175 protein-coding genes, 1 tRNA gene and 1 pseudogene (1 of these 177 only partly in view) are annotated in these 196,461 nt (G+C 73.2%); 63 read left to right on the top strand and 114 right to left on the bottom strand.

The genetic code is table 11. The features are described from left to right. Window positions 1–23, bottom strand: partial view of a DUF4245 family protein gene (locus FZC61_RS11215; protein ID WP_170286074.1) — the 5' portion only. Its footprint begins 583 nt before the window's first position; the window shows 23 of its 606 coding nt (coding positions 1–23); the start codon lies at window positions 21–23; its stop codon lies off the left edge, out of view. 83 nt (window positions 24–106) lie between these two features. On the opposite strand from FZC61_RS11215, the gene FZC61_RS11220 reads away from it, so the two are divergent. After that, window positions 107–1,348, top strand: coding sequence for an SLC13 family permease (locus FZC61_RS11220; RefSeq protein WP_211357207.1), 1,242 nt, complete (start codon window positions 107–109; stop codon window positions 1,346–1,348). Window positions 1,349–1,383: 35 nt separating this feature from the next. Further along, window positions 1,384–2,418 carry a class II fructose-bisphosphatase gene (glpX, locus tag FZC61_RS11225; RefSeq protein WP_148614253.1) on the top strand — a complete coding sequence of 345 codons (1,035 nt, stop codon included), beginning with the start codon at window positions 1,384–1,386 and terminating at the stop codon, window positions 2,416–2,418. Between the two features lie 119 nt (window positions 2,419–2,537). Here the strand turns inward: glpX and FZC61_RS11230 are convergent, their stop codons facing one another. After that, on the bottom strand, window positions 2,538–3,365 hold the full coding sequence (locus FZC61_RS11230; RefSeq protein ID WP_148614254.1) for an esterase/lipase family protein: 828 nt from the start codon (window positions 3,363–3,365) through the stop codon (window positions 2,538–2,540). A gap of 138 nt (window positions 3,366–3,503) precedes the next feature. Here FZC61_RS11230 and FZC61_RS11235 point away from each other — a divergent pair, with 138 nt between their 5' ends. Beyond that, window positions 3,504–4,421: an alpha/beta fold hydrolase gene (locus FZC61_RS11235; protein ID WP_148614255.1), complete on the top strand. Its 918-nt coding sequence runs from the start codon at window positions 3,504–3,506 to the stop codon at window positions 4,419–4,421. 59 nt (window positions 4,422–4,480) lie between these two features. Here FZC61_RS11235 and FZC61_RS11240 read toward each other — a convergent pair whose 3' ends face one another. Beyond that, window positions 4,481–5,563: an ABC transporter ATP-binding protein gene (locus FZC61_RS11240; RefSeq protein WP_148614256.1), complete on the bottom strand. Its 1,083-nt coding sequence runs from the start codon at window positions 5,561–5,563 to the stop codon at window positions 4,481–4,483. Between the two features lie 82 nt (window positions 5,564–5,645). Continuing rightward, window positions 5,646–7,775 carry an alpha-galactosidase gene (locus FZC61_RS11245; protein ID WP_211357208.1) on the bottom strand — a complete coding sequence of 710 codons (2,130 nt, stop codon included), beginning with the start codon at window positions 7,773–7,775 and terminating at the stop codon, window positions 5,646–5,648. Window positions 7,776–7,975: 200 nt separating this feature from the next. On the opposite strand from FZC61_RS11245, the gene FZC61_RS11250 reads away from it, so the two are divergent. The 4 genes from FZC61_RS11250 to FZC61_RS11265 are packed head-to-tail and all read left to right on the top strand — an operon-like array spanning window position 7,976 to window position 12,309. Continuing rightward, entirely contained in the window at window positions 7,976–9,247 is a 1,272-nt protein-coding gene (locus FZC61_RS11250) for an extracellular solute-binding protein (RefSeq protein ID WP_170286075.1), read from the top strand. Beyond that, window positions 9,244–10,209 (top strand): carbohydrate ABC transporter permease, encoded by a 966-nt coding sequence (locus tag FZC61_RS11255; protein WP_148614259.1) that lies wholly within the window; start codon window positions 9,244–9,246, stop codon window positions 10,207–10,209. Before FZC61_RS11250 ends, FZC61_RS11255 begins: the two co-directional genes overlap by 4 nt. Beyond that, window positions 10,209–11,078: a carbohydrate ABC transporter permease gene (locus tag FZC61_RS11260; protein ID WP_148614260.1), complete on the top strand. Its 870-nt coding sequence runs from the start codon at window positions 10,209–10,211 to the stop codon at window positions 11,076–11,078. The genes FZC61_RS11255 and FZC61_RS11260 overlap by 1 nt, the downstream gene beginning before the upstream one ends. A gap of 7 nt (window positions 11,079–11,085) precedes the next feature. Next, window positions 11,086–12,309: an ABC transporter ATP-binding protein gene (locus FZC61_RS11265; RefSeq protein WP_148614261.1), complete on the top strand. Its 1,224-nt coding sequence runs from the start codon at window positions 11,086–11,088 to the stop codon at window positions 12,307–12,309. Window positions 12,310–12,377: 68 nt separating this feature from the next. Here the strand turns inward: FZC61_RS11265 and FZC61_RS11270 are convergent, their stop codons facing one another. After that, a complete protein-coding gene (locus tag FZC61_RS11270) occupies window positions 12,378–13,121 on the bottom strand; it encodes a thioredoxin-like domain-containing protein (RefSeq protein WP_148614262.1) in 744 nt (247 codons plus the stop codon). 95 nt (window positions 13,122–13,216) lie between these two features. Here FZC61_RS11270 and FZC61_RS11275 point away from each other — a divergent pair, with 95 nt between their 5' ends. Beyond that, a complete protein-coding gene (locus FZC61_RS11275) occupies window positions 13,217–14,917 on the top strand; it encodes a fumarate hydratase (protein ID WP_148614263.1) in 1,701 nt (566 codons plus the stop codon). A gap of 30 nt (window positions 14,918–14,947) precedes the next feature. Here the strand turns inward: FZC61_RS11275 and FZC61_RS23075 are convergent, their stop codons facing one another. Further along, window positions 14,948–15,118, bottom strand: a complete 171-nt coding sequence (locus FZC61_RS23075) for a hypothetical protein (RefSeq protein WP_170286076.1) — start codon at window positions 15,116–15,118, stop codon at window positions 14,948–14,950. 83 nt (window positions 15,119–15,201) lie between these two features. Here FZC61_RS23075 and FZC61_RS11280 point away from each other — a divergent pair, with 83 nt between their 5' ends. Both FZC61_RS11280 and FZC61_RS11285 read left to right on the top strand, forming a co-directional pair. After that, window positions 15,202–15,882: a spermine/spermidine synthase domain-containing protein gene (locus FZC61_RS11280; protein ID WP_148614264.1), complete on the top strand. Its 681-nt coding sequence runs from the start codon at window positions 15,202–15,204 to the stop codon at window positions 15,880–15,882. A 217-nt stretch (window positions 15,883–16,099) separates the two neighbouring features. Beyond that, window positions 16,100–17,344, top strand: a complete 1,245-nt coding sequence (locus tag FZC61_RS11285) for an HNH endonuclease signature motif containing protein (RefSeq protein ID WP_148614265.1) — start codon at window positions 16,100–16,102, stop codon at window positions 17,342–17,344. Window positions 17,345–17,737: 393 nt separating this feature from the next. On the opposite strand, the gene FZC61_RS11290 is transcribed toward FZC61_RS11285, so the two are convergent. Beyond that, a complete protein-coding gene (locus tag FZC61_RS11290; RefSeq protein WP_148614266.1) occupies window positions 17,738–18,037 on the bottom strand; it encodes a putative quinol monooxygenase in 300 nt (99 codons plus the stop codon). A 218-nt stretch (window positions 18,038–18,255) separates the two neighbouring features. Next, window positions 18,256–18,831, bottom strand: a complete 576-nt coding sequence (locus FZC61_RS11295) for an NAD-glutamate dehydrogenase (protein WP_148614267.1) — start codon at window positions 18,829–18,831, stop codon at window positions 18,256–18,258. 151 nt (window positions 18,832–18,982) lie between these two features. Here FZC61_RS11295 and FZC61_RS11300 point away from each other — a divergent pair, with 151 nt between their 5' ends. The 3 genes from FZC61_RS11300 to FZC61_RS11310 all read left to right on the top strand — a co-directional run bounded on the left by FZC61_RS11300 (window position 18,983) and on the right by FZC61_RS11310 (window position 21,556). Next, window positions 18,983–19,399 carry a hypothetical protein gene (locus FZC61_RS11300; RefSeq protein ID WP_148614268.1) on the top strand — a complete coding sequence of 139 codons (417 nt, stop codon included), beginning with the start codon at window positions 18,983–18,985 and terminating at the stop codon, window positions 19,397–19,399. Between the two features lie 103 nt (window positions 19,400–19,502). Beyond that, window positions 19,503–20,855, top strand: a complete 1,353-nt coding sequence (locus tag FZC61_RS11305) for a class II fumarate hydratase (protein ID WP_148614425.1) — start codon at window positions 19,503–19,505, stop codon at window positions 20,853–20,855. A gap of 2 nt (window positions 20,856–20,857) precedes the next feature. Beyond that, entirely contained in the window at window positions 20,858–21,556 is a 699-nt protein-coding gene (locus FZC61_RS11310) for a class I SAM-dependent methyltransferase (protein ID WP_148614426.1), read from the top strand. A gap of 1 nt (window position 21,557) precedes the next feature. On the opposite strand, the gene FZC61_RS11315 is transcribed toward FZC61_RS11310, so the two are convergent. Further along, window positions 21,558–22,103 (bottom strand): CGNR zinc finger domain-containing protein, encoded by a 546-nt coding sequence (locus FZC61_RS11315; protein WP_246142655.1) that lies wholly within the window; start codon window positions 22,101–22,103, stop codon window positions 21,558–21,560. Window positions 22,104–22,222: 119 nt separating this feature from the next. Here FZC61_RS11315 and FZC61_RS11320 point away from each other — a divergent pair, with 119 nt between their 5' ends. Next, window positions 22,223–22,810, top strand: coding sequence for a class I SAM-dependent methyltransferase (locus tag FZC61_RS11320; RefSeq protein WP_148614270.1), 588 nt, complete (start codon window positions 22,223–22,225; stop codon window positions 22,808–22,810). An 18-nt stretch (window positions 22,811–22,828) separates the two neighbouring features. Here FZC61_RS11320 and FZC61_RS11325 read toward each other — a convergent pair whose 3' ends face one another. The 3 genes from FZC61_RS11325 to FZC61_RS11335 all read right to left on the bottom strand — a co-directional run bounded on the left by FZC61_RS11325 (window position 22,829) and on the right by FZC61_RS11335 (window position 26,173). Continuing rightward, on the bottom strand, window positions 22,829–23,533 hold the full coding sequence (locus tag FZC61_RS11325) for an aggregation-promoting factor C-terminal-like domain-containing protein (protein ID WP_246142635.1): 705 nt from the start codon (window positions 23,531–23,533) through the stop codon (window positions 22,829–22,831). 208 nt (window positions 23,534–23,741) lie between these two features. Next, window positions 23,742–25,055, bottom strand: a complete 1,314-nt coding sequence (gene phoH2, locus FZC61_RS11330) for an RNA 5'-3' helicase PhoH2 (protein ID WP_148614272.1) — start codon at window positions 25,053–25,055, stop codon at window positions 23,742–23,744. Window positions 25,056–25,390: 335 nt separating this feature from the next. Next, the gene (locus tag FZC61_RS11335; RefSeq protein ID WP_148614273.1) at window positions 25,391–26,173 is read right to left on the bottom strand and encodes an isoprenyl transferase; all 783 of its coding nucleotides are present in this window, start codon (window positions 26,171–26,173) and stop codon (window positions 25,391–25,393) included. 87 nt (window positions 26,174–26,260) lie between these two features. On the opposite strand from FZC61_RS11335, the gene FZC61_RS11340 reads away from it, so the two are divergent. The 3 genes from FZC61_RS11340 (at window position 26,261) to FZC61_RS11350 (ending at window position 28,395) form a co-directional block, all read left to right on the top strand. Then, complete coding sequence (locus FZC61_RS11340; protein WP_148614274.1) at window positions 26,261–27,160, top strand: AIM24 family protein; 900 nt, start codon at window positions 26,261–26,263, stop codon at window positions 27,158–27,160. A gap of 71 nt (window positions 27,161–27,231) precedes the next feature. Then, window positions 27,232–27,975, top strand: a complete 744-nt coding sequence (gene trhA / locus FZC61_RS11345; protein WP_148614275.1) for a PAQR family membrane homeostasis protein TrhA — start codon at window positions 27,232–27,234, stop codon at window positions 27,973–27,975. 45 nt (window positions 27,976–28,020) lie between these two features. Continuing rightward, window positions 28,021–28,395, top strand: a complete 375-nt coding sequence (locus tag FZC61_RS11350; protein ID WP_148614276.1) for a thioredoxin family protein — start codon at window positions 28,021–28,023, stop codon at window positions 28,393–28,395. Between the two features lie 23 nt (window positions 28,396–28,418). Here the strand turns inward: FZC61_RS11350 and FZC61_RS11355 are convergent, their stop codons facing one another. From FZC61_RS11355 to mca, 7 genes are all read right to left on the bottom strand, one after another. Then, window positions 28,419–29,261 carry a hypothetical protein gene (locus FZC61_RS11355; RefSeq protein ID WP_148614277.1) on the bottom strand — a complete coding sequence of 281 codons (843 nt, stop codon included), beginning with the start codon at window positions 29,259–29,261 and terminating at the stop codon, window positions 28,419–28,421. Window positions 29,262–29,380: 119 nt separating this feature from the next. Next, window positions 29,381–30,925 carry an aldehyde dehydrogenase family protein gene (locus FZC61_RS11360; protein WP_148614278.1) on the bottom strand — a complete coding sequence of 515 codons (1,545 nt, stop codon included), beginning with the start codon at window positions 30,923–30,925 and terminating at the stop codon, window positions 29,381–29,383. Next, window positions 30,922–32,514, bottom strand: a complete 1,593-nt coding sequence (locus FZC61_RS11365; protein ID WP_148614279.1) for a GMC family oxidoreductase — start codon at window positions 32,512–32,514, stop codon at window positions 30,922–30,924. The genes FZC61_RS11360 and FZC61_RS11365 overlap by 4 nt, the downstream gene beginning before the upstream one ends. Window positions 32,515–32,573: 59 nt before the next feature. Beyond that, the gene (locus FZC61_RS11370; RefSeq protein ID WP_246142636.1) at window positions 32,574–33,824 is read right to left on the bottom strand and encodes an RNA polymerase sigma factor; all 1,251 of its coding nucleotides are present in this window, start codon (window positions 33,822–33,824) and stop codon (window positions 32,574–32,576) included. Then, the gene (locus FZC61_RS11375; RefSeq protein ID WP_148614280.1) at window positions 33,821–34,165 is read right to left on the bottom strand and encodes a YciI family protein; all 345 of its coding nucleotides are present in this window, start codon (window positions 34,163–34,165) and stop codon (window positions 33,821–33,823) included. The genes FZC61_RS11370 and FZC61_RS11375 overlap by 4 nt, the downstream gene beginning before the upstream one ends. A 204-nt stretch (window positions 34,166–34,369) precedes the next feature. Beyond that, entirely contained in the window at window positions 34,370–34,675 is a 306-nt protein-coding gene (locus FZC61_RS11380) for a hypothetical protein (RefSeq protein WP_148614281.1), read from the bottom strand. Between the two features lie 24 nt (window positions 34,676–34,699). Then, on the bottom strand, window positions 34,700–35,605 hold the full coding sequence (mca, locus tag FZC61_RS11385; protein WP_148614282.1) for a mycothiol conjugate amidase Mca: 906 nt from the start codon (window positions 35,603–35,605) through the stop codon (window positions 34,700–34,702). 57 nt (window positions 35,606–35,662) lie between these two features. On the opposite strand from mca, the gene FZC61_RS11390 reads away from it, so the two are divergent. Beyond that, window positions 35,663–36,079 carry a DUF4307 domain-containing protein gene (locus tag FZC61_RS11390; RefSeq protein WP_148614283.1) on the top strand — a complete coding sequence of 139 codons (417 nt, stop codon included), beginning with the start codon at window positions 35,663–35,665 and terminating at the stop codon, window positions 36,077–36,079. A 142-nt stretch (window positions 36,080–36,221) separates the two neighbouring features. Then, window positions 36,222–36,728 carry a transcription elongation factor GreA gene (gene greA, locus FZC61_RS11395; RefSeq protein ID WP_148614284.1) on the top strand — a complete coding sequence of 169 codons (507 nt, stop codon included), beginning with the start codon at window positions 36,222–36,224 and terminating at the stop codon, window positions 36,726–36,728. Window positions 36,729–36,756: 28 nt separating this feature from the next. Here the strand turns inward: greA and FZC61_RS11400 are convergent, their stop codons facing one another. From FZC61_RS11400 to FZC61_RS11445, 10 genes are all read right to left on the bottom strand, one after another. Next, window positions 36,757–38,835: a hypothetical protein gene (locus FZC61_RS11400; RefSeq protein WP_148614285.1), complete on the bottom strand. Its 2,079-nt coding sequence runs from the start codon at window positions 38,833–38,835 to the stop codon at window positions 36,757–36,759. Window positions 38,836–38,842: 7 nt separating this feature from the next. Further along, window positions 38,843–39,988, bottom strand: coding sequence for a VWA domain-containing protein (locus FZC61_RS11405; protein ID WP_148614286.1), 1,146 nt, complete (start codon window positions 39,986–39,988; stop codon window positions 38,843–38,845). After that, window positions 39,985–42,525 carry a DUF5682 family protein gene (locus FZC61_RS11410; protein WP_148614287.1) on the bottom strand — a complete coding sequence of 847 codons (2,541 nt, stop codon included), beginning with the start codon at window positions 42,523–42,525 and terminating at the stop codon, window positions 39,985–39,987. Before FZC61_RS11410 ends, FZC61_RS11405 begins: the two co-directional genes overlap by 4 nt. Next, window positions 42,525–43,634: an ATP-binding protein gene (locus FZC61_RS11415; protein WP_148614288.1), complete on the bottom strand. Its 1,110-nt coding sequence runs from the start codon at window positions 43,632–43,634 to the stop codon at window positions 42,525–42,527. Before FZC61_RS11415 ends, FZC61_RS11410 begins: the two co-directional genes overlap by 1 nt. Beyond that, window positions 43,631–47,269, bottom strand: coding sequence for a DUF4132 domain-containing protein (locus FZC61_RS11420; RefSeq protein ID WP_148614289.1), 3,639 nt, complete (start codon window positions 47,267–47,269; stop codon window positions 43,631–43,633). The genes FZC61_RS11415 and FZC61_RS11420 overlap by 4 nt, the downstream gene beginning before the upstream one ends. 93 nt (window positions 47,270–47,362) lie before the next feature. Continuing rightward, window positions 47,363–49,816, bottom strand: coding sequence for a DUF4132 domain-containing protein (locus FZC61_RS11425; protein ID WP_148614290.1), 2,454 nt, complete (start codon window positions 49,814–49,816; stop codon window positions 47,363–47,365). Beyond that, on the bottom strand, window positions 49,813–51,027 hold the full coding sequence (gene ilvA, locus FZC61_RS11430; RefSeq protein ID WP_148614291.1) for a threonine ammonia-lyase: 1,215 nt from the start codon (window positions 51,025–51,027) through the stop codon (window positions 49,813–49,815). Before ilvA ends, FZC61_RS11425 begins: the two co-directional genes overlap by 4 nt. Next, window positions 51,014–52,435 carry an AI-2E family transporter gene (locus FZC61_RS11435; protein ID WP_246142637.1) on the bottom strand — a complete coding sequence of 474 codons (1,422 nt, stop codon included), beginning with the start codon at window positions 52,433–52,435 and terminating at the stop codon, window positions 51,014–51,016. The genes ilvA and FZC61_RS11435 overlap by 14 nt, the downstream gene beginning before the upstream one ends. After that, a complete protein-coding gene (locus tag FZC61_RS11440) occupies window positions 52,432–53,790 on the bottom strand; it encodes a glutamate mutase L (protein ID WP_246142638.1) in 1,359 nt (452 codons plus the stop codon). The genes FZC61_RS11435 and FZC61_RS11440 overlap by 4 nt, the downstream gene beginning before the upstream one ends. Beyond that, window positions 53,777–54,925: a cystathionine gamma-synthase gene (locus tag FZC61_RS11445; RefSeq protein WP_148614430.1), complete on the bottom strand. Its 1,149-nt coding sequence runs from the start codon at window positions 54,923–54,925 to the stop codon at window positions 53,777–53,779. The genes FZC61_RS11440 and FZC61_RS11445 overlap by 14 nt, the downstream gene beginning before the upstream one ends. 172 nt (window positions 54,926–55,097) lie before the next feature. Between FZC61_RS11445 and msrA the strand changes: the two genes are divergently transcribed. The 4 genes from msrA (at window position 55,098) to FZC61_RS11465 (ending at window position 59,039) form a co-directional block, all read left to right on the top strand. Next, window positions 55,098–55,724 (top strand): peptide-methionine (S)-S-oxide reductase MsrA, encoded by a 627-nt coding sequence (gene msrA / locus FZC61_RS11450; RefSeq protein ID WP_246142657.1) that lies wholly within the window; start codon window positions 55,098–55,100, stop codon window positions 55,722–55,724. A gap of 80 nt (window positions 55,725–55,804) precedes the next feature. Beyond that, on the top strand, window positions 55,805–57,175 hold the full coding sequence (locus FZC61_RS11455; RefSeq protein ID WP_148614292.1) for a wax ester/triacylglycerol synthase domain-containing protein: 1,371 nt from the start codon (window positions 55,805–55,807) through the stop codon (window positions 57,173–57,175). 107 nt (window positions 57,176–57,282) lie between these two features. Continuing rightward, window positions 57,283–57,645 (top strand): YciI family protein, encoded by a 363-nt coding sequence (locus tag FZC61_RS11460; RefSeq protein ID WP_148614293.1) that lies wholly within the window; start codon window positions 57,283–57,285, stop codon window positions 57,643–57,645. Window positions 57,646–57,680: 35 nt separating this feature from the next. Then, window positions 57,681–59,039 carry an ABC1 kinase family protein gene (locus FZC61_RS11465; RefSeq protein WP_148614294.1) on the top strand — a complete coding sequence of 453 codons (1,359 nt, stop codon included), beginning with the start codon at window positions 57,681–57,683 and terminating at the stop codon, window positions 59,037–59,039. A gap of 13 nt (window positions 59,040–59,052) precedes the next feature. On the opposite strand, the gene FZC61_RS11470 is transcribed toward FZC61_RS11465, so the two are convergent. From FZC61_RS11470 to FZC61_RS11505, 8 genes are read right to left on the bottom strand one after another with little or no spacing between them, the layout of a single operon-like run. Then, window positions 59,053–59,550, bottom strand: coding sequence for a GNAT family N-acetyltransferase (locus FZC61_RS11470; RefSeq protein ID WP_246142639.1), 498 nt, complete (start codon window positions 59,548–59,550; stop codon window positions 59,053–59,055). After that, entirely contained in the window at window positions 59,547–60,095 is a 549-nt protein-coding gene (locus FZC61_RS11475) for a DinB family protein (RefSeq protein ID WP_148614295.1), read from the bottom strand. The genes FZC61_RS11470 and FZC61_RS11475 overlap by 4 nt, the downstream gene beginning before the upstream one ends. Window positions 60,096–60,144: 49 nt before the next feature. Next, window positions 60,145–60,768 carry a DUF6518 family protein gene (locus FZC61_RS11480; protein ID WP_148614296.1) on the bottom strand — a complete coding sequence of 208 codons (624 nt, stop codon included), beginning with the start codon at window positions 60,766–60,768 and terminating at the stop codon, window positions 60,145–60,147. 52 nt (window positions 60,769–60,820) lie between these two features. Then, window positions 60,821–61,561 (bottom strand): VOC family protein, encoded by a 741-nt coding sequence (locus tag FZC61_RS11485; protein ID WP_148614297.1) that lies wholly within the window; start codon window positions 61,559–61,561, stop codon window positions 60,821–60,823. After that, complete coding sequence (locus tag FZC61_RS11490; protein ID WP_148614298.1) at window positions 61,558–61,881, bottom strand: pyridoxamine 5'-phosphate oxidase family protein; 324 nt, start codon at window positions 61,879–61,881, stop codon at window positions 61,558–61,560. The genes FZC61_RS11485 and FZC61_RS11490 overlap by 4 nt, the downstream gene beginning before the upstream one ends. Window positions 61,882–61,906: 25 nt before the next feature. After that, a complete protein-coding gene (locus FZC61_RS11495) occupies window positions 61,907–62,686 on the bottom strand; it encodes a TSUP family transporter (RefSeq protein ID WP_148614299.1) in 780 nt (259 codons plus the stop codon). Window positions 62,687–62,718: 32 nt separating this feature from the next. Next, window positions 62,719–63,153, bottom strand: coding sequence for an ester cyclase (locus FZC61_RS11500; protein ID WP_148614300.1), 435 nt, complete (start codon window positions 63,151–63,153; stop codon window positions 62,719–62,721). Next, window positions 63,150–63,842, bottom strand: coding sequence for a hemerythrin domain-containing protein (locus tag FZC61_RS11505; RefSeq protein ID WP_170286077.1), 693 nt, complete (start codon window positions 63,840–63,842; stop codon window positions 63,150–63,152). The genes FZC61_RS11500 and FZC61_RS11505 overlap by 4 nt, the downstream gene beginning before the upstream one ends. Window positions 63,843–63,930: 88 nt before the next feature. Between FZC61_RS11505 and FZC61_RS11510 the strand changes: the two genes are divergently transcribed. From FZC61_RS11510 to FZC61_RS11525, 4 genes are all read left to right on the top strand, one after another. Continuing rightward, window positions 63,931–64,554 (top strand): TetR/AcrR family transcriptional regulator, encoded by a 624-nt coding sequence (locus FZC61_RS11510; protein ID WP_170286078.1) that lies wholly within the window; start codon window positions 63,931–63,933, stop codon window positions 64,552–64,554. 9 nt (window positions 64,555–64,563) lie between these two features. Continuing rightward, complete coding sequence (locus FZC61_RS11515) at window positions 64,564–65,457, top strand: cobalamin-binding protein (RefSeq protein WP_148614303.1); 894 nt, start codon at window positions 64,564–64,566, stop codon at window positions 65,455–65,457. A 153-nt stretch (window positions 65,458–65,610) separates the two neighbouring features. Further along, entirely contained in the window at window positions 65,611–66,393 is a 783-nt protein-coding gene (locus tag FZC61_RS11520; protein WP_148614304.1) for a GAF domain-containing protein, read from the top strand. A gap of 90 nt (window positions 66,394–66,483) precedes the next feature. After that, the gene (locus FZC61_RS11525) at window positions 66,484–67,179 is read left to right on the top strand and encodes a GAF and ANTAR domain-containing protein (RefSeq protein ID WP_148614305.1); all 696 of its coding nucleotides are present in this window, start codon (window positions 66,484–66,486) and stop codon (window positions 67,177–67,179) included. A gap of 40 nt (window positions 67,180–67,219) precedes the next feature. Here FZC61_RS11525 and FZC61_RS11530 read toward each other — a convergent pair whose 3' ends face one another. The 4 genes from FZC61_RS11530 to FZC61_RS11545 all read right to left on the bottom strand — a co-directional run bounded on the left by FZC61_RS11530 (window position 67,220) and on the right by FZC61_RS11545 (window position 73,609). Then, window positions 67,220–67,948 carry a response regulator transcription factor gene (locus FZC61_RS11530; protein ID WP_148614306.1) on the bottom strand — a complete coding sequence of 243 codons (729 nt, stop codon included), beginning with the start codon at window positions 67,946–67,948 and terminating at the stop codon, window positions 67,220–67,222. Between the two features lie 79 nt (window positions 67,949–68,027). Beyond that, complete coding sequence (locus FZC61_RS11535) at window positions 68,028–69,776, bottom strand: sensor histidine kinase (RefSeq protein WP_170286079.1); 1,749 nt, start codon at window positions 69,774–69,776, stop codon at window positions 68,028–68,030. Between the two features lie 255 nt (window positions 69,777–70,031). Further along, on the bottom strand, window positions 70,032–72,080 hold the full coding sequence (locus FZC61_RS11540; RefSeq protein WP_148614308.1) for a vWA domain-containing protein: 2,049 nt from the start codon (window positions 72,078–72,080) through the stop codon (window positions 70,032–70,034). A gap of 140 nt (window positions 72,081–72,220) precedes the next feature. Next, entirely contained in the window at window positions 72,221–73,609 is a 1,389-nt protein-coding gene (locus FZC61_RS11545) for a magnesium chelatase ATPase subunit I (RefSeq protein WP_148614309.1), read from the bottom strand. A 121-nt stretch (window positions 73,610–73,730) separates the two neighbouring features. Between FZC61_RS11545 and FZC61_RS11550 the strand changes: the two genes are divergently transcribed. From FZC61_RS11550 to FZC61_RS11565, 4 genes are read left to right on the top strand one after another with little or no spacing between them, the layout of a single operon-like run. Further along, the gene (locus FZC61_RS11550; protein ID WP_211357210.1) at window positions 73,731–75,161 is read left to right on the top strand and encodes a WS/DGAT/MGAT family O-acyltransferase; all 1,431 of its coding nucleotides are present in this window, start codon (window positions 73,731–73,733) and stop codon (window positions 75,159–75,161) included. 34 nt (window positions 75,162–75,195) lie between these two features. After that, entirely contained in the window at window positions 75,196–76,029 is an 834-nt protein-coding gene (locus FZC61_RS11555; protein WP_148614311.1) for an adenylate/guanylate cyclase domain-containing protein, read from the top strand. Next, the gene (locus FZC61_RS11560; RefSeq protein ID WP_281289812.1) at window positions 76,026–76,409 is read left to right on the top strand and encodes a YchJ family protein; all 384 of its coding nucleotides are present in this window, start codon (window positions 76,026–76,028) and stop codon (window positions 76,407–76,409) included. Before FZC61_RS11555 ends, FZC61_RS11560 begins: the two co-directional genes overlap by 4 nt. Then, on the top strand, window positions 76,406–76,951 hold the full coding sequence (locus tag FZC61_RS11565; protein ID WP_211357211.1) for a GNAT family N-acetyltransferase: 546 nt from the start codon (window positions 76,406–76,408) through the stop codon (window positions 76,949–76,951). Before FZC61_RS11560 ends, FZC61_RS11565 begins: the two co-directional genes overlap by 4 nt. On the opposite strand, the gene FZC61_RS11570 is transcribed toward FZC61_RS11565, so the two are convergent. The 4 genes from FZC61_RS11570 to FZC61_RS11585 all read right to left on the bottom strand — a co-directional run bounded on the left by FZC61_RS11570 (window position 76,921) and on the right by FZC61_RS11585 (window position 81,665). After that, the gene (locus FZC61_RS11570) at window positions 76,921–77,712 is read right to left on the bottom strand and encodes an aminoglycoside phosphotransferase/kinase family protein (protein WP_148614312.1); all 792 of its coding nucleotides are present in this window, start codon (window positions 77,710–77,712) and stop codon (window positions 76,921–76,923) included. The genes FZC61_RS11565 and FZC61_RS11570 overlap by 31 nt on opposite strands. 634 nt (window positions 77,713–78,346) lie before the next feature. Beyond that, on the bottom strand, window positions 78,347–79,543 hold the full coding sequence (locus FZC61_RS11575) for a lipid-transfer protein (RefSeq protein WP_148614313.1): 1,197 nt from the start codon (window positions 79,541–79,543) through the stop codon (window positions 78,347–78,349). After that, entirely contained in the window at window positions 79,540–80,013 is a 474-nt protein-coding gene (locus FZC61_RS11580; protein WP_148614314.1) for a Zn-ribbon domain-containing OB-fold protein, read from the bottom strand. The genes FZC61_RS11575 and FZC61_RS11580 overlap by 4 nt, the downstream gene beginning before the upstream one ends. Before the next feature lie 266 nt (window positions 80,014–80,279). After that, window positions 80,280–81,665: a cystathionine beta-synthase gene (locus tag FZC61_RS11585; protein ID WP_148614315.1), complete on the bottom strand. Its 1,386-nt coding sequence runs from the start codon at window positions 81,663–81,665 to the stop codon at window positions 80,280–80,282. 45 nt (window positions 81,666–81,710) lie between these two features. On the opposite strand from FZC61_RS11585, the gene FZC61_RS11590 reads away from it, so the two are divergent. Beyond that, window positions 81,711–82,724: an SGNH/GDSL hydrolase family protein gene (locus tag FZC61_RS11590; protein WP_148614316.1), complete on the top strand. Its 1,014-nt coding sequence runs from the start codon at window positions 81,711–81,713 to the stop codon at window positions 82,722–82,724. Window positions 82,725–82,933: 209 nt separating this feature from the next. Here FZC61_RS11590 and FZC61_RS11595 read toward each other — a convergent pair whose 3' ends face one another. The 6 genes from FZC61_RS11595 to FZC61_RS11620 form a co-directional block, all read right to left on the bottom strand. After that, complete coding sequence (locus FZC61_RS11595) at window positions 82,934–83,830, bottom strand: Bax inhibitor-1/YccA family protein (RefSeq protein ID WP_246142640.1); 897 nt, start codon at window positions 83,828–83,830, stop codon at window positions 82,934–82,936. A 95-nt stretch (window positions 83,831–83,925) separates the two neighbouring features. After that, the gene (locus tag FZC61_RS11600) at window positions 83,926–84,600 is read right to left on the bottom strand and encodes a class I SAM-dependent methyltransferase (protein WP_211357212.1); all 675 of its coding nucleotides are present in this window, start codon (window positions 84,598–84,600) and stop codon (window positions 83,926–83,928) included. Between the two features lie 55 nt (window positions 84,601–84,655). After that, window positions 84,656–84,732, bottom strand: a tRNA-Leu gene (locus tag FZC61_RS11605). 24 nt (window positions 84,733–84,756) lie between these two features. Further along, window positions 84,757–85,308 carry a peptide deformylase gene (locus FZC61_RS11610; RefSeq protein ID WP_148614317.1) on the bottom strand — a complete coding sequence of 184 codons (552 nt, stop codon included), beginning with the start codon at window positions 85,306–85,308 and terminating at the stop codon, window positions 84,757–84,759. Continuing rightward, a complete protein-coding gene (locus tag FZC61_RS11615) occupies window positions 85,305–85,859 on the bottom strand; it encodes a glycine cleavage system transcriptional repressor (RefSeq protein WP_211357213.1) in 555 nt (184 codons plus the stop codon). Before FZC61_RS11615 ends, FZC61_RS11610 begins: the two co-directional genes overlap by 4 nt. Continuing rightward, window positions 85,856–86,563: a uracil-DNA glycosylase gene (locus tag FZC61_RS11620; protein ID WP_148614318.1), complete on the bottom strand. Its 708-nt coding sequence runs from the start codon at window positions 86,561–86,563 to the stop codon at window positions 85,856–85,858. Before FZC61_RS11620 ends, FZC61_RS11615 begins: the two co-directional genes overlap by 4 nt. An 83-nt stretch (window positions 86,564–86,646) precedes the next feature. Here FZC61_RS11620 and FZC61_RS11625 point away from each other — a divergent pair, with 83 nt between their 5' ends. Next, the gene (locus FZC61_RS11625; protein ID WP_148614319.1) at window positions 86,647–86,928 is read left to right on the top strand and encodes a hypothetical protein; all 282 of its coding nucleotides are present in this window, start codon (window positions 86,647–86,649) and stop codon (window positions 86,926–86,928) included. On the opposite strand, the gene FZC61_RS11630 is transcribed toward FZC61_RS11625, so the two are convergent. From FZC61_RS11630 to mfd, 7 genes are read right to left on the bottom strand one after another with little or no spacing between them, the layout of a single operon-like run. Continuing rightward, on the bottom strand, window positions 86,869–87,780 hold the full coding sequence (locus tag FZC61_RS11630; RefSeq protein ID WP_148614320.1) for a Ppx/GppA phosphatase family protein: 912 nt from the start codon (window positions 87,778–87,780) through the stop codon (window positions 86,869–86,871). The two genes, FZC61_RS11625 and FZC61_RS11630, sit on opposite strands and share 60 nt — an antisense overlap. Beyond that, window positions 87,773–88,273, bottom strand: a complete 501-nt coding sequence (locus tag FZC61_RS11635; protein WP_148614321.1) for a DUF501 domain-containing protein — start codon at window positions 88,271–88,273, stop codon at window positions 87,773–87,775. Before FZC61_RS11635 ends, FZC61_RS11630 begins: the two co-directional genes overlap by 8 nt. Before the next feature lie 4 nt (window positions 88,274–88,277). Further along, window positions 88,278–88,886 carry an FtsB family cell division protein gene (locus tag FZC61_RS11640; protein WP_148614322.1) on the bottom strand — a complete coding sequence of 203 codons (609 nt, stop codon included), beginning with the start codon at window positions 88,884–88,886 and terminating at the stop codon, window positions 88,278–88,280. A gap of 31 nt (window positions 88,887–88,917) precedes the next feature. Next, window positions 88,918–90,195, bottom strand: a complete 1,278-nt coding sequence (gene eno, locus FZC61_RS11645) for a phosphopyruvate hydratase (RefSeq protein WP_148614323.1) — start codon at window positions 90,193–90,195, stop codon at window positions 88,918–88,920. 51 nt (window positions 90,196–90,246) lie between these two features. Next, window positions 90,247–90,852 carry a nucleoside triphosphate pyrophosphohydrolase gene (locus tag FZC61_RS11650; protein ID WP_425465818.1) on the bottom strand — a complete coding sequence of 202 codons (606 nt, stop codon included), beginning with the start codon at window positions 90,850–90,852 and terminating at the stop codon, window positions 90,247–90,249. A 21-nt stretch (window positions 90,853–90,873) separates the two neighbouring features. Further along, window positions 90,874–91,593, bottom strand: a complete 720-nt coding sequence (locus FZC61_RS11655) for a hypothetical protein (RefSeq protein WP_148614324.1) — start codon at window positions 91,591–91,593, stop codon at window positions 90,874–90,876. Window positions 91,594–91,604: 11 nt separating this feature from the next. Next, window positions 91,605–95,162, bottom strand: coding sequence for a transcription-repair coupling factor (gene mfd / locus FZC61_RS11660; RefSeq protein ID WP_148614325.1), 3,558 nt, complete (start codon window positions 95,160–95,162; stop codon window positions 91,605–91,607). 516 nt (window positions 95,163–95,678) lie between these two features. On the opposite strand from mfd, the gene FZC61_RS11665 reads away from it, so the two are divergent. Then, entirely contained in the window at window positions 95,679–95,975 is a 297-nt protein-coding gene (locus tag FZC61_RS11665) for a hypothetical protein (RefSeq protein WP_148614326.1), read from the top strand. 53 nt (window positions 95,976–96,028) lie between these two features. Here the strand turns inward: FZC61_RS11665 and FZC61_RS11670 are convergent, their stop codons facing one another. After that, window positions 96,029–97,306: an HNH endonuclease signature motif containing protein gene (locus tag FZC61_RS11670; RefSeq protein WP_148614327.1), complete on the bottom strand. Its 1,278-nt coding sequence runs from the start codon at window positions 97,304–97,306 to the stop codon at window positions 96,029–96,031. A gap of 191 nt (window positions 97,307–97,497) precedes the next feature. On the opposite strand from FZC61_RS11670, the gene FZC61_RS11675 reads away from it, so the two are divergent. After that, complete coding sequence (locus FZC61_RS11675) at window positions 97,498–98,307, top strand: phosphotransferase family protein (RefSeq protein ID WP_148614328.1); 810 nt, start codon at window positions 97,498–97,500, stop codon at window positions 98,305–98,307. Window positions 98,308–98,310: 3 nt separating this feature from the next. Here FZC61_RS11675 and FZC61_RS11680 read toward each other — a convergent pair whose 3' ends face one another. The 12 genes from FZC61_RS11680 to FZC61_RS11735 form a co-directional block, all read right to left on the bottom strand. Continuing rightward, window positions 98,311–99,126, bottom strand: a complete 816-nt coding sequence (locus FZC61_RS11680; protein ID WP_148614329.1) for a phosphate ABC transporter ATP-binding protein — start codon at window positions 99,124–99,126, stop codon at window positions 98,311–98,313. A gap of 66 nt (window positions 99,127–99,192) precedes the next feature. Then, a complete protein-coding gene (locus FZC61_RS11685; RefSeq protein ID WP_170286081.1) occupies window positions 99,193–100,764 on the bottom strand; it encodes an Ig-like domain repeat protein in 1,572 nt (523 codons plus the stop codon). Between the two features lie 90 nt (window positions 100,765–100,854). Beyond that, window positions 100,855–101,799 carry a sortase domain-containing protein gene (locus tag FZC61_RS11690; RefSeq protein WP_148614331.1) on the bottom strand — a complete coding sequence of 315 codons (945 nt, stop codon included), beginning with the start codon at window positions 101,797–101,799 and terminating at the stop codon, window positions 100,855–100,857. Between the two features lie 2 nt (window positions 101,800–101,801). Further along, window positions 101,802–104,426: a hypothetical protein gene (locus tag FZC61_RS11695; protein WP_148614332.1), complete on the bottom strand. Its 2,625-nt coding sequence runs from the start codon at window positions 104,424–104,426 to the stop codon at window positions 101,802–101,804. Then, window positions 104,423–106,087: a phosphate ABC transporter substrate-binding protein PstS gene (locus FZC61_RS11700; RefSeq protein WP_148614333.1), complete on the bottom strand. Its 1,665-nt coding sequence runs from the start codon at window positions 106,085–106,087 to the stop codon at window positions 104,423–104,425. The genes FZC61_RS11695 and FZC61_RS11700 overlap by 4 nt, the downstream gene beginning before the upstream one ends. After that, window positions 106,084–107,241 (bottom strand): phosphate ABC transporter permease PstA, encoded by a 1,158-nt coding sequence (gene pstA / locus FZC61_RS11705; RefSeq protein ID WP_148614334.1) that lies wholly within the window; start codon window positions 107,239–107,241, stop codon window positions 106,084–106,086. Before pstA ends, FZC61_RS11700 begins: the two co-directional genes overlap by 4 nt. Next, entirely contained in the window at window positions 107,241–108,263 is a 1,023-nt protein-coding gene (pstC, locus tag FZC61_RS11710; protein ID WP_148614335.1) for a phosphate ABC transporter permease subunit PstC, read from the bottom strand. The genes pstA and pstC overlap by 1 nt, the downstream gene beginning before the upstream one ends. Window positions 108,264–108,483: 220 nt before the next feature. Then, a complete protein-coding gene (locus tag FZC61_RS11715; RefSeq protein WP_246142641.1) occupies window positions 108,484–109,305 on the bottom strand; it encodes an ECF transporter S component in 822 nt (273 codons plus the stop codon). Next, a complete protein-coding gene (locus FZC61_RS11720; RefSeq protein ID WP_148614336.1) occupies window positions 109,302–110,870 on the bottom strand; it encodes an ABC transporter ATP-binding protein in 1,569 nt (522 codons plus the stop codon). The genes FZC61_RS11715 and FZC61_RS11720 overlap by 4 nt, the downstream gene beginning before the upstream one ends. Then, the gene (locus tag FZC61_RS11725) at window positions 110,867–111,946 is read right to left on the bottom strand and encodes an energy-coupling factor transporter transmembrane component T (RefSeq protein WP_148614337.1); all 1,080 of its coding nucleotides are present in this window, start codon (window positions 111,944–111,946) and stop codon (window positions 110,867–110,869) included. The genes FZC61_RS11720 and FZC61_RS11725 overlap by 4 nt, the downstream gene beginning before the upstream one ends. Then, entirely contained in the window at window positions 111,943–112,845 is a 903-nt protein-coding gene (locus FZC61_RS11730) for a hypothetical protein (RefSeq protein ID WP_148614338.1), read from the bottom strand. The genes FZC61_RS11725 and FZC61_RS11730 overlap by 4 nt, the downstream gene beginning before the upstream one ends. After that, on the bottom strand, window positions 112,826–113,890 hold the full coding sequence (locus FZC61_RS11735; protein WP_148614339.1) for a hypothetical protein: 1,065 nt from the start codon (window positions 113,888–113,890) through the stop codon (window positions 112,826–112,828). Before FZC61_RS11735 ends, FZC61_RS11730 begins: the two co-directional genes overlap by 20 nt. A 274-nt stretch (window positions 113,891–114,164) precedes the next feature. On the opposite strand from FZC61_RS11735, the gene FZC61_RS11740 reads away from it, so the two are divergent. Further along, on the top strand, window positions 114,165–115,520 hold the full coding sequence (locus tag FZC61_RS11740; protein ID WP_148614340.1) for an AMP-binding protein: 1,356 nt from the start codon (window positions 114,165–114,167) through the stop codon (window positions 115,518–115,520). 135 nt (window positions 115,521–115,655) lie between these two features. Here the strand turns inward: FZC61_RS11740 and gatB are convergent, their stop codons facing one another. The 3 genes from gatB to gatC are packed head-to-tail and all read right to left on the bottom strand — an operon-like array spanning window position 115,656 to window position 118,986. Beyond that, window positions 115,656–117,167, bottom strand: coding sequence for an Asp-tRNA(Asn)/Glu-tRNA(Gln) amidotransferase subunit GatB (gene gatB / locus FZC61_RS11745; RefSeq protein ID WP_148614341.1), 1,512 nt, complete (start codon window positions 117,165–117,167; stop codon window positions 115,656–115,658). After that, window positions 117,167–118,687 (bottom strand): Asp-tRNA(Asn)/Glu-tRNA(Gln) amidotransferase subunit GatA, encoded by a 1,521-nt coding sequence (gene gatA / locus FZC61_RS11750; protein WP_148614342.1) that lies wholly within the window; start codon window positions 118,685–118,687, stop codon window positions 117,167–117,169. Before gatA ends, gatB begins: the two co-directional genes overlap by 1 nt. Beyond that, window positions 118,687–118,986: an Asp-tRNA(Asn)/Glu-tRNA(Gln) amidotransferase subunit GatC gene (gene gatC / locus FZC61_RS11755; protein WP_148614343.1), complete on the bottom strand. Its 300-nt coding sequence runs from the start codon at window positions 118,984–118,986 to the stop codon at window positions 118,687–118,689. The genes gatA and gatC overlap by 1 nt, the downstream gene beginning before the upstream one ends. A 54-nt stretch (window positions 118,987–119,040) precedes the next feature. On the opposite strand from gatC, the gene FZC61_RS11760 reads away from it, so the two are divergent. Beyond that, entirely contained in the window at window positions 119,041–119,661 is a 621-nt protein-coding gene (locus FZC61_RS11760; protein ID WP_148614344.1) for a sulfite oxidase-like oxidoreductase, read from the top strand. Continuing rightward, on the top strand, window positions 119,658–120,368 hold the full coding sequence (locus FZC61_RS11765; protein ID WP_246142642.1) for an FAD-binding oxidoreductase: 711 nt from the start codon (window positions 119,658–119,660) through the stop codon (window positions 120,366–120,368). The genes FZC61_RS11760 and FZC61_RS11765 overlap by 4 nt, the downstream gene beginning before the upstream one ends. 132 nt (window positions 120,369–120,500) lie before the next feature. Here FZC61_RS11765 and FZC61_RS11770 read toward each other — a convergent pair whose 3' ends face one another. Beyond that, window positions 120,501–121,358, bottom strand: a complete 858-nt coding sequence (locus FZC61_RS11770; RefSeq protein ID WP_148614345.1) for a GNAT family N-acetyltransferase — start codon at window positions 121,356–121,358, stop codon at window positions 120,501–120,503. 73 nt (window positions 121,359–121,431) lie between these two features. On the opposite strand from FZC61_RS11770, the gene wrbA reads away from it, so the two are divergent. Continuing rightward, window positions 121,432–122,025 (top strand): NAD(P)H:quinone oxidoreductase, encoded by a 594-nt coding sequence (gene wrbA / locus FZC61_RS11775; RefSeq protein ID WP_148614346.1) that lies wholly within the window; start codon window positions 121,432–121,434, stop codon window positions 122,023–122,025. Here the strand turns inward: wrbA and FZC61_RS11780 are convergent. Then, a complete protein-coding gene (locus FZC61_RS11780) occupies window positions 121,997–122,674 on the bottom strand; it encodes a TetR/AcrR family transcriptional regulator (protein ID WP_148614347.1) in 678 nt (225 codons plus the stop codon). The genes wrbA and FZC61_RS11780 overlap by 29 nt on opposite strands. A 71-nt stretch (window positions 122,675–122,745) precedes the next feature. Between FZC61_RS11780 and FZC61_RS11785 the strand changes: the two genes are divergently transcribed. Further along, window positions 122,746–123,906: an acyl-CoA dehydrogenase family protein gene (locus FZC61_RS11785; protein ID WP_148614348.1), complete on the top strand. Its 1,161-nt coding sequence runs from the start codon at window positions 122,746–122,748 to the stop codon at window positions 123,904–123,906. Between the two features lie 89 nt (window positions 123,907–123,995). Here the strand turns inward: FZC61_RS11785 and FZC61_RS11790 are convergent, their stop codons facing one another. Continuing rightward, on the bottom strand, window positions 123,996–124,508 hold the full coding sequence (locus FZC61_RS11790; protein WP_246142643.1) for a MarR family winged helix-turn-helix transcriptional regulator: 513 nt from the start codon (window positions 124,506–124,508) through the stop codon (window positions 123,996–123,998). Between the two features lie 85 nt (window positions 124,509–124,593). On the opposite strand from FZC61_RS11790, the gene FZC61_RS11795 reads away from it, so the two are divergent. Continuing rightward, entirely contained in the window at window positions 124,594–125,112 is a 519-nt protein-coding gene (locus FZC61_RS11795; RefSeq protein WP_148614350.1) for a SigE family RNA polymerase sigma factor, read from the top strand. Continuing rightward, window positions 125,105–126,205, top strand: a complete 1,101-nt coding sequence (locus tag FZC61_RS11800; RefSeq protein WP_148614351.1) for a hypothetical protein — start codon at window positions 125,105–125,107, stop codon at window positions 126,203–126,205. Before FZC61_RS11795 ends, FZC61_RS11800 begins: the two co-directional genes overlap by 8 nt. A 9-nt stretch (window positions 126,206–126,214) precedes the next feature. Here FZC61_RS11800 and FZC61_RS11805 read toward each other — a convergent pair whose 3' ends face one another. Continuing rightward, a complete protein-coding gene (locus FZC61_RS11805; protein ID WP_148614352.1) occupies window positions 126,215–126,634 on the bottom strand; it encodes a hypothetical protein in 420 nt (139 codons plus the stop codon). Between the two features lie 50 nt (window positions 126,635–126,684). Beyond that, window positions 126,685–128,895: an NAD-dependent DNA ligase LigA gene (ligA, locus tag FZC61_RS11810; protein WP_148614353.1), complete on the bottom strand. Its 2,211-nt coding sequence runs from the start codon at window positions 128,893–128,895 to the stop codon at window positions 126,685–126,687. A gap of 31 nt (window positions 128,896–128,926) precedes the next feature. Here ligA and FZC61_RS11815 point away from each other — a divergent pair, with 31 nt between their 5' ends. From FZC61_RS11815 to FZC61_RS11825, 3 genes are all read left to right on the top strand, one after another. Beyond that, entirely contained in the window at window positions 128,927–129,562 is a 636-nt protein-coding gene (locus FZC61_RS11815; protein ID WP_148614354.1) for an alpha/beta hydrolase, read from the top strand. 110 nt (window positions 129,563–129,672) lie between these two features. After that, window positions 129,673–130,314, top strand: coding sequence for a TetR/AcrR family transcriptional regulator (locus tag FZC61_RS11820; protein ID WP_148614355.1), 642 nt, complete (start codon window positions 129,673–129,675; stop codon window positions 130,312–130,314). Continuing rightward, complete coding sequence (locus FZC61_RS11825; protein ID WP_148614356.1) at window positions 130,311–131,963, top strand: MFS transporter; 1,653 nt, start codon at window positions 130,311–130,313, stop codon at window positions 131,961–131,963. Before FZC61_RS11820 ends, FZC61_RS11825 begins: the two co-directional genes overlap by 4 nt. A gap of 87 nt (window positions 131,964–132,050) precedes the next feature. Here the strand turns inward: FZC61_RS11825 and FZC61_RS11830 are convergent, their stop codons facing one another. From FZC61_RS11830 to FZC61_RS11845, 4 genes are all read right to left on the bottom strand, one after another. Next, window positions 132,051–133,046, bottom strand: a complete 996-nt coding sequence (locus tag FZC61_RS11830; RefSeq protein ID WP_148614357.1) for a uroporphyrinogen decarboxylase/cobalamine-independent methonine synthase family protein — start codon at window positions 133,044–133,046, stop codon at window positions 132,051–132,053. Then, window positions 133,046–134,140, bottom strand: a complete 1,095-nt coding sequence (gene mnmA, locus FZC61_RS11835) for a tRNA 2-thiouridine(34) synthase MnmA (RefSeq protein WP_148614358.1) — start codon at window positions 134,138–134,140, stop codon at window positions 133,046–133,048. Before mnmA ends, FZC61_RS11830 begins: the two co-directional genes overlap by 1 nt. Next, window positions 134,137–135,318 (bottom strand): cysteine desulfurase family protein, encoded by a 1,182-nt coding sequence (locus FZC61_RS11840; protein WP_211357214.1) that lies wholly within the window; start codon window positions 135,316–135,318, stop codon window positions 134,137–134,139. Before FZC61_RS11840 ends, mnmA begins: the two co-directional genes overlap by 4 nt. 111 nt (window positions 135,319–135,429) lie before the next feature. Next, complete coding sequence (locus FZC61_RS11845; RefSeq protein ID WP_148614359.1) at window positions 135,430–136,059, bottom strand: nucleotidyltransferase domain-containing protein; 630 nt, start codon at window positions 136,057–136,059, stop codon at window positions 135,430–135,432. Between the two features lie 153 nt (window positions 136,060–136,212). Between FZC61_RS11845 and FZC61_RS11850 the strand changes: the two genes are divergently transcribed. Together FZC61_RS11850 and FZC61_RS11855 are read left to right on the top strand one after the other, a co-directional pair. Next, a complete protein-coding gene (locus FZC61_RS11850; RefSeq protein WP_246142645.1) occupies window positions 136,213–136,782 on the top strand; it encodes a sigma-70 family RNA polymerase sigma factor in 570 nt (189 codons plus the stop codon). Further along, window positions 136,779–137,480 (top strand): zf-HC2 domain-containing protein, encoded by a 702-nt coding sequence (locus FZC61_RS11855; RefSeq protein ID WP_148614360.1) that lies wholly within the window; start codon window positions 136,779–136,781, stop codon window positions 137,478–137,480. The genes FZC61_RS11850 and FZC61_RS11855 overlap by 4 nt, the downstream gene beginning before the upstream one ends. A gap of 156 nt (window positions 137,481–137,636) precedes the next feature. On the opposite strand, the gene FZC61_RS11860 is transcribed toward FZC61_RS11855, so the two are convergent. From FZC61_RS11860 to FZC61_RS11895, 8 genes and pseudogenes are all read right to left on the bottom strand, one after another. Further along, window positions 137,637–138,239, bottom strand: a complete 603-nt coding sequence (locus FZC61_RS11860) for a GNAT family N-acetyltransferase (RefSeq protein WP_148614361.1) — start codon at window positions 138,237–138,239, stop codon at window positions 137,637–137,639. A 39-nt stretch (window positions 138,240–138,278) separates the two neighbouring features. Further along, window positions 138,279–139,403 carry a glutamate 5-kinase gene (proB, locus tag FZC61_RS11865; protein ID WP_148614362.1) on the bottom strand — a complete coding sequence of 375 codons (1,125 nt, stop codon included), beginning with the start codon at window positions 139,401–139,403 and terminating at the stop codon, window positions 138,279–138,281. Continuing rightward, complete coding sequence (obgE, locus tag FZC61_RS11870; RefSeq protein ID WP_148614363.1) at window positions 139,390–140,931, bottom strand: GTPase ObgE; 1,542 nt, start codon at window positions 140,929–140,931, stop codon at window positions 139,390–139,392. Before obgE ends, proB begins: the two co-directional genes overlap by 14 nt. 102 nt (window positions 140,932–141,033) lie before the next feature. After that, the gene (rpmA, locus tag FZC61_RS11875) at window positions 141,034–141,288 is read right to left on the bottom strand and encodes a 50S ribosomal protein L27 (protein WP_148614364.1); all 255 of its coding nucleotides are present in this window, start codon (window positions 141,286–141,288) and stop codon (window positions 141,034–141,036) included. Between the two features lie 55 nt (window positions 141,289–141,343). After that, window positions 141,344–141,646 carry a 50S ribosomal protein L21 gene (gene rplU / locus FZC61_RS11880; protein ID WP_148614365.1) on the bottom strand — a complete coding sequence of 101 codons (303 nt, stop codon included), beginning with the start codon at window positions 141,644–141,646 and terminating at the stop codon, window positions 141,344–141,346. Between the two features lie 834 nt (window positions 141,647–142,480). After that, window positions 142,481–144,754, bottom strand: a pseudogene (locus FZC61_RS11885) (Rne/Rng family ribonuclease); the annotation flags it as partial. Between the two features lie 590 nt (window positions 144,755–145,344). After that, on the bottom strand, window positions 145,345–146,076 hold the full coding sequence (locus tag FZC61_RS11890) for a TIGR03936 family radical SAM-associated protein (RefSeq protein WP_211357215.1): 732 nt from the start codon (window positions 146,074–146,076) through the stop codon (window positions 145,345–145,347). Between the two features lie 56 nt (window positions 146,077–146,132). Next, window positions 146,133–147,314 (bottom strand): winged helix DNA-binding domain-containing protein, encoded by a 1,182-nt coding sequence (locus tag FZC61_RS11895; protein WP_148614367.1) that lies wholly within the window; start codon window positions 147,312–147,314, stop codon window positions 146,133–146,135. A gap of 97 nt (window positions 147,315–147,411) precedes the next feature. On the opposite strand from FZC61_RS11895, the gene FZC61_RS11900 reads away from it, so the two are divergent. After that, window positions 147,412–148,146, top strand: coding sequence for a DUF4190 domain-containing protein (locus FZC61_RS11900; protein WP_148614368.1), 735 nt, complete (start codon window positions 147,412–147,414; stop codon window positions 148,144–148,146). 2 nt (window positions 148,147–148,148) lie between these two features. After that, window positions 148,149–148,649: a hypothetical protein gene (locus tag FZC61_RS11905; RefSeq protein WP_148614369.1), complete on the top strand. Its 501-nt coding sequence runs from the start codon at window positions 148,149–148,151 to the stop codon at window positions 148,647–148,649. A gap of 4 nt (window positions 148,650–148,653) precedes the next feature. On the opposite strand, the gene FZC61_RS11910 is transcribed toward FZC61_RS11905, so the two are convergent. Both FZC61_RS11910 and FZC61_RS11915 read right to left on the bottom strand, forming a co-directional pair. Continuing rightward, window positions 148,654–150,618: a TIGR03960 family B12-binding radical SAM protein gene (locus tag FZC61_RS11910; protein WP_148614370.1), complete on the bottom strand. Its 1,965-nt coding sequence runs from the start codon at window positions 150,616–150,618 to the stop codon at window positions 148,654–148,656. 391 nt (window positions 150,619–151,009) lie between these two features. Continuing rightward, the gene (locus FZC61_RS11915; protein ID WP_148614371.1) at window positions 151,010–152,683 is read right to left on the bottom strand and encodes an MDR family MFS transporter; all 1,674 of its coding nucleotides are present in this window, start codon (window positions 152,681–152,683) and stop codon (window positions 151,010–151,012) included. 58 nt (window positions 152,684–152,741) lie between these two features. Between FZC61_RS11915 and FZC61_RS11920 the strand changes: the two genes are divergently transcribed. Further along, window positions 152,742–153,887, top strand: a complete 1,146-nt coding sequence (locus FZC61_RS11920; RefSeq protein ID WP_148614372.1) for a calcium:cation antiporter — start codon at window positions 152,742–152,744, stop codon at window positions 153,885–153,887. 344 nt (window positions 153,888–154,231) lie between these two features. On the opposite strand, the gene rodA is transcribed toward FZC61_RS11920, so the two are convergent. The 8 genes from rodA to FZC61_RS11960 form a co-directional block, all read right to left on the bottom strand. After that, window positions 154,232–155,413, bottom strand: a complete 1,182-nt coding sequence (gene rodA / locus FZC61_RS11925; RefSeq protein WP_148614373.1) for a rod shape-determining protein RodA — start codon at window positions 155,411–155,413, stop codon at window positions 154,232–154,234. Next, entirely contained in the window at window positions 155,410–157,560 is a 2,151-nt protein-coding gene (gene mrdA, locus FZC61_RS11930) for a penicillin-binding protein 2 (RefSeq protein ID WP_148614374.1), read from the bottom strand. The genes rodA and mrdA overlap by 4 nt, the downstream gene beginning before the upstream one ends. A gap of 51 nt (window positions 157,561–157,611) precedes the next feature. Further along, window positions 157,612–158,148, bottom strand: coding sequence for a rod shape-determining protein MreD (gene mreD, locus FZC61_RS11935; RefSeq protein ID WP_148614375.1), 537 nt, complete (start codon window positions 158,146–158,148; stop codon window positions 157,612–157,614). After that, window positions 158,145–159,095, bottom strand: coding sequence for a rod shape-determining protein MreC (gene mreC / locus FZC61_RS11940; RefSeq protein WP_246142646.1), 951 nt, complete (start codon window positions 159,093–159,095; stop codon window positions 158,145–158,147). Before mreC ends, mreD begins: the two co-directional genes overlap by 4 nt. Beyond that, window positions 159,092–160,126, bottom strand: coding sequence for a rod shape-determining protein (locus tag FZC61_RS11945; RefSeq protein ID WP_148614376.1), 1,035 nt, complete (start codon window positions 160,124–160,126; stop codon window positions 159,092–159,094). The genes mreC and FZC61_RS11945 overlap by 4 nt, the downstream gene beginning before the upstream one ends. Window positions 160,127–160,574: 448 nt before the next feature. Continuing rightward, window positions 160,575–160,985, bottom strand: a complete 411-nt coding sequence (ndk, locus tag FZC61_RS11950; protein ID WP_148614377.1) for a nucleoside-diphosphate kinase — start codon at window positions 160,983–160,985, stop codon at window positions 160,575–160,577. Window positions 160,986–160,995: 10 nt separating this feature from the next. After that, a complete protein-coding gene (locus FZC61_RS11955; protein ID WP_148614378.1) occupies window positions 160,996–161,190 on the bottom strand; it encodes a hypothetical protein in 195 nt (64 codons plus the stop codon). Window positions 161,191–161,218: 28 nt separating this feature from the next. Further along, window positions 161,219–161,890 (bottom strand): pyridoxamine 5'-phosphate oxidase family protein, encoded by a 672-nt coding sequence (locus tag FZC61_RS11960; RefSeq protein ID WP_211357216.1) that lies wholly within the window; start codon window positions 161,888–161,890, stop codon window positions 161,219–161,221. Between the two features lie 71 nt (window positions 161,891–161,961). On the opposite strand from FZC61_RS11960, the gene pdxR reads away from it, so the two are divergent. Then, a complete protein-coding gene (gene pdxR / locus FZC61_RS11965; protein WP_148614379.1) occupies window positions 161,962–163,332 on the top strand; it encodes a MocR-like pyridoxine biosynthesis transcription factor PdxR in 1,371 nt (456 codons plus the stop codon). A gap of 27 nt (window positions 163,333–163,359) precedes the next feature. Here pdxR and FZC61_RS11970 read toward each other — a convergent pair whose 3' ends face one another. Both FZC61_RS11970 and FZC61_RS11975 read right to left on the bottom strand, forming a co-directional pair. After that, on the bottom strand, window positions 163,360–163,758 hold the full coding sequence (locus FZC61_RS11970) for a DUF4233 domain-containing protein (RefSeq protein ID WP_246142647.1): 399 nt from the start codon (window positions 163,756–163,758) through the stop codon (window positions 163,360–163,362). Further along, a complete protein-coding gene (locus FZC61_RS11975; RefSeq protein WP_148614380.1) occupies window positions 163,755–165,152 on the bottom strand; it encodes a bifunctional folylpolyglutamate synthase/dihydrofolate synthase in 1,398 nt (465 codons plus the stop codon). Before FZC61_RS11975 ends, FZC61_RS11970 begins: the two co-directional genes overlap by 4 nt. 84 nt (window positions 165,153–165,236) lie before the next feature. Between FZC61_RS11975 and FZC61_RS11980 the strand changes: the two genes are divergently transcribed. Further along, on the top strand, window positions 165,237–166,337 hold the full coding sequence (locus tag FZC61_RS11980; RefSeq protein ID WP_148614381.1) for an NAD(P)-dependent alcohol dehydrogenase: 1,101 nt from the start codon (window positions 165,237–165,239) through the stop codon (window positions 166,335–166,337). 7 nt (window positions 166,338–166,344) lie between these two features. Here the strand turns inward: FZC61_RS11980 and FZC61_RS11985 are convergent, their stop codons facing one another. From FZC61_RS11985 to FZC61_RS12005, 5 genes are read right to left on the bottom strand one after another with little or no spacing between them, the layout of a single operon-like run. Beyond that, a complete protein-coding gene (locus tag FZC61_RS11985) occupies window positions 166,345–168,099 on the bottom strand; it encodes an alpha/beta hydrolase family protein (protein WP_148614382.1) in 1,755 nt (584 codons plus the stop codon). Beyond that, window positions 168,093–169,004 carry a class-II aminoacyl-tRNA synthetase family protein gene (locus tag FZC61_RS11990; RefSeq protein WP_148614383.1) on the bottom strand — a complete coding sequence of 304 codons (912 nt, stop codon included), beginning with the start codon at window positions 169,002–169,004 and terminating at the stop codon, window positions 168,093–168,095. Before FZC61_RS11990 ends, FZC61_RS11985 begins: the two co-directional genes overlap by 7 nt. Then, window positions 169,001–170,221 (bottom strand): acyl-CoA dehydrogenase family protein, encoded by a 1,221-nt coding sequence (locus FZC61_RS11995; RefSeq protein ID WP_148614384.1) that lies wholly within the window; start codon window positions 170,219–170,221, stop codon window positions 169,001–169,003. Before FZC61_RS11995 ends, FZC61_RS11990 begins: the two co-directional genes overlap by 4 nt. Then, window positions 170,218–170,481 (bottom strand): acyl carrier protein, encoded by a 264-nt coding sequence (locus FZC61_RS12000; RefSeq protein ID WP_148614385.1) that lies wholly within the window; start codon window positions 170,479–170,481, stop codon window positions 170,218–170,220. The genes FZC61_RS11995 and FZC61_RS12000 overlap by 4 nt, the downstream gene beginning before the upstream one ends. After that, window positions 170,478–170,954, bottom strand: coding sequence for a holo-ACP synthase (locus FZC61_RS12005; protein WP_170286082.1), 477 nt, complete (start codon window positions 170,952–170,954; stop codon window positions 170,478–170,480). The genes FZC61_RS12000 and FZC61_RS12005 overlap by 4 nt, the downstream gene beginning before the upstream one ends. Window positions 170,955–171,085: 131 nt before the next feature. Between FZC61_RS12005 and valS the strand changes: the two genes are divergently transcribed. Beyond that, window positions 171,086–173,689 (top strand): valine--tRNA ligase, encoded by a 2,604-nt coding sequence (valS, locus tag FZC61_RS12010; RefSeq protein ID WP_211357230.1) that lies wholly within the window; start codon window positions 171,086–171,088, stop codon window positions 173,687–173,689. Window positions 173,690–173,747: 58 nt separating this feature from the next. Here valS and FZC61_RS12015 read toward each other — a convergent pair whose 3' ends face one another. The 4 genes from FZC61_RS12015 to FZC61_RS12030 form a co-directional block, all read right to left on the bottom strand. After that, window positions 173,748–174,707: a hypothetical protein gene (locus FZC61_RS12015; RefSeq protein WP_148614387.1), complete on the bottom strand. Its 960-nt coding sequence runs from the start codon at window positions 174,705–174,707 to the stop codon at window positions 173,748–173,750. Between the two features lie 350 nt (window positions 174,708–175,057). Further along, window positions 175,058–176,341 carry an ATP-dependent Clp protease ATP-binding subunit ClpX gene (gene clpX / locus FZC61_RS12020; RefSeq protein ID WP_148614388.1) on the bottom strand — a complete coding sequence of 428 codons (1,284 nt, stop codon included), beginning with the start codon at window positions 176,339–176,341 and terminating at the stop codon, window positions 175,058–175,060. 148 nt (window positions 176,342–176,489) lie between these two features. After that, window positions 176,490–177,095: an ATP-dependent Clp protease proteolytic subunit gene (locus FZC61_RS12025; RefSeq protein WP_148614389.1), complete on the bottom strand. Its 606-nt coding sequence runs from the start codon at window positions 177,093–177,095 to the stop codon at window positions 176,490–176,492. Window positions 177,096–177,105: 10 nt separating this feature from the next. Further along, complete coding sequence (locus FZC61_RS12030; RefSeq protein WP_148614448.1) at window positions 177,106–177,711, bottom strand: ATP-dependent Clp protease proteolytic subunit; 606 nt, start codon at window positions 177,709–177,711, stop codon at window positions 177,106–177,108. 197 nt (window positions 177,712–177,908) lie between these two features. Here FZC61_RS12030 and FZC61_RS12035 point away from each other — a divergent pair, with 197 nt between their 5' ends. Further along, complete coding sequence (locus FZC61_RS12035; protein ID WP_148614390.1) at window positions 177,909–180,677, top strand: penicillin acylase family protein; 2,769 nt, start codon at window positions 177,909–177,911, stop codon at window positions 180,675–180,677. A gap of 18 nt (window positions 180,678–180,695) precedes the next feature. On the opposite strand, the gene FZC61_RS12040 is transcribed toward FZC61_RS12035, so the two are convergent. Next, window positions 180,696–181,187: an SRPBCC family protein gene (locus FZC61_RS12040; RefSeq protein ID WP_170286083.1), complete on the bottom strand. Its 492-nt coding sequence runs from the start codon at window positions 181,185–181,187 to the stop codon at window positions 180,696–180,698. A 7-nt stretch (window positions 181,188–181,194) separates the two neighbouring features. Beyond that, window positions 181,195–182,406, bottom strand: a complete 1,212-nt coding sequence (locus FZC61_RS12045) for an esterase/lipase family protein (protein ID WP_148614392.1) — start codon at window positions 182,404–182,406, stop codon at window positions 181,195–181,197. 161 nt (window positions 182,407–182,567) lie between these two features. Between FZC61_RS12045 and FZC61_RS12050 the strand changes: the two genes are divergently transcribed. The 9 genes from FZC61_RS12050 to FZC61_RS23080 all read left to right on the top strand — a co-directional run bounded on the left by FZC61_RS12050 (window position 182,568) and on the right by FZC61_RS23080 (window position 196,350). Continuing rightward, window positions 182,568–183,419 carry a hypothetical protein gene (locus FZC61_RS12050; protein WP_148614393.1) on the top strand — a complete coding sequence of 284 codons (852 nt, stop codon included), beginning with the start codon at window positions 182,568–182,570 and terminating at the stop codon, window positions 183,417–183,419. 66 nt (window positions 183,420–183,485) lie between these two features. After that, window positions 183,486–183,755, top strand: coding sequence for a hypothetical protein (locus tag FZC61_RS12055; RefSeq protein WP_148614394.1), 270 nt, complete (start codon window positions 183,486–183,488; stop codon window positions 183,753–183,755). A 256-nt stretch (window positions 183,756–184,011) separates the two neighbouring features. Next, entirely contained in the window at window positions 184,012–185,706 is a 1,695-nt protein-coding gene (locus FZC61_RS12060) for a peptidoglycan-binding domain-containing protein (protein ID WP_148614395.1), read from the top strand. Between the two features lie 46 nt (window positions 185,707–185,752). Next, on the top strand, window positions 185,753–186,016 hold the full coding sequence (locus FZC61_RS12065) for a hypothetical protein (RefSeq protein WP_148614396.1): 264 nt from the start codon (window positions 185,753–185,755) through the stop codon (window positions 186,014–186,016). Window positions 186,017–186,115: 99 nt separating this feature from the next. Continuing rightward, window positions 186,116–190,450 carry a type VII secretion EssC family protein gene (locus tag FZC61_RS12070; RefSeq protein WP_148614397.1) on the top strand — a complete coding sequence of 1,445 codons (4,335 nt, stop codon included), beginning with the start codon at window positions 186,116–186,118 and terminating at the stop codon, window positions 190,448–190,450. Continuing rightward, window positions 190,450–193,008, top strand: a complete 2,559-nt coding sequence (locus tag FZC61_RS12075) for an NHL repeat-containing protein (RefSeq protein WP_148614398.1) — start codon at window positions 190,450–190,452, stop codon at window positions 193,006–193,008. Before FZC61_RS12070 ends, FZC61_RS12075 begins: the two co-directional genes overlap by 1 nt. A gap of 16 nt (window positions 193,009–193,024) precedes the next feature. Beyond that, window positions 193,025–194,014, top strand: a complete 990-nt coding sequence (locus FZC61_RS12080) for an AAA family ATPase (protein WP_148614399.1) — start codon at window positions 193,025–193,027, stop codon at window positions 194,012–194,014. Between the two features lie 33 nt (window positions 194,015–194,047). Next, window positions 194,048–195,208: a DUF58 domain-containing protein gene (locus tag FZC61_RS23940; protein WP_281289818.1), complete on the top strand. Its 1,161-nt coding sequence runs from the start codon at window positions 194,048–194,050 to the stop codon at window positions 195,206–195,208. Continuing rightward, window positions 195,205–196,350 (top strand): TgpA N-terminal domain-containing protein, encoded by a 1,146-nt coding sequence (locus FZC61_RS23080; RefSeq protein WP_170286084.1) that lies wholly within the window; start codon window positions 195,205–195,207, stop codon window positions 196,348–196,350. The genes FZC61_RS23940 and FZC61_RS23080 overlap by 4 nt, the downstream gene beginning before the upstream one ends. Window positions 196,351–196,461: the final 111 nt, after the last annotated feature.

Genomic DNA, 196,461 nt, shown 5'->3' on the forward strand with positions numbered 1-196,461 from the left:
TAGCGTCCGCCCTGCTCGCTCACGGTGCCACCACGTCGTTGCTCACGACGGCCATCCTCCCAGGCCCGACTGCGACCGGCCTCCCCTGGTCGGTAGGTTCCACCGGGTGCCCTTGGTCGACCTCCTCGCCGTGGCGGCCCTGGTCTCGTTGCTGGTGGTGGCCTACCGGCACCCACGGCGCCGCGTGGAGGCGACGGTGTCGGTCGCGGCGACCGGCGTCGTCCTCGCCACCGGGCTGGTCAGCCTCGCGCACGCCCGCGAGAACGTGACCGAGCTGGCCCCCGTGGTCGGCTTCCTGGTCGCGATCCTGGTGGTGTCGCAGGTCTGCGACCGGGCCGGGCTGTTCGCGGCGGCCGGGGCCCTGCTGCGCGGTGGCGGAGCGGTGCGGCTGCTGACCGTGGCGTTCCTGCTCGCGGCGGCGGTGACCGCCGTGCTCAGCCTCGACGCCACCGTCGTGCTGCTGACGCCCGTCGTGGTCGCGGCGGCCGTCGCGTCCGGCGTACCGGGACGGCCCGCGGCCTACGCGTGCCTGCGGATGGCCAACTCCGCCTCGCTGCTGCTGCCGGTCTCCAACCTCACCAACCTGCTGGCGCTGCCGTCGCTGAGCCTGACCTTCGCCGGGTTCGCCGCGACCATGGCGCCGGTGCTGGTGGTCGTGCTCGTCGTCGAGTACGTCGGCCTGCGCCTGCTCTTCCGCGCCGACCTCACGGTGCCGGCGCGCCCCGAGCCGGTCCCGGCGACCCCGTTGCCGCTGGTGCCGACAGGCGTGGTGGTCGTGATGCTCGCCGGCTTCGCCGTGACCTCGCCCCTGGGTGTCGACCCGTTCTGGGTCGCGGCCGCGGCGGCCCTGGTGCTGGTCGTGTGGGGCCGGCTGCAGGGGATCATGGGGCTGGGCGAGGCCGTGGCGGCGGCCCACCCGGAGTTCGCCCTGCTGGTGCTGGCCCTCGGCGTCGTCGTCGCCGCGATCGCCGACGGGTTCCTCGGCGAGGCCGTCGCCGACCTGGTCCCCACCACGACGTCGTACGCCGCCCTGCTCGCGATCGCCGTGCTGGCGACGGTGCTCGCCAACGCACTGACCAACCTGTCGGCGACGCTGCTGCTCGTGCCCCTGGTCGCGCCGCTGGGCGACGTCGCGGTGCTCACGGCCCTGATCGGGCTCAACGTCGGCTCGGGGCTCACGCTGTCGGGGTCGCTGGCCAACCTGCTGTGGCGCCGTACGCTGCGCGGCGCCGGCGGGCAGGGCACCGACGCCCGCACCACCTCGCTGGCCGAGTTCCACCGCGTCTCGGTGCTCCTGACCCCGGTCAGCCTGGTCGCCGCCGTCACCGCGCTCCACCTCGTGGCGTGAGGCGCGACGCCGACCGGGGCCGATACGATCCGGCCATGAGCCCGACCGCCGTACCGCCGCAGTTCGAAGTCGCCCCCAGCTCGCCCGACCGCAACCTCGCCCTCGAGCTGGTCCGCGTCACCGAGGCCGCCGCGATGGCGGCCGGCCGCTGGGTCGGCCGCGGCGACAAGAACGGCGCCGACGGCGTCGCCGTCAACGCCATGCGCATCATGATCTCGTCCATCGGCATGCGCGGCACCGTGGTCATCGGCGAGGGCGAGAAGGACAACGCGCCGATGCTCTACAACGGCGAGGAGGTCGGCGACGGCACCGGCCCCGAGTGCGACGTCGCCGTCGACCCGATCGACGGCACCACCCTGACCGCCAAGGGCATGACCAACGCGGTGTCGGTGCTCGCGGTCGCCCCGCGCGGCTCGATGTACGACCCGTCCGCGGTGTTCTACATGGAGAAGCTCGTCACCGGCCCCGAGGCCGCCGACGTCGTCGACCTGCGCTACCCCGTCGCCGAGAACATCCACCAGGTCGCCAAGGCCAAGGGCTCCAAGCCCTCCGACGTCACCGTCGTGCTGCTCGACCGCCCCCGCCACCAGGGCCTGGTCGAGGAGATCCGCGCGACCGGCGCGATGATCAAGTTCATCACCGACGGCGACGTGGCCGGCGCCATCATGGCCGCCCGCCCCGAGACCGGCATCGACCTGCTCCTCGGCACCGGCGGCACCCCCGAGGGCATCATCGCCGCCTGCGCGATGAAGTGCACCGGCGGCATCATCCAGGGCCGCCTGGTCCCCCAGGACGACGCCGAGCACGAGCGGGCCGCCGCCGCCGGGCTCGAGATCGGCCCCGACGCCGTGCTGTCGACCGACGACCTGGTCACCGGCGACGACTGCTTCTTCGTCGCGACCGGCATCACCGACGGCGAGCTCATGAAGGGCGTGCGCTACCGCGCCGGCGGCGCCACCACCGACTCCCTCGTCATGCGCTCGCGCTCGGGCACCATCCGCCGGATCACCTCCGAGCACCGCCTCGAGAAGCTCCGCCCCTTCGCCGCCATCGACTTCGGCGGGTCCTGACCCGGCACGGGCTTGCGCCGGCCCGGGCCTTCGGCGTCTCGAGACCGTCGCGCCGTGCGTGACCTCGCGCGGCACCCGCGCGGCGCCCGCGTGGCTCGCCGCGGTGGACCGGAGTCCGGTCAGGCCGACCTGAGGGCGAGCTGGGCGGTGTCGATCTGGCGACGCAGGGCGGCCGAGACGTGGTCGATGACGCGGGGGTCGAGGGCCATGCCGACGTGGGAGGCGGTGACCTCGACCGGAACGGCCAGCGGGTCGACGCAGGCGCGCCAGTCGACGATGCCGTCGCGCTTGGAGTAGATCGCGGTGAAGCCCACCGACGGTGGCACCGGGGCGCGGCTCTCGTCGAAGCTCTGGCGCGCGCAGGCGCCGGCGACGCACTCCTCGGCCATCAGCCCGGGCACGCCGGCCCGGCTCAGGCCGACCAGCGCGTCGACGCCCCACGACAGCGCGATGTGGTGGGCGCCGGGGGCGAGCATGGGGCTGCCGAGGGTGACGATGCCCGACACCAGGTCGGGGCGGCGTACGGCGATCCCGCGGGCGATCATGCCGCCGAGGCTGTGGCCCACGATCTGCACGCGGGTGCCGCGGCGCAGCGAGATCGCCTCGAGGCGCGCCTCGAGCTGGGCGGCGGCGTTGAGGGTGCAGCCGACGTTGGCGTGGATGTGGGAGCGGTAGGTGCGGAACCCGCGGGCGCGCAGGGTGCGGGCCATCAGCGCGAGGGTGCCGTCGCCGGCCATGAAGCCCGGTACCAGGATGACCGGCTCGACGGCCCTCTCGACCGAGCGGCCGGTGTAGGAGCGTGACCGGCGGGTGCGGCGGTCCTCGCGGGCGCGGACCAGGTAGCGGCCCGCCTCGGCGACCACGCTGCCCTCGCGCAGGACGGCGGCGACGTGCGGCCGGTCGAAGCCTGTGGGGAGCAGGAACGACCCCAGGGGACTGTCATCCATGCTCATGACGGTAGGGCTCGGCGTACCCGGTCCGCAGCACAACGACCCCGATGTCCGGGACTTTCTGCCCTGGTGCGCCGGCGCCCAGCGCCAGCACCACCGCCACCGCGCACCCTGCGCCGTGCCAGACTTGACCCCATGCCGACCCGACTCCAGCCGGTGACGGCCTCCGAGGAGCTGTTCGCACCGGTCTCCGCCGACATCGAGCTGTGCTACCAGACCTTCGGCGACGCCGCCGACGAGCCGCTGCTGCTGGTGATGGGCCTCGGCGGCCCGATGACGTGGTGGGACGTCGAGCTGTGCGAGATGCTCGCCCGCCAGGGCTTCTACGTCGTGCGCTTCGACAACCGCGACGCCGGTCGCTCCAGCCGGGCCCGGGGCCGGGTGACCCGCACGATGCTCGTGCGCGCGTTCGCCGGCCTACCGGTGCGGGCGCCGTACTCGCTCGACGACATGGCCCGCGACGCCTTCGGCCTGCTCGACCACCTCGGTCTCGAGTCGGCCCACGTCGCCGGGGTGTCGATGGGCGGCATGATCGTGCAGGCGATGGCCCTGCTGCAGCCCGGTCGGGTCCGGTCGCTGGCGAGCATCATGTCGACGACGGGTCGTCGCACGGTCGGCTGGCAGCACCCCGTGCTGTTGCGCAACCTGCTGGCCGGCAGCCCGGGCCGCGAGGGCTACATCCGCTCCAGCGTCGCGACCTGGCGCCTGATCGGCTCCCCCGCCTGGCCGATGCCGCGCGAGCAGGCCGAGCAGCGCGCCGGCGAGACCTACGACCGGGGGGTGTCCCTCGCGGGCGTGACCCGGCAGATGGCGGCCATCGTCACCGCGACCGACCGGACCCCGCGGCTGCGCGCCGTGCAGGTGCCGGCGCTCGTGGTGCACGGCCTGGCCGACAAGATGGTCCACGTCTCCGGCGGCCGGGCCACCGCGGCCGCCGTACCGGGCGCCGACCTGCTCCTGGTCGACGGCATGGGCCACGACCTGCCCCGCCCGCTGTTCGAGACCTTCACCCAGGCCATCACGGCCAACGCGCGGCGCGCGCGACCACGCTGACCCTCCTCGCCCGTGGTCGAGGGTCAGCGTGGCGCTCAGGCGCTCAGGCGCTCAGGCTCTCAGGCGCTTAGGCGCTGGCCGGTCTGGGTGTCGAACACGTGGACCGCGGTCGGGTCGGTGGTGACGTGGATGGTGTCGCCCTTGCGCACCGAGTCGCGCCCCGACACACGCACGATGATGTTGGCCGGGGTGCCCTCGACGCCCGAGGTGCCGTAGACGAAGCCGTCGGCACCGAGCTCCTCCACGACCGTGACCCGCACGGGCAGGCCGCCCTGCTCGGCCGAGACCAGGCGCCAGGCCTCGGGACGCACGCCCACGGTGATGTGGCCGCTCATCGTGGCGGCCGCCGCCGGGTCGACCGGCACCAGGTAGTCGCCGATCCTGGCGCTGCCGTCGACGGCGGTGGCCTCGAGCAGGTTCATCTGGGGCGAGCCGATGAAGCCGGCGACGAACAGGTTGACCGGTCGGTCGTAGAGACCGAGCGGGCTGTCGACCTGCTGCAGGACGCCTTCCTTCATCACCGCGACCCGGTCGCCCATGGTCATGGCCTCGACCTGGTCGTGGGTGACGTAAACCGTGGTCACGCCGAGGTCGGACTGCAGCTTGGCGATGTCGGTGCGGGTCTGCACCCGCATCTTGGCGTCGAGGTTGGACAGCGGCTCGTCCATGCAGAAGACCTGCGGGCTGCGCACGATCGCGCGACCCATCGCGACCCGCTGCCGCTGACCGCCCGACAGGGCCTTGGGCTTGCGCTCGAGGTAGTCCTCGAGCCCGAGGATCCTGGCCGCCTCCGCGACCCGGCGCTTCTGCTCCTCGGCCGGCACCTTGGCCATCTTGAGCGAGAACGCCATGTTCTCGGCGACCGACATGTGCGGGTAGAGCGCGTAGTTCTGGAAGACCATCGCGATGTCGCGGTCCTTGGGCGGCAGCGAGGTGATGTCGCGGTCGCCGATGAGGATCTTGCCGGAGTTGACCTCCTCGAGCCCGGCGAGCATCCGCAGGGTGGTGGACTTGCCGCATCCGGAGGGTCCGACCAGGACCATGAACTCGCCGTCGTTGATCTCCAGGTCTATGCCGGGCACGGCGGGCACGTCGGCCCCCGGGTACCAGCGCTGCGCCTTCTCGAACGTCACTGTTGCCATGTGGCTGTGCTCCCTTCACCGGCAGGTACGTGCCGGACGATCCGTAGTGAAGTGACGCCGCTCACACTAGGGCAGGCGGCCCTCAGGCGCGCACGTGCAGCACCCGGGCCGTCTCGGGCAGCAGCACCGGCATCCGTACGCCGAGCGCGCCGAGCGCCGCGCCGCTGGCGGTGTGGCCTGCGGCGTCACCGAGCCAGCTGGTACCGATGAAGCCGGTCGCCTGTTCCCCCGGCGGCGTCGCGTCGCGCACGACGTAGCGGCGCGCGGGATCCAGGCCGGGCAGGGTGATCGGGGCCGGGCCCTCGGTGAGCGTGGAGTCGACCATCGCGACGACGTACCAGGCCTCGCTGCGGTCGGGGGCGACGACGCCGGTGGTGACGACGGCCGGGTCGGGGTGGTCGCCGCGCACCAGGCGCCCGGAGGCCAGGAGCGGGCGCAGCTGCTGGTGCAGGCGCACCCACCCGGCGAGCTCGTCGCGCTGCGCGGGCTCGAGGGTGCGCACGTCCCACTCGATCCCGAGGTGGCCGAGCAGCGCGGTGGCGGCGCGGAACGCCACGGTGTGGCGGCGTCCGGTGGTGTGGGCGACCGGCCCGCCGACGTGGGCACCGAGCCGCTCGAGCGGCACCAGCAGCGAGGTCCAGCGCTGGATGCGCTGGCGCTCGACGGCGTCGATGGTGTCGCTGGTCCACACCCGGTCGGTGCGGGCCAGAACCCCGAGGTCGATGCGCCCGCCGCCGCTCGCGCAGCTCTCGATCTCGACGTCGGGGTGGGCGAGGTGCAGCTCGTCGAGCAGTGCGTAGAACGCCGCCGTCTGCTCGTGGACCGCCGCGCCGACGTCGACGAGGTCGCGGTTGTGGTCCCACTTGAGGAACGCGATCGGGTACTCGTCGAGCAGCGCCACCAGCGCGTCGCGGACGTGGGCGTAGGCCCCGGGGTGGCGCAGGTCGAGCACCTGCTGGTGGCGCCACTCGTCGGGCAGCGCGGAGGGCCGCCCGCGCAGCACCCAGCCGGGGTGCTCGCGCACCAGGTCGCTGTCGACGTTGACCATCTCGGGCTCGACCCAAAGGCCGAAGTCGAGCCCGGCGCGGTGCACGTGCTCGATCAGCGGGTGCAGGCCCTGGGGCCACACGTCGCGGTCGACGGTCCAGTCGCCGAGCCCGGCGCGGTCGTCGCGGCGACCACGGAACCAGCCGTCGTCGAGCACGAACCGCTCGGCCCCCACGGCCGCGGCGGCGTCGGCGAGCGCCGTCAGACCGGCGAGGTCGTGGTCGAAGTACGTCGCCTCCCAGGTGTTGACGAGCACGGGCCGCGGCCTGGTCAGCGGCCGGGTGCGCCGCACCCACCCGTGCAGCCGGGTGCTGACGCCGTCGAGGCCGTCGGCGGCGTAGGAGCCGACCAGCGCCGGGCTCGCGTAGGACGCGCCCGGCGCGAGGACGACCTCGCCCTCGGCGAGCAGCTCGCCCCCGCCCAGCAGGCACTCACCCGCGACGGTGCGCTCGGCATAGGCCGCGTGGTCGCCGCTCCAGGCGACGTGGGTCGCCCAGACCTCGCCATGACCGAACCCGAATCCCGGGGTGCCGGCGGCGAGCAGCAGCGTCGCGTCGTGGCCGGTGCGGCCGTGGCGGGCCTCGCGCAGGTGGCTGCCCACCCGCCACGGGCCGCGTTGCGGCGCCCGCTCGCGAGTCCAGCGTCCGGTGAGGTCGAGCAGCTCGGTGGCACGCGCCGCCACCGGCAGCGCGTTGCGGACCTGGCCGAGCACGAGCTCCCCCGCGCCGGTGTTGGTGACGGTCGTGCGCATCTCGACCAGTCCCTCGACGGTGAGCCGCAGGTCGACCCCGACCTCCCACCCGGCCTCGTCGTCGCGCGAGACCAGCCGCACCCCGTCGCCGGCGTCGTCGTCGTACGACGTCCAGGTCCACGAGCGCAGCCGCGGCGCGACCGACCCGGGGACGCGATGGCCACTCAGCCCGGGGGTGCCGGTGAATCCCGAGACGGTCTCGCCGACCACGCCTCGCAGGCGCGGCCGGTCGAGCGCGGAGAAGGGGACGCCGGGGGTGTGCAGGGCCAGCAGCGACGCGACGTCCTCGTCCGGCGGCAGGGCCGCGCCCCAGTGCAGCACGACCGGGAGGCCGGACGCGGAGTCGTCGTCGGCACCGGCCGCGGGCAGGGACGCGAGCACCAGGGAGACGCCCGCACGAGTCAGGTGGATCACCGCCCGCACGCTATCGGCAGCGCTCGCCAGGCCACCCGCAGGTGTCTGGACAACCGCACTGGACCGGTCCAGGGTAAGTGACCAGCGACACACGACTCTTGGGAGGGTGCGCCATGCGAACGACACGACCACATCGGGCACATCGGGCGGGGCGGGGGGCCACCGAGCGCCGCAGGTTCCTCGCCGCGTCCGCGACACTGGTGCTGGGCGCCACGCTCCTGTCGGCGTGCAGCGGGACCGCCGACGACGAGCTCGTCTGGTACGTCAACCCCGACAACGGGGGCCAGGCCGCCATCGCCCAGCGGTGCAGCGAGGGCAAGCCCTACACCATCAAGACCCAGCAGCTGCCCCAGGACGCCGGGCAGCAGCGCATCCAGCTGGCCCGTCGCATCGCCGCGGGCGACACCGGCATCGACCTGATGAGCATCGACCCGCCCTACACCGCGGAGTTCGCCAACGCCGGCTACCTCGCACCGATCCCCGAGGAGCTGCAGGCCAAGCTCACCGAGCAGTCGTTCGACGGCGCGATCAAGGCGGCCACGTGGAACGACCAAGTCGTCGTGGCGCCACTGTGGTCCAACACCCAGGTGCTCTGGTACCGCAAGTCGGTCGTCGAGGGCACCCCGGTCGGCGACAAGCTCGCCGCCGGTGAGCCCGTCACCTGGGACGAGGTCATCGACCTGGCCGCGTCCAAGGGCAAGGACGTCGCCGTGCAGGCCAACAAGTACGAGGGCTACGTCGTGTGGATCAACGCGCTGGTCTCGGGCGCGGGCGGCGACCTGGTCAGCGACGTCGACCAGGGCATCGACGCCACCATCGACCTCGACTCCGACGCCGGACGTGCGGCCGCGGGGGTCATCGCCAAGCTGGCCAAGCAGGCGGCCCCGGCCGACCTGTCGATCGCCCAGGAGGGGCAGGCCACCACCACCTTCGGCAGCGACAAGGGCTCGTTCCTGGTCAACTGGACCTACACCTGGGGCAACTACGACGCCGCCCAGCCCGACGTCAAGAAGGACATGGGCTACGCGGCCTACCCCCAGACCGTGGCCGGTGAGGACCCCCGTCCTCCCTACGGCGGCATCGGCCTGGGCGTGAGCAGCAAGTCGGAGAAGAAGGACTGGGCCATGGAGGCCATGGAGTGCCTGGTGTCCCCCGAGAACCAGGCCGTCGACGCCGCCTACACCGGCAACATGCCAGCCAGCGAGGCCGGCTACGAGTCGGTCAAGGCCGGCGGTCCCGAGGGTCTGCCCCAGGCCCAGCGTGACGCCCTGCTCGCCTACCCCGACGACCTGATCGAGCTGTGGAAGACCAGCCTCGACCAGTCCGCCCCGCGCACGGTGACGCCGTACTGGAGCGACATCTCCGGCGCGATCCAGAGCACCTGGCACCCGGCGTCCTCGGTCACCGAGGACACCCCGGCGGAGTCGGCCGACTTCATCGGGCGCGTGCTGCGCGGAGAGGACCTGCTGTGAGCGCCACGCTCGAGACCCCGAAGACGCCCACGCCGTCGGCCGGTCACCAGAAGCCCCGGCGCGACACCTCCGACCGTGCCGTCGCCGAGAACCGCCTCGGCCTCAAGCTGGTCGCCCCGGCCGTGGTCATCATGGTGATCGTCACCGCCTACCCGATGCTGCGGGCGCTCTACCTGTCGCTGTTCCGCTACCGGCTCACCGCGCCCGACGACAAGGAGTTCATCGGGCTCAGCAACTACCTGACCGTCCTCGGCGACCCGCTGTTCTGGCGCGACACGCTCAACACGGTGCTGATCATGGTGATCACCGTCAGCGTCGAGCTGGTCATCGGCTTCGCCTTCGCGATGGTCATGCACCGGGTGATCTTCGCCCCCGGGGCGATCCGCACCGCGATCCTGATCCCCTACGGCATCATCACCGTCGTCTCGGCGTTCTCCTGGCAGTTCACCTTCAGCACCACCAACGGCTGGGTCAACTCGTGGTTCAACTGGGTGCCGGGCATCGACCCCGACCTCAACTGGTTCGGCGGCCACTGGACGGCGATGTTCGCGATCATGGTCTCCGAGATCTGGAAGACCACGCCGTTCATGTCGCTGCTGCTCCTCGCCGGTCTCAGCCAGGTCTCCGAGGACATGATCGAGGCGGCCAAGGTCGACGGTGCCACCTGGACCCAGCGGCTCACCAAGGTGATCCTGCCCAACATGCGCGCCGCGATCATGGTGGCGGTGCTGTTCCGCGCGCTCGACGCCTTCCGGATCTTCGACAACATCTTCGTGATGACCCGCGGTGCGCAGAACACCGAGTCGTCGTCGTTCCTGACCTACCGGCAGGTGATCGAGCAGCTGCAGCTCGGCGTCGGCTCGGCGCTGTCGGTGCTGCTGTTCCTCACCGTGCTGCTGCTGGCCTACCTGATCACCAAGCTGTTCCGCGTCGACCTGGCGCAGGCGAGGGGTGAGGGCTGATGGCCACGACTGACACCAAGACCAAGGTCGGCACCGGCGTCGGGTTCGTCGCCATCCTCGTGTGGTGCCTGCTGCCCATCGCCTGGATCGTGTCGCTGTCGTTCAAGACCGTCGACGAGACCAACGCGGGCTCGGCGCAGTTCCTGCCCAAGGACGCCTCGCTCGACAACTACAAGGCGTTGCTGGGCCTGACCGACGACCCGGTCTCCGACGCCGCCGCCTCCGACTTCGGGCAGGCGCTGCTCAACTCGCTCGTGGTCTCCCTGGTGGCGACCGTGCTGTCGGTGCTGTTCGCGACGCTGGCGGCGTACGCCATCGCGCGGCTGGAGTTCCGGGGCAAGCGGCTGGTGCTCTCGCTGGCCCTGGCCATCGCGATGTTCCCGGTGGTCTCGCTGGTGGGCCCGTTGTTCGACATGTGGCGCACCTTCGGGCTGTTCAACACCTGGCCCGGCCTGATCATCCCCTACATGACCTTCACGCTGCCGCTGGCGATCTGGACCCTGTCGGCGTTCTTCCGCGAGATCCCGTGGGAGATGGAGCAGGCCGCCCAGGTCGACGGGGCGACGTCGTGGCAGGCCTTCCGCAAGGTGATCGTGCCGCTGGCCGCACCGGGGGTCTTCACCGCCGCGATCCTGACGTTCTTCTTCGCCTGGAACGAGTTCGTGCTCGCCATCTCGCTCACCTCGACGCAGAAGGCGCGCACCGTGCCGGCGCAGATGTCGTACTTCGTCGGGCCCGACCCGTTCAACCCGCCCTACGGGCAGCTCGCCACCGCATCGGTGATCGTCACGGTCCCGATCATCGTCATCGTCCTGTTGTTCCAGCGCAAGATCGTCGCCGGCCTCACCTCCGGCGCAGTGAAGGGGTGATCGGCTCATGGCCGGTATCGACATGAGGAACATCGTCAAGAAGTACGGCGACGGCTTCCCCGCCGTCAACGACGTCAGCATCGACGTGCAGGACGGGGAGTTCATGATCCTGGTCGGCCCCTCGGGCTGCGGGAAGTCGACGCTGCTGCGGATGATCGTGGGCCTGGAGGACATCACCTCGGGCGACATGATGATCGGCGACAAGCGCGTCAACGACCTCGCCCCGCGCGACCGCAACCTCGCGATGGTGTTCCAGAACTACGCGCTCTACCCCCACCTGTCGGTCTACGAGAACATCGCGTTCCCGTTGCGGCTGGCCAAGGCGCCCGACGCCGAGGTCGACGAGAAGGTACGGGCGGCGTCGAAGACGCTCGAGCTCGACGAGCACCTCGACCGCAAGCCCGGCAACCTGTCGGGTGGGCAGCGCCAGCGCGTCGCGATGGGGCGGGCGATCGTGCGCGACGCCGACGCGTTCCTCTTCGACGAGCCGCTGTCCAACCTCGACGCCAAGCTGCGCGGCCAGATGCGCAGCGAGATCGCCCGGCTGCAGAAGCGCTTGGGCATCACCACGGTCTACGTCACCCACGACCAGACCGAGGCAATGACGCTCGGCGACCGCGTGGCGGTCCTCAAGCGCGGGATCCTCCAGCAGCTCGCCACCCCCCGCGAGCTCTACGAGAACCCCGGCAACCTCTTCGTCGCCGGGTTCATCGGCTCCCCGCCGATGAACTTCCTGCCCGCCACCGTCGAGGGCACCTCCGTCACGCTGCCCTTCGGGGCCGTGGAGATCCCGGCCGACAAGGCCGAGAAGGTCCAGGGGCGGGGCCTGCTGATCGCCGGCATCCGGCCCGAGCACTTCGAGGACGCCTCCGTCGTCGACGACAAGTCGGCCGGCTCGACGTTCCGCACCCACGTCGACGTCGTGGAGTGGCTGGGCAACGAGGCCTACGCCTACATCCCCTTCGAGGCCCCGCCCGAGGTGCAGACCCAGCTGCAGGAGCTCGAGCGCGACCTCGACGGCGAGTCGCTGCGCACCCAGCTCGTCGTCTCCCTCGACGGCACCAGCACCATCAGCGAGGGCGACGAGGCCGAGATCTGGGTCAACACCGCCAAGATGCACCTGTTCGACCCCGCCACCGGTGAGAACCTCACCGTCGACCGCGACCGGGCCGGTCGCATCGTGGGCGACGCCATGGCCGAGGCCGCCGAGCAGCCGGTCGCGGCCGGCTGAGTCCTTCGCTCCCGCGTGCCTCGACGTCCGCCCGCCCCGTCAGGGGTCGGCGGACGTCGTGGGTCGGATCAGGCGGGCACGCCCGACGCCGTCCCGCCGGCGCAGGACGCGAACGGCTCCGGCGCGGTGACGCCGTCGTCGTAGCGCTCGACAAAGAGCGCGAGGCGCGGGTCGTCGGCGCCGGTGAGGGCCAGCTGGGTGCCCCACACGGTGACCACGACCGGCGCCGGCAGGCCGACGTACGGCGACATGATGCCGTTCTGCGGGAGCGCGGCCTCCAGCGTGGCGACGTCGTCGTCGCCCAGGGCGGGGTCGTAGGTGATCCACACGGCACCGTGCTCGAGGTCGTGCACCGCGTTCTCGTCCTGGACCGGGCTGCCGTAGGCGCCGCACTCGAGCCACTGGGCGAAGTGCGGCCCCCCGGCCGGCGGGGTCACGTCGTAGTCGACGGGATCGGTGACGTGCGTCGTCGGCAGGTCCTCGTAGACCCGCACCTGCGACAGGTCCGCGGCGGCGGTCGGCGTCTCGGCCGGCGAGCTGTCCTCGTCGTCCCCGAGCAGCACCACCGGGACCACGATCGCCGCGGCCACGACGACCACCGCCGCGCCCAGGGCGAGCGCGAGCCTGGCACGCGACCGGGCGCGGGGCGGCGGGGGCGGCGGCAGGAATCCCGGGGCCCAACCGCTCGGCGGTCCGGGCGGGGGCGGGTACGCCGGGGGCGGATAGGCCGGCGGGTAGGCCGGCGGGGGTCCGGTCGGGGGTCCGGTCGGGGGCTTGTCACCGGAGGGTGGCGGTGGTGGTGCAGCGGTCACGGAGGCAACGGTGCCATGCCCCGCACGCGGACGGCCTTCTCGACCTGCCGACCACGGCCGTGCGGGGCCGTGGCTAACGCCTACGATGGACGCTCGTGAGCACTGCTGCCTCGACCGGCCCCGAGTTCCGTTACTCCGACCTGCTGCCGACCGGCAAGGACGACACTCCCTACCGCCTGATCACCACCGAGGGCGTCTCGACCGTCGAGGTCGACGGGCAGACGTTCCTCAAGGTGGCGCCCGAGGCGCTGCAGCGGTTGACCGCCGAGGCGATGCACGACATCAGCCACTACCTGCGCCCGGCCCACCTGGCCCAGCTGCGCAAGATCATCGACGACCCCGAGGCGTCGGGCAACGACCGGTTCGTGGCCCTCGACCTGCTCAAGAACGTCAACATCTCCGCCGGCGGCGTGCTGCCGATGTGCCAGGACACCGGCACCGCGATCGTGATGGGCAAGAAGTCCGAGGGCGTGCTCACCGGCGCCGACGACGCCGAGGCGATCTCGCGGGGCGTCTTCGACGCCTACACGAAGCTCAACCTGCGCTACTCCCAGCTGGCGCCGCTGACGACGTACGAGGAGAAGAACACCGGCACCAACCTGCCGGCCCAGATCGAGCTCTACTCGACGCCCACGAAGGACGGGAAGCCGGAGTACAAGTTCCTCTTCATGGCCAAGGGCGGTGGGTCGGCCAACAAGTCGTTCCTGTTCCAGGAGACCAAGGCGATCCTCAACCCGACGCGGATGCTGAGCTTCCTCGACGAGAAGATCCGCTCGCTCGGCACGGCTGCGTGCCCGCCGTACCACCTGGCGATCGTCATCGGCGGCACGTCGGCGGAGTACGCGCTCAAGACCGCCAAGTACGCCTCGGCGCACTACCTCGACGACCTGCCCACCGAGGGGTCGATGGACGCGCACGGGTTCCGCGACCTCGAGCTCGAGGAGGAGGTCTTCAAGCTCACGCAGTCGTTCGGCATCGGCGCGCAGTTCGGCGGCAAGTACTTCTGCCACGACGTGCGCGTGGTGCGACTCCCCCGCCACGGCGCGTCGTGCCCCGTCGCGATCGCGGTGTCGTGCTCGGCCGACCGCCAGGCGCTGGGCAAGATCACCGCCGAGGGCGTCTTCCTCGAGCAGCTCGAGACCGACCCGGCCCACTACATGCCCGACGCCGGCGTCGCCGACGACATCGCCGGCGGTGAGGTCGTGCAGATCGACCTCAACCAGCCGATGGCCGACATCCTCGCCGAGCTGTCCAAGCACCCCGTCAAGACGCGGCTCTCTCTCACCGGTCCCCTGGTCGTCGCGCGCGACATCGCACACGCCAAGATCCAGGAGCGCCTCGACGCCGGCGAGGAGATGCCCGCCTACCTCAAGGATCACCCCGTCTACTACGCCGGCCCCGCCAAGACCCCGGCCGGGATGGCCTCGGGCTCCTTCGGTCCCACCACGGCCGGACGCATGGACTCCTACGTCGAGTCGTTCCAGGCCGCGGGCGGCTCGATGGTGATGCTCGCCAAGGGCAACCGGTCCAAGGTCGTCACCCAGGCCTGCCACACCCACGGCGGCTTCTACCTCGGCTCGATCGGCGGGCCCGCCGCACGGCTGGCCCAGGATTGCATCAGGAGTCAGGAGGTGCTGGAGTACCCCGAGCTCGGCATGGAGGCGGTCTGGAAGATCGAGGTCGAGGACTTCCCCGCCTTCATCGTCGTCGACGACAAGGGCAACGACTTCTTCACCGACCCCTCCGGCACGGTGACCGTGCCGATCACCGGGATCCGGGTGCGCTCCGCCGAGTAGCGCGGCTCGACGGCCGCGCCACCCGGACGGTCAGTGCGTGTCCTGGTCCTTGTGGGGGTTGGCGTTGGGGCCGGCCTCGCCGATGTCGGGGGCGTCGGGGTTGCCCGCGACGCCCTGGCTGTCGCTGATCGGGGTGTCGGCGTCGGCGGGGTCCATGCCGCTGACCTCGGAGACCTGGCCCTCGTCGTCGTTGTTCGTCATGCGCTCCACCGTGCCAGACGCCCCCATGCAGCCGGTCCACCCCCTGGTGCCGTCGCCTCCGGGCGGGTGGAACGCTGATCGCCATGGAGTACGTCGAGATCGCACGGGCCGAGACCGAGCGCGGTGAGCTGGTGCTGCGCGAGCGCCGGCCCGGACCCGACGACACGACCGCCGGCGGGCTGGAGCTGCGCGCCAACGGCGTCTTCGTGATGGACACCGTCGAGGTCGCCTCGGAGCGGGCCCTCGCGACCGCCGCCCTGGCCCAGGTGGCCTCGCCACGAGCCGTGGTGGTCGGCGGCCTCGGGCTGGGATTCACGATGCGCGAGGTGCTCGCCGACCCCCGCGTGGAGGTCTGCGCGGTGGTCGAGATCGAGCAGGCGCTGGTGGACTGGATGCGCGACGGCACCGTCGCGCACGGCCCCTCGCTGCTGGCCGACGACCGGGTCCGGCTGGTCGTCGCCGACGTCGCGGTCGCCGTCGCGGAGGCCCGCCCGGCGTCGTACGACCTGGTGCTGCTCGACGTCGACAACGGTCCGGGCTACCTGGTGCACGACGCCAACGCCGCGCTCTACGCCCGACCGTTCCTCGAGGCCGTGCACGCGACCCTGCGCCCTGGCGGCGCACTGGCGGTGTGGTCGGCCGCAGAGGCACCCGATCTCGCCGACGCGATGGGTCCGGTGTTCACGACTACACGGGCGGTGCCGCTCGACGTACGGCTGCAGGAGCGGGACGAGCAGTACTGGCTCTACGTCGGCTCGGTCTAGCCCCACCGCGGTCGAGGCGCCCCCACGGTGGTCGAGGTGCGACGAGCGCTAGCGAGGAGCCTCGAGACCCCCGCAACGTCCGCTGCCCACCCACCCGACTGTGGAAACAACCACGAGTCGTCCACAGGTCGCAACGACGGTCGGGTTGTCCACAACCCCCGTGGTTGAGCGGGAAACTCGACCCCGGACTGTCGGTTGCCGGTGCTGGAATGGACCCATGGCCGAGCACACCGACACCACCACGACACCTCGATCGGGTCACCCGATCGAGGCGCTGCTGTGCTCGGTGCTCGACGACCTGAAGGGTCTCGCTGACGTCCCGACCTGGTCGATGGATGCCGAGACCACCACCCGGGTGGTCGCGCTGGCGGCTCGGGTCGCGGCCGGGGTCGCGGAGGTCGAGGCGCGTGCGATCGGCCAGGCCGGAGTCCTCGGCCTTCCGGCTGAGGGTCAGTATCGTGACACCGCACGGTGGGTCCAACGCACCACCGGGGTCACCCGGCGCACCGCACGGGGCAAGGTCCGGCTCGCCGAGGCGCTGGGTGACTTGGAGCCGACGCGTGCGGCGACCGCACGCGGTGAGATCCACGCCGAGCAGGCCCAGGCGATCGCCGACCAAGTCGCGTTGCTCGATGCCGAACTCGTGTCCGCGCACGACCAGGCCCGCGCGGAGGCGTTCCTGCTCAACGAAGCGACCGGCGGTTGTGACGCCGACGCCCTGGTCGGTCTGGGGCAGGCGATCTGGGAACGCCTGGACCCCACCGGGTTCGAGAAGCGGGAGGCCAAGGCCCTCGAAGCCCAGGAGGCCCGGGCCCGGGCGAAGACGAAGCTGTCGATGGCCAACGCCGGTGACGGGCTGACCCACGGCCGGTTCACCATCCCCACCGCCATCGCCGACGCGTTCCGCAAACAGCTCCACGCACTGGCCGCCCCCAAACACGTACGCGCAGCACAGGGCGCCGGGGCTTATGACTGGAAGACCCCGTCGGCCGAGCGGATGGGCCACGCGTTCATCGAATGGATCGGCGGCTACGACCCCACCCAGCTCCCGAAGATCGGGGGCCTGTCGGCCACCGTCGTCGTCATCGGCGACTACGAGATCCTCCAAGGCAAGATCAAGGCCGCGACCCTGGAGACCGGCACCAGGATCAGCCACACCGAGTACCTCCGCATGGCCTGCGACGCCGGGATCATCCCGGCGTGGATGAACGCCAACGGTGAGGTCCTCGCCCTGGGCCGCACCTGCCGCTTCCACACCCCCGCCCAACGCCTCGCCGCGATCATCGAGCAACGCCACTGCCAACACCACTCAGGCTGCACCGTCCCCGGCTACCTGTGCCACGCCCACCACCAAATCCCCTGGGCCCAAGGCGGCGGCACCGACCTGCGCACCACCCAGCTGCTGTGCCCCTACCACCACGCACGCGCCCACGACCCCAGCACCGACCCCATGCGCACCTGACGGTTCTGAATGAGTCGGGGTGATCCGCCCGACTTTGCCGAGAGTCGGGCGCGGTGGTCGAGGTTGGACGAGCGCCAGCGAGGAGCGTCGAGGCCCTTGGAGGGACGCGGCCAACCCGGGAGGTCTCGAGGCCGTGCCCCGGTGAGTGGCTAGTGGTTTCGGCATTCACTAACCGATTAGTGAATGCCGAAGGGACCGTGCCCTGACGTGGACCTGCACGACCGTGGGGAACCCCTAAACGTTGTTCGAGCACGCAAGCCGCACACGCCGCCAGGCGGGCGGGGCCCGACCATGCCGCCAGGAGGGCTCCGCCGGTCACGCCGCGCCTGACGCCCCGCTCGCCTAAGTTGCGTCGGTCGGTCAGTCCTTTGGTCTTGCGACCGGGCCGCTGGGCTACCCCGGGAGCTTCTCGGCGAGGATGTCGATCTTCTCGATCTGGGGCTCAGAGAAAAGGACGCCAGTGTTAGGTCCTAGCGCTTGACCGACACCGCCCGCCAGGTGGGCATCGCGCGCCTCGTCATCGGGGAAGACGTCGTACACGCCGAAGGTTGAGGGTCCGAACTGGATCGCGAACCAGGCGGTGGTTCCTGGCTCGTCCATCACGATCGCGCGTGCTCCCGTGAGGAACTCGGCGAGCTCTGCTTCCTTGCCCGGCAGGGCCTCAAGTCGAACGAGGAGGGCTTTAGTCACCATGGACGGACTCCTTCTGCGTGGGATGCAGTCGGGGAGAACGACCGCCCGTCGACGCTACTCCTCGGCGGTGCCGAGGCATAGGACCCCGCATCGCACGCCAGACCACTGGCCGTCCAACCATCCTGCCGCCCTGAAGGCAACGCCCGACCATGCCGCACAGCGTTGTTCACCCGACTGACGCCAACAGTCACGGTGTCGACGACCGAGGCCAGGACGCGTCAGCGCCGCCGCGCCCGGTCGACCGGAGCCGAGGCCGGGATGGGGTCGGCGGGCTTCATCTCGCCGACCTGCTCGTGGGCGCGCTCGCGCACGGCGATCTTGATCTGCTCAAGGTTGTTGCGCAGCAGGTCGGAGACCAGCTCGTCCATCCGGGGGTCGCTGAGCATGTCGATGAGCACCCGCAGGACGGTCTCGGAGGCCTCCGAGACGATCGCGTCGTAGCCGGGCAGCTTGCTGACCAGCCGGGCGTTGGGGTCGGCGCGGACCTTCTCGGCGACCAAGGCCTTGAGCTCGTCGTGGTTCTCGAGCAGGGCGTCGGAGATGTTCTTGGTGTAGTGGCCGGTCTGGATCACCGCGGCCACCTCGTCGAGCACGACGATGGTCAGCGGTCGCTTGATCAGGCCGAGCAGCCTGAACGACAGCTGGCTCGCGCGGTCGACCACCCACGGACGTCGCATCCCGAGCCGGACCAGCAGGGCGCCGAGCAGGGTGGCGAGCACGGAGCCACCGAGGAGGACGCCCACGACGAGCAGCAGCACCTGAAGGGTGCTGAGGTCCTCCAGCCACTGCGACATGCGAGCAGGATAGGCAGGGGCTGACATCCGGCGAGGCCTGACCCGGGCACAGGTGTGCGAGGACGACGAGCGCTCGGGTGTGCTGCACGTCATGGACCCGGAGTGACCGGGGTCATCGCGGTTTAATGTGACACCTCGTCACACTCAACTCATGAAGCGACTCCTGCCCGCCGTGCTGACCGTGCTCGCCCTCGTCGCTGCTCTCCTGGCGTTCAGCAGCCCGGCCCCTGCCGTGGCCGACACCGGCTCGTCGTGGGGCTCCGCGACCGCCGAGCGCCAGACGCTGCGGGAGGGCTGCCGCAGCTACCCGTTCCACTACCGGATCGACGTGCCCGGCGACACGTGGATGGCCGAGATCACCCTGGCCAACCCCGCCGGGACCAACATCGCCACGCTGACCTACGAGTCCGGTCGCCAGCCCGCGGCGGGAACCGGCCGCTTCCGCTTCTGCGACGTGAGCACCCGGCCCGGGCGGCACACGATCCGCCTCAAGATCACCTCCTACGACTTCCGCGACCAATCCGTACGCCGTAGCGCGCCGACGACCTTCCGGCTGGTCCACCGCTAGCGCCTCGGGCCGCACCCGCGCCGCACCGGGCGCGGCGGCGGCGACCGGTCCTGGTTACGGTGGATCGGTGGACACCGCGAAGACTCGGACCGAGCACGACTCGATGGGTGAGGTCGAGGTGCCGCAGGAGGCGCTCTGGCGGGCCCAGACCCAGCGCGCGATCGAGAACTTCCCGATCAGCGGCACCCCGATCGAGCCGGCCCTGGTGCACGCCCTGGGCCACGTCAAGGCGGCGGCCGCGGTGGTCAACGGCGAGCTCGGCGTGCTCCCACCCGCGCTGAGCGAGGCCGTCGCCACGGCAGCGCGCGCGGTCGCAGCCGGCGAGCACGACGCGGAGTTCCCGGTCGACGTGTTCCAGACCGGCTCGGGCACCAGCAGCAACATGAACGCCAACGAGGTCATCGCCTCCCTCGCCGCGCGGGCCGGCACCGACGTCCACCCCAACGATCACGTCAACGCCAGCCAGTCAAGCAACGACACCTTCCCCACCGCCATCCACGTCGCCGTCACCCTCGCGGTCGTCGACGACCTGCTGCCGGCGCTCGCCACGCTGCAGGCCTCGCTGACGGCCAAGGCCGAGGAGTTCGCCGGCCTGGTCAAGTCGGGCCGCACGCACCTGATGGACGCGACGCCCGTCATGCTCGGCCAGGAGCTGGGCGGCTACGCCGCGACCCTGCGGTACGCCGCCGAGCGGCTCGTCGCGGTCCTGCCGCGGGTGCGCGAGCTGCCCCTGGGCGGCACGGCCGTCGGCACCGGCATCAACACCCCGCCCGGCTTCGCGGCGCGCGTGATCGAGGTGCTGTCGCAGGCCACCAACCAGGAGTTCACCGAGGCCCGCGACCACTTCGAGGCCCAGGGCACCCGTGACTCGCTCGTCGAGCTGAGCGGGGTGCTGCGCACCATCGCCGTCGGCCTGGTCAAGATCTGCAACGACCTGCGCTGGATGTCGTCGGGGCCGACGACCGGGCTCGCCGAGATCCACCTGCCCGACCTGCAGCCGGGGTCGAGCATCATGCCCGGCAAGGTCAACCCCGTGCTGCCGGAGGCCACGCTCATGGTGTGCTTCCAGGTCGTCGGCAACGACGCCGCGGTCACCATGGCCGGCGCGAGCGGCAGCTTCGAGCTCAACGTCGCGATGCCGGTGATCGCCCGCAACGTGCTCGAGTCGGTGCGCCTGCTGGCGACCTCGACCACCCTGCTGGCCCACCGCTGCGTCGACGGCATCACCGCCGACCCCGAGCGGATGCGTCGCTACGCCGAGTCGTCCCCGTCGGTCGTCACGCCCCTCAACAAGCACCTCGGCTACGAGGCCGCCGCCACGATCGCCAAGCAGGCCCTGGCGCAGGGACGCACCATCCGCGAGACCGTCCTCGCCCTGGGCTACGTCGAGCGCGGCGAGCTGAGCGAGGCCGAGCTCGACGCCGCCCTCGACGTCGAGGCGATGACGCACCCGTGAGCATGACCGACCGCGACCACGTCGCACGCCAGTACCGTGACGACCAGCACCTCGCCACCCGTATCTCCGTGTGGCACCCCACGGCCGACGGCCGCGACCCCGCCACCGAGGCGCTCGCCGCCGTCGTGGCCGGCGCCCCGCACCACGTGCTCGAGATCGGTTGCGGGACGGGCGCCTTCGCGGCCCGCCTCGCCGATGCCCTGCCCGACGCCGCAGTGGTCCCGGTCGACCAGTCCGCGCACCTGGTCGCGATGACCGCGACCCGGGGGCTCGAGGCCCGCGTCGCCGACGCCCAGGACCTGCCGTTCGCCGACGACGCCTTCGACGCGGTCGCGGCGCTGTGGATGCTCTACCACGTGCCCGACCTGCACCGGGCGCTCGCCGAGGCCCGGCGCGTGCTGCGCCCCGGCGGCACCTTCGTCGCGGTCACCAACGGCGACGAGCACGTCGCCGACCTGCGCCGCGACGCGGGCGGCGGCCCGGTCCTGACCCACTTCTCCAGCGAGAACGGCGAGGTCGCACTGCGCGCCCACTTCGACGACGTACGCCGCGACGACCTGGTCACCCGTGCTGCCTTCCCCGACCGCGACGCGGCGCTGACCTACCTCGACTCCAGCCAGGAGGACGTGGCCTGGTCGCTCCCCCGCGACGGCTGGCCGCGGGAGTACGCCGGGCACGTGACCGTGTTCGTGGCCCGGTGAGTCAGCGGCGCGCCCGGTAGGCCGCCGCCTTCACCCGGTTCTGGCAGGAGGTGGAGCAGAACCGGCGCGTGCTGTTCTTGGAGGTGTCGACGTAGACGCGGTCGCACCGCTCGGCAGCGCACACCCCGAGACGGCCCGCGAGGTCGCTGCCCATGGCCAGGGCCAGCCCGGTCGCGCACCCGGCCGCCCAGCCCACGGCGAGCGAGTCGTCGCGGCCGTGGAAGTGCACGTGCCAGCCCCCGCCGGGCAGCGCGTCGAGCTGCGGTCGCGCCCCGGTGGCCCGCAGCATCGCGTTGACGGTGGCGGCGGCCCGAGCGAGGTCGTCGTCCTGCCCCGCGTCGCAGGCCTGGAAGCACGTCCGCATCGCGGCGGCGTGCCCGGCCAGGGCGACGGCGTCCGCGTCCGAGACCTCGGGGGTGCGCCGACCGTCGCCGCCGAGGGCGGCCGCCGTCGCACGCACGCGCTCGCGACCGGCCGGGGCGTCGTAGGGGCGACCGCGGCGGTGACCGGGCGTGAGCTCGTTGACCAGACGGGCGGCCACCTCCACCAACGTCAACAGGTGACTGTCGAACGACATTTGACCAGTCACCACGGCGCACCATAGGTTGGGGTCACGTCACTGACGATACTCCGTTCGCCAGTGACGACCGACTCTCGGGAGGACCCGTGGACGACCACCGCGACTACTGGGACGGCCAGGCTGCGACGTTCGACGACGAGCCCGACCACGGCCTCGGCGACCCCGCCACCCGTGAGGCGTGGCGCCAGCTGCTGGCCGCGCACCTGCCGGCGCCGCCCAGCGACGTCGTCGACCTCGGGTGCGGCACCGGCACGCTCTCGGTGCTGCTCGCCGAGGCCGGCCACCGCGTCCGCGGCACCGACCTGTCCCCCGCGATGGTCGAGCGGGCGCGGGCCAAGGCGACCGCCGCGGGGCTCGACGTCACCGTCGTGGTCGGCGACGCCGCCGTGCCGCCGTACGACGAGACGTCGGCCGACGTGGTGCTCTGCCGCCACGTGCTGTGGGCGCTGCCGGACCCGGCGGCCGCGCTGGCACGCTGGGTCGGGCTGCTGCGCCCGGGGGGCCGGCTGGTGCTGGTCGAGGGCCGGTGGCACACCGGAGCCGGCATCGGCGCCGACGAGTGCCGGGCGCTCCTGGAGCCGCACGCCACCGACGTCCGGGTCGTGCCGCTCACCGACGACGTCTACTGGGGCGGCCCGATCGACGACGAGCGCTACCTGCTGCTGGCGCTCTGAGGGACCCTCAGGCCGCGCTCAGTACCAACCGTAGGACTGCGAGTGCCCCCAGGCGCCGCAGGGGCTGCCGTAGCGGTCCTGGATGTAGCCCAGGCCCCAGCGGATCTGGGTGACCGGGTTGGTCGCCCAGTCCGGGCCGGCCGAGGCCATCTTGGAGCCCGGGAGGGCCTGCGGGATGCCGTAGGCCGACGACGACGGGTTGTCGGCATAGACGTTCCAGCCGGACTCGCGGGTGTAGAGGGAGTCCAGGCAGCCGAACTGGTCGGACGAGAAGCCGAACTCGGCCAGCAGCGCCATCGCGACCTGGCGCGGGTCGGCCTCGGCGAGGTTCTTCGAGCCGGTCTCGACCTCGCCGGCGGGCTCGGCGGACAGGGCCGCCTCCTTGACCGGGTCGGTGCGGTCGCGACGGTCGGCCGAGCGCGAGAGCGTGGGCGCCCGGCGTACGACGGGCGCGGAGGCGAGCTGGGCCGCCGACGGGTGGCCCAGCAGGTCGTCGATCGGGGTGGAGCCGCCCTGCGACCCCGGGTCGGTCGCGTTGACGGCCGGGGCCGTGCCGGCCGACGATCCGGCGGCCACGCCCCCGGCGACGGTGACGCCAGTGGCGGCGACGGCCAACGAGCCGAGGAGGGCCGTGGTGCCGACGACCTTGCGGGGCGCGGACTCGAGGATCTCGGGGACCACAGGTCGCTTGGGGGCGCCACGGTGCTTGGGGTTGTGCTTCACGTGCTTCGACAAAATGAGTACCCAGAGGATGGACGACAGTCGGTCGGTAGCGATCGGCTGGCCCCCTCGGGACCGCGGAAGATCCCCTCCACCATGCCCGCAAGGCCCAAGGCGTGCAAACCGAACGGCCAAAGACCCTGGACAAAACTGGCTGGAAATGATGACGGGTGCGCCTCGTGAGTCACACGAGGCGCACCCGGCACACAGATCACACCGTGACGTTCTCCAGCATCTCGGTGACCAGGGCCGCGATCGGCGAGCGCTCGGAGCGCGTCAAGGTCACGTGGGCGAACAGCGGGTGGCCCTTGAGCTTCTCGATGACCGCGACCACGCCGTCGTGGCGCCCGACGCGCAGGTTGTCGCGCTGGGCGACGTCGTGGGTCAGCACGACCTTGGAGTTGGCGCCGATGCGTGAGAGCACCGTGAGCAGCACGTTGCGCTCGAGTGACTGGGCCTCGTCGACGATGACGTAGGCGTCGTGCAGCGAGCGGCCGCGGATGTGGGTGAGCGGGAGCACCTCGAGCATGCCGCGGTCGAGGATCTCGTCGACGACGTCCTTGGAGGTGATCGAGCCGAGCGTGTCGAAGACCGCCTGGCCCCACGGCGACATCTTCTCGGTCTCCGAGCCGGGCAGGTAGCCGAGCTCCTGGCCGCCGACGGCGAACAACGGGCGGAACACCACGACCTTCTGGTGCTGGCGGCGCTCCATGACCGCCTCGAGACCTGCGCACAGGGCGAGGGCCGACTTGCCGGTGCCGGCGCGCCCGCCCAGCGAGACGATGCCGACCTCGGGGTCGAGCAGCATCTCCAGGGCGACGCGCTGCTCGGCGCTGCGGCCGTGGATGCCGAAGGCCTCGCGGTCGCCGCGCACGAGGTGGACGTGCTTGTCGGGGCCGACCCGCGCGAGCGCCGTACCGCGGTCGGAGACCAGGACCAGGCCCTGGTGGCAGGGGTAGTCGCGGGCGCTCTCGAGGTCGACGGTGCCGTCGTCGTAGAGCTCGTCGAGCACGCCGGCCTCGACGTCGAGCTCGGCCATGCCGGAGTAGCCGGTGTCGGAGTCGCTGATCGCCTCGGCGCGGTACTCCTGGGCGTCGAGACCCACGACGGAGGCCTTGATGCGCATCGGGAGGTCCTTGGACACCACCGTGACCAGGTGCCCCTCGTCGGCGAGGTTGCGCGCGACGGCCAGGATGCGGGTGTCGTTGTCACCCAGCCGGAACCCCGACGGGAGCGCACCGGGGTCGGTGTGGTTGAGCTCGACGCGCAGGGTGCCGCCGTGGTCACCGATCGGGACCGGCTCGTCGAGCCGCCCGTGCGTGACCCGCAGGTCGTCGAGCATCCGCAGGGCCGAGCGGGCGAAGAAGCCGAGCTCGGGGTGGTGCCGCTTGCCCTCGAGCTCGGTGATCACCACGACGGGGAGCACGACCTCGTGCTCCTCGAAGCGACGCATGGCGCCGGGATCAGCGAGCAGCACGCTGGTGTCGAGCACGTAGGTGCGGGCGCGTTCTGCGGAAGTGGCCACGGGGGTTCCCCTTCAGTGACCGCGCGCGCACTCCTCGCCCGGTCGTCTAGTCAGCGCAGGTGGACCGGGAGGATGCCCGAACGCCGGAGTGCCGGCGCCCTCCCACCGCGCCGGCAGCGACGCTGCCGGTGACGGTGCAAAGGTCGTGATCGCTCACGCTCGGGCCTCCTGGTTGCGGCGAGCTTCCCCACTCGCCACTGCCTGCGACGGTACGTCGGCGCACAGGGTGTTTCCCGGCGACACGCCCGAACGCGGGATGACGGGCAGGTGACGGTCGTGTTGCGGATCGGACACCAGTCCGACACCAGGCAGGGCGCCGGGATCGACGCCGGCCCTCAGACCCCGTAGCGCCGCTCGCGCAGCGCGTAGGCGCGGATGGCGCGCAGGAAGTCGACGCGGCGGAAGTCGGGCCAGTAGGCCTCGCAGAAGTAGAACTCCGACTTGGCGCTCTGCCACAGCAGGAACCCGCCGAGCCGCTGCTCGCCGGAGGTGCGGATCACCAGGTCGGGATCGGGCTGGCCCTTGGTGTAGAGGTGGTCGGCGATGTGCTCGACGTCGATGATGTCGGCGAGCTCCTCCAGGGTGGTGCCCTTCGCCGCGTGCTCGTGGAGCAGCGAGCGGACGGCGTCGGCGATCTCGCGGCGCCCGCCGTAGGGCACGGCGACGTTGACGAGCATGCCGTCGACGTCGGCGGTCGCCTCGGCCGCGGCCTTGAGCCGGCGCGCGATGTCGTCGGGCAGCAGGTCGAGGGCGCCGACCGGGTGCAGCCGCCAGCGGCGCTGGTCGGCCAGGGAGTCGACGGCCTCGGCGATGATCTCGAGCAGCGGCTCGAGCTCGGCGGCGGGACGGTTGAGGTTGTCGGTGCTCAGCAGCCACAAGGTGACGACCTGGATGCCGACCTCGTCGCACCAGCCCAGCAGCGGCTCGATGTTGGCGGCGCCGGCCTGGTGGCCGTGGGCGGTGTCGCGACCCACCGCACGGGCCCAGCGACGGTTGCCGTCGAGCATCACCCCGACGTGCTTCGGGAGGCTGTCGGACAGCGGCTCGATGCCGCGCAGCACGCGCGCCTCGTAGGCCGGGTAGAGCACCCGACGCAGTCCTCGCTTCCAGTCCGCCACCTGGCGATGGTAGGACACCCCGAGAGCCCTGCGTGCGAAGCGACGCCGACGTCGCCACGCTCCCGACCCGAGGAAGCGACCTGACCGATGACTGCTGACTGGCACCCCGACCCGACCGGACGCCACGAGATGCGCTACTGGGACGGCACCCAGTGGACCGAGCACGTCGTCGACCGGGGCGTGCAGTCGACGTCCCCGATGGACGCCGGCCCGGCCCAGCCCCAGCACGTCGCCCAGGCCCACCCCCAGGCCCAGCCCCAACCACAGGCCCAGCCCCAGGCCCAGTACGGGCAGGGGTTCACCGGCGACGCGTTCGCCGGGATCTCCGGCGACCTCATCGACGGTCGGTACGCCGAGGTCTCCGGGAGCGGCCCCCAGCTGCAGAACAACAAGCTGCTGCGGGTGCGGGTCACCGAGCCGTTCCTGGCCCGCCAGGGCGCGATGGTCGCCTACCAGGGCAACGTCACCTTCGCCTACCAGGGCGCCGGCAGCGCGGGGCGCGTCATCAAGAAGGCGCTGACCGGCGAGGGTCTGCCGCTGATGCGCGTCGAGGGCCAGGGCGACGTGTTCCTCGCCGACACCGCCAAGCACGTGCACCTGCTCCACCTCGACAACACCGGCATCTCGGCCAACGGCAAGTTCGTGCTGGCCTTCTCGTCGTCGCTGCAGTGGAACATCGAGCGGGTCAAGGGCGCGAGCATGCTGGCCGGCGGCCTGTTCAACACCACGCTGCGCGGCACCGGCTGGCTCGCGATCGTCACCGACGGCGAACCGGTGGTCCTCAACGCCGCCGAGGCGCCGACGTACGCCGACACCGACGCGATCGTCGCGTGGTCGGCCCACCTCGACACCTCGCTGAAGTCGACGATGAGCGCCGGCGCCCTGATCGGCCGCGGGTCGGGCGAGGCCGTGCAGGTCGCGTTCCAGGGCCAGGGCTTCGTGATCGTGCAGCCGTCCGAGGGCCTGCACCTGCCGGGCCAGGCGTGACCGCCGTGGCGTGACCGCGCTCATCCCGACGAAGGACGCGGTCGCCACCTGTCCCCCGATACGCTCGGCCCATGAAGCCGGCCCTCCACAACGCCAACGAGGTGGTTCGCGCCGGCCTGGAGACGATCGGCGACCGGGCCGAGCAGACCCTGGCCGCGGTCAAGCCGCGGCTGCGGGGGTGGCTGCACCTCGGCACCGCGCCGCTCGCCCTGGCCGGTGGGATCGTCCTGATCTGCCTGTCCCCCACCGTCAACACCCGCATCGGCTCGGCGGTCTTCGCCGCCAGCGCCCTGCTGCTGTTCGGGGTCTCGGCGATCTACCACACCGGCACGTGGTCGCCGAAGGTCTGGGCGTTCCTCCGCCGCTTCGACCACGCCAACATCTTCGTGCTCATCGCGGGCTCCTACACACCGCTCACCCTGATCCTGCTCGACGGCACCCAGCGGGTCGTGCTGCTGACGACGGTGTGGAGCTGTGCCCTGCTCGGGGTGCTGTTCCGGGTGTTCTGGACCGACGCGCCGCGCTGGCTCTACACCCCGCTCTACATGGGGCTGGGCTGGGCCGCGGTGTTCTTCATCCCGGGCTTCATCAACGGGGCGCAGACGGTGCTCGGCACCGGCGCGGCTATCGCCGTCCTGGTCCTGATCGCCGTCGGCGGGGCGCTCTACACCATCGGCGGCATCGTCTACGGCTTCAAGCGCCCCAACCCGTGGCCGCAGTACTTCGGCTTCCACGAGGTCTTCCACACCTTCACGATCCTGGCGTTCACCGCCCACTACGTCGGGATCTCGATCGCGACCTACTCGCTGCGCTGAGGCCGTGCGGCCGGGTCGCTGGACCCGACCGCTTACCGTGGACCCATGGCCACCATCGAGCTGACCGACGACAACTTCGCCACCCACGTCGAGGACGACGACATCCTGTTCGTCGACTTCTGGGCCTCGTGGTGCGGCCCGTGCCAGCAGTTCGCCCCGACCTACGAGGCTGCCTCGCAGGCCCACCCCGACATCACCTTCGGCTCGATCAACACCGAGGAGCAGCGCGAGATCTCGGCCGCCGCCGGCATCCGCTCCATCCCGACGCTGATGGTCTTCCGCGAGGGCGTGCTGGTCTTCCAGCAGCCCGGCGCGCTGCCGCCGGCGGCGCTCGACCAGGTCATCGCCGGCGTGCGCGGCCTCGACATGGCCCAGGTCCACGCCCAGGTCGCAGCGGCCCAGCAGGCCGAGCAGGGCTGACCGGCCCCCGGGCCCCCGGCGGCTCAGTCGAGACCGCACGCCTCGCGCGCGAAGTCGAGGGCGTGCCGGGCACCCGTGGGGCTCATCCGCAGCAGGACCTCGCCGGCCTCGCCGTCGAGGTGGTAGCGCACCCGGAACGCCGTGGCCCCGCCGCCCTCGATGAAGGCGTGCACGTCGCACCGCGCCGGCTCGAGGGGCAGCGGGATGCGGGTGACGTCGTCGTCGGAGGCGATGCGGACGGCGGGGTCCCAGCGGGGCGGCTCGGAGGTCGACTGGAGCAGGTGGGAGCCCGCGACGCTGTCGATCACGAGCGTGCGACCGGGGCGACCCGACGAGACGACGACCAGCGTCGGCCGACCGACCGGAGGCGCGGCCGTCAGGTCGACCGACACCCCGTCGCTCCAGCGCAGCGTGGCCACCTGGGCGAGGGCGATCTCCTCGCGGCGGTTCTCGACGTAGCGCGCGACCACGTCGGCCTCGTCCTCGACCGGCACCCGCCGGGTGCCGTCGGCGGTGACGACCTCGACGACGCCCCTCGTCGTGTCCTGGCGCGGGTCGGCCAGGGCGCGCCCGCAGTCGGGGCGCGCCGGCAGCAGCAACGAGTAGCCGCGCTCGGAGCGGGCGGGGTCGAGCCGCAGCCGGTCGCCGACCAGCACCCGCGGGAACCGGTCGTCGAGGTAGCGGATCGCCGTCGGCACGAGGTCGCGCACGGTGTCGTTGCGCACCCACACCTGCATCCGGCCCAGCGAGGCGTCGATCGACGACTGCCGCAGGTCGGCGCGGACCCGACCGGTCGGCGGCGGCAGGGGCGTGGGGTCGAGGGTGATGGTGCGGATCTCGCGCGGCCCGGTCGACCCGGCCCCCACGGCGTCACCGGGGCCGGGATGGCGTCGTCGTCCTCGTGGGCGCAGCCGCCGAGGGCGACCAGCAGCGCCAGGAGCAGCAGGGCCCGGACGGCGGGACGACGACGCATCACCGCCCGACTCTACGAACGACGGCCTTTCTTCACCGGCTTGCCGGCCTTGGGCAGCGTCGTGCCCCGGCCGTGGAGCATCGTCATCATCTGCACCAGCTGCTGCTCGTGCTTGGCGGTGCGCTTGAACGACGTCAGCGGCATGACCGGCTTGAAGCGCTGGCGGGCGATGGCCTTGGCGTAGGTGAACTCCTTGAGCCCGTCGGGCCCGTGGATGCGCCCGAAGCCCGAGTCGCCGACACCACCGAAGGGCAGCGAGGGGATCGCGGCGAACGTGATGACCCCGTTGATCGCGGTCATGCCGGAGCGGATCTTGTCGGCGATCTCCATGCCGCGGGCCTGGGAGAAGACCGTCGAGCCCAGGCCGTACGCCGTGGCGTTGGTCCGGCGGATCGCCTCCTCGACGGTGCCGACGCGGGCGATCGTGACGGTCGGCCCGAAGGTCTCCTCGCACACGGCCAGGGAGTCCTCGGGCACGTCGACCAGGATCGTGGGCTGCACGAACCGGTCGCCGACGGCCCCCGACCCACCGACCAGCGCACGGCCGCCGCGGGCCAAAGCGTCGTCGATGTGGGAGCGGATGACGTCCATCTGCTGGGGCATGGTGATCGGGCCCAGGGGGCTGTCGGGCGACTCGTCGGCGCGCAGCGTCTCGGCCTGCTTGACGACGGCGGCGACGAAGGCGTCGTAGACCTTCTCGTGCACGTAGACGCGCTCGACCCCGGTGCAGGTCTGGCCGGCGTTGGCGCAGGCGCCCCACAGCACGGCGTCGGCGGCGGCCTCGACGTCGGCGTCGTGGTCGACGATGACGGCGTCCTTGCCACCGGCCTCGATGACGACCGGGGTGAGGTGCTCGGCGCAGGCGGCCATCACGCGCTTGCCCGTGGCCGTCGAGCCGGTGAAGGCGACCTTGTCGACCCCGGCGTGGCACAAGGCGGCGCCGGTCTCACCGAGGCCGGTGACGACGGTGAAGACCGGGCGGCCGACGGCCTCGCGGAAGGTACGGGCCAGCCACTCGCCCACGCCGGGGGTGTACTCGGAGGGCTTGAAGACCACGGCGTTGCCGGCGGCCAGGGCGTAGGCGATCGAGCCCATCGGCGTGAAGACCGGGTAGTTCCAGGGCCCGATGACGCCGACGACGCCGAGGGGCTTGTACTCGACGCTCGCGGCCTGGTTGGCCATGAGCAGGCCCGAGGGGACCTTGCGGCGCTTGAGCACCTTGCCGGCGTTCTTGGCCGCCCAGTCGAGGTGGTCGATGGCCAGCGACGCCTCGAGCAGCGCGTCGCCGTGGGGCTTGCCGGTCTCCTGGTGCATGAGCTCGGCGAGCTGCGACAGGCGGCGGGTGATCACGCCCTTCCACTTCTGCAGCAGCTCGGCGCGCTCGTCGTGCGACAGGGCCGACCACCAGGCCGCCTCCTGCTGGGCGCGCAGCACCGCGGCCGAGACGTCCTCGGCGGAGTGGACGGGGTGGGTGCCGACGACGTCGCCGTTCATCGGGCTGAGCGAGTCGAAGGTCTGCTGGTCGTGGCGGGTCTGCTCGGTCTGGTCGGTGGTCATCGGGCGCTCCTGATGAGGTCGGCCGCCTTCTCGGCGACCATGATGGTCGGGGCGTTGGTGTTGCCGCGCGGGACGGCCGGCATGACGGAGGCGTCGACGACGCGCAGCCCGTCGAGACCGCGCACGCGCAGGTCGGCGTCGACCACGGCGTCCTCGCCCGAGCCCATCGCGCAGGTCGAGGTCGGGTGGTAGGTCGTCTGGGTGTGGCGGCGGATGTGCTCGATCAGGTCGTCGTCGGACGGCGTCGTGTCGAGCTCGAAGGGCCGGTCGATCATCGCGGAGATCGGCCCCTGCTGGGTGATCTCCATGATCCGCCGGCAGCCGGCGAGCATGGCGTCGAGGTCGGCCTGGTCGTCGAAGTAGGCGGCGTCGATGGCGGGGTGCCAGGTCGGGTCGGCCGAGCGCAGCCGCACCGAGCCGCGGCTGCCGGTGCCGACCAGGGTCGACAGCACCGTGACCATGCGGCTCGAGGGCTCGACCATGCCGTCGCCGTAGAGGCCGGTCGGCAGCACGTGGGCCTGCAGGTCGGGCGCGGGGAGGCCGTCGCGCGAGGACCAGAACCCGCCGGTCTCGGCGACGTTGGAGGTCAGCGGCCCCTTCTTGCGGGTCTTCCACTTCACGAAGTTGCCGAGGGTGTTGAGGTCGGCGAGGTCGGTGGTGTCCTTGGTGTGCCACACCATCGGCGTGAAGGGGTGGTCCTGCATGCCGGAGCCGACACCGGCCAGCTCGACCTTGGCGGTGATGCCGTGCTCGGCCAGGTGGGCGCGGGGCCCGACACCGCTGAGCATCAGCAGCTGCGGGCTGTTGATCGCACCACCGCTGAGCAGCACCTCGCGCCGCGCGTGGACGGTGTGCTCCTGGCCGCTCTGGCGGAAGGTCAGGCCGGTGGCGCGGGCCTGGGCGCCGGTGCCGTCGATCTCGATGCGCGAGGCCAGGGCCCCGGTCGCGACGGTGAGGTTGGGCCGACCCATCGCGGGCTTGAGGTAGGCGTCGTACGTCGACCAGCGACGCCCGCCGTTGCAGGTCACCTGGTAGGGACCGACCCCCTCCTGCTCGGCGCCGTTGAAGTCGTCGTTGCGCTTGAGCCCGCTCGCGACGGCGCTCTCGACCCAGGCACTCGTGAGCTCGTGGTCGTAGCGGCGGTCCTCGACGACCAGCGGCCCGTCGGTGCCGTGGTAGCGACCGCCGAGGCGGGTGTTGCCCTCGGCCTTCTTGAAGTAGGGCAGCACGTCCTCGTAGCCCCAGCCGGTCGCGCCGTACTGGTCGCGCCAGGCGTCGTAGTCGACCGCATTGCCGCGGATGTAGATCATCGCGTTGATCGCCGAGCAGCCGCCCAGCGCCTTCATCCGCGGCCAGCTCGTACGACGCCCGTGCAGCTGCTTCTGCTCGGTCGTCTTGTAGTTCCAGTCCCACTTGGTCTGGACCAGGCCCACGAAGCCGGCGGGGATCATCACCTCGTCGATCTCGGGGGCTCCCCCGGCCTCGACGAGCAGCACGGTGGTGGCGGGGTCCTCGGTCAGCCGGGCGGCGAGCACGGCGCCCGCACTTCCGGCGCCGACGACGACGTAGTCGTAAGTGTCCTGGGTCACGTCAGCGAACTTACTCCGCGGTAAGGCAGGCGTCAGGGTGACGTCTCAAATTGACGGGATCACGGCTGCAGCAGCTGTTTCTGCGCCTGGTTGAGCGGCAGGGCGGCCGCCGCCCGGTCGGCCTGCGCTGCCTCGTCGTGACGGTCGAGCCGTCGCAGCAGGACGGCCCGCGAGGCGTGCCACCACGGGTAGCGCTCGAGCCCCCCGATCGCGTCCATGAGCGCGAGACCGGCGCCCGGGCCGTCGCGGTGCGCGACCGCGGCGGCCCGGTTGAGCCGCACGACCGGGCCGTCGTCGAGGCTCAGCAGCACGTCGTACCAGGACACCACGGCACCCCAGTCGGTCTCGTCGTACGACGGGGCGAGGGCGTGGCAGGCCGCGATCGCCGCCTGCACGACGTAGGTGCGCGGCCGCTCGGGCGAGCGACGCAACGCCTCGCCCACCAGTGCGACGCCCTCGCGGACACAGGCTGCGTCCCAGCGGCTGCGGTCCTGCTCGGCGAGCAGCAGCGGGCGCCCGTCGGGTGCGGACCGCGCCGCGCGGCGGGAGTCCTGGAGCAGCAGCAGCGCCAGCAGTCCCAGTGCGTCGGGGTCGTCGGGCTGGAGCCGGACGAGCAGCCGGGCCAGCCGCAGCGCCTCCTCGACCAGCGCGGGCCGCACGAGCGCGTCACCGCTGCCGGCGGCGTACCCCTCGTTGAAGACCAGGTAGACCGTCGCCAGCACCGCGGCCCAACGCTCGGGCAGCTCGTGGTCGGCGGGCACCCGGTAGGGGATGTGGGCGTCGCGGATCTTCTGCCGCGCTCGCGTCAGCCGCTTGGCCATCGATGCCTCGGTGGTCAGCAGCGCCCGGGCGACCTCGGCGGTGTCGAGCCCGCACAGGGTGCGCAGCGCGAGCGCGACCTGGGTGGTGGGCGCCAGGCTGGGGTGGCAGCAGGTGAACACCAGGCGCAGCAGGTCGTCGTCGAGGCGGGAGTCGTCCCAGGGGTCGCCAGCGCCGGGGGTGTCGTCGGGGGTGTCGTCGTGGGGTTCCACCGCCGCCTCCTCCTTGGGCCGTCGGGCCGCCTCCCGGCGGACCAGGTCGACCGCCCGACGGCGGGCGACCAGGCGCAGCCAGGCCACCGGGTTGTCGGGGACGCCGTCGCGCGGCCACGTCTCGAGCGCGCGCAGGACGGCGTCCTGGACGGCGTCCTCGGCCAGGCCGAGGTCGCCGGTGTGGCGGGCCAGGGTGGCGAGCACGTCGCGCCCCGAGTCACGGACCAGCCGGACCAGGGCGCGACGCGCCTGCGCCTCCTGGGACGAGGGGGCGGTCACCCCATCGGGATGACGGGACGGACCTCGACCGCGCCGTTCCAGGCGGCCGGGATGGCCGCGGCCCGGGCGATCGCCTCGTCGAGGTCGGCGCACTCGAGCAGGAAGAACCCGGTCAGCGCCTCCTTGGTCTCGGCGTACGGGCCGTCGGAGGTGACGACGTCACCCCCCTTCTCGCTCACGCGGACCGTCGTGGCCGTGGCGGTCGGGTAGAGCGCGGCGCCGCCGCGCATGACGGCGGCGGCCGAGGCGCTGAACTCGCCGTACTCCGCCATGACGTCGGCGTGCTCGGGGAGGGTCCAGTCGATGTCGGAGGTGTAGATGACGGCGGCGTACAGAGGCATGTCGTGCTCCTGGGGATCCGAAGGTGTCGGAACGGCGTGATCGCCGAACTCACCCTAGAGACGAACGGTCCGGCCCCGGAAGGACATCGCAGCCACACCTATTTTCCCTGACACCCTCGCCGACCCGTCGCGTCTACGCGACGGGTCGGCGGAGATGTCGATCGACCCGTCGCGTCTACGCGACGGGTCGGCGGGAGACGGGGGTCAGCGGTCGCGGTCGGCGGCGTCGGCGGCGTCCGCGGCCGCGGACTGCTCACGCAACTGGCGCGCCGCGGCCAGGCCGCGGGCCGGGCGGTCGCGACGCTTGGGGTCGCTGGGGTCGTAGAGACCGGCCTGGGCGGCCTTCTCGACGTTCTTGAGGCGCTTGGTCAGGCTGAAGCCGAGGACCACGACGGCCAGGGCGAGCAGGCCGAAGATGGCGAACGCGGTCCAGCCCGCGACGGGGTACTTGTCCTTGTCGGAGATCTCGCCGGCAGCGGTCAGCAGGAGCGGCAACGCGGTCATGCTCATGGGTTCAGTGTCGCACCCGTGCCGTCACCCGGAAGATGACAGGTCGATGCCGGCGAACAGGTCGGTCTCGGGCAGGGGCGACTCGACGTGGCTGGTGACCAGCTCGTAGTCCTCGGTCGGCCACACCGAGACCTGGACCTCGCGCGGGATGGAGAACCAGAAGCCGTCGGGGTCGATCTGCGTGGCGTGGGCCAGCAGCGCCTGGTCGCGCACGCCGAAGTAGGCGCCGCACTCGACCTTGGTGGTGACGCGCTTGTCCCACTCGGGGTCGTGGACCCACTCCGCGAGGCGCTCCTCGTAGGGCGACTCGAGGCCGTGGTCGAGCATCGCCTGGTGCAGCGCGGTGATCTTGGGGTAGCTCCAGCCGTGGTGGTAGTAGAGCTTGAGGACCTGCCAGGGCTCGCCGGCGTCGGGAAACCGGTCGGGGTCGGCGGCGGCCTCGAACGCCGCCACGCTGACCTCGTGGCAGCGGATGTGGTCGGGGTGGGGGTAGCCGCCGCGCTCGTCGTAGGTCGTCATCACGTGGGGGCGGAAGGACCGGATGAAGCGCACCAGCCGCTCGGTCGCCTCCTCGAGCGGGACCAGCGCGAAGCACCCCTCGGGCAGCGGCGGCTTGGGGTCGCCCTCGGGCCAGCCGGAGTCGACGAAGCCGAGCCAGTCCTGACGGACGCCGAGGATGTCGCGGGCCCGCTCCATCTCCTGGCGGCGGATCTCGGTGATGTTGGCCAGCACGTCGGGCCGGTCCATCTTGGGGTTGAGGATCGAGCCACGCTCGCCGCCGGTGCAGGTGACGACGTGGACGTCGACGCCCTCGGCGACGTACTTGGCCGTCGACGCGGCCCCCTTGCTCGACTCGTCGTCGGGGTGGGCGTGGACGTGCATGAGCCGGTGGCCCGCGCGGGGCGCGGCGGCCTGGGGGTCGTGCGGCATGGCCTCATCCTAGGAGCGCCCCGCCCCCCGCCTGGGACTCGGCTCTAGGATCGGGGGGTGACCACGACCGACCCGAGCACCGACCTGGCCGCCCGCTACGGCGCGCCCGCGCCGTGGCGCCGCCGCGCGGTGGTGGTCTCGGCGCTGGTCGTGGTGCTCGCGTTCGCCGGGTGGCTCGGCTGGGCCACGCTCGCGCAGGCCACCCCCGACGTGGCCTCCGGCGACCTGACCTTCGACATCGTCGACGACAGCACCGCGATCGCCCGGTTCACCGTCGACCTGAGCGACGACAGCGTGCGGGCCACCTGCACCGTGCGCGCGTACGCCGAGGACCACACCCTCGTCGGCTCCGCCTCCTTCGCCCCCGACCCCGGCCCCGGCGGGGTCGTGCAGCAGGAGGTCCGCACCGAGCGTCGGGCCACCACCGTCGAGCTCGTCGGGTGCACCGCCCCGGGCCAGAACCGCCCCCGCTGACCGTCCGCCCCGCGGCACCGGCCGGCTTCACCCGTCGGCGCGAGCGCGGTTGTTGGTAGGCTCGCCGTTTCCGGTCGCCCCGCTCCGAGGGCCGCCGCGCGTGACGTCCCGCACCACCATCGAGCAGCACACAGGAGTACCCATGTCCCAGTCGACCGAGCAGAGCGGCACCATCTGGCTGACCGCCGGCGCCCACGAGAAGCTCAAGGCCGAGCTCGAGCACCTCAAGGGCCCCGTGCGCGACGAGATCGTGACCCGCATCAGCGAGGCCCGCGACGAGGGCGACCTCAAGGAGAACGGCGGCTACCACGCCGCCCGCGAGGAGCAGGGCAAGAACGAGGGCAACATCCGCCAGCTCGAGGCCGTGCTGCTCAACGCCGTGTCCGACCAGCCCGCCGACGACGGGGTCGTCTCGGTCGGCAAGGTCGTGACCTACAAGTTCGAGGGCGACAGCGACGACGAGGCCGAGACCTTCCTGCTCGGCGCTCGCGAGAACGAGGACTACGTCGACGTCGACGTCTACTCCCCCCAGGCCCCCCTCGGCGAGGCGCTCCTGGGCGCCAAGAAGGGCGACACCGTCGCCTTCGAGGCGCCGACGGGCAAGACCCTGCAGGTCGTCGTGCTCGACGCCAGGCCCTACACCGACTGAGTCGCCGCCGACTCGCCTCGCCCCGGGCTCAGCGGAAGGTGCGCTCGACCTGCTGCAGCAGGTAGTGGGAGCGCAGCAGCAACGCGGCCGCCTCGACCGAGGCGTCGGGCTCGCCGAACACCGTCCACCCCACGTCGCGCAGGGCCCGGTGGGCGGCGCCGACGCGCTCGTGGACCGACCCGGGCGGCGCACCCGCACAGCCCCGCTGCGCCTGCTGCTCGACCAGGCTGCGCAGCGCGACCAGCGTGGTCGGCAGCCCCGGCGGGGGGCCCGCGGTCTCGTCGGGCCCGTCGTCGACCGGTCGGTCGGGCACCGCCGTGTCGAGCAGCCGGCCGACCAGCGACGAGCGTGCCTCGCCGTCGAAGTGCAGGGCGTCGACCGGGTTGACCTCGCGGTCGGGCCGCACGACGCTCAGCGGGTCGCCGACCCAGGACCCGCGCACGCGGCGTACGCGAGCAACGACCAGCGACCCGGCCGGCACCGACCCGATCGCCTCGACGCGCGCGATCGCGTGCGCGTGCAGTCGCGACCACGGCAGCTCGAGCGTGACCTGGTCACCGGTGTGGTCGAGCAGCGGCCAGAGCAGCGTCTGGCGGGCCGGGTCGAAGGCGGCGGCACCGAGGACGGCGGGACGCAGCACCGCCCAGGCCGCGGACCGGTCGGCCGTGGCCAGCAGGCTGCGGGTGCCCCGGCTGCCCTCGAGGTCGGACCACCGGGCGACGACCGGCAGCACGCCGAGGAGGCCGTCGCTGTCGGTCGGCGTCACCAGGGCCGAGGTCGACTCGGTGCCGGAGATGCGGCCGTCGGCGCTGACCTGGGCGCCGGTGAGCACGAGCCTGCGTCCGGAGGTGGTGGCCGGGGTGGCCAGGCCCTTCCACGGCGCGGGCTGGGTCCAGCGTGACCGCGGGTCGAAGCCGGGCACGTCCTCGGGGCGCGCGTCGCCCCAGGTGTAGACCCGCTGGCGCTCGGGGCTCCAGAACACGCACGTCAGCCCGTGGTAGCCCGACGGCGTGCGCCAAGGCTGGCCGCCGAGGCCGACGAGGTCGAGCGAGCGGACCGCGTCGTAGGAGGTGCGGGCACGACCGACGAGGTGGGCCGGGGCCTCCCCGCGCGCCGCGGCCGCGTCGAGCGCGCAGACCAGGCCGTACGCGAGGGCGACCTCGTCGAGGAGCAGGTGGTCGTCGGCGGAGGCGTCGCGGCCGAGCGCGAGGTCGACCTGGTCGGCCAGCCGGCGCAGGAGCAGGGCGAGCCGGGGGTAGTCGGCGCCCTGGGCCCACGTCGCGGCGGTGGTGAGCCGGTCGAGCGAGGCGTCGGACAGGTGGGAGACCCCGACGCGGACGAGGTCCTCGAGCAGGGCCCGCACCGACGCCCGCAACCGGGCCCGGGAGTCGTCACGGGACAGGCCGCGCTCGGTCGGGGCGCTGCTGCGCGGCGGGGCGGGCGCCTCGAGCACCAGGCCGTGCGCGCGCTGCCAGGCCAGCACCGCGGCGACCTTCCAACGCGCGGGCTGCGACACCGCCTGGTCGAGCACGAGCCCGTCGAGGCCGCCGCCGGCGTAGCGGGCCACGACCTCGGGTCGGCCGAAGGTGATGCGGAGGTAGGCACCCCGGCTGACCCGGGGCGGCTCGTCGCCGGCGACCAGGTCGGCGACGTGCTGGTGGGCCCACCGCATCGCGGGCCGTCCTGCGAAGGCGGTGAGTGCGGCGGCGTCGAGCGCCATCAGCTCGTCGTGCAGGGCCTGACCCGGGTCGGGCCCGGTGTCGGCGGGGTCGGCGGGGTTGGCGTCCAGCGCGGGGTCTGCGCCCGGCGCGAGGTCGACGTGCTGCGTGGCGAGCCAGAGCCCGGCCGCCAGGACGTGCTGGCAGGTCACGGGGCTCGGGCAGTCGCAGGTCGCCTCGGCCGGGCCGCTGAGCGGGAACCGCACCGTCCGCTCCCCCACCACCACCTCGACCGAGACGTCGGTGGTGCCGCCCAGCACCGGTGTCACCGCCTCGAGGTCCTTGCGCGCACGCCGCAGCAGACCGCGGTTGGCCAACGCCACCCACGCGTCGTCGTCGTAGCGCGCGAGCAGCGCGGCGATCGCAGCCCTCGCAGTCAGCGTCGTCACGAGGCACTCACCGCGCTGTCACCCGAGCCAACCACTCGGCGAGCTGGCCCGGCGTCAACGCGGCGATCTCCATGCCGGCGTCGGCCAGCGCCCCGGCCATCTGCTTGTCGTAGTGGGGGTGGGCGGTGCCGTCGAGCGCCGCGAGCCCGATCGTGGTCACCCGGCCCTCGACGAGGCGTCGTACGGCGCTGACCAGGGCCGCGGGCGAGCCGCCCTCGCAGAAGTCGGTCACCAGCACGACCACCGCGCGGTGGGGGTGCTCGATGACCTGCTCCGCGTAGCGCACCGCCTGGGCGATGTCGGTGCCACCGCCGAGCTGCACCGTCATGAGGAGCTCGACGGGGTCGCCGGCGAGCTCGGTGAGGTCGACGACGCTGGTGTCGAAGACCACCAGCTTGAGCCGGTAGGACGGCAGGCCGGCGAGGATGCCCGCCATCACCGCCGAGTGGATGACCGACCCGACCATGCTGCCGGACTGGTCGACGACGAGGACGACCTCCCACGGGATGCGGCGGGTGTTGCGCTCGAAGAACTTCGGCGAGGCGACGACGATCTGCTGGCGCTCGACGTCGAAGTGCTTGAGGTTGGCACGGATGGTGCCGCGCGGGTCGAAGGCCGTCGTGACCGGGATCGGCGAGTGGCGGTGCTGGTGGAGGCGACCGGCGAGCGAGCGGCGTACCTCGGTCTCGAGCCTGCGGCGCAGGTCGTCGACGACGCGTCGCACGACGCGGCGCACCTCGCCGAGGACCCGCGGGTCGAGCTGCCCCTTGAGCGACAGCAGCGTCGCGAGCAGCTCCTGGCTCGGCTCGAGCCGGGCCAGGACCTCGGGATCGCTGACCAGCTCGGTCAGGCCGTAGCGGTCCAGGGCGTGCTTCTCGACGATCTCGACGGTCTCGACCGGGAAGAGCTCGCGAACCTCGCCGAGCCAGTCGACGATGGTGGGCGCCGACGGGTCGAGCGAGCCCGGGCCGAGCGGGGGCTGCCCTGCGCCCTGCTGCCCCTGGCCGTCGGGACGCGAGCCGCGACCGGCGTACTCGCGGCCGTAGAGGTAGTCGAGCGCCTGCTCGCGACGGGCGCCCTCGACGCTCGACGGGGGCGGGAGGCGCTGGTCGGAGTAGCGCCCGAGCACGAGGCGCCAGCGGTCGGTGCTCACCCTGCGTCACCCAGCCCGTCACCCAGCCCGTCACCCAGCCCGTGACCCAGCCAGTCGCCCAGCCCGTCGCCGCGCAGCAGGTCGGCCACGTCGGCCGATGCCGTCAGGTGCGCGGTCACCGCCGCCTCGGCGACACCGCGCTGAAGCAGCGGGCCGAGGCCCTGGGCGCCGCCGGCGAGACCGCGGTGCGCGGCCACGAGGGCGGCGACCCGGTCGGTCTCGCGCGGGGTGAGGGCCGAGAACGCGAGCCGCAGCTCGGGCAGGTGGGCCAGGAAGGTGCGTTCGTCCCAGGCGGCCAGCCGGTCGTCGAGGGCCGGCACGACGCCGGCGTCCTGCCAGACGGCCTCGCGCGCGGTGGCGAGCAGGCCGGACAGGAAGCCCACCGACTCCTCGGGCGGCATGCTGCCGGCGAGGTGGCCGGCGACGTCGCGCGCCAGGTCGGCGTCGGCCAGGCGTCCGGCTGACGACAGCAGCCCGGCGGCCGCGCCGCGCACGAAGGCCGCGGCGTGGGCGACCCTGAGCCGCTCGACGACGGACCAGAAGGGCTCGGCGTCGAGGGCGGCGCCGGCCGGGGACGAGAGCAGCTCGCGCAGCCGGGACAACCCGGACGCGGCCTCGGCCGGTGGGCACTCCTCTCCCCGGAGCTCGCGCGCGAGGAAGAGTGACCGGGCGTAGCCGGCCGCGAGGAGGTCGGGCAGCTCGACGAGCCGGGCAGCCTCGAGCGGCTCCCGGCCCTCGGACAGCAGAGCCAGTCCACCGGTGGCACGGACGGCGTCGGGGAAACCCGGCTCGGCGGCCAAGGCGACTCGGACCACGCCGACGACCCGGCGCACCTCGTGGTGCAGCCCCAGCACCGCCGCGTGGGCGAGCAGCGAGGTCGCCTCCGAGCTGCCCGGGACGCGACCCTCGGCGGTGGCCGAGCCCAGCCGCCGCGCGAACGCCGACGCGACCGCCTCGGGCAGGGTCGACCCCAGGTGGGAGGCCTCGACCAGGGCGCCCTCCGACGCCGGGCTCCACAGGCACTCCCAGCGCTCCTGCATCCGGGCCAGGCCGGTGCCACGGACGAAGTCGGGACCGCCCGCGTGGGTCGCGAACGGCACCGTCAGCAGCCGCAGGCCGTGCAGCACCCGGCTCGTACGACGGTGCGCCGGGCTGCGGTAGAGGTCGAGCGCGACGGTGCTCGGCTCGTGCCCGTCGACCGCGAGCCTGAGGTCGCGCAGGCGTTGCAGGGTGTCGCGCACCAAGGGCGGGGTGCCGGCACCGGGCGGGACGCGGCCGATCCGGTCGCCGGTGAGCACCTGCGCCGTGACCCGTCGGACCAGGGCCCCCTCGATGTCGGCGTCACCCTTGACCAGGCAGCTGGTGACCGCGTCGAGCAGGTCGCTGCGCAGGGGGGCCGGGCGCTGGCGCAGCCGGGCGAGCAGCAGGGCCTGCTGGTGGGCGGCGGCCAGGCTCGGGGTGGCGACCGGGGTGCGATGGCGCACCCGCAGGGCGGCGGCGACGTCGAGCAGCACCTCGAGCACCACTGCGGAGTGCGCCTGCGCGGCGGGGTGGCCTGCCTGGCGGCGTTGGTGGATGCGGCGGTGCCAGGCCGGCGCGGTCATGCCCGAGGCGTAGCCGTTGACCCTCTCGAGGCGGGTCTCGTCGTAGCGGATCAGCGCCGCCCCGGTCTCGGCGTGCGGCACGGGCAGCACCGGACGCGGCGGCGGGTCGGCCAGCAGGTCGGGCAGGGCGACCGCGTGGAAGCCGCCGACCACGACGAGGACCGGCCCGGCGCCGGGCGCGCGGGCGGCGACGGCCTCGCGCACGTGGTGGGCCATCTCGGCCTCGCGGGCATGGGTGGCGTCGCGCTCGAGGTCGGCGGCGGAGTGGTCGCGGCGCGCGAGCAGGCAGTAGGCGGTCATCCGGGCGAGGTGGTCGTCGAGGCCGGCCCCCTCAGCAACCCAGCCAGCAGCCCCGTCAGCGGCCCCGTCGCCGGGGTCGTCGGACTCGAAGAGCAGCTCCCACAGGTCCTCCTGGTCGTGGCACCCGAGTCGGGTCGCCAGCAGCCGCAGGGAGTCGCTGAGCCCGAAGACGCGCTCGTCGAGCAGCGAGCGCTCACCGTCGTCAGCGGCGGCGGACGAGGCCAGGGCCTGCTCGGCGAGCTCGAGGTCGCAGAACCGGACCGGCACCCCGGCCGCGACCCCGAGCCGCACCGCGACCAGCTCGGGCGAGTGGTCGCACATCGGGTAGTAGGCCCCCTGCGCCGCGGGCGCCTTGGCCTGCTGGGCCGGCGTACCCGTGGGCCGTAGCCAGGTGTAGACAGCGAGCGGGTAGGCCGCCTCGTCGTGGCACAGCAGTGGCACCAGGGGGTCGAAGCTGCGCGGCCCCTCGACCAGCACCGCCGACGGCGAGAACCGCGCGAAGGCCGCCGCGACCGCCCGGGCGCAGGCCGGGCTGTGGTGGCGCACCGGGACCACGACGACGTCGTCGCCGACCAGGCGCGCGGCCAGGCGGCGGACGTCGTCGCCGGTGGGGAGGAGGTCGTCGGCCGGCATCAGCGGTCGAGCTCACCCCGGGTCGCGAGGACGCCCTTCCAGCGCTTGTCGGAGCGGGCCCGCGGCTTGACCACGACGTCGAAGTAGTGCTGGAGCTTGGTGCCGTCGTCGGGGTTGTCCTTCAAGACGGTGCCGATGAGCTGGCGCGCGACGTGCTCGCCCCCGACGTCGCCGTCACCGAAGTAGTGGGCGTCGAGCGCGGCGGCGTAGCCGACGGCGACCGCCTCGGCCGAGCTCATGATGGCGGTGGGCTTCTCGACGACGACACCGTCGGCCGTGACGCCCTCGCGCAGGTCGTGGAAGGCCGTGACGAGCAGGTCGACGACGTCGGCGCCGAGGCGGGTCTCGACCTCGGCGCGCTCGAGCAGCGCGCCGGTCTGCTCGCCGATCAGCCGCGCCTCGAGGGCACGGTCGCGGATGGGGCGCACGGTCTCGAAGTTGAAGCGCCGCTTGAGCGCGCTCGACATCTCGTGGACCCCGCGGTCGCGCAGGTTGGCGGTGGCGAGCACGTTGAAACCGCGGGCCGCGAACACGACGGCCTCGGGGCCGGTGAGCTCGGGGACGTGGAGCACTTTGTCGGACAGCAGCCCGATCAGCACGTCCTGGATCTCGGGCTGGACCCGGGTCACCTCCTCGAAGCGACAGATCCGGCCCCCGGTCAGCGCGTCGTACATGGGCCCGCGCACCAGGGCCCGCGGCGAGGGCCCCTCGGCGAGCAGCAGCGCATAGTTCCACGAGTAGGTGATCTGGTCCTGGGTGGTGCCCGAGGACCCCTGCACGGTGCACGTCGAGTCGCCCGACACGGCGGCGGCGAACAGCTCGGACAGCATCGACTTGGCGGTGCCGGGCTCACCGACGAGCAGCAGTCCGCGGTTGCTCATCAGGGTCACGACACAGCGGTCGACCAGGGCGTCGTCGCCGTAGAACTTGCGCGTCACGCCCAGGCGCGGGTCGCCGACGACGAAGGCCCGCACCGCCCGCGGGGTCAGCCGCCAGCCTTCGGGGCGCGGGCCGGTGTCGGCCGCCGCGAGCGCGGCGAGCTCGGCGGCGTACGTCGCCTCGGCCGGCGCCTTCAGGGCCGCGGTGTGCTCGGGCGTGGGTCGGGTCATCGGAACTCCGTCTTGGTGGACCAGTCGGGGTCGTAGCCGGTGCCGCCGGCCGCGAGGTGCCGCAGGTCGCCGACCGCCTCGGAGAGCAGCACCGCGGGCACGTCGCCGAGCGTCACGTCGCTCTCGCGCCCCTGCTCGAGCTCGCGGTGGAAGCTCAGCGCGGTCAGGGCGACGGTGCGGTTCTCCTCGGGCAGGTAGTTGCCGGTGAAGCCGATCTGGGCGACCAGGCCCAGGCTCGGGAACCGCTTGCGGTAGGCGTAGAACCAGCCGGCGTCCTCGGTCTGGCCGCGCGTGTAGCCCGCCTTGAGGGCGCGGCCCCGCAGGCTGTAGGCAGAGAGCAGGTGGCCCTCGAGGTCACGCACCTCGCGCTCGTGGCGACGGTGGTCGGGCAGGTCGTAGGTGCCCTTGCCGAGCTGCTGGAAGAGCGGGTCGACCTCGTAGTCGGCGAGGTGCTCGAGCCAGCGGCGCGAGACGTCGGCGGGCAGCAGGCTGTCGTGGGCCAAGCGGACGCGGTGGCCCGCGTCGAGGACCACCTCGCCGTCGTCGAGGTCGGTGAGGGTGCCGTCGTCGAGGGGCCGGAACGACGCTCCGGTGTCGGTGTCGACCCAGACCAGTCGCCGGGTGGCGGGCCCGACGACGGGGTGGTCGACGAGGTAGCGGCGCCAGTCGTCGGCCGGCCAGTCGCGCGCGGTGCACAGGGCCTCGTAGAGCCGCTGGGCCTGCTGCGCGGCGATCGCCTTGACGTCCTTCTTGGCCGCGGTGAACGCCTTCTTGGCGTCCTTGACCAGGTCGGCGTCGTCGCTCTGGCGGGGCGCCGGCAGGCTCTTGAGCTCCTTGGCGTCGGCGTCCTGGAGCACCACCGTCAGGTCGGGTCGCAGCCGGGCGGTGAAGGCGCGGGGGCCGTAGGACAGCTCGAGGACACCGTCGGCGTCGAAGCCGGCCGTCGGGATGGTGCGGTCGGCGAGCTCGTCGAGGGTCCAGCCCTTGCGCTCGGCGAGCGCCTCGGCCTGCCTGGTCGCCTCCTGCTGAAACGACTTGGTGCGGAAGCGGGAGCCGACCGAGAGCACCAGCTGGGTCGCCGAGGGGTCGTCGACCCAGGCCAGCATCGCGATCAGCGCCTTGCCCTGGGCCGCGCGCTGGCCGTACCACTGCTTGAGGTAGCGCTCGACGGGCGCGACCACCTCGCGCCCCGCGGTGGCGGCGACGACCGCGAGCAGGCCCTTGCTGGCGATCGCGGACCCGGCCGGCTGCTGGGCGAGGCCGGGCAGCAGCGTCGCGGCGATCTCGGCCACCGAGCGGCCGTGGTAGGGCGACTGGGGGTCGTGGGCGTACCACTGCTGGTAGGCCGCGGCGAGCTGGCTGGCCTGCTGCTCGGCCTCGGCGACCGGGATCGGGCGGGTGTCCTCGGCCAGCCAGGCCGCGAGCAGGTGGTGACCGAGCCGGGCGCGGTCGGCCGGCTCGACGAGGTCGGCGTAGCGGCGCAGCAGCGCGTCGGGCTCGGGCGAGCGGGCCTTGACCGCGGTGGCGGCCAGCCACTGCACGACCGCGCGCGGCACCGGGTCGCCGGAATCGGCCCACCGCACCTCGGGCACGGCGTCCCAGGACAGCCACGCCAGCGAGGCGGGCAGTCCGCGCGCGAGGAGCTGGTCGGCCCGGGCGGCGGTGGCGTCGACGTCGAGGTAGTCGGCCACGGGTTGGCCCAGGGCCTCGAGAGCGTCGAGCAGGGCGCCGCGGACCACGTCGTTGCGCTCCTTGGTCCAGGCGGCCTGCAGGGCCGGCAGCGCGGCCGGGTCGGCGATGCGGGCCAGCCACTGGGCCGCGACGACCCGGACCTCGCCCCGCCCGTCACCGAGCGCGGCCGCCGCGCGGGTCGCGCGACCAGGGTCGCGGGCCAGCGCGTCCTGGGCGAGCGGCCGGGTGCTGCGGTGGGTGCCGAGGGCGACGGCGTAGAGGTGGTCGACGACACGGGCCGGGAGCACCGGGAAGGTCGCCAGCGCCGCGAAGAACGCCGCCGGGTCGGTCGACCAGTCGTGGGCCCGGGGCTCGCTCTCCTTCAGGACGGCCTCGAGGTTGCGCGCCAGGAACGGCCAGACGTCGTCGGCCGGCCAGTCGCGCCCGAGGCTCTGCCAACGCTGGGCGTAGGCGGCCCACACCGTGCGGTAGCCGTCGACGCCGACTCCGTCGAGCAGCTGCTGGAGGGTGGCGAGGTCGGGGGCCCCCGTCTCGCGGTGGAGCGCCTCGACCGTCTCGACCAGCTCGTAGGTGTGCGAGGCGTCGTCGGTCAGCACGCCGCAGGCCCGCAGCAGCTGGACCGCAGCGGCCGGCTCCATCCGTGACGCGCGCTCTCGAGCGACGTGGCGATAGGCCATGAGGCCGTCGGGGTCCGGCACCGGGCCCTGCACGGGCTCGGGCGAGGTGAGCAGGTCGACCAGGGTCGTCACGAGGGTGCGGTCGGGGACGCGCTGCGGCTGGGTCGTGCGGTGGCCCCTCAGGGCCGGGTTGTGGGCGAGGCGCTGGGCCAGGTGCTGGTTGCTGATCGTGATGCGCTCGACCAGGTCGCGGTGGATCGCCGCGGCCGCGGCCCGCGCGACCTCGCGGGGCACCGCCCAGTCGACCTCGCCGAGCGCGGGCACGACGAGGTCGTCGGGCTGGGGCGCGACCGCGGCCGCACGCCACGCCTCGACGAGGCCCCGGACGCTGCCGGCCCGGTCGGCCGTGGCCGTGTCGACGACCCACTGACGCGTGGCGTCGTCGTCGGCGCGCTCGTGGAGCACGCCCAGCGCCCGGCCCCGCTCGTCGGGCCTGCCGCCGGTGGCGACCGCGCGCAGGGCCGCGTCGGCCACGCCCGGGTCGAGCCGGTCGAGACGGTCGAGCAGGGGGCCGGCAGCACGGCGTACGTCACGGGCGTTGGCGGCGACCCCCAGCGCGACCACGTCGGCCCACCGCGCGAGCGCGTCGTCGTCGAGCGCGGCGAGCAGGCCCAGTGCCTGCGTACGCCGGTCGGCCGCGCCGCCGCTGGCGGCCGGGGCGACCAGGTCGCGGTGCTCGTCGACCAGGGGGGCGAAGCCGGGCATGCGCGCGAGCGCGGCGCGCACGTCGTGGTCTGCGTAGCGCGCGTAGTCGGTGACCTCGAGGGCGGCCACCAGGAGGTCGGGCGGCGTCGCGCCGTCGAGGGCAAGGGCGTGAGCCAGGTCGTCGAGCGACAGGCCCAGCGGGGACGTCGCGGGCGTGGCCCCGTGGGCGTGCCGCAGGACGAGCTCGGGCCAGTCGAGCCCGGCTACCGGCCCCATGGTGAAGCCCCAACGGTGTCCACCCATCGCCCCGGAGCTCGTCTGGAGGACCCGGCCCCAGCGCTGCAGGGCGGCCGGCCCGGCGGCCACGCACCCGGCGACCACCCGGGCGGCGACCTCGTCGCGGCCGGCACGTTGCTGGGGGGAGCCGAGCAGCTGCGGGACCCAGTAAGGGTTGCTCGGGGGGCGGGTGAGGACCGCGGGGTCTTCACCGGTCATGACGAAGCGCGCCAGGTGCTCGACGTGCGCGCGGTCGAGGCCCTCGAGCGCGGCGACCAGGGCCGCGCGCCAGTCGTCGGGGGCGGCGGTCTCCGCGCGCTCCTTGCCCCGGCGCAAGAACGCCATGTCCGTCTCCTCGAGATCACGGTGAGCGGGTCCGACGAGCCGCCGCGGCAGAGCGTAACCGCGCCCGCCGACAGCCCGGGGCCGATCGGCGGGTCAGCCGCCGAACGCCACCAGGTCACGCCGCAGCTCGGCCAGCAGCACCGGTGGCAGCCGGGACACCGCAACCGGTCCGGCGGGGTCGGTGAGCAGCAACGGCCCGAGCTCGACCTCGGCCGCCCACTCCCCGACCCACCCGTCGCCGCGCACCTCGAGCGTCGCACCGATGCCGCCCGGGAGCAGCCGGTGGTAGGCGACGACGCGACCGCCGTCGCCCACGAGCCGGCTGAAGCCGGCCTTCTCGGCGAGCCGGTGCAGGGCTCCGGCGCTGGTGCGGACGCCGACGGCGTCCGAGAGGCCCATGGCCCCAGGGTCCAGCGGCGGCATCGGGTCGGGCAGCTGGGCGAACGCGACCCGCACCTCGTAGTCGGCCAGGTGCGCGCGCCAGGCCTCGGCGACCTCGTCGTCGAGCAGCACGCCGTGGGCGATGGTGATCCGGGCGTCGCCGCCGAGGTCGGTCAGCTCGACCGGCGCGTCGTCGGCGTCGGTCAGCGTGCCGTCGTCGAGCGGGCGGAACGTGACGTCGCCGACCGCCCACACGATGCCGGTGGCGATCCGGCCCAGCACCGGGTGGCCCGCGACGTCGGCGCGCCAGTCGCCGACCGTCCAGGACCGCTGCACCGCCATCGCCTGCCGCAGCCGGGCGGTCTGGGCCCTGCCGGTGGCCGCCACGGTCTTCTTGGCCGCCGCGAGCGTCGCGCGCGCAGCGGCCACCCGCTCGGCGTCGTCGCTCGCCCGGGCCGGCGGCAGCGACGAGCGCACCCTGCCGTCGTCGCCCACGACGACGACCTTTAGGTCGGGCTGCAGCACCGCGGTGAAGGTGCGCGGGCCGTAGTCGAGGGCCATCCGGCCCGTGGCGTCGAAGCCGGCCGTCGGTGCGCCGCGGTCGCCGACCTGGTCGACGCTCCACCCCCGGCGTACGGCGAGCGCCTCGACCTCCGCGGCGGCCGCCTTGCGGACGGTCGCCGAGCCGGAGGAGTCGGCCGCCTCGACCAGCGCCTGGACGGCGACGGGGCTGTCGGTGCGGGCCAGCAGCGCGACCAGCGCCGCGGCCTGGGTCCCCTGCTGCTTGGCCCGGGTCCGGACGAAGGCGGCCGCCAGGGCGGCGGTCCCCTCCCCCGCGCCGACCGCCACGACGGCGAGCAGTCCCCGCGCCGCGGTCGGCGCGCCGGCCGACAGCCACAGGTGCAGCAGCGCCTCGGCCAGCGCGGTGCGTGCGGCGGGCTCGACCGCCCCGAGCATCGTGCGCACCAGCGCGGGCGGGTCGGCTGCCTTGGCCTTGACCGCCAGCTGCAGCCACGAGCGCACCGTCGCCACGGGCACGTCGCCGCCGCTGTCGCCCCAGGTCAGCCGCGGCAGCACGGCCGGGTCGAGCCACGCGAGGGAGGCGGGCAACGGCTTGGCCGCGGCCTTCTCGGCCGCCGCGTCGAGGGCGTCGCGGTCGAGGTAGTCATGGGCGCGCAGCCCGTGGGCGACGAGCGCGTCGAGCATCGCTCCCAGAGCCGCGTCGTCCTGCTCGCGGCGTACGGCGTCCTCGAGCGCGACCACGACGGACGGGTCGTCGAGGATCGGTACGCCGGCCAACCAGGTCGCCGCGGCCGTGCGCACCCCGGCGCCGCGATGGCCGAGCGCGGCGCAGCACCTCTGCGCGCGCTCGGGGTGCGCAGCCAGCAGGGCCCGAGCCTCGTCGCGGTCGGTGACCCGGGCACCGAGGGCGCGCTCGTAGAGCCAGGAGGCCACGTGGGTCGGCAGCCGGTCGAGGGTCGCCAGCAGCGCGAAGAGCCGCGCACGCTGGTAGCCGTACTGCCCGCTGTCCTGCTCGTGCTGGGTCAGCAGCAGGTCGAGGTTGCGACGGACCCAGGGCGCGACGTCGGCCTCGGGCCAGTCGGCCGCGAGGATCCCGTCATCCCACCGACGAAAGCAGCACGCGTGCGCCAGCAACGCGGGCGCCGCCGGACCGGGCACGTCGAGCCCCGACAGCAGGGCCTCCGCCTCGAGCAGGGTGGGACCGTCACCACGCTCGTGCGTCGCGGTGAGCACCACGGCCACGCGGTCGGCCGGCTCGTCGCGCCAGGACTGGCGGGCCTGCTCGTCGCGCAGCAGCCCGTAGGCGCCGAGCAGCTGCAGCGCCGCCGACGGGGGGAGCCGGCCGAGTCGCTCCAGCAGGTCGTGGTCGAGGCTCGAGTCGGCCACGACCGGACCCAGGTCGACCAGTGGTGGCAGCGGTGCGCCATCAGCCAGGCCCGTCCGGACGGCCGCCGCGTGGTCAGCAGGGAGTGCGGGCACCGGCTGCGGACCGGGGCGATACCTCCGGGCGAAGGCGACCGCCTCCTCGACCTTGGCGCACACCGCCTCCAGGGGCGCCCCGAGCCCCTCGACGGCGTACGACGGCTCCGGCAGCTCCGGCAGCCCCGGCAGCGCAGGGACGCCGTCCTCACCCTCGGCGCTCACCCCTGGACCCGGTAGCCCCGCTCGCGCAGTCGCGCCACCACCAGCGCGGCGTGCGGCTCACCGCGGGTCTCGAGCTGCAGCTGCACGTCGACCTCGTCGAGGTCGAGCGACGGCGAGATGCGCTCGTGGACGACCTCGAGCACGTTGGCGCCGGTCTCACCGACCTCACCGAGCAGCAGCGCGAGACCACCGGGCAGGTCGGGGATGGTGACGTGGAGGTTGAGGTAGCGACCGGCGGCCGCCATGCCGTGCTGGATCACCTTGCCGAGCAGCAGCGGGTCGATGTTGCCGCCGGAGAGCACCGCCACGGCGGGGGTCCGGTACGACGTCGAGCGGGCCAGCAGGGCCGCGACGGCCGCGGCGCCGGCGGGCTCCACGACCATCTTGGCCCGCTCGAGCAGGGCGAGCAGGGCCTGCGACATCGCCTCCTCGGAGACGGTGACGATCTCGTCGACGTGCTCGCGCACGGCGGCGAACGTGAGCTCGCCGGGCAGGCCGACGGCGATGCCGTCGGCGATCGTCTTCATCTGCGTCAACGGCACGGGCGCGCCGGTCTCGAGGGAGCCGGGGTAGGCCGCGGCACCCTTGGCCTGCACGCCGATCACGCTCACCCCGGGCCGCAGCGCCTTGACCGCGACGGCGATGCCCGACAGCAGCCCGCCGCCGCCGGTCGGCACCAGGATGGTCTCGACGTCGGGCACCTGCTCGAGGATCTCCAGCCCGACGGTGCCCTGCCCGGCCATGACATCGACGTGGTCGAAGGGGTGGATGAGCACCGCGCCGGTCTCGTCGGCGAAGCGCCGCGCGCCGGCCAGGGCGTCCTCGAGGTAGCGGCCCTCGAACACCACGTCGGCGCCGTAGCCGCGGGTGGCCTTCTCCTTGGGGATCGGCGCTCCCTCGGGCATGAAGACGGTGGCCCGGATGCCGAGGCGCTGGGCGGCCAGGGCGACGCCCTGGGCGTGGTTGCCGGCCGAGGCGGCCACGACCCCGCGGGCCCGCTCCTGCTCGCTGAGCCGGGAGATGCGCACGTACGCGCCGCGGGCCTTGAACGAGCCGGTGCGCTGGAGGTTCTCGCACTTGAGCCAGACCGGTCCACCGACCACCGAGGACAGCCAGCGCGACTCCTCCATCGGGGTCTCGATGACGACGCCCTGCAGGACCCGGCGGGCCTCCTCGACGTCGGCCAGGGCGAGCCGCTCAGTCGTCGACACGGGAGGCGTCCTCGACCGGCTCCGCGGCGTGAGCCTCGCCGTAGTCCTGCATGAGCTCGTCCTCGGCGTCGGCGTCGGGCCCGGTGAAGCTCGCCAGGTGGGTGACGATCGCGTTGACCACCGCCGTGAGCGGCACCGCGATCAGCGCCCCGGTCACGCCGGCCAGCACGATGCCGGTGGCGATCGCGATGATGACGCCGAGCGGGTGGATGGAGACCCAGCGGCCCATGAGGAACGGCTGCAGCACGTGGGACTCGATCTGCTGCACCAGCACGATCACGCCGAGCATGATCAACGCGATGACCGGGCCCTTGGCGACCAGGGCGACCAGCACGGCGACGCCCCCGGCGACGAAGGCACCGACGAGCGGGACGAACGCACCGAGGAAGACGAGCACCCCGATTGGGAAGACGAAGGGCACACCCAGGATCGCTGCCCCGACCATGACCCCGGCCGCGTCGGTGCCGGCGACGATCACCGTGGCGCGCACGAACTGGGTCAGCGAGGTCCAGGCGACGCGTCCGGAGCTGTCGATACGGGCCCGGGCGGCGCGCGGCGACAGCCTTACGAGCCAGGACCAGATGCGGTTGCCGTCGGAGAGGAAGAAGTAGGTGGCGAACAGGACGATGAACAGCCCGGCGAAGACGTGGCTGAGCGTGGCGCCCACCTCGGTCACGCGCCCGGCGAGGTTGCCCTCCTCGACCTGCTTGCGCAGCCCGTCCTGCGCGGTGGCGATGTAGTCGTTGATCTGGGAGTCGCTCGCCTGGAGCGGACCGTCCTTGAGCCACGTCCGGATCTCGCCGAGCCCGTCGGCGGTGGAGCTGGCGAGGTCGTCGGCGCCCGCCGCGATCTGCTGGCCCGCCAGCGTCAGCAGCCCGACGATGGCGGCCAGCGTGACGAGCACGGTGAGCAGCGACGCCGGCCCGCGCGGCAGGCCCACCAGCATCAGGCCGCGCACCACGGGGCTCACCAGGGCCGCGATGAGCAGCGCGATGGCCAGCGGCACCGTGACCTCGCGCAGCGTGTCGAGCGCCAGCACGATGAGGTAGCCGGCCGCCACGATCACCAGGAAGCGCCAGGCCCACGCCGCGGCGAGGTCGACGCTCCAGGGCACCCGGGCCGGGCTGAAGTTGGAGGTACCGGCCGACCCCACCGGGTCGGGGTCGCGCTCGGAGCGGCGCTCGTCGCGCATCTGCGCCCACTGCGCGGTGATCCGGGCGAGCACGCGGTCCTCGCGCTCGCGCTCGCGCGAGTCCTCGGCGTGCTCGGCCGCCGACTTGTGACGGCGCCCGATCCGGCGCCGCTCGTGCTCGTCGGTGCCCCCGTCGGTGACCTCGTCGGTGCTCTCGTGGGCGACGGGCGGCTCGGTGTCGAGCTGGGGCGCCCGGGGCTCGGGTGGGGGGTTCACCCGCTCACCCTAAGCAGCGAGCGCGCCAACCGGCAGGCCACGTCGGGGTGTGCCGCCGCGAGCAGGCCGACCGCGGCGAGCACGTAGTCGGCGTCGACGACGACCCGCGGCCGCTCGGGCAGCTGCCAGCCCCCCTCGACGTCGGCCCCGAGGCTGCCCGAGAGCACCCGCGCGGCCACGCCCGGGCGGCCGTGACGCAGTACGCCGCCGGAGGCCACGACCAGCCCCACCTCGCGCAGGTCGGTGCCGGTGCGCTCGACGACTCGTCCCTCGGGCCCGACCACGACGCGCGAGCGCCCGGCGTGGCGGCGCAGCGCGAGACCCACCGCGAGCGCGGCGATGGCCTCGTCGTCGTCGAGGTCGCCCTCGCTCTGCGGCAGGTACGACGGGAGCGCGGCCCGGGCCCGCGCCGCCGGCCCGAGGTCGGCCCGGTCCCCCGCCTCGACGGTCGTCACGGCCGACCACCGCATCCCGAGGTCGCCCTCGACGGTGCGGGTGACGGCGGTCGGCGCGACCACGTCGCGGGCCAGGCCGGAGTCCTCCGGGTCGAGCTCGACGACCGAGTGCACGTCGGTGGTCGCGCCGCCGACGTCGACGACCACGACGTCCTGGCCGTGCTCGCGGGCGAGCACCTCGACGCCGGTGAGGACCACGTCGGGGGTGGCGCCCCGCACCAGGGACACGAAGGTCGTGCCCCCGTCGCGGGCGCTGAGCTGCTTGCCGCCGATGACGTGGGCCAGGAACACCTCGCGGATCGCGGCCCGCGCGCCCTGGGGCTGCAGCACGCCGATGCGCGGCACGACGTTGTCGGCCACCACGACCGGCAGCCCGGCGAGCACGGCCGCGACCTCGGCCGCGGCGTCGGTGTTGCCCGCGACGACGACCGGCCCGCGCCAGCCCGCGGCGACCAGGCCACGGGCGGCGTCGAGGATGACCTCGGCGTTGCCGCCGTCGGTGCCGCCTGTCAGCAGCACCACGTCGGGCTCGGCCAGGTCGTCGAGGTCGAAGCCCCCGGCCGCGGCGGCCACCACCGAGACGACCTTGCCGCCGCTGGACAGCGCGACCCGGCGTCCGGCCTCGGCGGTGACCAGCTCCTCGTTGCCGACGACGGCGATCCGCAGGCCGCCGCCGGCGCTCGAGCAGGCCAGGACGGGCACGCCCTCGGAGCCCAGCGCCGCGACGCAGGCGTCGACGCCGTCGAGCACGTCGGTGTCGATCGTGGTGCGGTGCTCGGCGTGGCCGGCGACGGTGGCCGAGGTGAGGTCGACGAGGGTGGCCTTGGTGAAGGTGGAGCCGACGTCGACGCAGACGACCTGTGGGTGACCCAGCGGGTGGTCAGGATCAGCCGAGGGCACGATCGAGGTCCGCGAGCAGGTCGTCGACGGTCTCGATGCCGACCGAGAGCCGCACCAGGTCGGCCGGGACCTCCAGGGCGGTGCCGGCCACGCTGGCGTGGGTCATCCGACCGGGGTGCTCGATCAGCGACTCGACCCCGCCCAGCGACTCGCCGAGGGTGAAGACCCGGGCGCGCTCGCACACGGCCAGGGCCTGCTGCTCGCCGCCGGCGACCCGGAAGGCGACCATGCCGCCGTACCGCTTCATCTGGCGGGAGGCGACGGCGTGGCCGGGGTGGTCGGGCAGACCGGGGTAGACGACCTCGACGACGCCGGGGTGGCGGGTCAGGAAGTCGACGACCTTCTCGGCGTTGTCGCAGTGACGGTCCATCCGGACCCCCAGGGTCTTCAGGCCGCGGTGGGTCAGGAAGCAGTCGAACGGACCGGGCACGGCACCGATCGCGTTCTGGTGGAAGGTGAGCTTGTCGGCCAGCTCGAGGTCGCGCACGACGAGCGCGCCGCCGACCACGTCGGAGTGGCCCCCGACGTACTTGGTCGTGGAGTGCACCACGACGTCGGCGCCCAGGGTCAGCGGCTGCTGGAGGTAGGGCGAGGCGAAGGTGTTGTCGACGACCAGCAGGGCGCCGGCCTCGTGGGCGACGGCGGCGAGGGCCTCGATGTCGCCGACGTTGAGCAGCGGGTTGGTCGGCGTCTCCAGCCACACGAGCTTGGTCTGACCCGGGCGGATGGCGGCACGCACGGCGTCGACGTCGGTGACCGGGGCCGGGGTGTGCTCGACGCCCCAGGACTGCTCGACCTTGTCGAAGAGCCGGAAGGTGCCGCCGTAGGCGTCGTCGGGCAGGACGACGTGGTCACCGGGTCGGCACGTCGAGCGCACCAGGGTGTCCTCGGCGGCGAGCCCCGAGGCGAACGCGAAGGCGCGCTCGCCCTCCTCGACGGCCGCGAGGGCACCCTCGAGGGCGGTGCGGGTGGGGTTGGCCGAGCGGCTGTACTCGTAGCCGCCGCGCAGCCCGCCGACGCCGTCCTGCTTGTAGGTCGAGGTCGCGTAGATCGGGGGGATCACCGCGCCCGTGGTGGGGTCGGGCTCGTAGCCGGCGTGGATCGCACGCGTCTCGAACCCGGCCTTCTGGGACATCTCCTGCTCGCTCACCGGTCGAGACTATCCGCGCCCGCCCCCGACGGCGTGAACGCCGTCACCCCCAGGTAAGGCCTTCGCTGGAACGAAGCGCCTACCGTCGGGGTTGTACCGGGTGCCCGCACCCCGAGCCCGCCAGGAGGCGACCGTGTTCTTCAGCCGCAAGTCCGAGATGATCACCCCCGAGGCCGCCCTGCCGGGCCGTGACTCCGACCCGTTCCAGCGCTCCGACAAGCACCGCGTCCTCGGCACCCCCGTCGTCACCGACGAGGTGCCCGAGGGCCACGAGGTCGCGATCTTCGGCCTCGGCTGCTTCTGGGGTGCCGAGGAGATCTACTGGCAGAAGCCGGGCGTGTGGTCGACCTCGGTCGGCTACGCCGGCGGGTTCACCGCCCACCCGTCGTACGAGGAGGTCTGCAGCGGCCGCACCGGCCACACCGAGGCCGTGCGCGTCGTCTTCGACCCCGCGGTGGTCTCCTACGCCGACCTGGTCAAGACGTTCTTCGAGGTCCACGACCCCACGCAGGGCATGCGCCAGGGCAACGACGTCGGAACCCAGTACCGCTCGGCGATCTACGTCACCAGCCCCGAGCAGGAGCAGGTCGCCCGCGACCTGACCAAGATCTACGGCGACGAGCTCGCCCGGCGTGGCCTGGGCGACATCACCACCGAGATCCGGCCCGCCGCCGAGGTGCCCTACTACTACGCCGAGGAGTCGCACCAGCAGTACCTCGCCAAGAACCCGAACGGCTACCGCTGCCACGCCAACACCGGCGTGAGGTTCCCGGCCGACGCCTGACCCCGTCGCCGCCGCGGGACCCTCGCCTCTCCGCGCCCGGCGGGCGCCGCCGTAGCGTGTCGGCGGCAGGAGGTCCCGTGATGGCGAAGTTCATGCTCAACTCCGATGCCTTCGCCTGGCAGATGGAGGCCGACGCCGCGCTGCGCTCGACGGTGGTGAGCGTCGTGATGCTCGACCGGTCGCCCGACCACGACCTGCTGCTCGCCCGGTTCCGGCGCATCTGCGACGAGGTCCCGATGTTCCGAGAGCGGGTCGTGGAGACGCTCCCGCCGGCGCCGCCGCGCTGGGAGCTCGACCCCGACCTCGACCTCGACTGGCACGCGCGGCGGGTCACCGCCCCCGCCCCGGGCACGCTCGACACCGTGCTCGAGATGGCCCGCCGGGCGCAGATGGCCGAGTTCGACCGGGCGCGACCGCTGTGGGAGGTCACCGTGGTCGACGGGCTCACCGACGGCGCCGCAGCCCTGGTCTGCAAGCTGCACCACTCGTTGAGCGACGGCATCGGCGCGGTCCAGCTGTCGCGGATCCTCTTCGACCTGCCCCTCGGACCGGGGGCCACCGGCGGCCGGCCCGAGACCCCTGCCCCGCCGTCGCGGCTCGACCCGTGGACCGACCCGCTGCGCTACGACCTGTCCCTGGTCGGCCGGGCCGCCCACCTCGGTCTCCGCACGGCCCCCGCCGCCCTGCTCCACGCCGTACGCCGGCCCGTGGCGAGCACGCGGGCGACGGCAGGGATGACGGCGTCGGTCTACCGGATGGTGCGCCCGATCAACCACTGCGGGTCGCCGATCATGACCGAGCGCCGGTTGATCCGACGCCTCGGCACTCACCAGGTGCCGCTGGCGGCGCTCAAGGCGGCCGGCCGTCAGGGCGGCGGGACGCTCAACGACGCCTTCCTGGCCGGGGTCGCCGCCGGGCTGCGGCGCTACCACGACCGCCACGGCGTCCCGATCGAGGACCTGCACGTCACCATGCCGCTGAGCACCCGCAGCGAGCACGACCCGATCGGCGGCAACCGGCTGACCCTGATGCGCTTCGACCTGCCGGTCGGCCTCACCGACCCCGCCGACCTGGTCGGCGAGATCCACGAGCGGGTCGCCGCCGTGCGCGCCGAGCCGTCGCTGCCCTACACCCAGGCGATCGCGGCCGGGCTCAACCTGCTGCCGCGGTGGTACCTCGCGAGCGTGCTGCGCCACGTCGACTTCCTCGCCAGCGACGTGCCCGGGCTCCCGGTGCCGGTCCGGCTGGGCGACGCGAGGGTGACCATGCAGTACCCCGTCGGCCCCACCATCGGCGCCGGGGTCAACGTCACCCTCATGACCTACGTCGACACCTGCGCGCTGGGAATCGACGTCGACGTCGGCGCGATCCCCGACGTCGACGAGTTCCACGCCTGCCTGGTCGCCGGGTTCGAGGAGGTCCTCGCCCTGGCACCGACGTCGGCCGCGTGACCGTATCCCGCCCGGCCATTCGTCCGGGCTGTCGTATCCGGGCGGCCCCGTTCGTGGTGGTGTGGGACGACGGGCCACCGAGGTCCGCGCCGACACGAGGAGCCGACTTGGCGGAGTACTTGCTCTACTTCAACCAGCGGTGGGTGGGCGACCACAGCAAGGAGTGGTTCCGCGGGCGCGGGCCGCGCGCGATGGCGGTCACCGAGGAGATGAAGCAGGCCGGCGTCTACGTCTTGGCCGGCGGCCTCGAGGAGAACACCCCGGTCCACCACGCCGACTCCACCTGCGGCACCACCGCGATCGTCGACGGGCCCTACGCGGAGTCCAAGGAGTTCCTCAGCGGCTTCGCCATCGTCGACGTGCCCGACGACGAGACCGCGAAGCAGTGGGCCGCCAAGATCGCGGAGGCCTGCGGCTGGCCGCACGAGGTGCGCCGGTTCGGGTCGCAGCGGCCGGCGACGGCGGGGTGAGCCCCGGCCGACCGGCGCCCTGAGACACTGGGTGCATGGTTGACCTTCCTCGCAAGGCCGCGACGCGCACGGCCCGACTGGCCGCCCTGCCGTTGGGCTACGCGGGCCGCAAGACCGTCGGCCTGGGTCGTCGCATCGGGGGCGCCCCCGCCGACGTCGTGCTGACCGAGATCCAGCAGCGCACCGCCGAGCAGCTCTTCCGCACCCTGGGCGAGCTCAAGGGCGGCGCGATGAAGTTCGGCCAGGCGATGTCGGTCTTCGAGGCCGCCCTGCCCGAGGAGATCGCCGGTCCCTACCGCGACCAGCTCACCAAGCTGCAGGACTCCGCTCCCCCGATGGCGACCCAGACCGTGCGCGAGATCCTCGCGCGCGACCTGGGCCCCGACTGGAAGGACCGCCTGGTCTGGCTCGACGGCGGCCCGACCGCGGCGGCGTCCATCGGCCAGGTCCACCGGGGGCGGTGGCGCGACGAGTCGGGCCGCGAGCGCGACGTGGCGGTCAAGGTCCAGTACCCCGGCGCCGGCGAGGCGCTGCGCTCCGACCTGCGCCAGCTCGCCCGGCTGGCCCGCACCGTGGCCCCGGTCTTCCCGGGCATCGACATCAAGCCGCTGATCGCCGAGATGCAGGAGCGCGCCGTCGAGGAGCTCGACTACGCCCTCGAGGCCGAGGCCCAGCGCGTCTTCGCGGCGGCGTACGCCGGCGACCCCGACATCGTGGTCCCCGAGGTCGTCGCGGTCGGCCCGACGGTGATCGTGACCGAGTGGATGGACTCGGAGTCGTCGCTGGCCGCGATCATCCGCGACGGCACCGTCGAGCAGCGCGACCACTACGGCGAGCTGCTGTCGCGGTTCATCGTGTCCAGCCCGGCGCGCACCGGCATGCTCCACGCGGACCCGCACCCCGGCAACTTCCGCATCATCCCCAGCCCCGATGGGGGTCTGGGCCGCCTCGGCGTGCTCGACTACGGCGCCGTGGCGCGCCTGCCCGAGGGCGGGATGCCCCCGGCCATGGGGACCCTGATCCGGCTCTGCGCGCTCCAGGACGGCGAGCAGCTGCTTGCGGGCCTGCGCCGCGAGGGCTTCGTCAAGGACAAGATCAAGCTCGACACCGAGCCCCTGATGGACTACCTCGCCCCCCTGGTCGAGCCGACCCGGGTCGAGCGGTTCCGCTTCACGCGCGCGTGGATGCGCGAGCAGTTCGAGCGGGTCAACAGTCCGCGCGAGCCCGCCTACACGGTCGCGATCAAGCTCAACCTGCCGCCGTCGTACCTGCTCATCCACCGCACCTTCACCGGGTGCATCGGCGTGATGAGCCAGCTCGAGGCCGAGGCACCGTTCAGGGCGATCCTCGAGGAGTACCTCCCGGGGTTCGCCGAGGAGCCCGAGGCCGGCTGACCGGTCACCACGGTCACGTCAGCGGCAGGTGCATGACGTGCAGGCCCACCCGCCCGTGGGTGCGTGAGTCGAAGGCCTCGGGGACGGTCCCGATGATCGTGAACCCCAGGCTCTGCCACAGGCGCACGGCGGCCGCGTTGGTCTCGACCACGGCGTTGAACTGGATCGCCGCGTAGCCCTGGTCGCGGTGCCAGGCCACCACGTGCTCGCCGAGCCGGCGTCCGACGCCACGACCGCGCGCCGCCGGCGCGACCATGAAGGACGCGGTGCCGACGTGGCTGCCGCGTCCGGGCCGGTTGGGCCCCATCTTGGCGCTGCCCAGCACCTCGCCGTCCTCCTCCAGCACGACGGTCGCCCCGGGCGGGCTCTCGGCCCACCAGCCCAGGGCCTCGTCGCTGGTGAGCCCGAGGGGGAACGCGTAGGTCTCCCCCGCCTCGACGATCTCGTGCCAGAACGCGAAGACCGCCGGCCAGTCGGCCACGGTCATCGGCCGGACCACTGCCTCGCTCACTCGCCGACCTGCCCGTCGACCGCCTCACGGATGAGGTCGGCGTGGCCGTTGTGGCGGGCGTACTCCTCGATCATGTGGAGCAGCACCCACCGCAGGCTGACCCCCTCGCCGGTGCGGGGGTGCCGGCGTACGGCGAGCGTGTCGGCGCCGCCGGCGGCCGCGGCGGCGTCGAGGTGAGCGTCGCAGGTCGCGACGACCGAGTCGTAGAGGGCGTGCAGCTGCTCGGGGGTGTCGTCGGCGGCGGTGCGGAACTCCCACTCGGGGTCGACCTCGCCGTCGACCTCGTCGAAGGGCGCCACGGCGGGCACCCCGGCCAGGTTGACCCCGAACCACCAGTCCTCGACGAGCGCGAGGTGCTTGAGCAGCCCGGCGAGGTGGAGCGTCGACGACGGGAGGGTCTGCGCCATCTGCTGCTGGGTCAGCCCGCTGGTCTTCCAGCGCAGCGTGTCGCGGTGGTAGTCGAGGTAGGCCCGCAGCGTCGTCACCTCGTCGGAGGCGTAGGGCGGGTTGTCGCGGTGGACGGGCTGCGCGGGGGTCGAGGTCACCGTCGCGACGCTAGTGCGCCCCACCGACGGTCGTCGCCCGGTCTTGCCGTCAGAAGCCCGCGAGCGCGAAGCCGGCGACGCACAGCACGCCCAGCGGGACGCAGAGCGCGGCTGCCCGCACGGCCGAGGCCGGGCCGCGCGAGGTCGCCGCCAGCACCGCGAGCGCGACCGCGACGGTCAGCAGCGCGGTGTCGGGCAGGGCGCGGCGCAACCACGCCTCGGCGAGCAGCACCCCCACGACCAGGGCGACGGCACCCGAGGGCGCCCAGCCCGCGGGCCCGGCCGAGACGGGCCCGGTCGAGACGGCCCCGGCGGCCCCGAACCCGGCGCCCGCCACCACCGCCATGGCGTACCAGGAGAGCGTGGTGGGAGTGACGAACGAGGCCAGGGACGCGAGGTCGACGACGGCGGCGGCGAGGTAGTAGGACGCGACGCCCACCACGAGCAGCACCGCACCGGCCGCCGCGGCGAGCCCCGGCGGGACCCGCAGCGAGCGACCGAGCACGAAGGCGGCCAGCGCCCACACCGCCGACGAGTTGGCGAGGTCGGCCAGCGGGTAGGGCAGCAGGCGGATCAGCACGAGGTCGGCGACCCCGAGGGCGACCCCGAGCGCGGCCGCCCGGGAGAGCACGACCGCGGCGTCGTGGCGGGCCGGGGCGAGGGTCTGGGTCATGCCCGCCACGCTAGGCAGCGCCGGCGACCGCTGCCTCCGCCCGAGGTGCCGGTCAGCCGACCGTGGGTACCGGGCTGCGGTCGGTGACGCAGTACGTCGTCCCGGTCGGGTCGGTCAGCACCGTCCACTGCGGGTGCTCGGCCGTGACGGTGGCGCCGAGGCGCTGGTGGCGGGTGACCTCGGCGGCCCGGTCGTCGGCCGACAGGTCGAGGTGGAAGCCGGGCTCGCGGTCGTCGTCGAGCCGTTGCAGCAGGATCCGCAGCGGGCCGGGCCCGTCGAGCCGGCGGAACTCTCCGTCGGGCGGCACGGTCGGCGTCGGGGCGAAGCCGGTGAGCTCCTGCCAGAACGCGCACTCCGCGTCGTACGACGCCGGGCCGACGTCGAGGCAGACCTGGTCGACCGCCGACCGCCCGCCGGGCCAGGCCACCGGGGTCGGCGGGCGGGAGACGTGGTGAGTGACGAAGCAGAAGGTCAGGCCCGCCGGGGAGCGCATCACGACGTAGCCGTGGTCGGCGACCTCGACGGCCCCGAGATCGACGGCGCGCGCCGCCGCGGCCCGCGGGTCGGTGACGTGGAGGTCGAGGTGGAGGCCCGAGTGGCCCTCGACCAGGCGCTGCACCCGCAGCACGGCGTCGCCGTGGCGCGGGACGAGCGTGGCGAACTCGAGGTCCTCGCCGCGGGGCGCGGAGACCCGGCTCCCGGTGACCTCGGCCCAGAACACCACGCCACGCTCGAAGTCGTGGTCGGTGAAGTCGAGGAAGGCGCTGAGCCAGAAGGGCGCGGTGGCGCTCACGGCAAGGCCTGCTTGTGCAGCACCGCGCCGGTCGGGGTGATCACCACGTCGTCACCCTCGACGACGGCGGTGCCGTCGACCAGGAGGCTGAAGTCGGGCGCGGTGCGCGGCGGGTAGAGCAGGGTGACGACCGGGTTGGCGGCCACGTTGGCCAGGCTCCCGCGGCCCGGCGCGGCGGCGCGCAGGACCGCTCCGTCGAGGATCGGCGCCACGCTGACGGCCTTGACCCGACCGTCGGTGCCGGAGGTGGTCAGCAGGAAGCCGGCGTCGAAGTCGGCCAGGGTCTCGCCGAGCCGGTCCACGGCGACAGGGATGCTCATGGGCCCACCGTAGCCACCTGCGCGCTCACCACGCGCCGAGGACGTCGCCGCCGATCCGAACGACGAAGGCACTGACGACGACGATGAAGAAGCCCCGCACGAACCCCGCCCCCCGGGCCACCGCCGTCCGCACCCCGAGGTAGCCGCCGACCACGTTGGCGACGCCCATCACCAGCCCGACCTGCCAGACCACTGCTCCCTGCGGGACGAACACGCACAGGGCCGCGAGGTTGGTGGCCCAGTTGGCCAGCCGGGCCTTGGCGCTGGCCTCGAGGAAGCCGTAGCCCATGAGGCCCACCAGTGCGAAGACCAGGAAGCTGCCGGTGCCCGGCCCGAGCGCACCGTCGTAGAAGCCGATGACCAGGCCGGTGAGCATCGCGACCGAGGTGTGCCGGCCGCCGGTGAAGCGCAGCGCGGTCTCGCCGCCCAGGTCGGGCTTGAGGAGCACGTAGGCGCCGACCACGACCAGCGCCACCAGCACGATCGGGTCGAAGGCACTGCGCGGGATGGTGCTGGCCACCAGGGCACCGGCCACCGACCCGGTGAACGCCAGCAGCATCAGCGGCAGGAACGTCCGCGGGTCGGGCCGCACCCGGCGGTAGTACGTGGCCGAGCTGACGGTGGTGCCGCAGATGGACGCGAGCTTGTTGGTCGCCAGTACCTGGACCGGGCTGGCGCCCGGCAGGCCCAGGAGCAGCGCCGGCAGCTGGACCAGCCCACCGCCGCCGACGACCGCGTCGACGTAGCCGGCCGTGAGGGCCGCGAGCGCCAGGAGAGCCAGGACGCTCAGCGACGGATCCGGCACCGGGTCACCCTAGTGTCGGCCCCAGGTCGGCCTCACCCCTCCCACGGGTCGGGCAGGACACCGAGCTGCACGAGCGTGCCGAGCCAGTCGGTGCCGACCCAGTCCTCGACGATCCGGGCGTCGTCGCCGAAGGTGAGGAACTCCGTCACCCAGGTGCTGATGCGGCGTCCGGTGGCGGGGCGACCGCGCAGACCGCCGGTATCGGTGCCGGTCAGGGTGAGCCGCGCAGCGACCCGGTCGCCGGTCGCGACGAGCTCGTCGACCTCGACGTGCAGGTCGGGCAGGGCGACGTGGTAGCCGCGGATCACGGCGGCCTTGGCCGCCCCGCCCGTCAGTGCGGGCGCGGCCGGCGTACGGAAGTCGGAGCGGAACAGCTGGTCGGCCACGGCGTAGTCACGGCCGTTCCACACCTCGTCGTAGAGCCGCCGCGCCACCGCCTCGACGTCGCGGGTCCCTCGGGTGCTCACGGAGTGGCCGTGCCGTGGATCCGCCGGGCCCGGCGGGCGTAGGCCCGGGGCGCCACGCGCGGGAGGACCAGACGTGGCACCGCCGGCATCCGGCCGACCATGTCGCCCAGGACCTCGGCGTCGCCCTCGTACATCAGCATGCCGACGAGCACCGGCCCCTCCGACCGCGGGATCGCCGCGAGTCCGTCGCGCTCGAGCTCCTGCCACTCGGCCACGGTGAGGTGGGCCGCCGCCAGCGGCAGGACGTGCTCCTCCTCGGCCGCGAGGTGCTCGTCGAGGGCCTCGGACAGCTCGCCGAGCGTGCGGGCGAGGCGCTCGCCGCCCTCCGCCCCTGCACCGTCGACCCAGCCCGCGAGCTGGGCCTCGGCCGCACCGAGGAGCGCGGCGATCGTCTCGTGCTGTGCCTCGACGAGGGCGACCGTCCGACCGACCTCGGCGGGCACGCGGGCGTGCAGGCGCGGCCAGAGCAGCCGGTCCTCGCCGTCGTGGTGGTGGTGCAGCGCGCGGACCAGGCCGCGCAGGTGGGCGGCGACGCGGCGGGTCTGTCGGCGGTCGCCCGGCGCCACCCGCCGCACCGCGGCGGGCGCCAGGCGGAACTCCCGGCGGAAGGCGCGGTGGGCCATGACCATGTCGCGCACGTCGACGCCGGTGCTGGGGTGGGGGCGAAGGACGGGCTGATCGATCTCCATGACGGGACTTCCTCGAGGTCGGGCGAGAGTGGAGCACATTGGTTTGAACGTCACTGTATTAAATCACTTGTACATGTACGATGCAACGGTGAGCACCCCGACCCGCCGCTACAGCTCGTCCCTCCGCGCCCGTCAGGCCGCCCAGACACGCTCCGACGTGCTGCTCGCCGCGATGCGACTCTTCGCCGCGGACGGCTGGGCCAAGACCACGCTGCAGGCGGTCGCCTCGCAGGCCGGGGTCTCCGTCGAGACCGTCTACAAGGGGTGGGGGTCGAAGAAGTCGCTGCTGCGAGCGGCCATGGACGTCGCCATCGTCGGCGACGCGGAGCCGGTCCCCCTGCTGGAGCGGGAGGGCTTCGTCCGGCTGCTCGACGCGCCGCCGGCCGAGCGGTTGCGCGGTGGGGTCGCCCTGCTCGCCGGCCTCTACGCAGGCCCGCTGAGGACGGTGTGGGCCGCGATGAACGAGGCCGCAGCCGGCGACCGCGAGGTGGCGGGCTGGTGCGAGGAGCACGAGGAGCGACGCCGCAGCACGCTGGCCGAGTGGCTCGTCACGGTCTACGGACGGCCGTGCGACGACACGACCCTCGACTCGCTGTGGGTCCAGGGCAGCCTCGAGGTCTTCACCAAGCTCACCGTCGAGCGGCGATGGTCCTCGGAGCAGTGGGCCTCCTGGTACGTCGCCCGGGTCGAGGACGCCCTGGGGGCGCCGTAGGGTGCTGGGGTGCGCGTGGTCTCCCTGCTCCCGTCGACGACCGAGATCCTCTTCGCGATCGGCGCCGGCGACGACGTCGTGGGCGTCACCTTCGAGTGCGACACCCCGGCCGAGGCACGCACCCGCACGATCGTGTCGACGACCTCGATGCCGTCGGGCCTCACGCCCGCCGAGATCGACGCGTTCGTCACCGGGGCCGCGAGGCGCGGCGAGGACCTCTACCGCCTCGACGCCGGCGCGCTCGCCGGGCTCGACGCCGACCTCGTCGTCACGCAGGACCTCTGCGCGGTCTGCGCCATCGACGTCACGGTGGTCGACGACGCGCTGGCCCACCTGGGCTGCACCGCCGAGGTCTTGACCTTCGACCCGCACACCGTCGAGGAGGTGCTGGCCTCGGTGCTCACCCTCGGCGCCGCGGTCGGCCGCGCCGACGAGGCGTCGTCACTGGTCGCGTCGTTGCGCGGCCGCCTCGACGCCGTACGCCGTGGGGTCGGATCGGGCCCGCGACCCCGGGTCGTCGTGCTCGAGTGGACCGACCCGCCGTACGCCCCGGGGCACTGGATCCCCGAGATGGTCGAGATCGCCGGCGGCGAGTGCGTGCTCGGCACGGCCGGCGCGAAGTCGACCCGCGTGCTGTGGGACGCCGTGCACGACGCCCGGCCCGACGTCGTGGTGGTCGCGCCGTGCGGCTACGACCGCGCCGGCGCGCAGGCCCAGGCCGACGCCCTGGTCGCCTCCGGAGCGCTGCCCGACGGCGTGCTCGTGCACGCCGTCGACGCCGACGGCATGTGGGCGCGACCCGGCCCCCGTCTCGTGGACGGGGTCGAGGAGCTCGCCGCCGTTCTCCAGCGAGCGGCCGGCACCCGCACCTCGCAGCCAGCCGTCGACTACCGTCGGCTGTGACGCGCCCTCGGGCGGCGCCACGACATCCACACGGGCTGGGAGGCCGCACCATGCCGGCCCTCACTGGCGCCCTCGTCGGTCGCCGTCCTCGTCCGCTCCCCGCGAGCCGTGGGTCGCGCGCTCCCCGCCAGCCGCGGGGACGGGCGTGACGGGGTGGACCGAGCGAAGGTCGGAGCGACCGAACGTCGGCTGCGCGAGCACGCCCGTGCCGCCTGCGACCCGGGGTCCGAGGCGGTGCGCGACACCGGTGCCGCGATCGACTGCCTGTGCCGGCTCGCGGTCACCGAGCTCGGCCTGCTCGGCGCGGCGGTGACCCTGATGACCCCCACCGCCCCGAGCCCGGGCGCGGCCGTCGCCCCTGCACCGCCGGCGTACTCGCAGGCGGTCGCGGGCGCCTCGGACGAGCGGGCCCACGAGCTGGAGCACCTGCAGTTCAGCCTGGGAGAGGGGCCGAGCGCACATGCGTTCACGACCGGACGGCCCGTGCTGGTGCCCGACCTCGAGGCCGCCTTCGCGCGGTGGCCCGCCTTCGCACCGGCCGGGCTGCGTGCCGGTCTGGGCGCCGTGCACACCTTCCCCCTGCAGCTCGGCGCGGTCCGCTTCGGCACACTGACCCTGTACGACGGCCGGTCGCGGTCGTTGTCGTCCGACGAGGTCACGACCTGCCTGATCCTGGCCGAGATCGGCACCGAGCGGCTGCTCGAGAGCGCCGCCGACGGCACGTCGCACGCACTCGACCCCGGCCTCGACCTCGCGCTGCGGTTTCGCAGCGAGGTCTACCAGGCGCAGGGCAAGGTGGCGGTCCAGCTCGGCGTCAGCCTGGCCCACGCGCTGCTGCTGATGCGGGCCCGCGCCTACGCCAGCGACCAGGACCTCTCCGACCTGGCGATCGCCATCCTCGATGAGACCATCGAGATGGGCCGCCATGTCGACTAGACCCCGTCCGTGCTCACGCAGCCGGACTACCACCCAGACACCACCCGACGCACCCACCCAGCGGGTCTCCCGCGAATCGAGGTCCCACGCATGATCGCCACCGACAAGCTGGCCGACGTCTTCGTCGAGCTCGCGGACTCCCTGGTCGACGACTTCGACCTGGTCGACTTCCTCCAGCGGCTCACCGACCACGCCGCCGACATGAGCGGAGCCTCGTCGGTCGGGCTCCTGCTGGCCGACCACCACGGCCAGCTGCAGTTCATGGCGGCGTCCAACCAGTCCGGCAAGGCCCTCGAGCTCTTCCAGCTGCAGCACTCCGAGGGTCCGTGCCTCGACTGCTACACCACCGGCGAACCGGTGGTCAACGCCGAGCTCGAGCAAGCGGCGTCACGGTGGCCGCACTTCGCGCCACGCGCGATCGAGGCCGGGTTCCGCTCGGTGCACGCGTTCCCCATGCGGCTGCGCGACCAGACGATCGGGGCGCTCAACCTCTTCGGCGACAGCCAGACGCGCTTCGCCGCCGACGAGACGCGACTAGTCCAGGCCCTCGCGGACGTCGCCACCATCGCGATCCTGCAGGAACGCAGCATCTCCCACGCCGAGGTGCTCACCCAGCAGCTCCAGGGTGCCCTCAACAGCCGGATCCTCCTCGAGCAGGCCAAGGGGGCGCTCGCCCAACGTGAGGGAGTCAGTACCGAGGTCGCGTTCTCGATGCTGCGCAAGCAGGCACGCAGCACGCAGCGCCGGCTGGTCGAGGTGGCCGCCGAGGTGCTCGAGGGCCTCTGACGCAGCCCCGTCCCACCGCGCACCGCGGCCTGCGTCCCGGTCAGGAGCGGTACGCGCGGTCGACCCCCTCGGGTCCGTGCGTCCGGGCGGCGGAGGGAAGGCAGTCGCCCAGGCCGTGACCGAAGAACCACACCATCGCCTGAGGTCGGGTCCTGACGTCGATGCGACGGTAGGTGCTGCGGATGTAGGTCTTGACCGTATTGATCGAGACGAAGAGCTCGGTGGCGATCTCCTCGTTGCTCAACCCGGCTGCGATCCGGCACAGCACGGCGAGCTCGCGCGGTGACAGGTCGACCCCGTGCGCTTCCTGCGAGCCCCGAGGACCCGCCGCGACCTCGCGGGTGAGGGAGGCCGGTCGGTGGAACCGCCCCTCCAGGGCGTCGACGACGGTGCTGACCACCCGGTCGGCGGCCCATGCGGACGAGATGAGCCCGTCGGCGCCTCGTGCCAGGGCCTGCCGCGCGAGATCCGGGCGGGCCTCGGGGTACAGGGCGAGGACCCCGACACCCCGCCCGGGGGCCCTCACCAACGAGGTGATGCCGCCCGAGCTTGCTGCCGTCACCACGTCGACGACGACCAGGTCGGCCCGGCCGGCCTCGCGCTGCGTCTCGCAGGTCTCCAGCCCGAGCTCGTGACGAGCCTGCAGGACGGCGGTGAGCCCCGCGGCGACCACGTCGCTCACCCCGACGAGCAGCACGTGGCGGCGGACTCGCGTCAGCAGCCGCAGGTCGCGGTGAGGACCGACGGTTGGTCGGGTCGTGACGGTCATGAAGCCTCCGGCCGGTGCCGAGCAAGGGCATCGTCATGGTCCGGGACGACAAGATCGGGACCGACGCTACCTGCCCGCCTCACCCCCTGGGCTCCGCCCTAGGGGTGACGTGTCGCACCGGCCTCAGGTGGTCGACGGGCGCGTCGGCCGGGAGCACGACCGTGACCTCGGTGCCGGTCCCGGGCTCGCTGCGCAGCGAGATGACGCCTCCGTGCAGCTCGACGAGGGTCCGGGTCACCGCCAGACCGATGCCGAGGCCCTGGATGTCCTGTCGGGCGGCGAGCGGCGAACGGTAGAAGCGGTCGAAGGCGTGCCGGCACTCGGTCGGGCTCATGCCCATCCCGGTGTCGGTCACGGTCAGCACGACCGCCCCGACCACCGCGTCACCAGCGGTCGGCCGCTCGGCCCGCTCGGCCCGCTCGGCCCGCTCGAGGGCGACCGTGACGTCACCACCGGGCCCGCTGTACTTGAGGGCGTTGGTGACCAGGTTGTCGAGCACCTGCTCGTAGGCGGTGGCGTCGACGAGGCACAGGAGGTCCGTCGCGATCCGCGTGTGCAGCCGCGCCTGGTGGCGCTCGGCCAGGACGCGGTGCTTGTCGGTCGCGTCGCGCGTCAGCAGCGAGAGGTCCACGCGCCGCCGGTCCAGCACGACCTGGTTGGTCGGGGCGCCCAGGAGCAGGTGGTCGACGCGGGCCAGCAGCACGGCCGCGTTGCGGTGGACGATCGCGAGCAGGCGGGCCGAGGTCGAGTCGACCGCGGAGTCCGGGAGGGTGTCGTGCAGCACCTCCAAGCACCCGATGATCGAGGTCACCGGGGCGCGCAGCTCGTGCGACACGGTGGTGAGGCGCTGCTCGCGCCCCTGGGTCGACGCGAGGACCGAGGTGACGTCCCAGCCGACGAGCACCACGCCGATGCGCGCACCGTGGTCGTCGGCCATCTCGTGGCACGACGACAGCACCGCCACCTGCTCGTCGTCCGGCCCGATCCATTGCACGAGGCCGGACCAGGTCTCCCCCCGGGCGGCCCGGGCGACCACCTGGTCGTCGACCCCGACCCGGGTGGAGCCGTCAGCGGCGCGCGCCCGCGGTCCGGCAGCGGGGTCGGTGGGGTCGACCGCGCCTCGCGCCACCAGGTCGTCGGCGCGGGCGTTGCACACCGCCGGCCTCCCGTCGAGGACGACCGCGACGGCGGCGTCGAAGCCCGCGAGCACCTCGTGGAGCGTGACGCGGCGCTGGTCGGGGGCAAGCAGGGACACAGACCCCTCCGCCGCCTGCTCGTGCCGGGCGACGGTCCGGGTCACCAGCAGCATCGGGAGCCCGACGCACAGGCACGCCACCGCTGGCAGGGCGAGGTCGATCCACCCGGACGTGCTGACGGGCGGGCCCAGCGTCGCCACCACGGGCACGACGGCCATCGCGAGCGCAGCGGTCACGCCCACCGCGAGCCCGACGACCCCGAGCTCCGTGCTCAGCCACATCGTCGGCAGCACCACCAGCACGAGCGCCAGGAGGTCGACGACGCGGAGCGAGGACGACAGCCCGCGGCTGCCGCCGAGGTGGACCAGCGCCGCGGCTACGAGGTCCAGGAGCGGGACGACGACCCACCACGAGCCGACGAGGCGCTCCCACGGCACGCAGACCGCCACGACGGTCGCCGCAGCGACCACCGCCAGCCCCGCCGCCAGGTCGGCCTGCTGCAGCACGTCGCGTTGGGACGACGTCAGCGGCAGCGGGACCACGCACACGGCCAGCAGCCCCGGCGGCACCTGCCAGGCCCAGGCGACCACCCGGCGCGCTGCGGCGACGGCATTGCGCTCGGCTCCCGGCACTCCGCTGCGTGTGGTCGTACGTAGCATGTCGGCCCCCGGTCCTCGTCGGTCCACCAGGTGCTGGCCCGCGAGCCGCGCGCCGGGCCGAGGTTCGGACCGCGTGACGGTGAGGGGAGCACGGCTGCCGGGGACCGGGGCAGCATCGAGCGATGGCTGACTGCGAGGCTACGCGACCTGCGACGGTCCCGGAGGGTGTTCGGCACTCCTGGGGGCACGTGGCAACCGGGCTTGCTTACGCCCCGACGACCCGGACGGTCAGTCGGCCCAGTAGCCCCGGCCGCCGAAGATGTCGCCGTACGCCGAGCGCATGGCCGACATGGTGCCGCCGAGCATGCCGCCGGGTCGCCCGGCGTCGCGCGAGCCGAGGTAGGAGCCCACGACCGCGGCGCCCAGGTCGTCGAGCTCGGGGCTGACCATCCGGCCGTCGACGCGCTGGGCCATCTGCTCGATGAAGCGGGCCAGGCCGGGGTCGTCGCCGAGGCGGAAGAACGTGGTCTGGGCGCCCATCCGGCGTGAGTTGTCGAGCTCGCGCACCGCGTTGGCGATGGTGACCGGGTGCGGCGGGTAGGAGAAGTAGACCTCGCCGCTGGCCTCGAGGTGGGAGGTGGGCTCGCCGTCGGTCACGATGAGCAGCACCGGCTGGGCGTTGGGGTGCTTGCGGAAGTGGCGGTTGGCCAGCAGCAGCGCGTGGTGGAGGTTGGTGCCCTTGTCCCACCGGGCGTCCAGCGCGGTGAGCTGCTCGATGTCCATCACCTCGGCGTGCCGCCCGAAGCCGATCAGCTGCAGGTGGTCGCCGCGGAAACGGCTCCTGACCAGCGTGTGCAGCGCCAGGGCGGTGCGCTTCATCGGCACCCAGCGGCCGTCCATCGCCATCGAGAACGACGTGTCGACCAGCAGCGCGACGCAGGCCTGGGTGCGGGCCTCGGTCTCCTGCACCTCGACGTCGTCGATGGCCAGCAGCCGGGTGTCGGTCCGGTCTGTCGCACGGCGTCCCACACCGTTGAGGACGGTGCGCGGCAGGTCCCACGGCTCGGTGTCGCCGAACTGCCATTCGCGGGTCGCGCCCGAGCGCTCGCCCGCGGCGCCGGCCTTGTTCATGTCGCGCTGGCCCTGGCGCCCGCTCATCCGCTGGGCGACGTCCTTGAGCAGCGCCTTGCCCAGCTGGCGCATCGCCTTGGGCGTGAGCTTGAGCTGGCCGTCGGAGCCGCGCTTGAGGGTGCCGCTGTCGCGCAGGGCCTTCTCGAGCTCCTGCAGCGTCCGGGCGTCGACGGCGGCCTGGTCGCCGAGCTGGCGGGCGAGCTTGTCGAGGTCGACGTCGTCCATCCGCGAGCCGTTGTAGGACTGGGCGAGCTGCTCGGCGAGGTCGTCGAGGTCGGCGAGGTCCTGCAGGACGCCGGTGCCGTCACCGAGCCCCATTCCCTGGTCCCCGTCGAACCGCTCGGAGCCGCCCCAGTCCTCGCCGGGGCGCAGGGCCTGCAGGTTGGCGTCGAGCTGGCCGAGCTGGTCCATCAGCTCGGGCGACCCGAACGCCTGGGCGCTGAGCTCCATCAGCTCCCGGCGCTGCTCGGGCGTCATCGAGTTCATCATCCGCTGGGCGGCCGCGGCGCGCTGCGCCATCGTGTCGAGCAGCTCGTCGATGGTCTGGGGGTTCTCGGGGAAGAAGTCGCCGTGCTTGGCCATGAAGTCGGCGAAGTCCTCGGGGGTGTCCTCCCCTCGCGCGTGCTTGGCCAGCATCTCGTTGAGGTCGCGGAGCATCTCGTTGATCGCCGCCCGGTCGGCGTCGGTCGCGTTCTCCAGGGCGTCCTTCATGCCCTTGAAGCGCTGGTCGAGCAGCTCGCGCCCCAGCAGGTCCTTGATCTCCTCGTACGCCGCGCGCGCCTCGGGGCTCTGCCAGTCGTAGTCGCTCAGCTCGCTGACCGCGGCGGCGGTCGTCGGTGAGAGGTTCTCCAGCTGCATCTCGCGGAACGCCCGGTCGGCGTCGTCCATCATCGCGTCGCGGGCCAGCTGCTTGCGCTCCTCCAGCACCGCCTTGTCGAGCAGCTCCCTGACCTCGCGCAGCGTGCCGTCGAGGTTGTTCTTCTGCAGCAGCTCGCGGCGCCGCTCGGCCACCTTGCGGGCGAGCTCGTCGAGCCCGGCCTGGTCCTGGCCCCCACGACGCAGGAACTCGCGCATCGCCCGCTCGGGGCTGTAGCCGGCCATGACGTCCTCGCCGATGGCGTCGAGCGCCTCGGCGAGGTCGACGGGCGGGGCTAGCGGGTCGCCCCCGTCGTACTTCTTGAACCGGTTCTCGCGGGTCCTAGCCATGGTGGACTCCCCGTGCAGGTGCCTCAGGATTCACCGGCCGGCCGGTGAATGCCTGACCGGGCCGATGGAATTTCGTCGTCCCGGTCGGGGTTTCACCGGCCGGCCGGTGAAACCAGGGACGGGTGGGACCCACCCACCACTCAGCCATACACCGTCTCCGAGCCGTCGGTGTCCTTGCCGATCTTGCGGGCCAGGTAGAGGCCCTCGAGGGCCAGCTCGATGGCGCCGGCGCGCTGGCCGTCGTTGGTGGCGCCCAGGCGCTCGCAGACCTGGTCGTAGAGCTCGGACTCCCCCAGCACCGGCAGTCCGGTGAGGAAGTCGCGGGCGGTGACCTGCTCGCCGGTCGTCACCATGGCGCCGGCCTCGATCTTGTCGACGAGCAGGGCGAAGTCGAGGCCGCGGAAGTGGGCGCGGACGGTCTCGGCGACGGCCGTGCGCAGCAGGTGGGTGAGGATCTCGTCCTCGCGGCCCTCCTCGCCGGTCTCGAACTCGATCTTGCCGCCGAGCACCTCGACGGCGGTCTCGAGGTCGACGACCCGGGCCACGGCCTCGTCCTCGCCCTGCACGGTCGCGCGGTGGATCGCCGCGGCGGCGATGGTCTCGGCGCCGGCGATCGCGAAGCGCGCTGAGACCCCGGAGCGCTGGTCGACCGCGGAGGAGTCGCGCAGCTGGCGGGTGAAGCGGGCCAGGATCTCGACGAGGTAGTCGGGCACCTCGGCGACCAGGTCGGCCTCCTGGCGGATGACGGCGACCTCGGCGTCGAGCTCGGTCGGGTAGTGCGTGCGGATCTCGGCGCCGAAGCGGTCCTTGAGCGGGGTGATGATGCGACCGCGGTTGGTGTAGTCCTCGGGGTTGGCGCTGGCCACGACCAGGACGTCGAGGGGCAGGCGCAACACGTAGCCGCGGATCTGGATGTCGCGCTCCTCCATCACGTTGAGCATCGCGACCTGGATGCGCTCGGCGAGGTCGGGCAGCTCGTTGATCGCGACGATCCCGCGGTGCGAGCGCGGGATCAGGCCGAAGTGGATGGTCTCGGGGTCGCCGAGCGAGCGGCCCTCGGCGACCTTCATCGGGTCGACGTCGCCGATCAGGTCGGCCACCGAGGTGTCGGGCGTGGCGAGCTTCTCGGCGTAGCGCTCGTCGCGGTGGCGCCACTCGACGGGCAGGTCGTCGCCGAGCTCGGCGGCGCGGCGCTTGGACTCGTGGGTGATCGGCTCGAAGGGGTGCTCGCCGAGGTCGGAGCCGGCGATGACCGGGGTCCACTCGTCGAGCAGGCCGACCATGGTGCGCAGCAGCCGGGTCTTGCCCTGGCCGCGCTCGCCGAGCAGGACGACGTCGTGCCCGGCGATCAGCGCCCGCTCCAGCTGGGGGATGACGGTGTTCTCGAAGCCGTGCAGCCCGGGCCAGGGGTCCTCCCCGGCGGCCAGCCTGGCCAGCAGGTTGTCGCGGATCTCGGTGCGCAGGGTCTTGTGGACGTGGCCCGACTCGCGCAGCTCGGCGACGGTCTGGGCGGTAGGAGCTGAGGTCACCGTTTCACGCTACTCGGCCGTCCAACGCCGGGGGTGGTCACCGTGAGGTCCGCCACACCGCGCGCACTAAGGTGCCTGTCGTGAGGTCGAGCGACGACCCACGTGCATGGGGGTACGACCGATGGCGCGCAAGCTGCTCAAGATCAACGACTCGTCCTGGCTGTTCGCCGAGACCGCGCGCACCCCCATGCAGGTCGGGATGCTGGCGACCTTCCGGGTCCCCGAGGACCGGCCGACCTTCGTCGCCGACCTCGTCCGGCGCTGGCGCACGGTGCACGAGTTCCGCCCGCCCTACAACTACCTGTTCAAGAGCCTCCCGGTGCCCAGCTGGGTCGAGGTGCCCGACGAGGCCGTCGACCTCGACTACCACCTGCGCCACTCGGGCCTGCCCGCGCCGGGCAGCCAGCGCGAGCTCGGCGTCCTGGTCTCGCGCCTGCACTCGGCCAAGATGGACCGCCGCTACCCGCTGTGGGAGGTCCACGTCATCGAGGGCCTGCGCGACGAGGGCGTCGAGCGGTGGGCGCTCTACATGAAGGCCCACCACTCCCAGGTCGACGGCGTCGGCGGGGTCCGGCTGCTGCGCCGGATGTTCTCGGTCGACCCCGACGCCCGCGACATGCTGCCGCCGTGGGCGGTCGGCACCCACGGACCCGACCAGTCCGGCCTGCCGCCGCGCGAGAAGAAGGCGGAGGTCGTGCGCGCCGAGCCCGGTGGCGGGGTCGTCGACCTGCTCGGCGGCGGCGTGCGCAGCGGGGCCTCGATCCTCGGCTCGCTGGGCCGCACGTACGCCGAGACCCTCACCGGCCGCCTCGAGACCGGCCGGGCCGCGCCGTTCCGCGCGCCGCAGTCGATCTTCAACGGCCGCATCCACACCCCGCGCCGCTTCGCCACCCAGCACTACTCGATCGAGCGCCTGCGCACGCTGGCCAAGGCCGCCGACGGCAGCCTCAACGACGTCTTCCTCGCGGTCTGCGGCGGCGCGCTGCGGCGCTACCTGCTCGAGCACGACGCGCTGCCCGGCGAGTCGCTGACCGCCAACGTGCCGGTCTCCGTGCGCGCCCACGAGGGAGCCCGGGTCGGCAACGCCGTCACCTTCCTGTTCTCCCGGCTCGGCACCGACGTCCACGACCCCCGCAAGCGCTTCGAGGCGGTCAAGACCTCGACCCGCCTGGGCAAGCAGCGGCTCCCCGAGGTCGGCCAGACCGCCATGGACGCCTACACCGCGGCGCTGATGGGCCCGTTCCTGACCCAGGCCCTGCTCGGCGTGGGCGGCCGCGGTCGCCCGTCGGCCAACATCGTCATCTCCAACGTGCCGGGCCCCTCCGAGGTGCGCTACCTCGACGGCTCGCCGATGGAGGAGATCTTCCCGGTGAGCCTGCTCTTCAACGGCCAGGCCCTCAACATCACCGCGGTCAGCTACGCCGGCGAGTTCAACATCGGCTACACCGGCTGCCGCGACTCCGTGCCCAGCCTGCAGCGCATCGCGGTCTACTCCGGCGAGGAGCTCCGGCTGCTCGAGGAGGCCTACGGCGTCGCCGACGTGCACGCCTAGCCGCCTGCCCTCGCCGCCTGCGTAGAGTTCGGCCGTGGTCTGGGCGCTGCTGGTCGTGACGGTGGCGCTGGCCGTGGCCGTCGGTGTGCTGGCCGTCACGGCCGCCCGGTTCCGTCGCCAGCGGGCCGAGCTGTCCGCGCGGCAGGCCCGCATCGACCAGCTCGAGGCCGACCTGTCCGCGGCCCTGCGGCCCCGGCCGGCCTCGTCGGCCGCCGAGCGCGCCGTACGCCGGGTGGTGCAGACGGCGACCAAGGTGCGCGAGCAGGGCCTGTCGGGCCTGCTGGCCAGCTCGATCGACGACCTGCAGACCTGGGCGGTCTCCGAGCGCCAGGAGGTCCTCGGCATGGCCGACGTCGACGGCCGGGTGACCCTGATGTTCTCCGACATCGAGGACTCCACGCCGCTCAACGAGCGTCTCGGCGACGACGCCTGGGTGCGGGTGCTGGCCGCGCACGACGCGCTGGTGCGGGGCCGGGTCGAGCGCTACCGCGGGCAGGTGGTCAAGAGCTTCGGCGACGGTTTCATGATCGCCTTCCGCGACCCCGAGGCGGCCTGCCGGGCCGCGGTCGGCATCCAGAAGGACCTGCGCCGCACCCTCGACCCGCGGCTGCGCCTGGTGGCGCCGATCCGGGTGCGGATCGGCATCCACACCGGCGAGGCGATCAGCAAGGACGGCGACTACTTCGGCCGCAACGTCGCGATGGCCGCCCGCGTCAGCGCGCTGGCCACCGGCGGCGAGGTGCTCACCACCGCCGCGGTCGCTGCGTCCCTCGACGACGACGCTGCGGTCGAGCTCGTCGAGATGGGCGAGGTCGAGCTCAAGGGCCTGCCCGGCACCCACACCGTCTACCGCGTGGTGACCCAGTGATCGCGAGCACCGGGACGACCGGGGCGGCGGACTGCCCATGCAGCTCCGCCGCGTCGTACGACGCCTGCTGCGGGCGGCTGCACCGTGGCGCCGCCCAGGCCGCGACGCCCGAGGAACTGATGCGTTCGCGCTACGCGGCGTACGCCGTGCGCGACGGCGACTACGTCTGGCGCACCTGGCACCCCCGCACCCGCCCGCTCAGCGTCACCCCCGACCCCGACGTGCGCTGGACCGGCCTGGTGGTGCACGACGCGGTCGACGACGAGGTGGAGTTCACCGCGTCGTTCGAGCGGCTCGGCGAGCCCGGGCGCCTGCACGAGCGCAGCGTCTTCGCCCAGCGCGCCGGCCGGTGGTTCTACGTCGAGGCCGTCCCCGCGTGAGCGACCCGCTGGACCAGCCCATCGTGCGCGAGCGGCGCCCCGACGACCTGCCCGTGCTCTGCGACCTGCTCGCGGCCCAGCAGGCCGAGTCGTCCTACCCGGTGCGGTGGCCGCTGCCCTTCCCGGTGCACGACTTCCTGGTGCGGCCCGGCGAGCTGAAGGCCTGGGTCGTCGAGGTCGACGGCGAGGTGGCCGGCCACGTGACGGCGGCGTCGGTCGACGAAGCACTGGCCCCGGTGTTCGAGGGGGCGACCGGCGCGCACGGGCACCACATGGTCTCGGTGCTGTTCACCGGTGCGGCGGCGCGCGGCCGCGGCCTCGGCGGGCTGCTGCTCGACACCGCGGTCGCCTGGATCCGCGAGCGCGGCCACGTGCCCGTCCTCGACGTGGTGCCGGTCCACGCACCGGCCCTGGCCCTCTACCGCAGTCGTGGCTGGGTCGAGGTGGGGTCGTGGCGGTTCCCGTGGCTGGCGCCCGAGCTGCCCGACGTGGCGCTGATGGCCCTGCCGCCCTACCCGAGCAGGTCGAGCACGCCCAGGTAGGGCTCGTCGTGGCCGGGCCCGTCGGCCAGCGCCCGGAAGAGGATCGCGCGCAGCATGGCCTGCCGGTCCGCGCCGTGGCGCCAGGGGGCGAGCGCCGTCCGGTCCGCGTCCCACCACAGCACGGAGTCGAGCACGCACACCGCCTCGGCCCACCGCGGCGCCCGCCAGGCGGGCGCGACGTCGATGACCAGCGGCGCGCCGCCGCCGTCGATGAGCACGTTGCCGGCGAGGTCGGCGTGCACCAGCTGCTCGCGGCCCAGGTCGACGTCCTCGAGCAGGGCCACGACGTCACTGGCCGTCCCGTCGAGCGCCCAGAGCAGGTCGGCGGTCGGGCCGAAGACGAGCCGCTCGGCCCGTGCCCAGCGGTCCTCGCGCCGGTCGAGCCCCGGCGGGCGGGACCGGACGACGGCGTCGAGCTGGGCGTGCAGGAGCCGCCCCGCGGCCAGCGTCACCTCGAGGTCTTCGCACGTCGTCGCCCCCGGCTCCCACCGCGTGGCGCCCCACCCGTCGACGACCCAGGACCCGTCGCGCGCGGGCACCGGCAGCGCGACCCGCAGGTCGCGACGCCGACGTCCGGGCGCCTCGTCGAGCCGCACCGACAGCCGCGCGAGCATCGGATAGAGCCACTGCGCCACCTCGCCCTCGCGCCCCGGCGACAGCACCAGGTCCCCGGCTCGGAAGCTCGCGCCCCGCCCACCGGGCAGGGGCTCCGGTGCCTCGGGCACGGCGAAGAGGTCGAGCACCTCCGGCGGCGGGATCACGAGCGCCACGGTAACGATCACGCCGTCGGCCGCGCACGACGCGCCACGACGAGCGATCCGTCACGTGGGCTCGTCACCCAGGCCAGGCGGGCGCACGACTGCGACCAAAGGTCCGAGCCGGGCACGGCCGTCCCGCGTGAGGAGCGACGCAGGACGGACTTCCGGTAGTACTCGTGCGAGCAGCCCCGCGTCCTGCCCTCGACCGACCCCGCCGAGGGTCGGGTGCTCCGACATGCCGACGACCGGGCTCAGACCCGGCCGCTCGTAGAAGGACGTGCACAACGGAACCGTACGAGTCCGACTCGCGCTCGGCGACCTCTACTGGCCGCGCGCGAGGGTCCGTTGGGCATGTTCTTGCACGAGCGGGCACGCGCTCAGGTGCCGCCCCCGGTGCGGTGTGCCGCCGCGGTGCGTCAGCCACCTTCTGCGGCGACAACAGCCCCCGGAAAGGTGGCTGGCTCACCGCCGCGAGGCCGAGCTGTCCCGCCTGACACCCCAGCGGTGGGTGAGCCACCTTCTGCATCAAGGTTGGCATGGAAGAGCGTGGCTCACTCACCGCCCGCACCGGCCGCGAGCGGGATCCGCCCCCCTTGCCGCCCCGAGTGCGGCCCTGACGAGCGCCAGGTCCACCCGCTCAGCGCGCGAGCAGCACCGACGACCCGTGCCCGAAGAGCCCCTGGTTGGCGCTGATGCCGACCCGGGCGCCCTCGACCTGGCGGCCGGTGGCCTGGCCGCGCAGCTGCCAGGTGAGCTCGCAGACCTGGGCCAGCGCCTGCGCGGGCACGGCCTCGCCGAAGCAGGCGAGCCCGCCGGACGGGTTGACCGGGATCCGACCGCCGATGGTGGTGTCGCCGGCGCGCAGCAGGGCCTCGGCCTCGCCGGGCTTGCAGAGCTGGAGGTCCTCGATCCAGTCGAGCTCGAGGGCGGTCGACAGGTCGTAGACCTCGGCGACGTCGACGTCGTCGGGGCCGATGCCGGCCTCCTCGTACGCCGCCACGGCGATCGACTGCTTGAAGGTCAGCTCACCCACGCCGACGGCGGCCGTCGAGTCGGTCGCCAGCATCGGCATGTCCATCACGGTGTTGGGGAAGGTCGGCGTCACCGTCGACACCGCGGCGACCCGCACCGGCTCGCTCAGACCCAGACGGGCGGCGTACGCCTCGCTGACGAGCACCACCGCGGCCGCACCGTCGGAGGTCGCGCAGATGTCGAGCAGGTGCAGCGGGTCGCTGACCACGGGCGAGGCCAGGACGTCGGCGACCGAGACCTCCTTGCGGAAGCGCGCGTGCGGGTTGGCCAGCCCGTGGCGGGCGTTCTTGACCTTGACCGCCGCGAAGTCCTCCTGGGTGGCGCCGTGCAGGTCCATCCGACGGCGCGCGTAGAGCGCGAAGTACATCGGGTTGGTCATGCCGAGCAGCCGGAAGCGCAGCCAGTCGGGGTCGTCCCACCGCTCCCCCGCGTTGGGCTTGAGGAAGCCCTTGGGCGTGGTGTCGGCGCCGACGACCAGCGCGACCTCGCACAGCCCGGCCATGATGCGCGCCCGGGCAGTGTCGATGGCCTGGGCGCCCGTCGCGCAGGCGGCGTACGACGTGGCGACGCGAGATCCGTTCCAGCCGAGGGCCTGGGCGAAGGTCGACCCCGCGACGTAGCCGGCGTAGCCGTTGCGCACGGTCTCGCCGCCGACGACGAGCTCGACGTCGTCCCACGCGACCCCGGCGTCGGCGAGCGCGGCACGGGCCGCATGCACGCCGTACTGGACGAAGCTCCTGCCCCACTTGCCCCACGGGTGCATGCCGACGCCGGCGACGACGACCCCGTTGCTGCTGCTCACTGGTCGGCCTCCTCGCCCATCTCGACGACCGGCTTCCAGCGCCAGATCGTGCGGTCGCCGGTCTCGTCGGTGTGGAGCGTCTCGACCACGAGCTCGGCCTCGGCGCCGACCCGCAGGTCGGCGACGCCGTAGCCCTGCGCGACCTGGCCGAGGACCACGATGCCCTCGGGCAGCTCGACCGCGGCCAGCGCGAACGGCTCGTACGCCGCCCCCTCGGCCTGCGGGGGCACGAACGGCTCGGGCGGCTGGTACTGCGCGTCGGTGTAGGACCACACGGTCCCCCGCCGCGAGAGCGCGGTGGTCTCGACCGTGTCGCCGTCGCAGCGCGGGTTGCGGCAGAAGGCGGCGGCGGGATCGGGGGCGGGCGGGAAGACGACGTCGCCGCAGGTGGTGCACCGCGAGGCGAGGAGCGTGGGCTCGTCGCCGGTGGTGAACCAGCCGTCGACGGCCGGGGTGGTGGTGCTCACCATCGCAGGCTACCGCAGAACTAGAACGTGTTCTCGCTGTCGTCCGGTCGACCCCGTCGACAGCTGGGTCGAGAAATGACAGGAGGACCTGCTCAAGGCGTATCCCCCCAGATGCGCCGAACAGGTCCTACCGATGTCGGACGACGTGCGTCGACGTGGACAACTCTAGGATCCGGTCCTGCTCGGCTGCTCCACGTCGCGGCCACGCCCGCCCTACGTCGCGGCCACGGTTGGGTGACACCGACGACGGTGGCCGGCCCCGAGGGCCGTCACAGCGACAGGAAGGCCAGCAGGTCCTGCCGGGTCAGCACGCCCACCGGCTTGCCGTCCTCCTGGACCAGCACGGCGTCGCCGTTCTCGAGCAGCGCCACGGCGTCCGAGGCGGCCTCGGTGGAGCCGATCGTCGCCAGCGGCGGCGACATGTGGTCCTCGACCGGGTCGGTGAGCTTGGCGTGGCCGGCGAAGAGGGCGTCGAGCAGGCCGCGGTCGGAGACGGAGCCGGCCACCTCGGCGGCGACGATCGGGGGCTCGGCGCGCACCACGGGCATCTGCGAGACGCCGTACTCCTGCAGGATCGCGATGGCCTCGGCCACGGTCTCGCTGGGGTGGGTGTGCACGAGGTCGGGCAGCCGGCCGGACTTGCCGCGCAGGACCTGGCCGACGGTGCGTGCGGCGGCCGGGGCGCCGGTGGCGAAGCCGTAGGTCGACAGCCAGTCGTCGTTGAAGATCTTGGTGAGGTAGCCGCGTCCCGAGTCGGGCAGGATCACCACGATCACGGCGTCCTTGCCCTCGGGGGTGCCGGCCAGCTCGTGGGCCAGCTTCCTCGCGGCGAAGGCCGCCATGCCGCAGGAGCCACCGACCAGCAGGGCCTCCTCGCGGGCCAGGCGGCGGGTGAAGGCGAAGGAGTCGGCGTCGCTGACCTCGATGACCCGGTCGGCGACCGAGCGGTCGTAGGTCTCGGGCCAGAAGTCCTCGCCGACGCCCTCGACGAGGTAGGGGCGGCCGGTGCCGCCGGAGTAGACCGAGCCGGCCGGGTCGGCCCCGATCACCTGGATCGCCGGGTTCTGCTCCTTGAGGTAGCGCCCGACGCCGCTGATCGTGCCGCCGGTGCCCATGCCGGCCACGAAGTGGGTGATCCGGCCCTCGGTCTGGGCCCAGATCTCCGGGCCGGTGGTCTCGTAGTGCGAGCGCGGGTTGTGCGGGTTGGAGTACTGGTCGGGCTTCCACGCGCCCGGCTGGGAGGCCAGGCGGTCGGAGACGTTGTAGTAGGAGTCGGGGTGCTCGGGCGCGACGGCGGTCGGGCAGACGACCACCTCGGCGCCGTAGGCCTTGAGCACGTTGCGCTTGTCCTCGCTGACCTTGTCGGGGCACACGAAGACGCACTGGTAGCCCTTCTGCTGGGCCACCATCGCCAGGCCGACACCGGTGTTGCCCGAGGTCGGCTCGACGATCGTGCCGCCGGGCTGCAGGGCGCCGGAGGCCTCGGCCGCCTCGATCATCCGGGTCGCGATCCGGTCCTTGATGGACCCGCCGGGGTTGAGGTACTCGACCTTGGCCAGGACGAGCGGCTCGTCGCCCGGCAGGTCGAGGGTGCGCGACAGGCGCACCAGAGGGGTGTTGCCGATGAGGTCAAGGACCGAGTTCACGTACTCCACACCCACAAACTAGACCGAGACGCACCAGTTCGTAGGATCGCAGGCATGGGGAAGGTCGCCGCAGCACGCAAGCTGGCCTCTGCCGCGGCCCTCGGCGGGGGCGGGCTCTCGCTGATCGGCGCCGGTCTCTACGGCGTCCTGACCGCCGAGGCCAAGATCGCCCGCAAGGTGATCGGTGACCCGTTGCCCGACCCGGTGCCCGACGCGACCGGCTGGTACGGCCGGGGTCGCCCCGGCCCGGCGGTCAAGATCGCGTTGCTGGGCGACTCCAGTGCCTGCGGCTACGGCGTCGACCGGGTCGAGGACACCCCGGGCGCCCTGCTGGGCTGCGGCGTCGCCGAGCAGGGCGACCGACGGGTATACCTGCGCGCCTTCTGCAAGGTCGGGGCGGTCTCCGCCGACCTCGACGCCCAGATCGACCGCGCCCTGCCGATCGAGCCCGACGTCGCGCTCATCCTCATCGGCGCCAACGACGTCACCCACAAGACCTTGCCGAGCCAGTCGGTGCAGCACCTCTCCGAGGGCGTGCGCCGCCTGCGCGAGGCCGGCGTCGAGGTCGTCGTCGGCACCTGCCCCGACCTCGGCACGGTCAAGCCGATCGCGCCCCCGCTCAAGCAGGTCGCGCGCGCCTGGTCGCGCCGCCTCGCCGCGGCCCAGACCATCGCGGTCATCCAGCAGGGCGGGCGCACGGTCTCGCTCGGCTCGGTGCTCGGCCCCGAGTTCGCCGCGGCCCCGGCGATCCTCTTCGGGCCCGACCAGTTCCACCCGTCGGTCGAGGGCTACCGCGCGCTGTCGCGGATCCTGCTGCCCTCGCTGCTGGCCAGCCTCGGCCTGGGCCCCGACGACGAGGCCCGTCCCGAGACCCGTCGCGGCGAGGGCGTGCTGCCCGTGACCCGCGCGGCGGTCGCGGCGGTCAACGAGCCCGGCACCGAGCTCGACGGCACCGAGGTCGCCGGCAGCCGCCACGGCGTACGCGGGCGCTGGGTCGAGCTGCGTCACCGCCGCCGCCGTCCCCAGACCGAGGGCACCGCCCCCGAGCTCGAAGAGGTCGCCGGCTAGGCCCACCCGTCGCAACTACGCGACGGGTCACCGACGAACGTGGCCGACCCGTCGCAACTACGCGACGGGTCGGCGACGTCTCTCGTCGACCCGTCGCAACTACGCGACGGGTCGGCGGGGGGTGGGACGACGAAGGCCCCGCGGCCGGAGCCACGGGGCCTTGCGTCACGCGCCGACGTCGGGGCGGGGCGGCCCGTCTGTCAGGTGGATCAGTTGTCGCCGAAGATCGCGAGCAGGCGCAGCAGGTTGGTGTAGATCCAGACCAGGCTGACGGTCATCGCGAACGACGCGCGCCACGACTCGCTCTGCGGGAGCCCGTTGCGGATGCCCTGCTCGACGAAGTCGAAGTCCATGATCAGCATGAACACACCGAGCACGAGGCCGACGACGGCGAAGAGCGCGCCCATGCCGCCCATGCCGTACAGGCCCATCTGGGCGCCGAAGAGGCCCAGGACGAGCTCGAGCAGGCTGAGACCGATCATGCCGAAGACGGCCGCGACCACGAAGGTCCGGAACTTCTGGCCGACCTGGATGTTGAAGAACTTGTAGGCGGCCAGGGTGCCGGCGAACGCGGCGAACGTGCCGAGGACGGCGTGGATGACGATCGAGTCACCGAAGTAGGCGTCGAACACCTTGCTGATGCCGCCGAGGGCGACACCCTCGAAGGCGGCGAACGCCAGGACCAGCGGCGGGCTGATGACTCGCTTGAACGAGTTGACCAGCGACAGCACGAAGGCGAGCACGCTGCCGAAGATCGCGACGCCGTAGATGGTCGACACCGAGCTGGTGTCGGTCACGGCGGGCGTCAGGAACCAGGTCGTGAAGGCCGCGACGAACACGACGCCGAGGGTGATCGAGGTCGTCTGCACGACCGTGTCGATCGTCATGGCGCCGCCGCGGGTGGTGCCCGGGCGGGTGTCGTCGTAGCCGAGCGGACCACCGGGCTGGCCGGTCCCCCACTGCGAGGGCTGGCCGTAGCCGGCGTAGGTCTGGGTCTGAGCGGCTCCGCCTGCGCGGTTGAACTCCTCCGAGCGACGGAACACCGGGTTGTTGCTCTGCATGGTCTCCTCCTTGGAGGCCTGATGACCGTCGATGTGACGGCTCACCTTGGTGATGGGACCCATTCTAGTCGGCCCCTCACCTGTGCGAACGTGCTGCGGGGGTCCTTTAGTTCCAGGACCTGCTCAGTCTCAGTGTCCTCTCATGATCGGCGTACGGCGCGCACGACCGTGTCGCTGACCTGGTGGCTGGTGCCCTCGTGGACGTGCTCGCGCGTCAGCACGCGCGAGGTCACGACCTCCCAGTCGGCGGGGTCGAGCAGGGCCGTGACCGCCTCGGGGGTGAAGAGCAGGTGCGTGAGGTCGCTGTTGCGCAGGCCGGTGTGCTGGTCGTCGGGGTGGTGGGCGAGCACGACCAGGGTGCCGCCGGGCGCCACCGACGCGGCGACGTGGCCGTAGACGGCGGCGAAGAGGTCGGGCGGCACGTGCACGTACGACGCCGTCACGAGGTCACCGACGGGCAGGGGGTCCAGCGCGAAGACGTCGGCGCGCTGCCACGACGTGCGGTCGGCCACGCCCGCCCGGGCCGCGTGCTCGGCCGCCTTGGCCAGCGCGACGCCGGAGACGTCGACACCGGTCACCTTCCAGCCGCGCGAGGCCAGCCACACGACGTCGGCCCCCTCGCCGCAGCCGACGTCGACCGCGGTCGCGGGCGCGAGGCCGTCGACCTCCTCGACGAGGGCGGCGTTGGGGTGGCCCGACCAGACCCGGTCGGAGCCCGCGTAGCGCTCGTCCCAGAACTCGGCGGTGAACATGTGGCGCAGGTCCGCCGGGTCCTGCGAGTCGGTCCCGTGCTCGTGCCGGTGCTCGTGGCTCATGGGTCCAGCCTGGCACCTCAGGTCGACCTGAAGGCAAGGACCGGCCCGTGGGAGGTGGTGCCCCCGGTGGGGCTCGAACCCACACTGCGCGGTTTTTAAGACCGCTTCCTCTGCCGATTGGGATACGGGGGCGTGCTCTGCGTGAGCTGGGGCGAGCTAGAGGTAGGTCTGGCGAGCGTAGACGGCGTGGGCACCGGCGACGCGGTCGAGGAAGAGCAGCCCCGCACAGTGGTCGATCTCGTGCTGCAGGGCACGCGCCTCGAACGCGACCGCCTCGACCTCGACGTGCTCGCCGGTGCCGGGCAGCACGCCGCGCACCACCAGCCGGGAGGCGCGCTTCACGTCACCGGTGAGGTCGGGCACGCTCATGCAGCCCTCGCGCGCGCGCTCGTTGCGGGAGGACTCGACGACCTCGGCGTTGCAGAGCACGAAGGTGCCGTGGTGCCCGCGGGTCTTGGGGTGCTCCGAGACGTCGACGCAGAAGACGGTGGCCCCGACCCCCACCTGGGGGGCGGCGAGCCCGACGCAGCCCGGGCTGACCCGCATGGTGGCCACCAGGTCGGCGGCGAGCTGAACGACCTCCGGCGAGGTCGGGTCGACGGCGCCGCCGGGGGTGGACAGCACCGGCGCCGGAGCCCGGACGACGTCGAGCACGCGACCCTCGACCCCGAGCTCGGCCTCGGTCCAGGCGGCGAGACGCTCGTTCACAGGGCGTCGGCGTCGGCAGGGCGCAGCGACGCCCCGACCCCGAGGGTCGCGGCCGCCGAGGTGATCGCGGCCTCGAGCCCGGTCTCGTCGGCGTCCACGGGCAGGGCGATCTCGGCGACGAGCAGGTAGAGGTCGCCGGCGAGCCGGGTGGTGAGGTCGGTGATGTTGCCCCCGACGCGCGCGACCTCGGCGACGACGGCCGAGACGATGCCGGGGCGGTCGCCGCCGTGCACGGTGAGCACCCAGGACGTGCCCGCGACAACGGCGGTCTCCTCGACGGGGACCTCGCGGACCGTGACCGACAGCGTGCCGTCGGCGGCCAGCGGCTCGAGCGCGGCCCGGATGGTCTCGTCGGCGACGTCGCCCGCCACGACCAGCATCATCGCGAAGTGCCCGCGCAGCAGGGTCATCGTCGAGTCCTCGAGGTTGAGCCCGAGACCGGCGAGGCGCTCGGTGGTCTCGGCGATGATGCCGGGCCGGTCGTGGCCCAGGACGGTCACGGCGTGCAGGGTCGACGGGTGGGTCGACGGGTGGGTCGGGGTGTGGCTCACCCGGTGATCATCGCAGCAGCACGACCGAGCACGGCGTCGAGCATGGGCTCGGTCAGCCTGCCGGTGAAGGTGTTCTGCTGGCTGGGGTGGTAGCTGCCGAGCAGCAGCACGTCGCCGTGCGGGGCGCCGAGCACGGCCTCGGCACCGTGCCCGAAGCGCGGCTTGGGCCGCGGCACGTCCCATCCGGCCCGACGGCAGGCGGCGAGGGCGGCGTCCCAGCCGATCGAGCCGAGGGCCACCACGCAGCGCACGGACGGGGCGACCAGGGCGAGCTCGGCGTCGAGCCAGGTCGCGCAACGGGCCTTCTCGTCGGTGGTCGGCTTGTTGTCGGGCGGCGCGCACCGTACGGCGGCCACCACCCGGGTGCCGATCAGCGCGAGGCCGTCGTCGGCGCTCACGCTGGTGGGCTGGTTGGCCATCCCGACGCGGTGCATCGAGGCAAAGAGCCAGTCGCCGGAGCGGTCCCCGGTGAACATCCGGCCCGTGCGGTTGGCCCCGTGCGCCGCCGGGGCGAGCCCGACGACGAGCACCTGCGGTGTCGCGACCCCGAAGCCGGGCACGGGCCGACCCCAGTAGGTCTCGCCGGCGTACGCCGCCCGCTTGTCGCGCGCGACCTGCTCGCGCCAGCGCACCAGGCGCGGACAGCGCCGGCACGCGACGATGCGCGCGTCGAGCGCGGGGAGGTCAGCGGGTCGGGCGGGCACGGGCCCAGTCTGCCGACGTCACCGCTTCGTGAGGTCTTGACGGGCCGGACGGTCCTACCGTCGACACAACGAGGAGGTCTCACATGGACATGCGGATGACGGAGTCGGCGGCCTGGATGGTCGGCCTGATGGCGTTCCTGGTGCTGATGACGGGCGCGGTGCTCGTCGCGGTGCGGATCTACGGAGGGCGGGCCGCGCACGACGACCACCCGCACGACCCGGTCGCGGTGCAGCGCGCCCTGGTGGCGCGCATCGCCCAGCCGGCGGTGGCGGCGGTCGCGGCGGCCCCGGCCGCCGCAGCGCCGTCAGCCCTGCAGCGAGGCGGCGATGCCGTCGAGGATGTCGGACTCCGAGACGACCAGTGACGTCGCACCGCTGCGCTCGAGCACCCGGCCCAGGATCAGCCCACCGGCGTCGATGACGTCGGCACGCCCCGGGTGCAGCCAGGGCAGGGCGAGCCGCGCGGCGCGGGGCATCGCGACCAGCCGGTCGACGAGGTCCTGCACGTCGGCGGTGGTCAGCACGGCCTGGTCGATCGCCGCCCGGTCGTACGCCGCCAGGCCGAGCACCCCGGCCGCGAGGGTGGTCACGGTGCCGGCGACGCCGACCACGGTCGCGGCGGCCGCAGGGTCGACGGGGCAGCCGTCGAGGGCCCGGTCGACGTCGGCCAGGACCGCCGCGACCTCGGCAGGCGTCGGCGGGTCGCCGTGGAGGTGTCGCTCGTGCAGGCGCACCGAGCCGATGTCCATCGAGTGGGCCACGGTCGGGCCGTCGGGCCCGCCCAGGACCAGCTCGGTCGAGCCGCCGCCGACGTCGACGACGAGCACGGGGTAGGCGGGGGCGGCGCGCAGGTGGGCGACCGCGCCACCGTAGGCGAGCGCCGCCTCCTCGGCCCCGGTGACGACCTCGGGCTGGACCCCGAGCCGCTCGCGCACCCCGGCCGTGAAGACGTCGGCGTTGGCGGCGTCACGGCTCGCCGAGGTCGCGCAGAACCTCACCCGCTGCGGCGGCACGCCGTGCGCGTGCAGCAGCGCGGCGTACTCGTCGAGGGCGGCGAAGGTGCGGGCCAGGGCCTCGTCGGACAGCCGACCGGTGCGGTCGACGCCCTCACCGAGGCGCACCATCCGCATCTCGCGGACCCGCTCGCCCCCGGGCCCGGTGACGAGCAGCTTGACGGTGTTGGTGCCGCAGTCGATCGCGGCGACGAGCTCAGTCATCGAGGGGCGCGGGGGTGACGCACGGGCCGCTGGCCCACCACTCCCCCAGCCGCTCGAGCACCTCGTCACCGAGCGGGTTGACACCCGGGCCCGCGGCGAGCGCGTGCCCGGCCAGGACGTGGAGGCACTTGACGCGGTCGGGCATGCCGCCGGCCGAGACGCCGTCGATCTCGGGCACGTCGCCGAGGGTGGCGCGGAACGCGAGGTAGGCGTCGTGGGCCGCGCGGTAGGCGACAGCGAGCTCGGGGTCGTCGGCCAGGCGCGCCTGCATCTCCTTCATCACCCCACCGCCCTCGAGGGTGCCGATGAGCGAGGCCGCGCGGGGGCAGGTGAGGTAGAAGGTCGTCGGGAACGGGTCGCCGTCGGGCAGCCGGGGCTCGGTGGTGACGACGTCGGGGTTGCCGCACGGGCAGCGGTGGCCGATGCCGTGGATGGCGCGCGGGGGCCGGCCGAGCTGGGCGTGGATCGCGGCCTCGTCGGTCGGGTCGATCACGCGGTCACTCGCTGTCCTGGTCGGTCGGCTCGTCGGTCGGCGCCCCCTCGGGATCGGTGATCTTGGTCTGGGGCAGCGGGTCGGTGCGTCGCGGCGGGTTGCCCGCGACCTTCATGGTGCCCCAGGCGTCGTCCCACCAGGCCCGGGGCTCGGCCGGGTCGACGGTGCTGGGGTCGCTCAGCGTCGACTCGACGTCGAGCGGGTCGCCGCCGTCGAGGACGACGAACGGCTTCTCGCCGGGCCGGACGAAGCCGAGCTCGCGCGCCTGCTGCTCGACGTAGGCGGGGTCGTCGAGGCGGGACTTCTCGTCCTCGAGCCGCTCGATCGCCGACTCGCTGGCGGTGATGCGGGCCTGGACGTCGTCGAGGTGGTGGCGCTGCTGCAGGTAGGCGCGGGCCAGCGAGGAGGCCGACACCGCGAGCAGCGCCACGATCAGCACCAGGATCGCGGCCCGGCTGGTCAGCCGCGCCCGCGGCTCGGTGCGGGCCGGGGCCTGCGGCCGGGCCGCCGCGGCCCGGGGCCGACCCTGGCGGGTCGTGCGCCCGGGACCGCTGCGTCCCGCGGGTCGCGACCCGCGTGACGACGTACGGCGACCCGATCCCGGCGTGGACATGGGGACCATCCTCCCCCGAGCGGGGCCCGGATCAGCGCGCGAAACGCGGGAAGGCGGCTGCTCCGGCATAACGGGCCGCGTCGCCGAGCTCCTCCTCGATGCGCAGCAGCTGGTTGTACTTCGCGACGCGCTCGGAGCGGGCGGGGGCCCCGGTCTTGATCTGGCCGCAGTTGGTGGCCACGGCGAGGTCGGCGATCGTGGTGTCCTCGGTCTCGCCCGAGCGGTGGCTCATCATGCAGCGCAAGCCGTTGCGGTGGGCGAGGTCGACGGAGTCGAGGGTCTCGGTGAGCGAGCCGATCTGGTTGACCTTGACCAGCAGGGCGTTGGCGTTGCCGCCGGTGATGCCGCGCTGGAGCCGCTCGACGTTGGTGACGAACAGGTCGTCGCCGACGATCTGGATCTGTGAGCCGAGCTGGTCGGTCAGCGCCTTCCAGCCGTCCCAGTCGTCCTCGTCGAGCGGGTCCTCGATGCTGACGATCGGGTAGGCCCCGCACAGCTCGGCGTAGTAGGCCGTCATCTCGGCGCTGGTCTTGGCCCCACCCTCGAAGGAGTAGGACCCGTCGGTGCAGAACTCCGAGGCCGCGACGTCGAGCGCGAGCGCGAAGTCGGTGCCGAGCTCGTAGCCGGCCTCGCCGATCGCCTCGGCGATGAGGTCGAGCGCGGCGCGGTTGGAGTCGAGGCTCGGCGCGAAGCCGCCCTCGTCGCCCAGGCCGGTGGCCAGGCCCTTCTTCTTCAGCACCGTCTTGAGCACGTGGTAGACCTCCGCGCCCTGGCGCAGCGCCTCGCGGAAGGTCGGCGCGCCGATCGGCGCGATCATGAACTCCTGGACGTCGACGTTGGAGTCGGCGTGGGAGCCGCCGTTGAGGATGTTCATCATCGGCACCGGCAGCACGTGGGCGTTGGGCCCGCCGACGTAGCGGTAGAGCGGCAGGCCGCTGGAGTCGGCGGCCGCACGGGCCACGGCCAGCGAGACGCCGAGGATCGCGTTGGCGCCGAGCTCGGCCTTGTTGGGGGTGCCGTCGAGGTCGAGCATCGTCTGGTCGATCAGGCGCTGGTCGTCGACGGCCATGCCCTCGAGGGCCGGGCCGATCTTGGAGATCACGGCGTCGACCGCGGTGGCCACGCCCTTGCCGAGGTAGCGGGTGCCGCCGTCGCGCAGCTCGACCGCCTCGAACGCGCCGGTGGAGGCGCCGCTGGGCACGGCGGCCCGGGCGAACGCCCCGTCGTCGAGGGCCACCTCGACCTCGACGGTGGGGTTGCCGCGCGAGTCGAGGATCTCGCGGGCGCCGACGGCTTCGATCGCTGCCATGAGGGGGTACTTCCTGCCGGGGACGAGGGGTCGGCTCACGCTACCGGACCGTCAGGACCGCTCGAGCAGCCGGCGTACGGCGTCACGCAGCTCCTGCTCGGGGTCGGCCCCGGCGGCGTGGGCCTCGGCCACGAGCGCCAGCAGGCGATCGCCGATGCCGTCGGCGGGCTCCACGGGTGGGCGCCGACCGGCCCGGCCGAGCCGGTCGAGCACCTTGTCGGCGTAGAGCAGGGCCGGCAGCGTGGGGGCGATGCCGTCGGTGACGGAGTCACGCTGCTTCTCGGTCGCCTTGACCGACTCCCACAGCTCGTTGACCTCGGCCGCGGAGCCCTGGGCCCCGCCCTCGATGACCGCGGTGCCGAAGACGTGGGGGTTGCGGCGCCGCATCTTGGCCACGATGCCGTCGGCCACGTCGTCGACGGTGAAGGCACCGGTCTCCTCGGCGATGGCGGCGTGGAAGTAGACCTGGAGCAGCAGGTCGCCGAGCTCCTCGCGCAGGTCGTCAGGGGTGCCGGACTCGATGGCGTCGACCGTCTCGTGCAACTCCTCGACGAGGTAGCGCACCAGGGAGCGGTGGGTCTGCTCGCGCTTCCAGGGGCACTCGGCGCGCAGGCGCCGCATCACCTCACGCAGCTCCAGGAGCGGCTCGTCGCTCACGCTCGGCGTCGCCCGCGTGTCTCAGGCGCCGCAGACCTGGTCGCGCGGCAGCGTGGCGACGAGAGCGTTGATCTTGTCGTTGGCGGCCGCGTCGTCGACGGCGATGATGCCGGCCTTGGCGCGGTCGCTGGCCGGGACCGACAGGTCGTCGTCGGTGGGCACCAGGCCCTGCTTGGTGAGGCTGATGCCGAGGACGGGGTTGAGGTCGACCTCGCGGTCGTTGAGCCACGCCGCGGCCGCGACCAGCCCGCGCTGCAGCGCCGCGTCGGTGCTGGCGGCGGGGTCGCCGTCGGCGGCGTACTCGGCGTTGCCGACGGCGATCGCCGCGGCGGTGACGTAGGCGTTGGCGGTGCCGGTCTCGACCAGCACGTCACGGTCGTCGCCGGAGTCGGCGAACTGGGCCTCGATCGACGCGACGTCGTCGCCGTAGCTGGGCGGCAGGGTCAGCTTGCGCTCGTCGACGAGGTGCTCGAGGGCGATCTGCTGGATGCGGGTGGTGGCCAGGCCCTGGCGCTGGTAGGTGCGCGGGAACGGGCTGAACTCGGCGAGGTCGGCGGAGCTGAGGTAGTCGCACACGGCCGTGGTCGACTCGTCGACCTCGGACAGCGAGACCTGCTCACCGTCGACGTCGGCGGCCACACCCGGCCGGACCTGCTCGTCGGACACGCCGCAGCCGTTGAGAGCGAGCCCGACGAGGAGCAACGGGGCGACCAGGCCGGCGCGGCGAGGGGTGAGGCTCACGACAAGAACTCCTACGACGGTGTGGAGACGGGTTGCGGGTCGAGGACGCTGTCGATCACGCCTCGCGCCCATTCAAGCAGGGCGACGCCCTCGAGCGGGGTGCCGGTCTTGCCCGGGGTGCCGGGTCGCGGGACGAGCACGGTGTCGGCCGCCTGCTTGATGATCGACTTGGGGTACATCCGCTGCAGGCGCACCTGGCGCGACTCGGGCAGCGACACCGGCGCGAAGCGCACGTTGCGCCCGGCGATCGTGACCTCGCCGATGCCGGCCTGCCGGGCGCGGGCCCGGAACCGGGCGACCAGCTGCAGGCACACCACCTCGACCGGCGGCTCGCCGTAGCGGTCGACCATCTCCTCGGCCAGCACGTCGACGTCGGCGTCGCTGCGGACCTCGGCCAGGCGGCGGTACATCTCCAGGCGCAGCCGCTCGCTCTCGATGTAGTCGTGGGGCAGGTGGGCGTCGACGGGCAGCTCGATGCGGACCTCGTTGAGCTCGGGCTCGACCTCGCCCTTGAACTCGTTGACGGCCTCGCCGACCAGGCGGACGTAGAGGTCGAAGCCGACGTCGGCGATGTGGCCGGACTGCTCGCCGCCCAGGAGGTTGCCGGCGCCGCGGATCTCGAGGTCCTTCATCGCGATCGCCATGCCGCCGCCGAGGTCGGAGTGTTGCGCCAGGGTGGCCAGGCGCTCGTGGGCGGTCTCGGTCAGCGGCTTCTCGCTGGGGTACAGGAAGTAGGCGTAGGCCCGCTCGCGGGAACGGCCGACGCGGCCTCGCAGCTGGTGGAGCTGGGACAGGCCCAGGGTGTCGGCGCGCTCGATGATCATCGTGTTGGCGTTGGACACGTCCAGGCCCGACTCGACCAGGGTGGTGCACACCAGGACGTCGAAGCGCTTCTCCCAGAAGTCGAGCATGACCTGCTCGAGCGCCTTCTCGTTCATCTGGCCGTGGGCGGTCGCGACCCGCGCCTCGGGCACGAGCTCGCGCAGCTTGGCGGCGGCCTTCTCGATCGAGTTGACCCGGTTGTGGATGTAGAAGACCTGGCCGTCGCGCAGCAGCTCGCGGCGCAGGGCGGCGGTGACCTGGCGGTCCTCGTAGGCGCCGACGTAGGTCAGCACCGGGTGGCGCTCCTCGGGCGGGGTGGTGATCGTCGACATCTCGCGGATGCCGGTGATCGACATCTCCAGGGTGCGCGGGATCGGCGTGGCGCTCATGGAGAGCACGTCGACCGAGGTGCGCATGCGCTTCATCTGCTCCTTGTGCTCGACGCCGAAGCGCTGCTCCTCGTCGACGATGATCAGCCCGAGGTCCTTGAAGCGGATGTCGGGGTTGAGCAGGCGGTGGGTGCCGACCACGATGTCGATGGACCCGTCGGCGAGACCGGCGGCGACCTCCTTGGCCTCCTTGTCGCTCTGGAAGCGGCTCAGCGCCCTGATGTTGACCGGGAAGCCACTCATCCGCTCGGCGAACGTCGACAGGTGCTGGGTCACCAGCAGCGTCGTCGGCACCAGGACCGAGACCTGCTTGCCGTCCTGGACGGCCTTGAACGCCGCGCGCACCGCGATCTCGGTCTTGCCGTAGCCGACGTCGCCGCAGATGAGGCGGTCCATCGGCACGACCTGGCGCATGTCGGACTTGACCTCCTCGACCGTGGTGAGCTGGTCGGGGGTCTCGGTGAACGGGAAGGCGTCCTCGAGCTCGCGCTGCCACGGGGTGTCGGGGCCGAACGCGTAGCCCTTGGTGGCCTGGCGGGCGGCGTACAGCTTGATGAGCTCGGCGGCGATCTCGCGGACCGCCTTGCGGGCCCGGGCCTTGCGCTTGGTCCAGTCGGCGCCGCCGAGGCGGTCGAGGCTGGGCTGCTCACCGCCGACGTAGCGGGTGACCTGGTCGAGGGCGTCGGCCGGGACGTAGAGGCGGTCCGGCGGGGCGCCGCGCTTGCTCGCGCCGTACTCGAGGACGAGGTACTCGCGGGTCGCGCCCTGGACGGCGCGCTGCTTCATCTCGACGAAGCGGCCGACGCCGTGCTGCTCGTGGACGACGTAGTCGCCGGCCTTGAGCTCGAGCGGGTCGATCTGCTTCTTGCGGCGCGCGGGCATCTTGCGCATGTCGCGCGTGGAGGCCTTTTGGCCGGAGATGTCCTCGCCGGTGACGACCACGACCCGGGCGGCCTCGTCGACGAAGCCGTGGGTGATCGCGCCGCAGGTGATGGTGACCACGCCGGGCTCGAGGTCGCCGTCGTCCTGCAGGCGGGCCGGGGTGTCGCGCTCGCCGAGCTGCTCGACCATGCGCTGGGCCGGGCCGTGGCCGGGGTGGATCACGACGACCTGGAAGGCCTCCTCGCGCCAGTGGGCCAGGTCGGCCAGGGCCTTCTCGACGTCGCCGTGGTAGGCCGGGGCCGGCGTGGCGGGCAGTGCGACGCTGGGCCGGTCGCCGGTGTCGGGGGCGTCACCGGGTGCGCTGTCGGTGGCGCTGTCGAGGCCGAACGGGCTCAGCGTCCACCAGGACTGGCCGCGGGTGATGACGTGCTCGCGGACGTCGCCCAGCGAGCGGTAGGACGCCGCGCCGAGGTCGATCGGGGCGACTCCTCCCCCGGCCGCGGCGGCCCAGCTGGCCCCGAGGAACTCGTCGCTGGTGGCCACCAGGTCGTGGGCCCGGGAGCGGACCCGCTCGGGGTCGAGCACGAGCAGGTGCGCGTCGGTCGGGAAGAGGTCGACCAGCAGCTCCATCTCGTCGACCAGCACGGGGGCCAGCGACTCCATGCCCTCGGCGGCGATGCCGGCGGCGATCTTGTCGGTGAGCTCGAGCAGCTGCGGGTGGGCGCGGCCGAGCTCGGCGGCGCGGGCGCGGACCTCGTCGGTGAGCAGCAGCTCGCGGCACGGCGGCGCCCACAGCCGCTCGGCCTTGTCGAGGGTGCGCTGGTCGGCGACGGAGAAGGTGCGGATCTCCTCGACGTCGTCACCCCACAGCTCGACGCGCAGGGGGTGCTCCTCGGTGGGCGGGAAGACGTCGACGATGCCACCGCGCACCGCGAACTCGCCGCGCCGCTCGACCAGGTCGACCCGGCTGTAGGCCGCATCGGCCAGGCTGCGGACCAGGTCGTCGAGCGGCATCGTGTCGCCGAGCGCGAGCTCGACCGGGGCCAGGTCGGCCAGGCCCTTGACCTGCGGCTGCAGCAGGCTGCGCACCGGCGCCACGACGACCTTGAGCGGGCCGTTGGTCGCGTCACTGCCCGGGTGGGCCAGGCGGCGCAGCACCGCGAGGCGCTTGCCGACGGTGTCGCTGCGCGGGCTGAGCCGCTCGTGGGGCAGCGTCTCCCAGCTCGGGTAGTGGGCCACGACCTCGGGGCCGACCAGGCCACCGAGCTCCTCCGACAGCTCCTCGGCCTCGCGGGTGGTCGCGGTGACCACCAGCGTCGTGCGGCCCGCACCCACCAGCGCGGCGGCGACGAACGGGCGCAGCGCGGCCGGGCCGGTCAGGTCGAGGGCGCGGTCGCCGGGCCCGGTCGCGCGCCGTGCGAGGTCGGCGTACGCGGGTGAGCCGAGGATGAGCTGGGCCAGGGCGGCGAGGGACACGGGGACTCCGGCTGCATGGGGCTGGATGGGGCTGGATGGGGCGGGGCAACACGAGCGGCCCCCGATCACGCGCGACCGGGGGTGCAGGTTCCGAGTCTAGGACCGCGCACCGACGCCCCGTTCACCCACGCGGGCTCGGCGTACAGGCGGAGCCGGGCGTCCCGGTCCCGTGCCGCAACCGTTCATGCGGGGTTCACCGGCCCGCCCTACGGTGCGCCGGTGCCACACCACCGTGCCCTGCTCCTCGCGGCGTCGACCGCGGTCCTGCTGACGGGGTGCTCGGTCTCCGGTTCGGCTGCTCCTGTCGGCACGGACTCGTCGTCGCGGTCGGCCACGCAGGCGTCCGAGGCACCGCGCGAGCGGCCGCGGACACCCAGGCGCCCGGCGGTGACCGTGACCGTGACGGCCAGCCCCACGACGACACCCGACCCAGCCCCGCCACCCGCAGCCCCACCGGCGGTCGTCGTGGCACCCGCCCCCGACCCGACCGTGACCAGGAGTGGGACCCTCACCGTCGTGGCCGGCAACGAGGGAGAGGGCTACTGCCTGGCCCTCGACACCCCCGCGGGCCTCTACACGGTCGGCTCGTCGACCCCGGCGTACGACGCGACGGTGACCACGACCAGCGGCCGCGTCGGCGACGAGGTCGTCAGGGCCGAGACCGGGATGCACGTTCACGGACGCGGCTCGCGGGGCATGGCGGCGACCTACGGTCAGCACGTCGTGCTGCGGGGCTACCTGTCCGGCGAGACCGGCACCGAGTGCAGCAGGTACTACGACCTCGGCGTCACCGAGATCGTCAGCGTGGGCTGACCGGACGCGACGACGTCCCCGTCATCCTCTGGATGGCGGGGTCATCGGGGCGGTCAGGGTCGTCGACGCGGTGGGCGGGCTGGACGGGGTGGGCGGAGTGGTGGGGGTCTGCGGTCGACGAGGTAGGTCGCGCCGGTGGGGCTGGTCCAGTGGTAGAGCCCGGGGCGGAGCATCACGTAGCGCCAGCGGGAGTGGGTTTTCGCGCGGTGGTGTCTGCGGCACAGCATGGCGAGGTTGTGCGCCGACGTCGGCCCACCCGCTGAGAACGGGACGATGTGGTCGAGGTCGACCCGGCGTCTGGTGCAGCCGGGGAACACACAGGTGTGGTCCCTGAGTCGTACGAGCTCGCGGATCGCGTCGGTGGGCTCGTAGGCCTCAGTGACCGGGTCGGTGGCGAGGTCGACGACGGGTTTGACGGTGACCTTGGTGCCGGCGGCCTGGCACCAGGCGCGGATCTGTTCGACCAGGACCGGGGACCAGGTGTTGTCGAGGAACCCGGGCAGGTCGGGGTGCTCGGCGTCCAGGTGGGCGTAGAGCGTGATCCCACGACCAGTGCCACCGGTGATCTCGCCGGTGAGGAGGTCGAGGGCGAGCTGGTGGCGGCCCATCTCTCCCAGGGCTTGGGAGCGGCGGACGTCCAGGGTCTCGGTGGACCCGAGGTCGGCCAACGCCTGGGCACCGTTCTTCAGCGCGGCTTCGAGGTCGATCGCGTCGGCCAGGTCCAGGGTGGCGGTCATCTCCACGGTCCCCGACGTGTTGGCGTCGCCGAGGTGGACGTCGGCGTGGCGGTGCTCGGCGGCCTTCTTGCGGCGGCGTTCGGCCTCGTCGGGGTCGTGCTTGGCCCGCGCGGCGTCGACGGCCCGGTCGACCTGGGCCCAGGAGCAGGTGTGCAGGAACGGGGCGATGTCCTTGTCCACTTCGGTGGCACCAGCCGCAGGCAGGGACATCGTGTGTTCGGCGACGCGGAACGCCTTCCACACCGGCACCTCGAGCTTGACCACGCGTGCGTACAGCCGTGGGAGGCGGTAGCGCAGCTCCAACGCCTTGCCCAGGTAGGCCAGCCCACCATCGGTCGACATGCCCAACGACAACGCGAGGTCCAGGGCGGCGTACTCACCGATCACCGGGCACCCGGGCCCACCCAGGTGCAGGGCCGGTTCCTCCATCGGGTCCAACAACGCTGCGGTCTCAGCAGGGTCAGCGGTGTTGACCGCCGCCCAGTCCAAGACCGCGTTGAGCTTGGCGACCTGCACCCTGGACTCGTCGTCGCGGTGTGCGCGCACGAACTCCAGCAGCGGGTCGCTGCTGCGGGTCCGGGTGCGGGTGCTCACGAGTTCATTCTACGCCTACGTGCCTGTATTCGAAAGTCTTGTCTAGGCGTTTGTGGATGGGATTTCGGTGTCGGTTGGGGGTGGGTGGGTCTCGAGACGGTCGCCAGCGCGACCTCCTCGACCACCGCGGGGTGGTCCGGGCCGCCTCCGGCGGATTGGCCGCGGGACCTGCCGCTTGAGACGCTCGTCCGGTGTCGGGTCACGAGGTAGCGATCGAGGGCGACGTGGTGCGCAAGCGTTACCGGCGCACCAGTCGCGGCGAACCTGACCGGGAGTGGGCGGCCCTCGTGCTGCTCGACGAGCACGTGCCCGGTCTGGCGCCCCGACCCCTGGCCAGGGAGGTCGAGCCTCCGGTCGTGGTGATGTCTCGAGTCGACGGGGTCCCTCTGGACACCGCGCTCACACCGGCGCAGCTCGCCGCGATGCTCGAGGCGTACCTCCTGCTCTTCGCGGTGCCGGTGCAGCCCGACACCCCACTGCGTCATGCAGCGCCAGGTGACTTCCTCCGCAACAACGCCGAGTGGATCGCAGAGGAGCACACGCGCACCGAGATGGCGCCGGAGGTCCGTCGTGCCCTTGCTGTCGCCGGCGCGTGGCACGCGGACCTGCCGCCAGGTCTCGACGAGATGCGTGACCCGGTCGTCGCCCAGGCAGACGGACGCGTGGACAACATGCTGTGGGACGGCGAACGGGTGCGGCTGATCGACTTCGAGTACTCCGGTGTCGGAGACCTGGCCTTCGAGGTGGCCGACCTCGTCGAGCACATCTCCGCACGGCTGGGAGGGCTGCGTGACCCCGAGGCTGTCATCGACGGCTTCCAGCTCACCCCAGCCCGACTCGCCCGGGTGGAGGCGTACCGGATCGCGTTGGCCACCTTCTGGCTGCTCATGCTGTTGCCCGGCAACCCCGGTCACGACCTCAACCCCGAGGGCAGCGACGCCCTCCAAGCCGTACACCTGCTGGACCTGCTCGGTCGTGGCGCCTCGTCGGCACCACGCTGAGGCTCAGCCGAAGCGGCCGTTGACGTAGTCGGAGGTGCGCTGGTCCTGGGGGTTCTCGAACATCGCGCGCGTGTCACCGTGCTCGACGATGACGCCGGGGGTGCCCTGGGAGGCCAGGAAGAAGGCGCACTGCCCGGAGACGCGGGCGGCCTGCTGCATGTTGTGGGTGACGATGACGATGGTGACCTCGCGGGCCAGCTCGAGCATGGTCTCCTCGATGACGCGGGTCGAGGTGGGGTCGAGGGCCGAGCAGGGCTCGTCCATCAGCAGCACGCGCGGCTTGATGGCCAGCGAGCGGGCGATGCACAGCCGCTGCTGCTGACCGCCCGACAGGCCGCCCCCAGGGGCGTCGAGGCGGTCCTTGACCTCGTTCCACAGACCGCCCTTGGTCAGGCACGACTCGACGAGGGCGTCGCGCTCGGACTTCGACGCCTTGGTGCCGGTGAGCTTGAGACCGGCCAGGACGTTCTCGCGGATCGACATCGCCGGGAACGGGTTGGGCTTCTGGAACACCATGCCGATCTGGCGACGGGCGTCCATGAGCCGGCGCGAGGGGTCGTAGACGTCCTCGCCGTCGAGCAGCACCTCGCCGGCCAGCGAGGCCGACGGGACGAGCTCGTGCATCCGGTTGAGGATGCGCAGGAAGGTCGACTTGCCGCAGCCCGACGGGCCGATGAGGGCGGTGATGCCGCCGGCGGGCATCACCAGGGAGACCCGGTCGAGCACCTTGCGCTCCCCGAACCAGGCGGTGATCTGGCGGGCCTCGATCTCGGCGAGCGGAGCGAGAGCAGTGCTCTGGTCGGGCAGGACGGCGGTCATGGTTCTCCGATCGGCGGTACGCCGGGCGGGGCGGGGTGGGACAGGTGGTGCGGGGTGGGGCTGGGACTACTTCTTGAAGGTGATCGAGAAGGTCTTGCTCGAGCCGAACCCGTTGCCGTCACCGGGGTAGGTGATCTTGAGGGTGCTCTTGCCCTTGCCGACCTTCGACTTCAGCAGCGTGATCGTGACCTTGCCGGCCTTGAGGGTGCCGGTGCCGACGGTCTTGGCGCCCTCCTTGATGGTGACCTTGCCGGTGGGCTTGGTCGCGAGGCCGGAGAAGGCGACGGTGACGACGCCCTTGGCCGACCTGGCCGACTTCTTGAGCGCGGCCGGGAACGACTCGGTGATGGCCGAGCCGGCCTTGACCTTGGCGGTGCCGGTGGCCTCGGAGGCGACGAACGCGGTGTCGACGGTCGGCGTGTAGACGGCCTTGACGACGTAGCTGCCCGGGGCCCGGTTGGTGAGGTTGAGGGTCGCGGTGCCGCCGATGAGGCTGGCGGTGCCGAGGACGGCCTCCGTGGCGTTGTCGACGAACTGCACCGAGCCGGTGGGGGTCGGGGTGCCGGCGACGCGGGCGGTCAGGCGCAGGGCCTTGGGCGACGGGCTGACACCCGAGACCGTGGTGGTCGTGGCGATCGGGACGACCGGCTCGTTGATCTTGAAGTTGCTGGTCGCGGCCTGCGTCGACTGACCGCAGACGCCGCCGTCGGCGACGCTGTCGAGCTGCTGGAAGCCGGCCGCCTGGATCTCGTCGATGGCGGCGTCGGAGCACACGAACCCGCTCTGGCCGAAGAGGGCCTGGATCGTGGCGTCACCGAGGTCGGTGCCGCGGACGACGTTGTAGAGCGCACGGTCGGCCTGGAAGCCGCCCTCGACGCGCAGCGCCGAACCGGAGAGCCCGGCCCGGCCGGCCGAGTACGGCGCCACAGCGGCAGCGTTGTTCTGGATCGGGGCCGGGTCGTTCTCCTGGATCTCCTGGACGCTGGACGCGAGGGTCACGTCAACGTTGCCGTTGGCGGCCTTGAGCTGGGCCAGGAAGAACGACCGGGTGCCGGAACCGGCCTGCGGGATCTTGGGCTCGATCGCCCCGGCCGTGCCGCCGAGGTCGCTCCAGTCGTCGTAGGTGCCGTTGTAGATCTTGACCATGTCGGCCGCGCTGATCGCAGCGGGAGCCTTCGAGGCGACCGAGCCCGAGACGACCAGCTTGAGGGTGTCGAGGGCGAACGGGAACTGCTGCAGACCGGCGTTGATCTCGGCGGTCGACAGCGTGGACGACGAACGCGCGAAGTCGACGTCGGGGTTGCTGGGGTTGTAGAGCGTGGTCTTGCCGGCGCCGGAGCCGTTGGGACGGTTGATCTCAGCGGTGGGCAGCGGGATGGTGCCGCCACCGGTGGCGGCGAACGTGGTCAACCGAGGCGCACCGGCCGCGACGGTGCCGTTGTAGGAGGCGGCCAGCCGGAACAGGGCGTTCTGGCTGGTGTCGGAGCCGACGCCGATCACGTCGGCGGTGACCGGGGTGGCGGTCGTGTCGTCGGGGTCGGCGGTGTAGACGGCGTGGGCCGCGCCCGTGGTGAGCGCGAGGACCGACCCGGTCACGGCGACCGTGACGGCGCCGGCGAGGGTCTTGCGAACGAACATCTCGGAGGTGCTCCTTGGTTGATGTTGGTGCAGGGATGGATTCATTCGGGTGGTGCGGTGTGCCGGCGGGCCCGAGCCCGTCGGTACGGGTCACAGGAGGTTGGGCAGCAGCCGCATCGCGGTGTCGGTGGAGAGCCAGGCGAGGCTGAGGGCGACCGGCCCGGCGACGACCCAGACCAGGGATGCCGACCAGCGCTGCCGCGCGAGCACGACCGCCGTGCTGAGGCCGACCAGGAGGGCCAGCCACAGGGCCAGCAGCGGCAGGGCGCTGGTGTCCCTCTGCATCGCCTGCTCGGCCTTGGGGGCGACACCCCCGTAGCCCGCGGGGGTGGGGAACGCCTCGGAGGAGACCGCGTCGACGTAGACGGTCGTGTCGGGGGTCAGCGCCGAGAGCCGGCCCTGGCCCTCGGCCGAGATCAGCGTGACGACGGCGGCGGCCGGGTCGGTGAAGGCCGGCACCGGGTCGCCCTCGCGGCGTACGCCGAGCACGTTGAGGGTCTTGCGGCCCTGCGAGGTCAGCACGTCAACGTCGTCGCCGGGCCGCAGGTCGCCCAGGTGGGCGCAGGGGGCGCCGTAGGTCGCCGCCCGGCACATCACGACGGAGAAGCCGCGCTGGCCCGGCAGCGGGGTGCCCCGCTGGTGGCCAGGGCCGGCCAGCAGGTCGCCGGAGGCGGTGCCCTCGACGACGACCTCGTCGAGCCCGATGGCCGGGATCGTCATGATCGCGACGGGGTCACCGACCGGGACGGTGGGGCCGAGGGGGGCCGTGGTCTCGGCCAGCTGGACCCGGAAGTCGCGGTAGAGCAGCGTCTGCTCGCGGTCGTGGGCGACGCCGCCGAGGACCAGCAGCTGCAGCAGGGCCCAGACCGCGACGAGGGTGACCATCGTGCTGGCGGTGCCGACGACGGCCCCCAGGCCCTGGGGGGCCGGGCGCGGCGGCCGCGGCACGCGCGGCGGCCGGGCCGACCTCGGTGTGCGGGCGGGCTGGACCCGGCGCCGTGGCCTGGTGGCCTGGTCGGGACGGGGCGCGGTCATCGTCACGAGAGCCTCCGCGGCGGGCGGACGAAGAAGCGCGACCCGACCTGCACCACGACGCCGACCAGGGCGGCGAGCAGCAGCAGGGGCAGCAACCGGCCCGCCGTGCCGGACTCCTGGACCGTGGTGGCGCTGGTGGGCGCCGGGTCGGCGATGGCGAGGACGGGCGGGGTCGTCGTGGCAGGCGAGGTGGGGACCGGGGCCGGCGGCACGTCGCTGACGGGTGGGGTGAGGTCGCCGCCACCCGTGGCGGTTCCGGTGCCGGCGTCGTCACCGCCACCGGTCGGCGCGTCGGTCTGGTCCGGCGTGGTGGGAGCGGGCTTCTGGGCCTCGATCGCGTCGGCCACGAGCTGAGCCGCGTCGAAGAGCTTGCCGGTCGGTCCGGTCTTCCTGATCGGCAGGAAGCCGGCCGGGAGCTGGCCGTTGCCGCTGCCGCGGACCTGACCCTCGGTGGTCGAGACCCGGACGAACTGGGCCACCTTGTCGGCGGTGTCCTGGTCGAGGCCGCGCAGCTTGGCGGCGGTGTAGACGACCATCGTGCCTGGGTAGGCCTTGCCGTCCTCGGCGACGTCGGCCTGGTCGAGCACGAACGGCAGTCGCGGCTTGCGCTGCTCGCTCAACGCGATCGCCCGGCCCATGGAGTCGTCGGTCGGGGCGACGAAGGTGCCCTTGTGGGTCTGCAGGGCGGCCGTCTTGAGCCCGTAGCGCGCCGCGTCGCCGAGGCTCACCACGCCGAGGACGAACCGGGCGCCGTACGACTGGCGGTCGACACGGCCGATCTTGAACAGCAGCGTGTTGGGGTCGAAGTCGCACTTGGTCTGCACGTTGGGCCACGCGTCGAGCAGGGCCTCGGAGATCTTGCGCAGCGTGGTGACTGGCGCGGCCAGCTGGCTGAAGTAGACCGACGGGTTCTTCTGGCGGCAGGTGTTCTCGGTCTCGGGGATGAAGGTGTCGAGCAGCGGCCACGACGGACGGGGCAGCTCGATGTCCTCGTAGGCCGGGTTGACCTTCATGCCCCACGGGTCGGGGGTGCCGGCCAGGAACGCGGAGGCGTCCTTGTCCTGGGCGAGGTACTCGGTGAGCTGCTCGATGACGTCGGAGTCGTTGGACAGCGACAGCAGCGCAGCGCCGGCCTCTTGGGTGATCTCGCTCAGCCCGGGGTTGAGCTGCTGGAACTCGGGGTCGTTCATCATCGCCAACGGGTTGTCGCCGATGCCGGGGTGCTGACGACCGAGGTCGGAGCCGAGGTAGCTCTGGCTCAGCAGCTTGGCGATCAACCGGGCGTTGAGCCGCAGGCGCGTGTACTCACCGGCGTTGTCGGGGCGGTCGATCTCGTAGCCGATCGCGAAGCCGGTGACCGCGGTGGGCGCATAACCGACCGGGTCGGTGCTCGTCGACTCCTGCTCGGAGGACACGACCGCCGCAGGGCCGGTGCCGTTCTCCATCAGGTTGAAGCCGGCGATGTCGGAGGTCTGGTTGAGCTGGAACTTGAAGCGCTTCTTGTTCAGGCAGTACGCCGGCGACCACTGCAGGCCGGCCTGCGCGAGCAGCTCGGAGCCGTAGAACCCGGTAGGCGCGCGGGAGTCGAGCACGTCGCAGGTGTCGGGCGGCAGGCCGAAGGTGATCGGGATCGTGAAGCGGTTGCGCCAGTTGGACTCCGACCACCACAGCGCGGGGCCGACCGCGAGGTCGATGCCGGCGCCGATCGCGTTGCTCGAGCCCGGGGCGAACTGGCCCTGCTTGCGGCAGGCCTTGTCGTCGAGGGTCGGCGGCGAGGCGGGCTGGGCGCAGCTGAGCCCGACGATCGGGATGACGACGATGGAGCAGGCGACCTTGTCGTTGCACCCCAGCGACTCGTTCTCGACGTCGCTGCGGACCTCGTAGTTGACCGAGCCGTTGCCGTTCTCGTCGGTGAAGGCGGCGATCTCCGCCGGCGGGAACGCCGCGTCGACCGCGGCCTCCGGCGGCATCGTGGTGGCGTTGCAGGCCGAGAAGGTCTGGCCGGCCCGGGTGACGAACGGCGTCAGCGCCGAGCTGTACGACGCCACGTCGAGCGGCGGGCAGGCCGCGGGGTCGACGGACTCGGCGCCGCTGACCGCGGCCCGACGGGCCTCGTCGGCGTAGAGGTCACGACGCCAGGTGGACTCGCCCTCGGAGCGCAGCACTTGCGAGCGCTGGGCGACCGAGGCGGTCCAGCAGGTCTCGGGACGCAGCTGCTGGGCCGCCGGCAGCGACGCGTCGTCGCGCCCGCGACACTGCATGACGACGACCGGGTACTCCTGCGTCAGGCCCTTCTCGCCGTACGGGTTGGCCGCGCGACCGCCGCTGGGCTGGGCCCCGCTCCACGAGATGCGGATGCGCTGGCGACCGCGCAGGTTGGTGGTCTGGTCGGCCTTCACCGTGACGTCGTAGGAGGCCACGGTGCTCTCGGTGCCGTCGGCGCCGACGAAGACGCGGCTGATCGTCCGGGTGGCGCTGAACCCGTCGCCGCTCGCGTTGCGCGCGGCCACGGGGCCGGCGGCCGTGCCGCTCGGGGGCGTGACCAGGCCGATGGCGACGACGGCGAGGGCCGCGGTCAGGCCGAGCCCGTCGCGCAGGCTCGGTCGCAGGCGCAGGCGGCGGCTCATGCGCCACCCCGACGGCGGACGCGGGCGCTGACCAGGCCCGGCAGCAGGACCAGGGCGACCAGCAGGAACACCGAGACCCAGCCGAACGTCCGGGAGTCCAGGGGCCGGTCGTCGATGGTCGTGGAGTTGGCGTAGACGGCCTCGTCGGCCGTGCCGGCGACGGGGGTGCCGGGTACGGCGCCCGACCCGGGCGGCCCGGCCGCGCCGGGCACGGCCCCGCTGCCCGGCGGTCCCCCGGCCGCCGGAGTGCCACCACCGGTGACGCCGCCGGGTGTGGAGCCCGTGCCGCCGGCGACGGGTGCGGTCGTCGGGTCGGCGGTGCCCCCGCCGCCGCCGTCGGTGCTCGGCTGGTTGGTGCCGGTGTCAGTGCCGCACGGGCCTGCGCCCTGCTTGTCGCAGGCGGCCGGCTGCGGCGCGATCGTGGCCAGGTAGTTCCGGCTCGGGTTGCTCTTGTCGAAGGTGGGGTTGTTGCAGCTCTTGACGTCACGGTTGGCCAGGTCGACGGCCGGGTCGGCCTTCTTGAGCTGGGCGATCTGGTCGAACCCGGCGCTCACCAGGTTGACCGGCAGCGGCGAGTAGCCGAACGGCCCGGCCTTGGTCTGCCCGGAGCACAGCGAGTAGAAGAGGAAGTCGGCCAGCGACTGGCGCTTGGCGGTCGTCATCCGCGGGTCGTCGGACCCGGTCGGGATGATCATGTAGGAGTACGACGAGATCGGGTACGCCCGCGGGTCGGGGTTGGTGTAGACGTCGTCGAGGATCTGCGTGAGGTACTTCGTCGGGTCGGACCTGTTGGTGTTGATCCGAGCCCGGGTCAGCGCGACGGCGGTGTTGTACTGCGTCGGCTCGACGTAGTAGCCGCCCTTGTTGAGCACCTTGACGACGGGGTAGCCCTTGTCGAGCGGGTAGGAGTACTCGACGTAGCCGATGGTGCCGTCGCCCGCGGAGCCCGAGACGGTGTTCATCACCTGGTCGGAGCCCGACTGGGCGATCATCGTCTCGCCCTTCTTCGGGTAGTACGACGTGAGCCCGGACCGGCCGAAGTAGGGGCGCCAGATCGACGGGTAGGCCTTGTCGAGCCAGGTCGTGAACTGCGCCGTCGTGCCCGAGCCGTCCGAGCGCACGACGGGCACGATCTTCTTGTCGGGGAAGGACCGGCCGTTGTTGTCGGCCGTGATCGCCGGGTCGTTCCAGTTGGTGACCTGGTTGGTGAAGATCTTGGCCAGCGTCTCCCCCGACAGCCGGAGGTTCTTAACCATCGTGTTGCCGACCTTGAGCTGGTAGGTGAAGGCGGTGCCGCCGGCGACCAGGGGCAGGTAGGCGTACTCGCGGCCGTTGCTGGTGTCGGCCTGGCCGGTCTCGTCGGTGCCCTGGTAGGGGATCTCGGAGATCGCGAAGTCGGTGGTGTTCTGCGAGAAGTCCTTGCGGCCCTTCGACGAGCCGCCGCCGGTGTAGACGACCTTGATGCCGTTGGCGTCGACGTCGGAGATCCACTGCTTGACGATCAGCTCCGACCAGGTCGAGCCGGTGCCCTCGATCGTCGCGTACGCCGCCCGGGCGGGCGGGGCGTCGTCGGCGGTCGCCGGGGCCCCGACGGTCGCGGCCAGGACGGCGACGCCGAGGGCCAGGAGGGTGGCGACGAGACGGGTACGGCGGGTGGTCATGAGTCTGCTTTCCGGGAGCGGCGCGCGGTGGTGCGCCGGGGACGGGCGAGGAGGCGGGCGATCACGAACAGCACGAGCACGAGCATCAGCAGGACCAGGGCGGCGCCGTAGGCCCGCTGGATGGCGACGTCGTTGCCGCTGCGGACGTTGCCGAAGATGAAGAGCGGCAGGGAGTTCATCGCGCCCTCGAGGGGGTTGAGCTTGGTGAAGTCGGCCGCGCCGCTGGTGAGCAGCACGGGACTGGTCTCGCCGATGCCGCGGGCGACGCCGAGGATCAGTGCGGTCGCGAGACCCGGACGTGCGGTGGGCAGCACGACGTGCCACACGGTGCGCCACCGGCTCGCGCCAAGGGCGAGGCTCGCCTCGCGCAGCCCGCCGGGCACGACGCGCAGCACCACGTCGGAGGCGCGGGCGATGATCGGCAGCATCATCACCGACAGGGCCAGGGCCGCGGCCAGGCCCGACGGGGGCCGACCGAGGGCGAGGATGTAGACGGTGTAGACGAACAGGCCGGCCACGATCGAGGGCAGCGCGGTCATCGCCTCGACCAGGGTGCGCACGACGCGGGCGTAGCGGCCGCCGACCTCGGTCATGAAGACGGCCGTGCCGACGCCGAGCGGCAGCGTGATCGCGACCGCGATGCCGATCTCGATCAGCGAGCCGACGATCGCGTGACGGATGCCGCCCTGGTCGAAGGGGTCCTTGGGGCCGACCCCGGCCATGTCGTCGGTGACGAAGTTGAGGTTGAGGACCGGCTTGTAGCCCTTGACCGCGACGTAGACGACGACCGCGACCAGCGCGGACCCGACGAAGAGGGCGCAGCCGGTGATGATCGACGCGGCGACGCGGTCCTTGACGTCGATCCACGTGCCGGTGGCCGCGGTGGCGACGGCGGTGACCACGATGCCGAGCACGAACCACGAGATGAGGAACCACGGGATCCCGGTCATCGGCAGCAGCCGCTGGGTGGTCACCCAGGCCAGGCCGAACGCGGCGAACCACGACCCGGCGCGCACGAAGAGCTCGTCGGGGGTCATCCTGCCCAGCGACGCGCGCGGCACCGGCGGCGGTGCGTCGTCGTCGTACGCCGGGAGGTGGGTCCGGGCGGCGGCGCGGTCGATCGCTGCGTCGGGCCGCTTGTCGAGGCTCGTCATCAGTCGGTCTCCGCCCCGGACCGGCTGCGGTTGACCACGGTGGCGGCCAGGGTGTTGATCACCAGGGTGATGAGGAACAGCACCAGGCCGGCGGCGAGCAGGGCCGAGAGCTGGGAGGGCGAGGCGGTGCCGAAGCGGTTGGCGATCAGCGAGCTGATCGTGCTGCCGCCCTGCTCGGTCAGGCTCCACTTGATCTCGAACGACGGGGAGATGATCAGCGCGACCGCGATGGTCTCGCCGAGTGCGCGGCCCAGCGCGAGCATGGTGCCGCCGATGATGCCGCCGCGTCCGAAGGGCAGCACGACGGTGCGGATCATCCCCCAGGTGGAGGCGCCGAGCGCGAGCGCGGCCTCCTTCTCCCCCGGCGGCGTCTGCGAGAACACCTGGCGCATCACGGCGCAGGCCATCGGCAGCACCATCATCGACACGGCGATGCCGGCGACGAAGGCGCTGAAGAAGTACTGGCTCAGGGCGGGGATCGGGGCGTCGGCCTGACCGCCAGGGACCTCGAAGATCGGCAGCCACCCGAGGTTGCGGTCGAACCAGATGGAGAGGTCCGCGGCGTACGGCATGATCAGCAGGGCCACGAACAGCCCGTAGATGACCGACGGCACCGCGGCCATCAGGTCGACCATCGAGACCAGCGTGGGCTTGAGGCGGGCCGGGGCGTACTCGCTGATGTAGAGCGCGGTGGCCAGCGCGAGCGGGAACGCGATCACCATCGCGACCAGCGCGACCTGGAAGGTGCCGACGAGCACGGCCGCGATGCCGATGGTGTCGGTGTCGGGCGACCACTGCTGCTCGGTGAAGAAGCTCAGCCCGTAGCGCTTGAACGTGGGGATCGCCTGGTAGCCCAGGAAGAGGCCGACGCCGCCGGTGACCACGAGGACCGAGGTGCCGATGGCGCGGGTCGCGTGGGCGAAGACCGCGTCGGCGCCGGTGTTGCGACGCGAGATCGCGCGCGCCGTGATGTCGGCCCCGTCCGGCTGTGGCCGGTCGAGGTCGGAGAGTGTGGTGGTCACCTGTGTTGCTGTCCCCGTCGCTCAGAGCTGCTGATCGGCTCCCGTCCCGGGGAGTCGGGAAGAGTCTCAGGAGAGCGACGTAACGATCGGTGCGCCGATCGTGAACGACGCGCGAACAGCCGCCCCGACTTGGGACAACACGGCCGTCGCCTGTGGAGAGGCCTGGCCCGAGATGACCAGCGACCTAGTCACAACGGGCCATCCGATGACCAGACGGGGACTAGGAAGCGGTCTGGACCACCACGGCGCGACGCGACGCGCGCCGCAGGGTCGTCAGCACCGCCGGGCCGAGCACGACGACGGCGATCGCGGTGGTGATCGCGCGACCGGTGTCGAAGCTGCCGGTCGAGGTGATCAGCGTGTACGCCGCGAACGTGCGCAGGTTGTGCAGCGCACCGGCCGTCGGGTCGAACGACAGGTCGCCCTCGGCCCCGGGCACGGCGACACCGAGCAGGAACGGCCAGCCCGAGAGGTTCATCAGCGCACCGAAGAGGTAGGCCGCCACGACGCCGTAGGCCGCCAGCATCGCGATCTCGGCACGGCCGGTGACCCGGCGCGGGAGCAGACCTGCGCCGAGGCCGACCCAGGCGGCGCAGAGCATCTGGAAGGGCAGCCAGGGCCCGACGCCGGCGGTCAGCAGCGCGGAGGCGAACAGCGAGGTCACCCCGAGCACGAAGCCGAAGCCGGCGCCGAAGACCCGGCCCGAGAGGATCAGCAGGAAGAAGACCAGCTCGACGCCCGCCGTACCGGCCGAGACCAGGCGCAGCAGGGCGTTGACCGCCGAGAGGACCCCGAGGATCGCGAGCACCCGGGCGTCCATGCCGCCCTCGCTCATCTCGGCCACGACGACCGCGATGACGACCGGCAGCAGCAGCAGGAAGAGGAACGGCGGGTCGATCCGGCTGACGCCGTCGCCGACGCGCACGAGCAGCGGCCAGCAGAGCATCATCAGGCCGAGCACGGACGCGACGGTCAGCGTGACGCGCGAGCGGGCGCTGAGCGGGATCGCGATACCCGAGGTCCCCGAGGTCGTGGCGCTCACGTGAGCGCGACCTCGAGCTCGTCGACCCGCAGCCACGGTGCCCCGAGGACCTTCATCACCTGCGGCGCGAACGCCGGCGACTCGGCGACCACGCGTCGCGTCGGGCCCGAGGAGACGACCTCGCCCTCGGCGAGCACGACGACCTCGTCGGCGACCGAGGCCACGAACTCGACGTCGTGGGTCGCGACGAGCACGGCGTGGCCGTCGGCGGCGAGGGTGCGCAGGATGCGGGCGAGCTCGCCCTTGGCGTTGTAGTCGAGGCCGCGGGTGGGCTCGTCGAGCAGCACGACGCGGGGCGCGGGCGCCAGCACCAGCGCCAGGGCGAGCGCGAGCCGCTGGCCCTCGGAGAGGTCGCGGGGGTGGGTGGCGTCGTCGATGCCGGGCACGAGGCGGTCGAGGATCTCGCGGGTGCCGGCGCCGCCGGCGGCGCACTCCTCGGCGACGGTCTCGAGGTAGAGCAGGTCGGCGGCGGTCTGCGGGAGCAGCGCGACGCGGCCCCTGCGGCCGGCGGGGTCGAGGGCCGCGGTGTCGTCGCCGTCGAGGTCGATCGCGCCGGCGCGCCGCTTACGAGTGCCCTGCAGGGCCCACAGCAGCGTGGACTTGCCGGCGCCGTTGCGGCCCATCAGCGCGGTGACGCGGCCGGCGTGCAGGGTCACGTCGACCTCGCGCAGCGCGACGGTGCTGCCGTGCACGACGCCGATGCCGGTGGCCAGCAGCAGGGGCTCGTCGGCGAGGTCGGCCACGTCAGGCGGCGCGGGCAGGGTCAGCGTGCGTGCGGCCCGGCGGGCGTCGCGGACGGTGAGGGGCAACGGCGACCAGCCGGCACGGCGTCCGAGCTCGACGATGGGGGGTACGACGGGCGAGTGGGCGAGCAGGTCGGCGGGGTCGCCGACCTCGACCCGGCGACCGCCGCCGGGCATCAGCACCATCCGGTCGGCGAAGGGCACGACGCGCTCGAGACGGTGCTCGGCGAGCAGCACGCTCACCCCGAGGTCGTGCACGAGCCGGGTGAGGGTGGCGAGCACGTCCTCGGCCGCGGTGGGGTCGAGGGCCGAGGTGGGCTCGTCGAGCACGAGCAGCCGCGGGTGCATCGTGAGGACCGAGCCGATCGCCACGCGCTGCTGCTCGCCGCCCGAGAGCGTGTGGAGGTCGCGGTCGCGCAGGTGGGCGATGCCGAGCAGGTCGAGGGTCTCCTCGACCCGGCGGCGCATCGTCTCGGGCGGCAGCCCGAGCTGCTCCATGCCGTAGGCGAGCTCGTCCTCGGCGGTGTCGGTGACGAAGGCGGCGGCGGGGTCCTGCCCGACGTAGCCGATGGCGTGGGCGCGCTCGCGCGGCGGGGCGTCGACGATGCTGACGCCGTCGAGCAGGACGTCGCCGCGCAGCACTCCCCCGCTGAAGCGCGGCACGAGCCCGGTCACGACGCCGAGCAGGGTCGACTTGCCGACGCCGGTCGGCCCGGAGACCAGGACGAGCTCGCCCTCCTCCACGGTGAGGTCGACCGCGTCGAGAACGGTGCTCTCGTCGTAGGACAGGGTGATGCCGCGCAGCTCGAGCAGGGGCCTCATCGCGCGCCTCCCTGCACCCGCGGCGGCGGCGAGACGACGACCGCGACGAGGCCGAGGAGGCCCACGGCCAGGGCGGTCAGGCTCACCTCGGGCGTGGCGGTCACCGCCGGGTAGGCGATCGCGAGCTCGTGGTGGTTGAGCCACCAGCCGAGGGCGCCGACCATCAGGCCGACGGCGACGACCGCGAGCTCGGCCGGTCGCCACCGGTCGGGGCGGTAGCGGGTGCGCTGCACGCGGCGTCCGGCGTTGACCAGGCCCGCGACGGCCACGAGCGTGCCGACGACGAGCATCGGTGCGGCCAGCAGCCGGGGCGCGGTCTGGTCGAGCAGGGCGTAGACGCCGACGACCACGCCGCAGAGCCCGGCGAGCACCAGCGCGCCCGTCGTACGCCGCTCGGTCGCCGTGGCGGTGCCCGCGCGGCCGTAGCCGCGGGTGTCCATGCCGGCGGCTAGCGCCAGCGAGCGGTCGAAGGTGTCCTCGAGCACCGGCACCAGGAAGCGCCGCAGCCGCCGCACGCGACCGGTGTCGCCGGCGCGCAGGGCCTGCGCGGCGCGGACCCGCTGGATGCTCTGCGTCAGCTGCGGCAGCACGGTCACCGCGACGACCAGGGCGGTGCCGACCTCGTAGAGCGCCGGCGGCAGGCTGCGCAGCAGGCGCTTGGGGTTGGCCAGCGAGTTGGCCGCGCCGACGCAGATGACCAGCGTGGCCAGGCGCAGGCCGTCGTAGAGCCCGGCGAGGAGGGCCTCGCGGGTGACCGGGCCCAGCAGCGTGACGCCGAGGACGAAGTCGGGCAGCGGCACCTCGGGCAGGTCGAGCACGACCTCGCCGGGGTAGCCGCCGCCGAGGACCACGCGCCACAGCACCCGCAGCACCACCGCGGCGACGCCGAGCCAGACGTAGAACCGGAACGAGCGCGCCCACGGGTGGTCGGTACGCCGGGTGGTCACCACCACCCCCACCACCCCCACGATCATCAGCAGGAGCAACGGATTGGTCGTCAGCGACGCTGCCGTGGCGAGCCCGATCGCCCACAGCCACCAGGCCACGGGGTGCAGGTCGCGCGGCAGCGCGCTCACGGTGTCCGCTGCCTGCGCTGCAGGAGCAGGGCGACGCCGACGACGGCGAAGAGCAGCACGATCACCAGCGGCGCCAGCCAGCCGGGCAGGACGCCGTCGTCCTGGGTCTCGGCCGAGGTCGGGGCGACCGGGTCGGCCAGCTCGGTGACGGTGTCGTCGGGGGTGGCCGTCGGTGCGGTGGGGCTCGGGGTGCTGCGCGGGGACCGGGTGGGCTCGCTCGTCGTCGGCGCGGTGGGGGTCGGGCTCGGGGTGCTCGTCGTCGGCGCCGCGCTGGTGGGCTCCGACGGTGTCGGGGTCGCGCTCGGCGTCGGGGTCGGCTGAGGGCTCGGCTGTGGGGCGGGCTGCGGGCTGGGCTGCGGGCTGGGCTGCGGGGTCGGGCTCGGCTCGGCGTTCTGGGGCGGGGCGAACGACGGCCGGGCATCACCGGGCACGTCGTCCCACGAGAAGGCGACCGAGCCACCGTCGGGGATCCGTAGGGAGTCGACGCCCAGGCTGGAGTAGGTCCACCGGCCGTTGGTGCCGTCGGACCACCACAGGCCCCAGTAGGCGTCGGCCGGCGAGGTGTTGACGCACGGGTCGGACTCGGGGACACCCGAGACCCGGCACACGAAGCCTGGCTGGCGCTGGGCGTAGGTCAGCGGGAAGCCCGCGACCGGGAACAGGCTCGAGGCCTTGTCGCCCCCGCCGTCGGCCACGCACGCGCCCTGCACGCCGCCACCGAGGCCGTTGAAGTCGGCGACGACCGTGACGCCGGTGGCGCCGCCGCAGGCGGCGGCCTGCGCGGGCGTCGGAGCCACGACCTGGAGCCCGAGCAGGAACACCAGGCCGAGGGCGGCCGCCAGCAGGGCGGCCGCCGTCGGTCGTCGGGTCACCGTGACGTCACCCGTTGCTGCAGGCACGGCGGTCGAGGTAGCGCAGACCGGGTGCGGCCTGGGCCGTGGCCCGGCGGAACTGGTCGCGCTCGGTCTTCTGGATGCCGTCGCGGCCCGACGCGAAGCCGGCCCGGTCGTAGGCGATGGCCCCGTTGCGCTTCTGCAGCCTGAGCACCCACTGCGCGGCCCTGCCGGCCGCGGCGCAGGAGCCGGTCTCGCCGAGCGCCCACGCGGCCAGGCCGGTGCTGTTGGTGTTGCTGGACTCGGTCGAGGCACCGCCGCCGAAGCTGCCGTTGTCCTTCTGGGTCCGCTTGAGCCACCGGGCCGCGTCGTTGATCGCCGCGCGGACCCGGGGGCCCTTGGTCGCGAGGTCGTCGAGGCTCAGCAGGGCCAGTGCGGTGGCGTCGGTGTCGGGAGTGCTGAGCGCCGCCGAGCCGTCGTCGCAGCTCTGGCGGCGCTGGGTGGCCGGCGCGAACGACAGGCGGAAGAAGCCCGCGCTGCACTGCTGCTTGAGCAGGAACGACAGGGCGTCGTCGGCCTTGCCGGAGCGGGCCTGCGACAGGCCCTGGACTGCGAACGCCTGGCCGATCGTGTTGGCGTAGTCGACCTCGGCGGCGTCGCGGATGCGGCCGCGAGCGGGGCCCTCGGTGCCGATGAGCCCGTTGAGGCGCGCCACCAGGTCGACACCACCGAAGGAACGCGGGGCGGCGCCCACGGCCTGGGCGAGCACCACGGCCTTGGCGGTCGAGCCGGCGTACTGGTCGGAGCTGCCGAAGTCGGCGCCGGTGGTCCAGCTGTCGACGTTGCGGGCCAGGGCCTTGCGGATCGCGGCCTCCTGGCGCGCGTGCCCGCCGACGGCGTCGAGGGCGATCGCGGCGTCGGCGGTCAGGCCGTAGTCGTTGAAGCCGTACTGGTCGTTGTAGAGCAGGCCCTCGTCGAGCTGTCCGCTGAGCCAGTCGGTGCCGCCGCCGGCGCCGCGGGCGGCCTGGGCGGGCGAGACGGCGGTGCCGGCCAGCACGAGACCGAGAGCGAGGACCGGCCCGGCGACCAGACGGAGGTGACGGATGTTCATGGGATCCTTCCCGCTGCACACAGCGGGCGACCCCTGGTCGCGGCCAGGAAACACCCGCTGCTTTCCACGACAGCGATGTGGTGCGACGCGTCGTGGCAGGAGCTCCGGCTCGTGGGCGCCCCTCCAGTGATCGAGGACCGTCCACCTACGGTTGCGGGTCAGCGCCGGACTCGGACCGGCTTTCCCCACCACGGGCGTGATGAATGATTCGCCCGGAGCCTATCCCGGCCGGACCGGGCCCGGTTAGTCGAGACCATCGTGCGAGAGTGCCGAGGTGCTCGACGCGCTGACCGACCCGACCGGCCCCGACCGGCCGGCCCTGCTCACCCTGGGCGACGCCGTGCTGTCGCGCGACGGCCTGCTGGAGGCCGCCGGCCGGCTCTCCGGCGGGCTGCGCGAGGCCGGGGGCCCGGTGGCGGTGCACGCCACGGCCTCGGTCGAGACGGTGGTCGCCGTCGTCGCCGGGCTGCTGAGCGGCGTGCCGGTCGTGCCCGTGCCGCCCGACAGCGGGCCGGTCGAGCGCGAGCACGTGCTGCGCGACTCCGGTGCCGCAGCCTGGGTGGGCCCCGCCGGGCTGGGCGGGGGGCTGCCCGGGGTGGCCGCCCGGGCGGGCGACCCGGCGGCGTACGACCCCGACGCGACGGCGCTGGTCCTCTACACCTCCGGCACCACCGGGCTGCCCAAGGGCGTGCCCCACACCGGGCGGTCCCTGGCCGCCTGCCTCGACGGCCTCGCCGAGGCCTGGGCCTGGACCCCTGACGACGTCCTGGTGCACGGGCTGCCGCTGTTCCACCTGCACGGCCTGGTGCTCGGCCTGCTCGGGCCGCTGCGCGTCGGCTCACCCCTCGTGCACACCGTGCGCCCCTCCCCCGAGGCCTACGCCGGCGCGACCGGCTCGGTCTACTTCGGCGTCCCGACCGTCTGGCACCGGCTCGTCGGCTCGCCCGCGTCGGCGCACGCGCTGCGCCGGGCCCGGCTGCTCGTGTCGGGCAGCGCGCCGCTGCCGGTCACGACGTTCACCGCGCTCGAGTCGCTGACCGGGCTGGCGCCGCGGGAGCGCTACGGCATGACCGAGACCGGCATCACGCTCAGCGCCCGCGTCGACGAGCCGCCGCGCGCCGGGTGGGTCGGTCGACCTGTCGGGTCGACGCAGACGCGGCTCGTCGCGGCGGACGCCGAGGGCATGGGTCGCCTCGAGGTGCGCGGTCCGTCGGTGATGTCGGGCTACCTGGGCCGCCCCACCCCCGACCTCGACGCGGACGGCTGGTTCGCCACCGGCGACCTCGCCGTCGTCGATGACGACGGCTGGCACCGCATCGTGGGCCGCGAGTCGACCGACCTCATCAAGACCGGCGGCTACCGCGTCGGTGCCGGCGAGGTCGAGGCGGTGCTCCTCGAGCACCCGGCCGTCGACGAGGTCGCCGTCGTCGGCGTGCCCGACGACGACCTGGGCCAGCGGATCGTGGCCTACGTCGTCGGGTCCGGCTCCCCCGGCCTCGAGGACGAGCTCGTCGCGCTCGTGGGCTCGCGGCTGTCGTGGCACAAGCGCCCGCGGGCCGTCGTGATGGTCGACGCGCTGCCACGCAACGCCATGGGCAAGGTGCAGAAGAAGACGCTCGCCGAGGGTTAGTGGCGGGACCGCGCTGAGCGACCTGAGATTTCCCCGGTCGGCCGGGGAAATCTGAACTTGTTGGGCAATACATTGCCCATCAACTTCAGGTATCCCCGGTCAGCCGGGGAAATCTCGGATCGGGCAACCGGATGCTCAGCCCAACCGCTCGAGCACCAGCTCGCGCACGCGCCCGGCGTCGGCCTGGCCGCGCATCTCCTTCATGACCGCACCGATGAGGGCGCCGGCCGCGGCGACCTTGCCGTCACGGATCTTCTGGGCCACGTCGGGGTTGTCGGCGATGGCCTTGTCGACCGCGGCGCCCAGCGCGCCCTCGTCGGAGACCATCTCGAGCCCGCGGGCCGCGACGATCTCGGCGGGGGTGCCCTCGCCGGCGAGCAGGCCGTCGAAGACCTGGCGGGCGAGCTTGTCGTTGATGGTGCCGGCCTCGACCAGCGCCTGCACCTCGGCCACGGTCGCGGGCGAGACGCCGAGGTCGGCGATGTCGACGCCCGACTCGTTGGCGCGCCGCGCGAGCTCGGTGAGCCACCACTTGCGGGCGGCCTGCGGGGCGCAGCCAGCGGCGACGGTCTCCTCGACCAGGCCGAACGCGCCGGCGCCGACGGTGTCGCGCATCTCGAGGTCGGTGAAGCCCCACTCGGCCTGCAGCCGGGTGCGCTTGACCGTGGGGTTCTCCGGCAGGGTGCCGCGCAGCTCGTCGACCCAGTCGCGCGAGGGGGCGACGGGCACGAGGTCGGGCTCGGGGAAGTAGCGGTAGTCGTCGGCGTCGGACTTCTCGCGACCCGACGTGGTGACGCCGGTGTCCTCGTGCCAGTGGCGCGTCTCCTGCAGGATCGAGCCGCCGCCGTCCAGGATCGCGGCGTGGCGCTGCATCTCGTAGCGCACGGCCCGCTCGACGGAGCGGAACGAGTTGACGTTCTTGGTCTCGGTGCGGGTGCCGAGCACCCCGGAGCCCTTCGGGGCCAGCGACAGGTTGACGTCGGCGCGCAGGTTGCCCTGGTCCATCCGGGCCTCGGAGACGGCCAGGGCGACGATCAGGTCGCGCAGCTGGGCGACGTAGGCCCGGGCGATCTCAGGGGCCTTGGCGCCGGCGCCGACGATCGGGCGGGTGACGATCTCGATCAGGGGGATGCCAGCGCGGTTGTAGTCGACCAGGGAGTAGTCGGCGCCGTGGATGCGGCCGGTGGCGCCACCGACGTGCAGCGACTTGCCGGTGTCTTCTTCCATGTGGGCGCGCTCGATCTCGACGCGCACCGTCTCGCCGCCCACCTCGACGTCCATCCAGCCGTCGAAGGCGATGGGCTCGTCGTACTGGGAGGTCTGGAAGTTCTTGGGCATGTCGGGGTAGAAGTAGTTCTTGCGCGCGAAGCGGCACCACTCGGCGATGTCGCAGTTGAGCGCCAGCCCGATCCGGATCGCCGACTCGACGGCCTTGCGGTTGACCACCGGCATCGCGCCCGGCAGGCCCAGGCAGGTCGGGCAGACCTGCGTGTTGGGCTCGCCGCCGAAGACCGCGGGGCACCCGCAGAACATCTTGGTGTTGGTGTTGAGCTCGACGTGGACCTCGAGGCCCAGGGCCGGGTCGTACGACGCCAGCACGGCGTCGAAGTCGACCAGGGCGTCAGCCTGACGGGTGGAGGTGGCCATCAGCGGGGTCCTTCCAGGACGGGGGCCTTGTCGAGCAGCGGGCCGCCCCACCGGTCGAGCAGCGCGGCCTCGAGGGCGGCGCCGACGCGGTAGACGCGGTCGTCGGCCAGGGCCGGGGCGAGCACCTGCAGGCCGGCGGGCAGGCCGTCCTCGTCGGCCAGGCCGCTGGGCACCGAGATGCCGGGGACGCCGGCGAGGTTGGCGGGGATGGTGGCGAGGTCGTTGAGGTACATCGCCAGCGGGTCGTCGAGCTTCTCGCCGAGCTTGAACGCCGTGGTCGGCGCGGTCGGCGACAGCAGCACGTCGGCCTTCTCGAACGCGGCGTCGAAGTCGCGCGAGATCAGGGTGCGCACCTTCTGGGCCTGGCCGTAGTAGGCGTCGTAGTAGCCGCTGGACAGCGCGTAGGTGCCGAGGATGATGCGGCGCTTGACCTCGTCGCCGAAGCCGGCGTCGCGGGTGGCGCGCATGACCTCCTCGGCCGACGGCGAGTCGATGCCCTCGGGCAGCACCCGCAGGCCGTAGCGCATCGCGTCGAACTTCGCGAGGTTGCTCGACGCCTCGGCCGGCAGGATGAGGTAGTAGGTCGCCAGGGCGTGCACGAACGTCGGGCACGACACCTCGACGACCTCGGCGCCCATCGAGACCATCAGGTCGACCGACTCCTGGAAGCGCGCCATCACGCCGGGCTGCCAGCCGTCGCCGGACAGCTCGCTGATGACGCCGACCCTGACGCCGGACAGGTCGCCGTCGGCGCCCTGGCGGGCCGCGCCGACCAGGTCGGGCAGGGGTACGTCGGCCGACGTCGAGTCACGCGGGTCGTGGCCACCGATGACCTCGTGGAGCAGCGCCGAGTCGAGCACGGTCCGGGTGACGGGGCCGACCTGGTCGAGCGAGTTGGCCAGGGCCACCAGGCCGTAGCGCGAGACGCCGCCGTAGGTCGGCTTGACCCCGACGGTTCCGGTGACCGCGCCGGGCTGGCGGATCGAGCCGCCGGTGTCGGTGCCGAGGGCCAGGGGCGCCTCGAACGACGCGACCGCGGCCGCGGAGCCGCCGCCGGACCCACCGGGGATGCGGTCGAGGTCCCACGGGTTGTGGGTCGGACCGTAGGCGGAGTGCTCGGTGGAGGAGCCCATCGCGAACTCGTCCATGTTGGTCTTGCCGAGGATCGGCAGGCCGGCGGCGCGCAGCCGCGCGACCACCGTGGCGTCGTACGGCGGCACCCAGCCCTCGAGGATCTTGGAACCGCACGTGGTCGGCAGCCCCTCGGTCGCCAGCACGTCCTTGACCGCGATCGGGACGCCGTCGAGCGGTGACGCGGTCGCGCCGGAGGCCCGGCGCTCGTCGGCGGCGGCCGCCTGGGCCAGCGCGCCCTCGGCGTCGACGTGGAGGAAGGCGTGGACCGCGCCGTCGACCTCGGCGATGCGGTCGAGGTGGGCCTGGGTGAGCGCGACCGAGGTGGTCGTGCCGTCGGCGAGCGCGGCGACCATCTCGGCGGCGGTGCTGCGGAGGATCGCGTCCATCACTGCTCGTCCCCCAGGATCCGCGGGACGGCGAAGCGCTGCTGCTCCTGCTCGGGCGCGCCCGACAGCGCCTGCTCGGGCGTGAGCCCGGGCACGACGACGTCGTCGCGGAAGACGTTGGTCAGCGGCAGGGCGTGCGACGTGGGGGGCACGTCGTCACCGGCCACGGCGCTGATCGAGGCCACGGACTCGAGGATGACCGACAGCTGGGGCGCGAGGTGGTCGAGCTCGGCGTCGTCCAGGTCGATCCGGGCGAGCGTCGCCAGGTGGGCGACCTCGTCTCGGGTGATCTCAGGCATGGGGGTGAGCCTAGTGCCGCACTGCGTCGAGGCTGACGCTGGCACGATGGGCCCATGCCCGTCACCCGCGGATTCACCGGCAAGCGCCGCGCCGAGGCGGCCGGTCGCTCCGACCGCCTGCCTCCCGGCCAGTACGACACCGGCGGCCAGTGGCCCACGCTGACCGCCGAGGTCACCCCGCACCTCGACCCCGAGCAGTGGTCGATCACCGTCGACGGCCTGGTCGGCACCCCGCGCACGTGGTCGTGGCGCGAGCTGCACGCGCTGCCCGGCGACACCTACGCAGGCGACATCCACTGCGTGACGACCTGGAGCCGCTTCGACACCACCTTCAGCGGGGTCAGCGTCGACACGTTGCTCGCGGCCGCCGGACCGCTGCCCGAGGCGGCGTACGTCATGGCGCACGCGACCACCGGCTACACGACCAACCTGCCGCTCGACGACGTACGCGGCGGCAAGGCGTGGGTGGTGTGGGAGGCCGACGGCAAGCCGCTGAGCGACGAGCACGGCGGGCCGGTGCGACTGCTGGTGCCCCACCTCTACTTCTGGAAGTCGGCCAAGTGGGTCACCCGCCTGGAGCTGATGGCGCAGGACCGGCCGGGCTTCTGGGAGAGCAACGGCTACCACGACCGCGGCGACCCGTGGCTCGAGCAGCGCTACCAGGGCGACCCGTGAGGGAGACGACCACCCGGACCGCCTGGACCACCGCGACGATCGCCGAGATCGACCGCCCCGACGGCCGTCTGACGCGGCTTCGCCTCGACGTGGCCGACCGGCAGCAGGCCCTACCGGGCCAGCACTACGTCGTACGCCTGCGTGCCCCCGACGGCTACACCGCCCAGCGCTCCTACTCGATCGCCTCCGACCCGGCCGACCCGCTGGTCGAGCTGATGGTCGAGCGGATGCCCGACGGCGAGGTGTCGGGCCACCTGCACGACGTGGCCGAGGTCGGTGACGTGCTCGAGGTGCGCGGCCCGCTCGGTGGCTGGTTCACCTGGTCCGGCGAGACGACGGCCGTCGCCATCGGCGGGGGAAGCGGCATCGTGCCGATCGTCTCGATGCTGCGGTACGCCGCCCGCACCGGTCGGGCCGACCGGCTGCGGGTGGTCGCGGTGGGACGCACCCTCGACGAGCTGCCCTACGCCGAGGAGCTGCTGGCCGCCGGGGCGTTCGTGGCGCTGACCCGCGAGAACCTCGGCAGCCGGGTCGCGGCGCCGCCGTACCCCGAGGAGGTGCGCGACCTCGTGGATCTGCCCACGCCGGCCGAGGCGGCCTACGTCTGCGGGTCGGTCGGCTTCGCGTCGTTCGCGACCCGGGTGCTCGGCGAGGCCGGCATGCGCGCCTCGGCGATCCGGGTCGAGCAGTTCGGCGCCACGGGCTGAGCCACGTCGGTCGAGGTGCGAGGAGCCCTGGCGACGAGCCTCGAGACCACCGCAGCATCAGGTCGGGTCGAGCGGCACCTGCCGGGGTCTCGAGGCTCGCTGCGCTCGCACCTCAACCGCCGTTGGTGGTGCCTACTCCCGCACCAGCGTGACGGTGCGCTCCCCCGGCTCGAAGCCGAGGCCGCGATAGAGCACGGCCGGGACGGGGTGGTCCTGGTCGCCGCGCGGGCAGACCAGCGCCTGGGTGGCCCCCGCCGCCCGGGCGGCGGCCAGCGCGGCGAGGCTGACGGCGCTGGCCAGCCCGCGCCGCTGGTGCTCCGGTGCGCAGCCGACCGGCTCGACCAGGGCGACCCCGGTCGCGTCGTCGAGCCAGACCAGGCACGAGGCGACCCAGGAGCCGTCGGCGGCGATCGCGACCCGGTCGAGGTCGGCGCGGTAGGGCGGGGTGGCCATCAGGGCGTCGTACGCCGCCGTGGTGACCTGCGACGAACCGCCGGGCGGCGTCCAGGCGGCCCGGTGGCAGGCGGCGCGCGGAGCCGCCTCGCCCGACTGCACCGCGCGCAGCCGGTAGCCCGGCACGTCCGGCACCGGGCGCAGCCGGGCGAGGTCGAGGTGGTGGTGGGTGAACCACGGGCCCTTCTCCGGCACGAACCCCGCCTCGCCGAGCACGGTCAGCAGCAGGTGCTCGGAGGCCAGCACCATCGTGCGGGTGACCTCGGCCGGCGTCTGGTCGAGGAACCACGCGACCACCTCGCGGGCCACGTCGGTGGCCCAGGGGTGCGTGCTGTCCACGCACAGTTCGAGCCAGTCGGGCTCCTCGGCCCAGCCCCAGCCGACGACCCGGCCGTCCTCGACCCAGGTGCGCACCACGTCGGAGGTCGACTCGGCGTACCGCGCGCTCCACGCGAGCTGACCCGGGTGGTGGCGGGCGGCGCGCGTCCACGTGCGCGACGCGAGGGACTGCAGGGCCAGGAGGTCGTCGTCGCGCACACGACGACCTTAGGAGAACGTCACCTCCCCCTGGGTGATTTAAGTTTCATCGATCTCCTGTGATCGTGGCCCCATGACGAAGCTCGCGATCATCTACTACTCCGGATTCGGCTCCACCCACGCGATGGCCCAGCGCCTTGCCACGACCGCCGAGGGCCTGGGCGCCGAGGTGCGCCTGCGCCGCGTGCGCGAGACGGCGCCCGACGACGTGGTGCAGGGCGTGGAGGCGTGGGCCGCCCACGCCGCCTCGGTCGCCGACCAGCCGGTCGCCACGCCCGACGACCTCGACTGGGCCGACGCCGCCATCTTCGGCTCGCCGACCCGCTACGGCCACGTCACCAGCCAGCTGCAGTCCTACATCGACACCCTCGGCCCGCTGTGGCAGCAGGGCAAGCTGGCCGACAAGGTCTACGCGTCGTTCGTCTCCAGCTCGACACTGCACGGCGGCCAGGAGACGACCCTCGAGGCCATGACCACCACCTACGCCCACTTCGGCGGGATCATCGTGCCGCCGGGCTACACCGACGGCGTGAAGTTCCAGGACGGCAACCCCTACGGCGTCGGCAAGGTCACCGGTGGCGGTGGCGAGCTCGACGACACCGACAACGCCGCGCTCGACCACCTGGTCACCCGGGTCCTCACCGTCGCCGGGAAGCTGGCCGGCTGAGCGCCTCGCGCACCGAGGCCACGACCTCCTCGACGGGCCGGTCGTCCTGCAGCACCACCACCGTGGTGCCCTGCTGGGCGGCCGGCCCGCTCGCGTCCGGCGCGAGCACGCTGGCCATCGCGTCGTCGAACTCGTGCCACGGATCGGCGGTCTCGCCGCGCAGCCACCGGCGCAGCACCACGTTGTGGGCCGTGACGACCGAGGCCGCGAGCAGCTCGGCGTGCAGGTCGACGTCGGGGCCGCCGAGCTCGGCCAGCCAGCGCCGGGCGTGCTCGCGGAAGAGCCGCTGGTAGCCCAGCATGCTGGCGATCTCGCGGTCGCGCAGCGCCGGCACCGACCGGGTCAGCCGGTAGCGGCTGAGCGCGAGCTGGTCCTCGTCGAGGTACTGCGCCAGGACCAGCGCCGCTGCCTCACGCAGCGCGACCCGGTAGGAGGCGGGCGTGCCGGTCTCGAGCCGGGCCGCGATCCGCGCCTGCAGGTCGTCGTGGCGCGGGAAGATCACGTCCTCCTTGGACCCGAAGGCCCGGAAGAACGTCGACCGGCTCACCCCCGCCCGCTCGACGATCTCCTCGACCGTCGTGGCGTCGTACCCCTGCTCGTCGAAGAGGGCGAACGCCGCCTCGACCATGCGCTCACGCGAGGACGTCATGTTGGGATTCTCCACTCCGCGTGTGAAACTGGGTCTCACCGCGACGATACCGAGTTTCAGGGGCGATGAAGATGACCGGCACGCAGTTCGACCTGTTCCGCACCAGCGACGACCACGAGGAGCTGCGCGCCGCGGTGCGCGACCTGGTCGCCGACAAGGTGACGCCGTACGCCGCCGAGGTCGACGAGACCGCGACCTACCCCCAGGCGGCGCACGACGCGCTGGTCGCCTCGGACTTCCACGCCCCGCACGTGCCCGAGGCCTACGACGGCGTCGGCGCCGACGCGCTGGCCACCTGCATCGTCATCGAGGAGGTCGCCCGCGGCTGCGCCTCGTCGTCGCTGATCCCCGCGGTCAACAAGCTCGGCTCGATGCCGGTCATCCTCGGCGCGTCGGAGGAGCTCAAGCAGAAGTACCTCCCGCGCCTGGCCGCCGGCGATGGCTTCTCCTACGGCCTGTCCGAGCGTGACGCCGGCTCCGACACCGCCTCGATGAGGACCCGCGCGGTGCGCGACGGCGACGACTGGGTGCTCAACGGCCAGAAGTCGTGGATCACCAACGCCGGGGTCTCGGAGTTCTACACCGTCCTGGCCGTCACCGACCCCGACGCGGGGCGCGGCAAGGGCATCAGCGCCTTCGTCGTCGAGAAGGGCGACGAGGGCTTCTCCTTCGGGGCCAAGGAGCGCAAGCTCGGCATCAAGGGCTCCCCCACCCGCGAACTGATCTTCGACAACGTCCGCATCCCCGGCGACCGCATCATCGGCGAGCCCGGCACCGGCCTCCCCCTCGCGCTGCGCACCCTCGACCACACCCGCGTCACCATCGGCGCCCAGGCCGTCGGCATCGCCCAGGGCGCCCTCGACCTCGCGGTCGACTACGTCAAGCAGCGCCAGCAGTTCGGCAAGCGCGTCGCCGACTTCCAGGGCATCCAGTTCATGCTCGCCGACATGGCGATGAAGCTCGAGACCGCACGCCAGATGGTCTACGTCGCCGCCGCCAAGTCCGAGCGCGACGATCCCGACCTGTCGTTCTTCGGCGCAGCCGCCAAGTGCTACGCCTCCGACGCCGCCATGGAGATCACCGTCGACGCCGTCCAGCTGCTCGGCGGCTCCGGCTACACCCAGGACTTCGCCGCCGAGCGGATGATGCGCGACGCCAAGATCACCCAGATCTACGAGGGCACCAACCAGATCCAGCGCGTCGTCATGGCCCGCCAGCTGCTCGGCCGCTGACCCACGCCGACCCGTCGCGTCTACGCGACGGGTCACCGGCCGAACTCGTCGACCCGTCGCGTAGACGCGACGGGTCGACGCGTTGGGGGCTACGTCGCGTAGTCGCCGCGGCCGGCGCGGAAGCGCCCGAGGATCTCGACGAGCGTCGCGATGTCGTCGGGGCTGAGACCGACCTGCTCGAAGACCTGCTCGTTGAGCGCCGCCGTGGCCTGCTCGACGAGCTCGAGGCCCGCCGGCAGCAGCACGAGGATGGCCGAGCGACCGTCGTCGGGGTTGATGACGCGGTCGATCAGGCCGTCGTCCTTGAGCCGCGCGGCGAGGCTGGTCAGCGACGTCGGGTGCACCTGGAGGCGGTGCCCGGCGCGCAACATCGTCATCCGCTGCTCGGAGGCGAAGCTCAGCAGCCGCAGCAGCTCGAAGCGGGCGAAGGTCAGCCCGAAGGGCCGCAGCAGGCCGTCGATCTGGGTGAGCAGCAGCTGTTGGGCGCGCATCACCGACGTGACCGCGGCCATCCCCTCGGCCGCGTCGTCCCAGCCGTGGGCGCGCCACTGGCGGCGGGCCTCGGCGATCGGGTCGCGACCGGGTACGGCGGGGGTGCTCACGGCAAGGATCGTAGTGAGGGCCAACCGATCCCGGGCCCGGCGCATCTCTACGGTTGACCGACCTGACGAGCTGCGGAGCCTCCCGATGCCACCACCGACCGACGCCGACTACACCGAGCTGGTGCACGCCTGCTGGCCCGGGCTCTACCGCACGGCGTACCTCCTGCTCGGCGACGCCGCCGAGGCCGAGGACCTCGTGCAGACCGCGCTGGCCAAGACCTACGCGTCGTGGTCGAAGGTGCGCGACCTCGAGGCCGCACCGGCCTACGCCCGCACCACCCTGGTCAACACCGCCACCTCCTGGTTCCGGCGCCGGTCGTGGCGCAACGAGCGACCGACCGAGACCCTGCCCGACCGGCCCGGGCACGAGCACGACCCGACCGACCGGCCGACGCTGGTCGCTGCGCTCGCCCGGCTGGCCCCACGCCAGCGCGCGGTCGTCGTCCTGCGCTTCTACGACGACCTCAGCGTCGCCGACACCGCCACCGCCCTCGGGGTCACCGAGGGCACCGTCAAGAGCCAGACCTCCGACGCCCTCGCCACGCTGCGCGCGCTGCTCGGCGACGAGGCCGTCCCGCAGACCCTGGGAGCACACCATGACTGACCGACTCGCCCTGCTGCTGCACGACGAGGCCGACGGCCTCGTCGTCCCCCCGGCCCCCGCCGACGCCGTGCTGGCCCGCGGCCGGGGCCTGCGCCGACGCCGGCAGGCCGCCGCGACCGGAGCCGTCGCCGCGGTGGTGGCCGTGGTCGCCGGCATCGCCCTGGTGGTCCCGGCAGGGTCGCGGCCCTCGGCGCCGGCACCGGCCGCCCCGACGTCCACCTCGCCCGACGTCGGCACGGCCGCCTACGGCACGGTCTACTCCGAGGACGCGACCGTCCACCTCGGCGACGGTCGTACGGTCACCGTCGACGACCAGGTCGTCGAGGCGCTGCTCCCGGTCTCGGCCGGCGTCGTCGCGCGGCACGGCGACGACCTCGGCATCACCGACAACACCACTGCGGGGCGCTACACGCTCATCACCCCCGACGGTCGGGCCCGGCCGCTGGACCTGGTGACCCGGGGGCCGGGGTACGCCGCCGACGCCGACCAGCCCTACCTCGCCTACACGCGCGTCGGGCCCGGCGGGTTGTCGGTGGTGGTCCACGACGTCGTGCGCGACCGCGAGGTCGCCTCGATCCCGCTGCCGGGTGCGCAGGAGCACTCGCTGGGCCACGTGTCCCTCGACGGCGACCTCGTCTACGTGAGGACGAACCCGTCCGAGCTGGTCGTCGACTGGCGCACGGGCCAGGTCACCTCGGGCGTGCGGTCCTACGACGACGTCGTCGACGGGCTCGGCGTCACCGACGACCGGGTCGTCGACCTGGCCTCGGGCGACACCGTCCTGGAGCGCGACCCGCGCCAGGACCGGACGACCCAGCTGTTCCTGTCGCCGGACGGACGCTCGGCGGTCGAGTCCAGCATCCGCACCCTGCGCAGCCGCGGCACCCTGGAGATGACGCTGCACGACCTGACCACCGGCGCGTCGTACCCGTTGCTCGACCGCTTCCTGTTCCCCGGGTGGACCTCGGACGGCTCGGTCTTCGCGCTGCGTGGTGGCGAGCTCACGGTGTGCGAGCCGACCACCGGCGCCTGCACCTCGACGCCGGCGCCCGTCGACCCCGACGCCCGGGTCACCGTGGTGGGCGGCCGGTGACGACGAGGCTCAGCAGGCGCGGACCGTCGACAGGGCGATGGTGGGGCCGCCGCCGTACTGCTCGGCGTTGATGCCGAAGTAGACGGTGACCCGGCCACCCCGGTCGAAGGTGATCGACCGGACCTTCGAGCTCGTGCCGGGTCGCAGGTAGGGGATGTCGAGACGCTTGCCGGTCGGCTCGCCGTCGCGCAGGATCGCGGTGGTGCTCGAGCGCTGCCCGTTGCTGTTGTTGTCGAGGCGTACCGACAGCCGGACGCGGTCACCCCCGTCGACGACGGTCTTGCAGGCAGCGACGGTGGCGGCGTACTTGGTGACCACCGGTCGCAGGCGGGGCCCGGCGGCCTCAGCGGGTGCCGACAGGGCACCGGCGAGGACCGTCGCGGCGACGGCGGAGGCGAGCAGGGTGCGGGAGCTGCGAGAAGTCGTCATGGGGTGACCCTGTCAGTCCCGACGCGACCGCGTGGGGTTATCGGCCACGCTCACCCGTTGGGGTCGGCGACGGGCGGGCCCTCGGCGAGGAGCGCCTTGAACCCGTCCTCGTCAAGCACGGGGACGCCGAGCTGCTCGGCCTTGTCGGCCTTGGTGCCGGCGTTGTCGCCCACGACGACGAAGTCGGTCTTCTTCGACACCGAGCCGGACGCCTTGCCGCCGCGGGCCAGGATCGCCTCCTTGGCCGAGTCGCGGCTGAAGTCGACCAGCGAGCCGGTGACCACGACGGTGAGCCCCTCGAGGGTGCGGGGCACGGACTCGTCGCGCTCGTCGGCCATGGCGACACCGGCGGCCTCCCAGGAGTCGACGATCGCGCGGTGCCAGTCGACGTCGAACCACGCGATCACGGCCGCGGCGATCGTGGGCCCGACGCCCTCGGCGGCGGCCAGCTGCTCCTCGGTGGCCTCGCGGATGGCGGCCATCGAGCCGAACTCGGTGGCCAGGGCCCGGGCTGCGCTCGGGCCCAGGTGGCGCACGGAGAGCCCGACGAGCACGCGCCACAACGGCACCTGCTTGGCCCGGTCGAGGTTGACCAGCAGCCGCTGCCCGTTGGCCGACACCACTCGCCCTGCCCCCGGTCCGGCGTCGCCCGCCTCGTCCTTCTTGGCGGCGCGGGTGAACAGCTCGGTGCGCAGCAGGTCGGCCTCGGTCAGGCCGAAGACGTCTCCCTCGTTGCGGATGACGCCGGCGTCGAGCAGCGCCGCGGCGGCCTCGTAGCCGAGGCCCTCGATGTCGAAGGCCCCCCGGCCGGCCACGTGGAAGACCCGCTCGCGGACCTGCGCGGGGCAGCGTTCGTGGTTGGGGCAGCGCAGGTCCTTGTCACCCTCCTTCTGCTGGGCCAGGGGTGTGCCGCACGCAGGGCACTCGGTGGGCATCACCCACTCGGCCAGGCCCTCGGGGCGCAGCGCGAGCACCGGCCCGAGGATCTCGGGGATCACGTCGCCGGCCTTGCGCAGGATGACGGTGTCGCCCGGGCGCACGTCCTTGCGCTTGACCTCGTGGGCGTTGTGGAGGGTCGCGTTCTCGACGGTGGACCCGGCCACCAGCGTCGGCTCCATGACGCCGAAGGGAGTGACGCGGCCGGTGCGCCCGACGTTGACGCGGATGTCGAGCAGCTTGGCGTTGACCTCCTCCGGCGGGTACTTGAACGCGATCGCCCACCGCGGCGCCCGCGACGTCGAGCCCAGCCGGCGCTGCAGCGAGACGTCGTCGACCTTGACCACCACGCCGTCGATCTCGTAGGGCGCGATCGTGTGGCGGCGCTCGCCGGCGTCCTCGATGAACCCCTGCACGGCCTCGAGGCTCGGCAGCACCCGCACCAGGTCGGACGTCGGCAGCCCCCACGCCGCGAGCGCGGCGTAGGCGCCCGACTGGGTGGCCGGCTCGAAGCCCTCGCGCGCGCCGATCCCGTGGCAGACCATGCCCAGGGCGCGGGTCGCGGTGACCCGCGGGTCCTTCTGGCGCAACGACCCCGCAGCGGCGTTGCGGGGGTTGGCGAACATCGGCCTGCCGGCGTCGACCATGGAGGCGTTGAGCCGCTCGAAGGCCTCTCCGGGCAGGAACACCTCGCCGCGGACCTCGAGCAGGTCGGGCACGGGGTGCTCGTCGCTGGCGACGAGCCGGTGCGGGATCGAGTCGATGGTCTTGACGTTGGGCGTGACGTCCTCGCCGGTGCGGCCGTCGCCGCGGGTCAGCGCCCGGACCAGGCGACCCTTCTCGTAGAGCAGGTTGATCGCCAGGCCGTCGACCTTGAGCTCGCACAGCAGCGCCGGCGCCTCGACCCCGTCGCGCGACAGACGCGTGTGCCAGGCGGCCAGCTCGTCGTAGGAGAACGCGTTGTCGAGGCTCTCCATGCGCTGCAGGTGGTCGACCGCGGTGAACTCGGTGGCCACTGCTCCCCCGACGGTCTGGGTCGGGCTGTCGGGCGTGCGCAGCTCGGGGAACTCCTCCTCGAGCTCCTCCAGCCGCCGCAGCCGCTGGTCGAAGTCGGCGTCGGACAGCGTCGGGTCGTCGAGCACGTAGTAGCGCCACCGGGCGTCCTCGACCTGCTCGGACAGGGCACGGTGCTCCTCGCGGGCCTCGTCGGTCGCGGCGGTGGGTGTCGGGTCGGGCTGGTCGGGCACGGGCCCATCCTGCCGTCCCCCACCGACAGTCCCGCGACCGTCCCTCGACCGTACGGCGGGGTGAGCGGTCTCACCCATCCGGCCCCGCCCGTGCCTCCGAACCCGCGTCGTGCCCGAGACCTCTCCCCACGACGACCTCGACGCCGCGGCGTTCACCCGGCTCGACGTCGACGGCCAGCGGGCCCTCGTGCTCGTGCTGCACGGCGGCAAGCAGGCCAGCCAGCAGCCGGTCGACGGGCGCAGCGCCTCGTGGAAGCGGATGGCGGCGATGCAGCGCTCGATCACCCCCGACCTGCACGCGCAGGGCGTCGGCACGTGGTTGCTGCGCTACCGCGTGCGCGGGTGGAACGGCGGCGCCCCCGTGGTCGACGCGCGCCGGGCGCTCGACCACGTACGCCGTGAGCTCGGCGAGGTGCCGGTCGTGCTGCTCGGGCACTCGATGGGCGGGCGCACCGCGGCCTACGTCGCTGACGACCCGTCGGTGGTCGGCGTGGTCGCGCTCGCCCCGTGGTGGATGCCCGAGGACCCGGTCGACGCGCTGCGCGGCAAGCGCGTGCTCGCCGCCCACGGCCGCACCGACAAGATCACCTCGGCCCGCCAGACCCGGGCCTTCCTGCGCCGCGCCGAGCCGGTGGCCGCGCAGACGACCTTCCGCGACATGGGCCGGGTCGGGCACTACATGTTCCGCCGGGTGCCGCAGTGGAACGCCGTCGCCACCGAGGGCTGCCTGTCCCTGCTGTCCTGACCGCGCCGCGGATCCGTTCACCGAAAAGTCGTTTGACCGGGAATGAAACGGATCCGTACTCTCTTGATGGAACGAAACGGTTCCGTTCCATCGAGTGACCAAGGACACACATGGCTCCCACCGTCGGCACGTCGGCCTCCGAGGTCGTCTCCCGACCTCGCGTCGAGGGTGACCGCGAGCAGGAGATCCTCGACGCCGCGCTCGACGTCCTCGCCGACGTCGGCTACGACCGGCTCACCATGGACGCGGTCGCCGCCGCGGCGCGCGCGTCCAAGGCCACGCTCTACCGCCGGTGGAGCTCCAAGGCGCTGCTGGTCATCGACGCGCTGATCTCGCAGAAGCAGGCGCCGCCCCAGCCCTACACCGGCACCCTGCGCGGCGACCTGCTCGGCACCTACTGCGGCATGGGCGGGCTGACCGACCAACGCCAGACCGCCATCCTCGGCAGCGTCATCACCGCCATCAGCCGCGACGAGGAGTTCGCCGAGCTCTTCCGGCGCGACTTCATCGGCCCCAAGCTCGCCGCCACCCGCGAGATCTTCGTGCGGGCCAAGGCCCGCGGCGAGATCCCCCCGCACATCGACATCGACCTGGTGGCGCCCGCGCTGCCCGGCATCGTCCTGCACCGCCACTTCATGCTCGGCGCCCCGCCCGACCCCGACTTCATCACCCGCGTCCTCGACCAGATCGTCCTGCCCGCCGTCGCCGTCGGGCCCCACCACTCCCACCCGCACACGAAGGAAGACTCATGACCGACCTCTCCAAGTCCGAGGCCACCGCCCCGGACGAGGCCGTCGCTGGCAGCAAGGACCTCCACCTCGGGTGGGCGCTCGTGCTGATCTCGATCGCCCAGCTGATGGTGGTGCTCGACGGCACCATCACCAACATCGCCCTGCCCTACATCGGCGCCGACCTCGACATCTCCGGCGCCAACCTGACCTGGATCGTCACCGGCTACGCCCTGGCCTTCGGTGGGCTGCTGCTGCTCGGCGGCCGCCTCGGCGACCTCTACGGACGCCGTCGACTCTTCATGATCGGCCTGGTCACGTTCGCCGTCGCCTCCGCCATCGGCGGCCTGGCCCAGAACGAGGCCATGCTGCTCAGCTCACGCGCCCTGCAGGGCCTCGGCGCGGCGATGGCCGGCCCGGCCGCGCTCGCGCTGATCACCACGACCTTCCCGGCCGGTCCCGCCCGCAACCGCGCCTTCGCGGTCTACGCCGCCATGTCCGGCGCCGGCGCGGCCGTCGGCCTCATCCTCGGCGGCTGGCTCACCGGGCTCGACTCCGTCTTCGGCCTCGACCTCAGCGGCTGGCGCCTGACCTTCCTCATCAATGTGCCGATCGGCATCATCGCGGCCCTGCTCGCGCCCCGCTTCCTGCGCGAGTCCGAGTCGCACCCCGGCCAGCTCGACATCCCCGGGGCGATCACCGGCACCCTCGGCCTGCTCGGCCTGGTCTACGGCCTGACCCGTGCCGGCGAGGAGCAGTACGGCTGGGGCGACCCCGGCACCATCGCCGCCCTCGCCGCCGGGGTGGCGCTGCTCGTCGCGTTCGGCGTCATCGAGTCGCGGGTCACCCACCCGCTGCTGCCGATCCGGATCTTCCAGAACCGCACCCGCGCGACGAGCTTCGTCGCCATGATGCTGGCCCCGGCCGCGATGTTCGCGATGTTCTACTTCCTGAGCCTGTTCATCCAGCAGGTCATGGGCTACTCCTCGCTGCGGGCCGGCTTCGCGTTCCTGCCGTTCTCGTTCGGCATCGTCACCGGCGCGGCCCTGTCGTCCAACCTCATCAACCGGGTCGACCCGCGCTGGCTCTCCGGCGTCGGCACCCTGCTCGCCGCGACCTCGCTGTTCGCGTTCTCGACGATCAGCGTCGACGACGCCCCCGGTCGTGTCCTGGAGGCGCTCGGCAACGGCGGCACCATCGGCGGCGACGTCAACTACTGGGCCAGCATCTTCCCGTTCATCGTGCTGATGTCGATCGGCATGGGCCTGACCTTCGTGCCGCTGACCCTCACCGCGGTCCACCACCTGCGCACCGAGGACTCCGGCATCGGCTCCGGCGTGCTCAACACCATGCAGCAGGTCGGCGGCGCCCTCGGCCTGGCCCTGCTCGGCACGGTCGCCCTCTCGGCGGTCAACAGCCGTACCGACGAGGTCGCCGGGCCGCTGGCCCAGGGCCTGGGCGACCAGGCCAACGCCGCCATCCCCGGCACCGACATGACGTTCCTCGACGCCGCGGTGTTCCAGTCGACCTTCACCGACGGCGCCACCGCGGCGTTCCTGGTGGGCTCCATCATGATGCTCGCGGCCTCGCTGGTGATCTTCACCCAGCTGCGCGTCAAGCACGACGAGCTGGCCACCGACGGCCCCGAGGGCGCGCCGGTCCACGTCGGCTGATCCTCCCCAACGGTCGGCCCGGACCCGGCGTACGACGGCCGGTCGCCTCCCTCGCGGGAGGTGGCCGGCCGTTCGTCGCGTCAGGGACTACCCCGGCAGGTGACCGGCGGCCTGGCGCGCGAGCACCAGCGCCCGGCGGGCCCAGTCGTGGGACGCACCCGCGGTCCCGCAGGCCGGGGCGACGCCGAGCAGGGGGCCCACGACCTCGGGGTCGAGGCCCACCAGGTCGAGCCAGCGGACGACGCGGTCGACGACCCAGGTGTCGGTGACGTCGCCGGGCCGTTCGGGGTCGAGGGAAGGCACGACGCCGAGCACCACGGTCTCGCGCGCCTCGAGCGCGGTCGCGAGCACGTCGTGGTCACCGGCGCCGACCACCGACAGGTCGACGACCAGGCCCCGGGCGCCGGCGCGCCGCAGCAGGTCGAGCGGGGTCTCGGGGGCGCAGGAGTGCACCCACGGCACCGCACCCTCGGCGGCGATCGCCTCGAGGACCCACCCCAGGTGCTCGGTGATCTCGGGCGGGTGGACGACGCGGTGGCGCCCGAAGCCGGACGCGGTGCGGACCCCTCCCCCGGCCACGGCGGCCAGGGCGGGCTCGTCGACCTGCACGACCAGCGGACCGGCGCCGGTCACGCGGCGCCGAACGTCGCGCACGTGGTCGCGCACGCCCTCGGCGAAGGCCTGCGCGAGCTCGCGTCGAGCACCGTGGTCGCTGACCACCTTGTCGCCGCGCGGCTTCTCGACGGTGGCGGCGAGGGTCCACGGGCCGGCGACCTGCACCTTGAACGGGCCCTCCCAGCCCTGGGCCTGCTCCTCGAGGACGTCGAGGTCCTGGGCCAGGCGGCTGCGCGCCCGGCGGTGGTCGACGCCCGCGGCGTCGGTGAGGCGCCACCCGGCGGGCTGGAGGTCGACGCCGAGGGTGTCGAGCAGGGCCAGCGACCGGCCCACCATGCCCGAGTGGATGCCGCGCGCGGGCAGCTCGACGAGGTGGGGCATCGCGTCGGCGAGCTCGTCGAGGACGAGCTTCTGAATCTCGGCGAGGTCGTCGCCGGGCATCGACCCGACGCCGGTGGCGGTGGCCATCAGGCGCCCGTCGTCGCGATCGTCGCCGAGCCGACGACGCGGGTGCCGTCGTAGACGACCGCGGCCTGCCCCGGTGCGATGCCGTACGCCGGCTCGTGCAGCTCGATCGAGACCTCGCCGTCCGGTGCGTCGACGACGACGGTGGCGGGCAGCTCGCGCCCGTGCGCCCGCAGCTGGACCGTGCCGCGCAGCCGCGTCGGCGCGGCGCCGCACCAGCGCGGTCGGATGCCGGTGAGGCGGCGTACGGCGAGGCGCTCGTGGGGCCCGACGGTGACGGTGCCGGAGACCGGCTCGATGTCGAGCACGAAACGGGGCTTGCCGTCGGGCGCGGGCCGGCCGATCCGCAGGCCCTTGCGCTGGCCGATCGTGAAGCCGTAGGTGCCGTCGTGGCGCCCGAGCTCGTCGCCGGTCTCGGCGTCGACGATCGGACCGCCATGATTGGGCGCACGGTCGCCGAGCCTGTCGCGCAGCCAGCCGGCGTTGTCGCCGTCGGCGACGAAGCAGATGTCGTGACTGTCGGGCTTGTCGGCCACCAGCAGCCCGCGCCGGGCGGCCTCGGCGCGCACGTCGGTCTTGGTCGAGCCGCCCAGCGGGAAGAGCGAGTGGGCCAGCTGGCGCTGGTCGAGCACGCCGAGCACGTAGGACTGGTCCTTGCCGTCGTCGACGGCGCGGTGCATCTCGACGACCCCGTCGGGCCCGGGCGCCAGCTGCGCGTAGTGGCCGGTGGCGACGGCGTCGTAGCCCAGCGCGAGGGCGCGCTCGAGGACCGCGGCGAACTTGATCTTCTCGTTGCAGCGCAGGCACGGGTTGGGGGTGCGCCCGGCGGCGTACTCGCCCATGAAGTCCTCGACCACGTCGTCGTGGAACCGCTCCGACAGGTCCCAGACGTAGAACGGGATGCCGATGACGTCGGCGGCGCGCCGCGCGTCGTTGCTGTCCTCGATGGTGCAGCAGCCCCGCGCGCCCGTGCGGTACGACGCGGGGTTGCGCGACAGGGCCAGGTGGATGCCGGTGACGTCGTGACCCGCGTCGACCGCGCGGGCTGCGGCCACCGCGGAGTCGACGCCGCCGGACATGGCAGCGACGACTCTCATGAGCGTCGCGCCGCCCGGGCCCGCTCGACCACCGGCACGATCGCCTCGACGACCGCGTCGACGTCGGCCTGCGTGGAGGTGTGGCCGAACGAGAACCGCAGGGAGTGGCGTGCGGCCTCGGGCGCGCAGCCCATCGCCAGCAGCACGTGGGAGGGCTGGGCGACGCCGGCCGAGCACGCCGAGCCGGTCGAGCACTCGATGCCGCGGGCGTCGAGGAGCATCAGCAGCGAGTCGCCCTCGCAGCCGGGGAACCCGAGGTGGGCGTTGCCGGGGAGCCGGTCGAGGGGGTCGCCGTGCAGGTGGGCCTCGGGGACCGCGGCCAGGACCCGGCTGACGAGCTGGTCGCGCAGCGCGGAGACGTGGTCGGCGTGCTCGGACTGCCGCTTGACCGCGAGCTCGACGGCGGCGGCGAAGCCGGCGATGGCGGGGGTGTCGAGGGTGCCGCTGCGCACGTCGCGCTCCTGGCCGCCGCCGTGCAGCAGCGGGGTCAGGCCGAGGTCGCGGCGTACGACGAGCGCGCCGACACCGAACGGGCCGCCGACCTTGTGGCCGGTGACCGTCATCGCGTCGACGCCCGAGGCGGCGAAGCCCAGCGGGACCGAGCCCAGGGCCTGCACGGCGTCGGTGTGCACCGGCACCCCGTGGCGGGCCGCCAGCGCGACGACCTCGTCGATCGGCTGGAGCGTGCCGACCTCGTTGTTGGCCCACATCACCGAGACCAGCGAGACGGGCCGCTCGGCGAGCCGCCGGTCGAGCTCGTCGAGGTCGATGCGCCCGACGGCGTCGACGCCGAGCAGGCACACCTCGGCCTCGCCGGCCTGCTGCATCCAGTCAAGGGGGTCGAGCACGGCGTGGTGCTCGACCGCGCTGCTGATGATGCGGGCGCCCGGGCCGAGCTCGGCCGAGCGCGCCCAGTGGATGCCCTTGAGCGCCAGGTTGTCGGCCTCGGTGCCACCGGAGGTGAAGACCACCTCGCTGGGACGGCAGTCGAGGGCCTGCGCGACGGTCTCGCGCGACTCCTCCACGACCCGCCGGGCGTGGCGGCCCGAGGCGTGCAGGGAGCTCGGGTTGCCGACGTCGCGCAGGTGGGTCGTCATCGCCTCGACGGCCGCATCGACCATCGGGGTCGTCGCGGCGTGGTCGAGGTAGTGCACCTGCCCGCTGGTCTTGACTGTCATCGCACCTCTCAGAGTACGGCGCCACGCCCGGGCGGCACGCACGAGACCAGCATCCGCGCTGGTCACCGCCGCGCGCAGCACCCCGAGCGGTGGACTTCGGGCCCGCGCGGGTCAGCCGGCGTACGCCGCCAGCCACGGGTGCCCGGGGTGCGCGCGCTCGACCATCCCCCACAGCCAGCTGCGGGCGGCCTCGTCGAGCAGCGGCAGCGCGGCCTCCAGGTCGGCGCGGTCCTTGGCCCGGTCCAGGCGCGCCTTCATCATCAGCGTGACCTCCGGGCGCAGGTGGCGCAGGCCGTCGTCGGCCACCCACGTCACGTCGTCGAGCGGCGCGACGTGGTCGTGGAAGCGCTTGTTGGTCCACAGCCGCTCGCCGTCGGGCCCTGCCGTCGACAGGGTGAGGGGCACGTCGAGCACCCACGGCGCCCCGGAGTGCTCGCGCACCCACAGCTGGCTCTCGGGGTGGAGGTCGGTGAAGCGGCCGTCGAAGGGGCGCAACCAGGACAGGTGCACGTTCCAGGGGGTCCAGCGCCCGTGCAGGAACAGCCGGAAGGCCTCGGCGTCGTCGGCGAACATCGAGACGTCGAGGTCGTCGTGCTCGCGCTCGACCCCGGTGAACGCGTGGATCGTCCAGCCGCCGATGATCCACCACGGCCGGTCGAAACCAGCCATGAACGCGCCGATCGTCGACGGGTCCAGGGGCTCCCACGCGCCGTACCAGTGGAAGAACTCGTCGTCGGGCATCGGCTGCACCCCGGGTGGCGGCGGCGACGGTGACGGTGGCGGTGGCTGCACCCGGCGCACGCTACCGACTTCAACAGCGACCGTCCGGCATCCGTATCCCCGAGCAGCACGAATCCCCACCCACCAGCACCGGACCCAGGAGGGACCAGCCCCGTGGCCCTGCGCGTCCCTCGACCCGCGTCGCCGGCGACCCCGGTCCCGACCCTGACCGTCGACGACGGGGTCCGCGCCGCCTACGCCGCGCACGGCGCCGAGATCTACCGCCTGGCGGTGCGTGGTCTCGGCGACACCTGCGCGGCCCAGGACGTCGTGCAGGAGACGTTCCTGCGGGCGTGGCGGGCCTGGGACCGCTACGACGCGTCGCGGGCGAGCCTGCGCACCTGGTTGTTCGAGATCGCCCGTAACGTGGTGATCGACGCGCAGCGCGCCCGGACGGCCCGGCCCTGGCTGCGCGGTCTGTCCGACCACGAGTCACTGGAGCAGAGCGCCCCAGGGGTCACCGACGGCCTGGAGACGCTGATGAGGAGGGTGCTGGTGGAGGAAGCGCTGCGCCGCCTCGGCGACGACCACCGCCGTGCGATCGAGGAGACCTACCTCGCCGACCGCTCCTACCCCGAGGTCGCCGCCGAGCTCGGGATCCCCGAGTCCACCCTGCGCAGCCGGGTGTTCTACGGGCTCAAGGCCCTGCGCATCGTGATGGACGAGATGGAGGTGACGCCATGAGCGCCCGCGACCCCCACCACGAGGCCCTGCGCACCGACCTGGGCGCCTACGTGCTCGGCGCCCTGCCCGCCGACGAGGCAGCGGCCCTCGAGGCCCACCTCGCCACCTGCGCCGGATGCCGCGCCGAGCGTGACGACCTGCTGCCCGCGGTCGCGGTGCTCGGCGAGCTCAAGCGCGCCTCCGCGTCCGCCCGCGTCGACGAGCCCGCCCCGGCGGGGCTCGACGCGCTCGTGCTGGGCCGCCTGGCCCGCGAGGGGGCGCGCGAGCGTCGTACGGCGTGGGCCCGGCGGGCCGGCCTGGCCGCCGTCGCCGGTGCCGCCGCGGCGGCCGTGCTCGTCGCCGGTCTGGCCGTCACCCGCGACGGCGCTCCCGCGACCCCGCAGGCCGCCCCCGCACCCCCGATGGAGCAGGTCGACGTGGCCGCCTACGACGACGGCGTCACCGCCGACGCCGCCCTGGTCAACCACACCTGGGGCGTCGAGGTGAAGCTCACCGCCACCGGGTTCACCGACGGCCGCCGGTTCTCGGTCGACGTCGTCGGCACCGACGGCAAGCGCTACCCGGCCGGCGCGTTCGTCGGGACCGGCTCTCGCGAGATGCACTGCAACCTCAGCTCGGCGGTCCTGCGCCCCGACGCGACCGGCTTCGAGGTGCGCGACGGCCGCGGCGACGTGGTGGTGAGCTCGACCTTCGCGTGAGGCAGCTCCGGTGGCCACCCCCACCCACGGTGGTCGAGGAGGTTGCGCCAGCAACCGTCACGAGGCCACTCCCCCGCAGGTGCAGGTCGGCTGGTCCACGTCGGCTGCGGTGACGCGGTCTCGTGACGCTCCTCAGCGGGAGCTCCTCGACCACCGTCAGGCAGGGTCGACGACCCGCCGCATCACGCAGTTGCCCTGGCCCTTGGGGCGGTCGTAGGTGAAGCCGACGCGCTCGTACATCCGGCGGGTGCCGTTGTAGAGGAACGACGACGAGGTCTTCTTGCCCTGCTCCCGCTTGAGGGTCAGGTCGTGGGGGTAGCCCTCGACCACCCCGCCACCGGCCGCGGCGATCAGGTCGACGGCGCCGCGCAGCGCCACCTCGGCGAGCCCCTGCCTGCGGTGGGTCCTCTCGACCTGGATGCAGGTGACCCGCCAGTCGACGGGCACGACCTGCGTGGCGTCGTACTGCTTGCGGTGGTGGATGCGCGGCAGCTCCTCGGGGGTGCCGTACTCAGCCCACGCCACGGCCTGCCCGTCGCGCACGACGAGGGCCGCGTGGGCGATGCCCTCGTCGACCATGCGCTTCTTGAAGTCCCGGTTGCCGTCGGCGGTGACCCCGCGCTCGGCGCAGTCGGGGTGGAACCAGCTGCACCAGCAGCTGCCGAAGAGACCGCCCTGGCGCTCGACCAGGTCGGCGAAGAGGTGCCAGGTCGAGGGCTCCAGAGCCACGACGTCACCGTCAGCCGGTTCGGCACCCATGCCGTCACCGTAACCCGGGGAACGACCGAGAGGATCAGGTCACAGCAGGACGAGGTCGTCGCGGTGCACGACCTCGCGCTCGTACGCCGAGCCCAGGTCGCGTCCGAGCTCGCGGCTGGAGCGGCCCAGCAGCGCCGGCAGCTCGTCGGCGTCGAAGTTGACCAGGCCCCGGGCCACGACCCGGCCGTCGAGGTCGGCGAGGTCGACCGGGTCACCGGCCACGAACCGCCCCGTCACCGCGGTGACGCCGGCCGCGAGCAGCGACGCGCGGCGTTCGACGACCGCGCGGACCGCGCCCGGGTCGAGGCTCAGCACCCCGTGGGCCTCGGTGACGTGGGCCAGCCACAGCAGCCGGATCGGCCGCCGGCGACCGGTCGGGCGGAACAGGGTGCCGACCGGGTCCCCGGCCAGGGCGTCGCCGGCCCGCGCGGCGGAGGTGAGGACGACGGGGATCCCGGCGCCGGTGGCGATCCGGGCCGCCTCGACCTTGGTCTGCATGCCGCCGGTGCCGACCCCGGCCGACCCGGTGCCGCCGATGCGCACGCCGTCGAGGTCGGCGTCGACCGACACCTCCGCGACCAGGCTGCTGGCAGGGTCGTCGGGGTGGCCGTCGTAGAGGCCGTCGACGTCGGACAGCAGCACGAGCAGGTCGGCGTGGACCAGGTGTGCCACGAGCGCGGCCAGCCGGTCGTTGTCACCGAAGCGGATCTCGGTTGTCGCCACGGTGTCGTTCTCGTTGACGATCGGCAGCACGCCCAGCTCGAGGAGCTTGACGAAGGTCTGGTGCGCGTTGCGGTGGTGGGCCCGGCGGCCGACGTCGTCGATGGTGAGCAGCACCTGTCCGGCCACGATGTCGTGACGGGCCAGCTCGGCGGTGTAGCGGTGCACCAGCAGTCCCTGGCCCACGGCGGCGGCGGCCTGCTGCGCGGCCAGGCCCGAGGGACGGCGCTTGAGACCGAGCGGGGCGAGCCCCGCGGCGATCGCGCCCGACGAGACGAGCACGACCTCGGCGCCGCGCGCCCGCAGCCCGGCGAGGACGTCGACCAGCGCGCGCAGGCGGTCGGGGTCGAGCCCGCCCTGGGCGGTGGTCAGCGACGACGAGCCGACCTTGACGACGACCCGGCGCGCCTCTGTGACCTCGCGCCGGACCTCAGGCCCCGGCACCGGGGTCTTCCTCGGCCCAGTCGGGGTCGTCGGCCGACCCGATCTCGTAGGACGTCGGCCCGTAGACCTCGGGCTTGTCGAGACGACGGGCCACGTCGGCACGCGTCTCGGTCTCGGAGCGGTCCGGCATGTTCTCCTGGATCGCGCGGCGCCGTCCGACCGCCGCACGCTCCTCGCGCATCCGGACGTCCTCGCCACGCCGGGCGAGGTTCTCGGCACCGGCGTCGAGGCCGGGCTTGAAGTCGAAGACCACGGAGTTGTCGGGGTGACCGATCAGGACGGTGTCGCCCTCGACGGCGCCGAGCTCGACCAGCTTCTTCTCGACCCCCAGGCGGTTGAGCCGGTCGGCGAGGAAGCCGACGGCCTCGTCGTTGCTGAAGTCGGTCTGGCGCACCCAGCGCTCCGGCTTGTGGCCGCGCACGCGCCAGCCCTCGCCGGTCTGGGTGACGGTGAAGTCGCCGGCGCCGTCGGCGCTCGGCGGGCGCAGCACGATGCGGGTGGCGACCTCCTCGGCCGCCTCGACCCGCGCGGCGAGCACGATCTCGGCCATCGCGAAGGTCAGCGCCCGGGTGCCCTCACCCGAGGCGGCCGACACGGGGAACACCCGCAGCCCGCGCGCGGTCAGCTCGTCGATCACCATGTCGGAGATGTCGCGACCGTCGGGCACGTCGACCTTGTTGAGCGCGACCAGGCGCGGGCGGTCGTCGAGGCCGCCGTAGCGGCTGAGCTCGCGCTCGATGACGTCGAGGTCGTCGACCGGGTTGCGGCCCGGCTCGAGGGTCGCGGTGTCGAGCACGTGGACCAGGGCGGCGCACCGCTCGACGTGGCGCAGGAAGTCGTGGCCCAGGCCGCGACCGTCGCTGGCGCCCTCGATGAGACCGGGCACGTCGGCGACGGTGAACGTCGTCTCGCCCGCGGTCACGACCCCGAGGTTGGGCACCAGCGTCGTGAAGGGGTAGTCGGCGATCTTGGGCCGCGCCCGTGAGATCGACGCGATCAGGCTCGACTTGCCGGCGCTGGGGAAGCCCACCAGGCCGATGTCGGCGACGACCTTGAGCTCGAGGACGACCTCGACCTCGTCGCCGGGCTCGCCGAGCAGTGCGAACCCGGGCGCCTTGCGCTTGGCGCTGGCCAGGGCGGCGTTGCCGAGGCCACCGCGACCACCCTCGGCGACGACGAGCTCGGTGCCGGGGCCGACGAGGTCGGCCACCAGCTCACCGGTCTTGAGGCTCACGACGGTGCCGCTGGGCACCGGCAGCACGAGGTCGGCCCCGTGGCCGCCGTTCTTGTGGGAGCCGGCGCCGTGACCGCCGTGCTCGGCCTTGCGGTGCGGGCTGTGGTGGTAGTCGACCAGCGTCGTGACGTCGGGGTCGACGCGCAGGATCACCGAGCCGCCCGGCCCGCCGTTGCCGCCGTCGGGGCCACCGAGCGGCTTGAACTTCTCGCGGTGGACGGAGGCGACCCCGTGCCCGCCGCGACCCGCGCTGACGTGCAGTGTCACGCGGTCGACGAACGTGGGGACGGCCATGGTGTTGCTCCTGGGTGGTGAATGACTCGAGAAAACCGCGAAGGGCGCCCCGTCGCGGGACGCCCTGTCGTGGTGGTGAGGTGGTGCTGGGTGAGCGTCAGATCACTCCGACGGCACGATGTTGATCACGCGGCGACCGCGCTTGACACCGAACTCGACGGCGCCGGGCTGCAGCGCGAAGAGGGTGTCGTCACCGCCGCGGCCGACGCCGCTCCCGGGGTGGAAGTGGGTGCCGCGCTGGCGGACGATGATCTCGCCCGCGTTGACCAGCTGGCCGCCGAAGCGCTTGACGCCGAGGCGCTGGGAGTTGGAGTCGCGGCCGTTCTTGGTGGACGCCGCGCCCTTCTTGTGTGCCATGTCGGTAGTCCTTCGAGTTCAGTGTCAGGCGGAGGTCAGGTGGAGGTCAGCGGTGTCAGGCGCTGATGTCGGTGACGCGCACCTGGGTGTACTTCTGGCGGTGACCCTGGCGCTTCTTGTAGCCGGTCTTGTTCTTGTACTTCTGGATGACGATCTTGGGGCCCTTGGTGCCGCCGAGGACCTCGACGGTCACCGAGGCCTTGTCGAGGCCGGTGGCCTTGACGGTCTCGCCGTCGACGGTCATCACGACCGGGAGGGACAGCGTGTCACCCACGGGCGTCGTGACCAGGTCGATCTCGATGACGTCGCCCACAGCGACCTTCTGCTGCTTCGCGCCTGCGCGCACGATCGCGTACACCGCGGTCTCCTTCGTCTGTCACTGATAAGCACTGGGTTGAAGCACTGGGTTCCTGCGGCACGGCCAGCTCCCCCGACTCGATGATCATCGAGGGTGGGTGCCGGGCAGGGGTACGACCGTTGTCGGACGCACAAGGGACCATCGTACGGATCCGGTGGACCGACGGCAAAATGCCGCCGGGCCACTTTGCGTTCACCGCTTGCGGCGCTTGACCGGGACGTGCAGCCCGGACTCGTCGGCCGGGTCGGTGTCCTCGGCGGGCGCCTCGCTGGCCGCGGCCGTGCTCGTCGTACGCCGGGCGCCTCCGCGGGTGCGGGTGACGACCTTCGGCGGCGCCGGGGCCGTCTCGGGGGCGGCCACGGGTGCGGCGGCGGCCACGACGACCTCCACCGGGGCGACCGGGGCGGTCGTGGTGACCGTGCGGCTGACGCCGCGGCGGGTCCGGGTGACGACCTTGGGCTCGGCCGGGGCCACGGGCTCGGCCGCCGCGGCAGGCTCCGCCTCGGGCTCGGGGGCGGGCTCGGGGGCCGCGACGACCTCCGCGGCGGGCTCGGGGGGCTCGGCGGGCCCGGTCACGTCGACGGAGTCCTGCGCCGCCAGGGCGGCTGCCGCGTCGGCCTCCTCCTTGTGCGTCTCGGCCTTGGCCATCGCCGCGAACTCGGCCGGGGTCGGCTTGTGCGCCGCGACCGGGGCCACGGGCGCGGCCGCCGGGGCGTCGTCGCCCCGACCACGTCCGCCGCGACGACGTCCGCTGCGACGCTCACCGTCACCGGCCGGGCCGGCGGCCGGCTCGGCACCGCGGTCGTGGGTGCGGTCGTGGGTGCGGTCGTGGGTGCGGTCGGCGTTGCGGTCACCGCCACCACGGTTGCCACCGCGGTTGCCGCCGCCGTTGCCGTCGTCGGAGGAGCCTCGCTTGGGCTCGACGGGCATGTCGTGCACGACCACGCCGCGACCGCGGCAGTGGTCGCAGTCCTCACTGAAGGCCTCGAGCAGGCCGGTGCCGATCCGCTTGCGCGTCATCTGCACCAGTCCGAGCGAGGTGACCTCGGCGACCTGGTGGCGGGTGCGGTCGCGCCCCAGACACTCGACCATCCGGCGCAGCACGAGGTCACGGTTGGCTTCGAGGACCATGTCGATGAAGTCGACGACGATGATGCCGCCGATGTCACGCAGCCGGAGCTGGCGCACGACCTCCTCGGCCGCCTCGAGGTTGTTCTTGGTGACGGTCTCCTCGAGGTTGCCCCCGGAGCCGGTGAACTTGCCGGTGTTGACGTCGACCACGGTCATGGCCTCGGTGCGGTCGATGACCAGCGAGCCACCCGACGGCAGGAACACCTTGCGGTCCAGGGCCTTGGCGATCTGCTCGTCGACCCGGTAGGTCGAGAACAGGTCGACGCCCTGGTGGTCGTCGAGCTCGTACTTCTCCAGGCGGTCGGCCAGGTCGGGCGCCATGTCGTCGACGTAGCCGCGCACGAGGTCCCAGGCGTCGTCGCCCTGGATGACGAGCTTGGCGAAGTCCTCGGTGAAGAGGTCGCGCACGACCTTGAGGGTCAGGTCGGGCTCACCGTGCAGGAGCTGCGGGTTGCCGCCGCGGCCCTTGGCCTTGGCCTCGATCTCCTCCCAGCGCGCCTTGAGCCGCTCGACGTCCTGGGTGAGCTCCTCCTCGCTGGCCCCCTCGGCGGCGGTACGCACGATGACGCCGGCCGTCGACGGGACGACCTCCTTGAGGAGGTTCTTGAGGCGGTTGCGCTCGGTGTCGGGCAGCTTGCGGGAGATGCCGGACGTCGTGCCGTCGGGCACGTAGACCAGGAAGCGGCCGGCCAGGCTGATCTGGCTGGTCAGGCGGGCGCCCTTGTGGCCGACGGGGTCCTTGCTGACCTGCACCAGGATGGTCTGGCCCGAGGACAGGACCGACTCGATCTTGCGGGGGTTGCCGTCCTTGTGGCCCAGCTGCGACCAGTTGACCTCGCCGGCGTAGAGGACCGCGTTGCGGCCCTTGCCGATGTCGATGAACGCCGCCTCCATGGAGGGCAGGACGTTCTGGACGCGGCCGAGGTAGATGTTGCCGATGAGCGAGGTCTGCGACTCGCGGGCGACGTAGTGCTCGACGAGGACCTTGTCCTCGAGGACGCCGATCTGGGTCAGCTCGTCGCGCTGGCGCACGACCATGACCCGCTCGACCGACTCGCGGCGGGCCAGGAACTCGGCCTCGCTGACGATCGGGGCGCGGCGGCGGCCGGCCTCGCGGCCGTCGCGGCGGCGCTGCTTCTTGGCCTCGAGCCGGGTCGAGCCCTGGATCGAGGTGATCTCGTCCTCGGGTGAGCGGGCCCGGCGTACGCGGGTGGTGGTGCCGGCCTCGTCGCCGCCGGCGTCCTCGCCCTCGCGGCGGCGCTTGCGGCGGCGGCGCGTGGACGTGCCCTCGGAGCCGTCAGCGTCGTGGTCGGCGGCGTCGCCGGAGCCGCTGTCGTCACCGGTCTCCTGCTCGCCGGCGGAGGACTCGGCCGCCTCGTCGTCGGAGGCGGCCTCGCCGTCGGCCTCGCCGTCGGCGGACCCGGACCCGGAGCCCGAACGACGACGACGGCGACCCCCGCGACGACGACGGCGGCGCGGGCCGGTGTCACCGTCCTCGTGGTCGGAGTCGGTCTCGTCCTCGGAGTCGTCCTCGGCCGTGTCGGTGTCGTCGGCGGTGTCGTCGGCGTCCTCGGTCGCGGTCTCGTCGGCCACCGGCTCCTCGGCCGGGGTCTCCGCGACGGCGTCGGCCTCGACGGGGGTCTCCTCGTCGGCATCCTCGACGGCGTCCTCGAGCGTGGGCTCGACGACGGGCTCGACCGGTGCGGCGGCCTTGCGGGTGCGGGTGCGCTTGGCGGGGACCACCACGGGGGCCTGGAACAGCGGCATCGTGCCCGAGTCGGCCGTCTCGGCCGTGTCGGTCGTGTCGGTCGAGGTCTCCAGCGAGGAGCTGGACCCTGCCGCGTCCGCCGCGTCCGACCCGGCGGTCTCGGCGGTCTTCTTGGTGCTGGCCTTCTTGGCCGTCGTCTTCTTGGCCGCGGCCTTCTTGGCGGTCTTCTTGGCCGGCTTGGCCTCGACCGGGCCCGCTGCGGCCACGATCTCGGCGTCGCTCGAGGAGGTCACCGGCTCCCCGGCGGGGTCCGTCACCGGGTCCGTCCCCGGGTCCGTCACCGGGTCGGCGTGAGCGGCCTTCTTGGCCGTGGCCTTCTTGGCGGTCGTCTTCTTGGTGGCGGCCTTCTTGGCCGGCGCGCGCTTGGCGGCCGTCTTCTTGGCGGGCGCCTCGGCCGGCGTGTCGCTCGGCGTGTCGCTCGGAACCTCGCCGCCCTGGGCCGCTGCGGGGACGTCCTGGATGTCGTCGTCAGCCATGTGCTGCTCCTCGCCCGGCGAAGGCCGGGCTGTCTGGTGGCACCCCCGTGCGGGCACGGGACGCCACGAAGTCTGGTGTTCGGCGACACCACCCGCGGTGCGACGCTGGGGCTGTCCCCGCCTGCCGCGGTCGCGCCCGGGTCCGCTGTCACCGGGCCCAGGACCGCGTCGCGGTCTGGCGACGAACTTCCCCACCGTGCCGTCCCGGTCTGCCGGGGCGGCGGAGGAGCCGTCGGGGCCGAGTATCGCACACCGCTCTGCGGCCAGTGTGATCCCGGACGCGTCGGCGACGTCCCCGCAGGTGCCGGTGACCGGCTGCGGGCTCAGCGCCGGAAGGGGTCCCCGACCGTGCCGTCGGCGGCGTCGAAGGGGCCCTGCTGCAGGCGGGTGAGCAGCGGTGCGGGGCCGATCTCGAGCCCGGTCAGCCGGGTCAGGCCGGTGAGGACGTCGTCGGGACGCACCGACGGGACCCCGTGCTGCAGCACCAGGTCGAGGCGGGCGGTGTCGGTGCTGTCGGTGGTGTCGGCGACCTCGAGCGAGACCACGGCGGCCCGGCAGTCGAACTCGCGCAGGCCCTTCTTGGTCATCCGCTCGACCACGACGGACTCCTCGGCCAGGAACGCCGCGACCGCGGCCCGGGCGGCGGCGGGCTCGGCCACGGTGTCGATGGTCCACCGGCTCGCGGTGAGCAGGTCGGCCAGGCTGCCGGGCGGCAGGGTGGCGGCGTCGACCACCTCGATCACGTCGAGCCCGTCGGGCAGCGCCTCCTCGAGCAGCTCGTGCACGGCGACGGGGTCGACGACCTCGGCGAGCGCGATCTCGAGGTACTCGGCCTCGCTGGCCGACCCGGTGGGGGCGGCGCCGGCGTACGAGATGCGGGGGTGGGGGTTGAAGCCCGAGGAGTAGGCCATCGGCACCCGGGCCCGGAACACCGCCCGCTCGAAGGCGCGGCTGAAGTCGCGGTGGCTGGTGAAGCGCAGCCGGCCGCGCTTGGCGTAGCGCACCCGGAGCCGTTGGACCGGCGGCAGCTGCTGCTCGGGGGGCTGTCGACTCACGGGAGGAAACCGTAGCCGTACGTCGCCGCCGTCGTCGGATCGGCGCTCACCGACGCTCAGAGGGCCGCGCGGGCGGCCTTCATCGCCGGACTGGGGTAGACGGTGCTCACGCGGGTACCGTCGAGCCAGGCGGTGAGCCGGGCGCTCTCGACGTCGAGGGCCCGGCGGGCCGCGGCGGGGACGTCCTCGAGCAGGTGCACCGAGACCACGCCGTCGTCGTCCTGGACCCAGCAGCCGACGGCGCGACCGTCGACCCAGGCGGTCGTGCCGGCGTTGCCGTTGCGGTCGAACAGGGCGGGACCGTGCTCGCCGAGGTACCAGGCGCGCTGCTTCCACCCCATCACCGTCGGGTCGAGCACCGGCAGCAGCGCCGCCCACGACCCGGCCGCGCGGTCCTCGACGACCGGGTCGACGTCGTCGGGCAGCACCCAGCCGGTCGCGCCGCCGTCGAGGGACACCGCGACGGCGTCCACGGCGGCCAGGGCCGCGCGCACGGCTGCCTTGGTGCCGCCCAGCCACCAGACCAGGTCGTCCTCGGTACCGGGCCCGAAGGTGCGCAGCCACCGGCCCACGATCTCGGCGTACCCCTGCGCGAGCGGGAGCGGCTGCGGCGTCTCGCCGAGCCAGTCGGTCATGAGGGTCCAGCGGGGGCGCGAGACCCGCCAGTGCTGGGTGTTGGTGCCGCGGACCAGGTCGGCGGTCAGGCCGAGGTGGGTGAGCAGGCGACCGTGGTTCCACACCGACCCCGCCGTGACGTCGAAGGAGACCGCGACCTCGGGCAGACGTTCGCGGAGCTCGGCGGCGGTCAGGCCCCCGGTCTCGCGACCTATCTCGGCCAGGATCGCCGCCCGGGCGTCGAGCACCCACCGTGCGCCGTCGCCGGCGAGACCGGCCTTCGCGACGTCCTTGGCCATCCGCTTGAGCTCGGCGTCGGCGACCCGCGCCGAGGCACTCCCCCAGGCCGCGGCGAGCAGGTCGCGCGGGAAGACGAAGAGGGTGCGGCGCATCGCCAGCTGCTTGACCAGCGTGCGGTCCTCGAACAGCGCCCGGTCGACGTCGGCGACCGTCAGGGCGTCGACGCGGGCCCAGCAGGACAGGTAGACCGTGGCCGGCTCGGTGGAGTGCAGCACGGTCATCGCCCGCGTCGCCGCCTCCGCGTCGGCGACCCGCGACCACGGGGCGACGGCATGGCGACGCGCGAGCCGGTCCCGACGCTCCGTGTCGGTGATGTGCCGCACCTGCGCCATCCTGCCCGATCCGGGGGCCCGGGCCTGACACACTGTCGTCCACCTCGACCCGGCGACCAGCCGGGCCTGCGCGCTAAGGACCGCACCGATGAGCAATCCCTATGACCCCAACGCCGCCAACAACCCCTACGGCGCCCCCGACCCGTCGGCCGGTGCCGGGGCCTACGGCCAGGGTGGTGGCGGCTACGGGACGCCGTACGGCCAGGCCGGCCCGACGGACCCCTACGGCAACCAGGCGCCCAAGAAGACCGACCCCGTGTCGATCATCGGGTTCATCCTCAGCCTGACGTTCTGCCTGTCCCTCATCGGCTTCATCCTGGGTCTGGTGGGCCTGAGCCGCACCAAGCAGGGCAAGCGCAAGGGCCGGTGGGCCGCCATCTCCGCGACGATCATCGGGCTGCTGGCAACGATCATCGGCGGCGTCCTCATCGCCGTGCTGGTCATCTTCGCCAACTCCGTCATCTCGATCGACGAGGCGAAGGTCGGGCAGTGCCTCGACGTCAGCAGCGAGACCAACGACTCGGTCACGATCACCGACCAGTCGTGCGACGGCGACCACGACGGCGAGATCACCTGGGTCGGCACCTTCGACGACCTGGAGTCCTCGCAGTTCGTCCCGAGCAACCCCGACGACCTCACCGACGCCGGCGTGTCCTACGCGCTGTGCACCTCGCTGATGGACCCCGCCGACGTCGACGCCCTCGGTGAGGACGTCGAGTACCAGCTGGTCAACGCGGACAGCTCCCCGACGTCCGGCGAGGCCGCCCTGTGCTACGCGACCCGCCAGGACGGCAAGCCCTTCACCGAGAAGCAGCTCCCCTGACGGTGCCCGCGCTCGACGTGTCCGAGGACCGAGGACCGGCCCCGCGCCGGGGCCTCGACACGGGTGTGAAGGTGGCCGTCGCCGCGCTGGTCGTGGCGGCGGTCGCCTTCTTCGTCGTGCTCGCGGCCGGCGGCGGCGACGAGAAGGGCGAGTCGCTGACCCCGCAGACCGCCCAGGCCGGGCAGTGCGTCGACCTCACCGAGCAGGCCGGCCGGATCGACCTCACCGCCGCCGGCTGCTCGCGCCCACACGACGCGGAGATCGTGCTGACCACGGCGGTCGGCGAGGCCATCGCGGGGCCGGCCGAGCTCGACGACGCCGAGGGCGTCTGCACGGGCCTCATGGACCCCGCGGACGTCGCCCGGCTCGCCGACGGTGGCACCGACGTCGACTGGGGCCTGCTCATCGACGAGCCCAGCAACATCGACCCCACCGACCGGCTCGTCTGCTACGTCCGCGCCGCCGACGGCCGCCTCGACGAGCGGCTGCTCGACGCCGGCTGAGCCCTCAGACGACCGCGAGCGGCAGCAGGCGCTGCCCGGTGGGGCCGATCTGGATCTCGGTGCCCATCTCGGGGCAGACGCCGCAGTCGTAGCAGGGGGTCCAGCGGCAGTCCTCGACCTCGACGTCGGAGGTGCCGTCGGCGACCGCGAGGGCGTCCTCCCAGTCGGCCCACAGCCAGTCCTTGTCGAGGCCCGAGTCGAGGTGGTCCCAGGGCAGGGTCTCGTCGTAGCCGCGCTCGCGGGTGGTGTACCAGTCGAGGTCGACGCCGGTGCCGGCCAGGCCGGTCTCGACGGCCGCCATCCAGCGCTCGAAGGAGAAGTGCTCGCTCCAGCCGTCGAAGCGACCGCCGTCGGCCCACACGGCCTCGATGACCTTGCCGACGCGGCGGTCACCGCGCGACAGCAGTCCCTCGACGATGCCGGGCTTGCCGTCGTGGTAGCGGAACCCGATGGCCCGGCCGTAGCGCTTGTCGTCACGCACGACGTCGCGCAGCTTCTTCAGGCGCTCGTCGGTGGTCTCGACGTCGAGCTGGGCGGCCCACTGGAACGGCGTGTGCGGCTTGGGCACGAACCCGCCGATGGAGACGGTGCAGCGGATGTCGTTCTTGCCGGTGACCTCGCGGCCCTTGGCGATCACGGCCTTGGCCAGCTCGGCGACCTGCAGGACGTCCTCGTCGGTCTCGGTGGGCAACCCGACCATGAAGTAGAGCTTCACCTGGCGCCAGCCGTGGGAGTACGCCGCGGCGACGGTGCGGATGAGGTCCTCCTCGGTGACCATCTTGTTGATCACCTTGCGCATCCGCTCGCTGCCGCCCTCGGGGGCGAACGTGAGGCCCGAGCGGCGGCCGTTGCGGGAGAACTCGTTGGCCAGCGTGATGTTGAAGGCGTCGACGCGGGTGCTGGGCAGCGACAGCGAGACGTTGGAGCCCTCGTAGCGGTCGGCCAGGTCGGTGGCGAGCTCGCCGATCTCGGTGTGGTCGGCGCTCGACAGCGACAGCAGCCCGACCTCCTCGAACCCGCTCTTGCGGATGCCGTTCTCGACCATCGCCCCGATCGTCTCGATCGAGCGCTCGCGCACCGGCCTCGTGATCATGCCGGCCTGGCAGAAGCGGCAGCCACGGGTGCAGCCGCGGAAGATCTCGACGCTGAACCTCTCGTGGACGGTCTCGGCCAGCGGGACCAGCGGCTTGCGCGGGTAGGGCCACGCGTCGAGGTCCATCAGCGTGTGCTTGGTGACGCGGTGCGGGACGCCGGGCCGGTTGGGCGTGACCGCGACGACGGCACCGGTGGTGTCGTCGTAGGAGACGTCGTAGAAGCGCGGCACGTAGATGTTGCCGGTGACGGCCAGGCGACGCAGCAGCTCGTCGCGCCCGCCGGGCTCGCCCTCGGTCTTGAACTCGCGCACGACGTCGGAGATCGCCAGCACGACCTCCTCGCCGTCGCCGAGCACGGCGGCGTCGATGAAGTCGGCGATCGGTTCGGGGTTGAACGCCGCGTGACCGCCCGCGAGCACGATCGGGTCGGCCTCGGTCCGGTCGGCCGCGTGCAGCGGGATGCCGGCGAGGTCGAGGGCGTTGAGCATGTTGGTGTAGCCGAGCTCGGTGGAGAAGCTCAGCCCGAAGACGTCGAAGTCGCGCACCGAGCGGTGCGCGTCGACGGTGAACTGCGGGATCGGGCCCTGCGCGTCACCCTTGCGCAGCACGGCCTCCATGTCGGGCCACACGGCGTAGGTGCGCTCGGCGACGATCCAGTCGCGCTCGTTGAGCACCTCGTAGAGGATCTGGACGCCCTGGTTGGGCAACCCGACCTCGTAGGCGTCGGGGTACATCAGCGCCCAACGCACCGTCGGGCCCTCCGGGGCACAGTCCCAGTCCTTGACCGTGGAGTTGAGCTCACCGCCGACGTACTGGATCGGCTTGGACACCGACGGCAGGTACGGCTCCAGACGGGGAAAGACGCTCGCAGACATGGGCTGCAGTCTACGAGCGCCCGCCTCACCCACTCGATTCGCGGGCCGAGGTCCGTGGCCCGGTCTGTCCCTTGGTTGCGGTTGTCGTGCAGGCCTTCGGCGCGTTGTACGCCTGCGGCGGGCTTGGGGCCCAGCGGGCCGGGGCCTGTGGTGGGGTGGGAGCCCAATCCGGCGAGCGTCAAGCGCGGCGTGGCGCGCAGGACCGACCCGACCACAGGCCAGGTCTGGGCGCGACACGGCGTCGCCAGCTGCGGATCGCAGGTCCTGCCCCGCCGGAGGACCCCGACCGACCCACCACGCACCCCAGCGCAGCACCAAGCCCGCCGCAGGCGGAAACCGCGCCGAAGGTGCGCACACCAACCGCAACCGGAGAGGCCCGAAGGGGCCAGGACTAGGACGTCTCGGGGGCCGCGGTCGCCCGGACCGCGGCGGCGGCCGACGTGGCTCGCAGCTCGACCGACGGCATCAGGAGCAGGAGCAGGAAGGCGACCAGGCCGACCCCTGCGCCCATCAGGAACACCAGGTCCATCGAGGAGGCGAAGCCCTGCTTGAAGGGGTGGGCGAGGGCCGGGGAGAGCTTCTCGATGAAGGACGAGTCGTCCTGCACCTGCCCGGACGCCGCTCCCCCGGCCTCGAGGATCATCTGGTCGGTGGGGTTGGGGTCGTCGACGACGGCCTGGAAGGACCCGGTGGTCGAGGCCTTGTCGATCTCGTCGGCGATGTGGGGGCCGACGGTGGAGAACAGGACCGACAGGAACACCGCGACGCCGATGGTGCCGCCGATCTGGCGGAAGAAGGTCGCCGAGCTGGTGGCCACACCGATCTCGGACGGCGGCACGGCGCTCTGCATGATGAGCAGCAGCGGCTGCATGCAGTTGCCCAGGCCGAGGCCGAGCACCAGCATGAAGAGGTCGACGACGACCAGCGAGGTGTCGGCCGACGTCGTCGAGAGCAGCAGCAGCGCGACGACGATCAGCGCCGAGCCCACCCGCGGGAAGATCCGGGTCTTGCCGGTCCGCGAGATCAGCTGGCCCGAGACCAGGGCGCCGGCCATCAGGCCGAGCACCATGGGCAGCATCAGCAGACCCGCCTCGGTCGGCGAGGCCCCGTGCACGACCTGCATGTAGAGCGGCAGGATCAGGATGCCGCCGAACATCGCGGCACCGATGGCGATGCTGGCCGTGATGGTCACGGCCGCGGCGCGGATGCGGAACAGCCGCAGCGGGATCAGGGCGTCGTCGCCCATCGCCTTCTCGGCCAGCACGAACGCGGTGATGCCGAGCGCGCCGACGACGTAGCAGAGCAGCGACCGGCCAGACCCCCATCCCCACTCGCGGCCCTGCTCGGCGACGGCCAGCAGCGGGACCAGGCCGACGACGAGGGCGCTGGCGCCCCACCAGTCGATCCGGGCCTGGCGGGGCTGGTGGTCGAGGTGCAGGGTGCGGGAGACGACGACCAGGGCGGCGATGCCGACGGGCACGTTGACCAGGAAGACCCACCGCCAGCCGGTGACCCCGAGGATGTCGGTGCGGCCGGCGAAGAAGCCGCCGATGACGGGCCCGAGCACGCTCGAGGTGCCGAAGGTCGCCATGAAGTAGCCGGTGTACTTGGCCCGCTCGCGCGGGGAGACGATGTCGCCGATGATCGCGAGCACCAGCGTGAACAAGCCGCCGGCGCCGAGGCCCTGGAAGGCCCGGAAGGCGGCGAGCTCGTACATCGACGTGGCGAACGTGCAGAGCACCGAGCCGAGGACGAACACCGAGATCGCGAACATGAACAGCTTCTTGCGGCCGTAGATGTCGCCGAGCTTGCCGTAGATCGGTGTGGTGATCGTGGACGTGATCAGGTAGGCGGTGGTCACCCACGCCTGGACCGAGAGCCCGTCGAGGTCGTCGGCGATCGTGCGGATCGAGGTGCTGACGATCGTCTGGTCGAGAGCGCCGAGGAACATCCCCAGCAGCAGCCCCGAGAGGATCGTGAGGACCTGGGCGTGGGTGTAGACACCGCTGCCCTGGCCGGTCGCGCGGCTCGCGGTGTCGTCGGTGGTGTCGTCGGTGGTTGCCATCGGCAACGATCGTAAAGGTCTCCGTCACGTCAGGGACCACCCCCTAAAGTTGGCTCGGATGAGCGAGACGTTGCAGGACACCGCCCGCGACGACGCCGCTCGTCCTGACTCCACGCGCGACTGGCTGGCCTGGACCACGCTGGTCCCGCTGATCGCCCTCGCGGTGCTCGTGCCCACCTGGGGCCGCTACCTGCCGGTGGCGCTGTCGGTGGCGGTGGGCGTCGTCCTGGTCGGTGCGGTGCTCGCCGCGGTCCATCACGCCGAGGTGGTGGCGCACAAGGTCGGCGAGCCGTTCGGGTCGCTGGTGCTCGCGGTGGCGGTGACCGTCATCGAGGTGGCGCTCATCGTGACCCTGATAGCCAGCGGTGGCGAGGAGACCTCCACGCTGGCGCGCGACACCGTCTTCGCCGCGGTGATGATCACCGTCAACGGCATCGTCGGCCTGTCGCTGGTCGTCGGCGCCGTCAAGCACCACCTGGCGACCTTCAACGCCGAGGGCACCGGGTCGGCGCTCGCCACCGTGATCGCCCTGGCCGGGGTGACGCTGGTGCTGCCGCGGTTCACCGACGAGGCGGGGCCTGCGTTCACCAGCTCGCAGCTGGTGTTCGCCGCGGTCGCCTCGCTCGTGCTCTACGGCATGTTCGTCTTCACCCAGACCGTGCGGCACCGCGACTTCTTCCTGCCCGTCGCGACCGGCAAGCGTGGCCCCCACGACGACGACGGTGACGGCCACGCCGACCCGCCGACGGCACGACAGGCCTGGCTCAGCCTGGGTCTGCTGCTCGCTGCGCTCGTGGCGGTCGTGGGGCTCGCCAAGGTCTGCTCCCCCGCGATCGAGGACGGCGTCGACGCCGTCGGCTTCCCCGGCGCGTTCGTCGGGGTCGTGATCGCGCTGACGGTGCTGCTGCCCGAGTCGATCGCCGCGTCGCGGGCGGCGGCGCGCGACAACGTGCAGACCAGCCTCAACCTGGCCTATGGCTCAGCGATGGCCTCGATCGGTCTCACGATCCCCGCGATCGCCGTCGCCTCGATCTGGCTCGACGGCCCGCTCGCCCTCGGGCTCGAGCCGATGCAGATCGTGCTGCTCGCCCTGTCGGTGGTCGTCAGCGTGCTCACCGTCGTGCCGGGTCGCGCCAAGCCCCTCAACGGCGGGGTCCACCTGGTGCTGCTCGCGGCCTACCTGTTCCTGGCCGCCAACCCGTGAGCCCGCGGGTGCCCGGATCCGGACGCCGCACAAGGCTGACCCACCCCGCGTCGAGTTCCACCGCACCCGTCACCGCGAACTGACCCACCCCGCGTCGAGTTCCACCGCACCCGTCACCGCGAACTGACCCACCCTGGGTCACTTCCGACCACCGCACCCACCCGAACTCGACGCACCCCGGGTCACTTCCGAGAACCGCACTCACCCGAACTCGACGCACCCCGGGTCACTTCCGAGAACCGCACTCACCCGAACTCGACGCACGCCGGGTCACTTCGGAGAACCACACCCACCCGGAGTCGACGCACTCCGCGTCGAATGCTGCACCAACCGTGCGCCGACCCTCAGGCCCGCACCAGCACCCGCCCCGACGGCTGCATCCGCGCCGCCGGCGCCTCGGCCGCTCGGCGCGAGATGTTGAGCAGCAGCCCCACGGCCAGCATGGAGGCGAACATCGAGCTGCCGCCGTAGGACACGAACGGGAGCGGGACACCGGTGACCGGCATGATGCCCAGGCACATGCCGATGTTCTGGAAGGCCTGGAAGCCGAACCAGCAGGCGATGCCGGCGGCGGCGACCCGACCGAAGACGTCGTCGGTGCGCGCGGCGATGCGCAGCGCGCGCCACAGGATGACGCCGAGCAGGCCGATGATGACGCCGGAGCCGAGCAGACCCAGCTCCTCGCCGGCGACGGTGAAGACGAAGTCGGTGTGCTGCTCGGGCACGAAGCCCGAGCGGGTCTGGGAGCCGTCGAAGAGGCCCTGGCCGAAGAACCCGCCGTTGCCGACGGCGATGCGTGCCTGCTCGACGTTGTAGCCGGCGCCGCGGGGGTCGAGGGTCGGGTCGGTGAAGGCGAGGAACCGGTCCACCTGGTACTTCTCCAGCAGGCCGCCGGCGACCGCGGCCACGGCACCGACGACGCCGGTGGCCCCGAGCAGCACCAGCCAGCGCCGGTCGGCGCCGGTGGCGGCCAGCACCCCGAAGACGGTGGCGCTGAGCACGAGCATGGTGCCGAGGTCGGGCTGCGCCAGGATGAGGGCGGCCGGCACCCCCGCGATGAGCAGCATCAGGGCGACGTCGCTGCCGGTGGCGCCGTCGGCGCCGCGCAGGCGACGTCCCTCGGAGCGCTCGGCGACGACCAGGGCCATCCCGATGACGACGGCGAGCTTGGCGAACTCCGACGGCTGGATCGAGAGCCCGCCGAACATCAGCCACGACCGTGACCCGTTGACGGTGCTGCCCATGGTCAGCACCAGGACGAGCCCGCCGACCGAGGCGAGGTAGACCACCGGCGCGAAGATCCGCACCCACCGGTGGTCGGTCAGCAGCACCACGAGGAGCAGGCCCAGGCCGAGGGCGACGTTGACGACCTGCTTGTCCAGGTAGGCACGCGGGTCGCCGCCGGTGAGGTCGTCGCGGGTACTGGTGGCCGACCAGACGAGCAGGCAGCCCAGGACGCTGAGGGCCACGACGGCCAGCAGGAGCAGGCGGTCGAGCCCGGGCACCCGCGCGGTGGAGGTGGTCATCGCTTCTCCTGGTCGGAACTCGTGCGGCGGGGGTCGACCGCCGGCGGCAGGATCGAGCCGTCGGCCCGGAAGGACGGGAGCCGCTCGGGCAGCAGCGTGCCGGGGATGACCGCGCGGTCGGGGACGACCTGCTCGCCGTCGATGCCGTAGAGCGCCTCCCAGATCTTGCGCACGCCCTCGCCGGACGCGCCCGAGCCGGTGCCGGCCTGGCTGATCATCATCACCACGACGTAGTCGTCGGAGTAGGAGGCCACCCACGAGGTCGACTGCTTGCCGTAGACCTCGGCCGACCCGGTCTTGGAGCGGATCGGCACCTCGTCCTGCGGGAAGCCGACCATCTTCCAGGCCATGGTGCCCTGCCGGGTCACGCCCTTGAGCGCCTCGTCGATGTAGCCGTGGACGCCGGGCGGCAGGTCGACGTGGCCGCTGACGGTCGGCGGGATCCGGCGGATGACGGTGCCGTCGGCCGCCACCACCGCGCGCGCCACCCGGGGCTCGTAGAGGGTGCCGCCGTTGGCGATGGCGGCGTACCCGCGGGCCAGCTGCAGCGGCGTGACGATGGTGTCGCCCTGGCCGATGGCGAAGTTGACCGCGTCGGTGACCTTGTACTGGTAGCCCTCGAGGCAGAACTCGCGCGAGAACTTGTAGACGAAGTCGCTGGTGTCGGCGTCCTGGGGCTTGGCGGCGATGCCGCAGTAGAACGACTTCATGGACTTGTAGTAGGCGCGCTTCCAGTGCCGGTCGGCGATCCGCCCGGAGGCCTCGCCGGGCAGGTCGACCCCGGTCTCGCTGCCGAAGCCGAACTTCTCGGCCTCCTCGACCAGCGGGTCCTCGGCGTCGACGTCGGAGGCGTCGGAGCCGTACTTCTGCCAGTAGTCGTAGCCGACGCGGAAGAAGAAGGTGTTGCAGGAGACCTCGAGCGCCTGGGCGAAGGTGATGTTGCCGTAGGCCGCCGACTCGTGGTTGTGGAAGTCGCGGTTGCCGACCCGGAAGGCCGAGGAGCACGGCAGGGTGGTGCTGGGGCTGTAGCCGTGGGTCAGCGCGGCCGCCGTCATGAACGGCTTCCAGGTCGAGCCGGGGGCGAACTGGCCCTGCGTGGCGCGGCTGAGCAGCGGCGTACCGGCCTTCTCGGAGTAGAGCGCGGCCAGCTGCTTCTTGGTGATGCCGTCGACCCAGACCGACGGGTCGTAGGTGGGCTGGCTGGCCATCGCGACGATGCGGCCGGTGTCGGCCTCCATCACGACGGCCGCCCCGGAGTCGGCGGCGAAGGGGCGGTCGGTGACCGGGTCGACGGTGGCCCGCGCGGTCATGATCCGCTCGTGCAGCTGCTGCTCGACGACGCTCTGCACCTTGGCGTCGATCGAGGTGACCAGGGTGTCGCCGGGCTGGGCCTCGACGTCGGCCTCGTCACCGATGACGCGGCCCATGGAGTCGACCTGGACCTGCTGGTAGCCGGGCATCCCGCGCAGCCAGCTGTCGTACTGCTGCTCGATGCCGGCGCGGCCGACGACCGAGGCGCCGTTGACCGACTGGTCCCCCGCCTCCTCGGCGGTGTCGAGCTCGTCCTCGGTGATCGGGCTGAGGTAGCCCAGCAGGTGGGCGGCGTTGATGCCGAAGGGGCGCGGGTAGGCCCGCACGGTCTGCTGCTCGACGACGACGCCGGGGAAGTCCTCAGGCTGCTCGCGCAGCCGCTGGGCACCGTCCTGCGGGAGGTCCTGGGCGACCGGGACCGGCTGGTAGGGCGAGCCGTTCCAGCACACGCCGGGCTCGGCCCCCTCGGCGCCGCAGCTGAGCAGCTTCTTCTCGATCCGGCGCGGCTGCTGGTCGATCACCTTGCCGACGCGGCGCACCAGGATCCGACGCTCGCGGGCGGGCAGCTTGTCGAGCACGGTGCGGTCGAGCGAGACCACCCAGGTGAGCCGGTTGGCGACCAGGGGCCGGCCCTGGTCGTCGACGATGAGCCCACGGGTGGGCTGCACGACGATCTCGCGGACCGACTGGGCCGCGGCGCGGCCCTGGTACTCGTCGCCGCTGACGACCTGGAGGTAGTAGAGCCGCACGAAGAGCGTGGCGAACAGCGAGAAGACCAGGGCCTGGATCACCAGGAGCCGCAGGCCTCCGCGCGACGTGGGCAGGGCCGACCTCATGGCGTCCTCACCGCGACCTCACCGCGACCTCACCGCGTCCTCACCGCGTCCTCATCGGGCCACCGGGGCCGGACGAAGGCCCTCGGGCTGGAGCCGGGTGAGCACCCAGGCGACCGAGGGCAGCACGAACGGCGCGAGCGCGAGGTCCCACACGACACCGACGAGCACGACCTGGAGCAGCTCGGGGACGGTGGCGGCCTGGTCCTGCAGCACCAGTCCGGTCAGGGCGAAGACGGAGGTGCCGAGGAACGAGCAGGCCGCGACCGCGGCCAGCGACCCGGCGACACCGGCCGGTGCGTCCTGGCGGACCCGCCCGGCGACGTACCCGACGAGCATCAGGGCCAGGGCCCAGCGCCCCGCGACGTGGTCGGCCGGCGGGGCCAGGTCGAGCAGCAGCCCGGCGCCGAAGCCGAGCACCATGCCGACGTGGGCACCGCGGGCCAGGCCTGCCGCCACGACGACGACCAGCACGACGTCGGGGCCGACGCCGTGCCACGCGAGGTGGGGCAGCACGGAGGTCTGCAGCACGAGCGCCAGACCGACCGCGAGGGCCAGGAAGAGGCTGCGGGCCACGGTGGTGGGGTTCATCGCAGGCTCCCGTCGGCCTCGACGACGGCGCGGTCGCTGCGCGTGCCCGACGGGACGACGACCCCGACGACGTCGAGGGCCGCGAAGTCGACGTACGGGTCGATCACGGCGCGCTGGGAGCTCTCGCGCAGGCTCGAGTAGACCGACACGACCTCGCCCACCGGCACGCCGGCAACATAGGGGCTGGCGCCGTCGGTGCTGCCCCAGGTGACGACGGTGTCGTGCTTGCGCGGCACGACGGTCTCGTCGACCAGCTCGAGGTCGAGCCGGCCGGCGTCCCCGAGGACCCCGCGACCCTTGAGGAAGCCGAGCTCCATGCTCGCAGCAACCCGGCCGCCGACCGTGGAGTCGGGGTCGACGATGAGCAGGACGGTCGCGGTCGTGGCGGTGACCCGGAGCACGCGGCCCACGAGCCCGTCGTTGTTGAGGACGGTCAGGTCGGGACGGATCCCCGACTGCGAGCCGGCGTCGATCGTGACGGTGCTCCGGAACGACTGCGACGGCCCCACGCCGATCACCCGGGCCGGCACGAGCGCCTGCCCGAGGTCGGTGGCGGCCGAGGTGAGGCCCTCGAGCTCGGCCAGCCGGGCCCGGTCGTACGGCGCGGTGCGGACCGCGGCGCGCAGGTCGGCGTTCTCGGCCTCGAGGGCCGCGAGCTCGCCGCGCAGGTGGTCCTGGGTCTCGAAGCGCTCCGACAGCCCGACGACGGGACGGATCATCCCGTCGGCCGCGGCCTGGGCCGGTCCGACGGCCTCGCCGACGACGCGGCGGGCCGGGTCGAGGGCGCCGCCGCTGCCGTCGAGGACCATCAGGCTGGCGCAGGCCAGCAGCAGGGCGACGACCAGCGCGCGCGACGGGCGGCCGGGCTCGCGGTCCTCGCGCGGGGCGCGCCCGTAGTCGCGGGCGGACATCAGGGGCAGCCGGCGTCCGCGGCCCGGTCCGCTCACCGGGGCCGCCGCTGGTTGTCGGCGACGAGCACGGCCTGCAGCGCCTCGAACTCCTCGACGCACCGGCCCGCGCCGAGCGCGACCGAGACGAGCGGGTTGTCGGCGACGTGGACGGGCATGCCCGTCTCGTGACGGATCCGGTCGTCGAGGCCGCGCAGCAGGGCGCCGCCACCGGTGAGCACGATGCCGCGGTCCATGAGGTCGCCGGCGAGCTCGGGCGGGGTCTGGTCGAGGGTGACGCGGACGGCGTCGACGATCGCGTGCAACGGCTCCTCGAGGGCCTGGCGGATCTGGGCGGCCGACACCTCGACGGTGCGCGGCAGGCCGCTGACCAGGTCGCGGCCGCGCACCTCGGCGGTCGGCTCGTCGGTGGTCGGGAAGGCGGAGCCGAGGGTCATCTTGACCTCTTCGGCGGTGCGCTCCCCCAGCATCAGTGAGTGCTCCTTCTTCATCCAGTGCACGATCGCCTGGTCGAGGTCGTCACCGGCGGTGCGGATGCTGAGGCTGGTCACGATGCCGCCGAGGGAGATCACGGCGACCTCGGTGGTCCCGCCGCCGACGTCGACGACCATGTTCCCGGTGGGCTGGTGCACGGGCAGCCCGGCACCGATCGCCGCCGCCATGGGCTCCTCGATGATGTAGACCCGCCGCGCGCCGGCCTGGTAGCCGGCCTCCTTGACCGCGCGCTGCTCGACGGCGGTGATGCCGCTCGGCACGCAGATGACCATGCGGGGCTTGGCGAAGTAGCGGCGCCGGTGGACCTGCTGGATGAACCACCGCAGCATCTGCTCGGTCGCCTCGAAGTCGGCGATGACACCGTCCTTGAGCGGGCGCAGCGCGGTGATGTTGTCGGGGGTGCGCCCGATCATCGACTTGGCGTCGTGGCCGACCGCGAGCACCTCGCCGGTCGTGTCGTTGAGCGCGACGACGCTGGGCTCGTCGAGCACGACGCCCTTGCCGCGCACGTAGACGAGCGTGTTGGCGGTGCCGAGATCGACGGCCATGTCACGGCCGATGATGCTGTTCGCCATGCGCGCGCCTCACTGTCGCGCGCGGGTCGGGGAAGACGGAGAAGCCGGGTACGTCGCGCGCACGGGACGCCGTACCCGAAGCGAGCGTAAGCAGTGGGGCCGGTGTGACGACGGAGGCGCGTGGGGTGTGTCGCGCTCGGCGGGCCGGCGCGGGGCCGCGGTCGCCCTCCTCGCGACCGCCCTGGCCTTCGCCGACTCCGACGACGGGCGCGCGAGCAAGCTGCGCCTGGCCGCGCTGCTCCTCGGGCTGGTCGGCGCGGCCCCCGGCCAGACCTGGCTGCTGCGGGGCGCGCGCGATGGTCGTCGTGCTGGGTGGCCGGCGCCGCGCTGCTGGTGCGCACGCGACGCGCGATCGTCGCCGCGGGCGGCGACCCGGACGCCGGGGTGCCGCTGCAGAACCTCTGAGCCGGGTCGGGTGGCCTCAGCCCCGTGGCGTCGGCCGGTCGTCTCAGCCCAGGGCGGGGAACCAGAGCGCGATCTCGCGCGCGGCCGACTCGGGCGAGTCGGAGGCGTGCACGAGGTTCTCGCGGTTGGACAGCGACAGGTCGCCGCGGATGGTGCCGGGAGCGGCCTTGCGGCCGTCGGTGGCGCCGTTGATCGCCCGGACCACGTCGATCGCCTCGTCGCCCTCGAGGACCAGCGCGACCAGGGGGCCGCTGGTGGCGAACGCGCGCAGCGGCGGGTAGAAGTCGCGCTCGACGTGCTCGGCGTAGTGCTGGTCGGCCATGGCGCCGTCGACGAGGCGGTGCTCCATCGCCACGATGGTCAGGCCCTTGGCCTCGAACCGGGACAGCACCTGCCCCACCAGCCCGCGGCGGACGGTGTCGGGCTTGAGGAGGACCAGGGTGCGCTGCGTCATGCCGCGCACCCTACTCAACCGGGCTGCGGCGCCCGCGATGCAGGACCGTGAGCGGGCCGAGGACCGGCACCAGGAACAGGATGGCCATCCAGATCCCACCCGCAGGGACGCGCACGCGGTCGAGGGCGACGAGTGCGATCAGCACGACGAGCAGCACGACGTGCGCCGCCAGCAGGACGATCAGGACGAGGGCGGCGGGGCTCACGGCCCGACCGTAGGGCGCCCGTGGCCGCTCACGCCAACCCGGCCGCGCGTCGTACGACGTCGGGCGGCGCGTCGTCGTGGGAGTCGTCGCCGGCGACCGGGGCCGCGGCGGTGCGACGCACCGGGATGACCCCGCCCCACACGCCGGCCGCGACGTCGTCCGGCTCGTCGACCGGGCCACCGGTGCGCACCTTCATCGAGGCCTCGAGCAGGGGCACGGCGAGCACCGAGGTCGCGGCGACCTCCTTGCGCGTGTGGGGGCGCAGGGTCGCGCTGCGGCCCGGGACCATGTGGTCGACGGTGAGCGTGAGGGCACGGGCCTTCTCGACGGGGTCCTCGACCAGGCGCGCCTCGCCGATGACCACGACCGAGCGGTAGTTCATCGAGTGGTGGAACCCCGAGCGGGCTGCGACGAGACCGTCGACCTCGGTGACCGTCACGCACACCGTGCGGGTGGCAGCCCCCGTGAGCCACCGTGCCGCGACCGAGCCGTGGATGTAGACGGTGCCGCCTTCGTCGGGCCCGTCGAGGTCGACGGCGAACGCGACCGGCAGCACCACCGGGTGGTCGCCCACCACGACACCGACGTGGGCGACCAGGGCGTCGGCCAGCAGGGCGTGCATGGGCGCGCGGTCGGTCTGGGCGCGGTTGCGGCCGCGGCGGACGGTGGTGCGCTCGGTCGGCGACAGCGGTGTGGTCACCGGTCTAGGATCCGCCGCAGGTGGCCTGCTGTCCCGGGCCACTTCCCGCCGATTCGAACAGGACACTTCGCGTGCCGACCGCCCTGCCCCTCGTCGTCGACCGGACCTCCCCCGACCCGCTGCACGTCCAGGTCTCCGCGGGCGTGCGGCGGCTCGTGAGCGGTGGCACCCTGCCGGTCGACGCGCGCCTCCCGAGCTCGCGCGCCCTCGCGGCCGACCTCGCGGTGTCGCGCGCGGTCGTCGAGCAGGCCTACGACCAGCTGCTGGCCGAGGGCTGGCTGGTCGCGCGGCACGGCGCGGGCACGTTCGTGGCCTCGGTCGCCGCTGCGACGTCGCCCCCGGCGCCCCCGGCACCGGCCCCGGGGCCGACCGCGGCGTCGTCCCTGGTCCGCCTCGACACCGGGACGCCGTGGATCGACCCGCGCCACCGGGCCGGCTGGCGCCGGGCGTGGCGCGAGGTGTCGGCAGCGGCGCCCCCGCGCGGGTACGACGACCCGCGCGGGCTCCCCGAGCTGCGGGCCGCCCTCGCCGAGCGGCTCACCCGGCAGCGCGGCGTCGCCTGCCACGCCGACGAGGTGGTGGTCACCGCCGGGACCACCGACGGTCTCCGGCACCTCCTCGCGGTCCTCCCGCCCGGCCCCGTGGGCGTCGAGGACCCCGGCTACCGCGCCGCCGTCGCGACCGTGCGGCACGCGCACCGCGAGGTCGTCGACCTGCCGGCCGCCTCGCCGCCCGACGACCTGACCGGGCTCGCGGCGGCGTACGTCACCCCGGCCCACCAGCACCCGCTCGGCCGGGTGATGTCGGCACCGGAACGGGTGGCGCTGCTCCGCGCCGCGCAGGCGGCCGGGGCCGTCGTGGTCGAGGACGACTACGACAGCGAGTTCCGCTGGGACGTCGCCCCGGTCCCGGCCCTGGCCGCCCTCGACCGGAGCCGGGTCGCCTACCTCGGCACCGCGTCGAAGTCGGTGGCCCCGAGCCTGCGGCTGGGCTGGCTGGTGGCACCGCCGGCGCTGCACGAGGCCCTGTGCCGTGACCGCGAGACCCGTCACGACGCGGTGTCCTGGCCGGTCCAGCGGGCCCTGCTCGTCCTGCTGCGCGACGGCTACGTCGACAAGGTCGTCCGGTCGGCCCGCAGGGCCTACGCCGAGCGGGCACCCCGCGTGGCCGCCGTGCTGGCGGCCCACGCCGAGCCGGCCGGGCCGAGCGCCGGCATGTACTCGACGTGGCTGCTCGACGGCGACCGCGCCCTGGCCGCGCACCGGGCCGCCCGGGAGGCGGGGTTCGACGTGCCGCTGCTCGCCGACTACGCCCGGTCCTCGGGCCTGACCGGGCTCGTCGTCGGCTTCGGCGGCGTCAGCGACGCCGAGCTCGACCGGGCCCTGGTCGCGCTGGACCGTGGCCTGCGCGGGTCAGCGGGCCGATCAGCACACCGGCGCTGAGTCGTCCGCCCGAGCGTGCGTCCTGGCTCACGCCGGGGCGGACGACCCGTCGGCCCCGCCCTGCTCGGCGTCGAAGCGCGCGTAGGCCTCGGCCCGCTCGCGCTCGATCTTGCGGCCGAGGTAGTCGGCAGTGCCCCACAGCAGCGCGAACATCGCCCCGAGGAAGAACATGGTGGTGACCAGGAAGCCCAGCCCGACGGCCGCCACCTGCACGGCCCAGCCCAGGTCGTAGCCGCGGCGGGTGCGCAGCATCCCGGCGGCCAGGACGCACACCACGGCGAGGCCGAGACCGACCGAGATCGCGACGGCGGGGCGCACGTCGGAGATCGCGATCGCGACCGGCGCGGTGAGGGCCAGGATGACGGCCTCGAGGCTGAGGACGGCGGCGCACATGGCCCGCCGCGGGGAACGGTCGCGGTCGCTCACGAGCCCGCCCCGGGGGCGCTGCGCTCCGGCCGGGCCAGCAGGGTGCGGGCCTCGCCCACGGTGACGACCGACCCCGTGACCAGCACGGCCCCCGAGCCCATCGAGCTGACCGCCTCGCCCGCCTCGGCCAGCGCGGCCGCGGCGTCGATGGCGTCGGCGAGCCGGGGCTCGACGGTGACCCGGTCCTCGCCGAAGACCTCGATCGCGGTGCGGGCCAGCTCGGCGGCCGGCATCGCCCGGTCGGTGGAGTTCTGGGTGACGACCACGTGGGCCAGGTGCGGCTCGAAGACCGCGAGCAGGCCCTCGGCGTCCTTGTCGCCCATCACGCCAATGACGCCGATGAGCGGCGAGAGCTGAAAGGAGTCCTCGAGCGCGGCGGCGGTCGCCTCGGCGCCGTGGGGGTTGTGGGCGGCGTCGAGCACGATGGTCGGGCTGCGGCGGATGACCTCGAGCCGGCCCGGCGAGGTGACCTGCGCGAAGGCCTCGCGCACGACGTCGTCGCCCAGCGGCGAGTCGCCGACGAACGCCTCGACAGCCGCCAGGGCGACCGCGGCGTTCTGGGCCTGGTGGGCCCCGAAGAGCGGGATGAAGACGTCGTCGTAGCGGGCTCGCAGACCCTGCAGCGACACGACCTGTCCCCCGACGGCCGGCTGGCGCGCGGCGACGGAGAAGTCGACGCCCTCGACGACCAGGCGCGCCCCGACCTCGGCGGCACGCTCGCCGATGACCGCAGCGACGTCGGGGGTCTGCTCGGCGACGACCACGGTCGCACCGGGCTTGATGATGCCGACCTTCTCGCGGGCGATCTCGGTCACCGTCTCGCCGAGGTAGCGGGCGTGGTCGAGGGCGACCGGCAGCAGCACCGCCACGTCGCCGTCGATCACGTTGGTGGCGTCCCACGAGCCGCCCATGCCGACCTCGACGACGGCCACGTCGACCGGGGCGTCGGAGAACGCGGCGTACGCCATGGCGACGACGGTCTCGAAGAAGCTCAGGGGATGGGGCTGGTCGGCGTCGACCAGCGCGATGTAGGGGGCGACGTCGTTGAAGGCCCGCACGAAGGCCTCGTCGTCGAGCTGCTCGCCGTCGATGCTGATGCGCTCGGTCATCTTCTGCACGTGGGGCGAGGTGAAGCGCCCGGTGCGCAGGTCGAGCGCGCGCAGCAGGGTGTCGATCATCCGCGAGGTCGACGTCTTGCCGTTGGTGCCGGTCAGGTGGATCGAGCGGAACGTCGACTGCGGGTCGCCGAGCAGCTCGCAGAACGCGCGGATCCGGTCGAGCGAGGGCTCCAGGCGTGTCTCGGGCCAGCGGGACAGAAGGGCGTCCTCGACCTCGTCGAACGTCTCGGCCAGGCGCGGGGTCCGGGGGTCGTGGTCATCAGCGGCGGTGGTCATCTCCCCCCGAGTCTAGGGATCCGCCGTACACCCGATCGAGTCGGACGCTTCCACCGGACGAGAACACGTTCTAGGTTGCTCCTCATGAAGACCTTGGCGGCCGTCGTCCACGAGCAGGGTGCGGAGTTCGTGCTGGAGGAGGTCGACCTCGACGAGCCGCGCGCCGACGAGGTGCTGGTGCGGATGGTCGCCACCGGCCTGTGCCACACCGATCTCTCGCTGCGCGACTCGCTGCCGGCCGAGATGTTCCCCCGGGTCTTCGGCCACGAGGGGGCCGGCGTCGTCGAGCAGGTCGGCGCCGACGTGACCGGCATCGCGGTCGGCGACCACGTGCTGCTCAGCTTCCGGTCGTGCCGCGACTGCGGCCCGTGCCGCGAGGGCGCGGTCGGCTACTGCGACAACGCGCTGGTGCTCAACTACATGGGCTTCCGCATGGACGGCTCGACCACCCACCACCTTGCCGACGACGCTCCTCTCTACGGCTCCTTCTTCGGCCAGTCGAGCCTGGCGCAGCACGCGATCGCCTACGCCGACAACTGCGTCGTCGTCGACCCGTCGCTCGACCTGACCCTGCTGGCGCCCTACGGCTGCGGCTTCCAGACCGGGGCCGGCACGGTCCTCAACGTCTTCGACCCGACCCCCGAGCAGAGCATCGTCGTCTTCGGCGCGGGTGCGGTCGGCCTCGCCGCGATCGTCGCGGCCCGTGCCGCCGGGGTCACCACCGTCGTCGCTGTCGACCTGCTCGACTCCCGGCTCGAGGCCGCCGAGCGGTTCGGCGCCCTGCGCGTCAACCCTGCCTACCTCGGCGAGCAGTCCGTGCCCGACCGGGTCAAGGAGCTGACCGGGGGCGGGGCGGCGTACGCCGTCGACACCACGGGCGTCTCGGTGGCCGTGAAGCAGGCCCAGCTCTCGTTGCGCCCGCGCGGCATCCTGGTGGCGCTCGGCCTGGGCGCCGAGGAGTACGCCGTCGACGCGATCGACCTGCTCCAGAACGGCAAGGTGGTCCGGTCCTCGATCGAGGGCGACTCCGACCCGCTCGAGATGATCCCGCGGCTGCTGGCGATGCGCGCCGACGGCCGGTTCGACGTCGACCACCTGGTCACGACCTATCCCCACACCCAGATCAACCAGGCGGTCCTCGACGTCCTGGCCGGCACCGTGGTCAAGGCCGTCCTGCTCTGGTGAGCGTGCCTCAGGCCCTCGAGTGCCGCTCGAGGAACGCGGTGGCCCGCACGAAGATCTGCTCCTGGGCGCGCCGGGTCAGCAGGGAGTGGTCGTAGACGTCGTCCTCCTCCAAGCGCAGACGCCCGCGCCGCTGGTCCCACCAGCGCACCGGCCACCAGGCCGCGACCTCGGTGAAGTGCTTGCCGTCGTCGTGGCACACCACGAGCTCGACGGTGGTGCCGCGGCGCAGCACCCGGTGCACGATGCGGTACGGCGCCCGCCAGGCCGCCAGCTGGCGCCAGATCCGCCACCAGCCGCTGGCCACGACCGGATGGACGTCGCGCACGCGGAAGAGCAGCGCCGGCGGCACCACGGCGGCCCGGCGCACCTCGCGGGCGGCCAGGTCGACCGGGACCTCCCACAGGGTCAGCCGGGGGTTGATCGCGAAGACGGCGTCGACCTCGGCCGCGAGCGCGGCCTCGAACGCGGTGTAGGCACCCGAGCACAGGGCCACGAAGACGACCCGTGAGCCGTCGGCGCGCAGGGCGGTCATCAGGTCGCTCATGTCGGCGACCCACTCGGGCGCGAAGGTGGTGTCCTCGCGCTCGCCGGGGCGGGTGGGGCTGTCGCCGATGCCGCTGTGGTCGACGCGCACGCAGCGGTGTCCCTGGGCGGCCCAGGCCCGGGCGAACTCCACCCACCGGCGGCCGGGGCCGATGTGGTGCTCGGCGGCGACGTTGGGCATCACGACCCAGGGCCGGTCGGCGGCCGAGCCGTCGGCGGGCTCGACGACCACCCCGGCCAGGCCGACCTCGCCCAGGGTCACTGCGCGCTCGCGCACCGCGACGGCGGGCCCGCCCTCGGGAGGTACGGCGGGCAGCACGACGCCGGGGTCGGCGCGGCCGACCAGCGCGGGCAGGTCGGCGGGGAGGTCGAGGCGGTAGGGCTCGGCGGGCGCCGCGGCGGCCAGCCAGTCGACGATGTCGGCCACGGCGCGCAGCGGGACCTGCCCGTCGCTGGGCTTGAGGTCGAGCAGCAGGTGCTGGTCGTGGGCGGTGCTGGCGGTGAGCGCGTCGCCCTCGAGCGCCAGCCGGTCGACCAGGGACGGCGGCACCGGACGGTCGTCACGCAGCAGGAGCAGCACCCGCGCGGCGAGCGGCCGGTCGCGGGGCAGCCGGGTCAGGTCGAGGCCGCGCAGCGCGGTGGCCGTCGCGGCGTCGTACTGGAAGCCGGGCGTGTGGCGCAGGCCGTCGTCCTCGGGCGCGGCGTCGTCGCCGAAGGCGTGCAGGGCCTCGCTCTCGCGCAGGAAGAGCCGGCCGCTGACACAGGGGTCCCACAGCACCAGGCTGCTCCAGCGCAGGTCCGTCGACTGGACCGGGGCCGAGGCGGCCAGGGTCGCACCCAGCCGCATGCCGACCGCCGCGACGTCGTGCACCCCGAGCCCGCGCAGGTGGTCGTGGGCCGCGACGACCCCGGCCAGCCAGGCCTCGACCCGGTCGGGGTCGGCCATGGCGCCGGCGGAGTCGCCGGTGCCGTCGTAGTCGAAGCGCAGCGCGACGAACCCGCGCTCGGCCAGCGACTCGGCCAGGCGGCGGTAGGTGCGGTGCGCCGAGCGGCCCTCCTCGCCCATCGGCGGGCACAGCACGACGCCGCCCACGACCTCGACCGGCCCGTCCGGGGCTCCGGAGCCGGCAGGCACCGACAGCCACCCGGCCAGCGGCCGGTCCGGGTCGCCGAACCAGATCCGCAGGTGGGCGGTCTCGCTGCGGGTGAGCGTCAGCACCCCAGGGCCGCCCTCACGTCGGCCGGCCACGCGGCGAGGTCGAGCCCGTGGGCGGCGTACAGGGCCAGGGTGGTGCGCTCGAGGCCGAAGGCCATGCAGGCGCCGTGGGCCGGCTGCCCGTCGCCCGTGGTCAGGGAGAAGGTGCGCCCGAAGTGGTCCTGCTGGTAGTTGGCCGAGGCGATCGCGGTGCCGGTGGCGTCGGTGATGTCGACGACGAACTCGTACTTGAGCGCAGCCTCGACCTGCCCGGCGACGAGCATCCGCCCGGCGCGGCCGAAGAACGGGTCGTGGGCGACCTCGACGCGCGGGCGCAGGCCGAGGCCCTCGAGCACGGCCAGGGCGCGCGGCATCCAGGAGTCGCGGTGCCCCAGCGCCTGCTCGGGGGTGCCGACGAGCACGAACTCGTACATCCGGAACGACTGCAGACGCGTCGGGTCGGGCCCGGACTCGTGGCGGAAGACGAAGCCGCAGATCTCGGCCCGGCTGGCCTCGTCGGGGATCTGCGCCGGGAGCGTGGCGTAGAGGCTGTGGCAGCCCGCGGAGCTGAGCACGATCTCGGCCGGCTCGAGGTGCTGGGTCCAGTCGCAGCCCTGCTCGAGGTCGCCGAGCAGCGCCTTGTGCTCGGCGTCGGAGCCGCGGAAGACGTCGACCGAGCCGACCAGGTCGGGGAACGACGCGACGTAGTCGGTGCGCAGGAACTCCGCGCGCGGCAGCACCGGCGGGAACCACCGACGCGGCGCGTCGTGGTCGACGCGCTGGGACCCGAGGTGGCGCTGCAGGCCCTGCAGCACGTCCTCGAACTCGCCCGAGAGCTGGTAGACGCCATCGACGGCGCTCGCGACCAGCAGGCCGGCGTCGAGGACGGCGGTCCGGAAGTCGTCCGGGGCGGCGTACGGCGCGCTCACCGCTGCCGCTGCACGAGCGCGAGCTGGGCGGTGTTGCCGGCGATGCGGTCGTTGTTGACCATCACGGCCGCGCCGTGGGCGTCGCGCAGCAGGCGACCGAGCGTGAACTCGGTGTCCTCGCGGTAGCCGGCGATGCCGCACACGAGCATGGCCCGGTTGACGATCTCGACGACCTGGGTCGAGGCCATCACCTTGAGCATGTTCATCCCGATCGCGAAGTCGAGACCGGCGGTGGCCTCGGGGTCGTCGGCGATCGCGAGGTAGCGCGTCATCTGCGACTCGACGGTCGCCGCGAGCTGCTGGCGGGCCGCGATCAGGTCGGGCAGGCGGGCCGCGCCGGGCGGCGTCGTGCCGAGCTGCTTGCGGGCGGCCTTCTGCACGAACCGCTGCGCCCGCCACGAGGCCTCCTCGGCCATCCCGAGCCACAACGAGGCCCACAGCAGGTGGGAGACGGGGACCATCGTGTGCGACGAGACGACGGCGAACGGCACCTGGCACACGAGGTCGGCCGGGCCGGTCGCGACCAGGGTGAAGCCGCGCGAGCAGGTGCCGCGGAAGCCGAGGGTGTTCCACTCCGAGATCGGCGTGGTCGAGATGTGCTCGCGCTCGCACACGACCATCACCTGGTCGCTCGCGGCGCTGTCGGCGTCACGACGCGCCGTGGCGAGCACCACGTCGGCGTGCTCGCCGTAGGAGATCACGGGGGCCTGCTTGGTGAGCTCGAACCGGTCGCCCTCGAGGACGACGTGGCACAGCGAGCTGCGCGTGTCGCCGCCGATGCCGACCTCGGTGGTCGCCGAGGCGACCAGCAGCTGCTCGACGGCGATCCGCCGGGTGAACGCGGTCAGGGCCGGGGTGTCGGCGTGGCGCACCAGGCAGGCGACCTGGATGTGGTGCATCGCCAGCACCATCGCGGTCGAGGCGCAGGCCCGGGCGAGCTCGCGCACCACCACCGCGGCCTGCTCGACGTCGTGGCCGAGCCCACCGAGCTCGCGGGGCACCATCGCCCCGAGCAGCCCGGCGCCGCGCAGGGCGTCGATGCCCTCGTGCGGGAAGCGTCCGTCGCGGTCGACCTCGGCGGCGTACGGCGCGACGTGGTCGGCCGCGATCGTGCGGGCCAGCGCGCGCAGGTCGTCGAGGTCGGGCAGGTCGGCGGCGTAGGCAGTGGTCGTCGCGCCGGTCGTCGCGTCGGTCGGCCCCTCGGTGAGGGCGGTCATGACGTCGCGCCGAGCTCGGCGAGGGCGGCGGCGATGGCGTCGACCGAGGAGAAGGTGGTGCGGGTCAGCATCCGCTGCGGGAACTCGACGTCCCACTCGTCCTCGCAGGCCAGCATCACGGTGACCGAGGCGTGGGAGGTCATCCCGGCGGCGTAGAGGTCGTCGGAGGAGTCGAGCGCGTCGACGTCCTTGGTGAGGTGGGCGTGCAGGCGCAGCACGTCGCGGATGCGGGCCTGCGTCGTCGTGGTCTCGGTGCTCATCGGTGCTCTTCCCCCTGGTGATGGCGGTCGTCGTGCTCGTCGTTCTCGTCGTGGTCGTGGTGGCGGGTCAGGGCGACGGCGACCGCGAAGGCGGTCGTCGCGTCGTGGCTGAGGCTGACGTCGATGGGGCCCGTACCCGTTCGCCGGGCGATCCAGGCGGCCCGACCGTGCAGCCGCACGCGCGGACGGCCCCCGCCGCCGGTCACCTCGACCTCGCGCGGGTCGACCCCGTCGGCGGTGCCCAGCAGCTTGAGCACCGCCTCCTTGGCCGCGAACCGGGCCGCCAGCGACGGCGCGCCACCGACGCGGCAGTCGCGTTGCTCGGCGTCGGTGTAGACGCGGTCGAGGTAGCGGGCCCCGAAGTCGGCCACGGCCCGGTCGACGTGGTCGATGCGCTGCAGGTCGCACCCGATGCGCGGTAGCGCGGGTGTCGAGGACCGGGAGAGGACGTCACGGCCGGCTTCACCAGACACGTTGCGTCCTGGTCGTCGGGAGCCTGGGCTCGGGGAGGGACGGCACGACCGTATTACACGGAGCGGTCCGGCGTGGTGATACCGCTTTTCGGCGCCCGGGCCCGCCTCCCTAGGATTCGGTCATGACCGAGATCACCGAGCAGCCCACGGACACGACGAGCACGCCGCCCCGCGCGCTCGTCGTACCCGACAAGGCTGCGCTGGAGGGTCTCGAGGAGAAGTGGTCGGCGGCCTGGAAGGCCGACGACACCTACGCCTTCGACCGCACCCGGTCGCGCGAGGACGTCTACTCGATCGACACCCCGCCGCCGACGGTGAGCGGCAGCCTGCACGTCGGGCACGTCTTCTCCTACACCCACACCGACCTGATCGCCCGCTACCAGCGGATGCGCGGCAAGGCCGTGTTCTACCCCATGGGCTGGGACGACAACGGGCTGCCCACCGAGCGCCGGGTGCAGAACTACTTCGGGGTGCGCTGCGACCCGTCGCTGCCCTACGACCCCGACTTCACCCCGCCGGAGAAGCCCGACGCCAAGAAGCAGGTGCCGGTCAGCCGGCCCAACTTCGTCGAGCTCTGCGAGCAGCTGGCCGTCGAGGACGAGAAGGTCTTCGAGTCGCTGTGGCGCACCCTGGGCCTGTCGGTCGACTGGTCGCAGACCTACACGACCATCGGCGAGCGCGCCCAGACGGTCAGCCAGCGCGCGTTCCTGCGCAACTTCGCGCGCGGCGAGGCCTACCTGCAGGAGGCGCCGACCGTCTGGGACGTCACCGACCAGACCGCGGTCGCGCAGGCCGAGATCGAGGCCCGCGAGTACGCCGGCCACTACCACCGGGTCTCGTTCCACGGCGCCGACGGGGCGGCTCACCACATCGAGACGACCCGCCCCGAGCTGATCCCCAGCGTGGTCGCCCTCATCGCCCACCCCGACGACGAGCGCTACCAGGGCCTGTTCGGCACCACCGCCACGAGCCCCGTCTTCGGCGTCGAGGTCCCGATCGTCGCCCACCCGGGCGCCGAGATGGACAAGGGCTCCGGCCTGGTCATGTGCTGCACGTTCGGCGACCTGACCGACGTCATGTGGTGGCGCGAGCTCAACCTGCCCGTCCGCACGGTCGTGGGCCGCGACGGGCGGCTGCTGCGCGAGACGCCCGAGTGGCTGGCCGGCGAGGCCGCCGCGGCGGCGTACCAGCAGCTGGCCGGCAAGACGACCTTCTCGGCGCGCGAGGCCATGGTCGGGCTGCTGCGCGAGAGCGGCGACCTCGACGGCGACCCCAAGCCCACCACCCGGATGGCCAACTTCTACGAGCGCGGTGACAAGCCGCTCGAGATCGTCGCGACCCGCCAGTGGTACATCCGCAACGGCGGCCGTGACGAGGCGCTGCGCACCGAGCTGATCGACCGCGGCGCCGAGGTCACCTGGCTGCCCGCCCACATGAAGCACCGCTACGACAACTGGGTCGGCGGCCTCAACGGCGACTGGCTGATCTCGCGCCAGCGCTTCTTCGGCATCCCCTTCCCCGTCTGGTACCCCCTTGACGCCGACGGCGAGCCCGACTACGACCACCCGCTGACCGCCAGCGAGGCCGAGCTGCCGGTCGACCCCTCGACCGACGCCCCGCGCGGCTACACCGAGGACCAGCGCGGCAAGCCCGGCGGCTTCCTGGGCGACCCCGACGTGATGGACACCTGGGCGACGTCGTCACTGACCCCCCACATCGCCGGTCGCTGGGCCACCGACGACGACTTCTTCGCGCGGGTCTTCCCGATGGACCTGTGTACGCAGGCCCACGAGATCATCCGCACCTGGCTGTTCTCGCGCGTGGTCCGCTCCCACTTCGAGAACGGCGTCACGCCGTGGACCCACGCGATGCTCTCGGGCTGGATCCTCGACCCCGACCGCAAGAAGATGTCGAAGTCCAAGGGCAACGTCGTCGTCCCGACCGAGATCCTCGACAAGTTCGGCGCCGACGCCGTCCGCTGGCGTGCCGCGACCGTGCGCCCGGGCATGGACTCGCCGTTCGACGAGTCGCAGATGAAGGTCGGCCGCCGACTGGCGATGAAGGTCCTCAACGCCTCCAAGTTCGTGCTGGGCAACATCGGCGGCACCGACATCGACCCGGTCCGCGTGACCGAGCCGATCGACTGCGCCCTCCTGGCGCGCCTGGCCCAGGTCGTCACCCGCGCCACCGACGCGTTCGACGCCTACGACTACGCGACCGCGCTCGAGAGCACTGAGAAGCTCTTCTGGGAGTTCTGCGACGACTACCTCGAGCTGGTCAAGGAGCGCGCGTACGCCGCCGAGCCGTCCTCGCCGCGCGAGTCGGCGCGCGCGACCCTGTCGATCGCGCTGCACCTGCAGCTGCGCCTGCTCGCGCCGTTCCTGCCCTACGTGACCGAGGAGGTCTGGTCGTGGTGGCAGGAGGGCTCGATCCACCGCGCCGCGTGGCCGGTCACGACCGAGCTCGGCTCCGCCGCCGCCTCCGACCCGGCCATGGTCGACCACGTCGCCGCCGCCCTGGCCGGCATCCGCGGGGCGAAGTCGCAGGCCAAGGTCGGCATGAAGGCCCAGCTCTCCCGCGTCGAGATCAGCGCCACCGAGCCCGTCCTGGCCGCCGTCCGGCAGGCCGAGCCCGACCTGCGCGCCGTCGGCAGGATCACCGGCGACCTGGTCTACACCCCCGTCGGGTCCGGCGAGCTCTCCGTGGCCGCCGAGCTCGCCCCCACCGACTCCTGACGCCGACCCGTCGCGAAAACGCGACGGGTCGATGCTCCCCGCCGTCGACCCGTCGCGTCTACGCGACGGGTCGACGGGATCGGGCACGGTGGAGGTTCCACGTCGCCTGCAGACGAGGGACGAGGTCCTGGCGCGGGCCGAGCACGTGGTGCTTGCGCGCCACGACCAGGGTCCAGCGGCGCTCCTCGCGCAGCCACTCCAGACGCGCCTCGTCGTGATCCTCCTGCGCCTCGCCGTGCCACTCCTCGCCGAAGTACTCGAGGCCGAACCGGTCCTCGGGCAGGCCGATGTCGACGGCGCACCACCCACCGTCCGGTGCCACCTCCACGACCTGGCACTCCGGCCTCGGGAGACCGGCGTCGTGCCAGCGGAGCCGACTGGTGCTCTCCATCGCCGACTGTGACCGGTGGTCGACCAGCGGCGCCAGGGTCCGGGCCTGGACGACGTGGCGGTAGCCCTTGAACCGGAGCAGCTCGCTGACCAGCTCGTCGACCGTGAACTGTTGGAGCGCGGCCAACGCGTCGGCCGCCGCCAACGCCTGGTCGCGGTGCAGCAGCCGGAGCACGTCACAGGCCGTGCGTAGCGGGGTCGTCACGCGCAGCCCGCCGAGCTCGACGACGTCCTGCCCCGCCAGCTGCCGCTCCCCACTGCGGGCCAGCTCGTTGCGCAGGCGGCGGCCGGGTGGGGCGAACACCGATACCTTCGGCACCTCGAGGTGGTCGCCGGGGGCCAGGGCCATCGCCGCACCCCACAACCACGCGGCGGTCCGGTCGGTGACGACGCAGTCGGCGGGTACGACGAGCCGGAGGATGGCGACCCGCAGCTCGAGCGTGTCCTTCAGCCCGGCCGCGTGGAAGGTGCCCTTGAGCCGGCTCACGATCATGCCGGACCTGATGAGCAGGCGGCGGTGGTGGGTGTTGACACCCCGTCGATCGGCCTCGGCCGCGGTGTAGGGCCGGTCGGCGGGGAGCCTGGCGGCGAGGTCGAGGATGCCTTGGGGAGTCAGTGGTCTGGCCATGACGGCAGGCTGCCGCCGATCCCCCGGGCCCGCATCTGGCTATCCACAGACCCTCCCCCGTCATCCACAGGAAGAGGTCGACCCGTCGCGTCTACGCGACGGGTCGACAGGGATGGGCGCTGACCCGTCGCGTAGACGCGACGGGTCAGCGGGTGGCGACCAGGGTGGCGAACACGAGGAAGACCCCGATGAACGCGCCGATCGCGACGCCTTGACTACGGCTCATCCGAGTCCGCCTTCCGTGCCCGAGAGGGACCTGACCGTCCTGCAGGGGACAGTGTGCACGCACGACGGCACCACACCGGACGGCGGGTCGTCGGCGTGGTCGCGACCACGGGTCACCGGTCGGGTCAGGCCGACTTCTTCTTCTTGGCCTCGGGCTCGCGCAGGACGAGCTCGGGGGTGTCCTCGCCGAGCACGACCTTGTCGCTGATGATCACCTTGGCGACGTCGCCGCGGGAGGGGACGTCGTACATCACGTAGAGGAGGACCTCCTCGATGATGGCGCGCAGGCCACGGGCGCCGGTGCCCCGCTCGAGGGCCTTGTCGGCGATCGACTGGATCGCCTCGTCGGTGAACTCGAGGTCGACACCGTCGAGCTCGAAGAGCTTGCGGTACTGCTTGGTCAGGGCGTTGCGCGGCTCGGTGAGGATCTGGACCAGCGCGGCCTGGTCGAGCTTGGTGACGCTCGCGATCAGCGGCAGCCGGCCGATGAACTCGGGGATCAGGCCGAACTTGGTGAGGTCCTCGGGGCGGACCAGGGCCAGCAGGTCCTCCTGGGCCTTCTCCTCGGCACCGCGCACCTCGGCGGTGAAGCCGAGGGTCTTCTTGCCGACGCGCTGCTCGATGATGTGCTCGAGCCCGGCGAAGGCGCCGCCCACCACGAACAGGATGTTGGTGGTGTCGATCTGGATGAACTCCTGGTGGGGGTGCTTGCGACCGCCCTGGGGCGGCACCGAGGCGGTCGTGCCCTCGATGATCTTGAGCAGCGCCTGCTGCACGCCCTCGCCGGAGACGTCGCGCGTGATCGAGGGGTTCTCGGCCTTGCGGGCCACCTTGTCGATCTCGTCGATGTAGATGATGCCGGTCTCGGCCTTCTTGACGTCGTAGTCGGCGGCCTGGATGAGCTTGAGGAGGATGTTCTCGACGTCCTCACCGACGTAGCCGGCCTCGGTCAGCGCGGTGGCGTCGGCGATCGCGAACGGCACGTTGAGCATGCGGGCCAGGGTCTGGGCGAGGTAGGTCTTGCCGCAGCCGGTGGGGCCGATGACCAGGATGTTGGACTTGGCGACCTCGACGACCTCGTCCTTGGAGTGCTTGCCCGACTGGGGCTGCAGACCGGCCTGGACGCGCTTGTAGTGGTTGTAGACCGCGACGGCCAGGGACTTCTTGGCCTGCTCCTGCCCGATGACGTAGGAGTTGAGGAACTCGAAGATCTCCTTGGGCTTGGGCAGCTCGTCGAGGCTGACCTCGGTGCCCTCGCTCAGCTCCTCCTCGATGATCTCGTTGCACAGGTCGATGCACTCGTCGCAGATGTAGACGCCGGGGCCGGCGATGAGCTTCTTGACCTGCTTCTGGCTCTTGCCGCAGAAGGAGCACTTCAGCAGGTCGCCTCCGTCACCGATGCGTGCCACGGGCGGGTCCTCCTGGGTTGACGAGTGTCGAGCGGGTGTCGATCACGTGGGGGTGGAGCAGACGTGCGGGAACTGTGCGGGAACTGTCCGACGGTACCCCGTGCCGCCCCCCGCGGGGGGCGGACACGGCGATCCGTCGTGGGGAGCCTCAGGCGAGGGCGGGTGTCTTCAGCGACTCGAGGACCGAGTCGATCAGGCCGTACTCGACGGCCTGCTCGGCGGTGAGGATCTTGTCGCGCTCGATGTCGCGGCTGACCTCCTCGATGGCCTTGCCGCTGTGGTCGCTGATCATCTTCTCGAGCAGGTCGCGCATCCGCAGGATCTCGTTGGCCTGGATCTCGATGTCGGAGGTCTGGCCGAACGTGCCCTCGGTGTAGGGCTGGTGGATCAGGATGCGGCTGTTGGGCAGCGCCAGGCGCTTGCCCGGGGTGCCGGCGGCGAGCAGGATCGCGGCGGCCGAGGCCGCCTGGCCCAGGCAGACGGTCTGCACGTCGGGCTTGATGAAGCGCATCGTGTCGTAGATCGCCGTCAGCGCGGTGAAGGAGCCACCGGGGCTGTTGATGTAGATGCTGATGTCCTGGTCGGGGTTCATCGACTGCAGGCACAGCAGCTGTGCGATGACGGCGTTGGCGACGTCGTCGGAGATCGGCGTGCCGAGGTAGATGATGCGCTCCTCGAACAGCTTGCCGTAGGGGTCGATGCGGCGGAAGCCGTAGGAGGTGCGCTCTTCCCACTGCGGGATGTAGTAGTTCATCGCCTGTTCCTCAGTCCTTCTGGCGCGCGGGGCGCCCCTCGTCGGCTGCTTCGCGGGCGTTCTTGACGACCTGGTCGACCAGGCCGTACTCGAGGGCCTGCTCGGCGGTGAACCAGCGGTCGCGGTCGGCGTCGGCGATGACCTGCTCGACCGACTGACCGGTGTGCTCGGCGATGAGGTCGAGCAGCACCTTCTTGATGTGCAGCGACTGCTGGGCCTGGATCTTGATGTCGGAGGCCGAGCCGCCCATGCCGGACGACGGCTGGTGCATCATGATCCGCGCGTGCGGCAGGGCGTAGCGCTTGCCCTTGGTGCCGGCGCACAGCAGGAACTGCCCCATCGACGCGGCCAGGCCCATGCCCACGGTCGCGACGTCGTTGGGGATGTAGTTCATCGTGTCGTAGATCGCCATGCCGGCGTCGACGGAGCCGCCGGGGCTGTTGATGTGGAGGAAGATGTCGGCCTCGGGGTCCTCCGCGGAGAGCAGCAGGAGCTGGGCGCAGATCGCGTTGGCGTTCTGGTCACGGACCTCGGAGCCCAGGAACACGATGCGCTCACGCAGCAGGCGCTGGTAGATGTGGTCGTCGAGCACGTTGAGCCCGCCGCCGCCACCCATCAGGTGGTCTGTGCGGTGTTGGTCAGGGTTGGGGTTCACGTCGCCGACCCTAGCCCGCGGCGGGGACACAACCACGTGACATCGGGTGGTGTTCGCCATCAGCAGACAGACCGCCGCTCGCACCTGCCCTGCGCCCGTGACCCCGACCCTCCCGGCTCGTTGTGCCCGTCGTCACAGCCACCGTCTCGAGGAGCACCATGCGTCGCCGGCGCCCCATCCCGTTCATCGCCGCCCTGGCCGCGCTCGCCGCCGGGCTGACCCTGGTCGGCCCCGCACCGGACCTCGCCGCCGCGGCCGCCGGCGACGGCCCGCGCCCCGGCGGTGCGCGGCGCGCCGCCGCGCCACCGGAGGTGCGCAACATCCTGCCGCCGGGCTCCCACGGCAACGCGACGGCCCTCGACGTGGCCGCCCTCGGCGGGAGCACGACGGCGACCGGCGACTCCCCCGCCCACTTCGCCGACCAGCTCGAGATCTACGACGCCCTGACGACCAAGGACCCGGCGACGCTCGACGCCGGCGACCTCGACGACCTCTACAAGGACGCCGGCTTCACCCCGATCGACCCCGAGAGCACCTCGTCCCCGCGCCCGGGCCTGACGATCGTCCGCGACCGGTACGGCGTCCCCTTCATCGAGGGCGCGACCTTCGCCGACGTCGAGTACGGCGCCGGGTACGCCGCCGTCGAGGACCGGATGTTCCTCATGGACGTCCTGCGCCACACCGGTCAGGCCCGCCTGGCCGAGTTCGTCGGGGACACCCCCGCCAACCTCGCGATGGACCAGGGCCAGCTGCGCTCGGCCTATTACACCGAGGCCGAGGCGTCCGCGCAGGTCGCGAAGGCCGCCCGACGCGCCGGCGCCGGTGGGGCCCGGCTGATCACCGCCGTCGACTCCTTCGTCGAGGGCATCAACGCCGCCCAGCAGGCGCTCTGCCCGGTGGTCGTCGCCCCGACCTGCCCGGTCGAGTACGCCGCGCTGCAGAAGCAGGTCGAGCCCTGGACCCGCGCCGACGTCGTCTACGTCGCCTCGCTCGTCGGGGGCATCTTCGGCCGGGGTGGTGGCGCCGAGGCGTCCAACGCCGCGTGGCTCAAGGCCCTGACCGCCAAGTTCGGTCGCGCCGAGGCGCGCCGGGTGTACGACGACCTGCGCGCCAAGAACGACCCCTCGGCCCCCACGACCTCGAGCACCCCGCAGCCGTTCCAGACCGGCGGCCTGCGACCCGGCCTGCCGGGGGTCGCCCTGCCCGACACCGGCGGCGCCACCGCCCCGGGCACCGGGGCGATGCTGCGCGGCACCGCCGGCCGCAGCCGGCCCGCGCCCACGACGCTGGAGCAGACCCCGGGCGGCACCATCGACCTGCCCGACGGCACCACGATCGACCTCGCGCTCGAGCGCCACGGCATGAGCAACGCGCTGCTGGTCACCGGCAAGCAGAGCACCACCGGTCGCCCGCTGGCCGTCTTCGGGCCGCAGACCGGCTACTACGCCCCGCAGCTGCTCGTCGAGCAGGTGCTCGACGGGCCCGGCATCCGCGCCCGCGGCGTCGCCTTCGCCGGCACCAACCTCTTCGTCCAGCTCGGCCGCGGCCTCGACTACGCCTGGTCGGCGACGAGCTCGGGCAGCGACAACGTCGACACGGTGGTCGAGCGCCTCTGCGTGCCCGGGGGCGGCCGCGCGACGGTCCGCTCGACCGGCTACCGCGTCGGGTCGCGCTGCGTGCCGATGAAGCAGTCGACCCACACCGAGACGACCACGCCCAACGCGACGTCGCCCACCCTGCCGCGCACCTACGAGTTCCTGGTGCTGCGCACCCGCCACGGCATCGTGCAGACCCGGACCACCGTGGGCGGCAGGCCCGTGGCGATCGTCGCGCAGCGCTCGACGTACGGCCACGAGGTCGACTCGGTCATCGGGTTCTCGCAGTTCAACGACCCCGGCTACGTCAAGGACGCCGCCACCTTCCAGGAGGCGGCCAGCCACATCGACTTCTCCTTCAACTGGTTCTACGCCGACGACCGCGACATCTCCTACTACTCCTCGGGGCTGCTGCCGGTGCGCGCACCGGGGGTCGAGCCCGACCTGCCGCGGTGGGGCGACGCGACCTACGACTGGCGGCGCTACCTGCGCTTCGACGAGCACCCGCGCGAGACCAACCCGGCCCGGGGCTACCTCGTGAGCTGGAACAACAAGCAGGCACCGGGCTTCGCCGCCGAGGACGGCAACTGGAGCTACGGCTCGGTCTACCGCTCGCTCGCGCTCGAGAAGCGGCTGCGGGCCCGCATCGACGGGACCGGACGCATCGACCTGCCCGGGATGGTCGGGGTGATGTCGGGCGCGGCCACCGCCGACGTGCGCGCCGCCGAGACGCTGCCCTGGCTCCTAGCGGTCATCGGCGACGACCCGCGCACGGCCCGGGCGCGCGGGCTGCTGCGGACCTGGCTGCGTCACGGTGCGCAGCGCCGCGACCAGGACCGCAACGGCGCGTACGCCGACCAGGCCGCGATCGCGATCTTCGACGACTGGTGGGAGCACGGCGACCGTTCGGTCGCGCGCACCGTGCTGCGCAACCGGCTGGGCCGCCTGGTCGACGTGCTGCCGCAGAAGATCGACGACCACCCGCGCCAGGGCATCGGCTCGTCGTTCAACGGCATCGCCTGGTACGGCTACGTCAACAAGGACCTGCGCACGCTGCTCGGCCAGCGGGTGCCGGGCGCCTACCACGAGGGCTACTGCGGCAGCGGGTCGCTGAAGCGCTGTCGCACGAGCCTGCGGTCCTCGCTGCTCACCACCGTCAACCGGGTGCTGCGCGAGCAGGGGGTCACCGACCCCGCGCGACTGACCTACGACAAGCACGAGGACGACATCCGCGCGGTCACCGGCGGCCTGGTCGGCGTCCGGCCGATCGACTGGCAGAACCGTCCGACCTTCCAGCAGGTCGTGGCCTTCCGCACCCACCGGGCCCGCTGAGGGGCGGAGGAGGAGGGCTCAGGCGCCCTCGACCGCGACCTTGAGCCGCTGCACCGTGGTGGCCATGCCGGCCTCGAGCTCGTCGGCGTGGCCGCCGGCGCCCCCGAGCAGGGCGGCGGCGAAGAGCCCGCTGAGGCGGGTCAGCCGGCGCGGCACGGGTCGGCGGTGGACGACGTGGGTGCGACCGTCGGGGGTGGGGGCGAGCTCCCAGATCCAGCGGGCGCCGCTCGAGCGGGTGTCCCAGGCGATCGAGCGGCCGGGCTCGAGCTCGGCGACGACCGACCGCGTCGGCCACACGACGGCCTTGCGACGGTTGAGGCCGACGTACTGCTGACCGACGCGCAGGCCACCGCGCAGCAGCGGCTTCATGGCGAGGAGCTCGGGGCTCCACTCGCTCATCCGGGAGAAGTCGGTGAGCGCGGCCCAGACGGTCTCGGGCGGGGCGTCGACGGTCGTCTCGGCGCGCAGCTCGCGGTCGGCGGCGGTGTCAGGAGCGGGAGCAGAGGTCACCGCCGGATCATGACAGCCAGCGGCGCAGGGCGACGAGCACGTCCGGATGGTTGAGCAGCCCGAAGTGGTCGGTGCGACCGACGTGCAGCACCTCGGCGCCGGGGAACAGCTCACGGCCCGCCCGGTCGCGTCCGTACGCCGAGCGCGGCCGCACCAGCAGGTCGCCGACGACCTGGCCCACGGGGTGCCGCTCGGCCCGGGTGAGCGTGGCGCACACGAGGCGGTAGCGCGCGTGCGGCAGCGGGGCGACGTCCTCGGCGAGCCCGGCCACCAGGTCGTGCACCCCGAGGGAGCGCCAGTCGAGGATCCGGCCGAAGGCGGCGGTCTCGGGCAGCTTGGCCAGGCCCCGGCTGCCGTGGCCGATGCCCCAGGCGATCGGCGCCCCCAGGTGGGGGGTGCCGAGGGTGACGACGTCGGTGACCAGGGAGTTCCAGTCCGGCGCGCCCGGGGCAGTGGGGTCGGTGGGGCCTGCGGCGGCGACGGCGCCCGCGGCGCGGACGACCAGCCCGCCGAGGGAGTGACCGACCAGCGCGATCCGCGTGACCGGGACCGGCCAGGCCTCGACCAGGCGCTGGACCAGGGCGGTCAGCGCGACGCCGTTCTCGCGCAGCGGCAGGCCGGTGTTGACGCGCAGGAAGAGCGGGGTCCAGCCGTCGGCGGCCAACGACTCGCCGTAGGTCGTGCCCTGGCGATCGCGGTCGCGGTTCCAGTAGGACTCGTTCTCGCACAGGCCGTGCAGGAACAGCACGAGCTTGCCGCCGGCGTCGGGGAAGGCCGCGGCGAGGTCGTCGGCCTCGGGGGCGACGTCCTCGCCGTGCAGGCGCACCGCCATCGGGATCGCCATCTGCGGGCGCTGCTCGAGGAGCCGGTCCCCGATCAGGCCGTTGACGGCCGAGGAGACGAAGCGCCCGCGGGGGGTCGCCTCGAGGCGCGGGCCGATGCCGGTCGCCGCCGCCTTGTCGAAGCCCCGCGACGCCGCGCGCAGTCCCAGGCCGAGCCCCTCGTAGACGGCGGCGGCGATGCCGCGGTGGAGCACCTCGGGCACGGCGACGACCGGCCCGGCGCTGCCGGCGGCGCGGCGCGTGAGCCCGTGGGCCCGGTCGGCCCAGGCCAGGTGGGTGTCGCGCACGCTCTTGACGACCAGCTCGTCGGCGACCTCGGAGAGCAGCGAGAGGGCGTCGAGCACGCTCGGGCCGGGAGGTGCCTTGGTCGGGGACATGGCCGACATCCTAGCCGTTGAGTGGACATATGTGCACTCAATCGGTCGACACCGCGGGGACCCCGCGAGGACCCCGCGTGGCCACCGCGCTGTGGTTGGATGCCGAGCATGCAGCCAGCGGTGCTAGGACGGGCTCGAGGACGCGCCAGGCACGAGGTCCTGTGCTCCGCGTGACCCTGCGCGGGGCGGGCCTCCCCACGGTCACGCTCGGGTCCGGCGAGACCCTCCTCTTCGGCCGATCCCCTCACCACGCCGTGCCCGACGACGACCCCGACGACGCCCTGCGCGTCACCGCCATCGCGCTGCCCCGGTGCGCGCCCCACGTGAGCCGGCTGCTCGGCGAGCTCGTCGTCGGCGACGAGATCGCCCGCCTGCGCTGGCACGGCTCGGGCGAGACCCAGGTCTCGAGCCTCTTCGACGCCCCCGGTGGCGCGCGCCGGGTCACCGTGGCCGAGGGCATGGCGCTGCTCCTCGACGAGGGCGAGAACCAGCTCGTCGTGATGCGCGGGCGCCAGACCGGCCCCACGACCTACGACGACCTGTCGATCACCGTCGAGGTGACGACCTCCGTGCCCGTGCCGGCCGCGCGCCCCCGCCCGGTCGAGGACCCGTTCGCCGACCTCGACGCGACCGCCACCGCTCCGGCACCGCGACTGCCCCCGCTGTCGCGGGAGTGGTACGTCGCCCTGGCGCTGGCCGAGCCCTGGCTGACCGGCACCGACGACTACCCGCGCCCGCCGTCCAACCGCGAGATCTACGAGCGCGTCCTGGCCTGGCACGGCTACGCCTGGAACCTCGAGCGCGCCCAGCGCGTCGACGACGCCATCCGCGCCATCTCGGGGCTGGCCTTCGGTCCCAAGGAGGACCCGTTCAACGCCGGTCGCGGCCGCGCCCAGAACGTGCGCTTCGCGATCGGACGCCGCACCGCCGAGGTCCGCCTGGTGACCGTCGACGACCTCGAGCGCGTCGAGCGGGCCGCCGCGGCCCGGAAGGTTCCACCGGCGGTGTCCTAGCGGTCGGGTCGACGCGCTGCCTACCGTCGTGGCCGACCCGGACCCACCCCACCCGCAGGAGCGCACATGGCCCACAACATGCAGGGCATGGACACCGACCAGGCCCGCTCGACGGCCCACGCGATGGACTCCCACGCCGCCGTCGTCGGCGACGTCTGCGCCCGGCTGCTGGCCCGGGTGCAGGGCACCAGCTGGATCGGCGCCGACAAGGACCGCATCGCCGCCGACATCGGCCAGCACTTCGTGCCCAACGCCCACGCCGCGTGCGAGGACATCAAGCAGCAGGCCGCCTACCTGATCGCCAAGGCCGACCAGCAGGACGCCATCAGCTCCTGACCCGCACCTGACCCGCACCTGACGCGCGACCGATCGCGCCCCGACCCCCGGACCACCGGAGCCGCCACCGCTCCGGTGGTCCGTGGCGTGTCGGGGGGGCGGCCGGCTCTCGAGCGGACCGTCGGGCGGGCCGTGCGGAGCGGAAGTTTCCACCCGCACCGCTCTCGACCCGCGCGGTCGGCGGTGCCTAGTTTCCTCGGCAGCGGACCACCCGGCCCGCACCCCGACGCAGAGGTTCTCGGACAGGAGCAGGGCGATGGCGTTGATCGGAGCGGACACCGAGGAGCTGCGCGAGGTCGGCCGGGAGTTCCAGGAGGGCAAGGAGACCACCGACCAGGTCATCATGTTCCTGCGGGCCCTGATCGCGATCCTGCGGGCCGCGTCGTTCTTCTCCGGCGGGGCCAGCCTGGCCTACGCCGAGTACCTCGAGACCACGGTCGTGCCGTGGCTGCAGAAGATCTCGCAGGCCCTCGGCCTGTTCGCCACCGTGTTGGGCGCGCAGGCCGACGCCCAGGACGAGGCCAGCAACGGCGGCACCGTCGACTACGGCTCGCTGCCGACCTACCAGTCGCCCGCGCTCCCCGCCCCCGTCACCCCCTACCAGGGCGAGCCGATCGCCGGCGCACCCCTCGGCGACGCGACCACGTCCGGCAGCACCGGCAGCACCGGCACCACCACCGGCCCGCGCCTCACGGTCGGCGCCGACGGCCACCTCATGATCGACACCGGCATCGACCTCGACGGCGACGGTGCCGGCGTCGAGGCCGAGCCCGGCACGGCGACCCCGCTCGGGTCGCACACCGTCGGCGGCGGTCCCGAGCTCGGGCCCCGCGACCTCGGCCCCGCCTCCGCACCGACCGGGGGCGCCCACGGCCTCGGACACGGCAGCGGCATCGGCGGGGGCATCGGCGGCATCGGCGGTGGCACCGCAGGCGGTGCGGGCGCCGGCCTCGAGGCCGGCGGCCCCTCCGGCGGCGAGACCACCCTCGGGACCGCCAGCATCGGCGGCGACCCGACCTCGCACAGCGGCCCGGTCGCCGACGGCGGCCTCGGCGGCGCCGCCCCGGGCGCGCAGTCGCTGGGAGCCGGCTCCCCCGACGCCATGGGCGCCGCGGCCCCGACCGGCGGGCCGTCCGACGGCGGGGCGTCGTACGGCGCCGCAGCCGGCATCGCCGGGGGCGCCGCCGCCCTCGGGCTCGGCGGCGCCGCCCTGGCCAGCCGCGGGGGCGGGGGCACCGACGCCGCGATCGACCGGCTCGCCGCCAGCAACGGCCGGGGCTCGCGCGGCGAGGGCGTCAAGGAGCTGCAGGAGCGGCTCACCGCCGCCGGCTACGACACCCGGGGCGCCGACGGGGCCTGGGGCGCGCACACCCAGGCCGCCTACGACGCCTACCGCGCCGACCACCCGTTGCCCGTGCAGCTCGGCCAGGGCTACACCTCACCCACCGGCTACGACTACCAGCAGATCACTGGCGTGCGCGGCAACCCCCACGTCACCCCCGAGTTCCTGCGCCAGGTCGAGGCCATGAGCCAGCGGCTCGGCGCCCGACCCGAGCACCTGATGGCCGCGATGAGCTTCGAGACCGGCGGGCAGTTCTCCAGCGACGTCCGCAACCCGCGCAGCAGCGCCACCGGCCTCATCCAGTTCATGGACTCCACCGCGCGCGGCCTCGGCACCACCACCGGCGAGCTCGCCCGGATGACCCCCACCGAGCAGCTGCACTACGTCGAGCGCTACTTCGAGCCCTACCGCGGCCGCCTCGGCAGCCTCGAGAGCGTCTACACCTCCATCCTCGCGGGCAGCCCGCACGCGGGCGACGACGCCCTGTTCACCCAGGGCGACCGGGCCTACGGCCCCAACCGCGAGCTCGACGCCGACCACGACGGCGTGATCACGGCCGCCGAGGCCACCGCACACGTCCGGGCCCGCATGGGCGCCGGCGGCAACTGAGAACACCCACCACCCACCAGAAGATCAACGACGAAGGAGCAGTTCCATGGCCATGAAGGGTATGGATGTCGAGGCCGGTCGCCAGGCGTCCCAGCAGATCAACCAGGGCTCCCAGGAGCTCGAGGCGCTCACCGGCAAGATGACCCAGGTCATCCAGGGCTTCGACTGGATCGGACCCGACGCCGACCGCACCCGCGACACCTGGAGCAGCGACTACGTGAGCATGCTGCAGAAGGTCAGCCAGTCGCTCCAGGAGTTCTCCACCCTGATCAACAACCAGGCCCAGGAGCAGGAGCAGGTCAGCAACTAGGCCTTCGGCCCACCCGCCCGTGGTCGACGGCCGCCGAGCGCACGCTCGGTGGCCGTCGCCGTCCCCGGTCACCTCCTCCACACGAACGCAGGAGCCGTCATGCAGAGCTGGACGCTGAGCCTTCGGACCGCCGTCGAGACCGGGCTGCCGTCGGTCGACGTGGCGGTGCAGGCCCGGGGTGAGGCCACGGTCGCCGACCTGGCCCGGGCCCTGGGGCAGCACGTCGCGCCCGACCAGGCGCACCTGCTGCTCGTACCGGTCGACGGCGGGCACCCGTGGCCGGCCGACCGGCTCGTGTCGGAGTGCGGGCTGCGCACCGGTGACCTCCTCGACGTCGTGACCGCCCCGCCGTCCTGGCTGACCCGGGCGTCGAGCAGCGCCCGGCCCCGTGCCGTGCTGCGCGTGGTCGACGGCCCCGACCGCGGCCAACGGCTCCACGTGCGCGGCAGCTCCCTCACGCTGGGCCGCGGCTCGTCGTGCACCATGCGCCTGACCGACCCGCTGGTCAGCCAGCGCCACGCGCGCATCGTGCTCGGCACCCGCCCGACCGTCTACGACGAGGGCTCGGCCAACGGCACGCTCGTCGGCGGCGAGCGCATCGTGACCGGGCGCGAGATCGACTGGGGCACCCCCATCCGCCTGGGCCGCAGCACCCTGGTCATCGATCCCGGCGAGGTGCCCACCGAGGCGCCGGCCGTGTCGGTCTTCCGGTCGCCCCGGTTCGGCGACCCGCTGACCCAGGAGGTCCTCGAGGTCCCGAGCCCACCGACCAAGAACCGTCCCTCGCCGCTGCCGTGGGCGATGCTGATGCTGCCGATGGTCATGGGCGTCGCGCTGTTCGCCCGCTCCCGCAGCGCCTACTCGATCATCTACATGCTCGCCTGGCCGATCCTGGGCCTCCTCGGCTGGCGCCAGCAGAAGCGCGCGGCGCACACGCAGTTCGAGGAGGAGCTCGCCGAGTGGCGCGCCGACGTCGACGACGTGCTCACCACCCTCGACGACCACGCCGTGCGGCAGCGCCGCCAGCTGCACGACGACTACCCCGACGCCGAGACCCTGCGCACCCGGGCCGCCCACCGCGACCCCTACCTGTGGGCCCGCTCCGAGACCCGACAGGCGTTCCTGGTGACCCGGCTCGGCATCGGCACCGTGCCCGCGCTGCTGCGCGGCACCATCGGCGACGGCGGCGACCGCCCGACCCGGCGCGCGGTCGCCGAGGAGCTGCGCCAGCGCGACGAGCTGCCCGACATGCCCGTGCTGGCCGACCTCACCGAGCACCCCCTGGTCGCCCTGACCGGCGAGCCGCACGCCGTCGACGACCTCGTCCGCTCGCTGGTGCTGCGCCTGGCCTTCGACCACTCCCCCACCGACCTCAGCGTCGCCGGCTGCTTCGGGCGCGCCCGCGCCGGTCACGAGGCCTGGCTGCGCTGGCTGCCCCACGCCACCAGCCGCGTCGGCGGCGAACCCCCCGTCGCCGTCGGCGCTCGCGCGGCGACCGCCCTGCTCGACCACCTCGTCACCGAGGACACCGGCCGCGGGCACACCCTGTGCCTGGTCGACGAGGACGCCGGCATCGCCCGCCGCACCGTCGAGGCGGTCGCCGCCGTCGCCGCCGAGCGCGGCCTGCACCTGGTGTGGCTGGGGCGCGACGCCACCCAGGTCCCCGCCGCCACGTCGCTGCGCGTCGACCTCACCACCGGCGAGGTGGGCAAGGCCGACCGCCAGGGCGTCGCGCACCTCCAGACCCCCGACGCGGTGTCGCTCGACGGTGCGTGGCGCGCAGCGCGCCTGATGACGGCGTACGTCGACGAGGCGGCGGTCCTGCCGCCCAGCACCGCCATCCCCCACGTCGTCCGGCTGCCCGAGCTGAGCGCCGACCTCGAGGACCTCGACGACGTCGGCGCGGTCACCCGCCGCTGGCAGCAGTCCAGCGGCCTGCGCGCGCAGATCGGCGCCGGCGTCGACGGGGTCACCACCATCGACCTGCGCGAGGACGGCCCCCACGGTCTCGTCGCCGGCACCACCGGCTCCGGCAAGAGCGAGCTGCTGCAGTCGCTGCTGTGCTCCCTGGCCCTCAACAACCCCGCGTCGCGCATCAACTTCCTGCTCGTCGACTACAAGGGTGGCGCCGCCTTCCGCGAGTGCGCCGACCTGCCCCACACCGTCGGCTACATCACCGACCTGACCCCGGCCCTGGTGCAGCGGGCCCTGACCTCCATCGGCGCCGAGATCAACCACCGCGAGCACCTGCTGGGCCACTACGGCGTCAAGGACCTCGTGCAGCTCGAGCGCGAGCGTCCCGACGTGGCGCCCCCCAGCCTGCTGATCTGCGTCGACGAGTTCGCGGCGCTGACCTCCGAGGTCCCCGAGTTCGTCGACGGCATGGTCAACATCGCCCAGCGCGGCCGGTCGCTCGGCATGCACGTGCTCCTGGCGACCCAGCGCCCCGCGGGTGTCGTCACCGGCAACATCAAGGCCAACGCCGACCTGCGGATCTCGCTGCGCGTCTCCTCGCCAGACGACTCCCGCGACGTCATCGACAGCCCCGAGGCGGCCCGGATCTCGCGTCGTACGCCGGGCCGGGCCTGGATCCGCCGGACCGGGCACGGCACCGCCGAGCTCGTGCAGTCGGCCTGGACCGGGGCCCGTCAGCCGGTGGCGGGCTCCGAGGTGCCGGTCGTGGTCCATCCCTTCAGCGCGGTCACCGCCGACCTCGCGGCCACCGGTCACGGTCACGGCCACGAGGCGCGGCTCGACCCCCGCACCGACCTCGAGCGCTGCGTGCACACCATCAACGAGGCCTTCATCATCTCCGGCGCGCCCGCCCCCAAGCGGCCGTGGCTGCCGGCCCTGCCGAGCGAGCTGCTGCTCGACGTCGAGGCCCTGGTCGTCGGCGCCGCGGGCCGCACCAGCGGCACCGTCACCCTCGGGCGGATCGACGAGCCCGAGGCCCAGCGCCAGCCCGAGCTCGTCCTCGACTTCGCCGCCATCGGGCACGTGCTGGTCCACGGCGCGTCCGGGTCGGGCAAGACCGAGCTGCTGCGCTCGGCCGGGCTCAGCGCGTCGATCGCCGACACCTACGGCGCCTACGCCGCCGCGCCCTACGTCTACGGCATCGACTTCGCCGGCGGCGGCCTGGCCGCTATCAGCGGGGTCCCGACGGTCGAGGCCGTCGTGTCGGAGGCGCAGCCGGGCCGGGTGATGCGCCTGGTTCGGCTGCTGCGCCGCACGATGGACGAGCGGGCCCAGGCCCTCGCCGCCCGCGGCTGCGCCGACCTCGACGACCTGGCCCGGCAGGGCGCGGCGCTGCCGCGCGTCTACGTGCTCATCGACAACCTCCCGGCCATGGTCGACAGCCTCGAGACCGGTGGAGGTGTGGCCCCGGCCCACGTGGAGAGGCTGCAGGCCGTGCTCCAGAACGGACGACGCGTCGGCATCCACGTGATCGCCACCGCGCCCGGGCGCACCGGGGTGCCGACCTCGCTGGGCTCGACGTTCGGACGCCGGATCGTGCTGCGGATGACGACCAACGACGACTACCTGATGCTGGGGGTCCCGAGCAACGTCCTGGACCACGACAGCCTCCCCGGGGCCGGGCTGCTGGGCAAGCGCAGCGTGCAGGTGCACACCACCGGTGGCGCCGGCACCCCGCTGCAGGCCGAGCGGATCGAGACCGTCAACCGGCTGCTGCGCCCGCGCACCGAGGGCCGGCCGAGCGCGCCGGTGCCCCCGATGCCGGCCCGGCTCGACCAGGCGTCGCTGCCGGCCCCGCGCGGGTCGCGGGTCGCGATCGCCGTCGACGCCGACGCGGTCGCCGTCCTCGAGGTCGACCTGCTCGCCGGGCCCGTGCTGGTCGCGGGGCGCTCCCGCACCGGGCGCACCGGTGCGCTCGACGGCCTGCAGGCGCTCCTCGCCCGGGGCGACCGGCCCCCGACCGTCGTCCGCGAGGCCGACCTGGCCGCCACGGCGGACGCGGTCGAGCGGTGGCTCGCGGAACGTTCCACCCAGCCGTCACCCGATGGGTGGGCGCTGGTCATGGTCGACGACGCCCATCTCTGGGATGCTGGCGTCGGAGTCGACGAAGCACGCCGTAGCGCGCGGGACCGTCTCCTGGGTGTGCTCGGCACCCACGGCCACCTCGTCGGGCTGGTCGTCACCGCCGACACCGCCCAGGCGAAGGCCCGGGGCGGTCCGGAGGGCCTGGTCGAGACCGCCCGCCGCAGCCGGCGTGGGTTCCTCCTCTCCCCGGAGTGGGCCGACGGCGACGTCCTCGGTGTCTCGGTCCCGACCAAGACCGCCGAGCCGCTCACCGGACCCGGGCGCGGGGTGTGGTGCGACGGCGGCACCGCGTGGGTGGCCCAGCTCGTCCACGGCGTAGCAGCACCCCCGGCGGCACACGCAGGACAGGCACGACCGGCACGACAGGAGCAGTGATGACGGACCAGGTCCCGGGCAACGGTTCCACGACGCCGCGGTCGCCCTCACGGTGGCGCGCCCGGCTCGACGCGCTGGTGCCCGAGCGGCTGCGCGCCCGGCACTCCCGCGGGGCCGCGGAGCTGTCGGTCCTCCTCGTCGCCGGGTCGCTGGTCGCCGGCGTCTTCTTCGGCCAGGGCATCTCCAGCACCGCGGTCGACGTGGCCGACGGCCTGACCTGGCTCAGCGACGACCCGAGCGGCCAGGTCATCCAGGTCAACCCCGCGACCGGGCAGCTCGAGGTCAAGCAGGTCGTCGGCAACCCCGGTGACGACCTCGAGGTCACCGCCGAGCGCGACGGCCAGATGTACGTCGCCGACCACACCACGGGCCGTCTGCTGGCCTTCGACCTCACCAGCGTCCTGGTCTCCGGGCAGCGCCGGATCAGCACCGGTGGCGCCGTCGACACGATCTACAACGACGACGGGGTCTTCCTCGTCGACGGCGAGCAGTCCACGATCGCTGCGATGGACCCGGTCTCCACCGAGGCGATCGGCACCATCTGGGTCGCGCCCGGGGGCCTGGCCGACGCGGCGGTCGACGGCGAGGGCACCATCTGGGCCCTCGAGGACGACGGCACACTGCACCAGCTGGACTGGTCGCCGGAGCGGATGGCGTTCGACGACGAGGAGGAGGGGGTCGTCGACGGCAGCGCCGACGGCTCGGTCCTGGTCGCCCACGACCGCGGGGTGACGGTGTTCGGGCCCGACCAGGGCCTGGTCGCCCAGGTCGGCACCGGTCACGACCTCACCGCCGACGCCCCCAAGGTCATCGGCACGATCTACGCCCCCGAGCGGTCGCCCAGCGACCTGGTCCCGGTCGCCGCGGCCGACAACGGCTACGTCGTCCTGCTCACCCCCGACGGCATCGTCGAGGTCGACATGGGCTCGGTCTCCTGCGACCGGCCCGGCACCCCCGAGGTGTTCCGCGGCGAGGTCTACGTGCCGTGCCTCGGGCAGGGCCGCGTGGTGCGCCTGGGACCCGACGGCCGACGTACCGCCCAGGACATCCCGACCCCGGGCAGCGACGACCCCGAGCTGATCCTCGACGACGACAACCTGGTCATCAACGCCCCCGGCGCGCCGCAGGGCGTGGTCGTGCACGGCGACGGCACCACCAGCACGATCGTGCGCGAGGACCCCGACCTGCCCGCCAACGGGCTGACCTCGAGCGCCACTCCCCCGCGCAACCCCGTGCAGGGTCTGCTCGACGACCTGCTCGACCTCGGCGGCGACGACGAGGACCCCTCGCCACCGTCGAGCCCGCCGGCCGACCCGCCGGCCACCGGCGGTGCGACACCCCCCGGCAACGGCCCCGGCAACGGCGGCGGCAACGGGAACGGCGGCGGCAAGCCCCCGCGGTGCGGGGACCAGCAGGGCGCAGGCAGCCTGGGCTCAGCGCCCTCGCCGACCGCTCCCCCGACCGGCGCGGGCGGCGGCAGGAACGGCGGCAAGAAGGGCGGCAAGGGCGGCTGCCCGGGCAACGGCATCACGACCGGAGGCGGCGGCAACGGCGGCAGCGTGGGCCAACCCGTCACCGCTCCGACCGACGTGAGCGCCGAGGCCATGGCCGAGGGCCAGGTGCGCGTCACGTGGCGCCACTCGGGCATCCCCCGGGCCGACGGCTTCATCATCCGCTCGAGCACGGGCGTGACCTTCCCCGCGCTCAAGGGCTGGGTGCGCGAGGCCTTCGTCGACGCGACGCCCGGCGAGTCGACGTCGTTCACCGTGACCGCGGTCCTCGGCGACAGCCAGGCGACGTCGTACGCCAGCAACGCCGTGACCACCACGGCCCGCCCCGGCGCCCCGACGGTCACCGCCACCGCCTCCTACCAGGGCGACAACGCCCAGGAGGTCTTCGTCGTCGACGTCCAGTGGAGCGGCGCGACCGCCAACGGCGAGCCGATCTCCAGCTACGACGTCGCGGTCACCATCCCCGGCGACACCCGCAGCCTCCAGGTCGCCGGCACCCAGGCCGACGCCGAGCTGACGTGGACCTGCAGCCGCCAGGCCGACGCCGACTGCCAGGTCGGCGGTGACTTCCAGGTCACCGTGGTGGCCCGCAACGGTCTGGGGGCCGGCGCCGCCGGCGTCTTCAGCGGCACGGCCCCGCCGCAGCCCCCGCCACCGCTGCCCGCGGCCGGGCGCCAGGTCGTCGACGGCTCGAGCCCGCGCTCCGACGACGCGGCCGACGACGGCACCGGCTCGATCACGCTCAAGCTGCGGCCGCCGAGCGACTGGGCACGGTTCCCCGGGGTGTGCAGCTACGCCCTCGACGGCGGCGCCGCCCAGGTGCTGGCGTGCAACCAGACGTCGCTGAGCCTCGGCTACACCAACGGCGTCATCTACGAGCCCGACAACGGGGTCCGCGACCACTCCGTGGTGTTCTACGCCGAGAACGCCCGCGGCAAGGTGGCCAGCGCCGGCTACGGCTTCACCACCAAGCAGACCCCGCAGGTGGTGCCGGGCCCCGATCCCAACCCGAGCTGCCCGTCGGGCCAGATCTGCCAGATCCCGTGACCCGAGAGGCCCCACGATGACCGCCCTGATCAACCCGACCGCGCCCGGCGAGCAGGAGATCGCCGCCTTCGGACGGCTCCACCAGCGCCTCGGTGACGCCGTCGAGAGCGCCGTGCACGGCAAGCGCGCGGTCGTCGACCTGGTCCTGGTCGCGACGTTCGCGGGTGGTCACGTACTCCTCGAGGACGTCCCGGGCACCGGCAAGACCACCCTGGCCCGGGCCGTGGCGCGGGCCATGGGCGGCCAGGTCGGGCGCATCCAGTTCACCCCCGACCTGCTGCCGAGCGACGTCACGGGCACGACGGTCTTCGACCCCCGCGACGGCCAGGTCCGCTTCCGTCAGGGCCCCGTCTTCGCCCACGTCGTCCTGGCCGACGAGATCAACCGGGCGGCGGCCAAGACCCAGTCGGCCCTGCTCGAGGTGATGCAGGAGCGCACCGTCACCGTCGACGGCGTGGGCCACCCCGTGCCCCGGCCGTTCGTGGTCATCGCGACCCAGAACCCCATCGACCTCAAGGGCACCTACCGGCTTCCCGAGGCCCAGCTCGACCGGTTCCTGCTGCGCACGTCGCTCGGCTACCCCGACGCCGAGCACGAGATCGAGGTGCTGCGTCCCGGCAGCACGGCCGGCCGGGTCGACGACGTCGCGGCGGTGACCACGCCCGACGAGGTCGCAGCCGTTGCCGACCAGCTCTCGCGGCTGCACGTCGCCGACCCGATCCTGCGCTACGTGCGCGACCTCGGCACGACGATCCGGCGCGACCCGCGGGTGCGGGTCGGCGTCAGCACCCGGGGCCTCAAGGCGCTCGTGGGGTGCCTGCAGGTCTACGCCGCCGCCCGCGGGCGCCACTACGTCGTCCCCAGCGACGTGCAGCGCCTCGCCGAGCCGGTGCTGGCCCACCGCACCGTGCTGGCCCGCGACGCCGTGCTCGCCGGCCACACCAGCGAGGGCGTGGTCCACGAGGCCCTCGAGACCGTGCAGCCGCCGCAGCCCGACGCCGGCTGACCCACGGGCGACGGGGGACGGGCCGTGGGACTGATGTGGTCGAGCACGACCGGGCGCGGACGCGCGGTGGCCGTGCTCGGCGCCGTGCTGCTCGCCGCGGGGCTCACCTGGGGCTACCTCCTGGTCGCCGGGCTGGGCGGGTGCCTGCTGGCGCTGGTGCTGGTCGAGCTGGCCGCGGTCGTCGCGGCGCGCCCGGTGGACGCCGAGCGTGACCTGGAGCCGCGGGTCGTCGTACGACAGTCGCCGTGCGAGGGCCGCCTGCTGGTGCACGGCCGCCGCCGGCGGGGGCTGGTCCGCCTCGACGTGGCCGACCGGGTGCAGGGAGCCCTGGTGCCGGTACCGCTGCCCGACCGGGACGAGCCCGACCGACCGGGGGCCCGTGTCGTCTACGCCGTCCCGACCCCGCGGCGCGGCCTGCTCGACGTCGGCCCGCTGCAGGTCCGGCTGGCCGGCCTGACCGGGATGGCGGCCCGCTCGACCGAGACCGGCGGGGTCGACCAGGTGCGGGTGCTCCCGCGCCGGGTGCCGCTCGCGGGGATGATGCCCGGCCACCGGCGTGCGCTCGCCGGCTCCGACGAGGCCCACGAGCTCGGGGGCACCGACCTCGTCGGGCTGCACGAGTACGCCATGGGCGACGACCTGCGCCGACTGCACTGGGCCACGAGCGCCCGTACCGGCACCCTCATGGTCCGTGAGGACGCCGAGCCCTCCCAGGCCCACGTGTGCGTGCTCCTCGACGACCGCGCGTCGGCCTACCTCGGCGACGACGCGCTCTTCGAGGAGGCCGTCGAGCTGGCCGCGGCCCTGTGCCGCAGCGCGGTCGCCGACGGCCTTCCGGTGCGCCTGCACACCGTGAGCGACCGGCGCGAGGTGCGGGTCCCCGGGTCGGCCAGCCGGCGCCCGCTGCAGGAGCACCAGGACCTCGACTGGCTGCTCGCCGAGATCGACCTGACCGGGTCGCTGTCCCGCCTCGAGCTGCACAGCCGCGACCTCGACGTCGCGGTCGCCGTCACGGGCCCCGGCGCCGACCTGCGCGAGCTCGGCCTGGCCCTGGGCGAGGCCCCGAGCCGGGTGCTCGCGGTCGTCGACCCCGCGCCCCTGGTCGGGGCCCACCAGGAGGCGGGCCTGCTGGTGCTGCGGGGGGCCACCTCGGTCTCGCTGGCGGCGGGCTGGGACGCCGTGGTGCACCCGTGAGCGGCCTACGGACCGGCGCCCCCGAGGGCCTGGCCGGCCGAGGGCTCCGCCTGGCCTGGCCGGTCACCCTGGTGCTGCTCGGCGCGCTGGTGCTGGCCACGGCCTGGCACCGCTGGACGCTCTCGCTGCTCTTCGCGGTCGCCGCCGCCGTCCCGCTGCTGCTGCTGCGCGGGGCCCTGCGCACCGGCATGTCGCGCTGGTTCGCGACCTCGATGATCGTGCTGCTCTCGGTGATGTCGGCCTACCTGGCGACCGCCGACGCCGGGCTGTCGCTCGAGCAGACCCTGCGCGACGTCGTCCCCCGTCTGCTGACCGCCCCCCAGCCCTACCCCGCCCGCGCCGACCTGCTCGTCGGCCCGTTGCTGCTGACGGCGTTGGTGTCGGTGCTCGTCGGGCTGCGCGTCGACAGCCGGCTGCGGGTCGAGCCGGTCGCCGGCGGGGCCGTGCTCTACGTCGCGGGGGCGCTGCTGACCGCCGGGGAGGCCGACCCGGCCGGGATCGTCGCGGTGCTGCTGCTGGTGGTGGCCCTGGTCGGGTGGGTGCTGCTCGACGAGCACGACGAGCCCGCGCGCCGGCGGCTGTCGCTGGCCGGGCCCGTGTCGGTCGTCGGCGTCGGGGCGCTGGCGGCGATCGCGACGCTGCCGGTGGGCGCCGCCTTCGAGCCGCGCACCCTGGTCGACCCGCCGACCGTCGACGTGGTCGCGAGCAACCCGCTGACCCAGCTCGGTGCGTGGGCCAACAACCCCGACTCCGAGCTGCTGCGGGTCCGCGGCCCCGAGGTGCCGCTGCGCCTGGTCGTCCTCGACCGCTACGACGGCACGCAGTGGACCACCTCGACCCGGTTCGAGCCGGTCCGCAGCGACGGGCGCACGGGGCTGCAACCCGGGCCCTACCCGTCCGACGCGACGCTGCAGGTCGAGTTCGTCGGCCTGGGCGGCAGCTGGTTGCCGACGCCGGGGCTCCCGCTGTCGGTCGGCGTCACCGACTCCCTGGTCGACCCGACGACCGGCACCCTGTTCTCCCCCGACGAGACCTCCGGCGTGGTCTACGAGGTCTCGGGGGCCTACGACGCCCCGCCCACCGAGTCGCTCGACGCGGCTCAGGTGCCCGACGGCGACGTCCCCGACCTAGGAGCCTGCTGAACAAGCAGGGGTGGGGACCCGCGTTTGTTGTGGGTGCGGGCGGAGCGCCGCCAAGGCAGTCGAGCTGCGGTCAGCACACGTGGTGCGACACGGGGTCGTTCCGCCCGCATA

The sequence above is a fragment of the Nocardioides rubriscoriae genome, from assembly GCF_008087085.1.
In the GTDB taxonomy this organism is placed as follows: Bacteria; Actinomycetota; Actinomycetes; order Propionibacteriales; family Nocardioidaceae; genus Nocardioides; species Nocardioides rubriscoriae.

Bases quoted from the DNA above. Each gene is read 5' to 3' on its own strand.
- glpX (WP_148614253.1), top strand. From the start codon at position 1,384: ATGAGCCCGACCGCCGTACCGCCGCAGTTCGAAGTCGCCCCCAGCTCG.
- FZC61_RS11230 (WP_148614254.1), bottom strand. From the start codon at position 3,365: ATGGATGACAGTCCCCTGGGGTCGTTCCTGCTCCCCACAGGCTTCGAC.
- FZC61_RS11235 (WP_148614255.1), top strand. From the start codon at position 3,504: ATGCCGACCCGACTCCAGCCGGTGACGGCCTCCGAGGAGCTGTTCGCA.
- FZC61_RS11240 (WP_148614256.1), bottom strand. From the start codon at position 5,563: ATGGCAACAGTGACGTTCGAGAAGGCGCAGCGCTGGTACCCGGGGGCC.
- FZC61_RS11260 (WP_148614260.1), top strand. From the start codon at position 10,209: ATGGCCACGACTGACACCAAGACCAAGGTCGGCACCGGCGTCGGGTTC.
- FZC61_RS11265 (WP_148614261.1), top strand. From the start codon at position 11,086: ATGGCCGGTATCGACATGAGGAACATCGTCAAGAAGTACGGCGACGGC.
- FZC61_RS23075 (WP_170286076.1), bottom strand. From the start codon at position 15,118: ATGACGAACAACGACGACGAGGGCCAGGTCTCCGAGGTCAGCGGCATG.
- FZC61_RS11280 (WP_148614264.1), top strand. From the start codon at position 15,202: ATGGAGTACGTCGAGATCGCACGGGCCGAGACCGAGCGCGGTGAGCTG.
- FZC61_RS11285 (WP_148614265.1), top strand. From the start codon at position 16,100: ATGGCCGAGCACACCGACACCACCACGACACCTCGATCGGGTCACCCG.
- FZC61_RS11290 (WP_148614266.1), bottom strand. From the start codon at position 18,037: ATGGTGACTAAAGCCCTCCTCGTTCGACTTGAGGCCCTGCCGGGCAAG.
- FZC61_RS11295 (WP_148614267.1), bottom strand. From the start codon at position 18,831: ATGTCGCAGTGGCTGGAGGACCTCAGCACCCTTCAGGTGCTGCTGCTC.
- FZC61_RS11300 (WP_148614268.1), top strand. From the start codon at position 18,983: ATGAAGCGACTCCTGCCCGCCGTGCTGACCGTGCTCGCCCTCGTCGCT.
- FZC61_RS11305 (WP_148614425.1), top strand. From the start codon at position 19,503: ATGGGTGAGGTCGAGGTGCCGCAGGAGGCGCTCTGGCGGGCCCAGACC.
- FZC61_RS11310 (WP_148614426.1), top strand. From the start codon at position 20,858: ATGACCGACCGCGACCACGTCGCACGCCAGTACCGTGACGACCAGCAC.
- FZC61_RS11340 (WP_148614274.1), top strand. From the start codon at position 26,261: ATGACTGCTGACTGGCACCCCGACCCGACCGGACGCCACGAGATGCGC.
- trhA (WP_148614275.1), top strand. From the start codon at position 27,232: ATGAAGCCGGCCCTCCACAACGCCAACGAGGTGGTTCGCGCCGGCCTG.
- FZC61_RS11350 (WP_148614276.1), top strand. From the start codon at position 28,021: ATGGCCACCATCGAGCTGACCGACGACAACTTCGCCACCCACGTCGAG.
- FZC61_RS11360 (WP_148614278.1), bottom strand. From the start codon at position 30,925: ATGACCACCGACCAGACCGAGCAGACCCGCCACGACCAGCAGACCTTC.
- FZC61_RS11375 (WP_148614280.1), bottom strand. From the start codon at position 34,165: ATGCCTCTGTACGCCGCCGTCATCTACACCTCCGACATCGACTGGACC.
- FZC61_RS11380 (WP_148614281.1), bottom strand. From the start codon at position 34,675: ATGAGCATGACCGCGTTGCCGCTCCTGCTGACCGCTGCCGGCGAGATC.
- mca (WP_148614282.1), bottom strand. From the start codon at position 35,605: ATGCCGCACGACCCCCAGGCCGCCGCGCCCCGCGCGGGCCACCGGCTC.
- greA (WP_148614284.1), top strand. From the start codon at position 36,222: ATGTCCCAGTCGACCGAGCAGAGCGGCACCATCTGGCTGACCGCCGGC.
- FZC61_RS11410 (WP_148614287.1), bottom strand. From the start codon at position 42,525: ATGCCGGCCGACGACCTCCTCCCCACCGGCGACGACGTCCGCCGCCTG.
- FZC61_RS11415 (WP_148614288.1), bottom strand. From the start codon at position 43,634: ATGACCCGACCCACGCCCGAGCACACCGCGGCCCTGAAGGCGCCGGCC.
- FZC61_RS11420 (WP_148614289.1), bottom strand. From the start codon at position 47,269: ATGGCGTTCTTGCGCCGGGGCAAGGAGCGCGCGGAGACCGCCGCCCCC.
- FZC61_RS11445 (WP_148614430.1), bottom strand. From the start codon at position 54,925: ATGTCCCAGAAGGCCGGGTTCGAGACGCGTGCGATCCACGCCGGCTAC.
- msrA (WP_246142657.1), top strand. From the start codon at position 55,098: ATGATCACCCCCGAGGCCGCCCTGCCGGGCCGTGACTCCGACCCGTTC.
- FZC61_RS11455 (WP_148614292.1), top strand. From the start codon at position 55,805: ATGGCGAAGTTCATGCTCAACTCCGATGCCTTCGCCTGGCAGATGGAG.
- FZC61_RS11465 (WP_148614294.1), top strand. From the start codon at position 57,681: ATGGTTGACCTTCCTCGCAAGGCCGCGACGCGCACGGCCCGACTGGCC.
- FZC61_RS11480 (WP_148614296.1), bottom strand. From the start codon at position 60,768: ATGACCCAGACCCTCGCCCCGGCCCGCCACGACGCCGCGGTCGTGCTC.
- FZC61_RS11490 (WP_148614298.1), bottom strand. From the start codon at position 61,881: ATGAGCATCCCTGTCGCCGTGGACCGGCTCGGCGAGACCCTGGCCGAC.
- FZC61_RS11505 (WP_170286077.1), bottom strand. From the start codon at position 63,842: ATGGAGATCGATCAGCCCGTCCTTCGCCCCCACCCCAGCACCGGCGTC.
- FZC61_RS11525 (WP_148614305.1), top strand. From the start codon at position 66,484: ATGATCGCCACCGACAAGCTGGCCGACGTCTTCGTCGAGCTCGCGGAC.
- FZC61_RS11530 (WP_148614306.1), bottom strand. From the start codon at position 67,948: ATGACCGTCACGACCCGACCAACCGTCGGTCCTCACCGCGACCTGCGG.
- FZC61_RS11540 (WP_148614308.1), bottom strand. From the start codon at position 72,080: ATGGCTAGGACCCGCGAGAACCGGTTCAAGAAGTACGACGGGGGCGAC.
- FZC61_RS11550 (WP_211357210.1), top strand. From the start codon at position 73,731: ATGGCGCGCAAGCTGCTCAAGATCAACGACTCGTCCTGGCTGTTCGCC.
- FZC61_RS11580 (WP_148614314.1), bottom strand. From the start codon at position 80,013: ATGGTGAGCACCACCACCCCGGCCGTCGACGGCTGGTTCACCACCGGC.
- FZC61_RS11590 (WP_148614316.1), top strand. From the start codon at position 81,711: ATGGGGAAGGTCGCCGCAGCACGCAAGCTGGCCTCTGCCGCGGCCCTC.
- FZC61_RS11600 (WP_211357212.1), bottom strand. From the start codon at position 84,600: ATGAGCCACGAGCACCGGCACGAGCACGGGACCGACTCGCAGGACCCG.
- FZC61_RS11625 (WP_148614319.1), top strand. From the start codon at position 86,647: ATGGACATGCGGATGACGGAGTCGGCGGCCTGGATGGTCGGCCTGATG.
- FZC61_RS11630 (WP_148614320.1), bottom strand. From the start codon at position 87,780: ATGACTGAGCTCGTCGCCGCGATCGACTGCGGCACCAACACCGTCAAG.
- FZC61_RS11640 (WP_148614322.1), bottom strand. From the start codon at position 88,886: ATGTCCACGCCGGGATCGGGTCGCCGTACGTCGTCACGCGGGTCGCGA.
- eno (WP_148614323.1), bottom strand. From the start codon at position 90,195: ATGGCAGCGATCGAAGCCGTCGGCGCCCGCGAGATCCTCGACTCGCGC.
- FZC61_RS11680 (WP_148614329.1), bottom strand. From the start codon at position 99,126: ATGACCGCCGTCCTGCCCGACCAGAGCACTGCTCTCGCTCCGCTCGCC.
- FZC61_RS11685 (WP_170286081.1), bottom strand. From the start codon at position 100,764: ATGTTCGTTCGCAAGACCCTCGCCGGCGCCGTCACGGTCGCCGTGACC.
- FZC61_RS11690 (WP_148614331.1), bottom strand. From the start codon at position 101,799: ATGACCGCGCCCCGTCCCGACCAGGCCACCAGGCCACGGCGCCGGGTC.
- FZC61_RS11695 (WP_148614332.1), bottom strand. From the start codon at position 104,426: ATGAGCCGCCGCCTGCGCCTGCGACCGAGCCTGCGCGACGGGCTCGGC.
- FZC61_RS11700 (WP_148614333.1), bottom strand. From the start codon at position 106,087: ATGACCACCCGCCGTACCCGTCTCGTCGCCACCCTCCTGGCCCTCGGC.
- pstA (WP_148614334.1), bottom strand. From the start codon at position 107,241: ATGACGAGCCTCGACAAGCGGCCCGACGCAGCGATCGACCGCGCCGCC.
- FZC61_RS11720 (WP_148614336.1), bottom strand. From the start codon at position 110,870: ATGAGGCCCCTGCTCGAGCTGCGCGGCATCACCCTGTCCTACGACGAG.
- FZC61_RS11735 (WP_148614339.1), bottom strand. From the start codon at position 113,890: ATGAACATCCGTCACCTCCGTCTGGTCGCCGGGCCGGTCCTCGCTCTC.
- gatB (WP_148614341.1), bottom strand. From the start codon at position 117,167: ATGGCCACCTCCACCCGTCAGGCTGACGCCCTGGTCGACTTCGACGCC.
- gatA (WP_148614342.1), bottom strand. From the start codon at position 118,687: ATGGACGCGATCCTCCGCAGCACCGCCGCCGAGATGGTCGCCGCGCTC.
- gatC (WP_148614343.1), bottom strand. From the start codon at position 118,986: ATGCCTGAGATCACCCGAGACGAGGTCGCCCACCTGGCGACGCTCGCC.
- FZC61_RS11760 (WP_148614344.1), top strand. From the start codon at position 119,041: ATGCCCGTCACCCGCGGATTCACCGGCAAGCGCCGCGCCGAGGCGGCC.
- wrbA (WP_148614346.1), top strand. From the start codon at position 121,432: ATGACGAAGCTCGCGATCATCTACTACTCCGGATTCGGCTCCACCCAC.
- FZC61_RS11780 (WP_148614347.1), bottom strand. From the start codon at position 122,674: ATGACGTCCTCGCGTGAGCGCATGGTCGAGGCGGCGTTCGCCCTCTTC.
- FZC61_RS11785 (WP_148614348.1), top strand. From the start codon at position 122,746: ATGACCGGCACGCAGTTCGACCTGTTCCGCACCAGCGACGACCACGAG.
- FZC61_RS11795 (WP_148614350.1), top strand. From the start codon at position 124,594: ATGCCACCACCGACCGACGCCGACTACACCGAGCTGGTGCACGCCTGC.
- FZC61_RS11800 (WP_148614351.1), top strand. From the start codon at position 125,105: ATGACTGACCGACTCGCCCTGCTGCTGCACGACGAGGCCGACGGCCTC.
- FZC61_RS11805 (WP_148614352.1), bottom strand. From the start codon at position 126,634: ATGACGACTTCTCGCAGCTCCCGCACCCTGCTCGCCTCCGCCGTCGCC.
- ligA (WP_148614353.1), bottom strand. From the start codon at position 128,895: ATGGGTGAGACCGCTCACCCCGCCGTACGGTCGAGGGACGGTCGCGGG.
- FZC61_RS11820 (WP_148614355.1), top strand. From the start codon at position 129,673: ATGGCTCCCACCGTCGGCACGTCGGCCTCCGAGGTCGTCTCCCGACCT.
- FZC61_RS11825 (WP_148614356.1), top strand. From the start codon at position 130,311: ATGACCGACCTCTCCAAGTCCGAGGCCACCGCCCCGGACGAGGCCGTC.
- FZC61_RS11830 (WP_148614357.1), bottom strand. From the start codon at position 133,046: ATGGCCACCGCCACCGGCGTCGGGTCGATGCCCGGCGACGACCTCGCC.
- mnmA (WP_148614358.1), bottom strand. From the start codon at position 134,140: ATGAGAGTCGTCGCTGCCATGTCCGGCGGCGTCGACTCCGCGGTGGCC.
- FZC61_RS11840 (WP_211357214.1), bottom strand. From the start codon at position 135,318: ATGACAGTCAAGACCAGCGGGCAGGTGCACTACCTCGACCACGCCGCG.
- FZC61_RS11845 (WP_148614359.1), bottom strand. From the start codon at position 136,059: ATGCCCGACGACGAGTTCTTCCACTGGTACGGCGCGTGGGAGCCCCTG.
- FZC61_RS11855 (WP_148614360.1), top strand. From the start codon at position 136,779: ATGAGCGCCCGCGACCCCCACCACGAGGCCCTGCGCACCGACCTGGGC.
- FZC61_RS11860 (WP_148614361.1), bottom strand. From the start codon at position 138,239: ATGGGTGCCGAACCGGCTGACGGTGACGTCGTGGCTCTGGAGCCCTCG.
- obgE (WP_148614363.1), bottom strand. From the start codon at position 140,931: ATGGCCGTCCCCACGTTCGTCGACCGCGTGACACTGCACGTCAGCGCG.
- rpmA (WP_148614364.1), bottom strand. From the start codon at position 141,288: ATGGCACACAAGAAGGGCGCGGCGTCCACCAAGAACGGCCGCGACTCC.
- FZC61_RS11900 (WP_148614368.1), top strand. From the start codon at position 147,412: ATGAGCAATCCCTATGACCCCAACGCCGCCAACAACCCCTACGGCGCC.
- FZC61_RS11910 (WP_148614370.1), bottom strand. From the start codon at position 150,618: ATGTCTGCGAGCGTCTTTCCCCGTCTGGAGCCGTACCTGCCGTCGGTG.
- FZC61_RS11915 (WP_148614371.1), bottom strand. From the start codon at position 152,683: ATGGCAACCACCGACGACACCACCGACGACACCGCGAGCCGCGCGACC.
- FZC61_RS11920 (WP_148614372.1), top strand. From the start codon at position 152,742: ATGAGCGAGACGTTGCAGGACACCGCCCGCGACGACGCCGCTCGTCCT.
- rodA (WP_148614373.1), bottom strand. From the start codon at position 155,413: ATGACCACCTCCACCGCGCGGGTGCCCGGGCTCGACCGCCTGCTCCTG.
- mrdA (WP_148614374.1), bottom strand. From the start codon at position 157,560: ATGAGGTCGGCCCTGCCCACGTCGCGCGGAGGCCTGCGGCTCCTGGTG.
- mreD (WP_148614375.1), bottom strand. From the start codon at position 158,148: ATGAACCCCACCACCGTGGCCCGCAGCCTCTTCCTGGCCCTCGCGGTC.
- FZC61_RS11945 (WP_148614376.1), bottom strand. From the start codon at position 160,126: ATGGCGAACAGCATCATCGGCCGTGACATGGCCGTCGATCTCGGCACC.
- ndk (WP_148614377.1), bottom strand. From the start codon at position 160,985: ATGACGCAGCGCACCCTGGTCCTCCTCAAGCCCGACACCGTCCGCCGC.
- FZC61_RS11975 (WP_148614380.1), bottom strand. From the start codon at position 165,152: ATGACCACCGCCGCTGATGACCACGACCCCCGGACCCCGCGCCTGGCC.
- FZC61_RS11980 (WP_148614381.1), top strand. From the start codon at position 165,237: ATGAAGACCTTGGCGGCCGTCGTCCACGAGCAGGGTGCGGAGTTCGTG.
- FZC61_RS11995 (WP_148614384.1), bottom strand. From the start codon at position 170,221: ATGACCGCCCTCACCGAGGGGCCGACCGACGCGACGACCGGCGCGACG.
- FZC61_RS12000 (WP_148614385.1), bottom strand. From the start codon at position 170,481: ATGAGCACCGAGACCACGACGACGCAGGCCCGCATCCGCGACGTGCTG.
- FZC61_RS12015 (WP_148614387.1), bottom strand. From the start codon at position 174,707: ATGGCCAGACCACTGACTCCCCAAGGCATCCTCGACCTCGCCGCCAGG.
- FZC61_RS12025 (WP_148614389.1), bottom strand. From the start codon at position 177,095: ATGAACTACTACATCCCGCAGTGGGAAGAGCGCACCTCCTACGGCTTC.
- FZC61_RS12030 (WP_148614448.1), bottom strand. From the start codon at position 177,711: ATGGGTGGCGGCGGCGGGCTCAACGTGCTCGACGACCACATCTACCAG.
- FZC61_RS12035 (WP_148614390.1), top strand. From the start codon at position 177,909: ATGCGTCGCCGGCGCCCCATCCCGTTCATCGCCGCCCTGGCCGCGCTC.
- FZC61_RS12045 (WP_148614392.1), bottom strand. From the start codon at position 182,406: ATGTCCCCGACCAAGGCACCTCCCGGCCCGAGCGTGCTCGACGCCCTC.
- FZC61_RS12055 (WP_148614394.1), top strand. From the start codon at position 183,486: ATGGCCCACAACATGCAGGGCATGGACACCGACCAGGCCCGCTCGACG.
- FZC61_RS12060 (WP_148614395.1), top strand. From the start codon at position 184,012: ATGGCGTTGATCGGAGCGGACACCGAGGAGCTGCGCGAGGTCGGCCGG.
- FZC61_RS12065 (WP_148614396.1), top strand. From the start codon at position 185,753: ATGGCCATGAAGGGTATGGATGTCGAGGCCGGTCGCCAGGCGTCCCAG.
- FZC61_RS12070 (WP_148614397.1), top strand. From the start codon at position 186,116: ATGCAGAGCTGGACGCTGAGCCTTCGGACCGCCGTCGAGACCGGGCTG.
- FZC61_RS12075 (WP_148614398.1), top strand. From the start codon at position 190,450: ATGACGGACCAGGTCCCGGGCAACGGTTCCACGACGCCGCGGTCGCCC.
- FZC61_RS12080 (WP_148614399.1), top strand. From the start codon at position 193,025: ATGACCGCCCTGATCAACCCGACCGCGCCCGGCGAGCAGGAGATCGCC.
- FZC61_RS23940 (WP_281289818.1), top strand. From the start codon at position 194,048: ATGTGGTCGAGCACGACCGGGCGCGGACGCGCGGTGGCCGTGCTCGGC.